This window comes from Seleniivibrio woodruffii (assembly GCF_029267515.1).
Taxonomy (GTDB): domain Bacteria; phylum Chrysiogenota; class Deferribacteres; order Deferribacterales; family Geovibrionaceae; genus Seleniivibrio; species Seleniivibrio woodruffii_A.
Map to the genome: position 1 here is coordinate 1 of NZ_JAJUIS010000003.1, position 230,686 is coordinate 230,686.

Genomic DNA, 230,686 nt, shown 5'->3' on the forward strand with positions numbered 1-230,686 from the left:
CCGCCAGGGATTTTTTATGTCCATTTTTCTGAAAAGCGTCTCATTACTTCGTCAGCTTTCTCACTCCTCGGTCATGTACACATACGTACACTCCCTTTGTCGTTCAAAACCTTCCTTGTTCTGCTCGCTTTTGAGAAAAATGATACTTCTGATCTGCTTCGTTCTTCTGCGTCAACATTCCTATGTGTACGCTCACAGTCACAAATAAAAATACGCCTCGTACAGCTCGCTTCTAACCAAAAGTATTGCATCTTCGCCTTGCTCAATCCTTTATAAACGGAGGGTTGGGGTGGATTTACATTTGATTTATTCGTCCCTGAGAGGGCAAAGCCCGAAGCAATCACGGTCATTAAAATAATTCTGAAAGCTCAAGCATATCGCCACTTTTCAAAATTGACGTCAGGATTCAATACCGGCCAGTGGTTCTGTGTGTCTGCATATATTCTACATATCTGACACATATTTATCACATCTAATTTTTGCATGGGAGGCATAGAGAATTAGCTCAAACTTCCGATATATAAGATAGTCAAGGAGGCTCGTATGGACTTAACTACACTTGCGATGGCGGGAACGGTGCTTTCAGCCGGAAAGATACTTTATGAAGTCGGCTCTGCTGTTGGTGATATGTTTTCCGATGATGAACAGGTTGAATTGGCAGATGCGCCTGCTCCAAGTGTTCTGAGCGGACTTACGCCTGAGGGGGTTAATAATGCTGTAGAGGGCAGTGAGACAGGTGCTGTAATTGATTTTAAGGCGTGACCATACCATAGCCTGATTTCACCTATAAATATAACACATTTCATAACGCGATTTTGAGCCGAACTGGCATGTCAATTGTTACATCCGTATTCAAAAGAAATACGGAGCAAACGCATGAAGAATAATGAATTTTTTGTGGTGATGATTTCAGCGCTGACATTATGCGGATGTGCTACAGGTGCCGGTTATGACAACGACGCAATATCTAAAAGTTACAAACACGAAGTTGAAGAGTATAAAAAGAAAAATATGGAGATAGCTTCGAAAGAGGCGACACCCTCACTCTGGACAACCGGAGGAAACAACAGCAGTCTTTTCCTTGATTATAAAACAAGAAGCGTCGGTGAAATAATCACAATCAACATCATGGAATCCTCCTTCTCAACCAATTCTATCAATACTGACACAACAAAAGAGCAGAGCACTAATAATATTGCCGATTCAATCTTCGGCATACCACTGGGGAAATATAATACTAAAGCCAGTTCCAACAGCAAATTTAAGGGTGGAGGTAAGAGAAGCAAAAGCGACTCTGTGACAGGAACCATGTCTGCAAGGATAGTTGACATCATGCCGTCCGGAAACGTAGTTGTTGAAGGACATAAAGAGATAGTTGTTGACAATCAGCAGCAGGTAATAACGCTCAGCGGCATAGCAAAACTGAGAGATATCACGATGGATAATTCAATTAACTCAACGGATCTGGCTGATACAAAAATATCGTATAACGGCAATGGACAGTTGACCCTTGCAAGCGTCCCCGGCTGGCTCCTTTCAATTCTGGGCTGGATATCACCTTTTTAAAATACAATATTGTCACGCCACTGCTGAACTCTGAAAGGGTCAGTCGGATTCATTCCGGCTGACCTTTTTTTATGCAAAGAATGAAATGTGAATAAATTGTGTAAACTACTGATGTGTGTGGAAATTATGCGTAAAATAAGGAGGTCATTTTTTCCTGTGGGCAGGTAAATATTTCCTTTTGGCTATGTATGAGGAATACATAAAATAAAGTAATAAATGGCACGTATGTTGCTCTTATATAGTCAGGAAAACAAAAGTAAGTGATTGTGAAGAAAGGATGTATTCTCTTTGGCAAAGAGATGTGCATAGAAAAAAGCAGGAGGAAAACATGCAAGTAACAGGTTCAACAGCATCTGCTGTAAATCAGGCAAGAGAAATTGGTGGTAATCAAAACGTGAAAACAGCTTCCGCGCAGAAGGCACCGGTTCAGGAGTATGACAAGGTTACGCTGTCGGACAGTGCGAAATCCATGGCTGCGGCGCAAAAGATGAAATAGGCTTTTCGAGCCGAAATCTGAAAAAGCCGCGGAAAAGCACAGAAGAATCAAATTCTGACCTCTTTTCTGCGGCATTCTGAAAAGAGTGAAACTGCCGGAATGCAGTTGAATCAGGAAACCCGTTTGCAGGAGACCGTGAAGGTACATTCTGCAACCAAAAACAGGAGACGAAATGCAAAGGTCATTATGGTCGGCGGCATCAGGCATGACCGCCCAGCAAATGAACATTGACGTGCTTTCAAACAACCTTTCGAATGTTAATACTGCCGGATTTAAAAAGTCGAGGGCATTTTTTCAGGATCTTATGTATCAGGAACTGAAAGCGGCAGGGACCTATTCCGCCGCGGGTCTTTCTCATCCGACAGGTATAGAGATAGGTCTTGGAACAAAGATATCCGCAGTGGAAAAGGTACATTCACAGGGCAGTCTGCAAACCACATCGGTTGAGACGGACGTTGCCATTCAGGGAAAAGGTTATTTCCAGTTTACAATGCCGAACGGTGATATTGGATACACCAGATCCGGTTCTCTGAAAATAGATGCAAACGGAAATCTTACAAATGAGAACGGATACCTTCTGGAGCCTGCGGTAACAATTCCCGACAACACGTCTTCTATATCTATCGGAGAAGACGGAACGATCAGTGTCAGCATAAGCGGTGAGAACGAGCCGCAGGAGGTCGGGCAGATTGAGCTGGCAAATTTCATAAATCCGTCTGGTCTGAAATCTATCGGAAGAAATTTTTATATGCCGACAGGCGCAAGCGGTGAAGCTGTAACAGGAGCGCCGGGAGAGACGAATTTCGGTACTGTTGAGCAGGGAACCTTAGAGATGTCGAACGTAAGCGTTGTGGAGGATATGGTGAATATGATCACAGCGCAGCGGGCATATGAAATTAATTCAAAGGCGATACAGACATCGGACGACATGCTTCAGATACTAAATAGTTTGAAAAGGTAATAGACAATGATAAGGCTTCTGTTTCTTCTTTCCGCGGCAATACTGTTCAGCGGATACACCTTTATCGGCAACGAGATACTTATAGACTCAGAGTGCATAAAGGTGTCGGACATCTTCGAAGGGTCGGAAATCGACGAGAATGCGGTCTGCGGGCTTGACTATGGACAGGTAAAAATAGTCAACAGACTTATGAGTCAGACGCTTATATCGAAATACGGTCTGAAAGGTGAAGAACCGCAGGAAGTTATCTTCAAGAGAAAAGGTGTTCTCCTGACAGAAGAGAGGTTGAGAGCGGATATGAAAAATCTGCTGGCTATAATGTACCCCGACATGGAGATAGAGATAGAAGCCGTCCGGCTTGGCAGACCCTATTATCTGCCGGAAAACATGCAATACAATATTGATATTCCGAGAAACAGATTCGGAAATATCTCGGTTACACTGGACAACGGTGCAAGGAAATACACATACAGCGTTTCTATAGCTGCTTATGCTGAAGGATATGTGGCGGTTAAGTCCATTGAGAAAGGGGAGCGTCTTACGGATAAGAACGTGAAACGTAAAAAAATGGACCTGTTCAGAGCGCGCGGAGAGCTTCTGCACGATATCGAGGGCTATTCTGCGCGAACTGCCATCACTGCGGGTAAGATAATCACTGAAAACATGGCGGACAAGGTTCCGGATGCTGCAAAAGGAGCACCGGTCTACCTGCTGCAAAGTGAAAAAGACGAGCCGAAAGCGATGGCTGGTACGCTTCTTGAGGATGCGTACCTCAACAAAAAGGTTCATGTGGTGAATATCAACAGCGGAGCGATATTTATCGGCACCTATGTTGAGCCTAAGAAAGTGCTTCTGGAAAAGCAATGAGGGTATTCAAATGAAAAGATTGCTACCTGTGCTGATATTTTTTCTGTTCGTACAGAATGCGTATTCACTGGTGAAGATCAGAGACATATCAAATGTCGAGGGGTTACGGGACAACCAGCTTCTTGGCTACGGACTTGTTGTCGGGCTTAACGGCACCGGAGACAAGAGCGGAACGGCATTCACAACCCAATCGCTTGTAAATATGATGGAGCGGATGGGAGTTTCTGTGTCAAAAGATGAGATAAAGATAAAGAACGTCGCCGCAGTGATGGTCACTGCAAAACTTCCTCCGTTCGGGAGATCAGGTTCAAAGATGGACGTGGTCGTCTCATCAGTGGGAGATTCAAAAAGTCTTGAAGGGGGAACGCTTCTTATGACGCCGCTCAGTGCTGCAAACGGAATGGTGTATGCAGTGGCTCAGGGACCAATATCTGTCGGCGGTATGAACGTTGCGGAATCCGGTGCGAAAACGGTTAAGAATCATCCCACAGTCGGCATGATACCTAACGGTGCAATAATTGAGCAGGAGGTTCAGTATCAACTGAATCAGAAAAACATCGTACTGAATTTCAAAGACAACAACCTGTCGAATCTTGTGAAAGCCGAAAGCGCCATAAACGGTATGCTTGGCGTTAAGGCGGCAAATATCACCTCTCCCTCCACAATGGTTATAAACGTACCGGAGGGCGAGCAGCAGAATTTTTATAACTTTATGGACAAAGTGCTCAACACTGAAATAGAACCTTCAAACCTCGCAAGGATAGTAATAGATGAAAGAACCGGCACCATCGTTATGGGTGCGGACGTGCGCGTTAATACGGTTGCTGTGTCCCACGGCAACCTAACGATAACCGTTAAGTCCACTGTGGAACTGGGCAAAGAAAAGGATGCGGCAGACGGAAAAGCGGTTAAGACCGAAGTGGGAGTAAACGAAGATCAGGGACAGCTTATGGTAATTCCGGAAGCGCTGAAGGTGAGCGATCTTGTTAAGGCGCTCAATTCCATCGGTGTAACCCCGCGTGACATGATATCAATATTACAGGCTATAAAATCCGCCGGTGCACTGCATGGAGAGCTTAGTCTCATGTAAAGTGCCTCTATTGCCGCAACGGTGTCCTGAATTTCGGGGCACCGTTCGGCAATGCTGCCGATTGAGTTGTAAACGGAGGTATAAAAGGTTATTATTTCAGAAAAAGAAGGAAATCTTTTATGAAATATAATCTTTCAATACCACATCTCAGCGATGACAAACGAGAACTGAAATATATTGCAGAGGCTATGGAGAACAACAACATAGGCTCTGTAGGAAAATTCATTGCAGAATTTGAGTATGCCGTGCGGAAACTGACCGGTGCTAAATATGCGCTGGCTGTGACAAGCGGTACTTCTGCCCTGCATCTTGCACTGATTGCTCTGGGTATTGGAAAAGGTGACGACGTACTTGCCTCAACATTTACCTATATCGGATCCGCAGCGCCTATTACCTATGTCGGAGCGAATCCAGTATTCATAGACAGCGAGGCGGGCACATGGAACCTAGATCCGAATCTGCTGGAAGATTTCCTGAAGGCGCGCAGAAAATGCCCGAAAGCCCTTATACTGACACATATCTACGGACAGCCTGCAAACATGGACGATATAATGATGGTGTGCGGAAGGTTCGGTGTAACGCTTATAGAAGACGCCGCGGAGGCGATAGGTGCGACATATGACGAAAGACATTGCGGCACATTCGGTACAGCAGGGATCTTCTCTTTTGCAGGCAACAAACTTCTCACATCAGGCGGCGGCGGGATTCTTGTCACAGATGACAAACGTCTCATAGAAACAGCGTCATATTACGCATCCAACGCCCGCGAACCGATGATGCACCACGAACACAACAACATAGGATACAACTACCGCATGAGCAACCTTCTCGCTGCTGTCGGGCTTGCCCAGATGGAGTTTGCGAACGAGAGAATTTATGCGCGCAGGCGTATTTTCAAAACTTATGAAAATGCGTTTGCTGGTGACGGGAGAATAAAGCTGATGCCGCAGCACATTAAAGCGAGTGGCAACCGTTGGCTGACCGCGGCGCTTTTCGATGGTGTGGATCCGAAAAAGCTGATGGTGAAACTGGCGAATCAGGGGATAGAGACCCGCCCTCTGTGGAAGCCTATGCACACCCAGCCTGTGTTTTCGTATGCGGAAAAATATGTGAGCGGAGTTTCTGAAAGGCTTTTCGGCATGGGGCTTTGTCTGCCGTCGTGCTCTCAGATGACAGACGCTCAGGTGAGAGCTGTTGCGGCGGAGATAACGGGGATGCTGGATATCACCGGCTGATCTGAAGTCCGTTCAGCATGTCGTCCATAAAACGTTTGTCGCTTTCGTCCTCGTTATAGAAAAAGAATTTACCGTATATGCGCTGAACGTCCAGAAGCGAGGTCATAAAAGTGTATTCAGATTCTATGAATCTCTGGCGTGCGGTAAAATGCTGGGTAATGAGAGTTTTTGATTCAGAATATTTTCTGAGTTTCGAAAGTTCCTGAAATTTTTCCTCTGACTTTTTAAGGGCATCCTTTTTTAAAGAGTAATCGCGTCCTGCAAGCATAGCTTTGTCGACTGCCTGCGCAACATTCTCTTTGACCAGTTCCTTAACCTGAGCTTTTCTGTTGAAATATGTGAGAAGTTCCGACTGTTTTTCAGAAAGCTCATTCTGCTTCTTCGTACCGTCGAAAAGGGGTATGGTGAGTTTCAGGCTCATGTTCCACTGGTTTTCGTCCAGTGTCTTGAAAAACTCCGGATCGGTCTGGTCGCCTTCGAAATAGCGGGTGTACTCCCCTGTGACGCTTACGTCAGGAACGGAAAACTTCCGCTGGGCGGAGAGGATATCCCGCCTGTTAATCTTTATGAACTCATCCAGTGCCAGAAGCTGAGGTGATGATGCCAGAGCCTTTTCAGAAAATTTAGAGATGAGAGTTTCGGGATTGATTCCCTCTGTGGTGAAAAGCAGTGCCAACTCCGTGTTCAGAGGCGATGCGAAAACAGAGGCATATGGAAGAAACGAGTAATTTGCGATGTCATGTATTCCGGTCACCAGTGCCAGATCGGTCAGAACAGCTTCAAGCGACTGCTTTTCAGCGGACGGGTCGAGGCTGTATCTCTGCTTTATCTTGAATTTCGCCGCCGCTGCCGCATACTGCCTGTCCGCATCGGCGTATGCTTTTAAAAGGGCGCGGTATCTCAGCACGTTACAGTATCTTTTCGCAGCGTCGGCTATCATATCCGTGCGCAGAACCTCCGCTACGAGCCTCTGGGCTTTCGCGCGGTTTTCGTTTGTGGACATCGCCGCAAGTTTTGAGTCGGAGAAGAGAACCTGACTCAGGCGTACCTTGGCGCTGGGTACTTTGTAAAGCGGGATATCTTTGAAATCGTCTCTGGATTTGTCCGCAGAGCTCATTGTGGCAGATGCCCGCAGGCTTGGTACGAAAGTATCAAGCGCTTCGTCGATTTTTTCAACAGCCGCGTCCCTGTCCTGTTTCACAAGGTTATATTCGGTATCCTGAGTGAGATAAGAATCTATTACCCTTGTCAGCGGAATAATATTTTCCTGCGCGGGAGCGGCAAAAGAGATTAAAAAAATAATCAGGACAGCAAAGCGCCTCAAAATCTCCTCCTGTCTGTATCTATGATTATATTCGTCATGAACGTTAAACTGTCAAGAACGTTCGGGGGAAAAAGCACATTGCACATAAAAAAAACTGCATGATATTATATTTATAGGAGAATTTTATGTTATCCATGAATTATACGTTTCCGCTTTTAAACGGGCACATGCAGGATCTTTCAGAATATGACGGCAAGGTCGTTCTGGTTGTGAATACAGCGAGCAGGTGCGGTTTTACCCCGCAATACGAAGGGCTTGAGGAGCTTTACAGACAATTCAGAGACGACGGATTCGTGATACTTGCTTTTCCCTGCAATCAGTTCGGCGAACAGGAACCGGGAACGGCAGACGAGATAGAGAATTTTCTGGAATGTAATTACACCGTCACATTTCCTGTGTTTCAAAAGATTGAGGTTAACGGTGAAAATGCGAACCCGTTGTTTAAAGAACTGAAAGAGCTGGCTCCCGGAACCATGGGGACGAAAGACATAAAGTGGAATTTCACTAAATTTCTGATAAGCCGCGACAGGACGCGTGTCCTGCGGTTTGCATCAACAAGAACGCCGGACAGCATCCGCGGATATATTGCGGAGGAACTGATATAAAAATATAAAGCCGGAACAGAAAAAACTGTTCCGGCTATTTTTTGCTGCTTTTGCGGATAGGTACATGGATGTACCTTACGTAACGAATTTAATGAGATTAATCGCATTAAATTTGTGTAGTGTGAGCTGAATTAAGGCTTAGCCTGATTCAGCGTTGGCTTCAAAATAACAGGAGTTATTTTGAAGTGGCAATTAGTAACGGTTTCCGCCGCCGTATCCGCCGCGTCCTTCGCGGGGGTTGGGGCGTCCGCCGCCTCTGGAGCGGTCTCTGTCTCCGCTGGAGCGTTCCTGTCTGGGGCGTGCCTCGTTAACAGTGAGGGGTCTGCCGATAAATTCGGCGCCGTTCAGTTCTTCGATGGCGGCTGCCGCCTGCGCATCATTTGCCATTTCAACGAAAGCGAAACCTTTTGAGCGTCCGTTTTCGTGGTCTGTGATGATCCTCACAGAGCTTACATCGCCGAAGGATTCGAACATGTTGCGCAGTTCGTCCTCAGTGGCTTTGTAAGGAAGGTTTCCAACATAAATGTTCATGATACTTCTGCTAGTCCTATAAACTTATTTCGCCATGCCATTCCAATCGAAAACCGGTCATGGCGAAAGTTGAGCGGTGTCCGATCTCTGCCGTCCCCTTGGGGGCGAATTCCCGTTAACGGCTTTAAACCCTCTGCCTGTGGCAGTTTGAGGAAAAATACCGTATCATAACGAAAAAGTAACAGAGAAATTAACCGTTCGCAAGTTTATTTGGGCGGACCGCAAACAGCAATCCGCCCGCAAATAACGATGTCAGGCGAGTTTCACTTTTCTGACAGTAATTTCGTCTCTCTGAACGCCGCGGTGATATTTGATGGCGGGTTCGCCGAAAAGCAGCGCATATGACACCTGCATATCGTCTCCTATGCCGATGTTCGTGAGTATTTCGGGGAACGCAGCCACCAGCCACATAACAAATCCCGCCCATACTGTGCCTATGTTGAGCGAACCGGCGGCGAGTTCCGCATAGCTGAGTGCGATGAAGCCGTCGGCAACAGGGGTTGGTGCGGATTTCGGCGTTACCGAAAACATTATGTGCGGTGCGCCGCGGAAGATTATGTCCTTGCCGTTTCTGAAATGTCTCGCCATAACGGCGAAGATGGCGCTGTGTTCGTCCAGTTTGCCCTCTTTGTCGGCTTTTTCAATGATGGATATCACCATCTCTTTGAATTTATCCATCTGTTCTCTGCTGTCTACGACGACAAGCTGCACCTGATGATCGTTCTTGCCTGTGGGGGCGTTTGCTGCGGCTTTGGCTATTTTGTCCAGAGTTTCCGCGTCCACGTCCGCGTTTTTAAACCGGCGCACGGAGCGTCTTGTGCGGATGAGTGCATCGACCTGTTCAAAGTCCGCGGCTTTGTCAGGGCTTACGCAGGTTTCGGGGTCAACACCCAGAATGGATACCGCCGCAGTGGGGCATATTGCCAGACAATGCTGGCACTTGTAGCATTTTCTCTCGTTTTCGGGCTTTATAAAGGGGATTCTGTCCTCAAGCTCGATTATCATTGCAGGGCAGTCCGCCACGCAGGCTCTGCATGACGTACATTTTGATTCGCTGACAATAAAATTTAACATATGTTACCTCGTTATATACCGAACGCCTGTTCCAGTTCGGCGGGCAGTTCGGGTCGTCCTTTGCTGTTTACGGCGGTTCCGGTTACGCGTCCTTTCAGAACGAGCTTTCCGTCCGACCTGTATATATCCTGAATGAAGGCTATCCGCAGTTTCGATTCGCGTTCAACGTCAACGCATACCTTAAAGACGTCGCCGCTTTTCAGCGACGCTTTGTACTCAAGCTCCGCTTTTGTGACAACCATGAATACCCCACGGTTCGTCATTTCGGCGAAATCTATTCCCAGCGTATGAAAAAATTCATGACGGGCGTGTTCAAGATAGTTCATGTAGGTGGCGTTGTTTACGATTCCCTCCATGTCACATTCATAATCCCTTACTTTGAAATCAAGACAGAATTTATAATCTCTCATCTCTCCTCCTTTTAGAGCATCTTAGAACGCTGCAGAAATTCCTCGCGAATATATGAAATTAACGTCTGCGCTGAATTAGAGCGCAGATTCTGCGTAGTTACGATGGATAAAGTGTTTTCGGGAAGCTGCGGCATGTCAGTAAGAATATTATATACGTCCTCTTCGCCCTGGATGCGGGAGACACCCACCGGAGAAACGGCAATTCCGGCGCGGACGGCGGAGAGAAGCGCAAACACGCTGCTTGCTACAAAAGATATGCGGTATGGGATGCCTGCCGCCTCCAGAGCGCTTATACTCCACCGCCTGATGTGACATCCTTCGGGGTATACAGCAAGGGGCAGCGGCTCCATACGGGTTGCAGCTCTGCATTTGGACGAGACCCACACTATTCTTTCGGAATATATCTTTTCATAGGGTTCCGGCATATCCGCACAGATTGCTATGTCCAGATCGCCGCTGTCTATCCTGCGCAGCATGGATTCCTTCATCTGTGTGGAAAAGTCTATCCGGCTGTTTGGGTATTTGGCGTAGAACCTGCGAAGGGCATTGGGCAGAACGGATGATGCGTAAAGCTCCGGCGAGCCGACGCGGATGTGGTCGTGTATGTCGGGATTTGCCAGAACACAGAGAGCGTCGTCGTGAGCTTTAAGAATACGCACCGCGTGTTCAAGCAGCCTTTCGCCTGTGGGGCTGATGGAAAACCGCTTACCCTGCTTGATGAACAGATTTCCAGTCTGCTCCTCAAGACGCTTCATCTGCATACTGACAGCGGACTGGGTCATGTTCAGTAGACACGAAGCCTTAGTATAGCTGTTCACCTTCGCAACCGTAACAAAAGTTCTTAACAGATCTATGGATAGTTCCATTCATCACCAAATTTGATTGAAAATATAAAATACATTCGCTGTACTGATGCAGAGTTATACAGTAGAAATATGGAAATTGCAACAGGAGGTGTGCTTATGCAGTCACAATTGGAAAGAAGAGAGGAACTTTTCGCAATGGCAAAACAGATGCGAGCCAAGTTTCCGGAGTTTGAAAAGAACATTATTGCAAACGACGCACTGGTCTACGGAGACGGAGCGCTGCCTCAGTCGGTTAAAAGAATGATGGCTATGGTGGGTGCTCTGGTCAGCAGGTGCGAGGGCTGTATCCTCTCCCAGACTATCCGCGCAATAGACAGCGGTGCAACGGCAGAAGAGATAATCGAGGCGTGCCATGTCGCCATAATGATAGGCGGAACAATGGCTCTGGCAGAGAGTACCCGCGTGCTGGCGCTTCTGAAAGAGAAGGGAATGATAGAGTGATAAAGGGGCGGGTTTTCCGCCCCTTGCGGTTTATACGTATTTGGCAGCCTGTTCAAGAGCGTTGTCGATGTGGGGACAGATGTTTTCCCGCCCTATCTTTTCGGCGAAATCAGCCTTTTCGAATGTGTGCATTAGAGCCGGGGAAACACCGGACAGGATCAGACGGATTCCTTCACTCTCCGATTTTTTCAGAACTTCTTCCAGCGCCATCATGGCGGTGGCGTCAACGAAAGGTACCGTGCGCATACGCAGTATTATGACCTGCGGTTTTTTCTTAACTATGCGCAGAGTATCCTTGAACTGGTTCACCGCGCCGAAAAAGAAAGAACCGAATATCTCGAATATTTCCACCCCTTCGGGTATTCTGTCTTTGCTGAGAACGTCGTGCGCCTCATATTCCTCGTTAACCTCCCTGCCGAGATTCTTAACCTCTGTTGCCACTGCCATGCGGTTCATAAACAGCAGTGCGGAGAGCACAACGCCGGTTTCAATGGCAACCGTAAGGTCGATGAACACTGTCAGCAGGAAGGTGACAACCATTATAAGTATGTCCGCCGGAGGGCTTTTCAGAAGTTTGAGAAAGTGCCGCCATTCGCTCATGTGATATGAAACGATTATGAGCACAGCCGCGAGGGTCGGCATGGGGATCAGTTTTGCCCATTTTCCGAAGAACAGCAGGATAAAGAGCAGAGTAAAAGCGTGCACCATGCCGGAGACGGGGGAAGTTGCGCCGTTCTGGATATTGGTTGCCGTTCTGGCTATGGCACCGGTTGCAGGGATTCCGCCGAAGAGGGGCGAAAAGATATTCGCAACACCCTGACCAACCAGTTCCATGTTGCTTCTGTGGCGGGTGGATGTCATACCGTCGGCTACCACTGCGGACAGAAGAGATTCTATCGCCGCAAGGAGCGCTATGGTTATGGCGGATGGGAACACCGCCGTGATTATGTCGAGATTGATTGTTGGAAACGCGGGCAGCGGAAGTGAAGATGGAACATCTCCGAACTGCGTATGTATGGTATCCACAGGGATATTGAACATGGCTACTGCCGCCGTGGTTATGATTATGGCAAAGATAGAGCCGGGTATCTTCTTGGTGAACTTAGGCATTATTAGTATGATGGCAAGCGCCGCCGCCGCAACCGCGAATGAATAGGGGTTAAAAGTGGATGCGGATTCAATATACGCCTGTACCCTGTGCACGAAACTGGCGGATGCGGGGTGTGCATCCAGTCCGAATATATCCTTTATCTGTGTTGTGCCTATGATGAGGGCTATACCCGATGTGAAGCCCACTGTCATAGGATATGGGATAAATTTTATCACGCCGCCCAGCTTCACCGCTCCCATCGCGACAAGCATTATGCCCGCCAGCATGGTGGCCACAGCCAGACCGTTGTAGCCGAACTTAACTACGATTTCATACACCACAACGATGAATGCACCTGTGGGACCGCCGATCTGTACGCGGCTTCCGCTCAGAAGACTTATGATAAATCCGGCAATGATGGCTGTGAAAATACCCTGTTCGGGTTTAACGCCGGAGGCAATGGCAAACGCGATGGCGAGTGGCAGAGCGACTATACCTACGGTTACGCCCGACATGGTGTCCTTCATCAGGCGTCTTGAATCGTAACCTTCTTTAAAACAATCATAAATTTGCGGGATTAAACGAGAACTCATCGGATAAAAACCTCCCTATCCGGATAATTTCATCGTTTGGGTAGAAATCGTGGGGTCGGATGGCTTTAAACCATAGGTTAAATTTACTCGGCTAAAGTCAGGTGGCCTCAGATAGGTACCAAAACGGTAATCATATCTTTGACGTTGTGAAACTTAGGTAAATTAGTAAAAAGCTATGAAATATGCAAGTAAAATTTATATATGAAAGTTGAAAAAGTCTTTTAACTGAAATAGAATGGCTGTTTTAAAAATTATGCTGTCAAAATGGTGCCGTCTTGCTATAATGCGTTCATTCAAAAGGTTTAAGAGGGCAATATGGACAGAGTTACTCTGGCTGTTGGCGGCGGGGGAGCCTCCACTCAGTCTTTTATTTCGGATGTGATATTTTCAAAGCTCGGCAACAACCTGCTTAAAAAGGCAGCCGACGCGGCTCTTGTTGAGACCGCTGACAGAACGGCGTTCACCACCGACAGCTTTGTTGTGCGTCCGGAATTTTTCCCCGGCGGGGACATAGGCAAAATAGCCGTATGCGGAACAGTGAACGACCTTCTGGTTTCAGGCGCAATACCGGAATATCTGTCGTTCGGACTCGTAATACCGGAGGGCTACCTGCTGAAAGATCTTGAAAGGGTCATAGACAGCATGGCGGTTACCTGTGAAAAGGCGGGGGTTAAGATCGTCTGCGGCGACACGAAGGTTGTGGAGAGAGGCGCTTTGGACGGGCTTATCATAAATACCAGCGGAATAGGAAGGTCGGTGAACGATTACACCGACTATGGGAATATAAAAGAGGGGGACAGAGTTATCCTTACCTCCGATGCTGCCCGCCACGGCATGAGCGTTCTGCTCGCCAGGGGCGAACTTGGTTTCGACGGCGGAATAGATTCCGACTGCGCGCCCCTTAATGATGTTTTTGATGCGGTGCGTCCGTTCGATGTGTCTTTCGCAAGGGATGCCACACGGGGGGGCATTGCCGCGGTACTCAACGAGATTGCGGCGATGTGCGGCGCGGGATTTCTTATGGACGATGACAGCATAAACGTGCGCGAGAATGTGCGCTATCTCTGCGACATGCTGGGCTTTGACCCATTGTCGGTTGCCAACGAGGGTTTAGCTGTTATAATTATCAGAGAGAAGGACGCGCAGAAGGCTCTTGAGGCGCTGAAAAAGACGGAAAACGGAGCCGGAGCCGCCATAGCGGGAACAGTCACTGCCGACGGTAAGGTAGTGCTTAAAACATCCATCGGCGGGCGCAGGTTCATAGAAATGCCTCGTGGTGAGTTACTGCCGAGGATATGCTGAGGTTTCAGGAAGAAACCCGCTTGCGTGAGCGAGTGAGGCTTAGCCGAAATGAGCGTTGGCATATTTTTTCCATGGACGGAAAAAATATGGAGCAAATTGAAATGCCTCGTGGTGAGTTACTGCCGAGGATATGCTGAGGTTTCAGGAAGAAACCCGCTTGCGTGAGCGAGTGAGGCTTAGCCGAAATGAGCGTTGGCATATTTTTTCCATGGACGGAAAAAATATGGAGTAAAAGTGATAAAGGAAATATTATGATAAAGATAGACTGGGAAAAACAGAACGGGCTTATCCCCGCCGTTGTTCAGGACGCAGAAACCAAGAGCGTGCTGATGCTCGCATATGTGAATGAAGAGGCGCTTAAACTCACCTTTGAAACAGGCTATGCTCATTATTACTCCAGAAGCAGGAACGAACTCTGGAAAAAGGGCGGCACTTCGGGGCATGTGCAGAAGATTGAACAGGTGCGGCTTGACTGTGACGGCGACACGCTGCTTTATATTGTGAAGCAGACCGGTCCCGCCTGCCACACCGGTGCGAAGAGCTGTTTTTTCACAGTGCTTGATAAAGCCGGAGATAACTGAGAATGGCGGAACTGCTTTTAGGGGTGGACGCCGGAGCGTCAAACCTCAAGATAATAGAACTTAAAGAGAAAAAAGGGCAGTACAGTCTTAAAAATATATTTCTGCGTCAGATGACCCCTGGTGTCATTGTTGACGGCACTGTGCTTGACCACGGAGCGGCGGCGCATGTTATAAAAGAGTGCCTCGCTCATGCGAAGGGCTTTACAAAGGATGCCGCGCTGGGTATGCGCGGTCGGGATGCCGTTGTGAAGCGTATGGAGATAGCGTGGAACGGTAAAGGTAATTTTCAGGAGACGTTCGTATGGAACGCCGACCAGTACATCGGTATTCCGTCGTCGAAGGCGACCTTTGATGCGCAGCTTCTGTCTTATGATTCCGGTAAGGGGTTTGCGGATGCGGTTATTGCCGCCGCCAACAGGGACAAGGTTGCCGACTGCATCGCAATGGCAGAGCTTGCCGGGCTGAAACCTGTCGTTGTGGATATAGAGGCGCTGGCACTGGTGAATCTCACCTCCGTAATGTTCGGACGGAAAAAACACCCTAACGCTCTGATAGATCTCGGACACGACTGCACCAACATTATATTTTACGAAAACGGTTTCGTGGATTATGTAAAATCCATACCCAAGGGCTGCAAATTTCTCACAGAGGAGATTGCTCAGGATATGGATGTTGAGCTTGAAAAGGCAACGGAAATACTCCGCGATAAGGAAATAATGACAAACGACGTTGACGCTCAGGCTGCGGCAATGTCATTCGGAAGCAACCTCGGTGCGGAGATTGAGACCGCCGTTGAAACGTATATGTCGGACAGACGCAAAGAACCCGTGGACATACACCTCTGCGGTGCAGGGGCTAACATAAAGATGCTCGTCGATCAGATGGAGATAGCCATGCGGATGTCTCTGCCGGCTCTTAATCCCTTTTCCGCCGTTGACGTCCCGGAACAGATGAAGCCTGTTACCGAAAAGGCGGGTGCTTGCGCATTTGCAGTTGCGGTGGGGCTTGCCATGAGAAGAGCATGAAAAAGCTCCTTCTGGCTGCTGCTGTGCTTTTTGTGCTGTGCGGCTGTGCCTTGAACGATCTTGGCGACAGAACCGCAAATGCAATGACAACTCTGAAGCTCGCCACGCATATCGATATCAGGGCGGCACGCGCCGGAGATACCCTTACGGTTGATTTCAATCATGACAGCAAAACGAAGAAATTCATTTCGGAAATAGACGAAACCGGAAAGAACATCGTTATCAGAACCGAAAATATCGGTGTTTATATAATTAAATCGGAAGTTGCACACCCTCTCGTAAACGTTCAGCCATGGCTTGCAGCAAACGGCGACTATATGGTGAAAATGCGGCTGGCGCTGAAGTGCAGCATGACACGCGTGGAGACAGGCAGCGGCTTCAGGCTTATATTCAAAATTCTGGAACCGGACTATGAGATGTCCGCCATGCAGAAGTTCGGTTCGTGGGTAAGTGCGTATACGGCGGCGACGAGACTTGCAGGGGTTAAAAACGGAAAAACCTCCACCGTGCTCACATTTGACGGTGTGCCCGTCTATTCCAAAGGAAACAACGGCAGGGCAGATTATGTTGATATATACGGCGTGCGTATACCGGCTGGAAACGTTAAATATGACGGTGTCGTTTCCACCGCCATACTGGACGGCAAAAGCAGACTGATTTTCAGAGACGGCGCGGATATCTGCATAGAGGACAGGAAAATGACCGTCGGCAGAAGCTGTGCGGGGTATACTTCTCTTTTCGGTATGACAAAAGAGAAAAAGAACGGTAATGAGAAGTTCATGTTCAGGCTCACGGGCAGACCGGATATAACCGTTAAGACCTTTAAAGGGGTAACAGGGCTTGGAATCAAGAATATGCGTCTTTTCGGAACGGGTATTGTGCGGTTTGACGGTGACGCGGTTTTTAAGACCGAAGTGCGGGAAAGCGGCGGGCTTATGTGGATTATTTTTATCCATGATCCCGCGTATAAGTTCCGCAGATTCTTTTCGTCCGGCGACATGCTGAACGTAGTATTTTATAAGGGCTGATAATGGATAAACTGAAACTGTTCATCATTTCCGGAGAAAAATCAGGAGACAATCACGCCGCCTCAATGGTAAGGGAGCTTAAAAAGCTCTGCGAAACTGAAATTGCGGGCACAGGCGGAGCCGGACTTAAAGCTCTGGGACAGAAACAGTTTTATGATATAAACGATATGACCGCCATAGGCATCGACGAAGCTCTGAGAAAAGTTCCGTTTCTGCTGAAAGTCAGGGACAGGCTTGTTGCCGAAATAAAGGCGGACAGACCAGACGCTGTGGTTCTTGTGGATTATCCGGGGTTCAATCTCCGTTTCGCACGCTATGCGAAGGAGCTTGGGATACCCGTTATATTTTATATTTCGCCCACCTTCTGGGCGTGGAATTATAAGAGAGTGCATAAGCTCAGGCAGTTTTGCGACCTCGTGCTCTGCATCTATCCTTTTGAACCGGAGATGCTGAAAAAAGAGGGCGTGAACGCTGTGTACGTCGGCAATCCCCTGAAAAAACAGATAGGTTTCAAATGTGCGGATTACGGAGAATTTCTGGCGAAGGGAAACTTTACCGGCGAGAAGCCAGTGATTGGTCTTCTGCCGGGCAGCCGCAGAAGGGAGGTGGAATCACTTCTGCCTGTTATGGTGCAGACCTCCAAACTGATGCCGCAGTACGAATATGTTGTGGGTGTGGCGGATACCATAGACGAAAGCCGCGTAAGGCAGCTCATAAAGGGTACGAATATCCGACTTGCCACAGGGCTTACCCACGATATTATGAAATATTCGCATATTCTCTGGATATGTTCCGGCACGGCGACTCTTGAGGCAGCTATAATAGGTACGCCGATGATACTGCTTTACAAAACGGGTATGCTCACCTATGCCCTCGCGCAGTTTCTCGTGCGCACCAAATATATAGGGATGCCTAACATCATAATGAAAAAAGCCGTTATTCCCGAACTGATTCAGGGAGATGTCTGCGTGCGTGCACTGGCGAAGTTCACGGATAAGATTGAGCAAAGTTACGATACCGTTAAAAGCGACCTTGCCGCTGTTGGCAGTTATTTTCCGGATACGGACTCGTCCGCGGACACAGCCGCGGAAATTTATTCCTTTCTAAAAAGCCGCCCGTAAGGAAATTAATTCCTTGATTTTTTGAAAAGTCTTTAGTTATCAATCAAAGCAGTATTGGCATGATATTTTCTATCCAATTGACGGAGGTGTCTAATGGAGAATCTATCAATGTTAAAACTTTTCAACTCGGTGCTGAAATCGGGCATGACACAGTCAGGCTCTTCCTCCTCCGCATCCGGATCCTCATCATCGGCATCCGAAAGCGGAAAATCCGGGTTTGAAGACGTTTTTAAGTCCTATCTGGACAAGACAGGCTCCCAGCAGAAGCCTACCGTAGTGAAAGCGGACACGTCAGCACAGCAGACGCAGGATACTGCCGAAGCGGCGGCGGAGACGGCAGAGACAGTTAATGACGCAGAAACGCCTGAGAAGGTGATAGAGAACCTTAATATAAGCGAAGAGGCGAAGACCGAGCTTAAAAAGCTCCTCGCCGAAGCGGACACACAGGAGGAAGCGGACGCTTTCGTTCAGCAGCTTCTCACCATGCTCCAGCAGGCGGGAATGACCGTTGAACAGGTGGAGGATGTTATGACCGACATGGCTTCGTCCATAATATCTCCTGCGGAAGGAATTCCTCAGGCGGCACCTGTGGTTCTGGAATCGGTGCTTGATTCCATCGTCAAAATTCAGGATTCCTTACAGGAACCCAAGGCTCAGTTCGTAATTCCTGAAAAGACGGAGCCGCAGAAGCTGACAGTTACTGACGAATCAGCAAAAAATCAGCAGCAAACTGAAAAACCGGCTGCGGTTCAGCAGCAGACACCCCAGACAAAACCTGTGACTGAACAGCAGTCTGCCCAGACCGAAACTGCTGAAGCGGCGGAAGCCGAACCTGAAGTGAAAACCACGGCGCAGACGACTCAGACTGAAACTGCAGAGGCAGACGAGACGGTTATAGACCTCGCCTCCAGACGCGTTGAAGCGAAGGCGGACACTAATCAGCAGAACACAGGCGATTTCTCAGCAAAAACGCATATGACCGAAAAAGTCATAACAACTGAAATCAAGATCGAAAAACCGCAGGATATAATGAAGTTCGCGGAACTTGTCGAGATAGCCAAATCCCAGAATGCCAGCAGGATAAACGTTCAGCTTAACCCTCTGGAGATGGGAAAGGTGAACATAGAGCTTACGGAGCAGTCCGGCAAGGTTACTGGGAAAGTGACCTTTGAATCGGAAACTGCCAGAAATTATTTCGCAAACAACATGGACTCTCTTAAACAGCAGCTTGCCGACAAGGGCGTGGCCATTGAAAATCTTGAATTTCTTTTCAAAGATTTTGACCACCATGAGTTTGCAGGATGGGACAACGGACAGAAGAAAGGCGGAACATCATCCGGTTCCGGTTCTTCCGACGGTGCATCGACAGAAGATGAATCGGCTCAGGAAGAGAACGATTCTGTAATATATGCCTGAAAAAGCGGGAGATAGAAAATGATAGTCTCAAGCGGAAGCGTAAATACGGATAAATACGATACTTCAAAAATGGAGATCGACAACGACCACGGGTCTCTCGATCAGTCCGATTTCCTTAATCTGTTCGTAACACAGATGCAGAATCAGGATCCCACAGAGCCTATGGACAGCTCACAGATGCTCCAGCAGACAGCTACCTTTTCACAGGTTGAGAGCATGGCGAGCATGAACGAAAACATGGAGAAGATACTTGATGTAATTTCCAGCAGTTCCGTTCAGTCGCAGATGGCATCCGCCTCCAGCTTCATCGGAAAAGTGATGGAGTATGAAGGCGACGACACCACCCTGACCTCCTCAGGAGCGGCGATATCTTTTGAGGCATCGGCTGTCCCTGCAAAAACCACGGTTACTATCCGCGATGAGGACGGAAAATACATCCGCACGCTTACTCCCAGCGTAAACGATACCGATAAGGTCTTTCTCATATGGGACGGCACTGATTCGTCAGGAAATCAAATGGAAACCGGTTCCTACAACTTTTCCGTAAAGGCTTATGACGCCGACGGAAAAGAGATTGAGGTTAAAACCTATTCAAACGGACAGGTAACCGGCGTGGCTACGGATTCCGGCAAGCTGATATACGAAGTTGACGGTTCATACGAGGTGGCAGCCGAAGATGTTATTTCCGTCAGAGAACTCACTAATTAACGAGGTGCGGATATGATGCGATCACTTTATTCAGCCATCAGCGGTCTGGGTGTAAACCAGCAGGCGATGGACGTTCTGGGTAACAACATTTCAAACGTTAACACCATAGGTTATAAAGCCGGCAGAACTATCTTTCAGGATATGCTCAGCCAGACGATTTCCGGCGGCACCGCGGCAACAAGCTCCGTGGGCAGCACAAACCCTTCGCAGATCGGTCTCGGTTCCGTTCTGGCGACAGTTTCCAACATCTTCACCGACGGCACCAACAAAACAACAGACGTTGATACCGACCTTGCAATCCAGGGTGACGGTTTCTTTATACTTGAGGGTAAATCAAACAACGAGTTTCTTTACTCCAGAGCCGGGGATTTCAACTTCGATTCTCTCGGCAATCTTGTTTCCGCATCAGGATACAGCGTTCAGGGATGGATGGCAGATCCTGAAACCGGCGAGATTGTAACCGACACCAACACGGAAGACATAGTTGTCGGTACGGACTATCAGGCTGTTGAAGCTAAATCGACATCGGCAACCACCGTTGCCGGTATTCTCAGCACAGACGCAGACCCCAATGTGCTTGAGTTTCCCACACTGCTGCACAGCGCACAGGCGAGCAACAGCATTTTCTCAGTATACTCCGCAAACGGCGTTAAGATGGACGTTGCCGATGAGGAGCCGATTAAGATAAAAGCGCACGCCACAGACCTTACGGACATGAGCAATATATATAACGATACGGACGTGAGTCTCGGCATTACGTCCTCAACCAATAACAGTCTTCTTGTTTACATCAACAACACGGCTGAAACCTTTACATACGGCACAACAGGTGATTTCACCACCATGGGTGAGCTTGCGGATGCACTTGAAACAAGGCTTAACACCATAGCGGGTGCCGCGGATTTCACAGTTTCCGTTGCCAACGGTAAGATAAGCGTGGCGAAAACAGCCAACGCAGGAACTGCCGTGACAATCAACTCTTTCAGCGGTTCCGCACGTCTTGCGGTTGCGCTTACGGGTCTTGCAGGAACATACGACGACACTTCCGATGTTAAAACGGGAGAGTCTCTGTTCTATGAAAACACCATCTATGCCGGCAGGGATTTTACAACCCTTTCCGAACTTGCGGCGGAAATTGAATCGTCCATAGACGGAAACGTCCTCGGCGGTTCTGATTTCACGGTTACATACGATGATGCCACAGGGCAGTTTGTATATGCGAACACAGGTACGGGGACTGCTCCCGACCTTACAGGTTTTTCTTTTGATAAAGCGTACAGCGGCACCGACTTTGAACTTAACATGGTAGCAAGTGACCCGCTGACAGTTGCAAAAGGCGCGGAAGGCAGAAGTATGACTTTCCTCAGAGAGGCGCACGATACTGACGCACTCATCAACCTTTACACCAGCAGCGGTTCTCCCATCGGTCTTACAGATGACGCGGTTATTCAGTTCACCTCCGGCATCGGCGGTACGGCACTGACAGGTACCGGCTCTCAGCCTGTTTACTCCACAGGTACCGACGGAGTCGTTGGCACTGCTGATGATATTTACTACACCCTTCAGGATCTCAGGGTTGCCCTTGCTGATTACCTCGGCTACAGTTCCTCTTCCGAATCGGAGCTTGCCCAGCACGTCGGCAGTTTTGACGACAATGCCGGAAAGCTGGTGCTGACATCAAACTCAGGTATACCGAATGCGCTGGATTTCATGAAGTTTGAGATTCTGGGAAGCGGTAATTACAGCACTTTCTACGACTATTACGATTATTCGACCACCCAGAACGCAACCGGCGGCGTTGTGACAACATCGCAGACTATCTATGATGCTCAGGGTAACGAACACACCCTTCAATACACTTTTGAGATGGTGGACTCCATCGACAACGTATGGAAGCTCACAGCCAGCACTCCGGAAACAAACGCAACCGTTGAATTTAACGAATCCACAGGCGGCAGCGTTTATCTTCACTTTAACTCAAACGGTTCTTTCAACTATATGGCAACGGAGGCGGGAACCAGAATACCCGCCCTTACGGCAAACTTTGATCCGAAAAACGGAGCAGGTGTTATATCAAACATCTCCATAGATCTTGGAACGGCATCCATGTTTGACGGCGTATATCTCTCCTCCGGCGACGGCGGCATTGAAAAAACAACTCAGGACGGTTATCCCACAGGTTCTCTTGAGGACGTACTTTTCAATACGGCAGGCGAGATAATCGGTTATTATTCAAACGGCGAGGTTGTAAAACTCGGTCAGATAGCTCTGGCAACCTTTACAAACCCGCAGGGACTTATGAAGGTGGGCGACACTACCTTCAAGTCGACAACAAGCTCCGGTGACGCATCCGTCGGTACTCCCGGAACAGGTTCCAGAGGAGACATAGCATCCGGCGCGCTTGAAAACTCCAACGTTGACCTTTCAAGCGAGTTTGTAAATATGATTACCACTCAGAGGGGCTTTCAGGCAAACTCAAGGGTTATCACAACATCGGATGAGATGCTTCAGGAACTTCTTTCACTCAAACGCTAATCAACTGACATAAAGGCTGCGGGGACAAGCTCCGCAGCCCTTCCTTAATCACTATTCCGCCATTATTTCTGTTGACTGCAATGGCTTAAATCCTGTATCTTTATAATAATTGTGAAACTTATGTTATTTAAACGACGGTTTGTCGCTTCTGCGGAGACGTTATGGATTTTGCAACGGTTATCGGAGCCGTATTAGGCTATGCTCTGATTTTAATCGCTCTTGTTATGGGCGGCGGAATAATTCAATACGTTGATATTCCGTCTGTGCTTATCGTTATAGGCGGTTGCTTCGGGATTTTGCTTATGTGTTTCCCTTTGGGCACGTTTATGAATTTTATGACGGTAACTCTGAAAACCGTTAAATCGCCTAAACAAAACGCATCATCTCTGATTGAGATGCTTGTTGAGTTTGCCGTTAAGGCAAGACGTGACGGTATACTCTCTCTTGAATCGGCAGGGGACTCAGTTACGGACGAGTTTCTTAAAAAAGGCATCAGGCTCGCAGTGGACGGCACCGAACCTGAAGTTATAAGAGACATCCTTGAAACTGAATTGAATTATATGGGTGAGCGACACAAAACAGGAGCAGGGATTCTCGGCGCTCTTGTTGAATATGGTCCTGCAATGGGTATGATAGGTACGCTCATAGGTCTTGTTGCGATGCTGCAGACGATGGATGACCCAAGCTCGATTGGTCCTGCAATGGCAACGGCGATACTTACCACGTTCTATGGTGCGATGATAGCTAACATGTTTGCGGGTCCTTTGAAATTTAAGCTGGAAGGACGCTCCGCACAGGAAACCCTTATCAGGGAGATAATGATTGCGGGCATTATGGCGATACAGGCGGGTGACAACCCGCGTATTGTGGAGCAGAAACTTAACGCATATCTTGCTCCTAAGGAACGTAAGTCGCAGTTTAACTGATATTTCCGGAGATTTATTAAATGGGTCAAAAGAAATGTCCCGATTGTAAACCGGGCGCTCCATTGTGGATGACAACTTTCACTGATATGAACCAGCTCCTGCTGACGTTTTTCATCCTGCTGCTCTCCATGGCGTCCCTTGACCAGAGAAAGATAAAGGTTGCTCTCGGTTCGCTGCAGGGTTCTCTCGGCGTTCTGAAAGAAGGCTCCCAGACAGAATATACAAAAGATGATATCATGTCCCGTATGTCGTTTGTTAAAAACGTCCAGTCTATGAAAACCAAATTAAGCGATAATTTAAAGTCATATGCACAGCAGGCAAACCTGCAGCAGAACATAACGGTTTCCGAGTCCAAAAAAGGCGTAGCAGTGCGCATTATGGATTCGTCACTCTTCGAGCCGGGAAGTGCGGTGCTTAAAAAGGATGCGGAACCCATTCTGGATAAATTCGCAGCCGTTATTGCGGAATCTCCGTTCAATGTCGTTGTTGAAGGACACACGGATGATCTGCCCCTTTCCACAGCTCAGTATCCCTCAAACTGGGATCTTTCCACGGCAAGAGCGGTGAACGTTGTGAAGTATTTCGTTACTAAAGGTGTCAACGCGCAGAAGCTCTCCGCGGCCGGTTACGGTGAATTTCACCCTGTTACTCCCAACATAAGCCCCGCGAGCAGAGCGAAAAACAGGCGAGTTGAAATCAACTTTGTCAGCCCGGAACTGGCGGAATCCAACAAAAATCTGTTTGATGCCGAAGAAGAGGCTCAGGCTACACAAGGAGGAAAGTAATGGCAGAAGAAGAAAAAACCGCCGAAGAGGGCGCGAAGAAGAAAGGTGGGAAACTTAAACTGATCATTATTGCCGTTGTTGCACTCATCATTCTCGGCGGCGGCGGATTTCTTGCGTATAAACTGTTCCTTGCCCCGAAAGACGAGGCGGCAGATGCCGAACACGCCAAGAAAGAAGAGGTTGCGGCACCCGAAAACGAGGTCGGAGTTTTATATCCCCTCGAAACATTCATCGTCAACATGGCGGATAACGACGGTTCCAGATATCTGAAAGTGACAATCCAGCTTGAACTGGATCACACTGAAATGCTGAAAGAAGAGCTGGACAAACGCGTTCCGCAGCTAAGGGATGCTATCCTGACGATACTTTCCGCAAAAACTTACGAAGAGATAAGCTCGGCACAGGGCAAGCTGATTTTGAAACAGGAGATACTGCGAAGACTTAATTCGCTTTTGCCGTTCGGGCAGATAACAAACGTGTATTTCACAGAATTTGTTTCGCAGTAAAATATATGAAAGATACTCACATTGCAAAACACGAGTTCGGCGAGGTACTTTTCGACATTAAGGTGGAGCTTGGGCGCAAGATGGTGAAAGTGCGCGATCTGCTCGGCTGGGAAAAGGGTACCATTCTGAAATTCAACAAAACTTCCGGAGAACCTGTGGATTTCCTTGTGAACGGAAAACCGCTCGCTTTGGGCGAGATAATGGTTCTCGATGATAAATTTGCCATGCGTATCACAGAGATACTGGACAAAGAGAAACTTACTGAGATGTACAAAAATGGCATGTACCGTTAAATATATCCTTATAACAGTCCTGTTTCTGTTCAGCTTCAGCGCTAATGCTGCACATCTGACATATGAAATAGACGATGCGGGACTGAGGATACAGATAGATTTCGAGCAGGGCTATTCAAACGTGAACACTCTGAAACTGGATAAGAGTTTCGTTGTCAGCTTTGAAACACCGGAACCAGTGGTTTTCAGCCAGGAATTCTGGGATATGCCCGTTGAAAAGCTGTTCGTCACGTCGGATGACACGAGAAAAAGGCTGATTACCGATTTTGCCGGTGAACTGGTGGTTCCTGAAATAGTTTCTCAGCCCAAAATGCTTAAAATCACATACGCTTTTCCCAAGGTGCAGCAGACTGATCCGGTCGTCGGGACTCAGGCTTATGCTCGCATGATATGGGGACTGCTCATTATTCTCGCTGTCATGCTTGGCATCTTCTGGGTTTTCAAGACTTATTTCAAAAGGCAGGTTTTTACCGATATTCCCGGTACCGGAAGGCTGTTGGGCAAGGCGGATATAGACCTGCGCAAAAGTCTTTATTTCTACGAAATTGACAATAAGATATACATTCTGGGAGTTACGGACGCCTCCATGACCCTTATCGAAAAGGTTTCGGACGAAGATGAAGTGACCCGTATCAAGTCGGGATTCAACAAGAAGACCGAATTTGTAAACTACATGAAGTTTTTCAAAAAGAACCCCGGAGTAAAAGACGAAGTGGAGATTTCCAGAAACTCCATTTCGGAGAGGTTGAAGTCATTAAGAAAACGCTGATAATAATAGCATTACTTCTGATTCCCTTTACCGGAGTTCTGGCGGCGGATCCTGTTCCTTTCCCTGCGTTCCGCTTCGGCATGGAACAGGCGGCGGGACCGCAGGACGTATCCGTCACTTTACAGCTTATTTTTTTCCTGACGATAATTTCCCTCGCACCGTCGATACTTATACTTATGACCTCATTCACGAGGATAATAATTGTGTTTTCGCTTCTGCGCACAGCAATGGGCACCACAACGGTTCCGCCCAGTCAGGTGCTTGTCGGTCTTGCACTGATACTTACTTTTTATATCATGCAGCCTGTTTTCAACGAGGCATACACAAAGGGGTATCAGCCGTATATGGCGGGTCAGCTTACGTTCGGAGAGATGCTGACTCAGGCGAAACAGCCCCTGCGGAAATTTATGCTTAACAACACCAGAAAGAAGGATGTACGCACCTTCATAGAGATAAGCAATCAGCCGAGACCGAAATCCGCTGCGGATATACCGGATACGGTTCTGGTGGCGTCGTTTGTTGTCAGCGAGCTTACGACCGCATTCCAGATGGGCTTTCTGATATTCCTGCCGTTCCTCATCATCGACTTTGTGGTGGCGAGCGTTCTGCTTGCCATGGGTATGATGATGCTGCCTCCGGCTATGGTCTCGCTGCCGTTTAAAATAATGCTGTTCATACTTGTTGACGGATGGGGACTCATCGTCACCTCTCTTGTCAAAAGTTTCTGGTAATAAACCATGACACCCGACTTAGTTATCGACATGCTTACGAAAGCGCTCCAGCTTTCACTGCTCATTGCGTCTCCCATGCTCCTTTTCGGGCTGATAATAGGTCTGATAATCAGTATTTTCCAGTCAGTTACGCAGATTCAGGAGATGACACTCACCTTTATTCCCAAGATAATAGGCGTTATCGTTGCGGTGATGCTCTTCGCCCCATGGATGCTGGATCAGATAATGACATATACTATCCAGCTTTTCAGCAATCTCCACAACTACATAGGTAAATAACATGAGAAACCTTGTGCTTGCGTGTCTGCTCCTTTTAACATACGGGGCATATGCTGCGGACAGGGCTGTTGTGCGGATGCCCGACACCCCGGACGATATGTATTCGTCCAGCCATGCGCTTGTCATAGGCGTTTATGATTACAGCGGCGGGTGGCCTAAGCTGCCGGGAGTGAGACAGGACACGGACGCTGTTTCCATGGCTTTGAGTGCACAGGGATTTAATGTCAGGCGCTCTGTAAACCCCACCGCCTCCGGGATAAAAGCCGCTGTTGATGAGTTCATAGCAAGATATGCGGGGGACAGGCGCGCGCGGATACTCATATACTTCGCAGGGCACGGACATACACTGGACGGCACCGGATACGTCGTCGGCAGGGATGCGAAAGACCCTGCTAAAGATACGGCGGGATTTAAAAAGGGTGCTTTAACCATAGATTATTTTGCCGAAAGGGCGAAAGAGATGGATTCCAGACACGGGCTTTTCGTTTTTGACAGTTGCTTTTCCGGCACAGTTTTTAAAACACTGCGCTCCATACCTGACTTTAAAACAGAGATGCTCGCAAGACCCGCGAAAGAGTTCATCGCCTCAGGAACCGAGAGCCAGCAGGTGCCCGATGACAGCGTCTTCCGCAAGCGGTTCATCGACGGGATAAACGGTTATGCCGATGTGAACGGCGACGGACTTGTCACCGGAAGCGAGCTGGGACAGTTCATTCAGACGGAGGTCTCTGGCTTTTCCGCGGGAACCCAGACGCCTGTTTACGGCAAACTTTCCGGTAACGACGGCGAGTTTCTTTTCTTCAGAGGGAAACAGCAACAGACTGCGTCAGTGGTTGCGCCTGCCGCAAGCGGAGAGCGGGAACAGCTTCTGGCAGTGATACGCAAAAGTCCGGGTTCCATAGAGGCGAACAACGCGCTGAAAAGGCTCCGCGAAATAGACGATTCACTCAAAAATCAGCCGCCTGTAACAGCTCCCGAACGCAAAGACAGAGTGACTACGGTCACTTCGACAGTAGTATATAAACGCGCTGACACTGACTATCCGTATGTTGTGATAGCTCCGGTGACTGCATATGCCGGAGGACACAGGATCACAGCCGCATTTTCAGTTGAGGCTGTAAACGGCAGTGCATACAAAAATCTTATGAACAGGAAAGAGATGCTCCGCTCTGTCATGGGGCATAAGATAGAAGATTCGGGAATTGACCGCAGCGACAGCATTGCTGATGTGCGTCGGAAAGTGAATGATGCCGCAAAGAGAGCCATGGAATTTGCATGTCCTTCCTGCGGACGCTATGCCCCTGTACTTAAAGGACTGATGATCAAATAGCTATTGCTTTTCAGACAGATATCTGGCTATAGCTTTTCTTTCTCCGCCAGTAATCTCCATGCCGAAATTTTCCATCCTTTTGATGGTGTCGAGCCACTGGTCATAGGTCTTTTTCTTTTTCAGGGCTAGTTCAGATCCGTGGCAGCTTGAGCATCTGGAGAGAAAAAGCTCGTCGGCAGGTGTTGACGGGGCAGAACTGCACGAGATACAGAGCATTATCAAAGGCGTCGCAAGCAAAAGGACTCTCATTTCTCCCCCCTTTTGATTGATTTTATATATTCCGTCGTTTCTGCGGATGCACCGTCGGATACTATCCGCGCGGTTATTTCATCGTTGTATTTCATGGCGCTTACTGTGTAGTTGTGGCTGCCTATGTAGGTTATCCTGCCGTCTATAACGGTTGTTTTTGCGTGGAGACGTGTATTTTTCGGGTCGTAGACCACGTTTATCCCAGCCTGTTTAAGTTCACTCCCGGTTTCGCGGTTTATTTTGCCTGTGATGTCCCTGCTGTTGGAATCGTCCATGACAACGTATATCTTAACGCCTTTCTTTGCCGCTTTGATAAGTGCCTGCTTGATTATCTCCGTATCGCCTGGTTTGAAATCCGATGTCTTGAACATGTAGATAGCCATATAGATGGACTGCTTTGCGTTTGAAATATCGTGCACGAATACAGGCAGAAGCTCCTCATTGGTGAGAATGGACACGGAAGATTCGTATTCCTTCATGGCTGCGTTCAGGTTCGTATATACGAACAGGGAGACAAATATGGCTAAAATTGAAAATAGTTTAAGCCACAGTTTCCTGTATTTTCTTCCAAATATCATCTTTTCCCTTTCCTGTGAGCGAGCTGAAGAGAACGAAAGATTCACGCGGCAGGTTCAGTTGTTTGCTGATGGCAGCGAGTCTGCTTGCGTTCTGATTGTTGGACTGTTTATCGCATTTAGTGAGTGCGATTATAGTTTTAAGGTTGTAGTGGCTGAACCAGAACAGCATACCCAGATCGTCCTCGTTGGGGTCTCGGCGGATGTCAAGGATAAGGACGCAGGCGGCGAGCTGGCGTCGGTCGGTGAGGTAGTTTTCAATGGTTTCTCCCCACTGTTTCTTCTCCTCTTTGGATACTTTTGCATAGCCGTAGCCGGGCAGATCCACAAGCATTATGCTGTCCTGCACAAGAAAGAAGTTCACCAGACGGGTTTTGCCGGGTGTTTTTCCAACTTTCACAAGTTTGCGCGTTCCAAGAAGTGTATTTATCATACTGGACTTGCCGACGTTGCTTCTCCCGCAGAATGCAATCTCAGGAAATTCCGTTACGGGATAGCCTTTCGGTTCTTTTGCGGATGTGATGAATTCAGCCTTCATGTATCACCCCTATCTCATGGAGAAAATCCATAGTGCCGAAATCGAACTCGAATGAAAATCCGGCGGCATTTTTGTGACCGCCGCCGCCGTTCTGTTCGGCGAGCCTGCGAACGTCCACAGCAGGACGGGAGCGCAGGGAAACTTTATGTCTCTGCATGTTTATGATTATAACGTAATCCATCTCAAGGTCTTTTATGATGTGGTTGCCAAGTTCCGAGCTGTATTCTTCTGCAAAGACAACGAAGAAATCCAGTCCATCCCTGTCTTTCAGAGAGAAGCCTGATTTTGCAGCAGAGTGAATGTATTTATCCCTGCGCTCAGTTTCAAGTTCCACAATAAGCTGTTCATCGGCGGAAAATCCATTGTAGGGTCTGCGCGAAAACCTCTCCATATAGCGCTCTACACCCAGTTTCATGAAGAGCATGTTCATCTGGAGACTGTCTTTGCGCTTCAGGTGCCACATATCGAAATCGTTGACGCACTCCGCAAGCTCGCGATAAGGCTCAACGTCTTTGCCCATATCCTTCAGCCATTCGAAGGTGAGCATGGTTGCCGACTTTTTTATGTCGTGTATGCACTCGGTCATCTCCGTAAGCCAGACAGAGGACTCGTGGTGGTCGATGATTATCATCTCTATTTCGCCAAGAAGGCGTTCGAAAGCTCTTTTGCCCGGAGACATATCAGTGATGAGTATCCTTTCATACTCAGCCGTGTTGACTTCGGCGAGTATCTGGTCTATCTCGTTGTAGTTACAGAAAATATTATCAACTTCCCGTAGAAATTTTTTTGTGAGAACGCCGCACGAAACGCCGTCCAGATCGTTGTGTGAAATGTGTAAAAGCATCTATTCTCCGATTATCTTAACAAGAACTCTTTTCTTTCGTCTGCCGTCAAATTCGCCGTAGAAAATGCACTCCCACGGACCGAAATCCAATTTGCCCCCGGTTACGGCGACAACCACCTCGCGCCCCATAATCTGGCGTTTGTGGTGCGCGTCTCCGTTGTCCTCTCCTGTGCGGTTGTGTCTGTACAGGCTCAAAGGCTCGTGGGGAGCCAGTTTTTCCAGCCAGTCCTTATAGTCCTGATGGAGTCCCTGTTCGTTGTCGTTTATAAACACCGATGCTGTGATGTGCATAGCGTTAACCAGACACAGTCCTTCTTTTATACCGCTTTCCCGCAGGCAGTCCTCAACGTCCCGCGTGATGTTGACAAATTCCATCCGTGCGGACGTGTTGAACCACAATTCTTTTCTGTATGACTTCATAGCTATAAACTAACAGGAATCGCCTATTAATGAAAGTTTATTTTCTGAAAAACAGGTTGAGGATGATGGTGATAACGACGCTTATGACTATCGATGTCACTATGGGAAAATGGAACGAGAAATTTTCACGCCTGATGTTGATATCGCCGGGGAGTCTGCCAAGATTTATGCCGCCGAATTTGGACAGCAGGAGCATAATAGCTCCCGCTGCCGCAATTATTATTCCGGTGATTATCAGAAATCTTGCGATATCGTTTGTCTGCAAGGTTTAAGCGCCTATCTGGTAATATTCGAAACCAAGCTCCGCCATCTTCTCTTTTTTGTACTGGTTGCGTCCGTCGAAGATTACGGGGTTTATGAGTGATTTCTTTATCTCTTCAAAGTCGGGGCTGCGGAACTCTTTCCACTCGGTGATGAGTATCATGGCGTCAGCTCCCTGAAGTGCGGAGTATTTGCTGTCAACGTACTCAACAGCATCGTTTCCTTTCAGATAGCACTCTTTCGCCTCGTGCACAGCTTTGGGGTCGTATGCCTTTATCTTTGCTCCGAGAGCCGTAAGCTCGTTTATGATGGTGATGGATGCAGCCTCGCGCATGTCGTCCGTTTCAGGTTTGAAAGAGAGTCCCCATACGGCGAATGTTTTACCTTTAAGGTCGCTGCCGAAACGGTTTATTACTTTCTGTACGATAACTTTTTTCTGGGCATAGTTAACAGCCTCAACAGCGTCCAGAATCTTAGGCTCATAGCCGTTGTTCTTCGCTGTGCGGATGAGCGCCTGAACGTCTTTGGGGAAACAGCTCCCGCCGTAACCGCAGCCGGGATAGATGAAACTGTAGCCTATCCTTGAGTCGCTGCCGATTCCTCTGCGCACCTTGTTGACGTCTGCGCCGACCTTTTCGCATATGTTGGATATCTCGTTGATAAAGGATATCTTTGTTGCAAGCATGGCGTTTGCTGCGTATTTGGTCATCTCCGCAGAACGGATGTCCATGGCGATGAATCTTTCGTGGTTAACTGTGAAAGGGGCGTAAAGCTCGCGCATAACCTCAAGAGCCTTGTCGTTGTCCGCTCCCACAACAACCCTGTCGGGTTTCATGAAGTCTGCAACAGCAGCACCCTCTTTGAGAAATTCGGGGTTGGATATAACGTCGAACGTAAGGTCGCTGCCGCGTTTTTTAAGTGCGGCTGTAACGGTTTGCTGCACCTTATCCGCAGTGCCGACAGGGACAGTGGATTTATCGATGATGTACATGTGCTTGTCCATGTGCTGACCGATGCTGTCCGCAACGCGCAGAACATATTGCAGGTCGGCGCTGCCGTCCTCTCCCATGGGGGTGCCAACGGCGATGAAGCATATATTGGACTTTTCCAGCGCCTCTTCAATCTTTGTGGTGAAAGACAGGTCGCCTGACTTAACGTTGTTCAGTACAATGGTGTCAAGACCCGGTTCGTATATCGGGATTATACCGTTTTTGAGGTTCTCAATCTTTTTCTTGTCAATATCCACACAGACAACCCTGTTGCCCATTTCCGCAAAACATGCGCCTGTTACCAGACCAACGTAACCTGTTCCTATAACGGCAATATTCATTTAATATCTCCTTGTCTTCTTAAAAGATCGTCAAAGTAATTTATTGTGTGTTTCAGTCCTTCTTCAAGCTGAATTTTCGGTTCCCAGCCCAGTTCCGCCTTCGCAAGGGTGATGTCTGGTTTGCGCTGCATGGGGTCGTCCTGCGGCAGCGGTCTGAAAACAAGCCGGCTCCTGCTGCCTATCATATCTATGACCTTCTGCGCAAGTTGTAAAATTGTAAACTCGCCTGGATTGCCGAGGTTTATGGGTCCCGTTAAGCCTTTTCTCGAACCCATCATGCGGATGAATCCTTCGATGAGGTCTTCGCAGTAGCAGAAACTGCGTGTCTGGCTTCCTGTTCCGTAGATGGTGATGTCCTCGTTTTTCAGCGCCTGAACTATGAAATTGCTGACAACGCGTCCGTCGTTGGGGTGCATCCTCGGACCATAGGTATTGAATATCCTGACAACCTTTATGTCCACGCCGTGCTGACGGTTATAATCGAAAAAGAGTGTTTCAGCGCAACGCTTTCCCTCGTCGTAGCAGGCTCTTATCCCTATCGGATTGACAGCGCCGCGATAGCTTTCCGGCTGGGGATGCACTTCGGGGTCGCCGTATACTTCTGATGTGGATGCCTGAAATATTCTTATTTTGAGCCTTTTTGCCAGCCCAAGCATGTTGATTGCGCCCATGACAGACGTTTTTGTGGTCTGAACAGGGTCAAACTGGTAATGGACGGGGCTTGCGGGGCAGGCGAGGTTATAAATCTCGTCCACTTCCACATAGAGGGGGAAAGTGATATCGTGGCGGAGAATTTCGAAATTTTTATTATCCAGCAGGTGTTTTACGTTGTCCCGCCTTCCGGTGAAAAAGTTGTCCACACAAAGAACTTCGTGTCCGTCTTTCAAAAGTCTGTCGCAGAGATGGCTGCCGAGGAAACCGGAACCGCCGGTGACAAGTATTCTTTTCATTTAACCTTCCGCATGAGAATTTAAAAGAATATCTTACCACAATCGGATGATTTTAAAAAGGGGTGAAAAGAAAGGAGCGGGTGAAAAAACACCCGCCCGTTATATTATGAATATCTGTATCTGCTCGTTTCCTCTTCCAGCACATGACCGTCGGTGCTCAGTTCCGTGCTCATTTCCGCCAGAACCGACGTTGCCTGAGTTATTTCGTCTATGCCGACGGAAACGTTCTGGATAGCCTGTTCCATCTGGGAGATTGCCGCCGCCTGTTCCTGCACTGCGGACACAACCTGCGAAATGTTGTCGGATGTCAGTATGGAGTTGTTCTTGGTAAGCTGCGCCATCTGTTTCAGGTCGCCCATAAACTCCGAAACGCCGCTTATGAGCTTTATGTTCTGCTCAACGTTTTTAACGGCGCTTTCCACCTGTTTGTTGTTCTGGTTTATGATGTCCGAAATCTCTTTGACCGATGACACTGTCCGCTCGGCGAGTTTTCGTACCTCATCCGCGACAACTGCGAAGCCTCTGCCCGCTTCGCCCGCCCGCGCAGCCTCGATAGCGGCGTTGAGGGACAGCAGGTTTGTCTGATCTGCGATATCGTTTATCAGCCCCAATATGTCGTACATTGATTCAGAATTGCTTTTAAGGGTGTTGATGTTGTCTATCAGCAGCTTGCTGGATGAAACCATGTTGCCGATTATCTTTTCGCCCTCCTGCGTCTTGTTCTCGGAGTTCTCCGCGTATTCGCGGCTCTGTTTGGCGAGATTTTCAGTCTCAGTCACCTTCATTGCGACATCCTCTACACCTGCGTTTATCTGATGCATTGCTGTGGAAATCTGGGAGACCTCCTGATTCTGCTGGGTGATGTTAGCGCCCAACTCCTCTGTTGAGGAGGAGAGAGTCGTTGATCCGAGGTTCAGCTTGTCCGCCGTTTCCCTTATGCTTTTAAGGGAGCGGGCGAGCTTTATTATCATTGCGGAGTTGTATTGTGTCAGTCTGGAAAATTCGTTGTCCGCTTTCAGTTCTTTCCGGTAGTATTCGCAGTCGTCGCAGGATTTGAGTTCGCCGTTTTTCAGTTTGATGCACTGAACCTCCATCCCGAAGTTAGGAGCTTCGCTGCCCACTGTGAGGTAACAGGGTTCGCCTTCAACTCCGTATGCCGTGCAGTTTCTGTCGTTGCACTGCATGTGGTCGGAGCAGCAGCCGCCAAAACCGGGCGTTCCTGTGTATTTCAGGTCGCCTTTGGCAACACTTACGAATGAACTTAGCATCTTTTCTATGCTGCTTTTGAACAGACGCACAGTGAGCACAGTTGAAAGAAGCAGCACTGCAAGCCCGCCGATGCTTATGAACAGGATGTTGCGCTCAACCATGCGGAAGGATGCGAAAAGCTCGTTTACCTCGTATCCGGCGGCGAGTATCCACTTCTTGTCAGGCAGGTACGAATAGTTTACCACTTTTGTTTTTCCGCTGAACGGGTAGGTTATGGAACCGTTTTGCTGTTCCAGCATTGTCCGGATGAAGTCATATTTGGATATATTTGTGCCTGTAAGCTGGGGGTTTATGTGGAAAAGAACGTTTCCTTTTTCGTCCAGAATGAAGAAATATCCGTTTTCGCCGAGCTTGTTTGAATCGATGAATTTTTTGATTTCCAAATATTTAGCGCTTTCCGTGACATCGCTGGCAAGAACCTCTGTCACATAGTATGTAAGAATACGATTCATCTCCGCTGAGCGCATCTGGGCGATGCCTTCGGCGTTAAGATTGTTATAGTGGCGGGTCATCATAATAATGACCGCAAAGATAAGGATAGAGATAAGCGTGATCGGCAGCAATAGCTGCAAGGACACGCTCGTCCTGCGTGTGAAACTGCTCATGGTTGCCTCCAAATCAAAATATCCGGTGCGTGCGTTTAAAATATCGCCTAAATAAAATAAAAGAGGCAGCTTGTTGTGTTTTGCGGTTCAGCTATTGTTAATAATTTAACTAGTGAACCATATAATATAATAATGTCATAATTGCAATTGTATTGTCAAACGGAAAATATAGAAATCGACGATAGCGTTTTGAGAGGTGTCAGGGCAAGGATATGATGGAGTTTATCTTTTTATTTATCTGACTGATATATCTGTCTTCTTCGCTGTATATGCACCCGCAGTACGGCTGGCGGTACATGTTTCTTTCCTTCGAGCAGTCGATGCCCTTCTGCCACCCTTCGCGGAAGTCGTGATAGAAAAAATCTATGGCATACTTGTCCGACATTTCTAAGGCTATGGATTTCATAAGGTCGTGGTTCTGGTATCTGCTGTAAAAAAGGGTGCTGGTGAACGCATCGAACCCTTCGTCCTTCGCTTTTTTCGCCGTCGCCTCAATACGCACTGTATAACAGTAAGAGCATCTGCCGCTGATATCCTGAGCGACGTTCTTTGCGAACTCCTCCAGACCGTACACGTTGTCCGTGAAAAGCGGTATGCCCTCTTCGCGGTCGAACTGCGCGAGGGTTTCGAATCTTCTGAAATATTCGGTGACAGGGTGAATGTTCGGATTGAACCAGTACCCTGCAATGCTGTGTCCCATGCCCTTTAACACCTCCACGGGGTAAACCGAGCAGGGACCGCAGCATTGATGCAGAAGTATATTCATTACATATCCACTTTGGGCAGGTTTTTAAGTGATTCCTCAATGGCTGCTTCGGGATATTCGTAGTCCTCCAGCTTGCCTTCGAGGTACTGGTCGTATGACGCCATGTCAAAAAATCCGTGACCGGACAGACAGAAGAGCAGAGATTTCTTTTCACCCGTCTCTTTGCATTTAAGCGCCTCAAGAGCTGTCGCGGCTATGGCATGTGCCGATTCAGGCGCGGGAATTATGCCTTCGGTCTTTGCGAAGAGAGTTCCGTATTTGAATATGTCGAGCTGTCCGACACTGCGCGCACCAACCAGACCTTTGTCCATTAGGTTGCTGACGATTGGGCTGTCGCCGTGGTAGCGAAGACCGCCCGCGTGTATTGCTGGTGGCATGAAGTCGTGACCGAGGGTGTACATTTTAAGGATAGGAGTGAGTTTCGCCACGTCGCCGTAGTCGAATGCGAATTTGCCTTTGGTCAGCGTTGGGCATGAAAGGGGTTCAACTGCGATACACTCAACCTTTTTACCGTCCATTTTGTCTTTTACGAAGGGAGCCGCTATGCCGCCGAAGTTTGAACCGCCGCCGCATGATGCGAATATCATATCGGGGTAGTCGCCGCCTATCTCCATCTGTTTCTGCGCTTCAAGACCTATGATAGTCTGGTGGAGCAGGACGTGGTTAAGCACGGAGCCAAGCGCATAGTTGGTATCCTTGCGGGATGCGGCTTCTTCAACTGCCTCGCTGATGGCGAGACCGAGGGATCCGTTAGAGTTCGGGTCTTTTTTCAGCGCTTCGCGTCCGGCGTTTGTCATTTCGGAGGGGGAGGGAATGACCTCTGCACCGAACAGATTCATGAAGGATTTTCTGTAAGGTTTCTGGAAATAGCTGACCTTTACCATATAAACCCGCAGCTGCATTTCGAATATCTGCGCGGCGAAAGAGAGCGCACTTCCCCACTGACCTGCGCCAGTTTCCGTGGCGAGACGGTTTATGCCGCATATTTTGTTGAAATACGCCTGCGGAACGGCTGTGTTGGTCTTGTGGCTGCCTGCGGGTGAAACACCTTCATATTTATAATATATCTTACATGGCGTACCGAGCGCCTGTTCCAGTCTTTCTGCTCTTATAAGGGGCGACGGACGCCAGATTGAGAGTATCTCAAGAACTTTTTCGGGTATGTCGAACCATGCCTGCGGACTCATCTCCTGTTCAAGGAGCGGTTCGGGGAAAATGGCTGTCATCTCTTCGGGGGTAACGGGCTTTCCTGTGGCCGGGCTGATTGGCGGCGCCATGTCCGGCAGTTCCGAAAGGATGTTGTACCATTTCTTTGGCATGTCGGCGGGGTTGAGATATATCTTTTTCACACTGACCTCCGTTTGTGATTTCCCGATGATTTTAATTTATTTATATGTTTAATTCAATAGAGTTTGCCCGCGGTTTCGTGGTATTTTATTTATGTGAGGTGAGATATGAAAAAGGTGCTTGTTATACTTGCGGACGGATTTGAAGAGATTGAGGCGGTCACTGTTGTGGACATCCTCCGCAGGGCAGAGATAGAAACAGTCACCTGTGCGCTGAAAGAGGGGCTTGTTGAAAGCGCCAGAGGTATGCGTATGGAGGCGGACACGGAGATTTCAAGGATAGACGCCAACGAATTCGATATGATAGTTCTGCCGGGCGGACTTCAGGGCGCAAAAAATATAGATGAGGACGAGAACGTCCAGAATATAATAAGAAAATACATGCGTGAAGAGCGGTTTGTTGCCGCCATATGCGCTTCACCTTATATGCTCGCAAAGAGCGGACAGATAAAGGACTGCATGATGACCTGCTACCCGACGTTTAAAGGGATAGTGGAACAGCTCTGCGAATATCAGCTTGCGGAGGTGGTTGTGGACGAGAATATTATAACAAGCCGTGGTCCCGCCACAGCTCCGGAATTCGCTTTCACACTTGTTGAGCTTCTGAAAAGCGAAACTGCCGCACAGAAACTGCGGGAAGGTATGCTTTACGTCTGAAAAGTAATTAGCACGCGTTTTGCTAAAACTCTGTATACGAGGTGCAGTTATGAACAGTATATGGAGCGTTAAGGAGACTGAAAACGATGGCGGCGTCCAGTTTAAGAAACCGTCAACTGTCTCTGAACAAGTGGATTTTACACTTATGATGATGAACATGTCCGGCACATCGGCGGTGGAACAGTTTCAGGCGATGGGGGATGGAAATTCCCTCACAGAGACACAGCCTCTTCTTCCCACGCGTCAGAATGTGGAGGAAATTTCCGCCTATATGGAGGAACAGATTAACGAGGCTTTCAGAAGAGCGGGCATAAGCACGGACGAAGCCGTAACTTTCACCGTGGGTTCGGATGGCAGTCTGAACATTGCAGGCGACAGAGAGGATATCGGCGAAATTCAGGAACTTTTCGAAAATAATCCCGAACTTTCAGAGGATATGACCAACTTCATAGGGCTTGCTTCTCAGATGCCAAAATTTGAACGTGCTATAGAGTTTCAGATAAAATATGAAAACGCCGACAGCAAAAGGGAGATAGATGCTCTGCTGAAAGAGTACGCCGACCTGTTCGACGGGGAGGAGCACTATGAATCCACCTTTGCTTTCGACAGCGGCGGAATAGATATTGACACGACTTTTACCGCATAATCTGAGACTGCCGCGTCAGCCTGCGGCTTCCCCTCAGAGACATTTTCTGTCTTCGCGGGGAGCGCCGGCGACGCGGCGATCTCTATTTATTTTTTTATGAAAGCAAGCAGTTTTTCATAGTCCGGTGCATTTGTCGCTTCGGGTACTATCTCCGCATAGGTCACAACATCGTTTTTGTCCACAACGAATACAGCGCGGGCGAGCAGGCGGAGTTCCTTTATCAGAACGCCGAAAGCTGTTCCGAAGGATGCGTCTCTGTGGTCGGAGAGCGCAACTGCCTTATCTATCTCCGCAACTGTGCAGAATCTCTTGATGGCAAAGGGAAGATCCATGCTGATGTTGAGCATTATTATATCGTCGCCCATGGATGCAACCTCTGTGTTGAGTCTGCGGAGCTGAAAATCGCATACGGGTGTATCCAGCGAGGGTGTGACGCTGATAACTTTAGTTTTACCTGCATAATCTTTAAGTGAAACTGGTGCAAGTGTCTGGGACACAACTGTGAAATCCGGGACTTTATCGCCGACTTTTACTTCGCCGCCAACAAGCGTCATGGGATTTCCTTTCATGGTTACAATGCCGGTTCTTTCCATATAAATCTCCTTGATTTTGGATATGCGTAATTATACACTAATTATATGCTTTAATGACATATAAAGGGTGTTTTTTGTTTACAAACATTTCCAGAAATCCGATTGCTTAATGCGGACATAGGTTTAAAAGACAACAGATCTTTTGCGCCTTTTTGTCCGTTTTCTTAAATTCTTTAAATATTATGAACTTACAAATACGGAGATCGGAAATGAAAAATATATTCAGAGTTATCTTTGCGTCCAGAGAAATATACGGGCTCACAGGCGGATACCGCGCTGTGCTTTCCGGCAGATTCAGAAGCACGTCGGAAAGTTTTCCGGTGGTCGGTGATATGGTCTGGTGCAGCGACGGATACGTTATTGAAAGCATTGAGCCGCGCACAAGCGAACTGAAACGCAGCAGTCCATCAGGAGGCGCGGGTATGCAGATTCTGGCGGCGAACGCCACTCATCTGCTGATAGTTATGGCTATGGGAGCGGGTTTCAGCATCCGCAGGCTGGAACGGTTCCTTGTTCTTGCCGCATCCTCAGGGGTTCAGCCTGTGGTGGCGCTCACCAAGTGCGACCTTGTAAATCCGGTGGACGGAGCCGTGTGGGAAAGCGAGGTGCGCGATGCCGCGGACGCGCCTGTATTCTGCACCAGCACAGTTACCGGAGAGGGGCTTGATGAGCTTGCAGGGTACTTTTCCGCAGGGGATATTATATGCCTGACAGGGCTTTCCGGTGCAGGAAAGTCAAGTCTGCTGAATACATTGTGCGGAACGGGGCTTGAGACCTCCTCAGTGCGTGAGAGCGACGGCAGGGGCAGACACACCACAACTGCAAGGCATTTCATAGAGTCTGAGAGAGGTTTTGCTTTCATAGACACACCGGGGCTGCGCGAAGTGGGCATAGGCGGCGATGTCGAAGCCGTTGAAGAGGTGTTTGACGACATCGTGCAGTATGCGAAGATGTGTCGTTTTTCGGACTGCTCCCACACCGACGAGCCGGGATGCGCCGTGCTGGCAGCGGTTGCGGACGGTCTTTTGAGCGCGGACAGGCTGAAAAGTCTTCATAAGCTGAAAAAAGAGGCTGCGGCAAAGAACGAAGCGGAACGGAAGGTCAGGGACAGGAATCTGTCTAAACTTGTTAAACAGGTGACAAAACTTAAACGAAGCCACCGCTGATATAGGCAGTTTCAAAATAAGCTAAATTGTGATATGTTTAGGTATGTTTTAATCTGAGGTGTTTTATGCCTAATGTGACACGAATTACGGTTTCCATAGACGAACCGCTTCTGGAGCAGTTCGAGAAATTTCTTGAAGAGAACGGATATCCCACAAGGTCGGAAGGCGTTAAGAGTATCATGCGCAAGGCGCTCATAGAGAATGAGTGGCAGACGGGGCATACGGAAGTTGCCGCAACCATAAGCATGGTATACGACCACCATAAAGCAGGTGTTATGCAGAAACTTACTGATATTCAGCATGATTTCGGCGAACTTGTGGTCTGCACTCAGCACGTTCACCTTGACCATCACAACTGTATGGAAGTTCTTATCCTTAAAGGGCTTTCCGAAAGGATAAGGGATTTTCACAACGCTCTGAAATCCGTAAAGGGACTTAAACACTGCGCTCTCTCCGCCGCAACGACGGGAGAGGATATTCACTGATTTATAAAGATTCCGGCAGCTTCTCCGGCAAGCTGTTGACGTAATTTTAAATGTTCGGGTGAATCTGTTGCAATGCGGACAGCAAAGTAATATGTTTCATCCGGACATTCATAATATCCGACATACCAGCCTGAGCGGTCTTTCGTTGCCCATCCTGTTTTTCCGTACAGAGTGCATCCTTTGAAACTGCCTGAAAGCATTGCGTCCTGAACGTATCTTACCGCCGCCTGATTCAAACGGAAATAATTAGTATTGAATTTATACAGGAAATCTATTTGCTCAACCGGACTTATCCTCAGATTGCCGATGAGCCAGAAAGGGTATTCGCCGGATATGTCCCTGTTTCCGTAGTCAAAAGCTGAAACGTATACATTCAGCACATCCTGTCCGAGTTTTCTGCCTGTTTCTTCAAAAACCCATACGGCGCTTGTCCTTATTGCGTCTCTCATCGTCATATCCCTGTTCCAGACATCTGTTCCGCGCTTTGTGCCGTCCCATTTGAAAACGGTGTCCGGGCTGATAATACCGGAATCCAGAGCAGCGAGTGCGTGGGGTATTTTGAATGTGCTGGCAGGAAGATATTCTGCTGTGGCTTTTTTTATGTCTGAAACGTAGACAGTGCCTTTTGATGCAGGATAAAAAGCTATTGCCGCATCATATGGCGCCGCAAGTTTTTTAAGAATATCCGACTGTTGAATTTCGTATGCGTTTGCCGTTGAGAAACAGAAAAGCAGAATTATTAAGTATTTCATAATAGTAAAAAGGGACTGCCGTTTTGCGGCAGCCCCGTCAGAAATTATCTTCCCAGAAGGGGAAAACCGAGTTCCTCTCTGTGTTTCAGGTAGTTTTCTGCGCATATCTTTGCCAGATAGCGCACGCGGGCGATGTAGCCGGTGCGTTCGGTTACGGAGATTGCGCTTCTTGCGTCCAGAAGATTGAAAGTGTGGCTGCATTTCAGGCAGTAGTCATATGCCGGAAGGGGCAGGTTCACTCCGTTCAGCCTTTTGCACTCGTTTTCATACATATCGAACAGTTTGAACAGCATATCCGTGTCCGCGTGTTCGAAGTTATGGGCGGAATACTGAACCTCGTTGGCGTGGTAAACGTCTCTGTAGGTTATCTTTTCGTTCCATTTAAGGTCGTACACGGATTCAACGCCCTGAAGGTACATGGTGATACGTTCCAGACCGTAGGTAATCTCGCCTGAAACTGGTTTCAGGTCAATACCGCCCGCCTGCTGGAAATATGTGAACTGGGTGATTTCCATGCCGTCCAGCCATACTTCCCAGCCAAGTCCCCAAGCGCCTAAGGTGGGTGATTCCCAGTCGTCCTCTACGAAACGGATGTCGTGTTCCGTCTTGTCTATGCCGAGCTGTTTCAGGGACTCAAGGTAAAGCTCCTGAATATTGTCGGGCGAGGGTTTCAGGATAACCTGAAACTGATAATAGTGCTGGAGTCTGTTTGGGTTTTCGCCGTATCTGCCGTCTGTGGGTCTGCGGCTGGGCTCAACGTAGCAAACGTTCCACGGTTCAGGTCCCAGACAGCGCAGGAAGGTTGCGGGGTTGAAGGTACCCGCGCCCACTTCTATGTCGTATGGCTGATACACTATACAGCCCTGATCAGCCCAGAATCTTTGAAGTTTCAGTATTACGTCCTGAAAATACATTAGCTTATCTCCGTTATTTCTTTGCTCTGGCGGCGTGAGCTTTCAGAGGGAGTGCGTGGAGTTTTATGAAGCCCACAGCGTCCGTCTGGTTGTATGCGCCTGAATCGTCTTCCATGGAAACAACAAGCTGGTTGTACAGCGAGTATTTGGACTCGCGTCCGATACATGTGACGTTGCCTTTGTAAAGTTCGAGGCGTACCTTGCCTGTAACGTATTTCTGGCTTTCGTCAAGCAGCGCGCGGAGGCAGTCCATTTCCGGGCTGTACCAGTAGCCGTTGTATACAAGTGTGGCGAATCTGGGCATAAGTGTTTCTTTAAGGTTGATGGTGCCCGCGTCAAGCGTAAGCGCCTCAAGGTCGCGGTGTGCAGCATAAAGTATTGTACCGCCGGGTGTTTCGTACACGCCGCGGGATTTCATGCCGACATATCTGCTTTCAACCATATCGATACGTCCGATGCCGTGTTTTCCGCCTATTTTGTTAAGCTCTTTCAGCATTTCTGCCGGAGAGTATTTCTTGCCGTTCAGTTTTACAGCCACGCCTTTTTCGAATTTAAGTTCGATTATTTCGGCTTCGTCGGGAGCATTTTTAGGGTCTGTGGTATATTCGAACATGTCAGCGGGCGGGCGTTTTGACGGGTCTTCAAGTATACCCGCTTCAAAGCTGATGTGGAGCAGGTTGTCGTCTGAACTCCATGGTTTGTCCGCAGTCGCTTTAACGGGGATGCCGTGTTCCTGTGCGAAGTCCATAGCCTCTTTACGTCCTTTGATAACGTTGAAGAATTCGGGCATTCTCCATGGAACTATTGTTTTCAGTTCGGGGTTGAGAGCCGCAGCCGTAAGTTCGAAACGAACCTGATCGTTTCCTTTGCCTGTTGCTCCGTGTGCGAGGAATTTAGCCCCGACTTTTTCAGCAACCTCAACCATGCCTTTTGCGATGATGGGGCGTGCGAGTGAGGTACCGAGCAGATATCTGCCTTCGTAAACGGCATTGAATTTAACCGCTTCGAAAACGAAATCTTCAACGAATTCCTCTTTAAGGTCGAGAGCATAAAAATCCACAGCGCCGGATTTCATAGCTTTTTCTTTGATCGCGTCAACGTCGGGAAGCTGACCGAGGTCGGCCACATATGCAACGACGTCGTAGCCTTTAAGCTGGAGCCATTTCAGAATGACTGATGTGTCCAGACCGCCGGAATAGGCGAGTACAACTTTATCTTTTGCCATTTTGTTCCTCCGAAAAAATTGTGTTTTCTATGAGATGAAGGCGAAACAGGTTCGCCATTTTTCGCTTTGCTCAAAGCCGCGTTGCTTACGCTCCTCGCAATGACGTCTCTGCGAGCCGAAGGCGCGGCAGTCTGTATTTACTTTCCTCCCATCACTTTAAGCATGATGGCTTTCTGGGCGTGGAGCCTGTTCTCCGCCTCATCCCATATTATCGACATGCTGCCTTCAAGCACGTCCTCCGTGACCTCAAGTCCTCTGTATGCGGGCAGACAGTGCATGAAGAGCGTCTCTTTTCCAGTTGCCGCCATGAGAGCCGCATTGACCTGATAGTCTTTGAATATTTTCTTGCGCGCCTCTTTTTCGGCTTCCTGTCCCATGCTCGCCCAAACGTCGGTGTAGATGAAGTCCGCACCCTTAACGGCATCGTAGGGATCGCGCACCAGTTCTATTTTAGCACCGGTGGTTTCCGCTGTCTTCCTCGCTTCGTCATAAACGTGCTTTTTACACTCGTAGCCTTCGGGTGAAGCAACACTGATGTCTATGCCGAACTTCGCCGCGCCGTACAGCCATGACTGAGCCATGTTGTTGCCGTCGCCTATGAACGCCACTTTGACGTTATAGTGCCCTTTGTATTCGTATATGGTCTGAAGGTCAGCCATCACCTGACAGGGGTGAAAATCGTCCGTGAGACCGTTTATGACGGGTACGGATGCGTACTGCGCCAGTTCTTCAATTATTTCGTGTCCCTTGGTGCGTATCATGATGCCGTCAACATATCTGGAAAGGGTACGCGCGGTATCTTTTATGGTTTCGCCTCTGCCGAGCTGTATGTCGTTTGAACTGAGATAGAGCGGATAGCCGCCCAGCTCGTACATGCCCGTTTCAAAGGAGACCCTTGTTCTTGTTGAGGGTTTTTCAAATATCATCGCCAGTTTCTTACCCTCAAGGTGGTGATGGCGCACGTTGTTTTTATTTTCCGCTTTCAGTCTGACAGCGGTCTGAATCATCTCTTTAAGGTCTTCTGCGCTCCAGTCTCTGAGGGTTAAAAAGTCTTTTTTCATGTCACTCACCTATGCCCATTTCGGCAGCGGATTTCTTTATGAGCGCCAGACCTTCGTCAAGCTCTTCATATGTCACCGTAAGGGGCGGATATATTCTTATCACGTCGTTTCCTGCCGGAATGACGATAAGATTGTTGTTCATACATTTTTCTATAAATTCCTTCTGTTTCCCCGGTACTTTGATACCGGACATAAGGGCTGTGCCGTGGACGGTCACTTCCGTCTGATAGAATATTTCGTTCAGTTTGCCGATGAAATAGTCGCCCTTTTCCCGCACGTCCTGCATAAATCCTCTTTCCGTCATAACGTCAAGAACAGCCATTGCCGCGGCACATGCCAGATAGCCGCCGCCGAATGTGCTGCCGTGGGTGCCTGCGGAAAGATATTCCGCGACCTCGCGGCGCGCCATCACGGCACCCATGGGTATACCGTTGGCTATGCCCTTCGCCATGGTGATTATGTCCGGCGTTATGCCGAAATGCTTATATGCGAAGATGTCTCCTGTGCGTCCGAAACCTGTCTGTATCTCGTCGAGAATGAGCAGGATATCGTATTTCGCGCAGTATTCGGAAACCTCAACGAGGAAGTCTCTGGAAATGAGTTCCAGCCCGCCTTCGCCCTGTATGAGTTCCAGCATCACGGCTGCCACGTCGCCCTTTTTAACTTCGCTGAGAAACTCGCCGAAGTCGTTCTGTTTAATATGGACGAAGCAGTCCATCGTAGGCTCGAAGCCTTTTTTTACCTTTTCCTGTCCTGTGGCGGAAAGAGTCATATATGTTCTGCCGTGGAAGGAGTTTTGCAGGGTTATTACTCTGTTCCTCTTCCCTTCGTATTTTTTGTTTCCGTATATTCTTGCTATTTTGAGCGCCGCTTCGTTCGCCTCGGCGCCGGAGTTGCAGAAGAAAAGATCGCCACCGAAACCACATCGGCTCAGCCTGTCCGCGAGCTGTTCCTGAATGGGGTTGTGATACAGGTTTGACGTGTGGATGAGTGTTTCAGCCTGTTTCTGAATGGCTTGTGTTACATGCGGGTGGCAGTGTCCGAGGTTCACCACGGATATTCCGCACCCGAAATCCAGAAATGTTCTGCCGTCTGCCTCGGTGAGCCTTGCGCCTTCGCCTTTGACAAAGGTGAGGGGGTACCGCGCATAGTTCTGAAAAATTGCGGACATTTTGTTACCTTCTTTCGTGTTACTCCGCCCCTGCTCCCGCAGGGCGGGAAAACTCTATTAAAAGCACATTTGTAATGGTAATTCAAGGATTTTTCCCTGTTGTAAACCATGTGCGCATAAAAATAACAATATTTTAAATTATGGTGGTATAATTAAACATAAAAACATGTGTTCCCGTTATTTTGTTATGAGCCGTCCGGATTTTTCCGGCGGCGAGGAGCTATGCATGATATCCACCATGTCGCCTTTAATGGTGCTTTTGCTCGCCTGCATTTCTGCAGGGGTGTGTTTGACGGTATATTTTACCTTCGGAAGGAAAAGATAACGGATGAAAAAAGCTGCGGCGAACTTCTTGCTTCTCCTCTCGGTTTCTTATTTTGCAATACTTTCGTCGTGGTACATCTGTTATTCAAATGACTTCTATTATCCTCTCGCGTATGTCACAGCGGACATAGGCGGGCAGATACAGAAGCGCGCACAATCGGACAGGAGATATACTATCTTCGCCTCGGCGGATTCGGGGCAGGGGATAAACCTTTTCCACCACCTCCTGAAACGGATCGAGAACGGCGGGGAAGGTTTAGACAAACTGACCTATGCGGACGGCGGCGGAACACGCCGTGTGTTTCTGGACTTCGCCGAGGCGGAGAGTCTTTCGGGCATGGCAGAGATGCTGAATCTGTTAAAGCGGATGTTGCGTCCGTTCTTTCTGCTGGTTCTGCTTGTGTGCGGTTATATGTATGCTGCGAAGGTGCGTCCTTATTCATGGCGGGAGACCGCCCGCTCCCTGTCATACGCTTTCACCGCCTTCACGGCGGTTCTTTATTTTTACGGGTTCGACAGATTTCTTAATTTTCTGCACAGAACAATATTCGGAGTTGACTCGGAATTCCTTTTCCGCAGTGGGAAAGGGCTTTTGTCTCTTATTATTCCTTATCCCTCGATGTATGTTTTTCTTTGGTGTGTTTTTCTGATAACCGCGCTTGGAAGTCTGGGTCTGCTGTATCTCATATGCGGAACGGTGGTCAACGCTTTTATTGGTAGAAAGTATCAGTAACCTTTCCGTCGTCGTTCATTATCTTCTTAAATCTTTTGTGGAGCAGGTACCACTGGTCGGGATATTTTCTGATGATGTCTTCGTATACTTCGTTAACCCTGCGCGCCGTGTCATAAATGCGTTCTTTCGGTTTCAGGCTCATGTCCGGCGATATGCGGGGGTAGATTATCATTTTATATGATTTTTCAGTGCGTATCAGGAAAACAGGCTGTATATCCACGTTTCTGCGGACTGCCAGCATGGGGATGCCCTTGATGAACGTTGTGTTCAGTCCAAAGAAGGGAACGAAGATGCTGTCCTTCTGCACTGCCGAGTGGTCCAGCAGCGAGCCGACGTTTATGCCATTTTCCAGAAGTTCGGGAACCATTTCGGCAACGTGTCTGTGACCTATGTGGATGAGGTTTTCGTTCTCTCGCTGTTTCACAAGGAAATCGTTTATTCTGCTGTTCTTCATCTTGCGTCCGATAACGCCGCATTTTGTGTTGAACAGGATTGTGAAATATATTGCCGCCAGTTCCCAGCAGCCTATATGTGCTGTGATGAGGAAATAGCCTTTCGATGTGTTTATGGATGCGCCGGAGACGTATTCGACCTCGATATCTTTTGCCTGTTCTGCGGTTATTCTGTGGCTGAACATTGATTCGGCAAAGGTTGCGAAACTGTGCCGGAAAGAGCTTTTCGCAACGGCTTTAGGGTCGTTAACGCCTAAGACTTCCGCATTTTTCTCTGCAACCCTGCGTCGGGACGGACTGACATGATAATAGAAAGTACCCAGCGCCATTCCGATACTGCGGAGGGCTTTGAGCGAAAACAGGGAGGAGACGGCAAAAAGCGCTCTAATCAGAGGATACATCTGAAATAACCCCTTTAATCCTTGCCATGATACCCTCCTGCCGTGCGTCCATTTCAGCGAAAAATCCGCTGAAATCCGCAGCGGGCAGAGGACTGCTTATGTACCGCGCCATTTCATCCGCGCTGTTGACGGTGACTGCCGTGCCGTATCTGTCCGCCATTGAAAAGATCTCTCTGAAATTTGCCATATTTCCACCGACACAAACCTGCTTTTCAAACATTATTGCCTCATAGATGTTGTGTCCGCCTGTTGCATCGAGCGAACCGCCGACGAATATTCTGTCCGCCATGGCGTAAAGCTCGTCCAGAGTTCCGAACCTGTCTGAAACTATGACCTGCGTATCCGGGTTTTGTTCCGTGAGTCTGCTGACGGTGAGTCCGGCTTTTTCCGCAAGGATAACCACGTCGCCAACGCGGTTCATGTGGCGGGGAGCAATCACCAGTCTGCCCGCATAGCCGCCTGTTTTAAAGGCTTCTATAACGGTTTCCTCTTCGCCTCTGTGTGTGCTTGCGGCGGCGAATATATTTTGCCCTGAAAGGTATGCGTACTCTTTCGGTTCAGGTTTTTGTTTGCGCGTCTGAAATTTTATGTTGCCGAGGGTCTTTATGTTGTCGGAGGAGCCTGTGACCGCGGCAAAACGTTCCGTATCCTCCGGGCTTTTGGTGAATATGGTTTCGAATTTTTTCAGGAGCGGAGCGAAAACGAAGCTGAAACGGACGTAGCTTTTTGCGCTTCTGTCGGACATCCTGCCGTTGAGCATGAATAGTCTGGTGTGTTTAGCTGCGGAGTTTATAAGGTTGTGCCACAGTTCCGTGTCGATGATTATGAGTGCCCGCACATCCATATAGTGGATTATATGCGCCACTGCCAGAGAGTTTTCCAGCGGAAGCAGAAACGCATGAAATGGCTGGATGAGGCGGTTTGCCTCCTGTTTTCCGGTGGCTGTGGTGGTGCTCACTATTATTTTAAGGTCGGGGAAATCCGACTTTATCATATCGGTTATAAGTTTGAGACTTCGTACCTCGCCAACGCTTGCGCAATGGAACCAGATACTTTTTTCAGGCGGCTCAGGAAAGGTTACGAATCCGAGGCGCTCGAAAAAATCCGCATCCTCCTTTTTTTTGAGGGCGATGAGATAGCCTATCGGCATCAGAAAAGGAATAAGTGTGAAAAGCAGAATGTTATAAAATATTTTTACAATTAGCACTCGTTGCGTCCATCATTTTTTTCTGCACGTCGGCAAGCTCCGCGGCAGTTGTTTCTTTGTCTGTTGATTCTGTAACATATATCGGCTCGGCAAACGTAAGGGTTATGCGCGAGAAGGGTTTCGGTATGATAAAGTTGTCCCAGCTTCTTGTGCGCCAGAACCTTTTGCAGTCCATCACGATGGGGACAATAATTCTGTCTGATTTTTTAGCCAGATACAGCCCGCCTGCTTTGACCTGGTATTTCGGACCTTTCGGACCGTCCGCAGCCATAGCCCCGTGCCACCCTTTTTCCATCCATCGTAGCATTTCAAGAGTGCCTGCTGCCGCACCCTTTGAGGAGGATGCGCGCACAACTTTGTTATTGCCCATTGCTTCCGCCACAGGTGTGAAGAGATCTCCGTCTTTGCTTCTGGATATCATTGTAACAAATTTATATTTTTTGTTTTTAAACCCGACTATCCCTATAAGCTGATTGTGCCACACCAGAAAAACAGCTCTTTTATTCTCTGTCAGTTTGTCGAACTCTTCGAGTCCTTTGCAACTGTAACGGAAAGTGGACAGATACAGCTTTACCAGAATTTTAACCAGCATCACTTTTATCATATCCGCACAATATATTAATGCCGACGGCGATGCAAACATAATTTTTCTGTTGCGCCCGTTCGTCGGTAAATGGTAAAAACCCTGTTATGGAAATCAGAGGAACAACCGTTGTAGCGGTAAAAAAAGACGGAAAGACCGCCATTGGGGCGGACGGACAGGTGACTTTCGGCAATACTGTGCTCAAACACAACGCAAAGAAGGTCAGAAAAGTTTATAACAATAAGGTTCTCTGCGGGTTCGCAGGTTCGACGGCGGACGCTTTCACCCTTATGGAGCGTTTCGAGGCGAAGCTGGAACAGCACGGCGGACAGCTTTTGCGCGCGGCTGTTGAGCTGGCGAAGGACTGGCGCACCGACAGGTATCTGCGCAGGCTTGAGGCGATGATGATTGTCGCCGACGGCAAAGAACTATACATAATCACAGGCAACGGAGACGTTGTTGAACCCCAGAAAGGCGTTGCAGCCATCGGCTCAGGCGGTCCATTCGCACAGTCGGCAGCAACAGCACTCACCGAAAATACCGAACTTTCCGCACCGGAGATTGTCGAAAAGGCACTGCGTATAGCTGCGGATATCTGCATATATACCAACGACAACCTTACTATTGAGGAGATATAGTGGAAGACTACACCCCCAGAAAGATCGTTGACGAACTTGATAAATATGTGGTGGGACAGCATAATGCCAAAAAAGCAGTCGCCATCGCCCTCAGAAACAGATACAGAAGAATGCAGCTTCCCAAGTCTATTCAGGAAGAGATAGTTCCGAAAAACATCATTCTCATAGGCCCCACTGGCGTGGGCAAGACCGAAGTTGCCAGAAGATTGGCGAAACTGGCGAAATCCCCTTTCATAAAGGTTGAAGCGAGTAAATATACTGAAGTGGGATACGTCGGGCGCGACGTTGAAAGCATGGTGCGCGACCTGATGGAAATAGCCATCGGCATGGTGCGCGAAGAGAAAAAATCCTCCGTTATGGACAAGGCGAAACAGAACGCAGAGGAGAGACTTCTCGACCTGCTCATTCCGCCCACAACAGGCTTCGCCGAGCAGGAGACCGGAACACGCGAAAAATTCCGCTCCAAACTGCGTGCGGGAGAACTTGAAGACCGCGTTGTTGAGGTTGACGTTGAGGACGCAGCACCCAACGTTGAGGTGTTTACCAACATCGGCATGGAGGATATGACCTCCGGTCTGTCCGACATGATGAAGAACATTTTTCCGGCAAAAAAACGTAAACGCAAGATGAAGATAAGCGAGGCGCGCAGCATCCTTGAGATGCAGGAATCAGCCCGCTTAATAGATATGGACGACGTTAAGGACGTTGCCAGACAGAGGGTGCAGCAGAGCGGCATCATCTGTCTGGACGAGATAGACAAGATATGCGCATCCGCATCATCCGGCGCGAAAGGCGGCGACGTCTCCCGTGAGGGTGTACAGCGTGACCTTCTGCCTATCGTGGAAGGTTCCAACGTGAACACGAAATACGGTATGGTGCGTACCGACCACATCCTGTTCATCGCGGCGGGCGCGTTCCATACGGCGAAACCCACCGACCTGATACCTGAACTTCAGGGACGCTTTCCTATCCGTGTTGAGCTTGAACCGCTCACAGCGGAGGATTTCATACGCATCCTCAAGGAACCCCAGAATAGTCTTGCAAAACAGTACAGTTCGCTTCTGGGAGCGGACGGTGTTGAGGTTGAATTTGCAGACAGCGGCATCGTGCGCATTGCCGAGATGGCGGACGAGCTTAACCGCTCGCTTGAGAATATCGGCGCAAGAAGACTGCATACCATAGTTGAAAAACTCCTTGAGGATATATCATATGAAGCGCCGGAGATAGACGTTAAGCACGTTGTGATAGACGCGCAGTACGTAGATGCGCACCTTGCGGAGATTGTTAAGGACAGAGACCTCAGCAGATACGTTCTGTAAAGACGAAAAGATATCCGGTCTTTGCGAGCGAAGCAAAGCAATCTCATAAGACAATGAGATCGCTTCAGGCATTAAGCCCCCAGCGAAGACGGAACGTTACAGTTGCTAAAACGAATTAATACCGAGGTATAAAGTAATGAAGAAACTGATATTTATTCTGGTTCTGATGATCCCTCTGGCCGCGTTTGCCAGATTTGAAAAACTCGTCAGCGACATAGACACGATGTTTGCCAAAATGTCCGGATATGTTGTCAGCGCCGAAGGGGACGCAGTTTACACCGACCTCGGCAGGGAAAAGGGCGTTTACAGCGGTATGGTGCTTAAAGTGTACCGTGAGAACGAACCCATAATACATCCCATCACAGGCGAAGTTCTCGGCAACAAAAAAATATATGTCGGCGACCTGAAGATCACCGACGTTCAGGATAAGTTTTCTTCCGGAGTGCTGACAGTTCAGCAGAGAGCGCCCCAGAAGGGCGACCTTGTTATTGTGACGCCGCCGGTTGACGTTACGGTGAGCATATCCGAAATGCCTAAGCGTCTGGAAGTGCTCCTGCGTGAAGACCTCGGAAAGGCGAACAATATCGTTGTAAAAGATAAGGCGAGGCTCGGCATCTCATTCATACAGAAAGAAGAGGGCGGTATCGACTATAAGATAAGCGATTCCGTTACAAAATCAGTCATCTATTCAAAATACTTCTCCGACGTGGACACGCAGGAAGGACAGGCTATGAACGCCGCCAAAGATATCCTTACCGGTAAGCCCATTGATAAGGCATATAAAAGCATGGCTGTGGGACATATTAAGAAGGATGACAGGATATATATTGTTACAGCCGCGGACAAGGCGGTGGATTTTTATATCTTCGACGGCAAAGGTTTTACCCCCGCGGGTTCAATTGACGCGAAGCTGAGGGACGTTCAGCACGTTGAGGTTGCAGACCTTAACGGAAACGGAGTTGAGGAGATATTCGTCGTTACCGTTGTGGACGATGTTTATATCAAAACGAAGGTGTTCGAGTTTGACGGGAACAAATTCAAACAGATAGAGGATAACATTCCCTTCATACTGCGTACGGCATATGTTAAAGGCGCTAAAAAGATAGTCGCCCAGCGCATCGGACAGGACGGAACCTATCTCGGCAACGTGCAGGAACTGGTATGGCGCAACGGAAAATATGAAAGAGGACAGATTGTTTCTCCCGCTAAAGGCGTTAACGTATACGGCTTTGGCTATGCAGATATGGATGGGGACGGAACCGACGAAGTTTTCAACATCAACGACGACTACCAGATAGACGTGTATAACGGTAATGTTAAAAAATACACGTCGGTTGAGGAGTTCGGTCAGACTCCTTACTACTTCACCATGGAGCTTGAAAAGGACGACCAGTTTAAAACAACAGAGAACGAAGACCCGTTTGTTACAGAGCGTAACAAAAAATATATTAAAGGACGTGTATTCGTTAATTCCGACGGTAACATCTATGTTGTCAAGAACTCCGAAAAATACAAAATGCTGAATAAGATGAAGGTGTACGGTTCATCATATTTCACCGTTTTCGGATGGGACGGCAGAAGACTGCGTCAGGTATGGTCTTCGGACGTTTTCCAGCCTGTTATTGTGGATTACTTTATGTATGAGGAGTTTGGCAGGACATATCTGTTTATGCTGCGAAATTTCACAGACGGTGTGTTCAGCAGCGATAAATCGGAACTAATATATATAGAAACAAAGTAAAGAACGCAGGTTTTCTAAAGTTTATATAGATATAGGCGATTGTGTAGAAACAGTACGGATGTTTGACAATTTAACGGCTGATTGTAGTATTAACCCAATAGTTAATACGCCTGTACGGAAATGTGTGGAAGTTATTGACAAAAAAAGCACATTTTTTTGACTTGCGTTTAAGTCGTTTTGGGTTTAAAAATATTTCCGCGGTCGTTTCGATACTTGACACAGCACGTATTTCCGGTTAAGTATGTGCTGGTTAAAGTAAAAAAAATGTCGTTTTGATGTTGACATGCTTAGTTTTGCGTGGTAGCATCTAAACGATTATATAGTAGCGGTAATCCCGCAGGCTAAAAAGAAAGAAAAGGTTACCAAAGACCTTAAAGTAAAACCTACAGGAGGAAATGATATGAGGAAACTTTTAGTGGCACTCATGATGGTAGCTTTCGCAGCTACGGCTTTCGCAGCTGATGTTAAATTCAGCGGTTCTTACGAAGTTGACGGTAAATACGAGAAAAACTACAACCAAGTAAGAGGCACTACAACTGAAGAAGTTACAAACCAGTACTATGAACACGATTTCGATCTTTGGATGAACGTTCAGACTGACAAAGACACTTTCTTCAAAACTAAACTTGAGCTTCTTGACGGCTCATGGATAGCTCCTGCTAAAAACGGAAGCGACGACGGTTATGCTGACAACACTCAGTTCTCTGTACAGAGAGCATGGCTGGGTCACAACTTCGGCGGCGTTCTTGTTGAAGCAGGTCTTATGAACTCCGGCGCATGGGGTTATGCTTTCGCTGACGACGTAGAAGGTAACTACAGAGTTAAAGCAACTTTCGATGTAGCAGGCGGTAAACTTACTGTTCTGACTCAGAAATCAGCTGAACTTGCTGACTCTGACAACATCAGAGACGATGCTAACAAAGATGATGCTGACAAATACTCTATCGGTTACAAAGGTACTTTCGGCGGAATCATGATCGCTCCCAAACTTGACTACGATATCAAATCTAACACAGACAAAAACGGCGACTACGGCACAGGCGACTCTAAAGTTATCGACCTTGACGTAGCAGCTGGCGGTAAATTCGGCGCTCTTAACGTTGAAACTGAAGTTAAATACAACAGCAACTCTGTTAAAGACGGCGATGACTACGATCTGTACGGTATCTACGCTAACTTCGGTTACAACATGGGCGCAGCTACTGTAGGCTTCCTTACAGCTTACGGTTCTGCTGACAAAGACACTCAGAAAGGTTTCGACTTTGACGACGACTTCGACTCAACTTTCATCCTTGGTGATGACCTTGGCGTTGGCGGCGGCGATGACCTTACCGGTTTCTGGGCAAACGCTCTGTACGCAACATACGATGTTAACGACAAACTCAGCCTGATGGGTAAATTCGCATATGCAACTTCTAACTGGGAAGACAACGACCTTGAAGATGCTACTGCATGGGAACTTGACGGTTCTGCAACTTATGCCATCACTAAAGAACTTAGCTACTACTTCAACGTAGGTTACGCTAAAGTTGACCTTGACCAAGCAGAAGACCCCGATTCTCTTATGCTTGTTAAACACGGTCTGATCCTCAGCTTCTAATCACTAACGTGATTTAGATAGAAAGGCTCGTCAATGCGACGAGCCTTTTTTTGTGTTTATATACAGCGCATTACTTCGTCAGCTGCTCCTCGGAACTGCTCACATACTTGCGTGTATGCTCGCAGCCCTCTCGTTGCTTCTTCCTTGTACTGCTTGTATCTAAACACAAAAAATGTTTTTTGCTGTTTTTAACCTTCACACTTCTGCGTTGTCTCAACCGCGAAGACAAAAGTAGACGTCTCTGGGAGGAGCAGCGCGACGCGGCAGTCTGTGTCTATCTTCCCTTCGCTAAACAGCAAACCAAGAAACAAAGTGACGTTAACGCATCCTTATGCTAAACTACGTCATGCTTGAAATAATCAATCTCAACAAATCATTCGGAAAAGGTGAATCCGCTATCCATGTGCTGAATAATTTCAGTATGGCGGCAGAGGCTGGCGAGCGCTTAGCCATAGTGGGGCAGTCGGGTGCAGGGAAATCAACTCTTTTGCAGATAATCGGCGGACTTGATGCTGCTGACAGCGGAATAGTAAGATTTAAAAATGAGAATATTTTCGACAAAAAAGGCAGAGAACTGGATACATACCGCAACCGTGACGTGGGTTTCGTTTTTCAGTTCCATTACCTGCTTGACGATTTCACCGCCTTTGAAAACGTTATGATGCCCGCAATGATAGCGGGTGAGGACACAAAAGCGAACAGGGAATATGCAAGGGCGCTTCTTGCCCGCTTCGGACTTTCTGACAGGGAAACACACTTTCCTTCCCAGCTTTCAGGCGGAGAACAGCAGCGCACAGCTCTTGCAAGGGCGCTTATGAACCGCCCCTCGATGATACTTGCCGACGAACCTACGGGCAGTCTCGACAAAAAAAACAGCGAAGAAGTGCTATCCATGTTTGATTCTCTGAAAAATGATGGTATTACTGTATTAATAGTCACACACGACGAAGAGATAGCGAAATCATGCGACCGGATAGTAAAAATGGAGAAGGCATGACAAAGATCGGCATAATCGGCGGAAGCGGACTTTATGAGATCGAAGGATTCGAATTTATTGAAGAACTATCAGTTTCAACAGAATACGGACAGCCGTCCGACAGCTACAGATATTTTAAATACGGAAATCTTGAACTGTACTTTCTGAACAGGCACGGCAGAAACCATTCTTATCCGCCGCACCTTGTCAACTACAGAGCGAATATTGACGGCTTTTTTCAGATAGGTGTTAAAGGAATATTCAGCTTCACAGCCACAGGCGGAATAAACAACAGCTACAGACCGGGCGATATTATCATTCCTGACAACGGCATAGATTTTACAAACGGCAGAATGCACACATACTTTGAAGAGAACAACGTACACCATATAGATTTCACTGAGCCTTTCTGCCCCGACCTGCGAAGGATTATGTTTGAGTCGGCGGAACGTGCTAACGTTCCGGTGTGCAGAACCGGAACGTATCTTTGCACCAATGGTCCCAGACTTGAAACTGCAGCGGAAATACGCGCTTTCGACAGAATGGGAGCCGACCTTGTGGGGATGACGCTCTTTCCCGAATGTTCCCTTGCCCGTGAAAAAGAGATATGCTACACAAACATAAGCGTTATAACTAATTTTGCAGCGGGCACGTCGCCTCAGAAACTCACATCCGACGAAGTGGTAGCGGAGATGCAAAAGGCGGGAGATAAGCTGAAAAGACTGATGCGCAACCTTCCGGCAAGTTATACGGACGAGCGGACGTGCGGCTGTGTGACGGCACTTCAAGGGACGAAGATAAGCAAATGACGATAGAGACCGGAATTGAATTAAGAAACCATTGCAGCTACAGAACCGGCGGAAAAGCGGAGTTCTATGCTGCTGTAAAGACTGACATAGACCTTGCGGAGGCTCTGAGATTTGCCGCTGACAGAAAACTTGAGATAACGGTTCTGGGGGGCGGATATAACGTTCTTATCAGCGACAGAGGCGTAAAAGGGCTGGTTATTGACACCACTGGACTGAACAGCCACACTGTAATAAGCGGTACGGAAGTTTATGCCGGAGCGGGAGTCATCATAGACGAGCTGGCTGGGAAAACAGCAGAGATAGGGCTTTGCGGCATGGAAGAGATGTCAGGCATACCCGGCTGTGTTGGCGGTGCTGTAAAAATGAATGCAGGTGCGTTCAGTACTGAAATAAAGGATATTGCAGTCCATGTTGATATGATGGACTTTGACGGCAGAAGATACAGGGTTTCAAACGCAGATGCCGGATTCGGCTACAGAAAGGCGGAAGGGCTTAAAGGCATAGTCCTCGGTGCCATGTTCGGGCTGAAACAGGGCAGTGCGGAAGATATAAAGAACAAACGTGCGGATATACTGGCTAAGAGGGCTGAAAAGCAGCCTCTCCACCTTCCCTCCTGCGGTTCTGTTTTCAAGAGACCGGAGGGCAACTATGCCGGAACGCTCATCGAAAAGTGCGGTCTGAAAGGGTTTTCCATTGGAGGAGCACAGGTTGCGGAGAAACACGCAAACTTCATTCTGAACACGGGAAACGCCACAGCCGACGACATATACAGGCTTATAAAGCATGTGCAGGACACTGTTGAAAAAGAAACGGGAGTCAGGCTTGAGAGAGAGGTCAGATTCATTGGCTTTGAAGAATAAGTCAGGGGAACTTACGCAGCAGGAGAAACTTGAACTTGCGAACAAGGTATATCCTGCGCTCAAAAATCCGAAAAAACATCCCATTTTCCGGCTGCTCAGGTTTTCAGCGTCGGCTGTGATGCTTGTTCTGTGCTCGGCATGTGCGACAGTGGACACACCCGTTCAGCAGACTGCGGCGGCACCCGCCGGAGAAACACAGCAGCAGAATCTGGTCTCAATGTCAATCCGCAACGGCATAACGAAGCCGGACGAACCTGCCGCCTTCGAGCTTGCCATGCCGGAATCGGACATTGCGCTGGCGTCAGTGTATAAATATTCAAAAGAACCCACAGTGCTCACCATAGCTCAGGATGCAGTGGATTTCGATTACGAAAACGGTATTCTGGTCATACTGAAAAAAGACAGGCTTGAAACCAATTTTGCAAAATGCGTACAGATCAATTTCAGCGGAAAGTTCAATTCAGTGCAGCTCAGTGGGGAGCTTGCTCTTTTATCAGGGGAAAAAGAGGCTGCAATAGCCGACATCCGGCAGTGCGGCATTGTGCGTGAGTTCACCGGAGAGAACAAGGGCTACTTTCTAAATCAGTCAGGACTGCTTGAGTTTACTCCAAAGCATTATATCTTTTCCGACAGGCTGCAGACGAAAACTTACAACGAGGGCGATTTTGTTGGCACTGTGATATATGGTGCGCTTGGCACCACGCATATGCTTTTTGCAACTGACACAGGCAAGCTGGCACTGATGAATATGCACGACGGAAGGTTCAACGCGCTTTCACCCGGAAACTATAATATCAAGGATATCAAATATGTCGGTAACGATATTTACATCTATACAAAAGAGAACAAACTGCTCATGCTGCAGGCGGATTTAGCAAACGGGACAATAAAGCAGGCCGGAGAGGCACAGGGTAAAGACGGGTGCTTTTTCCTGAAACGCAGCGGGAAAATATATTGCGACGGATACATAACGGATATAAACACTGCTGAGAAAGCGGCTTCGTCAGGCGATTCCGGACTTTATTCAGAGGGAATGCTGTTTCTGAAAAAAGAGGGTGTCCTGTCATTTGTTGATTCTGAAAAGGTTTACAGACAGTCGGTTCTGATTGGCTCGCCAGCGCAGAACCAGGTATGTGTCAAAGATGGCAGAGGCTATTTTCTCGACCTTGATCTGAAAATAAAATATTTTACGGCTGACGGTGTGGAATCGGTTCCTTCTGCAAATCCGGAATCATGCGATTATGTGTTCACGCTGAAAGAGGGCGCTGTAAAGGCAGCAGGCGGAAAGGTCATCTATGAGTTCGCGAAACCAGTCAACCGCTCTGTTAAGGCTGTTATGCTGAAAAGGATAATCGGTCAGGACATCTATTACTATTTCGAGAAACAGTAACCTACCTGTTGTGTCTGGGACGTTTCTTAACAACGAGCGACGCTTCCTTCATCTTTCTGTAAATCTCTTCGTCTGAAACCTTGTTGCGCGCGGCATTCACATTGTGCTCGTTTGTCTGATAGCAGGGGGGCAGAGTGTTCAGAGTTATAGCCATTGTGTCAAGAATACAGCTTGAGCAGGTGCAGAGGTCGGGGTTATGCTCAAGAAAGATTGGGAAAATCTCCCATGCTCTCTGTTCGTTTACGTTTTTGAGCAATTCTATGTCATATTGATTGATTTTAAGCATAAAAGCACCTACAATTTTTACTGGAATACAATGGAATATATCACCGCGGGGGGTTCTATGCAAGGAAAAACGGCTGTAATCGGCGGAGGTAACTGGGGCTCGGCTCTGGCTGCGCTTGCCGCACATTCTTCAAAAGAGGTAGTAGTTTACGCACTTGAAGATGAGGTCGTGAAAAGCATAAACAATAGCCATGAGAACGCTGTTTTCATGAAAGGGATACAGCTTCCTGAGAACATAGTTGCAAAACCCTTCTCTGAAATCGAAAATATTGAGGCTGAAAGGGTAATATGGACGGTTCCAACACAGTTTTCAGGCAGAACAGCGAAGCAGTATGCGAAAGCTCTTAAAGGCAAAAAGATACTTATTGCCACCAAGGGAATAGAGATAGATACGGGCGACCTTATGATACATGTTCTGGAGCGCGAGTTCGAAGGCGGATTCGCCGTGATTTCCGGACCTTCTTTTGCTAAAGAGGTGGCGCAGAAGATGCCCACCGCAGTGAGCATCGCCGCGAAGGACGAAGAGGATGCGAAATGGTGGCAGAGCCTGCTGTCCACAAGCTATTTCCGCTGTTACTACTCAAGCGACATGATAGGTGTTGAGGTTGGCGGAGCTATAAAGAACGTAATGGCTATCGCAACCGGCATATCCGACGGGCTGGGGTTCGGGCACAATGCCAGAGCCGGACTTATCACCCGGGGACTGACGGAGATGGCTCGGCTGGGCATGTCACTAGGCGGCAAATCTGAAACTTTCATGGGGCTTTCCGGAATGGGCGACCTTGTGCTCACCTGTACGGGAGATCTTTCCAGGAACAGGCAGGCAGGGCTTAAAATAGCCTCAGGAATGACACTGGACGAAGTTACTGCGTCTACAAATAACGTTGCCGAAGGGGTGTATACCACAAAAGCGGCGTATCTTCTCGCGAAACGTCTTGGCGTGGAGACACCCATAATAAACGAAGTGTACGAGATACTTTATAATAATAAAAAACCGCTGGATTCGGTGACTGATCTGATGAGGAGACCCCTCAAGAGTGAAAGCATATGAAAATAATCATAGACGGCAGCTATATAGCGTTTCGCACTTTTCACAAATCCCCGCCGCTTACAAACTCCAAAGGGATTCCCACGGGTGTGGTTCACGGTGTTATGAACGTACTTCTGACCCTTTCGAACAGGTTCGGCAAAGATAACGTTTCCATAGTTTTTGACCATAAGAGCAAGAACCGCAGACACGAACAGCACCCTGAATATAAGGCGACACGGGATGCCACGCCGGAAGACCTGAACGTTCAGTTTCAGATACTGGATGAGCTTATCCCGCTGACAGGGATAGCCTATTACCGCATTGAGGGTTACGAGGGCGACGACATCATGGCGACCCTCGCGGCGCACGCAGAGGGCGAGGTGGGGATGCTCACCCGAGATAAGGATATCTTTCAGATAGTTGACGACAGGGTTAAAATATACGATTCACAGACAAACGAGTTTGCAGGCAGAGAGCTTGTGCTTGAAAAATTTAAAGTGCTGCCGGAGAAGATGGGCGACCTTCTGGCGCTTACCGGAGACACTTCTGATAATATCCCAGGTGTGCCCAAGGTGGGCGTTGTCACTGCGGCAAAGCTGCTGGATGAGTTCGGCAGTCTGGACGGAATATATGCCAATCTGGACAAGATAAAGGGCAAGGTGAAGGAAAACCTTGAGAACAATAAGGAGCAGGCATATCTGAGCCGAAAACTTGTTGAACTTGATATCCTCGAAAAAGACCCAGAACCGGAAAACCGCGAAGACAGGGCGCTTCTGATGGAAAAACTTCAGGAGTACGAGCTTAAAAGCGTCATCGACAAACTGAATGCGCAGAAGCCGGAAACGGACGAAGAGCCTCAGGTTCAGGTGATAGAGCTTAAAGAGTGTTCCCCTGCGAACATTGAACTGGTGCTTTTCGAAGGCGGAAAGATGTATGCGGCTGGCGGCGGCTGTTTTTACGAATACGCCGGACAACCTCTTGAAAACGTAAAATATTTCTATGATATAAAGCATATATATAAGCTGACAGGCTTCAGGTCTGAAAATATTTACGACCTGATGCTTGTGAGCTGGCTGAACGATGCAGACACAGGCGGTCTGGAACGGGCGAAGACCGAGGAGCTTCCGGCTTTCATAGCGCGGCTGCTTGCATCTGCGGAGGCGGAGGTTCAGGCGCTTGGGGACAACAAACTCGAAAAGATATATTTCGACATGGAGCTTCCCTGCGCATACGTCCTTGCGGACATGGAAACGGCGGGTATCGCTCTGGACAAGAGCGTTATGGAAAAGGTAGCAGACAGACTGCGCGACGAAGTGGGCGCTGTCAGCGACGCTATAAAGAATTTTGTGGGGCACGATATAAATCTGAATTCTCCCAAACAGTTGCAATCGTTCCTTTTCGAAGAGCTTTCCCTTATGCCGCCGAAAAAGACGAAAACAGGGAACTCCACAGATGAAGAGGCGATAAAGGCGCTTATATCCCTCAACCCCATATACGCGTCAGAACTGGAAAACATACTTAAATATCGTGAGCTTACGAAACTGCTGTCAACCTATGCACTGCCCCTTTGCGACTATGCGGGTGCCGACGGCAGGATACATACTTCATTTAAACAGACGGGAACCGCCACAGGCAGACTTTCGTCCGTAAATCCGAACATGCAGAACATTCCCATGAAAGGGGATTACGGAGTCCTTCTGCGCAGTGCGTTTGTGCCTGCGGAGGGTTATAAATTCGTATCTTTCGACTATTCTCAGATAGAATTGCGCATCCTTGCGCATCTGACTGGCGACGTTAACCTTCGTGAGGCATACAGAAATAACGAGGACATCCACACCAAAACCGCAGCCGGCATATTCCACGTTGCGCCGGATCAGGTCACAAGCCATATGCGCAGGCTGGCGAAAGCCGTTAACTTCGGAATACTTTACGGACTGTCCGCTTTCGGGCTGTCCAGAGACACCGGAATTGCTCAGAAAGAGGCGAAAACTTTCATCGAAAGGTACTTTGCCGCCTATCCTTCGGTTCGTACCTTCATAGACAAAACCGTGCAGGAGACGCGCACAAAGGGCTATGCCGAGACTATTCTGGGGCGCAGGCGATACATTAAAGAGATAAACAGCCGGAACAAGACCATAGCCATGCGGGGTGAGCGGATAGCCGTAAACGTGCCAATGCAGGGTTCTGCCGCCGATATTATCAAGCTGGCGATGGTTGAGTGCGGGCGGGTTATGGACGATAATAAGTACGATGCCCGCATGGTGCTTCAGGTGCACGACGAACTTGTATTCGAGGTGAAGGCTGATATTGCAGAGGAGTTTGCGCCAGTTATGCAGAAAATTATGGAGAGTGTCGTAACGCTGGACGTGCCTCTGGTTGTCAACGGCGCTGTGGGAAATAACCTTGGAGAGTTAAAATAATGAATAAGCTGAATAATATTATCCGTGAGAATGCTGAGCTGAAAGAGGAGATGAACAGACTGGTTGAGCTGGTGAAGCGAAATCAGGTGAAACACGAAGGATTTCGTACTGTTGAGTTCTCTTTTTTGCTGGCGGAGAGCCTCAGAGAGATGATTGACAAGCCGCTTCATTATATCGAGGATATATTTGACGTTGACCGCGCCGTGATGTTCATTAATGCAGATGTTATGGATTTCGACCGCGAGAGCAACAACCTTGACCACAGGATATATTTCATGCCCTCAGGTGTGTTCAAGGCGTTCTTTCTGGAGCGCCGTCCGTATACGGGTGATTCGAAACTTAATCTTATCAGTGAGTTCGATGTTTATGAGGATATGGATTCATATCTTATTGCGCCTTTGTTCCACGGGGACAATATTATCGGGAGCATCAACCTTTACAGTAGGGAAAAGGACAAATACGGCGGCGAAATATCCACGGATTTCATGAAAGACCTTTCCGCTGTTGCGTCCGTATCTCTGCAGAAGATGTATAACACTGAACTGATATTCCGTCAGACACGCACAGACTTTATGACGGGCACCTATAACAAGCTAGCCATGGCTGAGTTTCTGGAAAAGCTCATGGCGGAATACAGACGGTACGGCACGGGCTTTTACTTCGTGCTGCTGGATATCGACAACTTTAAGCAGATAAACGACACTTGCGGGCACCTTACGGGTGACAACGTCATAAGGGAGATTGCGGACGAGATAAAAGCGGGGCTGCGCACCAGCGACGTGCTCGGCAGGTTCGGGGGCGACGAGTTTTTCCTCATTTTGCCAAACCATGCCAGCTCCGATATGTTCACTCTCGTTGAGCGGCTTCAGGATATAGGTAAAAAAGTTTTTAACGCATACGGGTTTGACTTTGCAAGCCTTTCAGGCGGAGTGGTTGCAGTGCCCGGAGATATAAACACGGACGACACGCCGGAGGATGTTGTGCGCATTGCCGACGGCAGGCTGTATTACAGCAAAAAGAACGGAAAAGGATTTTTCACAGGTGTATAGATGATTATCAGAAAAGACAGTAAAAAATTACAGGAGATTCTTGACAGGGGCGGCATAATGGAGGGTGAATACCTCCGCACCGTTCTTGATATAATCGATAATGTCCGCAAAAACGGCGATGAGGCGCTTGCGGAATATTCGCTGAAATTCGACAGATACGACATTAAAAAACATGGAATAGAGATTTCAAGGGACGAGATGAAGGCAGCGTGGGATGCGCTCCCCGAAAGGCTGAAAACCGCCCTTGAAAACGCGAAAAAGAACGTTGTGGAGTTCCACGAAAAACAGCTCGAATCCACATGGATGTACGAGAAATCCAAAGGAACCTTCCTCGGACAGAAGGTGACGGCACTTGAAAGCGTCGGCGTTTATGTGCCGGGCGGAAAGGCGGTTTACCCTTCCAGCGTGCTTATGAACGTACTGCCTGCGAAGGTGGCGGGTGTTGACGAGATAATCATGGTAACACCGGCAACAGGCGGACAGGTGAACCCGGTTGTTCTGGCTGCGGCATACCTTGCCGGAGTGGACAGAGGATTCAAAGTGGGCGGTGCGCAGGCTGTTGCGGCGCTCGCATACGGAACAGAGAGCATACCGAGGGTCTGCAAGATAACAGGTCCCGGAAACATATACGTTGCCCTCGCCAAAAAGATGGTATTCGGCAGGGTGGATATTGACATGATAGCAGGTCCAAGCGAAGTGCTTATCGTTGCGGACAGCTCAGCCGATCCGGATTATGTGGCGGCGGATATGCTTTCACAGGCGGAGCACGACGAGCTTGCCAGCGCAATAGTTGTAACTGACAGCATGGAGCTTGCCAAGGAGATAGAGAACAGCGTGTATGCCCAGCTTGCGGAACTGCCGAAAAAGGAGATAGCCGCTAAATCCCTTGAGCGCTTCGGCGCAATTATAGTTACTGATGATCTTGACGAGGCGGCGGATATCGTAAACGAGATAGCTGTTGAGCACCTTGAACTTTGCGTGGCGCACCCTATGGAGTTCATGCTGAAAATACGCAACGCGGGTGCAATTTTCCTCGGACAGAACACTCCCGAACCTGTCGGAGACTATTTCGCAGGTCCCAACCACGTTCTGCCCACAGGGGGCACTGCAAAATTTTTCAGCCCTCTGGGAACGTATGATTTTCAGAAGAAAACCAGCATAATATATTATTCCAAAGAACAGCTTATGGCGGATATGGACGACATAAGGGTGCTTGCGGAATCCGAAGAGCTTATCGCCCACAGAAATTCGGTGATAATCAGACAGGAAGACTGAAAAACGAAGCCGCCTGAGAGGGCGGCTTTTTTTTACGGCTGCAAAAGTTCGTTTCTGTTTATCTGCCAGTCGCCGACATAAATATCCGCATCTATTCTGAAATACTTATCCCGCGAGATATCTTTCAGCGTGACAGTTCTGTTTGCGCCTATGAGCGCCTCCAATTTGCTTTTTGAGATAAGCCCCAACGCCCGCTGTTTACCACGTATTTCCGGAGTGTTTATCCCGCGGAAACGCACGGATATTCCGCGCCCTATTATATCAGGATACCCGGCGATATCACATTTAATCGTATCTCCGTCAATAATTTCCAGTAGTGTGCACTGTGCGTCCCCGTAGGTTGTGCAGAACACCGGAAGCGGCAGTAAGATTATCAGAACGGCAACTATATACCTCATGCTGAATTAAATCACGTTTAGAAAATATAGCAATATGTATATCAGTGAAAAATAACCTTTAAAAATATATATCAGATTGTTTTGAACCTCTCCATAAGTGAGTTTAGCCCCACCGCACGCTGTTCAAGATCCGCAACAGTCGCGCTTATCTGTGCCACTGCCGCTGCGCTCTCCTGTATGCCTTTTGAAAAATGGGCGGTATTGTCTGTTGAATTTTCTATGGCATCTGACTGTTCACCGACGGATACACCGACAAAATCGTTGGATTCCTTAACGGTTGCCACCGCTCCTTGTATCTGTCCGAAAATTTCATCGGTATCTTTAATCGCCTTAACGCCGTTCTCAACGTTCTTCTGAGCATTTTCCATATCCGCATCAGCGGATTTTGCATCATCTGCTAGCTGTTTTATGATGGAAACGATCTCCTGTGTTGCCGTCTGGGTCTTTTCTGCGAGCTTCCTCACTTCGTCCGCAACCACAGCGAAACCTCTTCCGGCATCTCCTGCCCGTGCCGCTTCAATGGCTGCGTTGAGCGCCAGTAGGTTTGTCTGATCGGCGATATCCGATATTGCTGTTACGATGTCGCCTATCCTGCCGGATGATTCGTTAAGTCTGCTTATAGTGCCGGACAGCTTGTCAGCGCTGCGCCGTATTCCGTCCACCATTTCAACTGCTGTCCTGAGCTGAACACTGCCCCTGTTCGTGGAAACATATGCCTCAGCGGTGAGTTTCTGTGCGTCTTCTATGTGGTTGTTGATGGAGCGCGAGGTCACGTTCATCTCCTCCATGGCGGAAGCGATATCGTTGACCTGACCCGACTGCTCGGAAAGGGTGCCGGAGAGCTGGTCGGCGGTTGCCGCAAGTTCGCAGCTGCTGGAAGCCAGCGCCTCCGCGGTCTGTTTCACCTCGGAGACAATGACGCCGATACCGGCAATGAACGTGTTTACGTTTTCAGAAAGCTCCTGAAGCTCGTCTCCGGTCTTTATGTTAAGCCTTCGGGTAAGATCCGCGTCAGAGCTGTTCAGCTCCGCTGTTATAGCTGTCAGTCGCGTTATGTTCCCAACAATTCTGGTGTGAATTATGTAAAGCAGAATCAGTAGCGCTGCCAGTGAACCGACCGCCGCCGCGCCGTTGAACAGAAGCGCGTAAAACGACGAATCCAGCAGTGAGGCAGCCTGAGCATCGATTGTTTCAGACATCATGTCTTCCGCCGTTTTAAGGGCGTTTATACGGTCTGTAGCCGTTTTAAACCAGACCTCCGCACTAATGCCGAAATCACCCGCCGCAGAAAGATCCTCCGCCTTTTTCTCTATTGCAGCGGTTGCGGCAAATGAGGGGGTTGATGAAATATCGTCAAAGATGCCGATGAGCTCCGGCGGCGCAGTGCGAAGAAACATTGAAATATATGTGTTCTGTTCCGCTTTAATGGCACTGTAACGCCCGAAGTCTCCGTTTCTGAACTTTCCGTTGGCGAAAACGTTTGTCAGCAGCGCCCGCTCTATACCCGCTTTCTCCTTCGCACTCAGAAAGTTGGCATATGCCGCCAGCGAGCGGGAAACGGAAGCGTCGTTGGTAAGTCCTGATGCACTGAACACCTCGGACAGAAGTTTTGAGTTCATACCGGAATAAAAAGCGGTGGTTTCCGCAGCGGAAACAGACCCGGAATCTATTTTGGATCTGATACCTGCGCGCTCTTCAAGTGTGTTGAGCGCCGCGTTGAGCCTGTTTTTGATTTCTGCGTCTATTTCGTTGTCAGACACGAATCTTTTGAGAGACGCGACCTCACTGTCCACGTTCTGTCTCTGGGAGGGGAGTTCGTTTGCGAATTTCGTTCCGCCGCTCCCGATAAATCCGGAGGTCATGCCTCGCTCTTTCTGAATCTCATGGACAAGTCGGCTTATAGCCGCGCTGGCATGAACCATGGTTTTGACCTGCTTCATGCCTGAATGGACGGTATAATACCGATAAGACGATGAAAATGAATAAAATAATAACGCAATCGCCGGAAAAATAAGCGCCAGCGTTACTTTCTTTCTGATGCTCATGTTTAATCCCCCACAGGTTAATAATGAGATAATAACTGTCCTGTTGGGATAAGTATATTGAAAACGGATGTTAAGATTGTAAGTTTTATGAATTTTATAAAGTCTTTAGATGTGTTTTGCTGGTTGAACCCGTACAAGCGGCAAGCGGGAGCACTATGCGCACCGTTACTCCGCCTTCACAGTTGAAGATGTCAATAGTGCCGCGCATGTATTTTTCTATGACGGTTTTGCTGATGAAAAGCCCCAAGCCTATTCCTTCGCCCTCGTCCTTGGTTGTGAAATAAGGTTCAAAAATTCGTGAGAGAGCCTTTTCCGGTATGTTTTCGCCATTGTTTGTCACGGTTATTACTACACATTCTGCGGAAAACCTGACATGAAATTCAATTTTCCCACGGGAGCGGTGTCCGCTCATAATAGCTTTTACTATGGCATATCTCGCATTTGAAATGATGTTCAGGAAAATATGCTTCATCTCTATTCCGCTGCATTTTATAAGGTTTTCCTGAGACTGGCAGGGGGGCAGTTTAACTTCGTTAGTGCAGATGAAATAGTCGTTGCTTGATTCGCAGATAAAAGTGAAATCTATCCCGCACTGCTGGAGTTGGCTGAAAACAAGTGAAATACACTCTGTCAGCACGGAGGTTACCGATATCAGATCCTCTTCATGCCTGTCGCTGAAAAAACTGCGGAAGCTGTCTATAGTGGAGGACATCTTCATTATCAGTTCCATTGCCATGGCTGTGTTGGACTTTATCTCATCCGACTGCAGACCGGAAATTTCCGCAGCTTCCTGAGTGTCCTGCACGATGAGCGCAAGCGCGTTGAGCGGCTGTCTCCACTGGTGGGCAATGGCTCCCAGCATCTCGCCCATAAGTTCCAGACGGGTTTTGTTGAAGATACGTTCCTCAATGCCGAGATATACTCTGTTTTCATCCTTTATAATATCTGCTTCGCTGCGCCGGAAAGCGGAATGGCTGCGGAGGAATGTGCCGTCAGGTCTGCGCTCTATGGTGCCGTTGAAAACAAGCTCCATTGCGTGCCCTGCCTTATGCTTCATGATGAAGGTGAAATCTTCAATGATTCCCTTTTCGCGAAGGTGCGCAAAGCCCTTTTTAAATTTTTCAAGATATGTCTCGTGTATGAAATCGCCGAACCATCTCCCTATGACCTCTTCGCGGGCATAGCCGAGAGTGTCCAGCCAGACCTGATTTATATCCAGCATAATACCGTTTGCATCAATGGATTGATAACCGAGTGAAGACCGCCTGATAAGCTCGCGAAGAGCCGCGTTCTCGTTTTTCAGGTTTCTCAGACTGTCTTTATCAATTCTCCTGTCTGAATCACACATGAACAACCTTATAGTATTTTATATTTAATGTTAAAGTATGCAGATGTGGAATGCAACAGAGAATGAGAATTATGGACTAAAAAAGTCCGTCGAGTCCAAGAGTTTTCGTAAAGTCCCATATGTTCATAAAGAAGGCGTCAAAGCGGGATTTTGTAACCTGCTCCTCCTCGCGCTGCCAGAAATATAACCCGCTGACTGGGTAAAGATACCCGAAGTTGTAAGACGTGTGGGTTTCCGTACGTCTGGCTATCAGCGAGAGAGGGTAGCGGTATATCAGTTCCTGTCTGCGGACTATCTCCTCTGCCTTTTCGCGGACGTGTTTCGCCTGTTCAAGGAGAGATTCGATGTAGAACTCTGATGAGTCGCTCAGGTACACGTTTCTGTGTGCGGCGGCAGTCAGGGTCAGTTGTCTGTGTTTAGCCCGGAGCGCGGTTATGTACATGGCGTTTATTATCTCCGACCTCAGGGTGTCTTTCATGAAAACCGTGTCGCCGTGATGCTTTTCAAGCTGCTGTGTGACTGCGTAAAACCGTCTGTAGAACTCGTCCAGCATATCTGCCTGTGACTGCATCTTTTCGCGGTGGCGGCTGCCCAGAAAAGGTATTGCAGCTTTAAATACGGAAACGCTGTCCTCCGGCTGAAAACTGCGGTTGAACGGATAGGGCAGCTCTTCGAAAGGCGTTTTCGCAGCCATCAGGCTTATGAGGTTGTTATCTTTCAGGTATTTTTCCTGCAAAAGGAACGCCTTGTGCCAGAGTTTTGCCGAATCTTTGCCGAACAGTTCCGTAAGCAGTGAATCCTCAGATATCCTGCGCTCGACGGTACCGTCGTAAAGCCGCCACGAGAAACGTGTTATGCTGTAGTCTATCAACCAGTAGCCCCATTCCCAACCGCTGGTGAATGTGACGTGTCCGGCAATTCCGTCATCCTTTAACAGTTGAATGTCGTCGTATCTGCTTTGCAGATAGGGCAAAAGAAAGAGAGGCACCGATGTGTCGAACGTCACCCAGTATGACGATTCCGGCCAGTACCATGTTTCGCGGCTGCTTTTGTTCTCTTTCAGCATTTTGTACATGAAATGCAGGTTGTCGTTTCCGTAAACCGGAGCGTTCTTGTCGGCGAGGCTGTAGAACATAACTGAATGTATGAGTATGCCGGCATATGAGGGCGCGCCGGAATATTCACGCTTAATTACATGGGTGTTCTCATATACTCTGCGCTTATATTTGCGGGATATCAGGTCGAGAATGTAACGCTTTTTATCCGGAAGAAGACGAGCCAGGTCGGGCAGAAATTCGCCCATGGTGAAGTCTATACAGACATAGTCGAACGGAACCTGCAAAAGCCATCCGACATTCCTGTCTATCTGCTGTTCATAGCTTTCAGGACGTAACAGTTCCATAGCCTGAAACGCTTTCTGCTGAAGGGTGGAGAGGCTTATCACCGCACCGGTCTGAAGCCCCCGGCGTTTAGCGTAGTTTATGTAGTCCGTAGCGTATGGAACCCATATTCGCCTGTCCGCAGTTCGCAATATCCAGAATTGAAATGTGTTCTGACCGTTGCGTACCAGCCAGTCGATATACTGTTTAACATCCTCTTTGCCGAAAGGGATGTCTGGGTTGAACAGAGGCTCGGTAAGCTCAACCGGGTGCATGGTGTGCATGTGAAAACCCTGATAAGCGAAGAGGGGCTCGCCTTTGAAATCGAAACGGGATGGGAGAATCCAGTCTTCGTATATGGGGATATAGGTTTCTTTGGGGTGGTAAAATCTGAAACCCAGTTTGTGCTGCAAAAGTCCGTATATTCCGTTTACAATGCCCTGGGGTGTTTCTGCTTCTATGGTTACCGTAACACCCGCCCCTTCGGCTATGGGGGCGGATGTTATACGATATCCATGTAGCTTGGTAAGAACTTTAAAAGGAGGTTTATGAAGCAATTTATTTCTATCAGCCCGCTCTCTGAGCTGAATATTCACTCTGCCGGATGCTCCGTTAACTGAAACCGTTGTATGAGGAAAGCACTGTTTCAAAAGCGTTCCGGCGTCTGCCAGTGTTATATAGACAGAGCTGTTCCGCAATAGTTCAGGCGAGACTGAGAAATTTATATTTTCAATAGCGGCATTGGCGGAGAAAATCGGGAAGGATAAGAGAAAAGCCAGCAGCAAGCGTAATTTAAGCATTAATCACAGCCTTGAAATTATTATTATTAAGGCGATGATACATTAAAAAAAGGAATGGCGTATTCAGATAGTTGTAAGAAATGGGCTCTCAGTCGTCGTTGTTGTCGTTTTCATCCTCTTCAACGTCGAAACTTGGGCGCTGTAAAACGTCGATATCCTGTAATTTGCCGTCAAACTCATTCAGCAGGAGCTTAACGATGCTGTCCTGTTCGGCTTCTTTCTTGATTTTTATGTCATGGATGGTTTCGATATGCTCTTTTTTCTCAATTATGCTTTTTTTTTTGGAATCCTGTTCCAGAACAACGGAAACTTCAGCTATTGCTGCGTATGCCTGCGGCACAATCTGGTTCAGAATGTCTATGTTCTGCTTACGTACAATATAGTCATAGTGAAACTTCTTATCGGCACTGAAACCTATGGTGAGAACGCCGCCAGTCTGCTGGACAATGTATCCGTGGCTGAGGTTTGAAGCTATCAGAGGCTGTTTGTTATCATCCAGCGTCTTCATGATATTCTGGAGCTGAACGTCTGTGGAAGAGAGCACTGGCTGCGCGGAGGTTTCCGCCTGCGGTTTCTGTATCATCGGCTGGGGTGCGGCGGGGCGTGGTGCTCCTGCAGATGCCGGTGCCGTGCCGAGGGGCACCGCCGGAGCCATGCCGGAGGTGGGGATAAGGGCGGATATGCTTGCCGCTTTGTACATCCCGAACTCGAAAACGTACTGGCTGAAACTGAAAAACTTTATATCATTCAATAGCTTCTGGAAAACCTGAAACAGTGCGAAAAGGCGCTGTTCGCTGGTTGTCTGAGCCAGAATACCGTAAAATTCGTTCTCTTTTGATGTCAGCTCGCTGTTCTCTTTCTTTGTGATTATACGCATCATAAGGTTGCGGGTGTGCTCAATGAGCGTTTCTGCGGCGAAAGTATAGTTGATGCCTTTTGCAGTGAGTTCCGTGCATATCTGCGGGATATCCTGCGTATTCTCTTTTATGACAGCCTCAAAAAGCCTGTTGAGGATACTTTTGTCGGAATAACCGAGAAGAAACGACGTGTTCTGTTCGTCCAGAGAGCCTCCTGTAAAGGCTATTATCTGGTCGAGAAGAGAAAGCGAGTCGCGCATACAGCCGTCGGAGTTGCGCACGACGAGGCTGAGAGCGTCCGGTTCATATGTTACGCCCTCTGTGTCCAGAGCGTTTGCAAGGCTCTTATACATGATGTCATAGGGAATCTTGTTGAAGTCGTATTTCTGGCAGCGCGAGATTATCGTTGCAGGAATACGGTGGGGGTCTGTGGTCGCCAGAATGAAGATGACGTATTCAGGCGGTTCCTCAAGGGTTTTCAGAAGCGCATTGAACGCGTGCTCGGTGAGCATGTGCACTTCATCTATTATATATACTTTGTATCTGCACTTCATGGGGAGAAAGCGTACCGCTTCGCGCAGATCGCGTATCTCATCTATGCCGCGGTTTGACGCGCCGTCTATCTCTGCAACGTCCATTGATGTGCCGTTTGTTATCTCAAGACAGTTTTCGCACTTGTTGCATGGGTTACAGCCATCCGGATCAAGACAGTTGACAGCTTTTGCAAGAATCCTCGCCGCACTGGTTTTGCCCACGCCGCGGGGACCTGTGAAAAGATACGCGTGCACTATCCGCCCCATCTCGATGGAGTTTTTCAGGGTGGTTACGACAAACCCCTGTCCCGAAAGCTGGTCAAAATTTTGTGGTCTTAGTTTGCGTGCAAGCGCGACGTATGACATATGTAGAAGTTAAAGGATGTTGGGTTATACGTCAAGGAAGTTTTGACGCTTAGTTTTTTCTGCCGCCTTTTGGCGTAAATAACCGCTGCTCTATTTTTCTCCGACGAACATATATCCTTCTCCCCATACTGTTTTTATAAAACGGGGATATTTCGGGTCGTCGCCCAGTTTTGTCCTCAGTCTGCTTACAGTAACGTCCACCGTACGGTTAAACGCATCGCAGTCAAGCCCTTTAAGCTCGTTGAAGATTTTATCTCTGTCAAGTACCCTGTAGGGATTGCGCATCAGCATAAACAGTATCAGAAATTCCGCTCTCGTAAGTTCCAGTTCAATCCCGTCCAGAAAAGCTCTTTGGGTGCGGGTGTCTGCTGCCAGTCTGCCGTGATTAATCTCTGATGGTGCTGTTTGTTCAGTTGGTTTTATTTCGACCCTTTTCAATATGGAAGATATTCTCGCCACAAGTTCACGCGGTTCGAAAGGTTTCGGGAGGTAGTCGTCCGCCCCGACCTCCAGTCCGGCAATTCTGTCCTCAACATCGCCTCTGGCGGAAAGAATTATCACCGGAGTGTCCCATGTCCTGCGTATCCGTTTGCACAGCTCAAAACCGTTCATTTTGGGCATCATTACGTCCAGGATGATTATAGAGGTCGAAGACGTTCTGAGATGGTCTTCAACCTTTGTCGGGTCGTTGATGCTGTCGGCAGTATATGAAAACTCTGCCAAATACCTTGAAAGCATACGGCAGAGTTTGATGTCGTCGTCGACTATCAGTATCCTGTTCTGCATATTTCACCAATAAGCGTAAAAACAACCATGGCAATAAATATAGCCGCTGTAAAGCAGAATACAACGATTTTCGTCCTTTTCACGCGTCTATCCGAGCTGTCTGCATTTTTCTACATCGGCATATTCTGTTATGTCGTTTCCGAAATGCACCATATATTCACCTTCGATAGGAATCCAGTAGCCGTCGCTGACAATCTCTGTATCGGAGAGATAGCATACCTTTCTGACGGCTTTCCCTGTTTTTCTGGCTTCTGCGGCGCGGCAAAGTTTGTGGTTTCCTCCGTTCAATGATGAGCATTTAATTCCGGTGCTAACGCCGAGAGACGCGCACATCTTGTTCACTGCAACTATTTCGTGTTTGTAAGTGATCAGCATGACAGGTGAGGGAAAGGTTCCCCACATAAGATTGAACGCATCCACAACATCTTCTTTTGTTCTTTGCTTTGAAATTTCCATTTATTTCTCCTTAATTTTTTATAAGCAGGGGCGGCAGAGTGAAAACAACTTCAGTTCCGACACTCTCTTCACTTTTCACGGTTATCGTTCCTCCGTGCATTTCCACGATTTTTTTGCATAAACTTAAACCAAGCCCGTAGCCTGTGTTGCGTGTTCTCGCCGAGTCTGATCTATAGAACGGTTCAAAGATGAAAGGCAGATCTTTTGCCGGGATACCCTGCCCCTTGTCCCTGACGGATACTGTGAGTCCGTCTGCATCTGCGGACAATTGCAGAAGTACCGGTTCGTGCGAATTGACAGAGTATTTGACTGCGTTCTCAAGCAGGTTATTCAGCAGGCTTTCCATCATAAGACTGTTTGCGCAGAGTTTTATGCCGTCACCAATATTCGCTTGTATCTTACCGCCCATAGATGCGAATCTGCGGACACATCTTTCTGCCAGAGCTGAAAAATCAACGGAATCCATTTCTAAGGCTTTGTCGCCGATACCAAGTCTTGCGGACTCCAGAACCTTGCCTGTCAGCGTTTCCATGCTCATGATGTCTTCAATCAGCGACTGTTTCAGTTCATTGTCTTCAACCATATCCGCAGCAACACGCATACTGGTGAGCGGTGTCCGCAGCTCGTGGCTGACATCTGCCAGAAGTTGTTCGCGTGAACGTATTGCCCGCTCGATATCTGCCGTAAGTTCGTTGAACATGCAGCAGAGCTGCGCCAGTTCATCTTTTCCCTTATGAAGTATCTTGTGACCGTAGTTACCTTTTTTTACCTCTTCAATGGCGGCAAACATTTTTCTGACGGGCGAAAGCATCTTTCCTATGAAAAACAGCAGACCGAACAGCATAACCACCACCATGCCGCAGAGTATGAACAGGAGTATCCTCAATCCGCTTATTTCACCCTTTTCGGGTGACATGAGAAGTGTAAGCGATCCATTGTCTGTTGCGCTGATTATTCTGGTATATCCGTGAGCTGACGCGATGGATAAACCGTCTTTATCATAAAATTTAAAAAGTTTTCTGTCGTTGAAATCATCCTTAAAAATTCCTGCCGTCCACGACCCTGCCGGAGATTCGTACTTCGCAAAGAGTTTCGCGCGCGTTGCAATCGCCTCAGCATTTGCCTTCTGCGGCGGATTGCCGACGTCTTTTACCAAATATTTTACGTAATCGGTGAAGTTTGAGCGTGTTCTGGTGTCCGTTGTTATGGAGTAATAATGAAACGCTCCGAAAAACGCAAAATTAAGTATCAGTGCTGCAAAAGAGGTGAGCACAGCCATTTTTGTAAAAAGCGAGTTTATCCTGGGCATCAGAGTTATCTCCTGCCGGTATTTCATGATGTCAGTATACGAAAAAAAGCACGGCAGGTGTGTTCAAAATTGTGTTGAATTGTAACAGGTTGTAGCAGCAGATGTTGGGATGGATAATAGAAAAGCCCTGCATGAGCAGGGCTTTGTAGTCATTGTCTCTTACAGTTCAGCTATAATCTTATAACTCGTGGTAGCCGAGGCGTTTAGAGATCTCCCGTGCATATTTTCTTGCGATGGGGAGAATCTCTTTTTCCATGCGCTGATCGGTCATTCTGCAAGCGGGACCTGTAACGGACAGAGCCGCCACGGGTACGCCCAGATAGTCTTTAACCGGAACCGCTATGCAGCGGACACGGGGTTCGAACTCCTCGTTGTCGAAGGCATAGTTGTCCACAGCCACCTTTTTCAGTTCTTTTTTAAGAACGGGAAGAGATGTGATTGTGTTATCTGTGTATCGTTTGAGCCTTGCGCCCATGTAAATCTTGTTTATCTCCTCTTCGGAAGAGAACGCGAGCTGAACTTTGCCGATAGCTGTGCAGTATGCCGGAACATCCTTTCCAACACGGGATACTACGCGCACGGGCAGATTTGTTTCCGCAATGTCAAGGTAAATGACGTTTCCTTCGCGCAGGATGCCGATATATACGGATTCATTAACATCTGAAACTATTTTTTCCATAAACGGACGCGCAAGTTTTAAAATTCCGAGTTTGTTAACAAACTTTTGTCCGAGATTGAATATGCCTATACCGAGACGGTAGTTTTCGGTATTGAGATTTTGTTCGATATATCCCCGCGAAGCGAGAGTCGCCAGCAGTCTGAACACATTGTTTTTGTGCAGCCCGAGCGATTTACTGAGCTCAGTGACACCGAATTCGTCTTTATTTTCAGCATTGCGGAAAACCTCGAACAGTTGTAATGCGTGGTAAACTGACTGGACAGGTTTTACATCCGGCTTATATCCCATAGAAGCGCTCCTTTTTGCCTTGTTCGCGAATAAAGTAGAAAAACGTTATAATATTTGGCTGTATCTTTAGCAAGAGTAAACCACAGTTTTGTAAATTAAGAAAGTGAAATTTAAATTTTTTTGGTGAAATTTACTTTAATAAACAAATTCTTGTATATTCGGCACCTCTGTTGATATAATCCCCCGATGTGAGGATATATGAACGATGAAAAACTGCCCGTTTCGGCGGCGCTCATCTCCTTTAACGAGGAGGCGAACATAGAAAGAACTTTGAAAGCGGTGCTTCCGTTTGTTTCAGAGGTGATTATCGTTGACTCGCACTCTTCGGACCGAACGGCGGAGATTGCCCGCGGGCTTGGCGCAAAAGTTTATGATGAGGACTGGAAGGGGCACATTGCCCAGAAGAACTCGGCTCTGGAAAAATGCACTATGCCATGGGTGCTCTGTCTGGACTGCGATGAGGTTGTTGACGGAAACCTCCGCAGCGATATCGAAAACGCGGTGCGGACAGGTGAACTGGAAGGTTACTCCGTTAACCGCATGACATTTTACATGGGGAGATTTCTGAAATATTCGTGGCAGCCTGACTGGAAACTGCGTCTGGTGAAGCGTTCTGCGGAACCCGTATGGGCAGGGTACGACCCCCATGACGTTCTGACTATTAAAGGCAGCACAGGAAAACTGGGCGGCGGATATCTCCTGCACTATTCATATAAGGATACGTTCGACCACTATCAGCGGCTTGTTAAATATTCGAAGATAGCCGCGCAGTCCTATTATAATAACGGTAAGCGGTTCAGCTATTTTGATTTATTGACGAAGCCGGTTTTTGCATTCGTCAAAAAATATCTGCTGAAAGGCGGTTTCAGGGACGGTTTCGCCGGATTTGCAGTGGCGGTCAGTTCGTTTATATACGTTTATCTCAAATATTTGTTTTTAAAAGAAATTCAGGACGGCAAAAAGAAAAATGGCTAAAATAATATCTGTGGGCAATATCTCTCTGGGCGGAACAGGCAAAACGCCCTTTACAATAATGATAGCGAATCATTTTCTGGCACAGGGGAAAAAGGTCTGCATACTTTCCAGAGGTTACAGAGGCAAAATAGGCTACGACACCCATGTGATAAGCAACGGCGAAGAGGTGCTTGTCGGTGCGGAACTGGCGGCTGACGAACCGTATATGATAGCTGTGAACTGCCCCGGAGCAATCGTTATAACTGGGAAAGAACGCGTTAAATCCTTTGAATATGCCGAGCGCGAATTTGCGCCTGACATATATATATTGGACGATGGGTTTCAGCATAAAAGGATGAAGAGGGATATCGATATATGCCTGCTCGACCATAAACGCCCTGTTTCAACGGGGTGGATGTTCCCTTTCGGATATCTGCGGGAACCCGCATCGGCTATATCAAGGGCGGACATAGTGGTGTTCACCCGCGCGGAGAATGATTCCATACCGGAAAAAACAGCAAAATACGTTGACGGAAAACCTGTTTTTTTCAGTGACATAGAGTTCACAGGGTTCTATAACGAAAACGGGAAAATTGAGGACGACCTCAGAGGTAAGGACGTTCTGGCTTTTGCAGGTATCGCATCTCCCTATAAGTTTTTCGCGTTTCTCAAAAAGCTGGGCTTAAACATCGCAAGCAAAAAGATATTCGGCGATCATCACAGATACCTTGACCGTGAAGGATACAGTATGATGAAAAAGGCGAAAGATCTTGAGCTTGACTATCTGGTGACGACTGAGAAGGATTATATAAAACTCACGGACGATATGAAAAAGGATACCGTTTACACAAAGATAGATATCAACCTCCGCAACAGGGAGCGGTTCTTTCAGATACTTGATATGAGATAGAGGGACAGACTGTTTCACCCCTGCTGGGTAGAATCGCCTTTGAGGGCGGAGCAATCTGCATCACATAAAATTTTCTGTGTCATCTATAATGCTAAAGACATCAGATCGCGTCGTCGCGTGGCTTCTCGCGAAGACGGCTGTCGTCTCTGCGAATCCCATAGGGGTGAAGCAGTCTCAGCCTTTCGTATGTGTAATTATTTATGGTGTATGTTTTCTATGGATGGAAGAAATTTCGGAATAAATGGACATGAAAAAGCCCCCGCACCGCTATTTAACAGGTTTCAGGAAGAAACCCGCGAGGGAGTGAAATCAGGTTTACCTGATTGAACGTACGGAGCGTGAGCGAAGGGAGGCATTGCCGACCAGAGCGTTGCGAAATTTCTCCATGGATGGAAGAAATTTCGGAATAAATGGACATGAAAAAGCCCCCGCACCGCCTTGAGAACCAAGACCGTTTTTAACGGGGGCTTTGTTGAACTGAGGTATTAATCTTCTTACCTCCTGATTTATTTTAACAACCGTGCTGAGCTTCCTTTTCACACGAGACTTTATAAGCGTCTCCCACTTTTTTGCCCGCGTTGGTTGATAACTCTAACATAATACCGGATTCATTTTATGCAAGAGGAAAAGTTACATTTTTCTGACAGTCGCTCAGAAAGCATTCATTCTTCGTAGCCACGAGGCAATCCCTGCCGGAAGGTGATACATCGGTTTGTCCGTGACCTCCGCTATCAGCAGGCAAGTTTCCGGTTTCAGGTGGTCGGCAACCGATTCGAAAATCTCTTCGGAAGAGCTTTCGGTGCGCAAAATCCATGCGTCTTTTTTAAAGCGCACGCCGTCGTGTCTGTTCAGCGCCCCTGTGACAGCGGATTCGGTGGAAAGGTCGTTGTTGAAGTCACAGCTCACTATGAAAATTTTCATAAAGACCCCCTGATAGTAAATACACTAATTGAAAATTATATTGCCAAAATAGACAATTTAGAGTATGAAATACAATTATACGCTATGGTTATAAATTTCACAGATATACAAATAGTATTTATGTCTAATTAAGGTGTTATATGGCGGACTTTAGGAAATACGCGTGTGAGATAAGCGGTAAGTTATTTAAAGATATCAATAAAAAAGGTATCCGAAGGGAGAAGCTGGCAAAGGAGCTTAACATCTCCGAAAACCAGATAAAGAACTATGCTTATGACAGCACAAAGTCTGCGACTCTGGAAAACTTTCTTCACGTTCTCATAACATACAAGTGTGAACCCGTGCTTGATCACATGGCAAAGGACATGGGATACAGCATTTTCAAACTGCCGGAAGTCCAGCAGAACGGAACCGGAACCGCCGAACCCGCCGCAGATGCCCTTGCTGCCGTGGCGTCAGCCGTAAGTGCCGGACTTAAAGACATCAGCAGTGAAGAAAAAGTACGCCTCATAAGAAGGGCGATAGAGAAACTTCTCATATTGGAAAAGTCAATACAGGGTTCATAAAATTTTACATTCCCCTGCTGTCTGTTGATGATAATCTTTCATTTTTGAGATATACTATAAACATCCGACACAATCAGACTGCGTCTTATGACTGCTTTAAATGGAGGGAAATAGTGAAACGACTCTTTCCGCTGTACTACAACAAAGTCAGTCCGTGCTATGCCAGAGACCATCTCGGCAATCACGGCTGCTATGCAAGAAACGATATCCCAAGATTTCTTTTTCTCGCCTCTGAGGGGCGTTTTGAGGAAGCCTTTTATGTTTTAAAAGAGACAAATCCGTTCAGCTCCGGATGCGGGCGATTTTGCGACCACCCCTGCGAAACAGCCTGCAACCGTACAAAGTTCGATCAGCCCGTGGATATCAAGGCTCTGGAGCGCTTCGTATCCGACTATGGATATTCAAAAGGGCTTGTACCGAAAATGCTTTCCGGCGAAAAGGGTAAAAAAATAGCTGTGATAGGTTCCGGTCCCGCCGGACTTGCCGCCGCTTATTTTCTTTCCCGCCACGGCTACCGCACTGACGTATATGAAAAGCAGCCTGTGGCGGGCGGGCTTCTGACACAGGGCATCCCCGCTTTCCGATATCCCCGCGATGTTTTCGAAAAAGAATTGGCGTTCATCAAGGCTTCCGGCGTAACTGTGAAGTGCGGCGAAGCTATCGACAAGAACAGATTTCTTAACATTGCACGCGATTATGACGCTGTGATAGTTGCCACAGGTGCGCATAAGCCTGTGGAGATAGGTATAGAAGGAGAGAAGACCACAGGTGTGGAATCGGCTATCCCTTTCCTGCGGAAGATAAACTTTGGAAGGACGGAAGAGCTTAAAATCAGAAAGGGTGAAAAAATAGGCGTTATAGGCGGCGGATATTCCGCCATTGACGTCGCCAGATGCAGCGTGCGTCTCGGCGCGGAGCCTACGGTTGTATACCGCCGCACCAGAGGCGAGATGACGGCGCACTCCGGCGAGGTTGACGATACTATGAAAGAGGGCGTGGCGTATAAATTTCTCCGCCAGCCTCTGCGGATAGAGAAACACGGAGACAAGCTGAAACTTGTTGTTCAGGTGATGAAGCTGGGTCCCGTGGACGAGAGTGGAAGGGCGAAGCCGTTTGCGGTTTCCGGCGCTTTCGAGGAGCTGATGTTCGACCGCATAGTGCTTGCCGTAGGCGACAGACCCGATCTTTATTTTGTCGGCGAGCGTTTCACGGTGGATTTCCCAAGAATGGTCTGCCCCGACCTTCAGTACGACGAAAGCAGCAAGATTTTTATAACGGGCGATGCCGCCATGGGTTCCGTGGAGAACACAGGAATGGTTGTCCGCGTTGTGGGGCTTGCTCAGGATACTGTGCGTGGGGTACGCGAGTTTCTCGGAGAGAATGTTGCGCAGGATTCCAAACGCGAGACAGCTTTCTATAATACACTGAACACGAAATATTTCGATACTGCCGGAAGGCTTGTTGAGGAGGAACTTTCACACGCCGAGCGGGTCGGCAACTTCAAAGAGGTTGTTAAGACTGTGGACGAGGACATGGCGATGCTGATGGCTTCCCGCTGTTTCAACTGCGGTATCTGTATCAAATGCGACTGGTGTTATTTCTATTCGGACGGCTCACTTGTCAAGCTGGACAAAGAATGGGTGCCGACGAAAGACGAACACTATTATGAGTTTATAGAGGAGAATATCAGCAGCGCAACCTATAAAAGCGTTGAGGCGTGCCCCCGTTCGGCACTGACTGTTACGCCTGAGGGTTCGCGTCTGGACGACTTCCGCAAATGTCAGTATATCTCTGCCTGCGAGATAACAAGAGGGGAGTGCAAAAATGATTGAAGACAAAGAATATTCAGCCTCCCGCAATCTCAGCGTCAACGATTTTTCAGGCGGGGCGCTCGGACTGCCTAAGGGTGCCTGCGGTCTGCTTGCCGTTGCCGGGGATTTCAAACTGAGTGCACTGCTGAAAGCGGCAAGATGCCTCCAGTACAGAGGGCGCACAGGTGCGGGCGTTACGCTTAAAAGCCTTTACAGGGACACCAATTTTTTCAACTTCCATATAATGTTCCGCAGCGCGGACAAGATAGCTGAACTGGAGCAGGTACTCATCACCATGGGGCTTCGCATCCTTGAGAAAAAGGATATGGTTCAGCGCAAGTATTATTATGAATACGATCTGCCCGTGATAATGCACTACAGCATCATTCCGCCCTCGCCGGAGGAGATGATGTTCCGTGAAAAGATAAGGGACGAGAGCATGTATATCAAACGGGTGGTCGCGCGTTTCAACCGCATGTATATCGACGATGCACGCATCTTTTCCAGTTCGAAATATAACGGCACCTTCCTGACGGCGTTTGAGCTTCAGGACACAATAGACATATACGACCTGCACCAGTATGAGGACAGGTTCTACGACGCCTGTCTCATCCACCTGCGCTGGCCCACAAGTCAGGGGCGCGGACTCTGGTGGGGACCCCAGCCAATATCTCTTGGTGAGGTCGCGGGAGTGCACAACGGGCACCTTTCAAGCGATATGGCAAACGCACGCGCGCTGGAACAGCTTGAGATAATGCTTACCGTGGGCACGGACTCCGAAGCGATTTTCCTTTCGGTGGAGTATCTTCTTCGCAGCGGGTACAGTCTTGAGGAGATAGAGTGGATAATCTGCCGCAAGTTCCCTCAGGAAGTGAAGCTGATGGCACAGGAGAAACAGGAGCAGTATGCTAAGCTCATGGACGATCCGCTTCTTTTCCGTATGAAGATGAGCGGTCCCGCAACGGCGATAACCCTTGTGGACGACGTGCTTGTGGGCTTTACGGACAGAGACCACCTCCGTTCATTCTCTGTGGGTGTGAACGACAAGATAGCCCTGCTCGGCTCGGAACAGAGGGCTGTAATCTCCGCGGCTTATTTCATGCACGAGGAACTGAAAATGTTCGACCCCGAAGCGGGACGCATCGTCGGTTTCACGGTTAAGAACAAGGCTGTTTCCAAACTGGACTACGGGTGGAAGAAAAATGACTGATATGAAAAGAGACGTTGTCTTTAAAAGACAGATAAAATATACGGAACCTGCCTCCCGCGGCGTTTATGCGCAGGGGGCAAAATACTGGGTGAAGGTCACGGACGAGATTGAAGAGCCGGGCAGGGGATGCGTGCACTGCGGAACCTGCGTTGAAGCCTGCACCCATAACCTGACAAACCCCGCTTCGCCCGACGGCGTTTTCAGCATGGAGGAGGTCTGCTACGATGCGGACGGAAACCGTGTGCGCGCGGAAGATGCAGACAAGGTGCGCCTCATAGAGAAGATCCTCTGGATAAATCCTGATGAGTGCTGCAACTGCAAAAGATGCGTTAAAATGTGTCCCCAGCGGGCGATCAAAGTTTACGAAAACCCAGATTACCACGACATCGGTGTGACTCTCACGGGACATGAGGAGATAAACAATATCCTCAACCGTGCGGCGGGGAAATCCAGCATATCCTCCGCACACCTCGGTCGGGGCAAATCAAAACTCTACACCGACTGGCTCATAGACGCGGCTGAGATACTGTCGCCCACCCGTGACCACATGAACGAATATGCGGGACAGATGCGCAGCATGACACTGGGAAAACGTATCGCAAGATTCAAGTGCGACGTGCCTATAATGGACGTTCACCAGTCATACGGCTCAAACAGCCATGAGGCTGTTCTGGCAAGAATGATGGCGTGCGTTAAGCTCGGCAGACCCTTTTTCACGGGCGAAGGCTACATCCATCCCGATATGATGCCCGCCGCAAGCCACTGCATACTCCAGTTCGGTTCCGGCGGATTCGGTCCCTGGGTGGAACTGGACAAGTTCGCTGGCATATCCATGAAATACGGTCAGGATGCGAAAAAGGGCAAGGGCGGTCGTTTACAGGATAAGAAGAACGACTATGAAATAGCGCTTCTGCGCTGTGTGGAGGCTCTGCGACACCTTAGCTCGCCAAATCCGCAGCACCTTCAATACTCCATAGAGGAACTGCCCATGCGCGTGGAATCGCTCCGCGCATTGCTGGGCGACAAAAAACTCATTGGTGCCGACGTTTACGGCACAGCATGGAACTTTCCCGAAATCTGCGTGGCAATAGCCAAGGCAGGTTTTGACTACATAACCATTAAGGCGGGGGACGGCTCAACAGGTGCCGCTCACCTTGTAGACCTGCAAAACCGCGGTCTGAACATAATCTATCTCACCCACAAGGCCGACCTCGCGCTCCGCTCAGAAGGTCTGCGCGAACAGATATCCATCATAGCCGAGGGCGGCGTTATGGATTCATTCGGTGCTATGCTGACCATGCTCGCAGGTGCGGATTTCGTGGGACTTGGTATGCGGACGCTCCACGTTCTCGGCTGTACCCTCTGCCAGCGCTGCCACACAGGTCAGTGCGCATGGGGTATCACATCCAGAAAATACGGACACCGCATCGACCCCGCAACAGCCAGCGACGGCATAGTGCGTATGATAAAGAGCTTCCACGAGGATATGGAGGGCATGGCGGCAGGACTGGGTATGTCAAACCATGCGGACGTTATCGGCGCGCGCCGTTTCAGATACCACGGAAACGATCCGCTGCTGTTCGAAACATTCGGCAGGGGTGAAACTCCGAAACAGGTTGCCCATGTGGATGTTCGCGAACGCACCAAAAAGATATTCAAATCCCGCGAGGTGTCATACGCGGAAAATACTGAAAAATTTGAGAAAATTCTTCAGAATATAGACGGCGAAAACCTGAAAATCGACGTAGGATTCGACCAGATAGAATCAATGCAGCTCAACCACCTTATGAAAGAGGCGGCGGATAGAGGCGTGAAAAAGTTCTATCTTGACAACGTGATGGGACAGAGAACCATCGGAACGGGCATCAAATGCGACGAGATAACCGTGCGCGGACTGGTGGGCAACCACTCTTTCGCTTTCGCGCGGGACGTTAAGATAAACGTTATTCCAAACCACAGCACAATAACCACCGTTCCCGCAAACGCGCAGGTGGGCGTTGCTAACACTTCAAACCCGTCGGAGATAAATATTGCGGGAGACGTGAGCGACCTTTTCGCCGCATACGCAATCAGCGGAACCTTCCGTGTGGCAAAGAGCGGCGGCGTGCGCAACCTGCTCCTTATGAAAGCGGGATTGCCCGACGAATGGAAAAAGACAGATGCCGACAAATACGTCGGTGCTGATAAAAACGTGATACTGAACGAACTCGTCCGCAGATATCAGAAGCGTAAGGCGAGACGCGTCAAAACGACCTGGGGCGATTTCCTTAAAGCGTTCGAACAGAAACTGCACAACAGAAAACCCCCCGTTGCCGTTTACGGTCTCGGACACGAAAAGGGTATGGGTGACTATTTCATGGAATATGCACAGGGCGGCATCGGCGTGGTGCTCAACGTAGTAAACCGCGAAAACCCCATAGGTTATTATGTGTGCAGCGGTATGACCGCGGGCGCGGCGTACATCCGCGGGAACATTGCCGAGGAACAGCTCGGCGTTGGCGTGCGCAAGATAGACTATCTGACCATGGCGGACACCGAGTTTCTGAAAGAACAGATAGACGCATTTCTCGATACTTTCAGCGGTGTGGACATTGATCCGGAATATAACGACAGCCTTAAAGCGTTTAAAGCAAGATATGAGGCGGAACCGAACAGTGTGTTCGGCGGGTTTTGCAAGGTTATACCGATATCGAGCCTAACAACTGAGTCCAACGAGTAGATTCTTTTTATGACGCTTCGCATGTCTGCGTGTCGTGAAAAAATATTGCTCATGTACTTATATGTACACTGCGCATATTTTTTTCCCTTCCGCCTTGACCTGCTTGGTTCTAAAAAGAAGCGGGGTTGCCTTGATATGCTTGCATTTGCCCAGCGGAAGGTAAATACAGTCTCTGCGAGCGGAAGCAGTTTCGACTACATAAAAAAAAGCCCTCTGATTAAGGTCAGAGGGCTTTTCTGTATCATTATCAAACAGAGATTACTGTTCTTCGCCCATGGAGTCGTTGATGCCAACCTTTTTATATCCGGCAGGAATGGAAAACTTGCCGTTGTCTATCGGCTTGGTTGAAACCGACTGTAATACTGTTGTGTACGAGTCCATGGCGCCAGCGCTCATGGGTACTCCGGGGATGCTGTGGACGGTTCTTTCATAGATGATGTAGCCGACCTTTTCGGATATCTCGTCCAGTTTCGTGCGGACAGGGTCGATATTCCCTTCAAAATCCATTACTTTCAGCCAGTTTTTGAGTGCCGCGCCGTTTATCTCGTTCAGAATTAAATGACGCACCTGCGGCGAAACGCATATCTGCGATGTGGCGGGCTGGTTTTGCAGTCCGACCTCATATCTGTCACAGGCGTAGCCGCCGTATTCACCTTTGCCTGTTTTCTTGATAACAACAGGCGCTTTCAGTCCGGCTTCCGCATTGAACTGATCCGCCATATCAGTGTCAATTCCCTCCATGGACGCTTTGTTCATATCGGCAAGCTCTTTAAAGGTTGCCTTGAAATACGTTTTGCTTTCAGGATTAAAACCGTAAACTGTCTGGGTTTTCAGGTCGGTGATGTTAAGAATCTGTCCGTTTTCCTGAACGGCAACCCTGTTCTTTGAAAAATAGCTGACGGAAACCACCCCGTCTGTTTTTTCAGTCAGGGTTACATCGGCAAAAGCATACATTGCAAAAAATGTTAATACAGTTACCAAAAACCTCTTCATATGTGATGCTCCGTTACACACAAGCGTTATAAACCGATTATATGATACCTTATATGAATTGATAAATAAATAGTCAAACTTTACCTGAGAGGTAAAAATCACGTTTTATGTCCTTTTTTTATGCTATAATTTCAATTATCGGTTTTTTATTAATCTTTAATTAATTGGAGCTTATCTTGCATGACAGTAAGCGGGCGGTTTTGCTCTTCATACTTCTTTCCTTTCTGACCATCGCAGCCGGAGCCGTTGTTACAGGATATTGGTATGTGAATACTAAATCCATCTATGAGCAAAGACTTATTGAGATTGTGCGCGCCCGCAAAGATATATTTATCTCCGTTTATGCAAAACTTTATGAAAATAATCCGGAAACCGCGGCGGCTGGCGCTGTTGATGTTCTCAGAAAAAGTTTCAGTCCGACCGTATATAAAAATTATTCCAGCGAGTTTTATATAGCGTCACTAACAGGCGGCAACTTTGCGATATTAAGCCATAGCAGGCGTGAAAACTTCGACGATGCCGCAGGCAGTTTTTCAAACGTGCCTTCCGATTCCATCCTTGCCCTTGCCCTGTCAGACCGGAGCGGACTTACATCCGCAACGGATTACACAGGGGAAAAAGTACTGGCGGCGTATGACCATGTGGACATAGGAAGCGTGCGCTACGGCATGGTAGCCAAGATAAGATACAGCGAGGTAATTTCTCCGAAAACAAAAGCGGTTGTGTCGTCCGTTCTGATGGCGCTGGTGATAATTGTCGGCGGCGGACTGGGGTTTTATATATTTTCCGCGAGGCGCGTGGACAGGCTTATAAAGGCGAAGAAGGAACTGGAGCTTTACGGAGATATCTTCGACAGTCTGGATGAGTATGTGGCGTTTCTGGATGCCGACCTGAAATATCTTTCCGCAAATAAAGCGTACCTCTCCATTCTTAACGCCGAACTGAAGGACATTATAGGAAAACCGTTCGGTGAAAAGATGAAAAAAAACCAGATGGACGAGATACTCTCTCCATATTTTAAACAGGCGCAGCAGGGACATTTCGTCTCCTTTTCCGGCTGGTTTACTTTGCCGGGCAGAGGCGAGACATACGTTGATGCAGCTTTCCTGCCTCACAAAGTTGACAATATTGTGCAGGGCGTTGTTATCCGCGCCAGCGACAGAACGCAGGAGGCGGTGGCGAAAGAGGCGCTTATTTCCCGCTCTAAAGAGCTGCAGAGGCTCACAGCGGAGCTGGAACAGAGGGTTCGCGAAGAAACCGCAAAACGGATGATGCAGGAGCAGCTTTTTTTCGAGCAGAAGAAATTTGCCGACATGGGGCAAATGATAAATGCCATAGCCCACCAGTGGAGGCAGCCCATAAACTCGGTCGGATTGTATATTCAGCTTGTTTACGAGAGCTTTAAAGACAATTCTCTGGACGAGGCTATGCTTGAAAACTTTAAAATGGACTCCATGAAGCTGATCCAGCACATGTCGAAGACCATTGACGATTTCCGTAGTTTCTTCAATCCGCGCAGCGAGGAGACCTCTTTTGAGGTGATAAAGGCGGTTATAGACACTGTTTCTCTGGTTGAGGCACAGCTTAAAAACGTTTCAATAGAGTTCACAATAACATGCAGATGCAGGGAGAGGGATTTTGAAGCGTGTAACAATCTCCTTCGTCCCCCTTGCGAGCTGCCTGAAACCCTTGTCAGCGGCTTTTCGTCAGAGTTTCGTCAGGTTCTGATGAATATTGTTCAGAACGCCAAGGATGTTTTAGCGGACAAACAAGGCAGTAAGAAGGTAACGGTAGCCGTGTCAGCTCTGGACGAAAATGTCACCGTGTCGATATCGGACAACGGCGGAGGTGTACCGGATGGTATAAAACATAAAATTTTCGACCCGTATTTCACCACCAAACCTGAAGGAAAGGGCACGGGAATAGGGCTCTACATGTCACGCATGATAATTGAAGAGCATATGGGCGGAAAAATATCCGTGAACAACGATGAAAGCGGAGCGGTTTTCATAATAGTCCTGCCGCGTATCAGCCCCAGAATGAAAAAATTTAATCCGGCAGCGTGACTGTGCCTTTAAGGTAGTCCGCGCACCTTCCAGCTATCAGAACCCTGTCGTAATCCAGTGTGCAGAAGAGCAGTCCGCCGCGTTTTGAAACCTGTCTTGCCGTGAGCAGTTTTTTGTTCAGTTTCTCTGTCCAGTAAGGCGTGAGAAGGCAATGGGCGGAACCTGTAACGGGGTCTTCATCTATTCCGATATTCGGCGCAAAGAATCTGCTTACGAAATCGCATGACGAACCTTTCGCTGTCACTATAACGCCTCTGAGTGAAAGTTTTTTCAGGGCTGCGAAATCCGGTTTCATCTCAACAATATCCTGTTCGTTTTCAAACACAGCCATGTAGTCTGCTGACGCATATACCTCTGCCGGTTTAAAGCCGAGCGCTTCCGCAAGTTCTTCCGGCTCCCCGCATGGTTCGTAGAGGGAAACGGGGAAGTCCAGTTCCAGTATGTCCCCTTTGTTCTTAACCCGCAATGCGCCGCTTTTGGACTGAAATTCCAGAATCTGCCCCGTAAAGCCTTCGTGGTGAAACATGACGTGTGCGGAGGCGAGTGTCGCATGTCCGCAGAGATCGACCTCCGTTTCCGGTGTGAACCAGCGGATGTGCAGTCTGCCTTCGCGGGTGAAGATGAATGCAGTTTCGGAGAGGTTGTTTTCTGCGGCTATCTTCTGCATCGTTTCGTCCGGCAGTTCTGCCGCAAGGGGACAGACCCCAGCCGGGTTTCCGCCGAATACGTTTCCAGTGAATGAATCTACCTGATAAAACCTGATTTCCGCCATTTTTTTAACCTCTGGTATGCCAAAATCCTCCAAACCTCCCTTTAAGAAAGGGAGGCTTAAAGAGGATCAACATTAATTATATATTTTGTATTTTAAGAACTATTTTGCCGAAATGTGCGTCGGCTTCCATCATTTTGTGCGCCTCTACGACCTGTTCGATGGGGAACACGGCTGATACGATGGGCACGATGGTTCTGTCTGCAAATTTGGGCAGGGCTGTTTTTGTGAACTCTGCCACTATCTCACCTTTCATAGGCACGGGACGGCTTCTGAGAACAGAGCCGATTATCTGCTGACGTTTAACCATCATCAGCGCAAGGTTAAGCTCCGCCTTGATGCCGCTGATAACGCCTATGATGACCAGTCTGCCCGCATAGCCCAGCGAGTCCATGTTGGGTTTAAGATACTTCGCGCCCACATGGTCAAGTATCACGTCAACGCCTTTTTTCTTTGTAAATTCTTTGACGGCTTCGGAAAAATCAGGTGTGGCAGTATAGTCTATCACAAGAGCCGCGCCGAGTTTCTTCACATCTTCCATCTTGGAGGGAGCCGCTGTGATTATGTATTTTGAATCGGGTGCCAGAGCGTTCGTAAGCTGTATTGCGGCAGTGTTGACGCCGCCTCCGCCTCCGTGGAAAATAGCTGTTTCGCCGTTTTTCAGCCCGCCAATCATGAAGACGTTTGAAAACGCAGTGATGTATGATTCACAGACACATGCAGCCTCTTCGTATGACATGGAATCGTGGATAGGCATGAGGTGACACGCGTATGCAACCGCATATTCGGCATATCCGCCGCCTCCCACAAGAGTCATGACCCTGTCGCCCTTTTTCCAGCCTTTAACATCCGCGCCGAGTTCTTCTATTATCCCGGCAACTTCAAGTCCGAGAATCTCGGAATCGCCTGCCGGGGGCGGATATTTGCCTTCGCGCTGAACAAGGTCGGGTCTGTTGATGGATGATGCCGCAACCTTTATCAGAACCTGATCCGCGGCTGGTGCGGGTTTTTCCGCTTCGCCTACGTACATGTTCTCCGCCGGTCCGAACTCTTTAAGAAGGACTGCCTTCATGTTTACCTCCAATATATTATTGAACTAATAGTAAAATAAGCTGTTTAATGCAGCTTTAGTTTGGCACAAAAAACCTGTTTTGAAAATATGAAAAAAACCGCCCCGCTACTTAACACTTGAAATTTGCGTTCAAGAGTTTAAAATCGCCTTTTCCGTATAATTAAAAGGTGAGTTTATGAAAAAAATAATAGCGTTTCTGCTTTCGCTGGCGTGCTTTTCGGCATATGCGGCGGGCACCCCGAAACAGATAGGAATTTCCCAGATAGTTGCACATCCCGCTCTTGACCTTGTACAGAAAGGTATCATCGACGGCGTGGAGAAGTGCGGGCTTAAAAACGGCAAAGACGTCGTTTTCGACGTTCAGCTTGCGAACGGAAACATGGTGACTGCGGGTCAGATAGCCGACAAATTCATCGGTGCGAAAAAAGATCTTGTAATAGGCATAGCCACGCCCACAGCACTCGCCCTTGCAGGTGCGTATATGAAGGGTTCGCCCAAAACGCCTGTGATATTCTCTGCCGTGACAGATCCTGTTGGCGCAAAGCTGGTCAGGAATATCAAAAAACCGGGCGGGAGCATCACAGGAGTGAGTGACCTTCTCCCCATTGATACTCAGTTTCAGCTTATCTTCGATATGGGGGTTAAACCCAAGGCTGTCGGTATAATCTATAACGCCGGCGAGCAGAACAGCCGTTCACAGCTTGAACTGGCAAAAAAAGCAGCTGCAGTGCGCAAAGTTAAGCTGGTTGAACGCGCCATTGCAAGCTCTGCGGACGTTGCCGCCGCAGCGAACGGACTCATTGGGCAGGTGGGCGCTATATTCATCACAACAGACAACACTGTCGTATCCGCTCTTGAATCTGTATTGAAGGTTGCCGACGCGAACAGGGTTCCGGTATTCATGTCCGATACTGATTCCGTTAAAAGGGGCGCTCTTGCCGCCAGAGGATTCGATTACTATAAACACGGTGTCCAGACAGGCGCTATGGTATGCAGGGTTCTGAAAGGAGCGAAGCCTGCGGATACGCCTGTTGAGTTTCAAAAGGAACTGCAGCTTGTGATCAACGCTAAAACCGCGGCGAAAATAGGATTCAAGGTTCCCGCCGCGATGCTTAAAAACGCTGACGAAGTTATAAAATAATGACAGCATACGCATTACTGGGGGCCGTTGAGCACGGACTTATGTTCAGCCTCATGGCTCTCGGTGTTTTTCTTACATTCCGCGCTCTTGATTTCCCCGATCTTTCCGTGGACGGTTCGTTCCCTCTGGGTGCGGCTGTCTGCGCGGTCTGCATAACAAAAGGCGTAAACCCTTACGCCGCAGTTGCTGCCGCGGGTATCGCGGGAGCCTGCGCCGGATCCGTTACGGCATTTCTCAACACAAAACTTAAAATATTGAACCTGCTGGCAGGTATCCTGACCATGATAGCTTCCTATTCGGTTATTCTGCGCATCATGGGGATGCCGAACCTGCCCCTTCTGGGTTATGACACTATATTCACCCCCATTGAAAGTCTCGGATTTGCGCCCCAGACGGCGGCGATAATCTTTTCCGGCTGTGCGGCGGCGCTCACGGCGCTGTTTCTTATCTGGTTTTTTCATACTGACATGGGGCTTGCACTACGCGCGACGGGGGACAATATGAAGATGGTGCGGGCACAGGGCATAAGCACTGACAGGATGATATTCATAGGCGTTTCTGCCAGCAACGGTCTTGTTGCAGTCTGCGGAGGCATTGCCGCGCAGTCTCTCGGTTTTGCTGACGTCAACATGGGTATCGGTACCGTCGTTGCGGGGCTTGCATCGGTGATCGTGGGCGAGGCTCTCCTTTCAAGCCGAAGTGTTCTGCGGGCTGTTGCAGGTGTCATCCTCGGCTCCATGATATACAGGCTGGCGATAGCCTATGCGCTGTCGTTCCAGATAGGTGAATTCCGTTTTTCACCCGGCGACCTGAACATGATAACCGCGGTGATAGTCATAGCGGCGCTCTCCTTTCCGGGGCTGCGCAGAAAGGTTGGTGTGGGAAGATGATTGAGCTTGTGAACGTACGCAAGGTGTTCAACCCGAAAACGGTGAACGAGAACGTCGCCATAAAGGGGCTGAACCTGAAAATAGATAAGGGCGAGTTTGTCGCTGTTATAGGCAGCAACGGAGCGGGCAAGTCCACCATGCTTAACCTTATAGCGGGGATTCTTCAGCCGGACGGCGGACATATCCTAGCCGGCGGGAGGGACATAACCGCGCTTGCAGACCATTCGCGGGCATCTTTCATCGGTTCCGTTTTTCAGGATCCGCTTAGCGGAACGGCAAAGTCTCTCACCATTGAGGAGAATATGGCAATAGCCCTTAAAAGGGGGCGCGGCAGGTGGTTCAGAAAGGGGGTCAACAGGAAGAACAGGCAGTTTTTCGCGGAAAAGCTGGCTGCGCTTGGGCTTGGGCTTGAAAACAGGCTGAAGACCAATGCGGGGCTTCTGTCCGGCGGTCAGCGTCAGTGTCTCACTCTTCTGATGGCTGTAATGGCAAACCCAGAGATACTCCTTTTGGATGAGCATACGGCTGCGCTCGACCCGAAAACAGCTGAGCTTGTGATGCGGCTCACTGCGAAACTTGTTGAGGAGATGAATCTCACCTGTCTGATGGTGACCCACAACATGAAACAGGCCATTGAGTACGGTTCCCGCATAATAATGATGCACGGCGGGGAAGTTGTTGTGGACGTGCGCGGGGCGGACAGACAGGGGCTGAAAGTTGCGGATCTGATGCACATGTTTGAAAAGGTGCGCGGAGAGGGTCTGGAAGACGACAAGCTGCTGCTCTCTTAATCTGCGAACGGCAGTCCGATCCATTTTCAATCTTAATATTACATTTCTTTGATAATAAAAGGCTCAGTCTGGACTATATTTATTATGGCGGCAAAACTCCGTTGTGAGGCATGTCATGTCAGTTCAGAAACGCACCTTTATTTTTATCACGGCTATAATTATTCTCATCTGCGCGCTTTACACAGGGCTTCTGGAGTATGAGGGAGCGAAGCAGGCGGCAAAAGCGGCAAGAGAGAAAAAAGATGTTATTACAGGACTTTATATTGATTTCCCTATCCGGATAGACAAGCTGCTCAGCCAGAAAACGCGGGAGATTGCATCGGACGGAGAGGTTGTTGAGGCTTTGAAAGCGGCGGATCGAAAGGCGCTTGTGTCGGCGGCTTATAATCTTTATGAGCGGCTTGCCGACGAGTTCACCCGCGAAAAGGTCATAATGAATTTCATCCTGCCCGACGGCACCGTCCTTTTGCGGATGTCTGCGCCAAAGGTTTACGGCGACGTTGTTAAAGGGAGGCGTGTTCTTTTTGATAAAGCCGTGGAAACGGGATTTTCCCAGTCGGGAACTGAGGAGGGCGCAAGCGGTATATTCATCCGCAACATCCTGCCTATCTATTCCGGCGGTGTCTGCATAGGCTATGCGGAGACTGGAGTTACCCTTGATTTTCTTGTGAAGCGGATAAGCTCCACCATGCGTATGGACGGCGCTGTGCTTATATTCAGCCGCTTTGCCGATATGGTTTCCGATATAACCGATTACACACGATTTTCAGACAGATACATGCTGTTCAGCACTGACGACGCACTTTTCCGTGTTATACTGCAAAATTTCTACGAAGACGGAGGCGGTGAGAAACATGAATCGTATATGAATAAACGGTATCATGTAATAAACGGCATAGACATCTCCGACGCCACTGGCACTGTAATAGGCGAGCTGGTCTTTCTTGCGGACGAAACGGGGCAGTATCACAAAATGATGCGGCACATCGTCATTTCCGCCCTCATCGGTGTTTTCATAATCCTCATTTCAGTTCTTGTCATGAAGCGTAACTTTATAGACCTGATAGGCGACCTTGAATACAGGCACAACAAGATAGAGCAGCAACTCAAAGATTACAGCAAAAATCTTGAATCACAGATGGATACGGCACTGGAAAAGCTGGCGGAAACAGAGCAGACCATACAGAACCGGAAAAAGATGTCCGATATTGAGCGTATCACCGACGCAATGTCTCACAAACTGGCGAAGCCGCTTGCGGAGATAAAGAACAGCGTACAGAAAACTGAAAACACAGCCGCAACGGAACAGCAGCTTGGGCTTATAGCCGAGATGGAGCAGTATCTTGACGAGGTTAACAGCTATTTCCGCAGATATGACGGTAAAGAGGTTTTCGACGTTTCCGAAGAGATACAGGCGCTTCTCTACATAATGCGCAGCCACCTGAAACAGAACGGCATCACGGTGGTTTTTACGGAAGAGGAGGGGATGGGAACGGAAGTGTTCGGTTACAGGGGCGAGTTTAAGCAGGCGCTGATGAATATCATATCAAATTCGGCGGATGCTCTGAAATCTAAGCATCACAATACACATGGCTTTGAACCGTCAGTTCGCATAAATGCAGAGACGGACGGAGGCAGCGTGCGGGTGGTTGTAACGGATAACGGCGGCGGTATAGAGAATATCGGGCGCATATTCGATTCGGGATACACCACAAAGGGCAACGGGCACGCCGGACTCGGACTGTTCATCGCGAAAAATATAATTGAAAAACATATGAACGGGCGGATATACGCCCACAACACGGAAGACGGCGCGTCTTTCGTCATCCTTGTTCCCGTTTTCCAGTCCTGACCCTTGACATTGCGGCAGGATGTGCAATCATATGAAAAATTATATATTGCACGGAGGCTGGAATGACCGAAAGGTTTGACAGGGGAGCGAAAAACTGGGATGAGAAACCGCGCAGGATAAAGCTGGCAAAAAGCGTCTGCGAGAGCATACGGACGCGGATAAACATAAAAGAGGGCAGCAGGATAACCGATTTCGGCACAGGAACGGGGCTTATTCTGCTGGGTCTTTCCGACGTTGCCGGAAAACTCACTGGACTTGATTTTTCCCGTGGGATGCTGGACGTTCTGGAGGAGAAGGCAAAGACAGCGGGAATAGAGATACACACCCGCGTGTTTGATATTGAGACAGACGAGTTTGAGCCTGATGGCGCGGACATTATCACTTCAAGCATGGTCACACATCACCTGAAACATCCTGAGAAACTTTTTGAAAAGGCTTACAGAGGTCTTGCTGCGGGAGGATATCTCTGCGTAAGCGACCTTTACGAAGAGGACGGAGGATTTCACGACGACCCAGGCGGAGACGTGCACCACCACGGATTCAGCACTGAACTTGTACGCAGTCTTTTTGAAAAAGCTGGTTTTAAAGATATAACCGTTGAGAAGGCGGCGGAGGTTGAAAAGGTGAGAGGCGGCGTTGTCACCGCCTATCCGGTATTTTTAGCAACAGGGATTAAATAACTTCCTCTGCGGTCTGTGTATGTTTTTTGTCTCTGAGCAGATGTACCAGAAGATAAACAACAGGCGTATCCAGAAGTGCTATCACAAGTTTTATTGCCCATTGACCGAGAATCAGGGGTATCACAGGCATCTGTCCGTAAAACGCGATGGTTATGAATATCACCGAATCAAGAAGCTGTGACATTGCCGTGGAGACGTTGTTTCTTATCCAGAGATGCTTGTCTCCGGTTTTGGTTTTTATGAAATGGAACAGCCATACGTCGTGATACTGGCTGATTAGATATGCTGTCAGGGACGCAACGATGATTCTGGACGAAGACGAAAGCACGGATGAATAAGCCTCCTGATTCTGCCAGAAGGGCGCGGAGGGAAGCGCAACCGATATCTGGATGAGCACGGCAACCACAGCAAGGCTGACGAATCCGCCGGCAACTATGTTGTTAGCCGTTTTTCTTCCCCATATCTCCGTTATGGTGTCGGAAATTATAAATGTTATTGAATATGCGAGTATACCCGCCGGTACCACAACTCCCGCTATTGTGATTATCTTGCTGGCGAGAACCGAGGCTATCGTCAGCGATGAAATAAATACTGCCGCGAGAACGGCAAGACTTCTGTCGTTCATTTTTTCCTCTTTTTGGTGTATAAATGCGGAATATAACCCTATGCGGGTTAAAAATCCAGATAAAAGTGAGGTCGATATGCGTTACTGGCTTATGAAATCTGAACCCGGATGCTTTTCCATAGACGACCTGAAGGCGCTGCCAGAAAGCACAAGCCCATGGGACGGCGTGAGAAACTATCAGGCGCGCAATTTCATGCGGGACGATATGAAGGTTGGCGACAGGGTGCTTTTTTATCACTCAAACTGCGACGAGCCCGGTGTTGCCGGTGTTGCTGAGATTGCGAGCGAACCCTATGCTGATTTTACTGCGTTCGACCCCGCGAACAGACACTACGACCCGAAATCCGTGCCGGAAAAGCCTGTCTGGATGATGGTTGACGTGAAATTCATCGATAAATTCGACAGGGTGGTCTCTCTGAAAGAGATAAAGGCGGACGACAGACTTTCCGGTATGGAGCTTGTGAAAAAAGGTTCAAGACTGTCTGTGCAGCCCGTGTCTGAAAAGGAATACGGTACAATTCTGAGAATGGCAGGATATAATGAGAAAAATTAACAAAAAGGTCCCCGAGGGGGAAGCGATCGGGTTTCTTAAAAGAGGACAGGTGGTTTATCTTGCGCTGGCGGACGGGAACACTCCTTATTGCGTACCCATGAGCTACGGATATAAGGACGGTGCGCTCTATATGCACTGCGCACACGAAGGGCGCAAGATTGACATGATAAATAAAAATCCGCTTACGGCGTTCACTGTGGTTGCCGACAGCGAACTGATAAAAAAAGAGACATCGTGCGGCTGGACGATTCATTTTGAAAGCGTTATGGGCGAGGGCAGGATAGAGATACTCAATGGCGATGCGGAGAAACGCGCCGGACTGGATGCCATAATGGAACATTACGGCAGATTTGAAAACAGCTATCCCGACGAGATTCTGGGGAGAACCTGCGTACTGAAACTCACAATAAACAGTTATACAGGCAAGAAATCTCCTGCGCCGTCAAAGGGTGTCTGAGATGTCGAAAGAAAAATTTCCGGTGACTCAGGCGGTGCGTGTTCTGCGGGACAATAAGGCGGAGTTTGAACCCCATCTTTACGAATACGTTGAAAAAGGCGGCACGAAACATTCCAGCGCGGCGCTGGGTGCGGACATACATACCGTTATCAAGACCATAATACTTGAGGACGAAACGAAAACACCCATAGTGGTGCTCATGCACGGGGACAGGGAGATATCCCTGAAAAAACTGGCGAGGGACATTAACGTTAAGGTCCTGAAACCATGCGAACCGGACACCGCCAACAAACATACGGGCTATCTGGTGGGAGGAACCTCCCCCTTCGGAACGAAACGAGCCATGAAGGTTTATATGGAAAAGACCATAGCAGACCTGCCGCGGATATACATTAACGGCGGCAAGAGGGGCTTTCTGGTGAATATCGCTACGTCGGATATGATGCGTATCCTGAAGCCTGAAGAGGTTGAGGTTGCCATCGATAAATAGCGGCTTTTGTTTTGACTATGGTTCGTAATCCGGCTAAACTTGAAGCATGATATACAGTAAAGAGTTGAGCAGACGTGTAGTTTCCGTGGGCGGTTTTTCGTTTCTTTTCGCATATATTCTGTCTTTTCTGTTTGAGGGAAGAGTTCTTTACAGCGTTCTGGAATACCACGGCGTGCCAGAGAACAACATGATACTCTCCGCCATAGTTGCCCATTTTGCCGGGCTTTTCACATGCGGATTTTTTGTACGCTCTCTGGAAGCGGCGAAGAAGAACGTTCTTGCCGGAATGGCGGTAAGTGTTGTCTGCACGCTGCCTTTCTTTTTCAGACCGTCTTTTCTGTGGCTGCCTTCGCTTGTTGTCGCAGGCTATTCGTCCGCTCTTGCCGTCGCCTCATGGGGCTATTTCCTGAAAACCTTCACTCCGAGAAATCAGCGCATAAAAACCTGTGCAGACGTGCTCATATATTCCAACATAATCATGATATTCGTCAATATGTCCGCAGTACATATTTCCGGCACAGCGGGACTTGTTTCGGCTCTGCTTTGCGTTCTGACCGGTGGCTATTTCATACTGAGGCTCCCGCTTAATGTCCAAGAGAAAAAATGCTGCGCGGAAAGCGGGGGCACGAAAAAGCCCATGCTTATACTGTTCCTGTTCGTTTTCATAATCACCATAAATTCAGGGCTTATGTATCAGGTGATGAATCCCGCCTTCGAGCATCTTACAACGTTAACAAGCTGGTACTGGGCAGTACCCTACATAGGTGCGCTCATTGTAATGCGTAACCTGCCGGGCAGGATAAGCCGGTATGCCATACTCTATTTCGGAATGGCTACAATAATTGCTTCATTCATCTGTTTCATGCTGCTTGGGCGGGGCGCTTCAGACTATCTCATTGTGAACACGCTTATGCTCGGCGCCTGCGGGATATTCGACCTTTTCTGGTGGAGCATCATCGGCGATATGCTGGACTATACCGACAATCCCGCCAGGATGTTTGGGATGAACCTTTCCGCAAATGTTCTCGGCGTGCTGTGCGGCGGCGCCATAGGTATGTTCATCACATCGGCGAACCTTGCCGATTCCGAAGTCGCCGTCATTGCCCTTACGGTGGTGTGCATCACCCTTGCCATGCTGCCGCTGCTCAACCGGATGCTGGTTATGAAGCTGAAAAGCCACGCTTATCTCATGGATGAGGAGTTTTTCGTCCCGCAGGAGGCTTTCCGCAGAGACAAAGTTGAAACTTTTGAACCGCTCACCGCAAGGGAACAGGAGGTTTTACACCTTATTCTTTCGGGTAAATCCAACAAGTCCATTGCCGATACGCTGAATATAAGCGAAAGCACCGTAAAAACCCATGCCCGCAATATCTTTTCAAAATACAGCGTCAGCAGCCGCGCAGAGCTTATAAGTCTTCTTCTTCAAAACAGATAGTCGTTTACACCCTTTTCATACTTTAGTATTAGTCATTTTTTAATCAATTTCAGCCTTACGGTCGATGTGTTTCCGGTTTTTATTTTCTATACTTGTATATCAACAGCACAGGAGGAAATGGGATGGCAAGGTCGGTGTCGTTTACATTCGTGCGGATTGTTTTGTGTTCGCTTGCGCTGCTGGTGGCGGGCTGCGGCGGGGGAGGCGGGAGCGCGGAACCTGTAGGCACCGAAGAGGTCTCTCTGTCAGATACGGGCGAAGACAGAAAAGCGGCGGAAAAAGCAGGTGCAATCGCTGTCAGAAAATATATTGAGGCGCGTCTTCTTACTGAAAAATTCATAACATATGATTTTTCAAATCCAGATAGACCTGAGCTTGAAGCTATCATTGACGAGGCGCTTTCCGCATGGGCGGAGGCGGAAGAGATAGCGGAGAAGGCTGAAACTGTTGCAGCGGCTGTGGAGGCGAAAGAGGCGGCGAAGGGAAGAATATTCAGCCTGTCGGGCAGAAATGCTGCTCAGGACTGGGCAAATGAGCTTATAAACAGCTTTGACGCATACCCCGCCGGAAAAAAGATAAGAGGTCTCGCGGCTCAGCTTGGTGTTGACGCGAAAAAAGCGAACGAGCAGCTTCATCTGGCAAAGCAGATAATAAGCGCGGATGCGGAAGACGAAGCGGAGATGTGGGACGACCTGATGAAAACGGCTATGGCTACGAAGACAGTTTGTAAAACAGGACTCTTTGTGACGGGAATGATAGCCACAGGAGGAAGCATAGGAGCCATTGCCGGCGGTTCGACGTCGCTTATGACGGCGGGCGGCATAATAGTGGGCGGTGCGGATACAATAGTTGATATAGGCACGACAACCAGCACTATCATCCTTGGTGAAAAAAACAGGGTGACTGTCGGGTTTAACGATATAAAAGAGAAGCTGGGTCCTTTGTCTTCGGTCGTGGGACTTATAACTTTCAATCCCGCTGAAACGGGGGAGCAGCTTTCTTATCTGGGCGAGAGTATTCTGGATTTTGTCTATGAAGGCAAAGTGCTGGGCGGGTTGATAAAATGGGAGAACGGCACTCCGGCGGGAGTTGACATATCCGAAATGCCGCTGGACGGCAGATCGCTCCAGACTGTTGTACGGGAACTTGAGTCTATGGGGTACACGGTTGACGAGGAAACGGTGGAACAAACTGCGGACAGCATCGCCGAACTGGTGCAGGAAGGGTCTGACATCAGTTTCGAAGAGGTGAGCGCTATAATGGATGACCTTCTGGCGGAGGTTACGCCAGTTGATGATAATGATGACGACAGCACGGGCGGAGAAGACGGAGGCGACACCGGAGACGATACGGGTGACGATACGGGTGACGATGACACCGGTGATGACGGCGGCGGCAACGACAACGACAGCGATGTACCGCTTACGATAGGAGATGTTGCGGGATATTATAACGTAACCATGACCGTGGCAAACCCTGATGATAATCCTGATGCACCGGACAGGAGCGCCACTATAAGGGTGTGGCAGACCGATTCTTCGACTAACATATTGAATGTGAACGTGTCTTCGGGCTATTTCGTGTTCGACAGTATTACACTTACGGCAGCAGGAACCAGTGCCGGTGAGAATCTGTCGTTTTCCGGCAGCATTACCGGAACGATATCAATCAGCGGATATCTCGTATACGGAATACCATATTATGTAAGCGGGGTGAAGATTCCCTGATATAAAATGGCAACATGTTTCACGGCAGCATAACGGGGACCAAAGCGCTTAAAGGTTGTTCTCTTATCCTCCTATAAGATTGAAAGGCTCAAAGGGGGCAACCTGAAAGCAGAACCCAATATAAGGCATGCAACTATATACATTTGTGCTGTCGTGTTATTGCTGAACCTTGGTTAGGGTTCATATTAAAAAAAGCGGGTGTGAAAGCCCGCTTTTTTTCTTGAGGTATGATATGAGCAAGCGCACGCGGAGTTCGCAGCATCCGCGGCGCAAATAGAAATTATGATTTTTAAAGAAATTTGGACAGTTCGGCAAGCTCCTTCGCCGCCTTTTTGTCGAGGCGTGCATCAATACTGTTTCTGATATAGAGGTTTTTAGCGTTTATCACGGCTTTGGATACCGCCTGCATCTGCTGTGCGACATTCAGCTCTTCGTCGCCTCCGATTATCATTTCGATAACCTTAGACAAATGCCCGTTCGCCCTCTGTAATCGTTTAACAATCTCTTCGTTTGCCGTCTGTTCCATATAAGTATCCTATCCTATAGGATAGGATATGTCAATGAAAAAAACTTTAAGCGGGCAAAAAACCTTGACGCAATATAGCGGAAAGTGCATATTTGACTGGTGAACATCTCGGAGGATGAAAATGAAAAAGACGATTTTCCTGCTTATTGCTCTTATGTCCCTTTTTGTTCTGTCCGGCTGTTTCGGCAGCAAGGAAAAGGCAGAGGAAAAACAAGGTATCCAGACCGTTTCAAAAGGTTATCTTGAGGAACTGAAAAAGCAGTATGCCGGAAAGACCCTCGTTGTTAACTTTTTTGCTTCATGGTGCCCCCCCTGCCGGGGTGAAACTCCCGACTTTGTTAAAGCGTATGAAAAATATAAGGATCAGGACTTCGTTATTGTCGGTATCTCCGTTGACAAAACCGCCGAAGACGCGCAGAAGTTTGTTGATGAGTTTAAGATAACTTACCCCGTTGTACACGGCGACGACAGTCTCGGCATGGAGATGAGTGTTAACACCATCCCTGTTTCCTTCATTTTCAAACCGGACGGCAAACTGTTCGACAGGGCTGAAGGTCCCCTTTCCGAGACCCAGCTTGAATATATCGCTACAAAATTGAAATAATATCCGGATTTGCCATTGATTTTATGTTTGGCAAAACTATTTTTATCATAGGTATTACGGTTGATCCGGAGGAATCTTAATGATAGAGACAACGGTTAAATGTGTCATCAGAGAGCCGCTTACGTCCAGATATGTTCTTTTACTGGAAACACTTTGCGGGCACTATCTTATCCCTGTCAATGTCGGAGACCTTGAGGCTGAATCGATCTACTGTGTTTTAAACAGGATCAACACTCCCAGACCCATGACATACGAGTTCATTGCACGCATCATAGACAGCATAGACGATGCAAACCTTGACCGCGTTGTTGTGGACAGGTACGAGCAGGGAAACTATAAAGCGAGCATCTATGTTATCTGCAACAAGTCGGAGAAAAAGATAGACTGCCGCCCCTCAGACGGGATAGCCCTTGCCATGCGGATGGGTATACCGGTTTACGTTGAAGACAATATCTTATGCCCCTCCTGTTGTGTGGACCGCACAAATATCAACGAAAAAGACAATAAGGTGCTTGCCAATCTGATAGACGATCAGGACGGTCCTCTCTGGCACATCTGATAAAATCAAATATGTTTTTCCGCAATGTTATACAATGAAATTGCCGTTTAACGATTTATATGTGTATAATAACTGGAATGACCATTTGATTGTTATTTCGGAGTTTTCCGATGGAGAAAGAGTTTTTCAGGTCCATAATAAATAAAGCCGATTTCGGCTATGTGCTGCTCAGTTCCGAAGTTTTCAATAATTACCGCAACTCTGTGATTGAAGATGCAAACGAGGCTTTCGCTTCGATGGTCGGGTGTGTTTCAGCAAAAATTATCGGTACGAAAACCGTATCTTCAAACTGCCCTTTTTTCGGCGGTGATTTCGAAAATATCGTAAAGAATTCCATAATTATCCCCGTTTTTCATTTTGTTCCGGAACTCGGCAAGGGTTTTCACATCGAATCGGTGAAATCCGCTGAGGGACAGGTTGCACTTATCGTGCGTGACGACAGTGAAATGTCCTCTGCCTATACCGCTCTGAAAGAGAAGCAGGAGCAGCTTAAAACACTCATCGACGCCACGCCGGACATTATCTGTTTTAAAGACAGCAAAGGGCGCTGGCTGGAAGCCAACGCGAGCTGCCTTGCCGCTTTCGCTCTCAGAAAAGAGGATTACACCGGAAAGAGTGACAAAGAGCTTGCAGACTTTACCCTTCCGATATTCAGAGAGGCGCTGGAAGCCTGTGCCCGCTCCGATGAAAGCACATGGCAGAAGAAGGTGATAAGCCGCGAAGAAGAAATAATTTCTATGCCAGACGGCAGCGTTCGGGTTTTCGATGCCATCAAGATACCCTTGTTTTATGATGCGGAGAAGACAGTCCGCAAGGGACTTGTCGCCCTCGGCAGGGACATTACAGACCTGAAAAATGCCTATAACGAAATACGGAGACAGGCAGGGCTGATAAGATCCCTTTTCAATACCATTCCCGACCTGATTTTCTACAAAGATCTGAACGGCGTATACCTCGGATGTAACAAGGCTTTTGCGGAATTTGTAGGGGAAAATACTGAAAGCATCGTCGGAAAGAGCGACTATGACCTTTTCGCGCGTGAAATTGCAGAAGAGTTTGTGGCAAATGACAAAATAATGCTGGCAATGCGTCAGCCGAGAATAAACGACGAATGGATAGAGTATAAGAACGGCTCAAGGCATCTTGTTGCCACGGTTAAAACGCCCTATTACAGCGCCGACGGAGAGCTTTCCGGTCTGCTGGGCATCAGCCGTGACATAACCGAGCTTAACAGACAATCCCGCGAACTTCAGGAGATAAACGCAAACCTACACGACACCATCGTAAGAGAGACGGAGAAGAACAGAAAATACGAACAGATTCTTTTTAATCAGAAGAAGCTGGCGGATATCGGCAACATAATCAGCGCTATGGCTCACCACTGGCGACAGCCTCTTAATGCACTGGGGCTTTATATTCAGGATATCTGTCAGACTTACAGGGAAGACGGGCTTAATAAAAGCTATATAAAAGATTTCGAAACGACCTGTATGCAGCTCATCGGCAGTCTTTCGGATACTATAGATAATTTCAGCGATTTTTTCAGACCGCAGGGCAATAACTCCGCATTCAAAATAATGACTGAAATAAGGGATATTCTTAAAATATACGAGGCGAAACTGGCGTATCACGGCATAAACTTCAGTTCCTCCTGTATCTGCGGCTCCAACTTTATGGATTGTCAGGAATTTTATGAGGAAAGCAGCGCGTGCGGATATCAGAATATAGTTGTTGACGGCTATAAGGATGAATTCAAACAAGCATTCATCAACGTGCTCCAGAACGCTGTTGATGCGCTTGACGAAGAGTCTTATCCGGATTTGAAAGAGAAGATAATAAGTGTTGACGTTACCAGTGAAAACGACAGACTGCTTATAAGAATATTCAATAACGGCAGACAGATACCGGAATATGTAGCCGAAAGGATTTATAACCCTTATTTCACAACGAAAGGCGAGGGTAAGGGCACTGGCATCGGGCTTTACCTGACTAAAAATATCATTGAGAATTATATGCGCGGCAGGTTGTATTTTGAGAATGTGGAAAACGGTGTAGCATTTTATATCTCACTGCCTGTCAGAGATCTGAAACCTGTCCGCGAAACAACTTAAAGTCCATTACTATGGTCAGTCCGCCGAGATGGTTGTTAAATGCTGCAACCTTTCCGCCCAGGCTCTGTTCCGTGAGCACCCTGACCATATAAAGACCTATGCCTGAGAATTTTGCATCATTTTTAGTTGTAAAATAGGGTTCAAATATACGCCCCAGAAGTTCGGGCGGAACACCTGTTCCGTTGTCTTCTATACTGACAGTGACTCTTTCATCGGAGCAGACAATGTTGATAGAGATGTTCCCTTCCATATCCGGCTGTTTCTCCATCCTTTCAAGTATCGCCTCATAACTGTTGTTCAGTATGTTGATTAGCATCTGGCGGAACTCCCCCGGCTGCCCGTAAAGAGTTATTTCGCTGCATCTTTCGCATCCCTGACATGGTGAGAAATGTATGTCCGGTTCCCGTCTGCACATAAATCTTGTTTTGATACTTTTTGATGCAATGTGTACCGAGAGGATTGCGTTTGTGTTTTTAAGTTCCTCAACTACATTGAATTTTTCTTTATTGCCTCCGGTTTCAAAGAACAGCCTGAAATTGTCTATGGTGTCGGACATCTTTTTCACAAGCGTCATGGCAGTCTGTTCAAACTCAGTGTATATAGGAGCGGTTTCGTCGATGTTCAGGCTGTCGGGTATTGACTGAATCATCAGACCCAATGCGTTCAGCGGCTGGCGCCACTGGTGGGCTATGGCGCTTACCATAAGCCCCATATCGGCCAGTTTCTTCTGCTCGGCTAGGACGTGGGACTGCCTGCGGTTCTTTTCAACCTCTTCTTCAACGCGTTTTTCAAGGTTCTTGTTAACAGATTCAAGCTCAAGGTTCAGTTCCCGCAGCTTTTGTTCCATTTCAACGGAACGACTTATGTCCAGACAGTTGAAAAGCAGAGACTTTTCACCCAGTTTAACTGCTTTGGTCATCATAGAAGTCTCTTTTCCTTCACGGTCGACGATATGCAGAATACCCTCGTTGTGCCCTTCATGAAAAGCTCTGGAATAGAATTTATTCAGCTCGTTGCGCCTGTCTGCGGTTATGAAATCATAAAGAGATCTTATCGCCATATCTTTTTTTGCCAGCCCGACTGTCTCAAGAAACCTCAGGTTGGCTTCCGTGAATATTTTTGAATCGTTGGTGGTAAATATTGACATGGGTGAATTGTCTATGTATTCCCGATACTGGGATTCGCTTAAAACCAGCTTGTTAATGGTCTCCTCATGAAGTTTTTCCAGTGCTCCGACAGTTTTGTTGAAACCTGTTCGGATGAGTAAAAGGGACAGAAAGCAGAAGACCAGTGTTACGAATATAACCCTCAGTGTGTAGGAAAGCATTGCTGTGACGTTCGGGGTTACATCTTTCGCGTATATGAATTTTCCAAGCTCCCTGCCGCCGGAGGAGTAAAATCGGATGTCGTCGGAAACCCTGTAGTGCATGTTGCCGACACTGACCATGTCACTCAGGGAATTATAATCTTTTACGGATTCGAGAAGTCTGCGGAACATTGTATTGTTGGTATTCTGCATTAGGGCGTATCTGCCGTAGACAGGCATCCCTTCGATTTTCTGTGCGGAGGTGTCCGCAAGAACAGCCATGCTGTAACCGGTAGACTGTTCCATAGCCTTGCCGTAAAATTCAAGAGAGGTGCCGAGTTCGACGGAACCTATCAGCATACCGTTGTAGTACATCGGCAACGCAGAGAACTGGAAAACGCGGTCTGCGCATACTTCGTATGCAGTTCCCGCCGCTTTGCCGGAAAGGGCGTTCAACACAGCTTCTGATACCGGATCGGGGCAGTGGTCGGCTTTTCTGTCGCTTGAGAAAAGCAGAGTTCCGTCTGCCGCAATTATCCTGAACACAAATGTGTCATCGGGATACTCGAAATCCAGCGCGTTGGTGTGGATAGACATTCTGCCCATAAGCAGCGGAATGTTCCTGCTGTTCACAGATTCCAGAAGGGACGGGTCGGAAATCAGTCTGTTCAGATTCGATTTGAGCACTCTGGAAAGCTGGGATGTCACAAATCTCTGGTTGTTTTCCACCAGATAGCTTTCCTGTGTCAGTTCAGCTTTATATTCCATATAGCGCAGAGATATATTGGACAGTGCGAATAATGTACACGTTGTAATAAGAATCATGCTGGCATAAATAAAGATTTTGTGTTTGATACCTTGGTTATAGTTCATAACGAAGTATAACCTGTGAACCGTGATATTTAAATAGAAGTTGAAAGGAAAGGGGTGTGCTTATCACACACCCCGAAAACGTTTAAATGTGGTTTCTTTTCTTGATAACGTATATTATGGCACTGGCGCACGCAATTGAGGAATAGGAACCGACTATGATACCTATCATCATTGCGAACGAGAAGCCGTTGATAACCTCTCCGCCGAAGAAATAAAGTGCAACAACAGAAAGCAGAGTCAGGAAAGATGTTATTATCGTACGGCTCAGCGTTTCGTTAATGCTGAGGTTCATCAGGTCTTTAAGAGGTACTTTGCCCTCTTTGTCCTCGCGCATTGTCTCCCTGATACGGTCGAAAATGACGATTGTGTCGTTAAGGGAATAACCGACCAGAGTAAGAACAGCAGCAATGACCGTTATGGTTATCTCTTTGCCCAGAAGGCTGAAAAAACCGAGAGTGATGATAACGTCGTGCACAAGCGCAATTATTGCCGCCGCCGCAAATATAAACTGGAACCTGATGGCAACGTATATGAGAACCGCTATGACCGAGTATATAACGGCGTTGAACGCCATCTTTTTAAGATCTTTTCCGACCTGCGGACCAACCTGTTCAACGCGGACTATGGAGAATTTATTATCTTTCATCTCCGTTGTCAGACCGTCTTCTATGGATTCGTTTATCTTTTTAAGGTCTTTGTTGGTCATTTCAACACGGATGAGAACGTCTGTGTCGGAACCGAAGTTCTGAATTATCGCTTCACCCACGTCTATTTTGTTCATTACCTTGCGTATGGTATCCAGATCAGGTGTTTTTTCGAACTTAACCTGAAAAACCGTTCCTCCCGCAAAGTCGATTCCGTAGTTAAAGCCTTTTGTGAACATCAGTCCGAGGCTTATGACTATGAAGAATGCCGAGATGGAAAAGAAGATGTACGCCTTTCCCATGAAGTCGAATTTTGTTCCCTGTTTTATCAGTTCAAGCATTTCTTCCTCCCTCCGGCTATATGCTCAAAGATTTGACTTCCCGTTTGCCCATGTATGTCCAGAAGATCACACGGGTTACGAAGATAGCCGTAAAAAGAGATGCCACGATACCGATTGCAAGGGTTACCGCAAAGCCTTTGATGGGACCCGTACCGAACTGGTAAAGGACGATTGCGGATACGATGTTTGTAACGTGCGCGTCTATGATTGACGAAAAGGCTTTATGATAGCCGTATTCCATCGCATTCATAGGCGTTCTGCCGAGCCTCAGTTCCTCACGCACACGTTCAAAGATAAGAACGTTGGCGTCGATTGCCATACCCACCGTAAGGATGATACCGGCTATACCCGGCATTGTCAGTGTTGCGCCGAACTGCGCCATAACGCCGAGGATTATTATGAAGTTGGTGAAAAGAGCAAGGTTTGCAACCCATCCTGACCATTTGTAGTAAACAGCCATGAATGCGACGATGAGGATGAAACCGATGATACAGGCGTTGATGCCCGCCTTGATAGAGTCAGCACCGAGAGAAGGTCCCACAGTTCTGTTCTCTTCTATTTTAACGGGAGCGGGGAGAGAGCCTGCGCGAAGAACTATCGCAAGATCCTTCGCCTCCTGCATGTTCGACATACCGTCGATATATGCGGAACCGCCGGGTATCTTGGACTTGATAACAGGTGCGCTGTACACGTTGTCGTCAAGAACAATAGCCATGCGTTTTCCGATGTTTTCTCCTGTCAGTTCCTCAAACAGCTTGCTGCCAGCCGCGTCAAGTTTAAACTCGACAATGGGTTGCCCGTAATTGCTGTTGAGGCTGACCTGTGCGTCTGTCAGATAGTCTCCTGTAAGAACCACGTCGCGTTTCAGAACAAAAGGAATTTTGCTTACAGCGCCTGTTTCTTTGTCTGTGTGTTTCTGATAAAGGATGATATCGTCAAAGGGAATATTGCCGCTTGCCGCTTCGCTTTCGGAAACTGTGTCGTCAACAAGGTGAAAGGTGAGCTGTGCGGTTTTACCGATAAGGTTTATTGCACGTTCGGGGTCTGTTACACCCGGAAGCTGAACAACAACCTGATTTGTTCCCTGTCTCTGGATGATGGGTTCTGAAACGCCGAACTGGTCAACCCTGTTGCGTACAACTTCGAGCGACTGGTCAACAGCCGATTCCTTGATATCCTTGACCGCCTTGGGGTCGAGGATATATGAGAGTGTGTTCTCTTCGGATATGCTTACGTCCTGCAATGTTGTATAATTTTTGCTGACGATGTTCTTTGCCTTGTTGAAGTCTTCGGGGGTTTTAAGAGAGATGTTTATCTTTCCCCCGCTGGCTTTTTGAACGAAATTAAAGTTTATTTTTTCGGCAGCCAGCTCTTTTCTGAGCTGCACAACGGTGTTGTCGATTTTTCCGTCGACAGCTTTGTCTGTGTCCACACCGAGTACAACGTGCATACCGCCCTGAAGGTCAAGACCGAGGTTGATCTTGTCTTTGAGCGGAAGCATTGAAAAGAGAGACCAGCCGAGAACAATTAAAATTACTGCCCAGCGGACTTTCAGGTTCATGTTTATTTTTTCTCCTGTTCGGTGACTTTCTGCGCAATTCCGTTTTTGGTGAGCTTAACGGTCACTCCGTCTGCTATCTCAACCAGAAAAGTGTTGTTGTCGAGAACTTTGGTAACTTTGCAATAGATACCGCCTCCGGTGATGAGTTCGTCGCCGGCTTTGATGGCGTTCAGCATGTTCACATGCTCTTTCTGTTTTTTCTGCTGCGGTCTGATAAGCAGGAAGTAGAAGATACCGAATATCACAACCATCATCAGAAGAGGTGCGAAAGGGCTGCCCTGTGCTGCGGGTGCGTCCGCTGCGTATGCGATACTATTGAACATTTATAGTCCTCCTTGGCTCATTTTATCGAGCGTTTCTTTCATAAAATTATCATAAACCCCTAACTTTATAGCATTTCTGGCACGTTTTACAAGTGAAAGATAGAAATGCAGGTTATGAATACTGTTAAGTCTCAGCCCAAGATACTCTCCCGCTTTGTGAAGATGGCGCAGGTATCCGCGGCTGAAATTGCGGCATGTGTAGCATGAACATTCAGCATCCACAGGTTCGTCTGAGAGTTCCCATTGCTTGTTCTTTATGTGCAGCTTGCCTGTTGATGTGAAGAGCATAGCGTTGCGCGCGTTTCTTGTGGGCATAACGCAGTCGAACATGTCCACTCCGTATTTTATACCGTGCAGAAGATCCTGCGGAGTTCCGACGCCCATGAGATATCTGGGTTTGTCTTTCGGCATGTATTCGGTGGTGTATGAGGTTGTCTCATACATGAGCGGTATCTCCTCGCCAACTGAAAGCCCGCCGATGGCGAACCCGTCAAAGTCGATGGATGTAATCTGCTCCGCGCTTATTTTGCGGAGATCGTGGTCTGTTCCGCCCTGAATGATGCCGAAGAGCGCCTGATGCGGGTTGGTTTTTGCCGCGCGGCTGCGGACAGCCCAGCGATATGTGCGCTCAACGGATTTTCTTACATATTCCTTTTCCGCGGGCAGAGAGACACATTCGTCAAACGCCATCATGATGTCGGCGCCGATGTTCTGTTGTATTTCGATGGAGCGTTCGGGGTTCAGAAAGAGTCTGCTGCCGTCAAGGTGGCTGCGGAAGTGAACTCCGTCGTCGGTTATCTTGTTCATCTCGGCAAGGCTGAACACCTGAAACCCGCCGCTGTCTGTTAGGGTGGGCTTATGCCATGAGTTGAATTTTGCCAGTCCGCCGAATTTTGCGACAATTTCGTCGCCGGGGCGCAGGTGCAGGTGGTATGTGTTGCCCAGAATTATCTGAGCCCCCATATCGTCAAGCTCCTGAGGGCTGATGGTCTTGACCGAGCCAACCGTACCGACGGGCATAAATATGGGTGTTTCGATTATCCCGTGCGGGGTTGTGATAGTGCCTGTTCTGGCTCTGTTGTCCGTTTCTTCAAGTCTGAATGAAAACATCTGTGTCCTTATTACAAAAAATGAGACTGCTTCGTCCGTTGTCCTCGCAGAGCCTTGTTTTGCTCACGCAAGCAGGTTTCATCCTGAAACCCTGATACCTTACTCTATATACATGGCATCGCCGTAGCTGAAAAATTTATATTTTTCTTTGACGGCGTGTCCGTATGCCTTCATTGTCAGGTCGTATCCCGCAAACATGCTCACCAGCACCAGAAGCGTGGACTTAGGGAGGTGAAAGTTGGTTATCATACTGTCTATGACCTTGAACTTATATCCGGGCTTAATGAAAAGATTGGTCTCTCCGTAGCCGGATTTTATGTTTCCGTCTTCGTAAGCTGATTCCAGTGCTCTGACAGCGGTGGTTCCGACAGCTACAAGCTGTCTTCCGTCCGCCCGCAGATGGTTTATCTCTTTTGCCGTTTCCGGCGAAATATAGTATTTTTCCCAGTGCATATCGTGGTCTTCCAGCCAGTCCGTCTTAACGGGTCTGAAAGTGCCTATGCCTATATTCAGAGTCAGCTCAAGTATCTGAACCCCTTTGGCTTTCAGCTTTTCCAGTATCTCTGCTGTGAAATGCAGTCCCGCCGTGGGTGCCGCGACGGATGCCTCGTCCCCTGAATACACCGTCTGATATCTGTCCGCGTCGGATTCGGTATCCTCTCTTCGGATATAGGGCGGAAGAGGGATATGACCGAATTTGTGCATCACTTCCGCAGGGTCGGTGCTGAAACGCACCAGACGCGTTCCGTCTTCCCGCATCTCTTCTATGACAGCGGAGCCTTCAGGAAAATTCAGTTGAGTGCCTTCTTTAATGTTCCCTTTTGTAAGGCATAGGCACGCGTTGTCCCCCATACTTTCCAGAACGAGCAGCTCAATGATTCCGCCTGTGGGCTTTTTTGCATAGAGACGCGCCTTCATGACGCGGGTGGAGTTGACCACCAGAAAGCAGTTTTCATCTATCATGTCAATGATATCTGTGAAGACACCGTCGGATATTACGCCGCCTTTCCGGTGGATGTGCATGAGACGCGATGTTCCGCGCGTTTTTGCCGGATTTTGGGCTATCAGCTCTTCCGGCAGGTTAAAGTCGTAATCGGCGACTGGAGTCTTAGATATTATCCGCAAGATATTTCTTAACCTTTTCTATGTTGTTGTCCATAAGGACGCACTTTTTAGGCAGATCCTCAAGCGCCGATATGGCGGACGGAACGGAGGGTTTTACCTTCGCCGCCTTTTCCGCAACTTCCGGGAATTTAGCGGGATGCGCCGTTGAAAGGCAGATGTAGTCCGCATCGTGGAATTCCAGCGCCGCGCCTACGCCGCAAGCGGTGTGGGGGTCGAGGATATATCTGAAAGTGTTGTAGAAATACTGAATGACAGTTTCCGTCAGTATATTGGATGCGCTGAAAGTGCCGAACAGTTTCTGCGTATCTTTTATCTCTTTGTCGGTGAAAGTGATTTTGCCTGTGGCTTTCAATTCCGCCATTTTTTCGATAACTTTAGCGCTGTTCTCATTATAAAGGTAATACAAAAAACGCTCGAAGTTTGAAGCTATCTGTATGTCCATGCTTGGGCTGTGGGTTATCACAACCTCTTTTATGCTGTAGTCGCCGTCGTTTATAAAGCGGGACAGGATGTTGTTCGCGTTGGTGGCGAGGATCAGTTTGTCAATGTTCAGACCCATGCGCATTGCAAAGTATCCGGCGAAGATATTACCGAAATTGCCTGTGGGCACGACGAAGCGTATCTTTTTCGCGCCCTGTTCCTGTGCCCGGAAGTATCCGTAGAAATAGTAGACCACCTGAGCCAGAACCCTTGCCCAGTTGATCGAGTTCACCGCACCGAGTTTATTCTGTTTTTTGAAGTCAACGTCGGCAAAGATAGCCTTTACTATGTCCTGGCAGTCGTCAAAGGTTCCGTTGACAGCGACGTTGAAAACGTTTTCATCGGTTACCGATGTCATCTGCATCTTCTGCACGCGGCTGACCCTGCCTTCGGGGTGGAGTATGAATATTTTTATGTTGTCTTTCCCGCGAACTCCGTATATGGCAGCCGAACCTGTGTCGCCGCTTGTTGCACCGATGATATTCAGCTTTTCTCCGCGCTCTTTAAGGATGTATTCGAAAAGGTTGCCGAGAAGTTGCAGGGCAACGTCTTTGAACGCGAAGGTGGGACCGTGGAAAAGCTCCTGAACGAACAGTTCGCCCTTCTTTATAACGGGTGCAACCTCAGGAGTGTCAAATGAGGCATAGCTTCTGTTTATCAGCTCTTTCAGGTCGTTTGCAGGGATGTCGTCCGCGAATTTGCTTATGACAGCATAAGCAAGTTCGGGATATGTCATTTTTGACATGGCAGCAAGTTCGTCTTTTGTCAGCGCAGGTATCTTTTCGGGGAGCAGAAGCCCTCCGTCCTCCGCCAGACCCATCATGACGGCATCTTTGAAACCGACCGGTGTAGTTTTTCCTCTTGTGCTGATATATTTCATCTTTGCCTCTTCCGGTGAAAAAACAGGGGGCATAAAGCCCCCTTGTCAGATTATTTTGATTTTGGAAAATTAAACAAGTTCAAGCTGAGAGAAGAAGTATGCAATCTCAACTGCTGCCGTTTCGGGAGCGTCGGAACCGTGTGTAGCGTTGTTGTCGATGCTTTCGCCGAACTCTTTTCTCAGTGTGCCTTCTGCTGCGTCTTTGGGGTTTGTTGCGCCCATAAGGTCGCGCCAGCCTTTGATGGCGTTTTCTTTCTCAAGGACCATAACTATGCAGGGGGCGCTGCACATAAAGTTTGTAAGGTCGTTGAAGAAGGGACGTGCCGCATGAACTGCATAGAAGCCTTCCGCTTCAGCTTTTGTCATGTGCATTTTTTTAAGACCGACTATTTTAAAGCCCTCTTTTTCGATTCTGCTGATGATAGCGCCTGCATTGCCTTTCGCTGTTGCGTCGGGTTTGATGATTGCGAATGTTCTTTCCATCGTTAATCCTCTTGTTTGTTTGTTTTATTTGTGCATGTATGCTCTATCATAAGTTAAAAAGATATGCAATTTTTTTCAGACGGCTTACATAAATGCAACATCACCTGAGATAGCTGCGCACTGTCTCTTCCAGCCTGTGCCTCTCGATGCCCAGAACACTGAACGCACTGTCGTCACTGCAGACGTTTCCCTCGGTGAGCATTATGAACTGATCTTTGGTGATGGGAAACCAGTCGGTCTTCCCGAACATCCCTATTGCTGCCCTTATGAATATCTCCGGTACAGGCAAAAGAAGGTGATTCCTGCCCAACACGGCGCTTATCATTTTAAGAAGCCCTTTATATGAAACAACGTCCGGTCCGCAAAGGCTGTAGGTTTTGCCAATGGTTTCAGGTGTATCTATAGCTTTTACAAAGCAGTCCGCAACGTCCTGGACGTATACCGGCTGCATGGGGTATGAACCGTCGCCGAAGTAGCTGAAAACCGGAGTCTTTTTCATATAGTCAGCGAGCATGTTTATGAAAGTGTCCTGCGGTCCGTATATGAGCGACGGGCGGAAGATTGTGTAGTCAAGTCCCTTGGACGTGACTGCGTTCTCCCCGCGGCATTTGGTTATATGGTACATGCTGACCGCATCCTCACGGGTTCCGTTGGCGGACATGTGGATGAACCGCTTGACTCCGTTTTCCGCGGCTGCGGACGCAACGTTTTCGGACGCTCTTGAGTGCATGTTCTCAAAGGTTATCCATTTTTCCGGAAATTCGCGGATTATACCCACAAGGTGGATGACAGCGTCCATTCCGTGCATCGCTTTGGCAAGACTCATATTGTCAAGCACATCACCGTAAAGCTCCACAGCAGGGTGCCCCAGTTTTTTTTCGCTGCCCTTGCGCACAAGGGCATAGGGTGTGTATCCGTGTCTGTTCAGCGATTCAATTACCGCGTTCCCAACAAAGCCTGTAGCTCCTGTAACCAATACTTTTTTCATATGACATGCTCCTTCCTGAAACTGAAAAAACCTGTCCTGCTGACTATTATATGGTCAGCCATGACTATATCCAGTGCGCCGAGCGCTTTTATCAGCTTATCTGTCAGGGCTATGTCGTCCTCCGAAGGGCTCAGATTGCCTGACGGGTGGTTGTGTGCCACTATGACGAAGCTAGCTTTCTTTCTGAGTGCTTCCTCGGCTATCTCCCTTGGATAGACGGAAAGTCTGTCCACAGTCCCTTTAAAGAAAGTGCGGTAGCCCAGAAGTTTCTTATTAACGTCCATGAACAGGGCGAAAAACTGTTCTTTCTGCTCATAGCCTATGCGGAAACGGAGGAACGATGCCGCTTTTTCAGGTTTGTCAATGGTGACCGCCTCAAGTTCTATTTCCTCGTAGCTTATTCTGGAATAGAGCTCTTTCAGCACAGAGAAGAAAAATTTAGCCTCTTCTCCGAGCCCTTCCACATCCGCCATGGAATATCCGGCGACGCCGCTTATGCCGCCCGCTTTTTCTATGAGCGCCTTCGCCTGCGGCTTAACATCCCTGCCTCTGATTACATATCCGAGGAGCAGTTCAATGACTTCATAGTCGTAAAGTGATTCCGGCTCTTTGGAAAACCTCTGCTTGAGCCTCTGTCTGTGTCCGGTGTAGTGTTCTTTCATTACTTAAATATATCATAAGCGGGACAAAAGTGTAAATGATTAGACAAAGTGATGTGCCCGCGGTCAATAAAATATGAGTTGCTTTGCTTGGCTAGCAAAACATCCCTGCTGTTTTATGCGAATTAAATACGAAAAACCTCTGCCATTACTGAAAGGGCGGAGCATTAAATTAAGTTTTTCAACAGTCTTAATTTTTATCATTTTATGACAAAAATTATAGAAGTGTGAGCAAAGGACGGGTTTATCCTGTGTTTTGATTTGCGAAAAAATGACAGGAAGTCATTTTTGAGTGTCTAATCGAAAACGTTTCTTGCTTTTTGCGGTCAATTTAATATTATCTCAATGGGAGGTGAGGATATGTTCGGACTCGGATTCGGAGAAATAATATTGATTCTTGCCATCGCACTGGTGGTTGTCGGTCCAAAGAAGCTGCCCGAAATAGCAAAAGGACTCGGAAAGGCATACGGAGAATTCAGAAAGTATATGGATGAGTTCAAAGATGCCGTTAACGTCGGTGTTGAGGAAGCGGGCAAACCCAAACCAAGCCCCGCACAGAAGGTTTACGAAGAACATTACAAAGACACTGTTAAAGACGAACCGGAGATCGTTGACGCTGAACCGGTGAAGGCGGAACCTGCGAAAGAGGAGCCTGTTAAGGCGGAGGAGAAGAAACAGGATGCCTAAAGAAAAAGATTCGGGTGTTGAAGCAAAACAACCCCTTATGGAACATCTGGAAGAGCTGAGAAAAAGGCTTATCCGCATATTTATAATAGTTATTATTGTTTTTAGTGTTGTTTATAACCAGAGCAAGTTTTTTATGGATTTCATAACCGCTCCCCTTGTTGCGGTCTTGCCTGAACACTCAACCCTGTCCATGATAAAAATCACGGAAGGTTTTTTTGTGGAGCTGAAGCTCTGCGCTGTTGTTGCCGTTTTTTTCAGTATGCCTGCAATATTCTATGAACTGTGGAGGTTCATCGCCCCCGGTCTTTATGCGCAGGAGAAAAAGTATATCGTATCATTCGTGATATCAGCGACACTGCTGTTCCTCGGCGGAGCCGCATTTGCCTATTACGGGGCATTTCCGTTCGGTTTCAAGTTTTTCCTGACATATGCGCAGGGTTCCATAACGGCTAATCTGTCCCTTGAGGAATATCTCGGGTTCTTTACGAAGATGATAATGGCATTCGGATTCGTGTTCGAAATGCCTGTTTTCACCTTTTTCCTTGCGAAGATGGGCTTCATAACATCAGGAATGATGCACAAATACAGGAAATATTCATATCTCGGTATCTTCATCATCGCGGCGATACTCACCCCCCCCGACGTATTTTCACAGATGATGATGGCATGTCCCATGATTATACTTTACGAAGTGAGCGTCTTTGTTGCAAAAATTTTCGGACGCAAACGCGAGATTAAAGAGGAAGATGTCTACGCCTAAAATTACTGACAAATTCGGCAGGGAGATAAGATATCTCAGGATATCCATCACCGACAGATGCAATTTCAGATGCAGATACTGTATGCCGATACACGATTTTAACTTCATACCACACCCGAACATCCTCTCATACGAGGAGATGATGCTCGCAGTGGAGGTGTTCGTCGAACTTGGCGTCCGCAAAGTGCGGGTGACAGGCGGCGAACCCCTCGTGCGTCGCGGGGTCGATGTTTTTCTGGAAAAGATAGGGAAGCTCGAAGGTATTGAGGAAGTAACCATCACAACAAACGGTTCGCTGCTGAAACGCCATGCCGACAGTATCAAAGCGGCGGGTATCAGAAGGATAAACGTCAGTCTCGACTCACTTAAAGAGGAGCGCTACGCCGCCATAACAGGCGGTTTCGGGATGGCTCAGATACTTGAAGGCATACAGTATGCCAAGAGCATCGGGCTTGGCGTTAAGACCAACACCGTTGCAATAAAGAACTTCAACCACGACGAGATTCTGGATTTCTGCGAGTTTGCAAAGGAGAACGATATCAATGTCCGCTTTATCGAGTTCATGCCCGTCGGCAACTTCGATGAATGGAAGGATACGGGAACCATCACAGGCAAGGAAATTCTTGAAATTATCGGCACAAAATACAAATACGAAGAGATTCAGAAAGATAAGCTCGCAGGTCCCGCAGTCAACTACAGACTGTCCAACGGCGCGAAAATAGGCATAATCACGCCTATCTCAAACCACTTCTGCGCCGATTGCGACAAACTGCGCATCACAGCGGACGGAAAACTCCGCCCGTGTCTTCTCTCAGATGCGGAGATAGACCTTATGCCCGCCATCAGAAGCGGAGACAGAGAGGCTGTGCGCAGAGAGATTATCAACGGACTGCACCTGAAAGAGAAAGAGCATCATCTGATGTCGGAGCATAGGGATGAGGGATTCAAAAGAACAATGTCAAAGATCGGCGGATAGATTCAGTCTTGCCTGCGGGAACGATAACGTCGAAATAGCTCTGCCGAAAGCGGCGGAGGTAATAAAAACTCAGAAAAATATGACAGCCATGACACAGGAAGAGATAGATAATGTTCTGTCTGCGGAAGGTGTTATGAGTCCGTCGCTCTATGAAACCATTGACGACGCAGAGAAAATCCTCGTCATTCTGCCCGATGCCACAAGAAAATCCGGCGCGGAAAAGATATTGCCTCAACTCACGGCTTATGCTGAAAACAAAGGTAAACAGCTCGATTTCATAATAGCCGTCGGTACACACAGACAGCCCACAATTGCTGAACTTAACAAGATAATGACCCCTGATATCTATGAAAAATATGCTGACAATATCATTCGCCACGACAGTGAAAACTATGCCGATATGGATTTTTACGGCATAACCAAGCGTAAAACCACCGTCCTTCTGAACAAGGCATACAGACTCCACGACACTGTAATCACCATCGGGTCAGTCAGCTATCACTATTTCGCAGGCTACGGCGGCGGAAGAAAACTTATTTTCCCCGGAATAGCCGGACACAAAGCTATCACTGCGAACCATAAGCTCGCAATCGACCCCATGCTTAGAAAACGCCACGACAAAGCGGTCACAGGAAATCTGAAACACAACCCTGTTCACGATGATATCGTGGATGCGCTGATGATTGCCCGTTCCGGTCACACCTTTTACGCTGTGAACACCATCCTCACCGAAGACGGCAACATAGCGGATATGGTGTGCGGCGACCTCTTTATGTCTCATATCGAGGCCTGCAGCAGACTGGATTCCTATTGCCTTTACGAGGCGGAGAACGAATTTGACCTCCTTTTTGTAAGTGCAGGCGGATATCCTAAAGATATCAATATGATACAGTCCCAGAAATATCTTGACAGAGTTCTGCCCCTTGCCAAAGAGGGGGGGCGTATAGTCTTTTTCGCGCAGTGCCCCGACGGCTACGGCAACAAATTCTTCGAAGATTTTTTCGATGTGCGGTACAGTGCGGAGATGCTTAAAGGGCTGATGGACGACTATAAGATAAACCGCCAGACCGCCTTTAACCTTAAAAGCAATCTGGAGCGGTTCGAAGTGTACCTCTATTCCGATTTCTCAGACCATGACTGTGAGCGAATGGGGTTTCTGAAACTTGCCGATATTTCAGCAGTTTCCGTACTTGCGGAAGGTGCCGACCGGATCGGTTTCGTGCCTTATCCAGCCGATTTGTTTGTAAAATAATTGGTGTTTTCTCAATAAATACAATGACGACGCGATCTGATACGCAGGCTGTGTGGAACAGACTGCCGCGGGCTTTCAGCCCTCGCAGAGACGGCTATTTGTTATTGCAGGCATGTTACAACTCATATGCTGAACATCCTTCCTATACAGTCTCCAATGGCGAAAGGGAATTCCTCCGGTTTGAAGCCTTCCACATCCGTTAAAAGTATTGTTCCGCTGCCGCAGGCTATCTCTATGCCGTCGTCGGATATATTCAAAACACAGCCGGCTTTTCCGTAATCTCCCTGCCATTTTTCCGGTTTTGCCCGCCAGATAACGAATTTTTGTCCATTGCTCAGAAAATATGAGCCGAAATAGGGTTTGCTGTATGCGCGGATGTGGTTGTAAAGGCTGAAAGAATCGCGGTTGAAATCTATAAGTGCATCCCGCGTGCGTTTTCTCTGGAGATAAACGGCGTATGCGTCGTCCTGCCGGACAGGTATGAAGCCTTCAATACCCTTTACATTCAGTGCCTTAATGAACTCCGCACAGGTTACAGCGTATTTTGCCAGGTAATCTTCGGGATAGTCCTCGAATCCGATGCGCAACGGCGTTTGAAAAACTATGTCGCCGCCGTCTATTTTTTCACTGCGAAGGTAAAAAGAAGCCCCGCCAACCGCGACACCCCGCTCGAACTGCTCTGTGACGGCACTGTAGCCTCTGTATAGCGGGAGCAGGGACGGATGGGCGTATATAACCGGAAACTCCGCGCCCTCGAAAAAATCCTTAGTGAAGTCGATGCAGACAGGCAGTCCTATATCACCAAGAATATCCGAACATTCGGAAAAGTTGTTTGAGCTGAGGTAGGTGACTATAAAATCCTTTTCAAACCGCTCAAAATCACAGGCGAGACCTGTCCGCTGGAATCCTCTGGCATAGGTGACAACGCGTGGAAACAGCCCTTCCGCTTTCAGGTCTTCCAGAAGCATCATTCCCGTAACATTGGCTGTGAACAGGGTTATGTTCATTATTTTTTACGCCTCACAATGAGCGCCACTCCGATTATTATCACAATGACGGTTATTATATAGATGTACATATACGACGGTTCCGCATCGCTGTAAAGTCTTATGCCTTCACCTGTATTCAGTACACCCATGCCCTGAAGCGTGTTGTCGTGGAAGATTGATTGAATTGCGCGCACCTGTTTTCCGCCGGAAGTCACCTCCGCGTGGAGGTTTTCCTGTGCCGGAATATCCGGACCCAGAAACTGAATATAATACGCCGCTCTGGCGGGCATGGGCACGTCGCCTGTTCTGGGGACTATGCTGAAACCTTTCAGGGGTGCCTTCATTCCGTACGCGGTGAAAAAACATCCGTTTCCGTCCGGCATGAACCCTTTTTCGGGGTCTGGTTCCCATCCGCATACAGTCTCTTTTATCTCGAATGACGAACGTTCGTGAATAACGTTTATGTCCACCGTTGCCGATGCGAATGCCTGAACGGTGAAAAGAAAGATAAAAAATACAATTGTGTTTTTCATGATATTAAACCCCGGAAATTATAGAACATTGCAACCGTTTTAATGATATCAAAAAAATCAGACAGTTTCCACCAGAGCATAAGTTCATCTTTACTGAATATCATATAGAGCTTAAATCAGCGTAGTTTAGGCGTGTTAAAGGAATTTGCCTACGCTGTTTTTACACTCGGCAAAATCTAACAAAATTATAGACATGGATTTATAATTGTGTTATACGAAATTGTATACAGTATACCATTGCCGTATTAGTGCATATCGGTGCATAAAGATAAATTTCCGTGGAGTGTGTAATGGCACAAGTTTGCTACGGGTACTATAAGGATACCAAAATAGACAACAGAGGAAAAGACAGGTCGGAGTGGACGGAATCGCCGTTCAAAACGCCTGACGAGTACAGAGGCAAACCGCTCAAAGTCTTTATTGATTGGGACGGCTTCCTTGTTTTTGATGAAAACGCAGACATTCTGGCTGCTCTTGCCAATTATATGCTTGAGATAAGCGGGCACGGATGCTGCGGACGATGCTTCCCCGGCAGGGTCGGTACGCGTCTTCTGGCTGAACAGCTCATGAAGATGAGAGCAGGCGCCTGCGAAAGCTCCGACATCGAAAAAACGGTGGAGATGGCGGAGTCAATCTTCAATTCGGCGAAATGTACCGTAGCCCCCACATCCACCATCCCCGTAAGACTTTTCCTGACACACTTTAAAGATCAGATAGCAAAACAGGCGAACAAGGACGGAATGGAGTTCTTCCGCAAGGTCACTGCGCCCTGCACAGCGGGCTGCCCTGCGAACGTTCAGATTCCTGAGTTCATCGAACAGATAAAAGACCACAGATACCTTGACGCACTGGCTACAATCCGCGAGACAATGCCTCTTCCCGGCGTCTGCGGACGCGTCTGCCCCCACCCCTGCGAAGCGAACTGCCGCAGAGGTCTGGTTGACGACACACCCGTAAGCATCATGGTTCTGAAACGCGCACCGTGGGATTACGAATATTACAACAACAAAACTCCGAAACTGCCTGAAAAAGCGCCGGAAAAAGGTAAAAAGGTCGGTATCGTCGGTGCGGGTCCCGCAGGTCTCACAGCGGCTTACTACCTCGCTCTGATGGGCTATTCAGTGAAAATATATGAATGGATGCAGGAGCCCGGAGGTATGGTTGCTCTCGGTATTCCTGACTACAGACAGCCCCGTCACCTTCTGCGCCGCGAAGCGGACATAATCAAGTCCCTCGGCGTTGAGATTGAATACGGCAAAAAACTCGGCGGTGAGAAAGACGACATCACCATCGATTATCTTAAAAAGAATTATGACGCTGTTCTTATCACCATCGGCGCATGGAAATCAAGAGACATGGGCATCGAGGGTGAAAAAGACGGATACGAAGGCGTTTTCCCCAGCGGTATCGGTTTCCTCCGCGAACAGGCGGAAGGTAAGGATACGGGAGTTAAAGGTAAAAAGGTTGTCGTTGTGGGTGGCGGTAACACCGCTATCGACTGCGTGCGGGTTGCCCTGCGCGAAGGTTCCACAGACGTAAACCTCGTATACAGACGTTCACGCGCGGAAATGCCCGCAGAGGACTACGAGATTGAAGACGCCATCGAAGAGGGCATCAATTTCCACTTCCTCTGGAACCCTACAAAGGTTATAGCAGAGAACGGAAAGGTTGTGGGCGTTGAGGTTGTTGAGATGGTTCTGGGCGAACCGGACGAATCCGGCAGACGCAAGCCCGAACCCAAGGCCGGCTCTGAAAAGATAATTCCCTGCGATGTGATCATCCCTGCCATCGGTCAGTTCACAGATCTGACCTTCCTCACGGAAAAAGACGGCATTGCCGTTACGAAATGGAACACGTTTAAGGTCAGAGACGACCTTTATGACACCACCGACCCGAAAATATTCTCAGCAGGCGACTGCGAATGGGGACCCATGACGGTTGTTAAGGCTATAGGCGCTGCGCGCTGGTCTGCCATCATGATAGACCGCTTCCTCGAATCCGGCGAACCCTACCTTACGGAGATGGAAACTCTTGAGGTTTCACTTTATAAGAACAAGGTGTTCGATAAGGCTGAAAAGGTCTGCAATATGGAGACACCCACGATCCACAGAGTGCACCAGCACAAGATGTCGGGCGAGGCAAGACGCAACAACTATGAAGAGGTGGAGAAATCCTTCACACTTCAACAGGCTTATGACGAGGCTACCAGATGTCTTCGCTGCGTGCGCATGGCAATGGTCGGTCTTGGAACGAAATAAGGCGGAGCGGACAAGATGGCTGAAATTATCATAAATAATAAACCCTATTCTTTCAGCGAGGGCGAGTCCATTCTCGATGTCGCAAACAGAAACGGGATAAAGATTCCAACACTGTGCTACCTGAAAGACATCACACCCACGGGTGCGTGCAGACTCTGTCTTGTTGAGGTGGACGGCGCGGACAGGCTTCAGGCTGCCTGCGTAACCTACGCAATGGACGGCATGAAGATTGACACCGAAAACGAAAGGGTGTGGGCGAACAGAAAGCAGATGCTCGACTTCATCCTCATAAAACACCCGCTGGACTGTCCCGTGTGCGACAAAGCCGGCGAGTGCGAGCTCCAGAACACCGCATACGAGTTCGGCATGATGGATGAGATAGTCACATCTGATAAACCGAAAGATCCTGTGGTGAAATGGAACAAGATAGTCTATAACCAGAACCTCTGCGTTCTGTGCGAAAAATGTATAAAATCCTGCCATGAAATGACAGGCTGCTCTGCCCTCAAAATGGAGGACAGGGGCTTCTTTAACCATGTTACACCTGCTAAGGGCGACACTCTGAAATGTGACTTCTGCGGCACATGTATAGACAGATGCCCTGTGGGCGCGCTTCTTGATGCCCAGTTCCACCACTCTGCAAGGGTGTGGGATCTGGAAAACGTCGTTACCTCCTCCGTTTTCTCTCCCTGCGGCGAACAGGTGGAATACGGTATGAAGGACGGACAGATAATGCGCGCAACAGCGGTGGGCAGCGGTCAGATATCATCATCCGACAGATTCGCCTACAAATATCTGGACAGTGAATCAAGAGCCCTTCATCCCGCCATCAACGGCAAGGACACTAACTGGGACGAGGCTACGGCGCTTCTGAAAGGCAAAATTGCCGGACTGAAAGGCTCCGAAGTCGCTCTCATCGCATCAGCATCCCTTACAAACGAAGCATACGCGGCTTATAAGAAACTTATGACCTCTATCGGTTCTTCAAACTATACATGCGAAACCGACCTGTATTACGGCGATTTCTACGCAAAGTATGCAGAAAAGTTCGGCACTATGGAGAATATCGGCACTCTGGACGACGTTGCAGACAGCGACATGGTATTCGTTATAGGTGCTGATTTCCGCAGAGAGTGCGTCGGCGTTAAACATAAGGTCATGAGCGCGGTAATCAAAAACGGCGCTCTGCTCTATACCGCCGGAACAAGAAAATATGAATACGAAACATTTGTCGCCAAGTCATTCATGGCTGAATACGGTGATTTCGCAGGCGCTCTTGAAGAGATGAAACAGGACGCATCTGCTCCTAAGCCCTCGTCAAACAAGAACGTTATCGAAGTCGAAAACGATCCGAACAGATATATTCCCGCACACCTTGCGAAAGCGAAAAAGGTTTCAGTGATTATAGGCAACGAATACATGCTCTCAGGTACACCCGCCGAGGCTGTGCTTGCCTTCTGCGACTTCATCGGTCAGGAAAAACTGAAATCAGTTATTGTTCTGAACGATCAGGTGAACCATATGGGCGCCATCGTCGCCGGGTTCATGGGCGGATACTCAGCAAAACAGCTTGAAAGCGACCTGAACGCCGGAAAGATAAAACTGCTTATCAGCGCAGGGTTTAACGGCGTTAAGAGCTGCCCCCATGCCAAAAACCTTGAGGCTGCTTTCAGCAAAGCCGGAACTTTCGTTGCGGTTGATCTGTTCAAAGACGGTTCTGCGAAAAACGCACACGTTCTGCTGGGCGTCAAGGACAGCCTTGAAACAGTTGGAACCTTCACCACTCTGGACGGCAGGCTTGTTCCCGTTAACCGCGTTGTAATGGCGAAGGGCACACAGAAGACACACGTTCAGACTGCGGCATATCTTGGCGAGATAATCGGCTCGGAAGTATGCGCATGTGCATATGACACATTCAAATGTGAAGTTGCACCCATCTTCGGTGCTCAGGACATGGATATGGGCGAGGTTGACGGACACATCGCAAAAGTTAAAACAAACAAATGGGAAAAGACGGCGTACACATATGCGAAACCCTCTCAGAAAGAGTGCATTATGCCAATCAACCCCAGATATCATACCAATATAATGACGGCGAAATCCTATGTTCCCGCAACCGGCGAGCACAGAGAATATCATTTCCCCGTTGTCGTTGAAAAGGTTACCTCCGCAGAATGTGCCGATATCGCTAAGGGCGTTGTCTGCGTGACAAAAGAATTCTGATAATCAAGAATAATTGATAAAAAAAGCCGACCTTGTGTCGGCTTTTTTTGTTGAGTCGCAGCTTCAAATTTAATGAGATTGCTTCGTCAGCTTACAGTTTTTCGCATTGACACTGATTTACATCTTCGCGAAGAGCACAGACCGAAGGCTGAATAAGTCTGCTCTTTACTAATTGTCGAATACAGCGCCGCGGCGATCTGGTATTTTCATAAGTCTGTTATCACGCGGGATTTTCCGCCGTCTTTTTTCGCTTCATACATGAGACGGTCTGCTCTTTCAATAACTGCTTCGGCAGGAACGTCCGCATTGCTGAAAAGAGTTACTCCTATGCTGGCACCCACACTGCACTCGATACCAGTGCTTGAGATTATCGGTTTCTCCATGTTTCTCAGCAGTTTTTCTGCCAGCGCTGCCGCATCCTGAGGCTCTTTTATATCCTGAAGAAGTATAACAAATTCGTCTCCGCCTATTCGTGCCACTGTGTCTGCGCTTCTCAGCCCGTTTTTAAGTCTGTGTGCGACCTCGCACAGCACTTCGTCGCCGACTTTGTGACCGAATGTATCGTTTATAGGCTTGAATTTGTTAAGGTCTATAAAGAGCAGCGCGCAGATTGTCAGCTCTCTGGTGCAGCGGTGCATTGCAACTTCAATTCGGTCTGCAAGCATCGTACGGTTCGGAAGTCCTGTGAGTGCATCGTGCATGGACTGGTGCAGATATTCCTGCGTTCTGGTTTGCTGTTCGCTGGTCTGTCTGTAGAGTTCAAGAGCATCTTCAAGAACACATGCCAGATTATTTATGTCGAACGGCTTTGTGAGGAAGCGGTGAACACTCGCTTTGTTGATGGCGTCCATAGTGTTGTTCAGATTAGCGTAACCTGTAAGCATTATTCTTATAGTCTGCGGTGAAACGGTTTTTACGTGTTCAAGGAAATCCACGCCGTTAAGTCCGGGCATCTGCATATCGGAAAGAGCTACGGCAAAAGTACCGCTGTCCAGCGCCGCTATTGCCTCGTGCGGGTTGCTGAAGAGTGATATATCGAAACGTCTGAGGTTCCTTTTCATGGAGGCGAGGATATTAACGTCGTCGTCGAGAATGAGTATTTTCATATCTGCACCTATACGAGCACTTTAATAGGCTCTTTAACACCGCATGATTTTCCGTAGTTCACGAGCCGCATTATAAGGACGTCGTTAAGTTCCTGCCCCTTTTTACAGAGCAGAAGGTTGTCTACGGTAAGCACATCCTCATCAAGCACCATCTGTTCACGCAGTTCGGAGATATTCAGCGAGCGCAGAACGTGTCCGGATCTGGTGCCGACTATATCCTGCAAGGCGTTTATGAGGTCTATGCCGTAAACGTTCGCCTTATTCTTTATGGTTGTGAGTGCGCTGTGTATGCCCGCCTGTTTCTCAAGGTCAAGAAACTCCATGACCATATTGAGAATACGCACAGCCACAGGCTGTCTGGATGCTGAATCGGCAAGAATACGCTGCTTTCTGATGAGTTCCGCGACACCTCCCAGTCTTGGGATGTTGGCCACAAGTCCGGCACCGTTTTCAGGATATGCTTCATATATCTGCTGTTCGGTCGGGGTAAGTTCCTTTGCGTCAGTCACCTTTTTAAGGATATCAGATGGGAGGGCGATATATCCGAGATATACCAGCATAGACGCGACCTCAAGCTGCCACTGTTTTTCCACCTTTATTTTTTTGAGAAGACTGTTAACCAGCTTTTTCACATCCTCGCTTCTGCCGAAAATTTCGGGGCTGTGCATGGAAAGGACGTTGACCAGCATTTTGACACTGCCCTGAAGAGTGTCCCTTAATAGCTCTTTCTCCGCCATTACCAGTGAGTATTGCTCAATGCAGGTTTTCAGCGTCTGTTTGAGTGATTCTATGGAGCAGGGTTTTGTGAGAAAGCGGAAGATATTTCCTTCGTTGACGGCGTTCATTGCCGTGTCTATGTCCGCATAGCCTGTGAGCATTATGCGCACTGTGTTTGGGTTTATGCGTTTTGCACTGCGCAGAACATCGATACCGCTTATTTTCGGCATTTTCAGATCGCTTACAACAACTGAGAAGGGATTCTGCGCTGAAGATTTCAGCATTGTCAGACCCTCTTCCGGTGATGCCGCGGTCTCTATCTCGAAATCCCTGCGAAGATTACGCCTGAAAGATGCCAGTATGTTCTCGTCGTCGTCGATGAATAGTATTCTGTTGTTCATGATATTGTCTCGTCACATATATTTTTGCCGAGAGCTTCAAGCTCCGCTATGGACTCTGTCAGACCGATTCTGTTGATATATTCCATGTCGAGGGTGTGCTCTTCATAGTTTTCGTGAAGAACAACGTGTCTGTGCTCGAAAACGTTTGCAAGGTGAACGGCGGTAAGGGGAGATATGTCACCGTTTATACTGAGATTCGGCGTGTGGTGCAGGGCGACTGCCTCCACTATGCTGTTCGGCATACCCCAGAGACCGAGAAGATATGCGCCAATCTCCGAATGGGTTACACCGAGTATATCCTTTTCTGAGACCCACAGGGATTTGTTCTCCTGTTTGGAGTTGTCTATTATGACGTTGTATGTGACCTTGAAGTTGGCTAGCATTATGAGTTTGCCTATGTCGTGGAGTATTCCTGCGATGAAACAGTCATCCACTGTTTTTCTGTCCATTTTGCAGTGCAGGGCGATAGCCTTTGCTATTCGCGCCACGAGTATGCTGTGGGACATCATCTTTTCCAGTGAGAAGTTGCGTGTGTTTTCGTCTTTGAACGAGTGGAAAAGGTGAGATGTGAGCAGAACGCCCTTGACCACGTCCAGCCCTAGAAGACTGACAGCCTGCATCGGGCTTGAAATGTGATTTGAGAATCCGAAGAAGGATGAATTCACCAGTTTGAGCACGTTGGCACTCATGCCTACGTCGCTGGAAATAAGTGCGCCTACTTTTGCAACTGAGCAGTCTTCGCTGTTCATTTCGTCAACGACCTTGAGATAGGTGTCAGGAAGAGAGGGCAGGGAGTCTATTCTGGACACCATGCTTTTAACGTCTTCGTTTTTCAGTATTTTGAGCATACTGTATGCTGAGTTGATGGTATCTTTTATCTTTTCAGCCGGACAGGGTTTTGTGAGGAACTGGTGGGCGAGCTTCACGGACTTCATTATCATCGTTTTGTCGGAGTGACCGGAGAGTATTATCCGTATCACTCCGGGGAATTTTGACTGAACCTGCGTAAGCAGCTCAACTCCGTCCATCTCAGGCATCCGCATGTCGGTTACGATGATATCCACATGCTTTTTCGAAAGAAACTCCAGAGCCGCAGAGCCGCTGTTCACAAAAGTCATGTCCCATTCGCTTTTCATAGTGATGAGCATCCTGCGAAGCCCGTCGAGTATATTTGTTTCGTCGTCTACGAAAAGAACGCTTTTTTTCATCCGATACGCTCCGCTGAATCAGAATGTGCTTTTGAAGGTTCGTTTTCCGTTTCTATGGGTATTTCGATGATGAAAGAGGTGCCGATTCCGTTTTCAACCTCGAAATATATTCGTCCGGAGTGTTTTTTAACGATTATCTGATGGGAGATGGCAAGTCCCTGTCCGGTGCCTTTTCCAATCTCCTTTGTTGTGAAAAAAGGATCGAAAACTTTGTGCCGTATTGGTTCGGGTATGCCTCCGCCCGTATCTTTTATAACCACACGCACAGTGTTTCCCATGTTATGTGTGGAGATGCGTATCTGTCCTTTGCCGCCTGAATCCTTCATTTTTGATTCCACAGCCTGCGCCGCGTTGACCAGAATATTCAGTATGACCTGATTGAAATCACCGGGGTAGCATGGGACATATGGGAGTGTTTCGTCAAAATCCGTTGCTATTTCGGAATAATATTTCCATTCGTTGCGGGTGATGGTGATTGTGTTCTCTATTGCGCTGTTGATGTCCACAGGCTGTTTGTCCTCTCTGTCGGGATGGGAGAATTTTTTCATTGCCCGCACGATGGACGCGACTCTGTCCACCCCTTCGATTGACTGGTTTATTGCGGCGGGAACCTCTTCTCTGATAAAACTGAGGTCTGAGTCCTTCACTATTTCGGTGAACAGGTTGAAAACGTCATCGAAACCCGCCTCCCCCGGTTTTTTTTCGGAGAGCGACCTTGCAGCGTCTATCATTTCCATAAACGATTCGAAAGTGTGCATGAGAAAGCGGGCATTGTCGCCGATATACTGTATGGGCGTGTTTATTTCGTGTGCTATCCCTGCGGCGAGTGAGCCTATGGATTCAAGTTTCTGGGCTATGCTGAGCTGGCGCTCAAGTGTCTTTTGCTCGGTAATATCGAAAAGAATGAGTGCCTGATGGGGTTTTCCCTGCCATGTGACATCCAGAACTGTCTTTCCGGCTGGTATCTTCGTACCGTCTCCGTGCTGGATAAGCACTTCGGAGGAGCTGTTCTGCTCGGCTGCCGCGAAAACCTCCTCAAGGTTCAGAAATTCATCAAACGGCTGGTCGGCATAGTCTGTGTTTTGAAATCCGAGCAGTCTCACCGCCTCATCGTTCATTGCTTTTATATGTCTGCTCGCCGGGTCTGTGATGATTATTGCCGCTTTTATACCTTTAAGTACGGTGTCCATGAACGCTTCGTTCTCTTTAAGCACCATTGTTGCCGTAACCTGATTTGTAACGTCAACCATTACTCCCTGATAGTTGTCTCCTGAATTTTCCCCCTCCTCTTTCCAGAGGTAGTCATCAACCCATCTGTATTCTTCTTTGCTGTTGCGGATGCGATATGTCAGCACTTTAATATCCTTATCTGAAATATTCATGGTATCGTTGCATTTTATGAGATTGTCCGCATCTTCCGGATGGACGAGGCTGCAAAGCTGTATTTTGCCGCTGTAAAAGTCTTCCGGCGTATATCCAAGCCCTTCGATACTCTTTGAAACGAAAAGAGGTCGCCGCAGATTGCTGTTTATCTCCCAGTTGAACGTGACAACAGGACTTTTGTTAACTATCTGATCAAGTTTGCTCAGTTGGGTATACGCCTGTTTCAGTTTATACTGTGTGCTGTTTCTGGAAAGCGTTACGCTGATGCTTGCACTGATACGCTCATAGAATACTATGTCTTCGTATGTAAATTCGCTGTTTTTGCTGCTGAACAGTTTCAGTATCCCTATCATATTGCTGTCAGCGTGCAGGGGGATAAGCGCCACCGCATCGTAACCTCTGTCCAGCATTTCGTAATCAATTTTTGCGGAAGGATTTATGCTGAAAAGCAAAGGGGCGTCTTCAGGCAGATTGTTTGTCCAGAAAGCACCGCGCGGGGTGAAAAACGGCATCGACGGGTCGGTGTTGCCGTCTGTTATGAATCCTGAGATAATCTCTATGATGTCGTACCATCCGGCTGGTTTTGTTTCCTTTGGTGCAGAGATGTCCGAAGTGCTGTAAGAGACGTTTTCGGTGAACTGCACCTCTTTTATGAAAGAGATGGATATTTCGTCTATGCCTGTCATGGACTTTATGATGAAAAGAATATCGCTGACCGCCTGTTCGCCGTTTTCGGCTATGTTGAGAAGCTCCAGAACCTGTGTGGAAAGACGCAGTTTGCCCTGACTTTTCAGAAGCATCCGTTCGGTTTCTTTCCTTTGCAGAGCGATTTCTATTATGGCGTTGAGCATGGACATCCTATAGGGTTTCTGTATGAAACCGTAAGGTGTTTTTGAGAGCATCTCCCTCACGATGCCGTCGTCGTCGGCACCTGTAAGGAAGATAACGGGTATGTCCTGGTGCGCTGTTATTATCTCTGCCGCCTCAATGCCGTTCATACCGTTTTTCAGAACGATATCCATAAGGATCAGATCGGGCGGGTTTTCCGCAGCAGAGCGGATTGCCTCATCACCTGAATGGCATATTTCCGTTATTTCATATCCCGCTTCAAGTAAAGCAAGTTTAAGAATAAGCGCAGTGCTGGATGAATCATCCACAATCAATATTGTTCTGGACATAAATGCTCCAAATATAAAAGATTTCGAATTGTGTCTTTTTAGATATACCTAAAGTAGTAGTTTATAAAAGTCCGTCAATATTGATTTCAAAGATATTTATGAAATTACAGGTTAAAAAAATATTAGCGCAGAAAGCAAAAAATTACGTAACGTCAAAAAAACATTTGATTACTGAAAATTACATCAACGGAAAGATTAAACATACCTTTTCACTGTTTTTTATTGCTTAGCTGACAATGAAATATTATACTTTCGACAGCGGGGTACGGATGAACAAAAAGATTTTAAGCATATCTGCCGTTTTGCTTGCCTTTGTGATTGTTCTTCTCATTATTGATTCAACACTTGAAAGACCGCTTGTGACCAATAAAATCATCAAAGCCATATATCCGGACTGGGATCCTGAAAAAAAGAAGGGTGAAAAAGATGCGGAACCTGAGGCGGAAACCACAGCGGATGATTTGAGTGCAGAACCTGCCGGTGAACCCGCACCTGCGGAGGCAAACGTTCCCTCCTATGCTGAAAGCCGGACGCCGATGATGCAGGCGGTTCTGAAAGCAGATGAAAAGAGGCTCAGGGAGCTGATAACAGCGGACGGTTCGGATATCAATAAACAGGACACGCTGGGTTTTACAGCACTTAATCTTGCTGTTTACATGGGAAAGGGACAGGCTGTTTCCGCACTGCTTATGGGCGGGGCGAATCCCAATATTTCCGACGTTGACGGCATGACCCCCACTGCCCACGCATCCAGACAGAAACAGCTCAGCATCGCAAAGATACTCCTTGAAAGAGGGGCAAACCCCAATAAACCGAACAACGAAGGGCAGACGCCCCTTATGATAGCTGCACACTATGGACACGACGACATTGCGGAACTGCTGCTGCACAATAAAGCCAATGTAAACGCCAAAGACAAACTGGGGCGCACTGCGCTTATGGAAGCGTCTGCAAACGGTTATTCAGGTATTGTGCTCTCCCTGCTCAGTCTCGGCGCGGACAAAACAGCAAGGGACAAAGCAGGGCAGACTGCACAGGACTACGCCTTTCGCTTCGGGCACGAAGACATAGCGGAGATTCTCTCCGGCGAACAGGCACAGGAGGGCACCGTAATCGGCGAGCCCCTGCCTGAGACACCGGCACCGCCTGCCGGAACTCAGCCGGCGGGGACACCGTTGAATCAGCCTGTTCCGGTTCTTCCGGCACAGCCCGGACAGCCACAGACTCAGCCCATGCAGACACAGCCTGTCCCGCAGCAGGCACAGCCCGGACAGTTCAGAAGCAACCTGAAATGATTCTCTCTTCCGTCTTTTTCAACAGAAACGCAATGCTGGTTGCCATAGAGCTTCTTGGCAAGGTTATAACCCGCGGCGCCATGCGCCTTCGCATAATAGAGACTGAATGTTATTTTCTCACCGACAAAGGGAGCCACGCTTCTCTGGGTTACACTGAAAAACGAAAAGCCCTGTTTATGGATGGCGGTACAATATACATGTATTACGCACGCGGCAAACCCTCGCTCAATTTTTCAGCGCACGGTGAAGGAAACGCGGTGCTCATAAAATCGGCGATTGCCGACTGCAAGGGCGAACCGCTTATAATGATGCAGAGGAACAACCTTATGCCCGACGGAAGGATGCGTGATGTGGAAAGACTTGCATCCGGTCAGACACTGGTTTGCAGGTCGCTGGGCATAGACGTGAAGGATTACGACGGAAAACAGATAGATGAAACTGACATCCGCGTTACAGACGACGGATACAGACCGGAGCTGTTTGTTCAGACCGTGCGGCTGGGGATTCCGGTTGGAAGAGACGCACATCTTCCCTTCCGCTTTATAGATGAAAAATATCTTGAAAGATGCACCGTAAAGCCGAAAAAGGGCAGCTATGAGGTGTGCGGATACAATGAAACTGTTTCGAAAAATCAGAAATTTCTTTAGTCCGACGCTGGAATACGCCGGAATCCTGTATGAGGCTGGTCAATTCCGCAAGGCGGCTAAGATACTCCGCAGACACGCGACAAATCCGGCGGCCTGCCTTACACTTGCCACCATGTACGAGAACGGACAGGGTGTTAAGAAGAACGTGCGTGCGGCGGTCAACCTCTATTTTCTCAGTGCTAAACTCGGTTCTCCCCACGCGATGCTCATCCTTGGAAACTACATGCGCCACGGAATATATATGGAACAGAGAGCGGACGGCGCACTCGCCATGTTTGAGGCGGCGGCGCGGAAAGGGCTTGCGGAGGCACAGTATAAAGCCGGACTTTACTATCTTCGCGGGCACACAGGGAAAAAAGACCCGGAAAAGGCGTTCGAATATTTTGAGATGGCTGCGGAACAGGGCTTTGCCGCCGCACAGAACAAGCTGGGGCTGCTCTTTGCCGGAGGCAGAGGAACCATACAGAGCGATGAGGACGCGGTATACTGGTATAAACTGGCTGCGGAACAGGGGCACGGCGAGGCGATGTATAACCTCGGCTGTATGCTGAGCGCCGGACGAGGCACGAAGAGAAACAACAAAGAGGCGCTGCGCTGGTTCAGGGAGGCTGCGAAACAGTACCGATGAAACGGTTTTTTTGTGATTTTATTAAAATCGGTTGAAAATCTTTAAGCACTTCTGTAACAATATCCCAATGAACAGCAGATTCAAACGCATATACAAATATTTTCAACCCAACAAAAAGAAGATCATATTCGCTCTGGTAGCGTCCGCTTTTGTCTCGGCGACGGACGGCGCTACTGCATACATAGTGAAACACGTTCTGGACGATATCTTTATCGCTAAGAAAGAGGATATGCTCCGGCTTATCCCGATAGTTATCGTCGTTATGTACTCTTTCCGCTGCGCCGCGCGCTTTATACAGGTTCATCAGATGCAGTATGCCGCCCAGATGGCAGTGAAAAAGCTGCGGGAAGAGCTTTATGCAAAGATGATATACCTGCCCATGCGCTATTACGACAGCAACGAGACCGGAACAATGATGGCGCGCATCATCAGTGATGCAAACAACATGCAGAACGCAATCCCTGCCGCCGTTAAGATATTCCGCGATTCCCTTTCGGTGTTCTTCCTTATCGGCGTCGTGCTCTATCAGGACTTTAAACTTGGTTCAACTATTTTCATAGCGCTCCCTTTCATGCTGATACTCATAAAGAAATCCGGCAAAATGATAAAACGCTACAGCCGCAAGGAACAGGAGCAGGTGGGCATAGTGTCCTCCGCGCTGCAGGAGAGCTTCACAGGGGTTAAGGTGGTCAAGGCGTTTGCATCCGAAGACCGTGAGATAGATAAATTTGTCCGCCTGAACAATCAGGAAGTGCACTATAAACTGAAAAAACTTGCCGTTTCCGCTCTCAGTTCCCCCATGATGGAGACCATCGCAGGGTTTGCCGTGGCGGGTATCATCTTCTACGGCGGTTTCGAGGTTATAAATGGCAACACCACGCCAGGAACCTTCTTTTCGTTCGTGACGGCGTTCGGACTCATGTTCGAACCCTTTAAAAAGATAATCAGCGACAACACTACTGTGCAGACCGCGCTTGCGTCTGCCGACAGGATTTTCGAGCTGCTGGACGAGCAGAACGAGATGCTGGACAACGATGGCACGCTCATTTGTCAGGCGGAAGGTAAAGAGATACGTTTCGAGGACGTATTCTTCAAATATCAGACGGGTGAGGACATAGTGCTCAACGGGGTCAGCCTGGACGTTAAACCAGGTATGACAGTGGCTCTGGTTGGTGCCAGCGGTGCCGGAAAAAGCACCATAGCGGCGCTGATACCCAGATTTTACGACGTTACCGGAGGGCGTATCACCATAGGCGGAACCGACATAAGGGAGTTCAGCGTAAATTCTCTCCGCCGCAACATCGGTATAGTTTCTCAGGAACCCTTTCTTTTTAACGACACTGTGAAAAATAATATAGCCTACGGCGTTGAAGACGCCGACATGGACAGGATAATATCCGCTGCCGACAGCGCTTATGCCACAGGATTTATAAACGATCTTACCGACGGTTTCGACACCGTAATCGGAGAGCGTGGAGACAGGCTTTCCGGCGGTCAGAAACAGAGGCTTACGATAGCGCGCGCACTTCTGATGAACCCTCCCATACTTATACTGGACGAGGCGACAAGCGCTCTGGACACGGAGTCGGAGCGTATCGTTCAGCAGGCGCTGACCAATCTTATGAAGGGCAGAACCAGCTTTGTAATAGCTCACAGGCTTTCAACAATTGTCAATGCGGACATGATAGTCGTGCTTGAAAAAGGACGTGTTGCCGCCACAGGAAAACACAGCGAGCTCATTAAAAACAGCGATATTTATTCAAATCTCTGCCGTCTCCAGTTCGGAAGCGGAGGGGATTAATCACTTTGACAAAAGCATGTTGCGGTGGTAGCGTTAGTCAGACTTTTGCAGGATTCTGATTGAGTGGGTTTTTCGGGAGCCTCAATGGATTATTTTTCATATGAAAACGGAACAATGTACTGCGAAGGGGTGTCTCTGGAACAGATAGCCTCTGAAATCGGTACGCCTTTTTATGTCTATAGCGCTAAATCATTCTCAGACAGTTTTAATACGTTCAGCAATGCCTTTAAAGGGCGCGAAAAGATAATCTGTTTCGCGGTAAAGTCCTGCCCCAATATCGGCATACTGAGCCTTCTCGGTTCTCTCGGTGCAGGGGCTGACATAGTGTCCGGCGGCGAGCTTCACAGGGCGCTCAGGGCGGGCATAAACCCTGAAAAGATTGTTTATGCCGGAGTGGGCAAAACGAGACAGGAGATACGCGAAGCTCTTGATGCGGGGATACTGATGTTCAACGCGGAATCTGCACAGGAGCTTGATGTTCTGAACGAAGAGGCTAAAAAAGCGGGCAAACGTGCACGCATCGCCATCCGTGTGAATCCGAACGTCGATCCTAAGACACATCCCTATATCTCCACAGGGCTGAAAAAGAATAAATTCGGAATTTCCGTTGAAACAGTGCGTGAGCAGTTCCGGTATGCGGCGGGGCTTGACAGTCTTGATGTTGAGGGTGTTCACTGCCATATCGGCTCGCAGCTTACGGACGTTTCTCCCTTTGCGGATGCCGCAAAGATTATGGTAAGTCTTATTAAAGACTTGCGGGCTGACGGAATTGATATAAAATATCTGGACATGGGCGGAGGTCTCGGCATAACATATAACGACGAGACTGCACCTGAACATGAAGATTACGCCAAAGCGATTCTGGAAGCTGCGGGAAATCTTGATATAACCCTGATTTTCGAGCCGGGCAGGAATCTTTCCGGCAATGCAGGAGTTCTTGTTACCCGCGTTCTTTATACGAAGGACAGCGGAACGAAGCATTTCAAGATTGTCGATGCGGCGATGAACGATCTGGCAAGACCCTCTCTTTATGATGCGTACCACGGTATTCTGCCTGTGTGTGAAACAGCGGAAACCATCACATGCGACGTTGTGGGACCCGTATGCGAAACGGGAGACTTTCTGGCAAAGGACAGAATAGCGGCAGACGTACCCGTCGGAGGGCTTTTCGCCGTTATGAGCGCGGGCGCATACGGTATGAGCATGGCGAGCAACTATAATTCCCGTCCGAGAGCTGCGGAAGTTCTTGTGAGCGGCGGAAATTACTATATAATAAGACGAAGAGAAACCTATGCGGATCTGACCGGACCGGAATCGGTTCCGTCATTTCTCAGGAACAGGTAAAAATATATGAGAAAAATTCCTTTCTACAAAATGAGCGGCTCCGGAAACGACTTTATCATCATCGACAACAGAGACGGAAAGATGAACGGCATCAACGTAGTTGACTTCGTTGTGAAGACTTGCGCAAGATGCGTTTCCGTCGGTGCGGACGGTCTTTTTCTGATAGAGGCGCCGAAGCAGGGAGCGGATTTTTCATGGCAGTTCTATAATTCCGACGGCTCCGTTGCGGAGATGTGCGGAAACGGTTCCCGCTGTGCTGCGCGCTTTGCCTATCTTAACGGCATTGCAGGCGAAAAAATGTCATTCGAAACACTGGCGGGGATCATCGAAGCGGAGATCAAAGCTGAGCCGGACGTGAAAGTGCGTATGACTCAGCCTTTTGACTATAAAGAGTCTTACACCCTTGACGTTAAGGGTGAAAAACTTGAAGTGAACAGCGTCAACACGGGGGTTCCCCACTGCGTTGTCTTCACGGACGATGTTGAAGGCGCGGACATAATGAAATACGGTCCCGCTCTGCGCTACCACGAATATTACGCGCCCAAAGGCACAAACGTGAACTTCTGCGGCGTGGACAACAACGGACATCTCAGGGTGAGAACCTATGAGAGAGGGGTTGAAGGCGAAACTATGGCTTGCGGAACGGGTTCCGTTGCATGTGCCATGTTCGCCGTTTCTAAAGGTCTGTTAAAAAGCCCGGTCGCCATAAAGACAACCAGCGGCAAACTGCTGAAGGTTTATCTTGAAGGTGACAAGGTGTATCTGGAGGGCGAAGCCCGCGTCATTTACACCGGAGAACTGACAGACGAAGCTGTAAATTACTGAAAATTAAAAAATATATCGGAGGATATCCAATGTTTGAAGGCAGTATCGTTGCCATTGCCACACCCTTTAAAAATAACGCTGTCGATGAGGAAGCTCTCAGAAATCTGGTTGAATATCAGATAGCCAGAGGCACGGACGGCATAGTACCCTGTGGAACCACAGGCGAATCCGCAACCCTGACACACGAAGAGCATTGCAGAGTTATCGACATTGTTATAGACCAGACTAAAAAACGCGTTCCCGTTATCGCGGGTTCCGGTTCAAATTCCACACACGAGACAGTATATCTTACTGAACACGCTAAAAAAGCAGGTGCTGACGGCGCGCTTATCATCACTCCGTACTACAACAAACCCACTCAGGAGGGTCTGTATCAGCACTTTAAACACGTTGCAGAGCGCGTGGATATTCCGATAGTTATGTACAACGTTCCCGGCAGAACATCCGTAAATATGCTGCCGGACACCGTTGTGCGCCTTTCAAAGATACCTAATATCGTCGCCATTAAAGAGGCGAGCGGTTCAATGGATCAGGCAGGTGCAATCCTCGGCAACGCCGAGAAAGGTTTCGGACTGCTGGCCGGCGAAGATTCACTCTATTATCCGCTGATGTGCATCGGCGCAAGCGGCGTTATCTCCGCTTCTGTTAACGTTTGCCCTGCGGATGCCGCCGCCCTTTACGACGCTTTTGTCGCAGGCGATATGAAAACCGCAAGAGAACTGCACTTCAAACTGCTGCCCCTGTTCAACGCCCTGTTTCTTGAAACGAATCCCATACCGGTTAAAAAAGCGCTGGAACTTATGGGACTCATCGGACCTGAGATACGTCTTCCCCTCATCCCCATGACAGAGGCTGGCACGGCGAAACTCACCGCCGTTATGAAACAGGTCGGCGTTATATGACGAAAATAGCGATGGTAGGTGCGGCGGGAAAAATGGGTCGCCGCATCATAGCTCTTATAAACGATGACGACAGATGCACCGTTTCCGGTGCGCTGGAACACTCCGCGTGTCCCTTTCTGGGGCATGACGCTGGTGAGGTGGCAGGCATCGGGAAAATCGGCGTTAAGATAACTTCCGATATGCAGGAGGCTCTGGGGGGCTGTGACGCTTTCATAGACTTCACAGGCGCTGAACCCACAATGAAGAACCTCGAAGCATATGCGAAAATAGGCAGACCTGTCGTTATCGGCAGCACGGGACTCAGCGCGGCACAGACTGAAGAGATAAAAAAACTGGCTGAAAAGATACCCGTACTGTTCTCGCCCAACATGAGCCTCGGCGTAAATCTCACCTTTAAGGTGCTTGAGATGGTCACCAAAGCCATAGGCGAAAGGTATGACATTGAGATAGTCGAATCCCACCACAGGCTGAAAAAGGACGCACCCAGCGGCACAGCCATGAAGATGGGCGAAGTTATCGCAAACGTTCTCGGCAGGGATATCGAAAAGGACGGCGCTTTCTGCCGCCACGGCATCATCGGACCCAGAACAGACAGAGAGATAGGTATGCAGACCCTGCGCGCGGGTGACATCGTGGGCGAACACACAGTGATGTTCTGCGGACAGGGCGAACGCATAGAGATAACCCACAGGGCGCACACCAGAGACACTTTCGCAAACGGAGCCATATCCGCTGCAGTGTGGCTGGCTGGAAAACCTGTCGGTTTCTACAACATGTTCGACGTTTTAGGACTGTAAAATAAAATGAGACCGCTTCGCACTCTGCAAACAGGAGTAGGAGCGGTCTTTTATGTTCCCGCTGTCTCATTCATGCTCTTTTTCATCTCACTCTCAGCCTTGGCTTTCAATGCCGGAATCAGATATTATCCCCTTTCTTACCACGGGCATGACTTTGAATACGCTCTCTGGTACCCCACAGACAAGACCGAACGCAAACAGGAGAAGGGGCTTTATGAGATATCCGCGGCGGAAAATGCGCCTGTTGCCGCGACGGTGAAGGGTGTGGTCATCCTCGCCCACGGTTTCGGCGGAAATATGTACGGGCAGCACGACACGGCGGAGTATCTGGCGCGGGGCGGATATGCCGTGATAACGGTTACATATCCGGACATGTGGAGTCTGAAACAGAACGATGCGGTGTTCCATCCTGTGCATCTTCGTCCGAAACTTTCTGCGCTTGCTCTTGAAAACCTGCGCTCTGTGCGCGGTATTAAAGCCGATGCGTTTAAAAACGTTTATGCAGCGGGCTTCTCAATGGGCGGCTATACGGCGGCCGTTCTTGCGGGAGGAAAGGCTGATCTTGGCATATTGAAAGACTACTGCGGAAAGGACGATGCGCAGATACTCCTCTGTCTGCCTGCAAACCGCAGAAAGCTGGAAAAGCTCACAAACTCAGATATAAATATCACTTTGCCGGATCTTCGAGCTGCTGTGCTCATGGCTCCCGCATACGGTATTCTTTTCGGAAAAGATGCGTTTGATAACGTAAAAATCCCCGTCTCGGTCTATGCCGCGGAGTTCGATTCGATGGTGACAGGCGACCGCGATTCTCTTTATGTTGCGTCTCTCATTTCCGGCATGAAGCTGACCGTAATAAAAAATGCAGACCATTCTGTCTTCATCTCCCCCTGCGCCGGAAACAAGCGGGAAAAATTCTATAACCTGTGTGAAGATGATGAGGGAGTGGACAGAATTTCCGTTCACAGAAAGATGAATATTGAGTTACTACATCTCTTTGACAATTCACGTCAATAACGCAGTTATACGTGTTAAATTAATCTATCAATTTAAAAACCCTTTTAAATCAATTCGTTATGTAGCTGAAAAATAATGATGTAAACAATATTTACATATTGAATTAACAACGTTCTGTAATATGTTAGTTGTCAGAGGATGAAATTAGTCCGATTATAAAGCCAAAAAAAGGAAGTAATTCCGGGACGAAATCATCTGAAATATACACCCTGAAGGTTGTGATTTGCTGTCTTAATTTCAAAGACATGGGAGGAAGCAAAAGTGATTTGCAGTGCAGCTGAGGGTGCCTGTGATCGCAGGAGATTCTGCCCGATTATGGGCAAAACAAAAGGCGGAGGACCTGAAACCTCCGCCAAATTTTTGTAAATCTACAGAATAACTTTTTTAACCAGCTCTTCCCATCTGATATCATCATCCTTCACATAGCCTGTAACGCTGTCGTACCAGACGGTTTTCTGTCCTGTTGCTATGCTGAACCAGCGCCAGTCGTGGAGCCTGTTCAGAAGCAGCGCAGTCTTTTTTCCCATTGCTCCGGCAAGGTGCGCAACGGCTGTGTCCGCGCTTATCACCATGTCCAGATTGGCGATTATGTCCGCCGTGTCAGCAAAGTCGTTTATATGAGGGCGCAGGTCTGTGATTGTCCGTTCAAGCGGTGCGTCGGGTTCCTGTTTTGATATATAGAACAGTTTAACTCCTTCCGATGCGGCAAGCTGTGTGAAAGCCTCCTGCGGGACGGTGCGTGTTTCGTGCTTAACGTGTGATTTATCCGTGGCGAATGCGATACCTATATTTTTAACTGTTTTATCAAAAAGGTCAGCTCTTCTCTCGCCGCCCGCCTTCAGATATCCGTTTGCGCCTGACATTGTTTTTGCTCTGACGTTCAGGACAAGAGGAAGGCTTAAAAGCGGTGAATGTACATCGAAAGGTTCATGGTTTTCGGAAACTACGTCCACCTTTTCAGACATATTTGCAGCAATGAGGGAAACCAGTTCCGGCTGAACCCGCAGAACTATCCTTTCAGGACTGTATTTTTCAAGTTCTGTGACGAACCGGACGAACATAATTGTGTCGCCGAAACCGCCCAGACCGTCTTTTTCGTCGTAAACGTATATAGTCTTTCCTTTAAGGTCTGTTCCGCGCCAGAGTGTTTTCTCGTCGCCCTGCATTATGTGGGGCAGGTGTTTCAGCCTTGATTCAAGGAGTTGGAAACCTTTGCGGAAATCCTTATTTCTAAGGGTTATGAGGGCGAGATCAACCTTTTCCCTGTGCATATCAGGCTTGCCCGCTGTCAGTTTGCTGAGCATTGCTGCCGCCGTGTTGTATTCACCTTTTTCATAAAAGCTCTGCGCACAGCCACGCAGGGCGGCAGGGTTGTCCGGTGAAATTCCAAGCGCCGCCACGAAACATTCGCCTGCGTCGTCATACTCTCCAAGGGTTAGGAACAGGTTGCCAACGTTTATTATAGTGTTGATGTTTTTAGGGTTGAGATCCAGAGAGCGGGAGAAATACAGTTTCGCATGGTCATAATCGCCATGCGCTTTGCATATAAGCGCCAGATTGCAGAAGGCATCCGCCTGATTCGGGTTCATGATTATGGCGTTGCGTATGTAATATTCCGCCTGATCCAGCATCCCGTCCTGTCTGTACATTTCGCCAAGATTGTTGCTGTAATCCGCATTTTTAGGATCCAGCTCCAATGCCCTTTTAAGGCATGTTTCAGCATCAAAATGGTTTTTTTTCGCATAATATATCATCCCCAGATAAAACCACGCCTCCGCCGAATGAGGCCTAACCTCTATAACTGTTTTGTAAAGTTTTTCGGCGGCGTCCAGATTGCCCTCTTTGTGGTATTGGGTGGCAACGCGCAGTATCTGTTCGGGAGTTGCGTTCTGCATTTTCACGTCCGTTATGTTTTTTTCAAAGATAACACATCGCGGCGGCGAAGACAAACGGTAGAAACGGCAATGCTTATTTATAATGATTAGCGTATAACAAAATTTTGACAATTGCATGAATTTGAAATCTTTATTTACGGACATATGTTCAGATGGTATAATTTAATACATAAACAAAAGGAGGCAGGCTATGTTTAAGAAATTTTTTCTTTTTGCACTGGTCGCGCTGTTTGTTTCGGCTCTTTTCGGATGCGGAGGCGGAGGAAGCAGTTCTTCCGAGCCGGCATCTGAAATTACTGTCAAAACAACTGTTGAAATGGACGGTGCCAAAGCGGCGGCAAAAGATGCGGTTGACATGGTTGTCACACTCACCCTTCCCGATGGAACAGAGGTGCGTATGACCAGCACGGGTAACGGAAATGAGTATGCCTGTTCGGTTGCATACACAGAGGGCGACCCTGTGTTCATCAGAGCGGTATACGGAGATCTGGTTCTTAAAAACTTTTTTGAATCCATTGACGTTTCAGGCACAAGCGCAGATCTGGGCGCGACAACACCTATAACAACCCTTTTCGTGGACGTTCTTGAATCCATGGTTGCGGCTGTGGACAGCAGTGTCGGCACACAGGACATGGTTTCCTATCTGCTTGAGGGTGTAAAGGAAGCGACTCTTGCCATAGACGTAACAACTGTTAAAGAGGCTGTTACGGACACAGGCAACAGTACATACACGACACTTCAGCAGGCGTATTCCGCAGCCATAACATGGGACAATGCGGGCAATGCGCAGGCGTATGAAACTGCCATGACTCAGGTTCAGACAACTGTCGAGGCCGGCGGCATTGAGATCCCTGTAAGCGAAAACGAACAGGCAACAATAGAGCAGACAGCACAGAATATGGTAAATTCCTATTTCGGCGGTGATGTTGCGGCTCTCACAGCTATGATATATTCAGACGGATTTCTTGACAGAGGCTACGGTGCGGCAACTTTCATAGCTGATATGACCGCCGATCGCGAAGAGATACCCGTCGGCGTGACAATGAACGTTGTTTCAAACGCTGCCACAGCGGTTAAAATGACTGCCGACGATCCGGCATATGCGTCGCTTTCAGGACACGGTACTCTTATGTACCGGATATATATGGACAACCACATTCAGGGTGTCATGAACAGCCAGGTGGTTTATGAAGAGGCATACAGCGACACGAAAGCGGGCGACGCAGGTATGGTTCTCCAGAAGATAAACGGGGCATGGTATCTGCTCGGAAATCAGGAGAAGGTCGAGTTCTGGACAACGCTCAGCACCGATGCCAACTGGCAGTACAGATATGCCTATGCAGAGGTTTGTCAGGGCGCATCTGCTGTCACATCTGCAACAGTGACATCGAACGCCTTTTCCGGCACCGTAAGTCTGTCTGTTAACCCTTACGACACTGAGTGCAAAAGTGTTCAGATATTTGAAAACGGTCAGGTATGGAGTTGGAGCTCGTCTCAGTTCATACAGACAGGAACAGTGACATTTTCCGCACAGAACCTTTGCGGAAGTACCCTTACTTACAACGTAACTCTGGCAGACAGCACAACAGCCACAAAAACAGTTACGCTTCCGTCATGTGTTTCCAAATCTGTGACAGCATCTGCCGTCAAGAACGGCGACGGAACTGTCACAGTCACCTATACGCTCCCCACAGACGAGGATGTCAGCGATATCGATATCCATGTTGACAAAAAACAGGGCGTAAACTATATGGGCACTGTTATCGATAAAGAGAATCTGCCTTTTGCTGCAAGAAGTTATACTTTTGAGGCAGGGCTGTTCGAAACAGGTTACACCTATGAGTTCAGGCTCAACTACACAGACAAATATGCAAGGCAGTATGTCACTCAGGCAGCGGAGGTTGCATACTAGGTTTATCATTAAAGGGCGGGCAACCGCCCTTTTTTTGTTCACATGCACAAAAAATGTGCAGTAAATATGTGTTGCTATTCATAATTTATTTTAATACAATTGTTTTATTCATCTGATTAATGAGGCTGCACATGCAGACTATAGCCCATTCAAACGTTTTTGAAATGCTTGCTGCCGATCTTGATATGTCTGAAGGCGCGCTCCGCGGCAGACTGGCGCTTCAGGGTGCGTCCGAATTCGTTAAATATCTGAGATATCATAATATCAGCATTTTCAGCCACAATATGCCCATGGCTTCGGAGCTCCGTGATATGGGCGGGAACATACTTATAAACAAAGACGTTCCTGTTGAAAAATATATAGAATCCCTCCTTGAGCGTTATGTTGTCAATCCAGCGTTTATGACCACCTCCTTCTCTGTTCAGGTTTCCGACGAAGTTCTGGAACTGTACAGGCTCCGTGTTGACGGGCGCATAGGCAGAGCGCTTGAAAAGGTTAAAAACTCAGGCGGAAAGTTTAAAGCGTTCCATGAATATGTGGACGGCAAAACAAAGGTAGGCAAAAGTCTGGAAGGCTTCCTTGCAAAGGTTATGGACAATGCAAAGGGCACCGCTGTCATGCTTAAAATGGTGCGCAACATCGACAGCCACATGGACATGTTTTCAAACTCGGTGTATACGACTTTTCTGGGACTGATAATCTCATCCATGCACCTCAACCGGCTTTCTAACCTCACGGATAAAGAATATTTCATCCATAACATGACCTTCACCACCTTCATGCAGTATTCCGGCATCTTCTCCGGTTATGCCATGGAGGATTCAGACGCGGCGCTTAAAAGCCACCAGTCCGCACAGATAGCGGCAGACCTCTGCCGGGACCCGCAGGTTTACAGAGCTATACTGAACAGATACTGCTATAAGGATGAGAACGGTATACCCGTTTTCAATATTCAGGAGAACGCGGAGAATCCTTTCATGCGCATCCTTATGACCGTGAACCTGTTTGTGGATATAGTTAAAAAGAATAAATACACTACCGGAAGCATTGAGATACATAAGATAATGTACGAGCTCGCCTATGCCGGATACGCTGATATTGATTCAGTTAAGCTGCTGGGCAGGCTTTTTCTTCCGGCGATGAAGCAGCAGCTTCTGGAATACGCGTTCAAGCTGCGTCAGGCATGTCCGCAGAAACCTCTTGTGTGGGGAATCACCGGCGATATGATGCCCGTAAGACTGATATGCGACAAAGAGTGCGCCTACTCAGGTCTGCACAAGACATTTATCCCTGAAAGACAGAGCATCGTAACCGATGAGGGTGATTTCGGGGTGGGAAACGCCGCCGGAATATATTATCCGTGCGAATTTCTGACAGATAAGATGCGCATATACTATAACAACCTCCAGAAAAAGGACTGATTATTTCTTTTCAGCCTTTGGCAGCTCTTCCTGTTTCTCTGTTGTCTGCTGTCCGGTCTGTTCCCCAGTTTCCTCCTCTGTAACGGGGGCTTTGGTCTCCGCGGTCACAGACATGTCGTATTTAAATTTTGAGGCTATGAATTTGGTCAGCATTGCGAGTTCCTCCGGAGAAACGGGTGTATCTCTTATTACGTTCAGATTGAGGACAGACGACCCGTCGGATTTCAATATGACCGCGTAATCAGCAATCTCTGCCGGGGCGAGCAGTTTTTCTATCTCCCGCAAAATATCCCCTGTCTTTTTTCGGAAGCCTTCGGAAGAGGTTCTTACAGTTTCTTCAGGAATAATCTGTTTCTCAGCTTTAACGACTGTTCTGGTGTTGCTGACGATATCCTCTTTCAGAGCCACCTGCGTGATGTTTATCTCGCTCTTCTTGCCCAGTCTGTTTTCAATTTCAGATTTCAGCAGAAGGGTTTCGTCGTGAGTCAGAGGTTTACTTGAGGCGAGGGCAAGGTTAATCTTCAGCTTATCTTTGTCCATGCTGTAGCTGACGTTGAACACGGTGGCGTTCTTTATGCTTCCCACCGCAGTGTTAACGATTCTTCGTATTTTAAGGTTCTCCACTGACTGTTTCAGTGTGAAAGAGAGAGGCAGACAGGTGAGAAGTATCAGCAGAACTATCATAACCAGGCGTTTCTTAACGTAGTTGAAATCTTTAAGATGCTGGAAATACTGGTTGCCGAAAAGGATGCCGCTGAGTGCAGTCGTTGCCACTATTGCCGTGAAGTTGGTGAAAAAAAGCAGGAACGAACCGACGGAGACCGCCCAGTTTCCGGTTCCTATGCCGAATCCGACAACGCTCAGAGGCGGAATTATGGATGTTGCTATTGCCACACCGGTTATGATGGAAAAGGAGCTTGCGCGTTTTGAAAGGTAGCTTACGGCGACTGCCAGACCGGAGAAAACCGCGATGAAAAGGTCGTAAAGGTTCGGTTTTGTCCTCGCCATAATCTGTTCGTTCAGCTCGTTAAGCGGTGAGATGAACGACAGTATAGCTGCGGACAGGATAACGTATACAAGGCTGAGACCGATTGTGCGCAAAGACTGCGTCATCAGCATACTTTCCGATGTTATGTATGCGAAACCGAAGCTGATTATTGGACCCATCAGTGGCGATATAAGCATTGCGCCGATTATCACCGCAACACTGTTGGTGATAAGTCCGAAAAGAGCTATAAAGTTTGCCAGAAGCAGAAGAACCGTGTATGTTTTAGTCATTTCAGACTGGAGATACAGGTCTTCGAAGAACTGAGGTTCGGTTTCTATATTGAAAAACTGGAGAAATTTCTCAAATTTTGTCATATTATACTCCTATGCTATAAATTGTATCAGTTAAATATATATGCTGACAATAAATATGAAGAACGGTTATGAAATTTAAAATATTCTCACTCATAGCTATTGCGCTCCTGCTTTATGCCGCGTTTTTTCCGGACACGTATGTTTCGTTTCTGAACAACAGCACGGCGCTGAAAAAAGTCGTTAACGCAGGACACGAGCCTGTGCAGACAGTTGTGGAATCGGTTGAGGAACCGGAAGCGGAGACCCTGCCCATTAAAACCTTTCTGGAACCGCCAAGCCGCACTTCGCCCTTTTATGCCTACAGTTCAAAGGTGTATAAGGACGACCCCGCTCTGGAGGCGCTTGTTGCAAACATAACCGCACCCTGCGGCGATGACGCATACTGCAAGATTCAGAGCGTTTTTGAATACGTCCGCAGAAACGTACCCTATGTCGGGGAACCCAACGGCATAAACAACATTCTTCCGCCTTACGAAACACTGGGGAAAGGCGGGGACTGTGAAGACCTTTCAATTCTGCTCGCGTCCATGCTTAACTGCATAACAGGGATTAAGCCCTATCTCGTGGCAGTTCCCCGTCACATGTATGTCATGGCGTGCGGACTTGAGGGCGGGCATGTGTTCAAGCCCGCCTATAACGTTGTATACGATAAAAGCACATTTGTTGATGAAAGGCGCTATATGCTCATGGATCTGGGGAAAAATAAACATGTGCGGATAATGGCACAGTCGGACGAGCGGTTCGGCATAATGGTGTTCCCTAATAAATTTGATCAGCAGAAACATATGGAGAAGAGACCTTCCAGCTATTTTCCTGACTGTTCCGCGGATGGAGTTACGGTTTTCAGCAAAGAGTGCGTGTTCCCTGCCGGGGGAGCTGTGCTGATGATTTCGGCGGAACGACCAGCAGGCGTCAGTATGCAGATAGAATCGGTGCACGTTCCGAACACCCGCCAATATTCTTTCGACAATATGCCCTGCGTAATGCTGGATCCTTCATACAGAGGTTCGGGTGCGGATATAGGAGAGGAGATGCCGAAATTTGTTCACGGGAAGAAAGAGGTTGTCAGGGCGTGGTGATTTTTCTATAGGTCTGGGATGTTCTGCCACGTCTGAAAAGTTTCAGCAGCAGAAAATATACCGCGGGAGCGGTCAGTGCCGATGCGGCTGTCACAAGCTGGCTCTGTTGCACAGCATCAGCAGCAATAGCAGAAATAAGCATGAAAAGGAGCGGAACGACATAGACTGTTAACAGCGAGCGGAAAAAGTTTCTGCTGTCGATAGATATCTCAACACGGTCGCCCTTTGAAAGGTCACGGGCGTTTCTGAATGTTATGCGTACGTTGTTCCCGTCGGACATGGTGCATGATGATTTTTCACCGCAGCCTGTGCAGGCGTGCTCACGCATAACCTCAACAGTTGCCGTGTGATCCCCGTCAACGTTTACAACGACACCTGTGTGTCTTAAAATTTCTGCCATCTCTTAAAATCTGCTCCGTATTACTCTGAATATGACAAACGCCATCAGCGCATAGTTTAAAGCAAGCACAAAGCTGTAGATAAGAATTACGCCGTCGGCATGAAGCCCGAACAGCCCGCATACTGAAAACAGCGCGACTATGCTTACTGTGCGTACTATGTTGAACATCAGAAACATCCTCTGTTTTCCGAGTACGCTCAGTACGTTTACGATAGGCACAACGACAAACTGTGCAAGGAGGGATACGGAAAGCATTGACGCGAAAGTGCCGGACTGGTGCCACGCCTTGCCGAAGACAAGAACGAACAGCGGCTCTCCCGCAAACTGTAAGACTGCAAACGGCAGCAGGCTTACGATGAAAAGTTTTTTAGCTATCTTTTTGGAAAGATCGTATATTTCGCGGGGATTGTTCGCTCCGATGCGCGCCGCTTCGGCATAATATGCCTGTCCGGCGGAAACGCCGAACAGAATTACGGGTAGCGAGAGAACGGAGGTTGCAAGTCCGAGCTGACCGACGGTCGCCATGCCGAAAAGTTTTCCTGTCATGAGCAGCGGCGCCTGTATGGAGAAGGTCAGCAGAAACTGCGAAGGCAGTCTGTACATGGGGAAATCCCTGTATATCTTCGCGGTTCTTATCACCCTTTTCAGACTGACCCTGTGCATGGATTCTTTCAGTTTTTCCTTAAACGCCCTGTAGTATACAAAACTTCCGCCCGCCTGCGAATACGCCTGACCTATGACAAGCCCTGTTACGCCGAAATGGGCGAAACCTGAAACTATCTTTACAATGGCTCCGAAAAACGCCTGAATCATCTTCGTGCGGGCAATAGGTCTGAAAGCGCGCTCGCGGGTGGCAAAGCCGCTAAGTGTCTCGTATATCCCGCCGAAAAACTGGGTTATGATAATGAGCCAGATGTAAGGCTGCAGCCCGTCAGCATTTGCCGCGCGGAAGATATAGTCTCCGGCGAAGATGAAGGCGAGTGCCGTAAGCATCGTCATGACGGCGGTTATGCCGAAGTTCATCAGGATTATGTTAACCGCCAGATGTCTGTTTCTGGGCAGCGGAATGGCGTATGAGTAGCAGAGTGTAGAAAGGGGCGCTATCAGCGATGTGAATGCTATGAAAAGGGACATTATGCCGAAACTTTCCGGTGTGAACAGCCTTGTGACCACCAGCGAAGCCAGAAAGCCTATCGCTTTCGCTGCGCCTGTCCCTGTGGCAAGGATCAGCATGTTGCGGAAAACCCCCGCAGCTCCGTCGCCCTGCAACCTTTGTTTCAGTTTATCAATATATCTTTTCACTCAGTCCAGCTTAACTTCGGTCACAACCGCTTCAAGCACAGCGTCGGTTTTGAGTTTTTCTATTTTTCCGGTGGCTTTGTTGTAAACGAACTTTCCGGCTCCTTCGGTTTCAGCAAAGTTCTTTTCGGTTCCGTAAAAAACCATGATGACACCGTCGTGCACCGACTGGTCAACGCGTATGAACGGCATGGGGTGCATGGATGATTTTATCATCTGCTCAACCCGTTCGTCCATAGTCTGAAATTTTTTCATCAGAAGGGTTCTGGAGGTTATGATGGATTTCAGCTTTGGGTTTTTCTTTATGTCAGGATTCATTTTAGCCAGTTTGCGTATCTTTTCGTCGGCATCCCTGATTATCTGCTCCAGCTTGTCTTTGTCCGCCATTGCCGCTTCCAGTTTGTCCTGAAGGCTGTGTTTCACACCGACGAAAACCCTGAACTGAGGTCCCTGATCAAGTCCCAGCCTGCGGGCATGTATGGATGAAAATGCTCTTATCTCCCCGCCGCTTATAATGCCGTCGCCCGCTGTGGCGTTTATCTCGCCTTCGCTGCGTAGTTTTGAGTTCAGACAGTAGTTTTTTATCATGATGGACGAACCCGCTTCAACTTCCGAATTTTCTATGAATCCGGCGGTGATGTTTCTTCCTGCCTTCAGGATACATTTACCGGTGGATTTCACACCCGTCTTAACTGTGATGTCGTCAACGGCGGTGAGCAGAGCGTCACGCACAACGCCCCAGACAACGATGCTCTTCGCTTTTATCTCAAATCCGCTGAGGACGTCGCCGGAAACGGAGACTGTGCCGTCGAATTTTATATTGCCCACGGAATAGTCAACGTCGCCGTATACGGAGTATATGGGGTTGACGCTGAGCCTGTTGTTTTCAAATATGACGTAACCGCCGTCCTTTGCGGCGTATCCCTGCCGCTCGTCGTCGAAATAGACGCCTCTGCCCTTGTGTATCACAAGTTTTTTGCCGCGGCGTGCCTGTATTCTCTCACCTGTGACCTTAATGCCTTCCCTTCCGGCGGTTTCCGGATGAAAGGATATGAGAAGCTGATTCTCCTCTACGGTCACAATGTGGTTGATATCCCTGAAATCGACACTGCCGTCGTCAAGCTCACGGGGGCGTCTGTCGTCCAGCTCGAAATGGAGGGTCATCCAGGCATCCTGTCCGTCCTCTGCGGGCATACCCTCAGCAACGACGACTCTTTCAACTATATAGCCGGCAAGGTAATACTGTATTGAATGTTTTATACTGTCCCAGTGGAAAAGCTCCGTATAAAGACGTTTTTCTTTTATCAGATAATTTTCGATGGCATCGTTGTCCAGAACCTTGCCTTTGTTTATGGCCGGAAAGAGTGAGAACTCAGCCTTCATTCCGCCGTCGTTTATGCCGACGGATACGCGGGAATCTATGTCCATCTCAGTTTCAATTTCGATGGTTGCCAGCCGCTCTTCGTCAAAGGTTATCTTTATCCATTCGGGCTGGATGCCGTAAACATGTTCGAGCAGCTTTCTAAGCTCGTGGTCGTTGTGGGGTGAAAGTGTTTTAAGGGTTGTGACTGGCATGGCGCGGTCTCTAATTGAGTTTGTTGAGCGCTTCCATGAGTTTCTGCGCTCTCTGATGTCCTGGGGCAAGTTTCATACAGGTTTCAAGCTGCTTTTTAGCGCTTGAAACGTATCCTGTGAGTGCCAGTGTCTCCGCCAGAACGTACCTGTATTCGGCATCTTCCGGATGTATCACCGATGCGCACGCAAAAAGTCTTTTCGCTTCTTCAATGCGCTCCTCTTTCTGAAGTTTCAGCCCGTCTTCGAAAAGTTTCTGTGCGTCGCTTTCCGGTTCGCGGTTTTTCAGTGTTGAGAATATCTCGTTGTAAAGTCCTGTGTCGTTCATGGATATTGAGAGGATGTTCACCTCTCCCAGAAGATCCCGCCCGCGGAATATGTGGGCTATGGAGTTGTCGCCGTCGGATTTTTCCAGCAGAAGCGACATGCCGCCGACATCCACTCTGTCATATTCCTTAACGTTCATGCTGGTCATTGCCTTGCGCAGATAGAGCGGTATGAGACCTGTCGTCTCTCTGAAAAACCTCTGTGTGAAGTCCAGTTCGTCCTGAAAACCAAGTATGCGCATCCGTTTGAAAACGGGTGTGATGGCGGAAAAGTTGCTGAGTATTATGTATCCGTAATCCGGGTTATGGAATGTAACGGAGAGACTGCCCGTTTCGTTTTCTATTGATGAGAGATGAAAATTCGGAGGAACGCGCAGACCGAAGCTGAAAGGCAGAGGCGTAAGCTCCACGTTGTAGGGTGCTTCGTCGAATGTTATTTTGTTTATGGCGGGTATGGCATATCCGTCTTTAAGCCTCATGTACGCATAGCCTGCAGACATCATTACCATTACCCATGTGAAAAATACCGTAACACCCAGTATGCTGCGTTTATATTCGAACCGCACGCGGAACTGTTTCTGACCGAGATAAAGGAGCGCACCGGCAAGGAACGCCGCCTCTGTGTATATTTTCCACGGCGCAGGCTCTATGCCCAGAAGAAAAACGCGCACAAGAACCGCCGTCAGGCAGGCGTAAATAACAATACTTGCGTAGTATCTGCTGTAAACCATCCCGCTGTAAAGCAGATATCCGGCGTGCATGAGCAGGAAGCTGAAAAAAGCGGTGGCTGTGAAATAGGCGACAGCGAAGTTCCGGCTCATTTCGTCCAGCACCATGTCCGGATTCAGGGCATAGGTAAGTCCCGTGTCCGAAGCGGAGAGCATCCCGGCAAATATAAGAATGGGTCCCAGAAATGTGAATCCGGGGACTTTTTTTATATAACTTCTGTACGCCATACTTTATTTTATCAAGAAAAGACAAATTTTAAAAGCACTTAATCTTTATTGAGATCGTCGAGGTACCTCTGCCACTGTTCCATCTTTGGTCTGTGCATGAAAAGATGCACAAGGGAGAGCACAAAGAAGAGATAGAAAAAGCGCGTATCAGCGGATACGATATAAATGACAAGTCCGAACAGAGCGATCGTTTCCGCCATTGCCGCGGTTATGACTGCGGCTATCATCAGCTTTTTGCCCAGATCGCAGGATCTGCCGCATTTCCTGCTGAGCATTGGCAGAAGCATGTTTGAAAGCGGAAAAAATATCACAGAGATAACAATGAAAGCGATGCCCATATGCTCCACAGTGGGTCTGGGCAGATAATAGTGCAGGTTCATGTCTAAAGTTTCGCAGAGCGCAACGAACAGCGGATAGAGAAAAAGCCCTATCGCCATTGATTTGAATGTCTTTACCGCCATATCGAAATAATTTTCAAACGTCATATTTCCCCCGTAAATATACATCTTTATATCATGCGGGAGATGGTAAGACAATTGATATTAGATTTTTCCGCTGAGACCTTATAAACAGCCTCCGATACCGAATATGTAAAAAAACATATTTGCGGCACTGTTTTTTAACATTTTGGTAAGATGGAGAAAAAAAGTGACCGACTATACTTTTTGTTAAAATTCACATACGTGCGATATTGACAACCAAATATAACAATGTTTTCCTTGTTGAGATGATTCTTATTATTTGATATGCGGAGGCAGATCATGCGCTTGGTTTACTATCTTGTTTTCTCGTGCTTTCTTGTGCTGTCAGGCTGTTTCGGTTCAGACAGCTCTTCATCGGATGAAAATCTGAGTTCCGAGGTTACATACAGCGGAGACAACGTGTCCGCCGTTACGGACAGCTCCGGAAAATCCTACATAACAAGCAGTTCTTTGGGTATTGTTTATGAAGTTGCCGCTCTGAACGAGGACGGGCAGCCGGTCAGCGGCATTAAGCTGACTTACACTGAAAGCGGCGGCAAATCCATTGTTTATCTGTCGGACGACAGCGGGAATTACGATGATATAGTGCTGATAGGCACCCCTTCCGAACTGGCGGCGCAATATCCCAGAAGTAAAAAGACCACTTATCGCTCCGAAAGTGCAACATCTTATAATCTCGGTGTCATTTTGAAGTCCGGCAGCGGTTATCCCACAGGCTTCAATTCCGATGCGCGGAATCTTAACAGTGCATATATGGGTTCATCAGAGCGCACCGGCGCGGGCTGGACGACAGACTGTTACACCGCAGCGGAAATATCCGGCACAATATCAGCCGTCGGACGGTCAAAAATATTTATCTTCGGCGGTCTGACAGTTGACAGCAATATTTATATGAAGATAGGCAGTTCATGGAGCGGTGATGCTCTTGAGACCGCCATGACAACAAAGCTGGCGGAAGTCTACGGAATGACCTATGCCAACGCTGCTCTTGCGAGCTATCAGATGACCTGTTATATCCCGTCCGGCGGGTTGGGCAGTCTTGGTGCGGTATGCGAGATAGTAAAAAGCAATGAAGTCTGTCAGACGACGCCCGGTGACGACGAGCCTGTCAACACTGCGCCGACCATCGGCGGAACGCCCGCGTATACCATAGGCGACGGTGAAAGCTACAGCTTCACCCCAACTGCGAGTGATGACGACGGCGATACTCTGATATTCAGCATAGAGAACAAACCTGACTGGGCGAGTTTTGATACGACAACCGGAGCATTAACCGGAACGGCTGTTACAGGCACTTATACAGGAATAGCCATAAGCGTATCGGACGGCACGGCGACGACAAGCCTTGCACCGTTCACCATCACCGTGGCGGATGTCGTTCCCCCGAACACTGCACCGACCATAGGCGGCACGCCGACGACAGCGGTTTACCGTAACGCTTCGTACAGTTTTATCCCCACGGCAGGCGATGCTGACGACGATACACTCACATTTGATATACAGAACAAGCCTGACTGGGCAACGTTCAACCAGTCAACAGGCGCTCTCTCAGGCACGGCGGAAGTTGGAACTTTTAGTAATATAGTTATCACAGTTTCAGACGGAACGGACACCGCGAGCCTTACGGCATTTACAATCACAGTGACAAACCGTGCGCCTTCAATAAGCGGCACTCCGTCGACATCGGCGGATACAGGGACATCGTACAGCTTCACCCCTGCGGGAAGCGATGCAGACGACGACACCCTGACCTACAGCATACAGAACAAACCGAGCTGGGCGACTTTCAGCACAACAACAGGTGCGCTGACAGGAACGACCACGGCGGGAACGTTCACCAATATAATAATAACCGTAAGCGACGGCATAGCCACGATAGACCTTGCGGCGTTCAGCATAACGGTTGAAGATCCGAATAACGCTCCGACCATAGGCGGGACACCGACGACATCCCTGTATGTCAATACGGCATACAGCTTTACGCCGACGTCCGGTGATGCGGACGGAGACACTCTTACTTTCAGCATTGAGAACAAGCCCGACTGGGCTGCGTTCAGCGAAACCACGGGAGCGTTGACAGGCACCCCCACGGTGAGCGGTACATACAGCGATATAGTTATCAGCGTTTCAGACGGCACGGCGAGCGTATCCCTTGCATCGTTTGATATAGAGGTTCAGAACCATGCGCCGAGTATCAGCGGAACGCCCGTAACTGTAAAGAACGGCGAGGCTTTCAGCTTTACGCCTACAGCAAGTGATGATGACGGCGATACTTTGACGTTCAGCATATCCGGCAACCCGTCATGGATGAGTATAGATACTTCCACCGGAGAGGTTTCCGGAACAGCGGAAGCAGGTGTATATGAAGATATCGTCATAACAGTATCCGATGGCAGAACAGGCGGTGTAAATACGCTTACATTTGACCTGACAATAGTTTCATGGGTAATGACAAAGACAGGGCAGGCGAGCTGCTGGGACAGCGCAGGAACTCTTCTTGATGCTGCGGCATGTCTGTTAAGCGGGCAGGACGGAGCATATCAGGCGGGTGCTGATCCCGATTTCACCGTAGACAGTGTCGCCGGCATAATAACGGACAATGTTAACGGTCTTATGTGGCAGGATAACGGGGATGATTATTCGGATACGTGGGATAATGCGGTAACTATCTGTTCAGACCTTACCATCGGCAGCTACAGCGACTGGAGGCTTCCGTCAATCGAAGAACTGGAGACCATTGTGAATTACGACGGGTTCAGTCCGGCGTTAAATTCTGCCTTTGTAAATATCGAACAGTCATATTACTGGTCGTCAACAGCAGAAGGCGATGGTACGTACGGAAATTACTGGGGAATGTATTTCCGTGACGGTCTTTCGCAGACTTATATCGGAACTGATTTGCATCATGTCTTATGTGTCCGCGGTAATTCATATCCCGCTGCAGATTTCGTGAGGAATGATACGAAAGAGATAGTGACTGACAATAACACAGGACTTATGTGGCAGGACGATGCAGAAGCCGCATCAGTTTCGGATGTGTGGGCAGACGCAATAAGCTATTGCGAAAATAAAGAACTTGGCGGCTATACTGACTGGAGAATGCCCAACATCAGAGAGCTTTTGTCTGTCAGGGACGAAAGCGTTCACGAACCTGCAATAAGCTCAGTGTTCCAGAACACCGCTTTTAGCGGCTACTGGTCTTCATCCACATATAAGGTTTACGGCGCAGTTGAGGCTGCATGGACAATCTGGTTTGATTATCCCGGTATGTATTTCGGTGTCAAAGCTAGCGAAAGTTATAATGTCCGGTGTGTCCGGGGCGGACTGTAAAAATCAATTCAGGGGTGCAGAAATGCGCCCCTTTTTTTCGCTAAAAAGATGATTTTAGTGTTTGATATACTCCCCATGCTGTGATAAATTATATGACTTAAATTTTTTAAGTCGCCCTGAACTTTTCGGGGCGTATTCAGCACCGAGGTGAAAGTCTCGGAGGCGCAGGACGCGCCGACACGGAGTGCTGGTTGAGCCGCCTTGCGGTGAAACCAAGCGGAGTGTGAGCGTACACAGGCTTCTGCCTGTGTTAAGCGTTTGATAAAAAACTGCACGACGCAGTTTTTTATAAGAGGTAAATAGGAGGCGCAGGACGCGCCGACACGGAGTGCTGGTTGAGCCGCTTTGCGGTGAAACCAAGCGGAGTGTGAGCGTACACAGGCTTTGCCTGTGTTAAGCGTTAAATAAAAAACTGCACGATGCAGTTTTTTATAAGAGGTGAATATGAGAAGTGACAGAACAAAAGTCGGCATAGACAGAGCACCCGCCAGAGCACTGATGTACGGCACGGGTATGCCGGAAAGCAGCATGGGCAGAGCACACATAGGCATCTGTTCCAGTTTCACCGATCTCATCCCCGGACACGTGGGCATGAGAGACCTTGAAAGATACATTGAAAAAGGCGTTCACACAGGCGGCGGTCACTCGTCCATCTTCTGTGTGCCCGGCATCTGCGACGGAATCGCGATGGGGCATATCGGTATGCACTATTCGCTCCCCTCAAGAGACGCCATCGCCGATATGATAGAATGTGTTGTGGAGGCGCACGCACTTGACGGCGTGGTGTTCCTCACCAACTGCGACAAGATTACCCCCGGTATGCTCATGGCGGCTGCACGTCTGAACGTTCCTTCGATAGTCGTTACGGCAGGTCCTATGGCGACAGGAAGCTACCGCATGCAGAAACGCTCGTTCATCAAGGATACCTTTGAGAACATGGCGAAATGCCGCACAGGCGAGATAAGCGAAGGCGAAATGAAAAATATAGAACAGTGCGCCTGCCCCGGACAGGGAGCCTGCCAAGGATTGTTCACTGCGAACACCATGGCGTGCCTCACCGAAGCGATGGGCATGTCACTGCCGGGCTGCGGAATGGCGCTTGCAGGTTCGGGCAAAAAACGCCGCATAGCTTTCGATTCAGGCGTTGCCATCTGCGAACTGGTGGAAAAGGACATCAAAGCCCGCGACATCATGAACGAAAACGCATTCAGAAACGCAGTGATGCTGGATATGGCGCTTGGCGGCTCAACAAACACCGCACTGCACCTTCCGGCGATAGCTTATGAGGCGAAAGTTCCTTTCAGCCTTGCGCTTTTTGACGAATACAGCAAGACCACTCCCCACATCACAAGCATCAACCCCGGCGGCGAGTTCTTTATGGAGGACGTTGACGCGGCAGGGGGTATTCCCGCTTTTCAGTACAGGCTGCGCGACAGGCTGTATGACAACCCCACGGTGTGCGGCAGAACGGTTAAAGAGATTGCAAACTCTGCAATAGTTTACGATGATGATATAATCAGACCGCTGGAAAATCCCTACCACAAAGAGGGCGGAATAGCGGTTCTCCACGGAAACATAGCGCAGGACGGCGCGGTTGTTAAACAGTCTGCCGTCAATGCGGACATGCTCCAGTTCACAGGCACAGCCGTATGTTTCGACAGTGAAGAGGCGGCTATGGAAGCAATCAAAACCCGCCAGATTGTGAACGGACAGGTTGTTGTTATCCGCTATGAAGGACCCAAAGGCGGTCCCGGTATGCGCGAGATGCTCGCTCCCACTGCGGAGATTATGGGGCAGGGACTTAACAAGGTAGCTCTCATCACCGACGGAAGATTTTCCGGCGGCACAAGGGGACCCTGCATAGGTCATATCTCCCCCGAAGCGGCTGAGGGCGGCGACATAGGGCTTATCAAGGATGGCGACAAAATAGTTATTGACATTCCCGGCAGGACGATTAATCTTGATGTTCCCGCTGAGGAGCTGAAAAAACGCAGAGCCGAGTGGGTTAAGCCGGAGCCGAAGATTAAAAAAGGTTATCTGGCAAAATACGCTTCCCGCGTTTCAAACGCGGCACAGGGCGCAATCTGCAGGATTGAAGACCTTTAGTCCACAAACGCAGGATGCGTTTGCACGGAGCGAGGCTGAGGTGTTTTCCACCGAAGCCGAACAGAGTGTGAGCGTGTACAGGCTTTGCCTGTGCTAAGCGTTGCGAAAGAATGACACGACGTCATTCTTGAGGTGGTAGTTGTTACACAATTTATAGCCCCGTCTCGGCGGGGCTTTATGAGACATTTAAAAGAAATATGCCGGAGCACAATTCCGGTGCCGACAGCGCTGTCCGTGACAGAGCGATAGGGGTTTCTTTTGGATATAAAAAGGCTGTCGTACCGGAGTAGGTGGGCAGGGGTATTTGACCCTCTGTTTGCACAAGTCGGCGGTCAAATATCTTTTATGGAGTTACATTATGATGACAGGTGCTCAGATTCTCATCGAATCACTGAAGAGAGAAGGTGTCGATCTCATCTTCGGTTATCCGGGCGGCGTTCTGCTCGGTGTCTACGACACTCTTTATGATTCAGACATCACACACATTCTCCCCAGACACGAACAGGGCGGTATCCACGCAGCGGAAGGCTATGCCAGAGCAACAGGCAAGGTCGGCGTTTGCTTCGGTACGTCAGGTCCCGGCGCAACGAACCTTGTTACAGGTATCGCAAACGCGCATATGGACTCTATCCCTATGGTCGTGTTCACCGGTCAGGTCGCAACAAGCCTTATCGGCGGCGACGCATTTCAGGAAGCTGATATCATAGGCATCACAAGACCGATAGTTAAACACAGCTATATGCTGACAAACGTTGAAGAGACGGCTTCGGTTATTAAAGAAGCCTTTCACATAGCAAGAACGGGCAGACCCGGTCCCGTTGTAATTGACCTGCCGAAAGACATTATGGCGGCGAAAGCAAAATTTGAATGGCCTGAAAAGGTCAATCTGACAGGGTATAACCCCACTGTCAAAGGTCACCTCGGACAGATTAAAAAGATGCTGCGTCTGCTTGAATCGGCTAAAAAGCCCGTTATCTATATGGGCGGAGGCGTGGTTCTTTCAGAAGCGAACGAGGAACTTGTTAAGTTCAGCGAAATTACGGGCGTTCCCGTTGTTTCATCGTTCCTCGGTCTCGGCGGTTTCCCCGGAACTCATGAAAATTTCGTCGGCTGGCTGGGAATGCACGGAAACTACGCATCAAACATGGCTGTTTCAGATCCCGACTTCATCCTTGCGATAGGAACACGCTTCTCAGACCGTTCCACCGGACGTCTGGACGGTTTCGCTCCCAACGCGAAGATTGCCCATATCGACGTAGACCCCGCGAGCATAAGCAAGAACGTACAGATTGAAGTGCCTATAGTAGGTGACTGCAAAGCCGTTCTTAAACAGGCTCTTGGCGAAATAGACAAATTCAACTGGGATAAGAACGCTTCCGCCAGAAAAGAATGGCGCGAGCAGATAAAGGCATGGGACAGGGAACATCCCTTCGACTATGACCGCACGGCAGATATCATCAAGCCTCAGTATGTTGTTGAAACAATATACAAAGTTACGGAGGGTGACGCCATCATTACCACCGAGGTGGGACAGAACCAGATGTGGGCAGGACAGTTCTATAAGTTCAAACGTCCCCATCAGTTCATCTCCTCCGGAGGCTTAGGCACCATGGGCTACGGTTTTCCCGCGGCAATCGGCGCAAAGCTCGGCTGCCCTGATAAGGAAGTTTTCGACATCGCAGGCGACGGCTCATTCATGATGAACATGCAGGAAATATGCACCGCCGTACAGAACAAGGTAGCAGTTAAGGTTGCCATACTGAACAACAGATACCTCGGCATGATACGCCAGTGGCAGAACATGTTTTTCAACGACAGATTCAGCCATTGCGATCTGAACTGTCAGCCTGATTTCGTTAAACTGGCAGAGGCATTCGGTGCGGTCGGAATGCGCATCGACAGGAAAGAGGATGTTGAGGCGGCTATCAGAGAATCCCTCAAAGTTAAGGATAAACCCGTTATTATGGACTTCACTGTTGACAGAAACGAGAACGTTTTCCCCATGATACCAGCGGGTGCGTCCGTCAGCGAAATGCTGCTGATGCAGAAATAAGGGAGGGATACCGCAATGATGAGACACACTATATCAGTTCTGGTTGAGAACAAATTCGGCGTACTTTCCCGCATTTCGGGACTTTTCAGCGGCAGAGGCTACAACATAGAATCCCTCTCCGTTAACAGAACAACGGACGAATCCGTTTCGATTATGACCATAGTCACCATGGGCGACGACAGGGTTGTCGAGCAGATAATCAAACAGTTGCGCAAGCTGGTGAACGTGATCCGTGTCCGCAACGTTTCCGAAATGGACCACATAGAACGAGAGATGATACTTGTTAAGGTACATGCAACACAGAGAACACGCCCGGACGTATTCAACATCGTCAGCACCTTCCGCGGGAAAACCGTGGACATAACCAATGAATCGGTTGTTATAGAGCTGACAGGGGCTAACGATAAAATACTCGCTTTCCTTAACGTAATGGAACCTTACGGTATCATCGAAGTTGTCCGCACGGGCGCAATAGCCATCGGACGCGGCAGCAAAATGACGTCTGAAATGAAATAGTTTTGTGGCTGCGACGTTTATGATACTGCCAGGCGGTGACGCTATTGCTGTAAACGGCGAAGCAATCTGAGTTTTTGAAATAATTTCCGGAGGAAACTATATAATGAAGGCTTACTACGAAAAAGACACGAACCTTGAGCTTATCAAATCTAAAAAAGTAGCTGTAATAGGCTACGGAAGCCAGGGCTACGGTCACACAAACAACATGAAGGACAGCGGCGTGGACGTGTGCGTTGCACTTCGTAAAGGCAGCTCCTCATGGGCGAAAGCCGAAGGCGCCGGTCTGAAAGTTATGGAAGTGAAAGAGGCTTGTAAATGGGCTGATTTCATCATGGTTCTCGCTCCCGATGAAATTCAGGGCGATATTTACAAAAACGATATCCTTCCCGGTCTGGAAGAGGGCAACTACCTTGCCTTCGCACACGGATTCAACATTCACTTCAACCAGATCGTACCCCCGAAAAACGTTAACGTTGTTATGATCGCGCCCAAAGGCCCCGGTCACCTCGTTCGCGCCGAATATCAGAAAGGCGCAGGCGTTCCCTGTCTCATCGCCATCCATCAGGACTTCACCGGCGACAGCCGCGAAGTTGCTTTGTCTTACGCTAACGCTATCGGCGGCGCAAGAGCCGGCGTGCTTGAAACTTCTTTCAAAGAAGAGACAGAAACAGACCTTTTCGGCGAACAGGCGGTTCTCTGCGGTTCTCTTGCACAGCTTATCCAGTACGGATTCGAAACGCTGGTTGAAGCCGGCTACGCTCCCGAAATGGCATATTTCGAGTGTCTGCACGAAGTTAAACTGATAGTTGACCTTATCTATGAAGGCGGTATCAGCAACATGCGCTATTCTATCAGCAATACTGCACAATACGGCGACCTTACAAGAGGTCCGAGAATCATCACTCCCGATGTGAAAGACCGTATGAAAGAAGTGCTGTACGAAATTCAGTCAGGTCAGTTTGCGAAAGAGTGGATGCTTGAGAACAAGGCTAACTGCCCCACATTCAACGCTCTTACAAGAATGGGCGCTGAGCACCAGATCGAAGAGGTCGGCGGGAAACTGCGCGGCATGATGAGCTGGCTGGGCAAAAGCAAAATCGTAGACAAATCTAAGAACTAATCACATGGGGGCGGCTTCAACCGCCCCTTACTTTTTGCCTTTTATATGCGGCGCATTACTGTGTCAGCTGCTCTTCGGAACTGCTCACATACTCAGTTTGTATGCTCGCAGCCCTCTCATCGCCCCTTCCTTGTACTGCTTGCATCTAAAAGGCAAAAAAGAGAACCCACACATTCTTTTCTGTCACAATTACCATCCGAAACTAAATCAAATTTACACCGTCACCGTAATATGCTACTTTTGTTTACCGTTTTAATAAGGGGTCTATATGAAATTAGGTATAATAATATTGACATGCTGCCTCGCGGCGGGCGCTGCATTCGCTTCGGATACGGTGGTCAGCAGAATCGAAGTTCCGGTTCCGAAATGCTATGCACCGGATGCGGAGCATCCTATGCTGAATGTCGTCATAAACGATATCGACTGCAAAGCGGCATCGTGCCAGAACGGAACAAACGCCGGTGCACAGATGAAAGGCGGTATCAGCGAGCTTGCCAAAGTGTTTTCAGGCTCCGGCGGTGTCCAGAACGTTGGAAGCGGTGTTCGGTCAATGCTTTCAAACGCGCTGAAAGAGACTAAATGTTTTAATATAGTTGATACTGAACAGGTGGAAAAACTGAGAAAGATAGCCGCAATAACCGGTCAGGAGATAAAAATTCCAAAGATAGACCTTTTTGTCGACGGCTCAATAACATCCATAGACGTAACCCGCTCCGGCGGTGCTCTGGCTGGCGGATATATCCCCGTCATAGGACTTGTGAGCAAGACGAAAGAGGCGGCGCAGATGGCTTTCGACCTCAGTGTGCTTAATCCGTCAACGGCGGAAGTCGTGGATTCCAAATCGTTTCAGGCGGACAGTTCAAAATCCTCATGGGGATTCGGTGCTGCTGCGGTTAACGGAGCTGTCGGCGGCGGCGGCTGGAGTATATCCAAATCGCTGGTGCTGGATTCGGTTGTGCGCGACGTGGTTTTCGGGATTGCAAACTATATGACGGAATCATTCGCGTCGGCAAGGATAGAGACACGCCCCACACCGCAGGAACCGCAAAATGTTGATAATATGCCAAGTAATGAATAGCAAAAGGCGGTCTTTCTGACCGCCTTTTTATTTTTCTTAAATTTCCCGCTTGACTTCTGATAAAACATCACTATTATCATGATAAAGGTGATGAATGAAGATTACAGCAAAATGCTACTATGCACTTATCGCGGCGGTTGAGCTTACCGGAAGCTACGGCAAAGGACCTGTCAGGGCAGCAAAAATTGCCGAAATTCACGGTATCCCCGTACGCTTTCTGGAACTCATTCTGAACGACCTGAAAAGTGCGGAGATAGTGGAATCCAAACGCGGCGCTGACGGCGGATTTTCACTTAAAACTGCACCTTCCGAAATACGCGTTTACGACATCTTCAAAGCTATAGACGGTGAGCTTGTCATGGTGGACTGCGACAAAGTTACCACCGGCGAATGTATGCTCAAGGAATATATGCACGGTCTCCGTGCAGTTATATTTAATTACCTCAACAACACAACTTTACTTGAGCTTGCAGAATCCTGCAGAAATGATGCGAAAGTTTTAAACTACATCATTTAAAAATTTTTTATTATATATATCATAAAATCGGTGATAAAAATAGGAGTATTGATATGAGCCACACAGACACACAGCTTCTTCATTCAGGTTATACCCCAGGCGAAGATGGTTCCCGTGCGGTACCCCTTTACCAGACCACAAGCTATGTCTTCAAATCTAACGAGCACGCTGCTAACCTTTTCGGGCTGAAAGAGTTCGGAAACATTTACACCCGCATCACAAACCCCACCACGGCGGTTCTTGAGGCGCGTCTCGCGGCTCTCACAGGCGGAACGGCGGCTCTTGCTCTCTCTTCCGGTCAGGCGGCGATAACCTATTCCATATTAAACATCGCGGAAGCCGGACAGAACATCGTAAGTACGACAAATCTTTACGGCGGAACATACAATCTTTTCAAATACACTCTGAAACGTCTCGGAATCGAAGTTCGTTTCGTCGATTCAGCCGACCCTGAAAACTTCATCAAGGCGGCGGATGAAAACACCAGAGCGTTTTACATCGAATCAATAGGCAACCCGAAAAACAACGTTGACGATCTCGACAGGATTTCGGAGCTTGCCCACAGCATAAATATACCCCTCATCGTTGACAATACAGTGGCGCCCCATATTTACGACGTTTTTGCCCGCGGTGCGGATATAGCCGTCTTTTCGCTGACAAAATTCATCAGCGGAAACGGCACCTCCATAGGCGGCGCGATAGTTGAGAAGGGCGATTTTAACTGGGCGAACGGAAAATTCCCTGAACTGACAGAGCCTGACCCCAGCTACCACGGACTGAGCTACTGGGCGGCGTTCGGAAACCATGACGGCGCGGTGGTGAAGGGTATAGCTTATGCCATCAAAGCCCGTGTACAGCTCCTTCGGGACATGGGTTCCTGTATAAGCCCTTTCAACTCCCATCAGATAATTCTGGGACTTGAAACTCTGACCCTGCGCATAGCGAAACATTGCGAAAACGCGCTGAAAGTGGCGCAGTATCTTGAAAACCACCCGAAAGTGGCATGGGTGAACTACCCCGGACTGGAAAGCCACAGAGACCATGAGAGGGCAAAAAAATATCTGCCCAAAGGTTTCGGCGCAATAATCGGTTTCGGTGTTAAGGGTGGACTTGAAGGCGGCGAGAAGGTGATAAATAACGTTAAACTGTTCTCAAACCTTGCGAACATTGGCGATTCCCGTTCGCTGATAATCCATCCGGCAAGCACAACCCACCAGCAGCTTACTCCCGAACAGAGGGTTTCCGCAGGTGTGACAGATGATTTTATCCGTCTTTCCATAGGTATAGAGGATGTCGCGGACATCATAGCCGACCTTGAACAGGCTTTAAACGCGTAACACCTCCTGCGTTATGCAGGGATTTTTAATATACTGCGAGTTTGGGCGGAAGAGGGGGACTCTGACATGGGATACGCCCGAACTCCGGTATTGTTTCCACCTCCTTATAGTAACAGAAGAGAGGCTCGACGGACTCATCCCCGTCGGGCTTTTTTTCTGTCTAAACCACAGGTTTGCCTCTGTATATCAGCAGCCCCGGTATGGCGAGTCCGAAGGCGATTGCGCCGAGGATAAAGAACGTCTTCAACCCGTTTTCAACGGCGGACTGCATCATTGCCATATCGTAACCGCGGTTGGCAAGCTCCACGATGGCTATCATTGTTTTATACGCGTAAACACCGGGTATCATGGGAATTATGGACGCAACGCTTATCACCCGCGGGTGCGCCATGCTTTTTTGTGCCCATAAAACGGCATAAAAGCTCACCAGTATGGAAGCGGTGAACGTTGCCAGCGATATCTGCACCCCGTATTCCATCATGACAGACCGCACCAGAAACCCCAGTGCGCCGCCGATTGCACAGAATTTCAGGTATTTCGGCGGGACGTTGAACGCGACTGCAAATCCGACGGCGGGAACGGCAGCGAAAAGACATTCAGTTATTATCTTAAAAGTGTTCATATGCCCAGTAACCCCATGGCGGAGAGTATCCCCAGCGCCGTTGCCAGCGTAAGCAGCGTCGCTGAGACCAGCCGTGCCACCCCCATATTTTTAAATCCTTTAAGCATATCCGAAAACGAGTTAACCAGCGGAAACCCCGGAACGAGCATGAGTACGGCGGAATAGACTGCGGTTTCCGGTTCAGCGCCGAAATGTTTCAGCATGGCAAATCCCGCCAGAAGCGTGCAGATGAACGCTGCTGCGAAAGAGCCGATAACCGGATTGAACCTGTCGCGGTTCAGAACAGTGAATACTATCCTCCCGACGGAAGCCGCTATGAAAGTTGTTATGAAAACCGGAATATCGCCTCCGGCAAGGAGGCTGAAAAAAGCGCATGAAAGCCCGATGGCGGGTGCAGTTATCCATAGAGGATAGCGCATTGCGCTGACATTTTTAATCCTCTGTTCCATCTCGTCGCGTGTGATGTTCCCCCGCTCGCAGTGAACCACCGCCTGCTGAAGCTGAGTGACGACGTTCATGTTCACCCCGCGTTCGGGACAGCGTGAGGTAAGGGTTGTCCATCTGGAATCTTTGTATACGGTCAGTACCATAGAGCTTGACGAAAGTGATATCTCAGTGTCGTCGGCACCCATGATGCGTGACGTGCGCAGCATAAGTTCGCGGATGAGGTTGCTCTCCGCTCCGCTTTCAAGGAGCCTGCTGCCAAGAAAGATTACAAGCTGTATGCACCTTTCAAGCTCAGGGCTGACAGTTGTTTCCGCTGTGTTCATTACTTCTCCCGCGGGCGTTCATTTCTGTGGTTTCATTTGAAACCGCTCTGGTGTATAATAATCTAATAATGGCGAGGCTCATTGATGAAAGACGTACTGCTTAAAAAAGAGCTTTTCGACGGTTTTGTCGAGGCTCTTATGAATTCATATAAGGTTGCGGCACCCACAAGACGGGGGGATAAAAGTTTCGCGTTCGATTTTATCACCAATCCGTCCGAGGTCTGCCTTGACCACATCCCCACCATCCTGCCGCCGAAAAAATATTTTCTGCCGCAACACGAAACCCTTCTGGAATATGATACCACCGAAGGGCAGAACATGCAGGCTTTTGTTGAGATTGAACCGATGGTCATCCTCGGTGTACATTCATGCGACATAGCGGGCATACAGTGTCTGAACCACGTCTTTATGGACAGACCGAAAGACTACCATTATCAGGCGCGCCACGACAAGATTCTGCTTATCGGCTACGAATGTCTGAGAAAATGCGACCAGTACGCTTCATGCGGGCTGATGCAGACCCACACGCCCACAGGCGGCTATGACATCTTCATGACGGATATGGGCGACCACTACTATTTCAGTATAAACACCTTCGCGGGAAAGGGCATGGTTCAGCTTTTTGAAGGCTTTGAGCCGGCTGACACCGTGGCGGAAAAGACGCTGAAAAAACTTCGTTCGGACAAGAAAAAGCTGTTCAAAAACGAAACCGACGTGAGTCTTGCGGAGATACCGTCTATTTTTGAATGGGGATTCGACAGCCACGTTTGGGACAGGACGGCGGAAAAATGCCTTTCGTGCGGCAACTGCACGAACGTATGCCCCACCTGCTACTGTTTCGACGTCAACGACGAGCCGGAGCTCAACCTTGCCAAAGGCAGGCGCGTGCGGGTATGGGATTCCTGCCAGAACGAGACCTTTGCAATAATCGCGGGTGGCGAAAACTTCCGTCCTAAGCGCGCACAGCGCACGCGGCACAGATTTTTCCGCAAATTCAAATATCCTGTCATGCGCTACGGGAAATTTTTCTGCACGGGCTGCGGAAGATGCAGCAGGCAGTGCATGGCTTCCATAAACCTTAAAGAGACCATATCGAACCTGAAAAGATCGTGGGGTGAGATATGAGAATACCGCTGAAAAAATCCGGCTACGAGATAATAAAGGCTGAAGTGGTTAAGATAACCCCCATGACCGCCACGGAAAAGCTGTATGAGATACGGCTGAAGAACGGCGAAAACCTGGACCACGACCCCGGTCAGTTTGTGGAAGTATCCATATTCGGCGCGGGTGAGGCTCCTATATCGGTGTGCTCGTCACCAACCAATCAGGATACCTTTGAGCTTTGCATACGAAAGGTGGGGCGAATGACCTCGGTTCTGCACAACCTAAAGGTCGGCGACGAGATAGGCATCCGAGGTCCATTCGGGGTGGGATTCCCTGTCAACCTGCTCAAGGGCAGGGATATGATATTCATTGCTGGCGGGCTTGGCATTGCGCCTCTGCGTTCGCTGATAAACTACGTTCTGGACGAGCGGCGCGACTTCGGAAAGGTGGATATACTGCTGGGCTGTAAGACTCCGGACAAGATGCTTTTCGGCAGCGAGGTTGCCGTCTGGGCGGAGCGTATGGACGTGAATTTCTGCTGCACTGTGGATAAATCCGATCCGGAATGGAAGGGTAACGTGGGACTTATCACAACCCTTATTCCGGGGGTGAACTTCAACCCCGACAACACGTTTGCCGTGGTCTGCGGACCGCCTGAGATGTATATATACGTCATTCAGGAGCTTCTGAAAAAGGGGATGCCTGAAAGCAGGATTTACGTTTCGCTGGAAAGACATATGAAATGCGGTATGGGACGCTGCGGACACTGCCAGATACACCAGTATTACTGCTGTATGGACGGTCCCGTGTTCCCCTATGACAAGGTGAAAGACCTTGAGGGGGCGATATGAGTGCGCCCAAGGTTGCATTTTTCGACCTTGCCTGCTGCGAGGGCTGTCAGCTTCAGGTGGCAAACCTTGGCGAAGAGCTTCTCGACCTTCTGGGACATATCGAGGTTGTGGAGTTCCGCGAGTTGATGAGTGAGAAATGGGATGGCGAATATGACCTTGCCATAATAGAAGGCAGCGTCACCAATGAAGAAGCGGAAGAGAAGGTTAAAGAGATACGCCGCCGCTCGAAAATGGTTATGGCATACGGTGCCTGCGCCGTTAACGGCGGCATAAACGGTATAAAGAACAAAACTCCAATGGAGGAGAACGGCAGGATTGTTTACGGCGACAGGTTCAAAGATTATCCTTCCATGCCAACAAAGGCTGTGGGGGATATTATCGAGGTGGACTACATTGTGCCGGGCTGTCCCATATATCCGCCGGAGTTTCTGAAAGTGCTCAAAAGCGCGCTGGCAGGGCTGGAATACGTCATTCCCGACCATGCTGTGTGCGTTGAGTGCCGTTTCAACGAGAACGAGTGCATGTACGAAAAGGGGATAAACTGCATGGGACCCATAACCAGAGCCGGCTGCAACAGTTGGTGTCTGAACAACGGAAACCGCTGCTACGGCTGCCGCGGACTGCTCAGCAACCCCAACATCCACGGAGCGAGGGACGTTATGAAAAAATACGACCTCGACCCCGACGTGATACTTAAATCCATCGATATGTACAACGCAGCGGCAGGGGGCAAAGATGAGTAAAAATCTCTCTGTCAACGTGGAGTTTCTCACACGAGTTGAGGGGCACGGACATATCGTCGTCGATATGAAGAACGGAAAACTGAACAAATGCGAGCTGAAAATCGTCGAGGCTCCACGTTTTTTCGAGGCTATGGTGCGCGGCAGAAGTATTTTTGAATTGCAGCACATCACCTGCCGCATATGCGGAATCTGCTCATGCGGGCACAGCCTCGCAAGTATTCAGGCGGCGGAGGATGCCATCGGCTTCACGCCATCCGAGCAGACGACACTTCTGCGGAGGATAATGCTCCATCTTGAAAACCTCGACAGCCATATTCTGCACATATATATGCTTGCGGCACCGGACATGCTGGGCAAAAAGAGCGCCCTTGCTATGACAGCCACCCACGGGGAAGCTGTGCGCCGCGCACTGCGCATGAAAAAATGCTGCAACGACGCCTGTTCAGTTCTGGTGGGGCGGCACGTTCACCCCATCTCGTCCACTGTGGGCGGGTTCACGAAGATACCTTCCGAGGCAGACCTGCTTGAGATGAAAAAACATTTCTCGTCCATAAAACAGGATCTTCTGCCCACGCTGGAGCTTGCAAAGACCTTCGTTTTTCCGGAATTTGAGCGGGAGACCGAATACGTTTCGCTCACAAGCGACGCAGGATATGCCCTTCTGAACGGAAAAGTTAAATCCAGCAAAGGGATAATAAAAGATAAATCCGAATATAAAAGCCTTACCAACGAGTATCTTGTGCCCCATTCAACGGCGAAGCACTGCAAACTTTCGGGCGATTCGTACATGGTGGGTGCGCTGGCGAGATTCAACAATAATTACGATATGCTCCATCCTCTGGCGAAATATGCGGCGGATGAGCTGAAACTGAAACCCGTCTGCGCGAACGCATACCTTAACACTGCGGCACAGATTGTGGAGTGTTTCCACTTCACGGACGATGCCATACAGATAATAGACAGGCTGCTGGAAAAAGGCACGGACAAGTCCGAGGCGGTCATAGTGGGGCTGAACGAGAATGAAGTGATAAAGGTGAAGGCGGGCAGGGGTGTCGGCGCGGTCGAGGTTCCCCGCGGACTGCTCTACCACAGCTATGAGGTGGACGACAAAGGAACCATCCTTTCTGCCGACTGCGTTATTCCCACGGGGCAGAACCTTGCCAATATAGAGCTTGATATGCGTCAGTTGGCAGGTATGGTCTGCGGCAGACCGCAGGAAGAGGCAACCCTTCTGTTCGAGATGATGGTGCGGGCATATGACCCGTGCATCTCCTGTTCAACCCACGTTCTGGAGGTGGATTTTGTCTGATACCATAAGAGAGATTCTCCCCTCCGCAAAAGGTCTTACACTGTATATCGGGCTTGGAAACTCCATGCGCGGCGATGATTTCGCAGGTTCGCTGATCGTTTCGCTAATTTACGAACGGGACGGAATCGCCGTTTTCGATGCGGGAGAAAAACCTGAAACTGCCTACGACAAAGCCCTTGAGGTTAAACCCGCAAAGGCAGTGTTCTTTGATGCTGCGGACATGGGTTTTCCGGCGGGCACGATACAGATATTGTATGAAGATACCCTCTCGGTGCGCTCAGTGAGCACTCATAAAGTTCCTCTGCCCCTCATAACAAAGCTGGTACGCGAGGAGACGGGAGCGGAGATAGTTATCTGCGGCGTGCAGCCCGCGAGCGTTGAATTTATGCGGAAGATGGACGAATCCGTTAAGGAATCCTGTGAAACTCTGGCGAAGATCATCAACAACAGCCGCTTCTGACAGAGAGCTGACGGCGGGCGGCATCACATTCACCCATGAGATAAGACCCGAACTTAAACGGGTATACATCCGCATCGGCGCGGACAATCGCGTTGTTCTGCGTTCCGCACACCTGTCCGAAAAGGACGCTATCTCAATAATTTTATCAAAATCAGCGTGGATTAAGTCGAAATTAGAGGAAAAAAACCGTAAGGTCACATTAGACCCCCTTCAAAACATGTATTATCTCGGTGTTGAATACGAAAATCAGTGGATATTCAACGAAAAGATGGGTATTGGTGCCGTAAAAATCGGTTTTAATGCCGGAAAATGCGTTTTTGAATATAATCCGAACATGATGCGCGACGAAATACTGCTTGATAAGCTGGACGCTTTTTACCGGAAAGAGGTGAAACATATAGTGCCGCCGCTGGTAGAAAAATGGTCTGAAATTATGGGGCTGAAACCAGCAACTGTGACCTTTCGTAAGGCAAAAAGCCGCTGGGGCAGCTGCTCTTCAAAGGGCGGTCTTTCGTTTAATATCTATCTGGCAAAGCTCCCAGTTGAGTGCATCGAATATGTTGTAGTGCATGAGCTGGCACATCTTGCCCATCACAACCACGGAAAGCTCTTCTGGGCGATGGTCGGGCGATATATCCCGAATTACGCCGCCCTGCGCAGGTTACTCAGGCATTATCCGGTATGATTTTTCATTGTGTTTCAGGTCTGAATTTAGTATTATATTAAGACTGGAGGCGATATGGACATCAAAAACAACATCAAACCGATTTCTTATATTAAGGCGAACGCGGCGGAGGTTCTCAGGCAGGTTAACGAAACCAGAAGCCCCATTGTGATAACTCAGAACGGTGAATCCAAGGCGGTTCTGATGGATGCAGGGTCATATCAGGAGATGATGGACGCCATGGCAATGCTGAAAATAATCGCCATGGGGGAAAAATCTGTTGAGGAAGGCAGAATATACTCACATGAAGAGGTCGGAAAAATGTTAAAGGAACAGCTTGATGCCCTTTAATATCATATGGACCGAGCCTGCGAAAAATGACCTTAAATCATTGGTCAATTATATTTCTTTTGACGATAAGGAAACTTCACGCAGGATAGGTGGTGAGATATTTTCGGCGGTCGGGAAACTTTCAGAATTCCCGAAGCGTTCAAGACTTGTGCCTGAGCTGAGAATATATAACAACATTAATTTCAGAGAGATTATAGTCTCTGTATGGCGTTTAATATTTACGATTATCAACGATACCATTCTGGTGTATGCTGTTTTGGACAGCAGACAAAATGTCAGTGATATTTTATCCAGAAGACTTGTTTTATAGAACTACAGGTGTTTTATGCCAAATAAAGAACAGCCGGTACTGGCGGCGGTTTGCGGGTTATACTGCGGCGGATGCGCGGTGTATATCGCAACTGAAAATAACGATATCGAAAAATTACAGCATTTCGCGGAGATGTTCGGTACTGACATCGAGGACGTAAAGTGCGAAGGTTGCCGTTCAGGCAGAGTTACGGGTTTCTGCCGCAACTGCGAGATGGTGAAATGCGCAAAGTCAAAAGGGATAAGCTCATGCGGTGAATGTCCTGATGTGCCCTGCGAACTGTTCGCCACCTTTCAGGTGTCAAAACCCCACAGAAAAGATATCTACAAAGACTTTGCCCGTATCGCAGAAGTCGGTTCGCACCAGTGGGTGCTTGAGATGCGCCAGCGCTACGCTTGCCCTGCCTGCGGATATCCAAACTCTGCGTATGACCTGAAATGCCGCAGATGCGGACATGAACCGTCGAACGCATACGTTGCGGAGCATATGGACGAGATTAAAAAGTATCTTGCTCTGAAAAACGGCTGAAAGGGAACGCGTCCGGCAGGGGCGCGGTCACTGTTATAAATTCTTTCGATACCGGATGGACGAACGCCATTCTGTAGTGGTGCAGTGCTATTGCACCGTTATCCATGCGGTTTCTGCTGCCGTATTTTTCATCACCGAATATGGGATGTCCGATATGCGCGAGCTGGGCGCGTATCTGGTGATATCTGCCCGTGTCAAGTGTCACCTCTACAAGCGACCTTCCGCCATCAACCGCCTTCACCTCATAGCTTAAAACCGCCTCTTTTGATCCTTCATGGGGCTTGTCGGTTATCCTTGCCATAAACCGCATGTGTGAGTGGTGATGGCTCAGAGTACCTTTCGTATTTTTAAAAACACCTTCGACAACAGCCAGATATATTTTTTTATGTTTTTTGTCCCGCATGGACGCGTTAAGGCGAGAGAGTGCCTTGTCGGTCTTTGCAAAGAGCACGGCGCCGCTGACGGGGGTATCGAGCCTGTGCAGGGCGTGGAGGAAGACGTTGCCCGTTTTTCCGTCCTTTTCACGCAGCCATTGTTTCACTCTGCCCTCAAAGCTGTCCTTGTGCCCGTCGGATGGCTGTGTGGGTATGCCTGCGGGTTTGGACGCAGCTATGACGTGGTTGTCGGCAAAGAGTATTTCCATCAAAGCCCCTGCTGTTTCCATGCGGCGAAGAACCCCGCCGGAACGGGTATCTCCGTTTCGCCACGATCCAGAGTCAGTTCCGAGGTCTCTATGTCGCCGTTCACTCCCGCCATCATTTGCGTGAGGAGGTTTTTAAGCGTCATTGGAGTGTATCCGGGTGTATGGCATGTGAGCACCACGAACGAAGGGTTCGGGTTGAGCACTTTTTTTATCAGTTTCAGTATTTCGGGGAGATGTGTATCTATCTTGAACACCTCACCCTTGCTGCCCCTGCCGAAGCTGGGCGGGTCGAGTATCACGCCGTCGTATTTAGAGCCGCGTTTCTCTTCCCGTTTAAGGTATTTTATAACGTCGTCGGTGATGAACCGCACCTTCTGCGGATTGATTTCGTTGAGTTTCATGTTGCGCTTTGCGAGGTCGTTAATCTTCTGAGACGCGTCAACGTGGGTCACGTCCGCGCCCTCTTTTGCGGCGGCAAGCGTTGCCGCGCCGGAGTATGAGAAGAGGTTCAGTACGCGCAGGGGTTTCTTTGCGTTCTGTATGCGTTCGCGCACCCATCCCCACGAATATCTGTGTTCAGGGAATACGCCGAGGTGTCCGAAATCGGTGGGTGAAATATAAAATTTCAGTCCGTCGAGGTCGATTATCCATTCCGCAGGCATATTTTTTCTGTACGACCAGCTGCTTCCGCCCTCGCGGGAGAATATGGCGTGCACTTCCTGCCATCTGCCGTCTTTAAGGGTTTTCTCCCAGACAGCCTGCCCGCAGGGTCTGTCTATGATAAATCCGCCCACGTCCTCAAGTTTTCTGCCCAGTCCGCTGTCCAGCAGACGGTATGATCCTGACTTCGACATTTCATCCTCCGAAAAAAATAAAGTAGCACATTACGTATTTAACTCAACAAGTTTAATTCGGCGGGTGTAGAATGGTTCAGACACGGTCAGTTGACAATAATTTTTCTTAGGATTAAAATTGTCGCGTAAATGTTTGGAGGCAAATATGTCTATCAACTGGAACGAATATGAACCCGGAAGATTTTACGACGAGCTTTTCCAGTCCAAAGGGGTGCCGAGAGAGGCGAGCCGCGATGTTTTCCGCCACCTGCAAAACCTTTCCACGCAGGACATCTATAAGAGAAAAAAGACGGCGGATGCCGCCATTGTGGAGCTTGGCATAACCTTCACGGTGTACAGCGACGGCACGAACATAGACCGCGCGTGGCCGTTTGATATTATCCCCAGAGTGATATGCGGTATGGAGTGGAAACGTGCCGAAGAGGGGCTTAAACAGAGGCTGAAAGCCCTGAATATGTTCATCAATGACCTTTACAACTCTCAGGAGATAATCAAAAGCGGCATAGTGCCTGCGGATGTGATAATGACGTCCAGAAATTTCCGTAAGGAATGTATCGGAATGACCCCCGCCCACGGAGCATGGGCGAATATCTGCGGAAGCGACATAGTGCGCGACGGCGACGGAACACTTTATGTTCTGGAGGACAACCTCCGCGTCCCCTCCGGTGTTTCCTATATGCTGGAGAACCGCAAGATAACCAAGAGGGTGTTCCCCGAACTCTTCAAGGACATCAACATCATACCCGTTGACGATTACCCCGCGAAACTTTTTGATATGCTGACCTCAATTGCACCCGCCTGTGACAAAGAGCCGGAAATAGTGGTGCTCACCCCCGGAATATTCAACTCTGCGTATTTCGAGCACGCTTTCCTCGCTCAACAGATGGGAGCGGAACTTGTGGAGGGCGCAGACCTTTTTGTTGATACCGACGACAAGGTGTACATGAAGACCATCTCCGGTCTGACACAGGTGGACGTTATCTATCGCAGGATAGACGACGATTTTATCGATCCGGAAGTTTTCAGGGCTGATTCCGCTCTCGGGGTGCCGGGGCTTATGCGGGCATGGAAAAAAGGGAACGTCGCCATTGCAAATGCACCCGGAACAGGCGTTGCCGACGACAAGGTGGTATACGCATACGTTCCGCAGATGATAGAATTTTATCTGGGCGAAAAACCGCTCATTCCCAACGTTGAGACCTATCTCTGCCGCGAAGAAGACCAGAGACTGTTTGTCCTTGATAACCTTGAGAAACTGGTGGTAAAACCCGCTAACGAATCCGGCGGTTACGGTATGCTTGTGGGACCCCACTCGACGGAGGAACAGATTGAGCAGTTCCGGTATCTCATCAATGAAAATCCCAGAAACTATATAGCACAGCCCACCCTCGCCCTGTCGGTCACGCCGACGCTCACGGACAAGGGCACCCTTGCCGGACGGCACGTTGATCTGCGTCCGTTCATCCTTCAGGGCGAAAGCTCATACTGCACGGCGGGCGGTCTCACCCGTGTTGCCCTGCGCGAAGGTTCCCTGGTGGTGAACTCATCACAGGGCGGCGGAAGCAAGGACACTTGGATAATCGATCCGGAGGAGGCGTAAGATGCTGTCAAGAGTTGCAAACAGAGTATACTGGCTGGCGCGCTATATGGAGCGTGCGGAAGATATGGCAAAGCTGGCAAATGTTTATGCCAACCTTATGCTGGATATGCCCAAGGGCACGGACATAGTTTGGTATAACCTTATAACCATCATGGATGCGGAGGAATCCTTCGCGGAGCTTTATGATGACAGGTCGGAAACCAGCGTAATGAGCTATCTCATAAGTGACGAGCGCAACCCGTGTTCGCTGTTCTGTTCCCTCGCCTTTGCACGGGAAAACGCCAGAACCACCAGAGACATGCTGCCCAGCGAGGCGTGGGAGGTGGTGAACGAGCTTTATCTTCTGGCGAAGAAGGAAAAGGAACACATCGGCACCAGAACCAAAAGATATCAGTTTCTCACGCAGATAATAAGGGGCGGGCAGAGACTTGAGGGGATGCTTGTGAGCGGACTTTCGAGGAACTCAACATATAACTTTTTACAGATCGGCAGACTCCTTGAGCGGGCGGATACCACCACCCGTATTCTGGATGCGGGTTCTCTTCTTTTGCGGAGCAGTAAGCTGAAAGGCACAGAGGGGATAGTATGGATGAACCTGCTGAAAGCTATGAACGCTTACCAGATGTACCGTCAGGCTGTGCGCCGGAAGGTCGCCAGCGCTGATGTCATTGACTTTCTTCTGAAAGATGCTATGTTTCCCAGAGCGGTTGCCTACTGTGCGGAGAGCATTGCCATTCTCGCCGGAAGGCTGCCGAACTGCGCACCTGTCGCCGAAAAAGCGAAGGCAGTAAACTGCCTTTTGGAGGGGTTCACGGCGAAACAGGCGGACGTTAAGGATATACATGATTTTATGGATAAGACTCAGATAGCATTATACGAAATAGACGCTGCCGTTGCTGACGCATGGTTTAATGCGGCGATAGGCTGATGAAAAGATTTTTCTGCTCCTGCGGTGCGGAGATTTTTTTTGATAATACAATATGCGTTGCCTGCGGGAAGCTGGTCGGAATTGACGTTGTCGGTGCGGAGATGTTTACCCTGAGACACAAGGGAAAGGGTCTCCTCGCCGCCACCGTGGGTTCAAACACCCGTTATTACCGCTTCTGCGAGCACCGTTCACCCGATATTCTCGGCTGTAATCTGCTCATTCGTGAGGACGACCCTCACGATCAGTGCGTTTCGTGCAGGCTCACAAGAACAATTCCCGTTCAGGACATACCGAGAAACGTTAAACGCTGGCGTACCCTTGAGGAAGCGAAAAGACGCATGGTCTTCAATATGTTCCGTCATCACCTGCCGTTTAAGGGCAGGGAGGATGACCCTGTGCGGGGGCTGTGTTTCGACTTTCTTGAGGACAGACGCTCAAACCCCAACGTCGCGCATGAAGTTGTTTATACCGGTCACAGCAGCGGCGTAATAACGATCAACGCGGCGGAAGCCGACCCGGAATACCGCGTTTCCATGCGGGAGGAGATGAACGAACGGTACAGAACCACACTCGGACATTTCCGCCACGAGATAGGGCATTATTTCTTTATGACACTGGTGGAGGGCACGAAGTGGGAACGACAGTTCGACGTGCTTTTCGGCAATCATAAAATTGACTACGATGCCGCTCTGAAAGAGTATTACGCAAACGGTCCATCACCTGACTGGCAGGAACACCACATAAGTGCGTATGCCTCCATGCACCCGCTGGAGGACTGGGCGGAAACGTGGGCGCACTATCTGCACATGATGGACACGCTTGAAACCGCCATTTCGTTCGATGTCTTCAATATTGATATTGAGCACAGCGATTTCAGATCCGTAATAGGAAAATGGGTGGAACTGACCATAATAATGAACTCGCTCAACCGCAGCGTCGGCAAGCCGGATGCCTATCCCTTTGTTCTCAGCAGTGAAGTTTACGATAAGCTGATATTTGTCAGGAACGTTATTCTCTCCGTAAGATGATGATTAATAATTAGTCAAACGATTAATTATTGACCGATTATTTCATTATTAGCTGAAAAGTTTTATATGTGGCTATAGAAAATATCAATAGCATAATATTTGCATGTTTTTGAAAAAACTGATGAACTCCCGACGGATAAATATTAGCCCGAAATTGTAACTCTTTTTTATTTTTAGCCTAAAAATAATTTAATTGCTAAATTATACTTATCCCCTGATCAATGTGATTAGCTGCCGAATCTGTTTAAAGTTAAATATTTGAGTTAAATTTAACATTTCCGGCTTAATTGAATGATGCTATTGGTATTAACGATGTGGCACGTTTCTAGCTAGTTCACCTTCTCGAAACGGGGGTAATTTATGTCTGCTGAAGAAATAGTCACATATAAGGATATCGAAATACCTAAATCGCTGCTTGGTGTAATCAACCACATGGACAGTGTTGACGAATACCGCGAAGAGCTGCTGCGGCTTGGCGCGCAGTGGGATCTGCTGACGATTCTGGGACAGATGGTGGGTACCGGAACCGATATGACAGGCACCCGCAGGGGTTTTCTTGATTTAACGAACAGGCTGCTCTGTCAGCTTGCCATGGAAAATATCAGGAAGACCGTTCAGGAGATAGCTTCAAAGGCACAGGTTGCCGTTGATATTATGATCCGCAACCTTTTCGAGCGTACAGCAGACATTGGTTTTCTTGCCACCGACGATGATATCCGCGATTTTATAATTAAAAACGAAGAGCTTGACGCACTTTGCAGAAACGGCAGCAACGAACCCGTATGTGACACGCTGAACCGCACACAGCTTCGCGATGAGATGAAACAGGCTCTCATTGAGCGTTTCCGTGAATACGTTGCGAAATATTCAGTGTATTTCAACATCATTCTTCTGGACACGGAAGGGAACGTTCTGGTGCAGATGGATCAGGAGAACAGGGTTACAAAAACTTCCGACCCTCTGGTTCAGGAGGCTGTGAACATTAATGGCGAATATCTTGAGGTGTACAGATATACAGATCTGATTCCTGATAACGATAAATCACTTATATACGCATACAGAGTGACGCGGAGCAACGAGGAGAAGGAGGACGTTCTCGGAGTTCTCTGTCTCTGTTTCCGGTTCCGCAACGAGCTTGAGGGTATTTTCCGCAATCTTACTTCCAAAGGCGACTGGTCCGTTAAGCTCATTCTGGATTCGGACGGGCATGTCATAGCCAGTTCAGACAAATATCACGTTCCCGTGGGTGCTGAGATGGAAATGGCGCTCAATAAGGAATACGGGATAACGGTTTTCGCGGGTAAAAAATACATTGCAAAAACCTGTCCGACGAAGGGCTATCAGGGTTTTTTCGGTCTTGGCTGGTACGGGCACGTTATGATCCCTATAGAGAGCGCTTTTGAGATATCCGAGGACAGCGCGGCGAAAAAGAGCATTGACGATAAGATACTGGAAGCCGTTATGAGCGACCCGCGGCTGTTTTCCGGCGAACTGCGGAGCATTCCGGTTCAGGCGGAAAAGATTCAGAGCGACCTTGAGCGCACAGTATGGAACGGCAACGTGAAAGAGAGCGACCCAGCTTCCAAGGTTCTTTTGTGGAGCATTTCCGGCACAGGCGCCAAGACCAAAAAGATATTCGAACAGTCCATAGGCAATCTGCACAAGACAGTTATAGATTCGATACTGTCGAACGTCTGGTTCTGGGCGGCGCTTGCCGTGGACATTATGGACAGAAACCTTTACGAGCGGGCGAACGACTGCCGGTGGTGGGCGCTCACATCCGCCTTTAAGCGCATACTGGACAAGCCTAAGATAGACGCTGAAGACAAGGAGAAGATAACCGGCATCCTGCAATATATAAACGGGCTTTACACCGTATACACCAACCTGTTCGTATACGATTCATACGGAAGGGTTGTGGCGGTTTCGAACCCCACGGAGGAACATATTGTCGGCAGTGTTCTGAGCAAGGACTTTGTTCGCACCACTCTCGCTCTGAAAGAGAGCTGTCAGTACAGTGTTTCAAAGTTTGAAACAAGCGAACTTTACGGCGGCAGGCATACCTATATTTACGGGGCGGGTATCACCTCTTTCAGACAGGGAAAGAACGTTCTTGGAGGAATAGGCATAGTTTTCGACAGCGAGCCGCAGTTTGAAGCCATGCTCCATGATGCACTCCCGCGGAATGAGCGCGGTGAGGTTGAAGAGGGAGTTTTCGGCGTCTTTGCCGACAGAAAAGGAAACGTGATAAGCGCAACCTGCCCTGAGCTTAAAGCCGGAGCCTGTATCGCTGTTGACAGGGAATTTCTGAACCTTAAAAACGGGAAAGGCATATCTAAAATAATCGAATACAACGGATATTACTACGCTGTGGGCGGGCACGCCAGCAGCGGGTACAGGGAATATAAGCAGGGTGACGGGTATGAGAACGATGTGATAGCGCTTATTTTTACCCCTCTGGCAAAGGTTTCCGCTGAAAAAGCGTATAACGTGCGCAGGCGGGGAGACAACGTACGGGTTAAAGCAAATGCTGACGGCAGAAAGACCATAGAGGCGGCAACATTTTACATCGGCACAAAGTGGCTTGGTATAAAAACGGAAAACGTAGTTGAGGCTATCAATCCCGAAGGTCTAACAACCGTCCCCGGAAGTCATAAATTTGTGAAGGGAAGGCGTATATACAAGGATATGCCGCTGCTGGTGGTGGACATCCGATCCGTGCTGGACCTGCCTGAAAAAGAGGTGGACAACGACAGTCAGATAATTGTTCTGCGGTATAAAGACGACCAGCTCTTCGGACTTATCGCGGACGCTCTGGGTGAAATTCCCCAGATACCTCTGGACAGGGTGGAGTGTTCCGACCATATTCTTGACAACAGCAAATATACCGAGTGTATAGTTAAACCGGATCCAAGTCAGCCGAACGGTGAGATGCTGATGGTTCTCCGTCCGGAAGGAATAATCGGAAAACTCAGGGAAATGATTTAGTATTATATTCCTAGAAATGTAATTGACATCTCCTGCGGATAGTATTATATTTTTCTGCAGGAGTTGTTTTATGAAAGAGATAAACAGGTTTTTTTTACTGGTGGCTGTTTTTGCCGCTTTGTATTTCACGCCTTTTGAATCTGTGCGTGTTTCCTCCGCCATTCTGGAGGGGTTTTATCTGCTGTCGGAATACGTCCGCCAGCACACGCTGACCTGTCTTATCCCTGCACTTTTCATTGCAGGGGCGGTGAGCGTTCTGGTTTCTCAGGCTTCGGTAATAAAATATTTCGGTGCGGACGCGAAGCGCGTTGCGGCATACGGGGTAGCTTCGGTTTCCGGCGCCGTGCTGGCGGTCTGCTCATGTACTATACTGCCCCTTTTCGCAGGTATCTATAAGCGTGGAGCGGGGCTTGGTCCCGCCATTGCGTTCGTCTATTCGGGGCCTGCGATAAATATTCTGGCAATTGTGCTCACCGCGCGCATACTCGGTTTTGAAATGGGTGTCGCACGCGGGGTTCTGGCTGTTCTTTTTTCAATAGTCATAGGACTTGTGATGGCTTTCCTCTTCCGTAAGGAGGAGGCGGAGAGACAGGCGCTTGCCATGCGTGATGTCAAAGCTGAAAATCTTCTGCCAAAAATCCTATTTTTCGTTGGGATGACCGCTGTTCTCATCTTTGCAACATGGGCGAAACCTCAGACGGATGGAACACTGTTCTCCGTTATATACGGCACAAAGTGGTACCTTACGTTTTTAAGCCTGTGTGCGGTTGTTCTGATGGCTTTCACCGTTCTGGATGCCGACCAGCGCAAAATGTGGATGGAGGAGACGTGGGGCTATGCGAAACAGATAATCCCTCTTCTTTTCATCGGCGTTCTGGCTTCCGGTTTTCTTCTCGGACGTCCCGGACACGAGGGGATAATCCCTTCGCGATATATAGAGATGTTAGTGGGGGGGAACGGCTTCGAAGCTAATCTTTTCGCTTCTGTAGCCGGCGCTCTGATGTATTTCGCCACCCTGACCGAGATACCGATATTGCAGGGGCTTATGGGCTCCGGAATGGGCAAGGGACCCGCGCTTGCTCTTCTGCTTTCAGGTCCGGCGCTCAGTCTGCCCAGTATGCTGGTTCTGCGGAGCATCATGGGAACCAAAAAAACTGTGGCATATGTTCTTCTTGTGATTATTATGTCTTGTACGGCAGGAATGATATTCGGAAATATGTGAGGTTAATCATGAAGATAAAAGTTTTGGGACCAGGATGTGTCAACTGTAAGAAAATGCACGAGATGACCCTTCAGGCGGTGAACGAACTGGGTATTGATACCGATATAGAATATGTGAACGATATGACTGAGATATCCAACTATATCATGGTGACCCCCGGTCTGGTGGTTGACGAGGTTGTTGTGCACGAGGGCAAACCCCTGCCCACTGTCAACGAGATAAAGATACTCATCAAACAGAAGATGGCAGCCAAAGGCGGAAGCAGTTGCGGCTGTTCCGGCTGCTGCGGATAATATGAAAAGGGTTCTTTTCGTCTGTGTGCACAACAGTGCAAGAAGCCAGATTGCGGAAAGTTTTCTGAACAGGTTGTCCGGTTTTTCCGCGGAAAGCGCGGGTCTTGAGCCGGGCAGTCTGAATCCTTTCGTCGTGCGCGCCATGTCGGAGCTGGGTTTTGATATCTCAGCGAACAGAACAAAGAGTGTCAAGGAGTTCGCCGGACAGGATTTCGACTACGTTGTGGCGGTCTGTGACAAAGAGGCGGCAGACAGATGCCCCGTCGTTCCCCTCAATGGTGAAAAGCTCCACTGGGAGTTCCCGGATCCGTCGTCGTTTCAGGGGACGGACGAGGAGAAGCTAGCCTTTGCCAGAAGGGTGCGCGACTCCATACTTCAGAAGATTCAGGAGTGGGTCGTTTTACAAAATTTAACATGACAATCTGAAAAATCGGTATATATTGGTTTTTGAATAAATATTACCGAGGTTCAGATGGAAGAAACAGAAGAGAGTCGATTAAGGAACTTTCCCATAACGCTTTTTTCAACGGTTATGGGGCTTTCGGGACTTGCCGTGGCATACATGCGCTACGGAGCCGTGATGAAGGTTGACACGGGTTTTTCAAAATATTTTCTATACGCGGTAACGGTCTGGTTTCTTGTTCTGGTCTTTGTCTACGCGTTAAAGCTCATTAAGTATCCCCATGAAGTGAAACACGAATTTCTGCATCCGGTCAGGATGAATTTTTTTCCGACGATATCGATATCCCTGCTGCTGCTCAGCATCGGATATGAAAGTGTGTGCCACCCTTTTTCCGCCGGACTCTGGTGGGCGGGAACACTGATACATATCACCTTTACGTTCGTTATCATCAATATGTGGTTTTTCAGGGAATATAAGATTCATGCCATGAATCCGGCTTGGTTTATCCCTGTTGTGGGCAATATCCTTGTTCCTGTGGTGGGGGCGAATTTCGGCGGCACTGAAATTTCGTGGTTCTTCTTCTCCATAGGGCTTGTGCTGTGGATAATGCTTTGTACGATAGTTATTTACAGGGTTATTTTTCACGACGTTCTGGTGCAGAAGTTCATGCCCACGCTGTTCATCATGATAGCTCCTCCGGCTGTGGGTTTTATATCATATTCAAAGCTGACCGGCGGGCTTGACTCGTTCGGCAGGATACTTTTCTATTTCGCGGTATTTACCACCCTCATGCTGGTTTCAATGTTTCCGCGTCTTAGAAAGACCCCTTTTTATATGTCTTGGTGGGCGTATACCTTTCCCATGGATGCTATAACCATTGCGACGATACTTATGTATAAAATGACGGGCGCGATGTTCTTTAAGTCAATGGCGGTGATTCTGCTGGTGATTACTACCTGTGTGGTGGTGCTGGTGCTGGTGAGAACTGTTTATGCAATGACGAAAAAGGATGTCTGTATTCCGGAATAAATAAATGAGATTGCCGCGTCGCTCTGCTTCTCGTGATGACAAACAATCGTCTCTGCGAGGAAGCCTTCGGCTGACGCGGCAGTCTCATATTAATTCTTACAGAAGGACGGCTTCCGCCAGAACCTCTGCAACGTCTTTAACAAATATACTTTTGGTATTAAGGTCTTTCATACCGTCGGACATCATCGTCATGCAATAGGGACAGGCTGTGCAGAGCGTTCCCGCGTTGGTATCCAGCGCCTGCTGTGCGCGGTTGACGTTGATGCGCTCGCCCATATTCTCTTCCATCCACATGCGTCCGCCGCCCGCTCCGCAGCAGAAGGCTGTGTCCTTCGTGCGTTCCATCTCAACGGGTGCCTTGCCTGTGATGGCTTTGATGATGTTTCTGGGCTGTTCGTAGACACCGTTGTGTCTGCCCAGATAACATGAATCGTGGTATGTCATTACGGATTTCTTATGGTTGTTGTTCACTTTCAGTCTGCCGTCGCGCACCAGCTCGTCCAGAAGCTGTGCGTGGTGGATGACCTCAACCTCAAGTCCGTACTGTTTATAGTCGTTTTTCAGTGTGGTAAAGCAGTGGGGGCACTGTGTCACTATCTTTTTTACCCCGCGGGCTTTGAACATCTCCACGTTTTTAAGAGCCATCTGCTCGAAGACGTATTCGTTGCCCAGTCTGCGCAGACTGTCGCCGCAGCAGAGTTCGTCTTTTCCGAGTGTTCCCCACGTTACTTTCGCCTCGTCCATAAGCATTGCCACGGCAAGGGTTATCTGTTTGCTGCGTGAGTCGAAAGCTCCGGCACAGCCGACAAAGAACAGATATTCGGTCTCTTCGGGGTTAAAGTCTTTCGCTTTGACGCTTGAGAACACTTTAGTACGTTCGGAGGGTGCTATGCCCCACGGGTTGCTGCGCTGTTCCATGTTTTCGAACAGGTTGAGCAGCTCTTCCGGGAAATCCGAGTTCATCTGCACCATGTTTCTGCGCATTTTGATTATCTTTGGAGCATGTTCGATGAATACGGGGCAGACCTCCATGCAGGCTCCACAGGTTACGCATGACCATACGGCGTCTTTTGATATCTGATGTTCGCCTTCACCCACAAGTGCGGTTTCTCCGGCGTTCATGTTCTCCTTTATCTTGTGGATAAGTGTTCTGGGGTTCAGCGGTTTACCTGTGAGCGTGGCGGGGCAGTTCACCTGACATCTTCCGCACTCCGTGCAGGTAAGGCTGTCCAGAAGGTCTTTCCATGTGAGATCCTGATATTTTTCAGCGCCGAGAACCTTAACGGATTCAAAGTTTTCACGCTGGGGAATAGCCGGTTTGTCCAGCAGTTTGAAGAACACGTTAGGGATAGCGGTGAGAATGTGCATGTGCTTGCTGTAGGGCAGGAAGTTGATGAAGCCCAGAAGCAGCACAGCATGTGACCACCAGAAGAACACCGCTAGTTTGTGCACTCCGTCAGGGGTAAGCCCTATGTATACATACGAGAAGAGGGCGGAGAAGGGGGCATACTGCCACGGAACCCAGCCCATCATTATTTCAAATGCGGTAAGACCGAAATACGCAAGCATGAGAGCGCCGATAACACCGAGTATTATGAACGCCTCCGCGGTGCGCGATTCTTTGTAAAGCGGATGGAACAGTTTTCTGAGTGCCGCCGCAATGACCGCGATAAGCACCAGCACGGAAACTATATCGAAAATGAGTTTCAGCCAGTGGTGAACCGGAGCGGGGAGCATGATGAACGCCGCACGGGGGATAAGTCCGTGGAGCAGAAATTCACCGTTCGCCAGAAGCAGAACGAGGAACGACCAGAACAGAAGCGCGTGGTTGAAACCGAAACTGCCCCTGATAACGCTTTTCTGGAAAATCGCGTTTATGAGTGTTGCCGCGGTTCTGATACCGCCTCTGTCGGTTCTGTTCAGCGGTCTTCCCTGCCTGACCAGTCCTATCTTTTTCGTTAAGCTGTAGGCAAAGAAGCCCATTGAAACAGCAAATAATATGATAAAAGGTATATTAACCATTTCTGCCACCTTTTTCAGCCCTTCTTCTTCTTATCTCTTCAGTGAGAGCGGGAACAATTTCGAACAGGTCGCCGACTATGCCGTAGGTTGCCACCTCAAAAATTGGCGCGTCCTTGTCCTTGTTTATAGCGATGATAACGTCGGAATCCTGCATACCCACAAGGTGCTGGATAGCGCCGGAGATTCCGCAGGCTATATATATTTTCGGCCGGACTGTCTTTCCTGTCTGTCCCACCTGTCTGGAGTGCGCCATCCATCCTGCATCCACAGCGGAGCGGGATGCGGACACTGTTCCGCCGAGCTCTTCGGCGAGTTCCTGAAGTATCTTGAAGTTCTGGGGAGCCATCATACCCCTTCCGCCGGAAACGAGTATTTCGGCGCCGGAGATGTCAACGTCGTCCGCTTTTTTGTCGGAAACGATGCTGAGAACCTTGCTGAGGATATCATCTTCCGCAACAGGGGGCTGCTCGGTGATGACGACGGCTTTGGATGCGTCGGCTTTTTGGGGCATACCCATGACGCGGGGACGTACTGTCGCCATCTGTGGACGGTATTTGTCGCACATGATGGTAGCCATGATGTTTCCGCCGAAAGCGGGGCGGGTTTGCATAAGGTTGCGCTTGTCGTCGATGTCAAGTCCCGTACAGTCAGCCGTGAGTCCCGTTGCAACCTCTGTTGCCACAGCACCCGCGAGGTCGCGTCCCATACCGGTTGCTCCCATGAGTATGACTTCGGGTCTGTATTTTTCCACGAGCCAGCACATAGCCCTGTGATAGCTCTGTGTCCTGTAGTTTTTTAATACCGGCATATCGGCGAGATATACTTTTTCAGCTCCGTATCTGCCTGCCTCATCGGCGAGGTGCGACACGTTTTCGCCCATGACCACCGCGCAGAGCTCAACTCCCAGCTTGTCGGCAAGTTTTCTTCCCTCGCCCAGAAGCTCCCATGAAACGTCTGCGGCAAGCCCTTCGGTCTGCTCCACAAACACCCAAACGCCTCTGTACTGTGCGAGATATTCTTTAAGTTTTTTGTCCTCGTCGGAAAGTTCCTCTTCCGCGCCGCCTGCAGCTTTCTGTTTCTCCCATGCCTCAAGCTGTGCTTTCTGCTCGTCTGTAAGGAACATGTAGAGCGCTTCGGCGGGACATACTTTAACGCATTTGTCGCAGCCGATACATTTCGCTTCGTCTATGATAGGCGAGCCCTCGCCGTCCATCTTAACAGCGTCAACGGGGCAGGCGCTTTCGCACCTTGCTCCGCAGGCTATGCAGGTGTCGGGTTTAAGCCTCGCTTTGCCTCTCGGTTTTTTGATTTTTTCTGCCATCTTCTTTAATTCCTTATACCGTGATAATGTCTTTGGCGACCATCTTGTCCAGAAGGAGCGATGCCACCTGCTTTGGATCGTTTATGCCTGTGCCTATCATTTCCCCTTTGTCGCGCTGGGGCGAGAATATCTTGCTTACCCATGTGGGGGAACCTTTCAGACCTATTTTGTTAACATCAAGCTGAAGAACCTCGTTATTCCACATTTCAACCTGTGCCTCTTTTGAGCGCAGTCTCATGGGAACTGTGGGGTATCTTGGGCGGTTTATCTCCCGCACGACGGTTATCATCGCCGGAAGTACAGTCTGAACCGTCTCGTATCTGCCTTCGAGCTTTCTGCGTACAATGAGTTTTTTCGCTTCAACGTCCAGTTCCACGATCCTGTCAACCAGAGTTAGCTGTTCCAGTTCCATGCGGGTTGCGATTCCGGGACCAACCTGGGCTGTGTCGCCGTCGATGGTCTGTTTTCCGCAGAAAACTATGCCGACTTCGTCCTCTTCGGCAAGTTTGCGGATAGCGGCGGTAAGAACGTTGCTGGTGGCAAGTGTATCCGCGCCTCCGAAAACCCTGTCGGACACAAGAACTGCCCTGTCCGCACCCAAAGACAGAGCCTTCCGCAATGCTGCCTCGGCGTTGGGGGGTCCCATAGAGACAGCAGTGACCTTAAATCCGTATCTGTCCTTGAGTCTCAGACATTCTTCCAGTGCGTGTGTGTCATAGGGGTTGACGATGAAGGGGATACCGTCTCTGACCAGAGTGTTTGTTTTTGGGTCGATCTGCACCTGAGTTGTGTCAGGTACCTGTTTGATACATGCTATGACCTGCATAACTACCTCATTTATATCATTTCACGCCGGTTTAACGTCCGGCAGTGTAAATTTCTCGCTGAGTGAGTTCTGTGGCATAATAATAAAGGTGGGTAATACATCCGCACACATGCCTCCTGTGCGGCGTTTACGTTATTATGAACACAGGAAACAAACGGCGTTTACAATCATGTAAAGTACCATAAAAAAAAGTTAATACAAACTGTTTTTTCGTTTTATTCCGTAAAAAATCTGAAGGTTTAAACGTTACAATCTTCAAGAACTCTGAATCCATAGGAAAAACACATTCCTTAGGGAACAAAATGTAATATATACTGTCATATAGGTTACAAAAGAATACAAAACGGGAAAATAAAGAGAGAAAACACTGATGACATTATTAAGAATTTTTATGTATCTGTCTGTTGTCCTTTCTGTTTCCGGCTGTGCGTCTGTTGGACGGGACTATGTTCGCCCCGATTCGAACCTGCCCGCCGGCTGGCATACGGCACTGAACAACCCTGTTAAAGCGGAAGCGGACAACCCGCAGATGGTAGGACGGTGGTGGACTGTTTTCAGCGACGATACCCTGAACAGACTGGTGGGTATGACCGTTGACGGCAATCTCGACCTGAAAAAGGCATACGCAGTGCTTGCAGCTTCAAGAGCGAAGCTGGGCATGACCGAAGCGGACGGAAAACCGAACCTTTCGGCATCTGCGTCGGCAAAAGGAACCTATTACGGCGATGACAGTCTGTCCGACAGAACGCTGGACAGCTATTCAGCCGGATTTGACGCTTCGTGGGAGATAGACCTTTTCGGCGGAGTAAGACGCAGCATAGAGGCGGCTTCTGCGGATGCAGGGGCATCGCGGGAGGCTCTGCACGACGTACTTGTATCCCTTACGGCGGAAACGGCGAAAAACTATATATCACTGCGTGTTGCACAGAACAGCTTGGTGTATACCGAGCAGGATATAGCTGTCAAATCTGAGCTTTACAACATAGCTAACAGCAAATATCAGGCGGGAACTGGCAGCGAGGCGGATGTTAAAACCGCTTTGTATACACTGGAATACGCCAAAACCGGACTTAACGACCTGCGTGTTGAAATAGCCGGCTATCTGAACCGCCTTGCCGTTCTGACAGGTCAGACGCCGGGCAGTCTGGACGGGATGCTTAAAAACGTTCAGCCTGTGCCTCTTGTGCCTGTAACCGCAGCGGTTGGTGTTCCGGCGGACATGCTTCGCAGAAGACCGGACGTGCGTCAGGCGGAGCGGGAGCTTGCGGCGCAGACGGCGCGCGTTGGCGTTGCAGAGGCGGACAGATACCCTAAGCTGACCCTCACAGGTTCCATAGGGCTTTCGTCAACCCAGTTCGGAAGTCTTTTCGAGACGGACAGCGCAAGCGCCTCTATAGGTCCCAGCCTCACATGGAAGCTGTTTGACTTCGGAGCGATAAAGAACAACATAATAGTGCAGGACGAGACGAGAAAGCAGTATCTTGCGGCATATGAATCCGCTGTGCTGACTGCCATGGAGGAATCAGAGAACGCCATGAAGTCTTATTCAGAGGAGTATGCGAAGACGCTTCAGCTTGCAAAAGCAGCGGATGCGGCGAAGGATGCCTATTATCTTACGAAAAACAGCTACGGTGCCGGACTTTCGGATTATTCAGACGTCATGTCCGCGCAGCAGGCATACATAAGCTATACAAAACAGCTTTCCGCAAGCAAAGGTGCTGCGGGAACAGACCTGACGGCGCTTTACAAGGCGCTGGGCGGCGGCTGGGAATCAACTGTTACAGGGGAGAAGGATAAATGAGCAATATCAACACTTCAGATATAGCCGCAACGGTCGGCTCCAAAAAGAAGAAAGTACGCGCAAAACTTATCTGGGCAGTTGTCATTGCCTGCGCGGTAATACTTGTGCTTCTTAAATTTTTCGCGGGCGGTAGGGGCGAAGTGCCCAGCTTTAAGACCGTTAAGGCGGACAAGGGCGACTTCACCGTGAAAATATCGGCGACAGGCACCCTTGAGCCTACCAATCAGGTGGATGTCGGTTCCGAACTTTCAGGTACCATAAAGAACGTTTACGTCGATTATAACAGCAGAGTGACAAAGGGGCAGGTTCTGGCGGAGCTTGACACGGAGAAGCTGGAGAGCCAGCTTACGCAGTATCAGGCGGCGCTGAAAGCTGCTGACGCGGCTATTCTTCAGGCGCAGGCGACTGAGCGTGAGACCCTTGCGAAACTGAACAGGCTTAAAAATCTTTACGATATAACCGAAGGCAAGTCGCCTTCGAAAACAGATCTTGAGGCGGCGCAGGCGGCGTATGACAGAGCGGTTGCGAATACTGCGTCTGCATTTGCCCAGTCCGCACAGGCGAATGCAAACGTCAAGACAGTGCAGACAGACCTCTCCAAGTCAAAGATACTCTCGCCCGTCAACGGCATAGTTCTGGTGCGCAGCATCGAACCGGGGCAGACTGTGGCGGCGTCCTATCAGGCACCCGTGCTCTTTACTCTTGCGGAAGACCTGAGGGAGATGGAACTTAACGTCGACGTTGACGAGGCGGACATAGGTCAGGTGAGTGAGGGTATGCGTGCGGAATTCACCGTTGACGCGTACCCCGAAAAGGTGTTCAAAGGCGATATAATACAGGCAAGATACGGTTCCGAGACCACGGATAACGTCGTAACGTATACGACAGTAATAAAAGTAGACAATAAAGATCTGCTGCTGCGCCCCGGCATGACCGCCACGGCTGACATAATAGTTAAGGAGCAGAAGGACGCTGTTATGATACCCAATGAGGTTTTCCGCTTTGCGCCTCCCGCTGTGAGTGAGAGCAGTGCCTCCTTCGTCAGCAAACTGATGCCCAGACCGCCGGTCAGAGAGAAAAAAGCACCTGCGCCCAAAGCTGAAGGGATGCAGACCGTTTATAAACTTGTGAACGGAATGCCCGAACCTGTGCAGGTGAAGACAGGCGAGTCAAACGGCAGCAGCAGGGAGCTTATCGAAGGCGATATCAAGGCGGGTGACGATCTTATTGTCGGCACTCTTTCTGCAAAGGAGAAGTGATGGGAAGTGCAGGCGCACCGCTCATTGAGCTTAAAGGTGTGACGAAGGTATACGGCATGGGGCTTTCAGAGATGCACGCGCTGCGTGGCATCGATCTGACCATCGAAAGCGGCGATTTCGTCGCGGTGATGGGTCCCAGCGGTTCCGGAAAATCCACCTGTATGAACATTCTCGGCTGTCTGGACACACCGACGGCAGGTTCCTATAAATTCGCCGGGCTGGAGGTGCGCGGACTGGAGAGAGACCAGCTCGCGAGACTTCGCAGAAACTACATCGGCTTTGTATTTCAGGGGTTTAACCTGTTGAGCCGTACCAGTGCGCTGGAAAACGTGGAACTGCCGCTGCTTTACAGAGGTGTTTCGTCTGCGGAGAGAAAAGAGGCGGCTATGAAGGCGCTGAATCTTGTTGGACTCACAGGCTGGGAGAAGCACAACCCGAATGAACTTTCCGGCGGTCAGCAGCAGCGGGTTGCCATCGCCAGAGCCATAGTTACACATCCTTCGGTGCTTTTTGCGGACGAACCCACGGGAAACCTTGATTCGGCGCGGAGCATTGAGATAATGGAGCTTCTGACTCAGCTTAATAAAGAGAACGGCATCACCGTTGTAATGGTCACACACGAACCGGACATGGCGGAGTATGCGAAACGCTCCGTACATTTCAGAGACGGGCTGGTGGTTTCATGAGAATAATGCTTTTTAATACGATACTTCTGGCTCTGAGGGAGATACGCAGGAATGTTCTGCGTTCGTTTCTCACTGTGCTGGGAATAGTTATAGGCGTTGCGGCGGTGATAACCCTCGTTACAGTGGGCAACGGCACAACGGAACAGGTGACTCAGCAGATAGCAAGCATGGGTAACAACATGCTGATACTTACCACAGGAAAAAGGATGGGCGGTCCCGACAGATCCACGGCTCCCGCCTTTTCCGTTGAGGACAGTGCCGCCATAAAGCGCGAGGTACATTCCATTGCCGCGGTGACACCCACGGCATCATCTTCCGTGACCGTAGTTAACGGCAACGAGAACTGGCAGACCACCGTCACGGGAACTGACAACGAATTTTTCCCCATAAGGAACAGGTCTATAACCAGCGGGCGGATGTTCGAGGAATCAGAGATATCCGGAGGACGCTCCGTCTGCATAATCGGAGAGACGGTACGCAAAGAGCTTTTCGGCGCGCAGGATCCTCTGGGACTTTCAATCAGGATGAACAACTTTTCTTGTAAGGTGATAGGACTTCTCGACGTTAAGGGACAGTCCAGCATGGGAAGCGATCAGGACGACACCGTTGTCATGCCTCTTAAAACCGTTCAGCGAAGACTGACCGGAAGCAAAGATGTTAATATGATACAGATTTCCGTTAAAGACGGGGAATCCACAAGCGACGCTATCAGCGATATCGAAAGCGTGATGCGCGAACGCCGGCACCTTTCTTTTAACGAGGACAACAATTTCAATGTCATGGACATGAAAGAGATAACCCAGATGCTTACCAGCACCACGAAAGTTCTGACAGCCCTTCTCGGAGCTGTTGCCGCTGTTAGCCTTCTCGTCGGAGGCATAGGCATTATGAACATCATGCTTGTGTCCGTTACGGAGCGCACGCGGGAGATAGGCATCAGGCTTGCCATAGGTGCCATGGAGCGGGAGGTTCTGCTCCAGTTCCTTGTGGAGGCGGTGGTTCTTTCGTCGCTGGGCGGTATAATCGGTATAATCATAGCTGTTATCGCTTCACTGGGAATTTCAACTGCGATAAACGTTCCTTATGTTTTCGACGGAGGAGTTGTCCTGCTGTCGTTCATGTTCTCAGTGGCGGTGGGTATCATTTTCGGATATTTCCCCGCTCTGAAAGCGGCGCGGCTCGACCCCATAGATGCTCTGAGACACGAATAGATTATGTTTGCCTCCGCGGGCTAATGGCTGTATATTAAATATTGTATATAAAACATAGGTTCACGGAGGCTCATATGAAAAAACTTTTCATCGGCGGGCAATGGGTTGACACCGGAACATATATGGACGTTCTCAACCCCTATGACGGTTCCCTTGTGGACACAGTCTGCACCGCATCGGCGGAACTTACAAAACAGGCTATAGACGCGGCTTTTGAGGCACGCGAGACCATGAAGCACCTCTCAGCCGCCAGACGCGGAAAGATACTGGACAATATGGCGGCACTCATTGAGAGAGACAAAGAGGAGATTGCCGCGCTGCTCTGTGCCGAGGCGGGCAAAGGAATAATGTTTGCCAGAGGCGAGGCGGGCAGAACGGGCGAAAACTTCAAATTCGCAGCAGACGAGGCGCGCAGGCTCGGCGGCGAGCTTGTTCCTTACGACGCTTCAGAATCCGGAACCAATCGTTTCGGCTATTTCAAAAGATATCCCATCGGCGTTATCGGCGCCATTACACCGTTTAACTTTCCACTTAACCTTGTTGCACACAAAGTGGGACCCGCAATAGCCGCGGGATGCCCTATTGTGCTGAAACCTGCATCCACAACACCCCTTACGGCTCATAAGGTCACAGAACTGCTCCTTGAGGCGGGGCTTCCCGCCTGCGGCATAAACCTTGTGGTGGGTTCCGGTTCCGTTGTGGGCAATACAATGGTGGAATCTGATAAGATAGCCATGATAACCTTTACAGGTTCGCCCTCTGTGGGACTGGACATTAAGGCGAAGGCGGGCATAAAAAAGGTGACTCTTGAGCTTGGCTCAAACTCCGCAGCGATAGTGCACGAGGATGCGGACATCCGCTATGCCGTGCCGAAATGCGTTATCGGAGCGTTTGCAAACAGCGGACAGGTCTGCATCTCCATCCAGAGGATATACATACACGAGAGCAGATATGACGAGTTCCGCACTATGTTTGTTGACGCAGTCAAAGCCAGCCGCAACGGCGACCCCAAAGATGAAAAGACGCTTGTGGGTCCCATGATAGAGGAGAGAGAGGCTGTGCGTGCAGAGGGCTGGATAAAAGAGGCGGTTTCACAGGGTGCTGTCGTTGCAGTGGGCGGACACCGCAAGGGAACGCTCCTTGAGGCGACTGTGCTTGAAAACACAAACGAGAATATGACGATAGTGCGCGAAGAGGTCTTCGGACCCGTCGTTTGCATCATGAAATACAAAACTCTGGACGAGGTTATCGAGCGGGTGAACGATTCCCAGTTCGGACTTCAGGCGGGTATCTTCACAGACAACATCCAGAACGCCTTCAAAGCCATAGACAGGCTTGAAGTGGGCGGGGTAATGATAAACGATATGCCCACCTTCAGGGTTGACCAGATGCCCTACGGCGGCGTGAAGCTGTCCGGCACGGGCAGAGAGGGTCCCAGATTTGCCGTTGAGGAAATGACTGAACTTAAAACAGTTATGTTCAATCTGAACTGATGATATCACGGGTTCCCCGCTTTGTTCGGGGAACCCTCTGCTTTTTTTAATTACGGGGGATGGTGTGAAAAGACTTTTGCTGCTGTTTGCAGTTCTTCTTGTTTCTGCGGCCGGATTTGCCGCCGGGATAACCGACAACGACATCAGAGGGTTTTTCCCTAAGGCGGACGATCTGCCTGGCGGTTCAGAACTCTGGCTTGGAACCGGCGTGCGTGCCACTCCGTCCAAAAATAATACAGCATACAGTGCAACGTATTCATACTACTCCGGTAAATCCGACAAGCTGATGAACATAGTCCGTAAAAAACAGTACCAGACCAACGTTGCAGTATATTCGTTCAATAACTTTGTGGATGCCGAAAAACTCTTCAAACAGCTTACCGACGACGCTCCGAAAAACCGTTCCCAGATGGTGCGTTTCGGTGAGCGCGGACTGTTCTTTATTTTTCCGAAATCCGGCTATATCAACGATGCGGACTTCTATCTTGTGTTCATAAACAGAACCTTCGTGGTATGGATACAGGCTGACGACGGTTTTGCCATAATGGACGTTGCCAACCCTGTCAACGACGCTATCAAAAAATTCATATCGGATAACCCGAAACTCTACATGACCAAGGCGATACACCTTCAGGCATCCGGAAACGGGTATGAGACCCAGACAAAACGTATTGAATTTACTACGGATTTTCCGTCCAGCATAAAGTTGTCCGGCAAGGTGTTCGATAAAAAAATGACCCCTATGCAGGGTGTCAGAGTTACTGTTCTTGAAACGGGCGATTCCGTTCTTACAGGCGGAAACGGCAGCTTTGCAAAAACCCTGCTGCTGGACGGCATAAAGGATATTGAGCTTTCGGCGAACTTTTATATGGAACCGGATGCAGTTTCAAAATCCGGCAGATTCGAAAGCGGACTGGCTGAAACTGTGCTGACCGGTACCGACGGGGACAGCCGCACACAGCTATGGAAACTGGACAGTGTTGCCGAGAATTATTTCGGTACGGCTTATATAAAGACATCCAAGGGAACGAACGGATATCCCGTCTCCGGCAAGATAATGAAGAACGGTCAGGTTAACCTTACGCTGGACTGTTCCAACACCGGCATAGACTTCAAATGTCAGCAGGTTTTCACCGGACAGATGAAGTCCGGCAGGATTCAGGGCAAATGGAACGGAACAGGCGGCGGCGGAACCTTTGTCTCTGATCTTACCAAATATTCGCCTGTTACACGCAAGGTAATGATAACGAAGGATATTGCTGACCTGAGAACGATGATATCAAACAATACGGGAGTTTATACTCAGGCGGATACTCCTTCGCTGGTTGTGTCCTCCAACGCCAATAACAACGCAGTGGTTTACCTCAGACCGGATATGAACAAACTCGGACTGGACGAGGTTTCGACGGCGGGAGTTAAGCTGGTGCTCACCCACGTTCCGAAAAATCAGACTGGAAGTCTTTCTGTGTTTCTGTTTGATGCTGATATGGGTGCGGACAAAAAACTTAAACTGGGCAGGGGAACCTATTCCGGACAGGCTGTTTCCTCCGAGGAACCTTATAAGGCTGAATTTGAAGTGTACGACATGATGAAGGACGGAAACGCTTTCGCTCTGGGTACCGTTCAGGAGGCGAAAGCCAACGGGTTTCACGTTTTCTCCGGTCCTTCGGAGCAGTATGATACGCTGAAACCGTATTTCCTGATAACCGAATATTCCGATAAGGGTAAACTCCGCACTGAGAAACCGTTCACGTTGTCCGGCAATATATCCAGGGGCGGAGATTATGTGGGCGACAGAAACAAGCCACAGCAGGACGGTACTGAGGACTTGTGTTTTGAGGGTGTTTTCGCATATCCGGGCGGACGTCTTACTTCTTTCGAACTTGAGATAAACGGTACGATCAAGCGGGTGTTCAACACCAATCCCGTTGACATTTATCCGCTCATAGGTATTGTTAGAGACGGAAACCTTGTAAACCGGAAGGACGGCAGTCTTAACATCATGCTTACGAAGGCTAAGGAACAGTTCGGTCTCTGTGTGAACGGCAGCTATAAACCGGATAAAAACGAAAGGATAATATACAGATACACCATCGACGGCACGCCATATGAAGGGTTTGCCGAGTAGGAGATGCAATGGAAGATTTTATAGGACTTATAGTGTTTATAGTTCTGGTGATTTTTGTTGCCAGACTTAAACCGGGCGCGGGCTGAGGCTCCATCAGCGGGAGCTGCAGTATCGAGGATCGATACAAAAAAATTAAGAAAGAAAAAGAAAAGGACAAAGATGAAAAACCTTTACAGTGAAATTAAAGACGGGCTGTTTCTGATATCAGGTCCCTGTGTGATAGAGAATCAGGACATGCTGCTGCGCATCGCGGGCAGGGTTCAGCAGATAACGGACAGGCTGGGCATAAAATATATCTTTAAAGCGTCGTTTGACAAAGCGAACAGAACTTCAGTAACAAGTTTCCGCGGTCCGGGTATGGAAGAGGGGCTGAAAATGCTGGCAAAGGTGAAGGCAGAGACGGGGCTTCCCATCCTTACCGATATCCACGAGGCATATCAGGCGGCTCCAGTTGCGGAAGTTGCCGATATCCTCCAGATTCCTGCATTTCTCTGCCGCCAGACAGACCTGCTTGTGGCTGCGGCGAAGACGGATAAAATAGTGAACATCAAAAAGGCGCAGTTCCTTGCCGGAAACGACATGGGGCATCCCTGCAAAAAAGTTACAGACAGCGGAAACGATAAGGTAATACTTACAGAGCGCGGAACCATGCTCGGTTACGGCAACCTTGTAGTTGACTACAGAAATCTTGTGGATATGGCACAGTTCGGTTTCCCCGTGGTGATGGACGTCACCCATGCGGTTCAGAAACCGGGAGGACTGGGAGGAAAAAGCGGCGGAGACAGAGGATACGTTCCCTATCTGGCGAAGGCTGCGGCTGCTGTGGGTGTTGACGGTTTCTTCTTTGAAACACATGAAGATCCGGAAAACGCGCTGTCCGACGGTCCCAACATGGTGACGCCGGACAAGCTGGAAGAGATTCTTAAATCCATCATAGATATAAGGACGGCGATCGGCAAGTGAGCGGATTATACGTCCACGTTCCGTTCTGTAAAAACAAGTGCGGCTACTGCGGGTTTTATTCCGCAACAGACGCATACGACCTGACCGAGAGGTATTTTGACGCTGTTCTTAAAGACCTTTCGGCGCGCAAAAGAAAAAAATACGAAACTTTATATATCGGCGGCGGGACACCATCTTCGGTGTCCCCTGTTCTGCTCTCAGTTTTTCTGGACAGGCTGTTTTCTGCCGTCGGTTCAGATTTCACGGAATCCACAATTGAAGCTAATCCAGAAAGTTTAACGGCTGATTTTCTGTCTGTTGTGAAAGACTTCGGATTTTCACGCCTGAGTGTCGGATGCCAGAGCACCGACGAAAGCGTTTTGAAACTGCTTGGCAGGATACACGGAAGGAACGATATCTTCCGCACCGCGGAATCAGCCCGCAGGTTATGCCCGGATACTGCGCTTAATCTCGATATGATATTCGACATACCGTCAGTTGAAAATTCAGTTCAGATGAAGACCCTTGAGGACATTGTATCAATTTCACCGGAGCATGTATCCGCCTATTCCTACAGCTTTGACACGGAATATCTGAAAAATGCCGAACCTTGCTGTGAGTCGGCTTTCATAGAGGTTAAGAGGTCGCTTGAGGCAGCCGGATACCTTAAATATGAGATATCCAATTTCGCACGTAAAGGGTATGAGAGCAGGCACAATATCGGTTACTGGATGCTGAACGATTACGACGGGCTCGGTTCCGCGGCGTGGTCACTGGAAAATTATGACGGAGGGCGTGTGCTTCGCGGAAAGGTGTCGGACGTTGCAGCCTATATCACCGATCCGACAGCATATGCCGAAACCGATAGAACTGAAGGTGTTCATGCGCTGGCACAGGAACTCGTTTTCGGATTAAGGATGCTTGACGGAGTGGATTTTTCTTCGTTAAAATACAGATACGGGGATATGCTCAATATTTTTAATGAGCGGATAGAAAAACTTGTTTCGGAAGGGATGCTGACATGGCAAATGGAAAAACTGAAAATTACGGAAAAGGGAGAACTGCTTTTGGATTCTGTGCAGGAATTTTTGTGGGACTGTTTGCCCTGACGGTATACGCAGGATGTGCGGGAGACTGCATGACCTGCCACCCCAAGCTGAAAGGGAGCAAAGACCATATAGCCCTCACAACCTGTATAAAATGTCATACTCCTGCCAGTAAAAAACTTTTCGAGTTCGGTTCGTCAAACAAGGAGGGCTGCGGTGACAACTGTTTCGACTGCCACAAAGAGTGGCCGAAAGACGGAAACCATGCTCCGATGCTTAAATGTGAAAACTGCCATAAGAAATACAAAAAATAATTTAGTTTTTTAATAAATTTACGTTATAATCAATTCTTATTATTTAATATTGGAGGAGACATGAAGGCAGAATGGAGTGACAGCCTTATCAGCGGAAACGAAACTATCGACTCCCAGCATAAGGATCTGTTTAAACACATCAATTCCTACTTCGACAGTCTTGAGAAACTGTACGGTCACGAAATTACAATTAAAACACTGAATTACCTTCTGAAATATGTCAGATTCCACTTCGGAACCGAAGAGGATCTGATGAAAAGATACGGTTATCCCGATTTCAACGAACATCTCAACGACCACAGAAAACTGGTGGACGAACTTATGACCTGTTATAAATCACTTATTGCCGACGGTCACAGCGAGGAGATAGTGGAAAGACTCCGTGTGCTGTTGCAGGAATGGCTTGTGGAACACATAATGGGTTATGACAAAAAGCTGGCTTCGTTTATGAAAGAGAACGGCTTCTGCGCCTGACTATTTCGTTTTTCTGTCGGCGGCATCAAGGTATGACTGAATAGCAGAGGCTCGCTGCATGGCGTTTGTTCTGAGCCCGTTTTCGGCGGATGGCATTTCCGCAAGTCTCGTATAATTTTTCAGCGCTTCATCATATTTCTGCTGAACGTCCAGAGAACGGGCAAAAGCATAAAGGAAATAGCCGTCGCCGGGGTTTAGCTGTACAGCTCTGCGGTAAGCGGTTTCAGCCCTTACATAGTCTCCTGTGTTCTCCTGAATAATACCTGCGGTGTAGTAAATCTGACCTCCGCCTGTGCCTGAGGAGTTTCCGGAAAGAAGGTCTAGCGCCCTATCGGAGTACCCCATTTCCGACATTTCAAGTGCCGCCGCGCTTATTACGGAAGCGTCGGCAGTGTATGGATTGTTATTTATTATCCCCTGAATTTCGTTCAGCTTTCCAAGGCGTATCTTCGCGGTGAGAAGCCCTGTGAGGGTGGGTTTTGTAACCTTTTCTGCCATTGCTTTGGCATAAAATTCCTCAGCTTTCCTGTTGTTTCCTGAACGAAGGGCAGAGGATGCCTGTGCGGTCAGGGTGTTGTATTCTATCTTGCGGTCATATTCTTTTTTTGCACGCCCGGAAAGAACGAATGGCTGGCTGGTTCGCTGCGCCGGAACTGCGGCAGGAGTCTGCTGTTGCGGCTGTGATGTTTCCGGTGCGGGTGTTTGCGCAGGCTGCTGCGTTTCAGGAACGGGGACAGCCGCCTGAGGAACCGGCAAAGGTGCGGGTCTGCTGATTTCCGGCAGACTGTTCATCGCTGCAAGCCGCTGTTTGTTTGCAGCCGTAGGGTCAAATTCCGGTGACTGTGCCATTGGTGCCGTCTGAGGTTTGGCTGGTTTCGGATTTGGTTCCTCAGAAGGTTTTGATACCGGCACCGGCTGTGCAGGCTGCGGTATTTTCTGTGCGACGTCTGCCGCAGCGTTGACTTTATATTTACTGTCGCCTGTGGGCATGAAAAGCACTATCAGAAAACCTATGACGGCGACCGCAAGCAGTACCAGAAGGGATTTTCTGGGTCCTTTCCCTCTGCCGCCGGACGGTTTAAGGTTCAGCAGGCTCGGAGGCACCGCGCTGCCGGATTTTTTTGTACTGTTCACTTTTTTAAGGCTGTCAAGTATCAGGCTCATATCTATCCGTCTATCAGGGTTGTTGTTATCAGAATAACAAGTTCCCGTTTCTCTTTTTCTGTGGAGCGAGCTTTAAAAAGCATACCGAGACCTGGTATATCGCCCAGAATGGGTATCCTGCGCTCGTTTACAACATCTTTGTTGGTTATTAGTCCGCCCATGACTATGGTTGTTCCATTCTGTACAGTGAGAACCGTTCCCGCCTCTCTCATATTCACCTTGGGATAGCTTGCAACTGAATATGAATTGCCCTGATCGTCCAGTTCATACTGGTAAGCTATCTCTTCGATGCTGGAAAGGATGGGCACGATGTGGAGCGTTATCCTGTTGTCCTCCATAACGTTTGCCGTGACACCGAGAGTTATGCCGTCGAGCACTGTTGACCGTTCGTATGTCACCGTCTGGGTGTTTTCCTCTGTGTCCGTGTCAACCTTCTTTTCCCAGAACGGGTTAAGCTGACCTGATGTTATCATTGCACTCTGACCGTTCAGAACCCTTATGCGCGGGTTGCCGAGAGATTCTATGCGCCCCTGTGTGGCGATGAACTGGAACAGGTTGTCGTAAGACTGCACTATGCCTACGGGTGTCTGGGAGCCTATCAGGTCGCCGATGAGCGTTACTCCGTATCTGCCGTTTTCACTTGTCCAGTTTATTCCGTATGCGCTGGAGTCTGTGAGCACGACCTCCATTATCTTCGCTTCAATGAGAACCTGTTTGGACGCATCCTTTATGGTCTGGCTGATGTATTCGTCTATTATGCTTACGACGTGAGGAGGTGCGTATACCCTGAGAAGTCCTGTGAGGCTGTTGAAAGAGTATCCGCGCAGACCTCTGTAGTATGAACTTTTTATCTGGGTACCTGAGGATGATGCGGAACCGGAAGAGGATGCGCCGGATGCGCCTTTAGCACCGGAAGTGCTTTTCGCGTCTGATGAACCGGATGCCGCGCCCTGCTGACCTGCCGCTGCGCCGGAATCGCCTGAGTCAGATTTCGGCTGCCCGTTTTCGTCCGCAACTTCGGGAAAAATCATTCCGTAAACTGCATTGAGGATATTAAGCTGCATGTTTGCCATGGTGCCGGATTTTGAATAGACTATCTTGTAATCGCCGCTGAGTTCGGTTGACGTGGAGTCGGAACCGAATATGTTGCCGCCGATTGTGGATGTCTGGTCGGCGTTCACGGTTGTATAAGGTATTTTGTATGTTTTTGCCACATATGCGGAAATTTTCAGTGTGCTGCCTGTCACGGAATATGCTATTCCTGCATTTTCGCATACTGAATCCAACGCTTCCCTTGCGGGCATGTTTTTAACTGTCAGAGTGAAGGGTTTGCTGACGTTTACTTCCGGTCCGATGATGAGGTTCAGCCCTGATTCTGCTGCTATCATGTACAGAACTGAAGAAAGATTCTGCTCAACAGCGTCCACTGATACGTACACATTTTCAAGAGGGTCGTTGTCTACTACCGGTTTAGATATTACAGGCGGAGGAGGAGGCGCGAGCGGTTTAACCGCCTGTGCCCTGGAAAAATCGGGCATGATCACTGCTGCCTGTTTCTTTTCCGCAACAGTCGCGCAGGATGCCAGTGAAATTGCCAGAAGAAAAGTTAATATTGAACGTAATACCATTTTTTTCCCCAGTAACCCTCCAGCAGAACTCTTGAATCGTCAACTGCTGTGAGGCGGCTGTAGTTGTCAACATTTTCGCCCTGATTTATAAGCCTGCCGTTAACCACGGCGCATTTTTTGTTTCTGCCGTTCATTACGGCCGAAACAACGTATTCGGGGGCAGAGGGCTTTTCCGCCTGAATTTCGGCTGAAACTTCCGATCCGGTCTGCGCAGTTGTCTGCTGCGTCACCATCCGGTTGAAAAAACCTGCAATAAAAGGATTCCCAAGGTAGTGCGACATATCGAAAGGCTCAATAGGCTCCGGATTTTTCCCTGTTGTAAGCGCTTTTGTGAATTCAGCGTCTTCTTCGGGGATTGAAATATCGAATACATGCCGCATCTTTCCGAATCTTTCGGATACTATGCTTTCCATGGAAGACTCTATCACAGACCTCAGAAAAAATACACAGAAAAGGACTGCCAGAGGGAGCGACAGCTTTATCAGACTTGCGGCGGGGAGCTGTTTCAGTTTCTTAATATTCATATACGCCGCCGTAATATGGCTGATTTGCACTTATTAAAAAGCGCACTGTATTTTTATCCGTTGATTTTAGAAACGTAAGTTTTTTTACAGTTATGACAGGAGCTACGCTGTTTTCCAGATAATTAACTATAGCGCTTATCTGTGAGGGGTTTGTCGGTTCTATCTCAAATTCCAGTTCGGCAGTGTAGGAACCGCCGCTGTCTGTTATGTCATTCAGCATCTTTCCGCCGTATAGAGTTCGGAAGTTTTCCAGCGTTTCCAGAAGGAGGCGTTTGGCTTCAACAGGCGTCAGATAAGGAAGATTTACGGAGCTTAGAGCCGTTTCAAGTCCGTTTAGCCTTATCTTTGTATCGCCAGCTCTGTAAAGGTTCGCTGTTCTCTGCATGTCTCTTATGCTGTTTTCCATTGCGCCGTTGATAACGCCGAGCATTATCAGAAGCAGCGAAAGGGTGAATATCATACTGCTTAAAGCGACGAGCAGTTTGTAGCTTCTGAAAATCCTCAGAAAGATATACATCATCCGCCCGCCTGCTGCTGAACAGCTTCGCCCTTTTTGAATAGAAGTTTTACAGTGACGGTCATATCGTCGGTTTTAAAAGCTGTATTATCTTCAAGGGTATAGCCGCCCTGTGATTTGATTTTTTCAAGCTCGTAATGAAGGCTGTCCTTGAAACTTTCCATCTGTGCCAGCTTGTTGAAATGCAGCACACCGCCTATTTCCACAATTTTTTCGCCGTCTTTGGACGCGTCGAAATTCACCAGCTCATAATCTCCCATGGCAAGCAGTTCCGCAAAGAGACCGAAATCTCTGGATACGCTCTGCTGTCTTTTTTCCAGCGTGCGGTAATAGTGGAGGTCAAACTGCTTTTCGTGTCCGGCTGAAACCTCCGTCAGATAATTCTTTATCTTTCTGCTGAGGCTCTGAGCCTGCATTGTTATTGTCGATTTATTGTCGTAAAGTGTTAAAACCGCAGAAGCCGACATCAGAAGCAGAACCAGAACACAGGCGAGCGCAGCGCTGTTTACGATTGACGTTGCAAAGTTTTTTGCCTGAGTCTGTATTATCTGTCGCGGAGTCATGTCGTATGCGCTGTCCAGATAACAAAGGGAGATAGGGATCAGATATTCCTGAAAAATATCGTTAGGGCAGTTTTCCACTATGCCCATGGGGATAAGGGTGGACTGAGCCACACCTGAAAATTCGTAGAACATGGTGGAAAGTTCACGCATGTCGGCGAGTTTGCCGGAGAATACGATATTGTCTATCTTCATGCGGAGGTTCTTCGTTGCGTACATGTATGTCAGGTTAAGGTATTCGTAATATGCGCTTAAAAGGTTGGAACCTTTTTCAGTGGGGTTGTTTCTGGTGTAAACTATATAGTCGTTGATGCAGATGGTGACGCATATCTTCGTTTCGTCGGCGTATGCGTGGAAAACGGTCTTATCCGGAAAGTATTTATTCACCAGCGCGCAGAGAGCGAAGTCGGATATTGTAAACATATTGAGCTGCTGCATGGTTTTGTCGTTCAGACCGGAATCGTTATAAAGCACGGAAGAGGGCACCATCAGAACCTTATATGTGAGGTTGCCGGAAGAGTCAGGAATCTGAGCCGTATTAGCCTTGTACGCCATCAGGTATTCCTGTGCCGGGTCTATGTTCTCTTTCAGTTTGTTCATGGAGATTATTCTGAACGTTTCCGAATCTTTAACAGGGGGGAGAGTGATTGTCTCTTCAACTGTGTCGAAATAGCTCATGCCGATATTTAAGGGCATCCCCTTTGAAAGATAGTGGATATTATCAACATCCGTGGTATAATATTTAAGCATAGAGAAAGTTTTCCCTTTCTTTTGCATTACCACAGCCTTAGCAGTTACTGTTTCGGCGGATTTGGATAATTCGGCACTGAATAATTTCATGAATAACAATACTATGGCAGTCAAACTATTTCAAGAGAATTGATGTTTAAATGTTGCGTATTTTAGTTGTAGAAGACGACGAGGCAATCCGTAGCCAGCTTTGCTTCGCGCTTGAAAAAAAGTATGATGTGACGGAAGTTGCTAACGCTCCTGAGGCGATTTCGGAGACCGACAGAGGTGCGTTCGATGTTGCCGTGGTGGATCTCGGTCTGCCGCCGAATGAGCAAAGCCCTGTTGAGGGACTGAAAGTTATAGACCATCTTCTGTCCGTCTCCCAGTGCAAAATAATAGTTCTGACAGGGCAGAGCACCAAAGAGTGCGCAATGAGCGCCCTTGAGCGCGGGGTATTCGATTTTCTCGTGAAACCCGTCAAGATGGAACAGCTCTTCTATTCCATTGAACGGGCGGAACTTTTCATCAGCACCGAAAGGGAACTTCAGAAACAGGGCGTTGAACGCATCGAGTTTCAGGTGAAGATAGGCGACGGGCTGCAGAAGCTCAGGGAACTTGCGGAGAAAAATATCATTCTGCGCGTGCTTAACGATACCGGATTCAACGTTTACCAGTCTGCAAAAATTCTTGGCGTCAAACGGGAAAGCCTCTATTATTTTATAAAAAAATTCAACCTCGTCAGAAAAACAGATGCTTAACCATGTGTTCGTAGCAATTATTACCGCCGGAATCATAATAATCACATCCCACTATGCAATAAACTATGTCACAAACAGATATCTGGGAATAATTTCAGAACTTATCAAAATGAACGAGGTGGACGGCTTTGACCCCGTTATGCTTCTGCGCCATCTTGAACCCTTTCTGAAAAGGCTGGGGATAACGGATTTCGGGTACTATCTCTTTTATCACAATGTCGAATACGTCCGCAGAAACGGTTCCCACAAAAAATCCATAACCAAGTTTGTTCATACGTCGGAATATACGGTTTACATCGATATCGTGCCGGGGTTCAGATTCATCGAGTCGGATTTCATCACCAGAGTCCTGGTGGAGGTCATTTTCCTGCTTTTGAAGGCTGATGTTAACATACAGACCACAGCGGCACAGAAAGCATTCAGAAAATCCGCTGAGCTGCAGGCGTTTATCAATCATGACGTTAAAAACCTGATACAGTTTGTCAACGTGCTTGAGTTCAATCTTTCACAGGTGGACGACGATGCCGGATACCGCAGGTTCGTCAGGTATATGCAGAAGAGTCTGCCGGGACTTAAAGTACGGGCGGACAAGATACTGTCAGCGCTGAACAGTACCCAGCCGGAGATAGACAGTGTTCCTGAAAAACTTATGCCTATGATGATGGCGGTCGATGCCGCCGGAATTTATGGCGTGACCATTCATACGGATACCCCTGCCGACAAAGAGATAACCGCGCGTAAAAGGGGACTAACCGTTATTATTGAAAATATCATAAAGAACTTTTATGATAAGAGCATATCGGAGCACGGCATTGAGCTTTTCGTTGACGTATCCGAAGATGCGAACGCATATGTGATGAGGTTCAGGGACAACGGATCACCCATTGCCGACTGCGAAAAGATATTTGAACCCTTCTTTTCGGGGAAGGTGAACGGGCTTGGCATAGGGCTTTTCCACTGCCGCAATATCGCCGCCGGAATGGGTGGGAAACTGACGGCGGAGAATACCTTACAGGGTCCCGTCTTTGTTCTGTCCATAAATAAATGAGGTGCGCAATGTCTGAAAAAGGCTTCACTCTGGTCGAGCTTGCTATTGTGCTGGTTATCATCGGCGTGCTTATCGGCGGCGTGATAAGAGGTCAGGGGATGATAGAAGACGCCAGAGGGAAAAAGGTCGTCACCGACGCCACAGTTCTTGTGAACGCTCAGTACAGATATTACGAGAGAATGGGAAGATATGCCGGAGACAGCGACAACAACGGAATAATCAATTTTGGAACCCTGAACTCAGCGGCGCCGAACGATGCCAATGTGACGGATAACACAGACGTTGACTTTGCTTTCAACGAACTCAAGACAGTAGGCATATTTCCTGCTTCTTCAACAAATGCGCTGCTCGCCACTACCCAGCGCGGCGGATTTATGTATTTCGCCGGGGGCACAATCACCGATACGGCTGGCAATTCTTTGCCTGTTAACATGGTGGTGCTGCGCAACGTCGAGTGTGTTGCGGCATTCGCCCTTGAGCTGAACGTTGATTCCGATGCGCCTGATTCAGCAACGGGCGCTTCAACAGGCAAGATAAGACGGCTATCCGGAAATGCGTTCGCAGGCGACAGTTGGACGGCAACAGACGGCGATTGTGTTTCAGGCGGCAGAGTTATCGGCACAAACACAACCAACGTGGCATATATTTTCAGCGGACTGTGAATATTGTCTGGTAACATTCACATATTTGTATTCATGTTTGCTTGACTTAGGTGCATAACCTCTTTAGAATAAATTATTGTTTTTTGGAGGTTATTAAATGAGAAAAATTGTATGGTTATTGCTTATCGCATCCCTGACAGTGGTTCTGTCAGGTTGCTGGGATGGCGACAGTTCATCCGACAGCGAAGATTCATCTGACAAGGTCAGTGAAGTTCTTTCGTCTGATGAAAAAACTCTCTTCACTGAAGAAGAGCTTGCCGTTATCGACAGCATGAGCGACGAAGAGATAGTTGTCGCTGCAAACGCTGAACTTGACACTGCAAATTCCGACGGCTCCATAAGTTCAGACGAGCTTGCTAAGGTAAACGCTTTTTACAAAATGGCAGCTGAGAAGAGCGACGAAGGCAAGGTTCTTTATGCTGTCTCAAGCGTTGCAACAGCGACTGACCTTGTTGCATCCATCACAACTCGCGATGCAGACGGAAAGGATCGTATGCCCATCGTGTCAAACGCGACCAATTATATCAAAGGCAGCCTTGTAGATTCATACTACAGCAGCGTTTCTGCCAGTATAGATTCATCACTGGCTCTGCTTGACAATATTGACAGCAGCTTTGCGGTCAACATGACTTTCGGAGGCACCGCATACGATGTTGACTACGGCGACGTGCTCACGCTGAAGGCGGCGCTTGAAGCTGCTAAAATGAACATCGCTTATGCTTACGCATACAACATCAAAAGCGAAACAAACTATCTTTATTTGTATGACTTCACAGCGGAGAATGAGGATTTTCTGACTCCTTCTGCCGAAGCGGAGGCTGTACTTTCTGCCCAGAAAGCGGTTGCTCTTGCAATGCTTGAAAATCTCAAGGCTGCTAACGACTATATTTCCGCTGAAACTGACAGCCAGTCCGACGACCTTGTGCTTATCGATGGTAAATATGCGGAAGACGTTGATTCATATTACAATCAGATCGTTGACTCTATGAACGGTACCGCTGATTTTGTGTATGCTAATATGTCTGCGGATCTTTCAAAACTTTTTACAGTGCTTGCTCTCAGAGGCTATGTTACCTCTACTGATGATGATACACTTGGAGGTCTGTTTGGCGGAGATACGACCAACCTTCAAAATCTTCATATAAATATTTTGGAAGCAGCCGGAATGGCAGGATAATAACAACTGCGGGCGCTTTGCGCCCGCTCTTTTCTTTTCAGGTACAATGAAACATTCTGTCATAAAACGTTATTCCTTTCTTTTAATACTGATTCTTGCGATCATTCTCCTGCTGTACGCCTTTGTTTTCCATCCGTCTATAAAAAGTGAAGGTTCCGATGAGAACGTATTTCAGATGAAAGACGTTCATTCCGGCGCGCTGACGGGTTACGGGTCTTACGAGGTCTCCTTTAAAAGTCTTGATTTCGAAGCGGAAAAATTTCTGAACATGAAGTTCAACGCCATGCAGACAATGTATGTAGATGGCTTTGCACTTAAACTGAATATAGACGATATTGAAAAATTTAAAAAAGGCATGACTTCAGCGGATAGCATTGATACGTTCAGAGGGTTTATGCTGAACGCTGACAGCGGACTTATGCGCGGACGGATGATAAATGCAGTTGAGATGAAAGGTTTTCGCCTGGATATAAATATCGGAGGGGAGAAACGTTATATCGTGGCTTCCGACAGGCTGCTGATGAAACGCGGAAAGCCTGTTATGATGGCGGCAACTGTGATTGCAGACCTGAAAACCGGTAAAACATACGGCACGCTCGGCTGTACTTTCGACCGAGGTTTTTCAAAGATTAAATTCATAAGAGAAGTCTATCTGATGGAAGGGAAGAAACAGACCCCTGCTGAGCTTAAAGATATTGTGCTTTTCTGAAAAAAAAGCCCGCGTGAAGCGGGCTTGTGATGATTCTCTTATCTTGCGCCGACAATGAAGCGCGTGGGGTTAACCGGAACGCCGTTAACAAGCACTTCGTAGTGGACGTGGGGTCCGGTGCTTCTGCCTGTGTTGCCGACCAGTGCTATTCTGTCGCCTTTTGAAACTTTCTGCCCTGCCTGAACAAGGTTATTGCTGTTGTGCGCGTATTTCGTCATATAGCCGAAACCGTGGTCAATTATAACGACCTTTCCATATCCGTTCTTGCGCCCGGAGAAGATAACGGTTCCTTTTGCAGCCGCGCGTATGGGTGCGCCGTATTTAGAGGCGATATCAAGTCCCTCGTGGAAAACGCGTCTTCCTGTGAAGGGTGAAATTCTGTAACCGAAACGGCTGGATATCCATCCGCTTGCGGGCCATATGGATGGAGTGGAGCTTAAAACCAGCTTTTGTTTTTCAAGTATATCGGCGAGTTCCGAAAGGCTCATGGCTCTTTTTTCAAGGTCTGTGCCGAGGCTTGAAAGTGTGTTGGAAAGGTCTTTGAAATAGTCCTTGTCCTTCTGTTCGTTGGCTTTGGTGATATCTGTTACGGGGTCAAGTTCCTTGCCGCCCATAGCAAGCTGTTTCTTTTCGCTTGAGATTTTACCGCCGAGCGATGCAAGTCCTCTGACCTTCTCCTCAAGCTCGACGACGGAAGCCAGTTTGTCGTTGATGACGACCATCTGGTTTTCGTAGCCTGCTATCTGGTTTTTAAGTTTTTCGTTTTCCGATTTATAGGTGAGGAGAACTTCTTTTTCTTTTGAGATCTCGCTGAGTTTGTAAAACCCGACGCATGAGACAGCGGCAAAAACGGCGCTGAAGGCAAGAACACCGGCAACAACGCTGCCGCTGAACTTACGGGTTTTAACTTCGCCGAGCCGTGACTCATCGAAAATCATGACCGTATATTTCTTCTTCATTCCGCCTCCGTTAAAATTTTAATTATCAAGTTTACACGAAACTGCCGATTATATCAAGAAATTATCCTTATCAGGCAATTCGTGCGTAAGTTGCTGTTATATTTTTGTTTACAGGTTTATGACAGTTCTTTGATCAGTTCAGCCACTCTTTCTGTACATTTTTCAACGGGCACCTCTTCCGTTGTTCCCGTTTTTCTGACGGTTACTTCAACGCAGCCTTTTTCCAGCGTTTTTTTGCCGATGGTGACGCGGACGGGTATGCCGATCAGTTCCGCATCGGTGAATTTAACGCCTGCGCGTTCGTCCCTGTCATCTAAGAGGGGTTCAAGCCCCATATCGTTCAGTATTTTGTATATCGTTTCCGCATTTTTCATAACGTCCTCGTCCTTAACGGCGAGGGGCACCACGCACACTTTGAACGGGGCGAGCTGCACAGGCCACACTATGCCTTTTTCGTCGTGATTCTGTTCTATGGCTGACGCTGCGACACGGGTTACTCCGATTCCGTAGCATCCCATGATGAACGGCTGTCTCTTTCCCTCGCTGTCGAGGAAGTTTGCGTTCATTGCTGCGGAGTATTTTGTGCCGAGTTTGAAGATGTGTCCCACCTCTATACCCTTGGTTATGACGTATTTTCCTCCGCATTTGCAGCATTTGTCGCCTGGGTTTGCGTTGCGGAAGTCGTCAACGTCGGCAAATTCGAAATCTCTGCCGTGGTTGACGTTCAGAGTGTGGGTCTCTTTAAGGTTAGCGCCGACGCAGTAGTTCACCATAGCGGCAACTGCGAAGTCGCCGTAAACGGGAACCTTCATGCCGACAGGACCTGAAAATCCCATAGGGCCGCCTGTTGCTTCCTCAATCTCTTCGGGGCTTGCCAGCTCAACGGTTGTTGCGCTGAAATAGTTTTTAACCTTCGCCATGTTCATTTCGTGGTCGCCGCGCACCATGATTCCTACGAGTTTGTCATCGACACGCACTATCATGGTTTTTGCTATGGAAGCGGCAGGGATGTTCAGGAAGTTTGCCACCTCCTCAACAGTCTTGGCTTTAGGTGTCGCCACGTCTTCCGAGGGTTTAAGCTCGTCAGCGGATTTAGTGTATTCGTCAACGCATACCGCTTTTTCAAGGTTTGCGGAGTAATCGCATGAATCACAGCTTATAACGAAGTCTTCGCCTGTGTCTGCAAGCACCATGAACTCGTGGGAGAACGAACCGCCTATGGAGCCAGTATCTGCGTCCACCACTTTGTATTTCAGTCCGCACGCCTCGAATATGCGGCAGTATGCCTGACGCATGTTCTCATAGCTGATGTTTGCGCCTGCGTCGTCCATGTCGAACGAGTAGGCGTCTTTCATCATGAACTCCCGTCCGCGCATGAGACCGAAACGCGGACGAACCTCGTCACGGAATTTTGTCTGTATCTGATAAAGGTTTATAGGCAGGTTTTTATATGAGCTGATGAAGCTGCGCACAACGTCGGTGATGACCTCTTCGTGGGTGGGACCGTAGCAGAACTCCCTGTCGTGACGGTCTTTGATGCGCAGAAGTTCTTTTCCGTAATAGTTCCAGCGTCCGGATTCCTTCCAGAGTTCGGCGGGCTGGACGGAGGGCATGAGAAGCTCTATTGCGCCCGCTTCGTTCATACATCTGCGGACGATATCCTCAACCTTGCGGATAACGATAAGCCCCAGCGGAAGATAGTTGTACACGCCGGATGCGAGTTTTTTTATCATACCCGCGCGGAGCATGAGTTTATGGCTTACCACCTCTGCCTCGGCGGGAACCTCGCGCAGGGTGGGGATGAAAAATCTGCTGTATCTCATTTTTATCTCTCCTTGATAAAAAGAAAAATCTATAACATAATCCGGCTGTACGCGCCAGAGTTAATAATATTCTATAATCCTGCGCGTGTGAAGAAATAATTTTTCTGCTATAATCGCAGAAATATTGATTTACAAAGTCGGTCTGCCGCTTTCAGAGGTTTGAACTATGTCTAAGAAAACAGTCGGACAGCTTCTTAAAGAGCTTGGCTATGTCACAGAGGAACAGATTCAGGTTGCTCTCGAAGTTAAAAAGATAAGGGACAGGCTGCTGGGCGAGATACTCATTGAGCTGTCATTCGTCTCCCCGCGGGAGATCGCCCTTGTTGTTGCAAAACAGTCCGGCAGACCCTACATAGACATAAACGAACATCCGCCGTCAAAGGATTCACTGCGTCTTTTCGACAAAAGCGTCGCGAAGCAGCTTGAGATAATTCCACTTGAGAACAAGCCGGAGAAACTTGTTGTCGCCGTTGCCGACCCGTTCAACATCAACACTCTTGACATCCTCCGCAGAAAGGCGGGGAAAGAGGTGGAGATATACGTCTGCGACAGGGACTCAATTCTCAAAAATATAGAGATAAACTATTTCCTGCTGGAAAAACCAATTGAGGAGGAGGTCAGCAGGATAGTTAAGCGCTATACAGCCTCAGGTTCGTCCGCGGAGATTCCCCAGCTTCTTGAGCACATAATCAACAGCGCCATTATAACCCGCGCAACGGATATACACATATCGCCGGAGAGCATTGCCACCCACGTGTTTTTCAGGGTTGACGGCATCCTGCGTCACTTTTACGTTTTTCAGAGTGAACTGCACAACGCAATTTCGTCCCGCATAAAGATTCTTTCAAATCTGGATATCGCCGAACAGCGTCTTCCGCAGGACGGCTCAATGACACATACCTTTTTCGACGAGAACTTCGACATAAGGGTTTCCACCATCCCCACCATCCACGGGGAGGGAATCGTTATGAGGGTGCTCAGCAAGAACGTATCGCTGTTCAATCTTGACAGCCTTGGTTTTGAGAAACCCACTCAGGTGCGGCTTGAGAAACAGCTCGCACGCCCCCACGGCATACTTCTTGTCACAGGTCCCACAGGTTCCGGTAAAACGACGACTTTGTACGCTTCACTGCGCAAGATAAACTCGCTCCAGCGCAAGGTGCTCACAGCGGAAGACCCAATAGAATACAAATTCCCGTTCATAAAACAGACGCAGGTCAACGAAAAGGCTGGGTACACCTTCGCCCGCGCAATGCGCGCGTTTCTTCGTCAGGATCCTGATGTTATCCTGCTTGGTGAGATGCGGGACGAGGAGACAGCGGAAATGGCTATGCGCGCCGCGATAACAGGTCACCTTGTGCTCTCCACGCTCCACACAAACGACGCTGTTACGGCTATACCCAGACTTCTGGAAATGAACATAAATGATTATATGATTGCCTCCGGTGTGGGCGGAATCCTCGCCCAGCGGCTTGTGCGCAAGGTCTGCATATTCTGCCGCAAAGAGGCCTCCATAAAAGGTTCGGAACTGCTTAAAATGGGCATCCCGGAAGATATGCTAGCGCGCAACGGCATAACGCCGGAATACGATGTTAAGTATATGCGCGGCGAAGGCTGCGAAATGTGCAAGGATACAGGATATTCCGGCAGGGGCGTCATAAGCGAGCTTCTGGAGATAACGGACGAAGTTGGCGATCTTATCGTCGCCGGAGCGTCGCCTCTCAAAATATATACAAAGGCAGTCGAGTCGGGTATGATTCCGATACTCGAATCGGGGCTGCTTAAAATGATGAAGGGTATCACCACCCCTGAAGAAATATTGAGGGTTGCGCTCTAATGCAGGTATACAGAATCAGACTGCTGGATGCTTACGGCAGGGTTAAATCCAAGATAATCGAAGTTGAGAATGAAGAGGATATAAACGGTTACGTTGCCAGCCTCGGCTCAAATGTGATAGGTGTTGCCAAACTTCCATCATACACAAGATTTCTGAATCGTAAAAAGAAAATACAAACCAGCGAAATAGTGGAGGTTATTGACAACCTCCATATGATAGTTAAGTCGGGTCTTCCGGTTAACTCCGGTCTGATGGATCTTGCGTCTGACAGCGAAAACCCCGCCATGGCGGATATGCTGAACGATCTGAGTTACAGGGTGCAGACTGGTATGACCTTTTCACGCGCAATGGCAAAATATGAAAACGTGTTCACCGGAATGGTTGTTAACCTCGTGCGCATAGGCGAAGAGACAGGACAGCTCGACAATACCCTTAAAAATGCTGCAGAACACCTTAAAAAGATGTCGGACCTGCGCACAAAAACAAAATCCGCTCTTATCTATCCGTCGTTTGCGTTCGTCGCCATGATAGGCGTTATGGTGTTCTGGCTCGTTGTCGTCATGCCAAAGATGATAGAGGCTTTCAAATCTTTCAACATAGAGCTGCCGCCCACAACTCGTTTCATCATGTGGCTTTCAGACTTTATGCAGAGCTATATTCTGCTTCTGATTCTGGCTGTGACAGGAGTCGTTATCCTCAACGGCATGATGCGGAAAAAATCAGAGGAATACAGGTTTGCCACGGACAGGATAATCACGAAGCTGCCCGTTTTCGGGATAATCGTTAAGAACTATAACTATGCTTTCATAGCGGAATATATCAGGCTTATGATATCCGCGGGTCTGCCGCTTTATTCGGCGCTGAACATAATGGAGGAGAGCCTGCCCAACCTCGTGTATAAACGCTCCATAGCTTCCGCAAGGGATATGATAGCCAGCGGACGTTCGTTCTCCGCGGCACTTTCCGAGCAGAAGATGTACCCCAGAATAATCACCCGTATGGTCGGCATCGGCGAGCAGACAGGAAACCTTGACAACCAGCTCGGCAACGTCGCCGAATATTACTATTACAAAGTAGATACCATAGCCAACAACATATCCAAAATGATAGAACCTATAGTCATAGGCGTTGTCGGGGTGTTTATGCTCGTCATCATGATAGGGCTTATGGGACCCATATTTACCCTAATCTCCAGTATGCCCACCTAGTTCGGCGGCTATATGCGGCGCATTACTGCGTCAGTGTCTCCTCGAAACTGCTCACATACTCCGTATGTATGCTCGCAGCCCGCTCGTCGTCACTTCCTTGTACTGCTTGCATCTAACCGCCGAACATCGGGCTTTATAACCGTCGTATTTCGTCGTCAGCTTTCGTTCGTTTCACAAAACCTTCCTTGAACTACTCGCTTCTAAAACCAGATGAAGATATCCGTCTTTGCGAGGAATGAAATGACGAAGCAATCTGTAAAATTCAGGTTGCTTCGGGCGAACAGCCCCTGCGAAGACAAAATGTTTAAGTTCTTTCGAAGCAGCCTCATTAATAAAAACTACCCCTTTATTTCTTAAACAGACGGAGGTAAAATCAGTTAAGTAAACAAACATAGGTGAGAAATGTTCCGTCTTATTACACTTATAACCGCATCAATTGTTATCTGCTCGTGCACCTTTACTTATGAAGTGCCATATCAGGATGTATCCGCATCAAAACTTCCTGCTGCGCACGTGATGCAGAAAATGAACATAAAGGCGGCTTATCTGCCTATGGATGAAAATAACCCTTCTCAAAAGCTCGAAGACAACGGTTCCGGTGTTAAGCAGCTCATGATAATGCCTATTGCCAAACAGATAAACAAATCAGCAAAGGATATTCTGCCGCAGTATTTCACAGAAACGGCTGTTCTGGAGTCTGCAAAGTCCGACAAAGGACTGATAATCTCCGTTGAACTTCAGGATTTCGATTTTAATACCACAGTCAGGGGATTTAATACATGCGGCGTGACGCCTAAACTGAACCTCCGTATACACTTCATGGACAGCGGCGGACGGGAACTTTACCGCTCCGACACTGTTTCGTCCATAGACCATGTGGAATACAGCTGCACAAGCACAAAAGAGGCGCAGGAGGTCTGGAACGCCCGATTATACGCAGCAGCGGGTGACGCTTTCATAAAGTCGCTGGACAGTATGCTTAACTCGTATGCCGTTAATAACTATCTCCGCGGTCAGTCTCAGGAGAAAGCCCCTGAACCATCTCCATACGTTCCCGACGGAGCAACGGAAAAGGAGAGGCTGCGCGCCGCATTTGAGCATGGATACATAGATTCCGCCCAGCTTACAAAAGCAATCGGCGAGCTTGGCGGTGACAGGTCAAAACTTCTGGAATCATTCCTGAACGGTAAGATAGACGCGAAAAAATTCGGAGAGCTGTACTGATGAAATCGATTAAATATTTCTTAATATTGTCAATGCTTATAATGGTCGGCTGTGCGAGCCGGATCGACATCCCCATGGTGGAAAACACGACGGTGATACCTGACAGGGTGAACATGGTAAACATGCGGGTGGGTATCGTGCTGCCCGATGAAAATCTGGTTAAGTCCTATGTCATAGGCAGCGCCACAGAGAATATACCCGCCGGAAAACATCTTAGGATTATGGAGAAAAAGTATTTTCCGGTTGCGTTCACATCGGCTGTGGCGGCTGTGCCGGGCAGTTTTCCTGATAACGTGGATGCGCTGATATCTGCCGACATTCAGGACTTTTCATTCGAAGGAGTACAGGTTGCCGCAGGATTCGGAATGAAATACCGAATTAACCTCGGCGTGAAGGTCACTGTTACCGATAAAAACCGTATGACCATCTGGGAGACCACAGCCAGAAGCGTGAAAGAGAGCAGGTCGGTGGTATCTCCGGTCATTCCGTATAAAACACTTATGGCGGAGGCACTCTCCGCCGCCATGGACGACTGCTTTAAAAAACTGAACGAAGAGATAGCCCTTTCCGGCGAGCTTCAGGCATACGCGGCAAATCTCAGGAAACAGCCCGCTGTTGCCGCTGCTCCGGTTCGTCAGACATATGCCGCGCCTGTGCAGACGGCACAGCCTGTACAGACTGCACAGGCTGCACAGCAGAGCGGAGCATATCTGGGAGTTAACATACAGGCTTTAAGCACTGAAAAACAGCTTATGATAACAAGGATAGTAGCGTCCAATGCGCGGTTCAGAGCCGGTCTGTCAGGTGTTGAGGTTGTCGGTGTTTTGCCGAACAGCCCCGCGGAGACCGTGGGTATCCATACTGGCGACATAATAGCGGAAGTGAACGGAACGGCTGTCACGTCAGCAGAATCGTTCGTATCGTTCATCGGGTCGCAGTCCCCTGCTGCCAAAATAACTCTATACGTTATCCGCGGTACACGCCCTTCCTATTTTGACGTGGTGCTCGGCTCAACTGCTGACGCGGGTAAACCTGCACAGCAGACCTATTCATCGGTTCCTGCTCCTGCCGCCGAACCCCAGCCTGCCGAAAACGAACTGCCGCCTTACAGAGAGGACGCATACGCTGTGGTTATCGGTATCGACTATAAAGGGCGAAGCGACATACCCGCGCTGAAATACGCCTCTTCGGATGCGCAGGAAGTATATAACATACTGACAGACAGAAGATACGGGGGCATCCCGAAAGAGAATGCCGTGCTTCTGCTGAACGAGAACGCCACGCGCAACAACATCGTAGCCGCACTCAGAAAGATAAAAACGTGGGACGGATACATGTATGTCTATTTCTCCGGTCACGGCGCTCCTGTAACATCCGGCGAAAAGGTTACGGATGCCCTTATAGTTCCCTACGACAGCGTTCTTTCCGATCCCGATTCGCTGTCTGATACTGCGGTCAGGGTCAGCTACATAGAGGATATGGTGGACTCGTCAAACGCGAAGGGTGTTCTGGTGGCTCTGGACGCATGTTTCACGGGCAGCGGAAAATCCATCGTAGCCAAGGGCGGCAAGCCCATAGTGGGCATGATGGCTGCTCCGGACATCATAAAGACAGTCGGTTCCGGCAGGGTGATAATAACCTCATCGGCTGCAAATCAGCAGTCGTGGGAGGATGACAGCGAATACAAATCCGGTCTGTTCAGCCACTTCTTTAAGGAAGGACTCACAGGCAAGGGCGGAAACGGCGTATGGGTGACCATTAACGACATATCTGAATACATAAAAAACAACGTTGCCAAGGCGGCTTTCAGACTTAAAGGTCAGCAGCAGGATCCGCAGGTGATAGGAACAGGCGATTTCACAGTCAGCCGCAACTGGGAAAAATCCAGACTGATGGATGAGGAGACAGGGAAAAATAAACTGAAAGCGCTCTTTGAAAAGGGGCTTATTAACTCCGCACAGCTTTCCAAAGGCTTGGATGAGCTGAAAAAACCTGTGAAATCCAAACTTATGGACGCCTTTCTGAAAGGAAAGGTCGACGACAAGAGTTTCGGGGAACTTTACTGATGAAAAGATTTCTCTTTCTCATACTGCTTTTTGCGGCGCTTTCCGCCAACTGTGCTGAAAATCCAGTAACAGTGGAGGCGGAGGGTGTTTCTGTTATGGGTGATTCCGACACCATGAAAGAGACAGTCATGCGCGCCCTGAACGATGCCCGCAGGAACGCCATTGAGACAGCGTGCGGGATATTCATAAAATCCAGAACTCTGGTGTATAACAGCCAGCTTGCCGAAGACCTCGTATATGCGTCCGTGAAGGGGCGTATACTGAAATATAACATTATTTCACAGGGATTTGCGCAGGGAAGCAACAGCGAATACTCGGTAAGTATAAGAGCTGTGGTGGAACCTTATCAGCCGGAAAAGACAAGCGGTCTGTCCGTTGATCTTGCCATGTCGAGGGCGCAGGTTAAGCAGGGGGATACTGTCAGCATAAGCTACAGGGTAACGGAGGACGCCTACGTCTATCTGTTCTCCATAGCCTCAGACGGTTCTGTAACGCTGCTTCTGCCGAACAGTGTTCAGAGGAGCAACTTTGCACAGAAGGACAAAACCTACGTCTATCCCGACAGCGAATGTAAAATTGTTCTTACGGCACAGTTCCTTCCGGGATTCAAAGGTAAATCCGCCGAGGAGAAGATAAAAATAATCGCCACAAGGCAGAAGGACGACCTTCTTACCCTTGGATTTCAGGAGGGGATGTTTATAACCTACAGCGCCTCTTCAACAGGTATGATAAGCGATCTCGTCCGCAGACTGAACAGGCTGGACCCGTCCGACTGGGCGGACGACACCGTGACCTATACCATTGTCAGGTGATCAGTAGTTTATATTGCCCAGCGCAGGGAATATCCTGAAAAGGAAGATACTCACCGCCTGCATACTGTCCGTCGCCATAAGAACACCGATTATTATAAGCAGTGCGCCTGATATCTTTTCCACCGCCATAACTATCTTTCCTGCCTTTCGCACTGTGGAGAATACAAGTCCCACAGCCATTGCAGAGAGCAGAAACGGTATCCAAAGCCCGAAACCGAAAACGGCAAGAAGCATGATGCCGCTGGTGACGGTCTCTTTTGCCGCGGCAAGTGACAGAATGCCCGCAAGGATGGGACCTATGCAGGGTGTCCAGCCGAAAACGAACGCCACACCAAGAAGAAACGCATTTACAAAAAACGGAGCGCCCTGTTTCGAGCTGTAGTGCCATTTTTTGTGCATCATGAGTTTATTGATGCGGAAGATGCCCGTCATGTGCAGACCGAGTATGATGATTACCACACCCGCAACCCTTCCGATTATGAGCTTATATTCTTTAAGAAACATTCCTATTTTTGTAGCTCCGGCACCGAGCAGGATGAACACCAGCATGAAGCCTAAGCCAAAAAATACTGCACCTAGAAAGACTTTAAGTCTTGCCGTCTTTTTATCGCCTGTTGTAAGGGTTTCGATGGATTCGCCGGACATAAAAGAAAGGTATCCGGGGAGCAGCGGTAAAACGCATGGTGATAAAAAGGAAAGTACGCCCGCAAGGAACGCTGTGAAAAAAGATACATTGTCCATGTGCAATATTTACAAATTTCTACTTGATTATGCAACTTTTTTTTAACATCATAGTCTATGCTTTAAAGAAGCTGAAAGAGGTCATAATGAAGAAATCGTATAAGTTTATTCTTGCAGGCGTTGTTTTCGCCGGAATTATCGGCTGGCTGTTTATGTCCAGCTTTAAGCAGGAGAGCGTCTATTATCTTGAGGTTCACGAAGTTACCCATAACCCCGAAAAATACAACACAAAGGGGATGAGGGTCACAGGCAACGTCTTGCCCGGAACCGTCACACAGGATTATAAAAATCAGTATCTTCTTTTCACTATTCAGGATATACAAGGTAATCCCGATACGATGAAAGTGGAATATCACGGTATCATCCCCGATACTTTTAAAGAGGATATACACGTTATCGTCGAAGGAAAATACGATCCGGAGAAACAGGTTTTTAACGCGGCAACAGTTCTGACAAAATGTCCGTCAAAATATGAAGCCGAAGTTGAACAAAAATCATAATCGCCTGTCTCTGCTTAGACTGAACTGTGAATAATAATTTTTATTATTTACATACGCTTGTTTAAGACGTGTTAGGTCGTGCTTTATTCAAAACCAATAAGGGAGAATTATGGGACAGTTAGGTAATTTATTTCAGATTCTGGGTCTTTTGTCCGGCTTCGCCGCATTCGGTATGTATGCCTATGCCATGCAGACCCAAAACAAGTCCACAGCAAAGCTGGCGGACTCTATCATGATCGGTCAGCTGGTTGCCTTTTCTCTGGCATCCTGCGTTCTGGTCTATGCCCTTGCGACAGGCTATTTCAAAATGGAGTATGTTGCGCAGTACACCGACTCGAAACTTCCGTTTGTTTATAAGATAAGCGGCTGGTGGGCAGGTCAGGCTGGTTCGCTCCTTTTCTGGGGCTGGCTTGTCACGCTTTTTGCGGTGATAGAAATTTTCCGCACAAAGAATTACGACACAAAATACAGGTCTGCGGTGCTTGCCGTTTCGGCGCTGACATCCACCTTTTTCCTGATACTCACAATTTTCGTTACAAACCCCTTTGCAGAGCTGGACTTCTTCCCCGCCGACGGTATGGGTATGAACCCGCTGCTGCAAAACCCCGGTATGCTGTATCACCCGCCCACCCTTTTCCTTGGATATGTGGGATACACCATAACTGTCGGACACGCCTTTGCTGCGCTTGTCACTAAAGACGTATCCGCAAACTGGGCTGTAGACACACGCAAATGGACCGTTATCACATGGATTTTCCTTACGATAGGTATCGTTCTCGGCGGCGAATGGGCTTATGTTGAGCTTGGCTGGGGCGGTTACTGGGCATGGGACCCTGTTGAAAACGCTTCACTGCTTCCCTGGCTTACATCAACGGCTCTGCTGCACTCCGCTATGATTTACGAAAGACGCGGCAAACTGAAAATATGGACGCATATGCTTGCGCTCATCTCTTTCCAGCTCTGCCTGTTCGGTACGTTCATCACAAGAAGCGGCGTTCTGGATTCCGTGCACACGTTCGCAAAATCATCTCTGGGATATTTCTTCCTGGCGTTTATAACGCTGACGACGGCTATATTCCTTAAATATCTGTTCCCTATGCTTAAAGAACTGTCAGACAAAGAGGAGCACCATTTCACTTTCTTCTCACGCGACGGGATGTTTTTCCTCGCAAACTGGCTGTTCCTCGGACTTACCATAGTTATAGGCGTCGGAACCATGATGCCCATCATTTCCGGTCTGGTAATGCCCGACAAGATTACTGTGGGTATTCCCTACTTTAACAGAGTTTCCGCTCCCTTCTTTGTCCTTATCCTGCTTGCCGGCGGTATAGCTCCGCTTCTGCACTATGGAAAGATGGACAGAAAGGAGCTTATCATGAAGCTCGCGCCTTCGACAATCGCAATGGTTGCCGCTATGGGTGCTCTTGTTGCTGCCGGACATAAAGAGATTCTGCCTATAATGCTTCTCGGATTTACCACTTTTTCTCTGGTATCAATCCTTGTATCCATTATAACGACCGTTAAGAAAGGCGGCGCCAATGTTCTGCTTAAAAACAGAAGATACTACGGCGGTCTGATAATCCACATAGGTGTGGTTATGATGGCTTACGGAATTGTGGCATCTTCTTTCTATAACGATAAAAAAGACGTTACCGTTGCTCCCGGCGAAAAGTTCGAGTTCAGCGGATACACTCTTGAGGTTGGCGAACTTAACGCGCGCGAGATGCAGAACTACGTTTCCGTATATGCGCCCGTGACAGTTTATAAGAACGGTAAAGAGCTTATGACCCTTGCGCCGGAAAGACGCTTTTATGAGAAGAACGAGCAGGCTTTCGCAGAGGTTGCCATCAGCTCGAAACTCTACGGCGATCTTTACCTTATACTTGCCAGCTATTCGAAAGCTGAGAACTACGTCGGTATTCAGGCTGTATTCCAGCCGTTCATCACATGGATATGGATAGGTTGTGTAACCATGGTATTGGGCGGACTTTACGGTATTTCCGGCAGGAAAAAGAAGAATGCCTGAAACTCTGGTTGAGTTTAAGAAAGTAAATAAAAAATACGGACACATCCACGCATTGCGGGATGTGTCCGTTTCCCTTAATAAAGGAGAATTTGTCAGCGTTTTCGGACCCAACGGCGCGGGCAAATCCACCTTTCTGAAACTTCTCTGCACCATGACTCCGCCCACAAGCGGACAGATTCTTTACGAAAATACCCCGCTCAACAAATTACAGGACAGTTTCCGCAGCAGGTTCGGTGTGATATCTCATCAGCCCTTCCTTTACAGCGAGCTGACGGCGCTTGAAAACCTGCGCTTCTATGCGAAACTGTACGACGTACAGAACATTGACGAGCGCATCAAAGTGCTTCTGGACAAGGTTGAGCTTTATAAACGCAGAAACGACAAGGTGCGCGGCTATTCGCGCGGGATGCTGCAAAGGCTCTCTATTACAAGAGCGCTTCTGCACGACCCTGAGATTGTCGTTCTGGACGAACCCTATACGGGGCTTGATACCCACGCTTCGGACATCCTTACACGCATACTTATGGAGCTTTTCGACGACCACAAGACCATCGTAATGGTGACCCACAACATGAAACAGGGTTATGATGCGGCGTCCAGACTCGCCATAATAAAGGGCGGTCAGCTTGTGTTCAACGAACAGAAGGCGAACATAAGCGTGCAGGAGTTTGACGAACGCTATATTGAGGCGGTGAGCAGATGAAATATCTCGGTTCAATCTCCGCCATCGTCAGCAAAGACGTTCTCCATGAGCTGAAATCAAGGGAGATAGTGGTCTCCATGCTCCTTTTCTCCGTGCTTACGGTGGTTGTTTTCAGCTTTATCTTTGAACCCGGTTCTCAGTTCAAAAACGAGGTGGTCGGCGGTATCCTCTGGATGTCGTTCGTCTTCGCGGGGATTCTGGGGCTTAACAAATCCATGATGAGTGAAGTTACAGGCGGGAACTTTTCAGCTCTGCTGCTTGCTCCTGTTGACCGCAGCGCCATATTTTTCGGCAAGGCAATAAGCAATTTCATTTTCATAGCCATGGTGGAGATATTCACCATTCCGCTTTTCATGGTTCTTTATAACGTAAACATCTTCGCATACGGCGCTATGCCCGTAGTGATTTTCCTTTTAGGCACATATGGCTTTGCCATACTTGGCACACTGTTTTCAATAATCTCCGTGAATACCAGAACCAGAGAGGTGATGCTGCCCCTTCTGCTTCTGCCCATAATCGTTCCGGTAATTCTGTCGTCTGTTCAGGCGCTGAATATATACATTCTCGGACACGATCCGGCGGATGCCGTTAAATGGATGCAGCTTCTTGCCGGTTTTGATGCTATATTTACGGTAGTTGTTTTCGCTGTGTTTGATTTTATAGTAGAGGATTGATATGAAGTTACAGAAACCTTTGGATATCGCCGCCATAGTGCTTATCATTGCGGCGCTTTATATGGCCTTCATGTTCGCTCCCGTGGAGCGGATGATGGGCGCCGTGCAGAAGATTTTCTATTTCCACGTCGCATCCGCATGGATAGCGTTCTTTGCTTTCTTCGTAACGTTCGTTTTCAGCATCCTGTTTCTGGTGAAACAGAATTTCCTGTTTGACGATATAGCGGAAAGCTCCGCGGAGATAGGCATAATGTTCTGTACGATAGTGCTCATCACAGGACCTATCTGGGCAAGACCCATATGGGGCGTATGGTGGACGTGGGATCCACGTCTTACGACTACCACAATCCTGTGGTTCATCTATGCGGGATACATCATGCTCCGCAAGTTTATCGAGGAAGCGGACAAAAGGGCTAAGTTCGCGGCGGCAATAGGAATTATCGGTTTCATCGACGTACCGATAGTCTTCTTTTCGATCCGCTGGTGGAGAACTATCCACCCCAACGTGGTTCAGAAAGGCGGCGGCGGTCTGCACCCCGACATGCTGAAAGCGATGCTTTTCGCTATCTTTGCGTTTTCGGTGCTTTATGCCGCTATGATGCTGAAAAGGGTGCGCATTGCGTCACTCTCAAGAAGAATTGATGCTATAGGAGAGAACAATGGGTAATTTCGGATATCTTTTCGCAGGTTATACAGTTATTTTCGTGCTTCTCGGTGCATATTTTTTCAGCCTCGGATCACGCCTTAAAAACCTTGAAACCAGAGTGGACTCACTGGAAAACAAATAATTTCCAAAGGCTGCCTCATTCGGGGCGGCCTTTTTTCAATACAGCTTCAATTCAATATGCTGTCTGTAACTTTCGAAATCCTTATCCAGTGTGAAAACGGGAATGTTGTAGTGTGCTGAAACCGCACATATAAGAAAATCTGTATGAGAGCCTTGGACACCGTTTATACGGCAGGCATTAGAAAACTCAGCCGCAAGTTCATATATTTCTGTGTTAAGAGGTAAATCCTCAAAAGAACGCATCCTGCCTTTCAGTTGTTCAAATTTTTCAGAGGATGATATTCCGGAGAGCAGTTCATGTCTGATAGCTCCGATTATTGCAACACGGGAGTCTTTTATAACATCAGTAAGGCGTGAAACAACATCAATGTCCTTCTCTGCTCTAGGTGTTTTACGCAGAGCAAGATACCGTACGGAAGTATCCACAAGCACTTTCATTTACGATTTCTCAGTTTTTTGTAATCGTAATCACTGTCATAGTCCACGCTGCCGAAAAGTTCAAGTATCTCTTCCTGTTTCTTTCTAAGTATGAACTCTTTAAGTGCTGTATTCACTGTATCTTTTTTGGTCTTTATACCGCTTATCTTCTGTGCTTCTTTAAGGAGTGCATCGTCTATTGCAAGATTTGTTGCCATATTGTCCTCCATAGAGATAACTTACACACTATAATGTGTAAATTAAAGCGGAATCATGTGTTTCTCCTCATATGTCCGCGCAATACGATGCGTCCTGTCAAAATTGCGGAGGTCATGAGCACACCGAGAAACAGTATGAAGCTGTGCCACCCGAAATCCTCGTAAATAAGCCCCGGAAGAATTGAGCCGAGTGCGCCGCCGGAGTAGTAAAATGCCACATACAGCCCGTTTGTTACCCCTTTATGCCTGTCGGCTATCTTGTTGACATAACCGGCAGCCGCGGTGTGCGACAGGAACATGCTGGCGCAGAAAACGAACATGCCGAGGAACATCAGCCGCGTATCACCGGATATGAACAGCACCAGCGACAGAACGAATGAGGTAAGTCCGGCGAACACAGTACGCAGTTCTGAACCAAGCAGTTTTATTATCTTCATGACGTTTACGGACATTGCAATGCCCATAATGTAGCCTGTGTACATTATTCCTATCAGAAGTTCCCCCGCGTCCGGATTTATCTGGCGCAGGCGGAATGGAATGAAGTTGAGCACTGCAGCGAACATGAAGAACATGAAAAAAATCATGATGTAAATCATGGTGAAAAGCCGCTGTGATAGTATTTCCATTGCAGCGTGAGGGTTCATCTTAGCAAGAGTTGTTTTGTTTTCGGGAAGTGTGCGGATGAGATATACCGCAAAGGCGAGGCTGACTCCCAGAATCATGAACATCACCCGCCATCCGGCATAGTGGGCTATCAGACCGGAGAAAAAGCGTCCTGCGAACCCTCCGAAGATGGTCGCGGAGATATAGAGCGCCATGTTCTTCTGAACATTACTCTTTTCCGAAGTGTCGGCAATATAGGTCATGATGCCGGTCAGGACGGCAGGGATAGCGCATCCCTGCAGGAAACGCACGCCCACAAGCAGATAGAAAGTGTTAGAGAAGAAGAACATGAACTGGCATACCGACAGAAATGCCAGCGAGAAAAGCAGAACGCGTCCGGCGGAAACCGATTCAAGTATATATCCGTAGAAGACGGGCGCAACGGCAAGGGGAACCATGGTAGCTGTGGTCAGAAGCGATGCCTGCGACATGGACAGCCCGAACTCCTCCGCAATCATAGGCTGAACAGGCTGAGGCGCATACAGCGACGATATGGTCATCACCGTTGCGAACAGCAGAATTAAAAACTCCCTGCTTTGTTTCATCTGTAGCTGCGCAGATATTGCGGCGGGATGGGCGCTTCCGCTCCAAGCTCCCTTGCGGCATGTATTGTCCACTGATGATTTTTTAGGTGTCCTCTGCCTATCATAACAATGTCCGCTTTGCCTTCGGCAACGATACTCTCAGCGTGCTGTGCCTCAGTGATAAGCCCCACGGCGGAGGTCGTCATGCCTGTCTCTTTTTTAATCTTTTCCGCGAATGGTACCTGAAATCCGGAACCCGCGGGTATTTTTGCAAGTGCAACGCCTGCTGTGGAAACGTCTATAAGCGCCACTCCAAGCGGTTTGAGCATGTTCACCAGCTTAACGGAATCCTCCGGCTGCTGTCCGTCCGGCAGCCAGTCCGTAGCACTGATGCGGACGGATATCGGTACTGCTGTGCCTATGGCAGACTGGACAGCTTTAACCGTTTCTATGAGGAAGCGCGCCCTGTTTTCAAGGCTGCCGCCGTATTCATCTTCGCGCTTGTTGGAGATTGGCGAGATGAACTCACTGAGCAGATAACCGTGTGCTGCGTGCAGTTCTATAATCTGTGCTCCGGCACGTACAGCACGCATAGCTGATTCTGCGAATCTATCGGTCATTTCATGTATCTGGGCAACTGTCATTGCCGCAGGTGTCTGACATTCGGTGTCAAAGGGGATTGCGCTGGGAGCCAGCAGGTCTGTCCAGTCTGTGAGTGGTTTGCCGCCCAGCCACGGTTTGTCGGTACAGGCTTTTCTGCCTGCATGGGCTATCTGTACGGCTGGAACTGCGCCCTGCGACTCTATGAACGAGAAGATTCGGGCGAATCTGTCCGCCTGCTCATCGTTCCAGAGACCGAGGTCGTAAGGGCTGATGCGCCCTTCAGGCGAAACTGCGGTGGCTTCTATAATAACTGCGCCTGCGCCGCCCGCGGCTATGGAACCGTAATGGACCAGGTGCCAGTCGTTCGGAAGACCGTCACTTGCGCTGTATTGGCACATGGGTGGTACGACGACGCGGTTGCGGAGGGTTACTCCGTTCAGGGTGATCGGTTTAAATAATTCTGACATAAGCATCCTCCTATTAATAAAATCATATAGTAACAATAATGCTCATGCGCTATACTTCACAAGTGTTTTTTGGATTGCAGGGCATACGCCCGAAATGTTATAAACAGATGTGCGGTAGAGGTGCTGACATGATATATGAAAAACTGCTGAAGGTGGCGCTTAAAGCGTCAAACGAACAGGATCTTCCGGATACGCTGTTCGCGAGCATAAGATTTATCTGTGAGAATAAAAATTCTGATATTGAGCTGATACACGAGCTTATCGACCATCTGGAAAATTATGAGCCTTTCGGCGACGTCGGATGCGGGAATCTTTTTTCCAGCACAAAGGACGTTGAGCAGTGCGTCGCGAAGCTGCTCAAGATTGCCTGACAGCTCCGTAACGGCATATGGGGATGCACTTTCCGCATCCGGTGCATTTTGCCGTATCGATGCGTATCAACTTGCGGTTGTCCGCATCCGTGAAAAGTGTTATAGCGCATTCGCGGCACTGTGTCACGCACGCCCCGCAGCCTCTGCATCTGCCTGTTACAATCTGAACCCTTTCGTTTGCCATCCGTCTATTATACATCATTACATTTGTCTTGCAATAACGGGACAGCCGGACAAGATTATATAAACATTTGATTAAGAGGGATGTATGGGTATAAGATTTGCAGTTGTTCTGGGCATTTTCGCCCTTATAAATATTTACGCATTTTCAAGGATAATCACCCGCTGGCAGTGGGCGAAAGAGCACTTGGTGCTGGCGTGGGTGATAGTGGCTTTTATATTTCTGCTGGAGTTGCTTGCACCCATAGGCGACAGGATGTTCCTGCCGAGGCTCAAAAACGAAATGGGGCTGGCTTGGCTGTTCATAGCTGTCAACTGGGTTTCATACACAGCTTTCGGAATGGTGACGCTCCTTGCGGCATACGGTGTTATAACTGATGTCGGTGCAATAATCTGGCGGTTTATCGCGCCGCCCACGGACACTGTGGACATGGAGCGCCGCGTTCTGCTTACACTTGGAGTGCTGACAGTTGGTTCAACGGTGCTTGGAATCGGACAGGCGCACGCGGAACCGTCTGTCAAAGAGGTTAAGGTGCCCGTGAAAGACCTCCCGGAGCAGTTCGAGGGATTCCGCATCGCACAGGTGTCCGACCTGCATATTGGACCTACAATAGGGCGAAGGTTCGCTCAGACTGTGGTAAACCGTGTGAACACTCTTGACGCGGATATCGTGGCGCTGACAGGTGACTTTGCCGACGGACACGTCAAAGATCTGCAAAACGATACCGCACCTCTGGCAGAGCTTAAAGCCAGGCACGGGGTTTATTATGTCACAGGCAACCACGAGTATTACTGGGACGCTCCAGGCTGGATAGAAGAGTTTGAGAGGATGGGTGCAAAGCCGCTTATAAACGCCCATGAGATTATAAAAGTGAGAGGTGCGGAGATAGCCGTCGGAGGTGTGAGCGACTATTCAACGAGACACTACGGCGCACTCCACGCATCCAGTGCGAAGAGGGCGTTTGACGGCGTACCGACCGGAATGAAAAAGATAATGCTGGCGCACCAGCCCAACAGCTATGCCGACGCTTATGCCGCCGGAGTGGATCTACAGCTTTCCGGACATACCCACGCGGGTCAGTATTTTCCGTTCAGTCTGCTTATACCGTTCTTTCAGAAGTATTATAAAGGGCTTAACCGCCATAAGGATATGTGGGTGTACGTCAATACCGGAACGGGATACTGGGGACCGCCAATGCGCGTGGGCGTGCCTTCGGAGATAACCCTTCTGACACTGCACAGAGCATAAAAATAATGAAACTGCTTCGTCCTTTCAGTCCTCGCAGAGATGTCTTTGCGAGCCGCAGGCGAAGCAGTCTCGTTATATCGTTATTCAGCTAACAGCTTATTTATCGATTCAGCAGCTTTACGCCCTTCTCCCATGGCAAGAATCACAGTTGCCGCGCCGAGAACTATGTCCCCGCCTGCGTAAACTCTGTCCATTGATGTTTTCTGGTCGCCGTCCGCAAGGATGTTGCCCCACCTGTTGACGTTTATCTCAGGTGTCGTATGGCTTATCAGCGGGTTTGAAGAGTTACCCAGCGCCATGATAACGCTGTCCATCTCAAGGACGAATTCACTGCCCTTTATCTCAACAGGTTTTCGTCTGCCGGAATCGTCCGGTTCACCCAACTCGTATTTCAGACATTCTATGCCGGTAACCTTGCCGTCCTTGTCGCCGATTATACGTTTCGGATTGGTGAGGAACAGGAAGGTGATTCCCTCCTCTTTGGCGTGGGCTATCTCCTCGCGTCGTGCGGGCATCTCTTTTTCAGTTCTGCGGTAGATGACGTAAACCTCTTCGGCACCGACCCGCAGAGCCATACGCGCCGCATCCATGGCGACGTTCCCGCCGCCCACAACGGCTGTCTTTTTGCCTGTGAAAATAGGCGTGTCGGCTTTATCGGGAGTGTACGCCTTCATAAGATTTGCGCGGGTGAGGAACTCGTTTGCAGACGAAACGCCCACCAATCCTTCGCCCTCTATGTTCATGAAATTGGGCAGACCTGCGCCCGTGCCGACGAACACTGCGTCGAAACCGTCTTTCTCTAGCAGGTCGGACAGTTTTCTGGTGCGTCCCACGAGGAAGTTTTTCTTTATTGTGACCCCCATTGAAAGGAGGTTCTCTATCTCTTTGTCGAGGATAACTTTGGGCAGACGAAATTCGGGGATGCCGTATATCATGACTCCGCCCAGCTTATGAAAAGCCTCGAAAAGCACGACCTCGTGTCCCGCCTTTCGAACGTCCGCAGCCGCTGTCAGTCCGGCAGGACCGGAACCGATTATCGCAACCTTTTTGCCTGTGGCGGGCGCTATCTCCGGCAGTGACATTCTGCCCTGTTCCCGCTCCCAGTCAGCGACAAAACGCTCAATACGTCCGATTGCCACGGATTTATCCATGTCTTTCAGCGATTTGCCCACTGTACATTCCGCCATGCACTGTGTCTCCTGCGGGCAGACGCGTCCGCAGATTGCGGGGAGCATACTGTTATTTTTGATGATGTTCACGGATTTCTGATAATCGCCCTCTGCTGCGGCTTTGATGAATCCGGGGATGTCGATTGCAACAGGACACCCCTTTATGCAGGGTGCGTTTTTGCACTGGAGGCATCTTTCCGCCTCAAGTCTGACCTGCTCCTCAAAGT

At 48.6% G+C, this 230,686-nt stretch carries 219 protein-coding genes (1 of these 219 cut by a window edge); 133 read left to right on the top strand and 86 right to left on the bottom strand.

Annotation, left to right across the window (positions count from 1 at the left end; all coding sequences use genetic code 11):
• The first annotated feature begins 543 nt into the window (after positions 1 to 543).
• From Q7P67_RS04000 to Q7P67_RS04030, 7 genes are all read left to right on the top strand, one after another.
• On the top strand, positions 544 to 762 hold the full coding sequence (locus Q7P67_RS04000) for a hypothetical protein (RefSeq protein ID WP_303850612.1): 219 nt from the start codon (positions 544 to 546) through the stop codon (positions 760 to 762).
• A gap of 114 nt (positions 763 to 876) precedes the next feature.
• Positions 877 to 1,566 (top strand): flagellar basal body L-ring protein FlgH, encoded by a 690-nt coding sequence (locus tag Q7P67_RS04005; RefSeq protein ID WP_303850613.1) that lies wholly within the window; start codon positions 877 to 879, stop codon positions 1,564 to 1,566.
• A 328-nt stretch (positions 1,567 to 1,894) separates the two neighbouring features.
• Positions 1,895 to 2,062 (top strand): hypothetical protein, encoded by a 168-nt coding sequence (locus Q7P67_RS04010; protein ID WP_303850614.1) that lies wholly within the window; start codon positions 1,895 to 1,897, stop codon positions 2,060 to 2,062.
• A 172-nt stretch (positions 2,063 to 2,234) separates the two neighbouring features.
• Entirely contained in the window at positions 2,235 to 3,023 is a 789-nt protein-coding gene (gene flgG, locus Q7P67_RS04015) for a flagellar basal-body rod protein FlgG (protein WP_303850615.1), read from the top strand.
• Between the two features lie 6 nt (positions 3,024 to 3,029).
• Positions 3,030 to 3,890, top strand: coding sequence for a flagellar basal body P-ring formation chaperone FlgA (flgA, locus tag Q7P67_RS04020; protein WP_303850616.1), 861 nt, complete (start codon positions 3,030 to 3,032; stop codon positions 3,888 to 3,890).
• Positions 3,891 to 3,900: 10 nt separating this feature from the next.
• Complete coding sequence (locus Q7P67_RS04025) at positions 3,901 to 4,980, top strand: flagellar basal body P-ring protein FlgI (RefSeq protein WP_303850617.1); 1,080 nt, start codon at positions 3,901 to 3,903, stop codon at positions 4,978 to 4,980.
• 119 nt (positions 4,981 to 5,099) lie between these two features.
• Positions 5,100 to 6,215 (top strand): DegT/DnrJ/EryC1/StrS aminotransferase family protein, encoded by a 1,116-nt coding sequence (locus Q7P67_RS04030; RefSeq protein WP_303850618.1) that lies wholly within the window; start codon positions 5,100 to 5,102, stop codon positions 6,213 to 6,215.
• Here Q7P67_RS04030 and Q7P67_RS04035 read toward each other — a convergent pair.
• On the bottom strand, positions 6,205 to 7,539 hold the full coding sequence (locus tag Q7P67_RS04035) for a TolC family protein (RefSeq protein ID WP_303850619.1): 1,335 nt from the start codon (positions 7,537 to 7,539) through the stop codon (positions 6,205 to 6,207). The two genes, Q7P67_RS04030 and Q7P67_RS04035, sit on opposite strands and share 11 nt — an antisense overlap.
• 125 nt (positions 7,540 to 7,664) lie before the next feature.
• Here Q7P67_RS04035 and Q7P67_RS04040 point away from each other — a divergent pair, with 125 nt between their 5' ends.
• Complete coding sequence (locus Q7P67_RS04040) at positions 7,665 to 8,144, top strand: glutathione peroxidase (RefSeq protein ID WP_303850620.1); 480 nt, start codon at positions 7,665 to 7,667, stop codon at positions 8,142 to 8,144.
• Positions 8,145 to 8,336: 192 nt separating this feature from the next.
• Here Q7P67_RS04040 and Q7P67_RS04045 read toward each other — a convergent pair whose 3' ends face one another.
• The 4 genes from Q7P67_RS04045 to Q7P67_RS04060 form a co-directional block, all read right to left on the bottom strand.
• Positions 8,337 to 8,675: an RNA-binding protein gene (locus Q7P67_RS04045; RefSeq protein ID WP_303850621.1), complete on the bottom strand. Its 339-nt coding sequence runs from the start codon at positions 8,673 to 8,675 to the stop codon at positions 8,337 to 8,339.
• A gap of 252 nt (positions 8,676 to 8,927) precedes the next feature.
• A complete protein-coding gene (locus Q7P67_RS04050; RefSeq protein ID WP_303850622.1) occupies positions 8,928 to 9,749 on the bottom strand; it encodes a nitroreductase family protein in 822 nt (273 codons plus the stop codon).
• A gap of 11 nt (positions 9,750 to 9,760) precedes the next feature.
• Entirely contained in the window at positions 9,761 to 10,159 is a 399-nt protein-coding gene (locus Q7P67_RS04055) for a thioesterase family protein (RefSeq protein WP_303850623.1), read from the bottom strand.
• Between the two features lie 11 nt (positions 10,160 to 10,170).
• Positions 10,171 to 11,025, bottom strand: a complete 855-nt coding sequence (locus Q7P67_RS04060; RefSeq protein WP_303850624.1) for a LysR substrate-binding domain-containing protein — start codon at positions 11,023 to 11,025, stop codon at positions 10,171 to 10,173.
• A gap of 96 nt (positions 11,026 to 11,121) precedes the next feature.
• On the opposite strand from Q7P67_RS04060, the gene Q7P67_RS04065 reads away from it, so the two are divergent.
• Positions 11,122 to 11,466, top strand: coding sequence for a carboxymuconolactone decarboxylase family protein (locus Q7P67_RS04065; RefSeq protein WP_303850625.1), 345 nt, complete (start codon positions 11,122 to 11,124; stop codon positions 11,464 to 11,466).
• 30 nt (positions 11,467 to 11,496) lie between these two features.
• Here Q7P67_RS04065 and Q7P67_RS04070 read toward each other — a convergent pair whose 3' ends face one another.
• Positions 11,497 to 13,149, bottom strand: coding sequence for a SulP family inorganic anion transporter (locus tag Q7P67_RS04070; protein WP_303850626.1), 1,653 nt, complete (start codon positions 13,147 to 13,149; stop codon positions 11,497 to 11,499).
• 315 nt (positions 13,150 to 13,464) lie between these two features.
• Here Q7P67_RS04070 and hypE point away from each other — a divergent pair, with 315 nt between their 5' ends.
• The 16 genes from hypE (at position 13,465) to Q7P67_RS04150 (ending at position 28,484) form a co-directional block, all read left to right on the top strand.
• Positions 13,465 to 14,451: a hydrogenase expression/formation protein HypE gene (hypE, locus tag Q7P67_RS04075; RefSeq protein WP_303850627.1), complete on the top strand. Its 987-nt coding sequence runs from the start codon at positions 13,465 to 13,467 to the stop codon at positions 14,449 to 14,451.
• Between the two features lie 185 nt (positions 14,452 to 14,636).
• Complete coding sequence (hisI, locus tag Q7P67_RS04080) at positions 14,637 to 15,032, top strand: phosphoribosyl-AMP cyclohydrolase (protein WP_303850628.1); 396 nt, start codon at positions 14,637 to 14,639, stop codon at positions 15,030 to 15,032.
• A gap of 2 nt (positions 15,033 to 15,034) precedes the next feature.
• Complete coding sequence (gene pilM / locus Q7P67_RS04085; RefSeq protein WP_303850629.1) at positions 15,035 to 16,057, top strand: type IV pilus assembly protein PilM; 1,023 nt, start codon at positions 15,035 to 15,037, stop codon at positions 16,055 to 16,057.
• Complete coding sequence (locus Q7P67_RS04090; protein ID WP_303850630.1) at positions 16,054 to 17,085, top strand: hypothetical protein; 1,032 nt, start codon at positions 16,054 to 16,056, stop codon at positions 17,083 to 17,085. The genes pilM and Q7P67_RS04090 overlap by 4 nt, the downstream gene beginning before the upstream one ends.
• A gap of 2 nt (positions 17,086 to 17,087) precedes the next feature.
• Positions 17,088 to 18,206, top strand: coding sequence for a lipid-A-disaccharide synthase (lpxB, locus tag Q7P67_RS04095; protein WP_303850631.1), 1,119 nt, complete (start codon positions 17,088 to 17,090; stop codon positions 18,204 to 18,206).
• 93 nt (positions 18,207 to 18,299) lie between these two features.
• A complete protein-coding gene (locus Q7P67_RS04100; RefSeq protein ID WP_303850632.1) occupies positions 18,300 to 19,622 on the top strand; it encodes a flagellar hook-length control protein FliK in 1,323 nt (440 codons plus the stop codon).
• 18 nt (positions 19,623 to 19,640) lie between these two features.
• A complete protein-coding gene (locus tag Q7P67_RS04105) occupies positions 19,641 to 20,330 on the top strand; it encodes a flagellar hook assembly protein FlgD (RefSeq protein WP_303850633.1) in 690 nt (229 codons plus the stop codon).
• A 12-nt stretch (positions 20,331 to 20,342) separates the two neighbouring features.
• Positions 20,343 to 22,865, top strand: a complete 2,523-nt coding sequence (locus Q7P67_RS04110; protein ID WP_303850634.1) for a flagellar hook-basal body complex protein — start codon at positions 20,343 to 20,345, stop codon at positions 22,863 to 22,865.
• 161 nt (positions 22,866 to 23,026) lie between these two features.
• Positions 23,027 to 23,791: a motility protein A gene (locus Q7P67_RS04115; protein ID WP_303850635.1), complete on the top strand. Its 765-nt coding sequence runs from the start codon at positions 23,027 to 23,029 to the stop codon at positions 23,789 to 23,791.
• A gap of 20 nt (positions 23,792 to 23,811) precedes the next feature.
• A complete protein-coding gene (locus tag Q7P67_RS04120) occupies positions 23,812 to 24,576 on the top strand; it encodes an OmpA family protein (protein WP_303850636.1) in 765 nt (254 codons plus the stop codon).
• Positions 24,576 to 25,082, top strand: coding sequence for a flagellar basal body-associated FliL family protein (locus Q7P67_RS04125; RefSeq protein WP_303850637.1), 507 nt, complete (start codon positions 24,576 to 24,578; stop codon positions 25,080 to 25,082). The genes Q7P67_RS04120 and Q7P67_RS04125 overlap by 1 nt, the downstream gene beginning before the upstream one ends.
• A 5-nt stretch (positions 25,083 to 25,087) precedes the next feature.
• Positions 25,088 to 25,375, top strand: a complete 288-nt coding sequence (locus Q7P67_RS04130) for a FliM/FliN family flagellar motor C-terminal domain-containing protein (protein ID WP_303850638.1) — start codon at positions 25,088 to 25,090, stop codon at positions 25,373 to 25,375.
• Entirely contained in the window at positions 25,359 to 26,144 is a 786-nt protein-coding gene (locus Q7P67_RS04135) for a hypothetical protein (protein ID WP_303850639.1), read from the top strand. The genes Q7P67_RS04130 and Q7P67_RS04135 overlap by 17 nt, the downstream gene beginning before the upstream one ends.
• Before the next feature lie 80 nt (positions 26,145 to 26,224).
• Positions 26,225 to 26,875 (top strand): flagellar type III secretion system pore protein FliP, encoded by a 651-nt coding sequence (gene fliP / locus Q7P67_RS04140; RefSeq protein WP_303850640.1) that lies wholly within the window; start codon positions 26,225 to 26,227, stop codon positions 26,873 to 26,875.
• Positions 26,876 to 26,881: 6 nt separating this feature from the next.
• On the top strand, positions 26,882 to 27,154 hold the full coding sequence (gene fliQ, locus Q7P67_RS04145) for a flagellar biosynthesis protein FliQ (RefSeq protein WP_303850641.1): 273 nt from the start codon (positions 26,882 to 26,884) through the stop codon (positions 27,152 to 27,154).
• Between the two features lies 1 nt (position 27,155).
• On the top strand, positions 27,156 to 28,484 hold the full coding sequence (locus Q7P67_RS04150) for a caspase family protein (protein ID WP_303850642.1): 1,329 nt from the start codon (positions 27,156 to 27,158) through the stop codon (positions 28,482 to 28,484).
• On the opposite strand, the gene Q7P67_RS04155 is transcribed toward Q7P67_RS04150, so the two are convergent.
• From Q7P67_RS04155 to Q7P67_RS04205, 11 genes are all read right to left on the bottom strand, one after another.
• Positions 28,485 to 28,733 (bottom strand): hypothetical protein, encoded by a 249-nt coding sequence (locus Q7P67_RS04155; protein WP_303850643.1) that lies wholly within the window; start codon positions 28,731 to 28,733, stop codon positions 28,485 to 28,487. It lies immediately after the preceding gene.
• Entirely contained in the window at positions 28,730 to 29,311 is a 582-nt protein-coding gene (locus Q7P67_RS04160) for a phospholipase D-like domain-containing protein (RefSeq protein WP_303850644.1), read from the bottom strand. Before Q7P67_RS04160 ends, Q7P67_RS04155 begins: the two co-directional genes overlap by 4 nt.
• Positions 29,274 to 29,846: a ribosome biogenesis GTP-binding protein YihA/YsxC gene (gene yihA / locus Q7P67_RS04165; RefSeq protein WP_303850645.1), complete on the bottom strand. Its 573-nt coding sequence runs from the start codon at positions 29,844 to 29,846 to the stop codon at positions 29,274 to 29,276. The genes Q7P67_RS04160 and yihA overlap by 38 nt, the downstream gene beginning before the upstream one ends.
• The gene (locus tag Q7P67_RS04170; RefSeq protein WP_303850646.1) at positions 29,836 to 30,690 is read right to left on the bottom strand and encodes a DHH family phosphoesterase; all 855 of its coding nucleotides are present in this window, start codon (positions 30,688 to 30,690) and stop codon (positions 29,836 to 29,838) included. The genes yihA and Q7P67_RS04170 overlap by 11 nt, the downstream gene beginning before the upstream one ends.
• Positions 30,691 to 31,110 (bottom strand): secondary thiamine-phosphate synthase enzyme YjbQ, encoded by a 420-nt coding sequence (locus tag Q7P67_RS04175; protein WP_303850647.1) that lies wholly within the window; start codon positions 31,108 to 31,110, stop codon positions 30,691 to 30,693.
• 37 nt (positions 31,111 to 31,147) lie between these two features.
• Positions 31,148 to 31,375, bottom strand: a complete 228-nt coding sequence (locus tag Q7P67_RS04180; protein ID WP_303850649.1) for a DUF2905 domain-containing protein — start codon at positions 31,373 to 31,375, stop codon at positions 31,148 to 31,150.
• Between the two features lie 3 nt (positions 31,376 to 31,378).
• Positions 31,379 to 32,701, bottom strand: coding sequence for a UDP-glucose/GDP-mannose dehydrogenase family protein (locus Q7P67_RS04185; protein WP_303850650.1), 1,323 nt, complete (start codon positions 32,699 to 32,701; stop codon positions 31,379 to 31,381).
• On the bottom strand, positions 32,698 to 33,651 hold the full coding sequence (locus Q7P67_RS04190) for a UDP-glucuronic acid decarboxylase family protein (RefSeq protein ID WP_303850651.1): 954 nt from the start codon (positions 33,649 to 33,651) through the stop codon (positions 32,698 to 32,700). The genes Q7P67_RS04185 and Q7P67_RS04190 overlap by 4 nt, the downstream gene beginning before the upstream one ends.
• 104 nt (positions 33,652 to 33,755) lie before the next feature.
• Complete coding sequence (locus tag Q7P67_RS04195) at positions 33,756 to 35,525, bottom strand: methyl-accepting chemotaxis protein (RefSeq protein ID WP_303850652.1); 1,770 nt, start codon at positions 35,523 to 35,525, stop codon at positions 33,756 to 33,758.
• A 199-nt stretch (positions 35,526 to 35,724) separates the two neighbouring features.
• Positions 35,725 to 36,291, bottom strand: coding sequence for an epoxyqueuosine reductase QueH (locus Q7P67_RS04200; RefSeq protein ID WP_303850653.1), 567 nt, complete (start codon positions 36,289 to 36,291; stop codon positions 35,725 to 35,727).
• Complete coding sequence (locus Q7P67_RS04205) at positions 36,291 to 37,640, bottom strand: TrpB-like pyridoxal phosphate-dependent enzyme (protein ID WP_303850654.1); 1,350 nt, start codon at positions 37,638 to 37,640, stop codon at positions 36,291 to 36,293. The genes Q7P67_RS04200 and Q7P67_RS04205 overlap by 1 nt, the downstream gene beginning before the upstream one ends.
• 105 nt (positions 37,641 to 37,745) lie before the next feature.
• Between Q7P67_RS04205 and Q7P67_RS04210 the strand changes: the two genes are divergently transcribed.
• A complete protein-coding gene (locus tag Q7P67_RS04210) occupies positions 37,746 to 38,294 on the top strand; it encodes a DJ-1 family glyoxalase III (protein WP_303850655.1) in 549 nt (182 codons plus the stop codon).
• Between the two features lie 49 nt (positions 38,295 to 38,343).
• Positions 38,344 to 38,940, top strand: coding sequence for a hypothetical protein (locus Q7P67_RS04215; protein WP_303850656.1), 597 nt, complete (start codon positions 38,344 to 38,346; stop codon positions 38,938 to 38,940).
• Positions 38,941 to 39,026: 86 nt separating this feature from the next.
• Here the strand turns inward: Q7P67_RS04215 and tpx are convergent, their stop codons facing one another.
• On the bottom strand, positions 39,027 to 39,533 hold the full coding sequence (tpx, locus tag Q7P67_RS04220; RefSeq protein WP_303850657.1) for a thiol peroxidase: 507 nt from the start codon (positions 39,531 to 39,533) through the stop codon (positions 39,027 to 39,029).
• Between the two features lie 209 nt (positions 39,534 to 39,742).
• On the opposite strand from tpx, the gene rsgA reads away from it, so the two are divergent.
• Positions 39,743 to 40,699 (top strand): ribosome small subunit-dependent GTPase A, encoded by a 957-nt coding sequence (rsgA, locus tag Q7P67_RS04225; protein ID WP_303850658.1) that lies wholly within the window; start codon positions 39,743 to 39,745, stop codon positions 40,697 to 40,699.
• A 65-nt stretch (positions 40,700 to 40,764) separates the two neighbouring features.
• Entirely contained in the window at positions 40,765 to 41,184 is a 420-nt protein-coding gene (gene nikR / locus Q7P67_RS04230; protein ID WP_303850659.1) for a nickel-responsive transcriptional regulator NikR, read from the top strand.
• Here nikR and Q7P67_RS04235 read toward each other — a convergent pair.
• The 5 genes from Q7P67_RS04235 to Q7P67_RS04255 all read right to left on the bottom strand — a co-directional run bounded on the left by Q7P67_RS04235 (position 41,178) and on the right by Q7P67_RS04255 (position 46,307).
• Positions 41,178 to 41,936: a penicillin-binding transpeptidase domain-containing protein gene (locus Q7P67_RS04235; RefSeq protein WP_303850660.1), complete on the bottom strand. Its 759-nt coding sequence runs from the start codon at positions 41,934 to 41,936 to the stop codon at positions 41,178 to 41,180. The two genes, nikR and Q7P67_RS04235, sit on opposite strands and share 7 nt — an antisense overlap.
• A gap of 44 nt (positions 41,937 to 41,980) precedes the next feature.
• Positions 41,981 to 42,850, bottom strand: a complete 870-nt coding sequence (gene glyQ, locus Q7P67_RS04240) for a glycine--tRNA ligase subunit alpha (RefSeq protein ID WP_295223690.1) — start codon at positions 42,848 to 42,850, stop codon at positions 41,981 to 41,983.
• Between the two features lie 13 nt (positions 42,851 to 42,863).
• Entirely contained in the window at positions 42,864 to 44,075 is a 1,212-nt protein-coding gene (locus tag Q7P67_RS04245) for an argininosuccinate synthase (protein WP_303850661.1), read from the bottom strand.
• Between the two features lie 137 nt (positions 44,076 to 44,212).
• Positions 44,213 to 45,136: an ornithine carbamoyltransferase gene (argF, locus tag Q7P67_RS04250; protein ID WP_303850663.1), complete on the bottom strand. Its 924-nt coding sequence runs from the start codon at positions 45,134 to 45,136 to the stop codon at positions 44,213 to 44,215.
• A gap of 1 nt (position 45,137) precedes the next feature.
• On the bottom strand, positions 45,138 to 46,307 hold the full coding sequence (locus Q7P67_RS04255; protein WP_303850664.1) for an aspartate aminotransferase family protein: 1,170 nt from the start codon (positions 46,305 to 46,307) through the stop codon (positions 45,138 to 45,140).
• A 328-nt stretch (positions 46,308 to 46,635) separates the two neighbouring features.
• On the opposite strand from Q7P67_RS04255, the gene Q7P67_RS04260 reads away from it, so the two are divergent.
• Positions 46,636 to 47,364, top strand: coding sequence for a hypothetical protein (locus Q7P67_RS04260; RefSeq protein WP_303850665.1), 729 nt, complete (start codon positions 46,636 to 46,638; stop codon positions 47,362 to 47,364).
• Here Q7P67_RS04260 and Q7P67_RS04265 read toward each other — a convergent pair.
• From Q7P67_RS04265 to Q7P67_RS04275, 3 genes are read right to left on the bottom strand one after another with little or no spacing between them, the layout of a single operon-like run.
• The gene (locus tag Q7P67_RS04265; protein ID WP_303850666.1) at positions 47,342 to 48,217 is read right to left on the bottom strand and encodes a lysophospholipid acyltransferase family protein; all 876 of its coding nucleotides are present in this window, start codon (positions 48,215 to 48,217) and stop codon (positions 47,342 to 47,344) included. The genes Q7P67_RS04260 and Q7P67_RS04265 overlap by 23 nt on opposite strands.
• Positions 48,201 to 49,367, bottom strand: coding sequence for a 3-deoxy-D-manno-octulosonic acid transferase (locus Q7P67_RS04270; RefSeq protein ID WP_303850667.1), 1,167 nt, complete (start codon positions 49,365 to 49,367; stop codon positions 48,201 to 48,203). The genes Q7P67_RS04265 and Q7P67_RS04270 overlap by 17 nt, the downstream gene beginning before the upstream one ends.
• A gap of 31 nt (positions 49,368 to 49,398) precedes the next feature.
• Positions 49,399 to 50,028, bottom strand: coding sequence for a lysophospholipid acyltransferase family protein (locus Q7P67_RS04275; RefSeq protein WP_303850668.1), 630 nt, complete (start codon positions 50,026 to 50,028; stop codon positions 49,399 to 49,401).
• Positions 50,029 to 50,114: 86 nt separating this feature from the next.
• Between Q7P67_RS04275 and hslV the strand changes: the two genes are divergently transcribed.
• The 8 genes from hslV (at position 50,115) to Q7P67_RS04315 (ending at position 59,340) form a co-directional block, all read left to right on the top strand.
• On the top strand, positions 50,115 to 50,645 hold the full coding sequence (hslV, locus tag Q7P67_RS04280; protein WP_303850669.1) for an ATP-dependent protease subunit HslV: 531 nt from the start codon (positions 50,115 to 50,117) through the stop codon (positions 50,643 to 50,645).
• Positions 50,645 to 51,964 (top strand): ATP-dependent protease ATPase subunit HslU, encoded by a 1,320-nt coding sequence (gene hslU, locus Q7P67_RS04285; protein WP_303850670.1) that lies wholly within the window; start codon positions 50,645 to 50,647, stop codon positions 51,962 to 51,964. The genes hslV and hslU overlap by 1 nt, the downstream gene beginning before the upstream one ends.
• Before the next feature lie 136 nt (positions 51,965 to 52,100).
• Positions 52,101 to 53,705, top strand: a complete 1,605-nt coding sequence (locus tag Q7P67_RS04290) for a VCBS repeat-containing protein (RefSeq protein WP_303850672.1) — start codon at positions 52,101 to 52,103, stop codon at positions 53,703 to 53,705.
• A 400-nt stretch (positions 53,706 to 54,105) separates the two neighbouring features.
• A complete protein-coding gene (locus tag Q7P67_RS04295; protein ID WP_303850673.1) occupies positions 54,106 to 55,305 on the top strand; it encodes a porin in 1,200 nt (399 codons plus the stop codon).
• Between the two features lie 346 nt (positions 55,306 to 55,651).
• The gene (locus Q7P67_RS04300) at positions 55,652 to 56,302 is read left to right on the top strand and encodes an ABC transporter ATP-binding protein (protein ID WP_303850674.1); all 651 of its coding nucleotides are present in this window, start codon (positions 55,652 to 55,654) and stop codon (positions 56,300 to 56,302) included.
• Positions 56,299 to 57,090: an S-methyl-5'-thioinosine phosphorylase gene (locus Q7P67_RS04305; RefSeq protein ID WP_303850675.1), complete on the top strand. Its 792-nt coding sequence runs from the start codon at positions 56,299 to 56,301 to the stop codon at positions 57,088 to 57,090. Before Q7P67_RS04300 ends, Q7P67_RS04305 begins: the two co-directional genes overlap by 4 nt.
• Positions 57,087 to 57,950, top strand: coding sequence for a UDP-N-acetylmuramate dehydrogenase (murB, locus tag Q7P67_RS04310; protein WP_303850676.1), 864 nt, complete (start codon positions 57,087 to 57,089; stop codon positions 57,948 to 57,950). Before Q7P67_RS04305 ends, murB begins: the two co-directional genes overlap by 4 nt.
• Positions 57,940 to 59,340: a hypothetical protein gene (locus tag Q7P67_RS04315; RefSeq protein WP_303850677.1), complete on the top strand. Its 1,401-nt coding sequence runs from the start codon at positions 57,940 to 57,942 to the stop codon at positions 59,338 to 59,340. Before murB ends, Q7P67_RS04315 begins: the two co-directional genes overlap by 11 nt.
• 1 nt (position 59,341) lies before the next feature.
• Here the strand turns inward: Q7P67_RS04315 and Q7P67_RS04320 are convergent, their stop codons facing one another.
• Positions 59,342 to 59,626 carry a late competence development ComFB family protein gene (locus tag Q7P67_RS04320; protein ID WP_295223673.1) on the bottom strand — a complete coding sequence of 95 codons (285 nt, stop codon included), beginning with the start codon at positions 59,624 to 59,626 and terminating at the stop codon, positions 59,342 to 59,344.
• Between the two features lie 57 nt (positions 59,627 to 59,683).
• On the opposite strand from Q7P67_RS04320, the gene Q7P67_RS04325 reads away from it, so the two are divergent.
• Genes Q7P67_RS04325 through hisD form a run of 4 tightly spaced genes read left to right on the top strand, consistent with a single transcriptional unit; the run spans position 59,684 to position 65,399 of the window.
• Complete coding sequence (locus Q7P67_RS04325) at positions 59,684 to 60,676, top strand: NAD(P)H-dependent glycerol-3-phosphate dehydrogenase (protein WP_295223672.1); 993 nt, start codon at positions 59,684 to 59,686, stop codon at positions 60,674 to 60,676.
• The gene (locus Q7P67_RS04330; RefSeq protein ID WP_303850678.1) at positions 60,673 to 63,075 is read left to right on the top strand and encodes a DNA polymerase I; all 2,403 of its coding nucleotides are present in this window, start codon (positions 60,673 to 60,675) and stop codon (positions 63,073 to 63,075) included. Before Q7P67_RS04325 ends, Q7P67_RS04330 begins: the two co-directional genes overlap by 4 nt.
• Positions 63,075 to 64,124, top strand: a complete 1,050-nt coding sequence (locus Q7P67_RS04335; RefSeq protein ID WP_303850679.1) for a diguanylate cyclase — start codon at positions 63,075 to 63,077, stop codon at positions 64,122 to 64,124. The genes Q7P67_RS04330 and Q7P67_RS04335 overlap by 1 nt, the downstream gene beginning before the upstream one ends.
• Positions 64,125 to 65,399 carry a histidinol dehydrogenase gene (hisD, locus tag Q7P67_RS04340; protein ID WP_295223669.1) on the top strand — a complete coding sequence of 425 codons (1,275 nt, stop codon included), beginning with the start codon at positions 64,125 to 64,127 and terminating at the stop codon, positions 65,397 to 65,399.
• 32 nt (positions 65,400 to 65,431) lie between these two features.
• Here hisD and Q7P67_RS04345 read toward each other — a convergent pair whose 3' ends face one another.
• The 9 genes from Q7P67_RS04345 to Q7P67_RS04385 form a co-directional block, all read right to left on the bottom strand.
• Positions 65,432 to 65,797, bottom strand: coding sequence for a thermonuclease family protein (locus tag Q7P67_RS04345; RefSeq protein ID WP_295223668.1), 366 nt, complete (start codon positions 65,795 to 65,797; stop codon positions 65,432 to 65,434).
• 71 nt (positions 65,798 to 65,868) lie between these two features.
• Positions 65,869 to 67,842, bottom strand: coding sequence for a methyl-accepting chemotaxis protein (locus Q7P67_RS04350; RefSeq protein ID WP_303850680.1), 1,974 nt, complete (start codon positions 67,840 to 67,842; stop codon positions 65,869 to 65,871).
• Positions 67,843 to 67,936: 94 nt separating this feature from the next.
• A complete protein-coding gene (locus Q7P67_RS04355; protein WP_303850681.1) occupies positions 67,937 to 69,190 on the bottom strand; it encodes a sensor histidine kinase in 1,254 nt (417 codons plus the stop codon).
• 76 nt (positions 69,191 to 69,266) lie between these two features.
• On the bottom strand, positions 69,267 to 71,126 hold the full coding sequence (locus tag Q7P67_RS04360; protein ID WP_303850682.1) for a hypothetical protein: 1,860 nt from the start codon (positions 71,124 to 71,126) through the stop codon (positions 69,267 to 69,269).
• 331 nt (positions 71,127 to 71,457) lie between these two features.
• Positions 71,458 to 73,125: a DNA polymerase III subunit gamma/tau gene (dnaX, locus tag Q7P67_RS04365; RefSeq protein WP_303850683.1), complete on the bottom strand. Its 1,668-nt coding sequence runs from the start codon at positions 73,123 to 73,125 to the stop codon at positions 71,458 to 71,460.
• Positions 73,126 to 73,215: 90 nt separating this feature from the next.
• On the bottom strand, positions 73,216 to 73,911 hold the full coding sequence (locus Q7P67_RS04370; RefSeq protein ID WP_303850684.1) for a response regulator transcription factor: 696 nt from the start codon (positions 73,909 to 73,911) through the stop codon (positions 73,216 to 73,218).
• 87 nt (positions 73,912 to 73,998) lie between these two features.
• Positions 73,999 to 74,367, bottom strand: a complete 369-nt coding sequence (locus Q7P67_RS04375) for a hypothetical protein (protein ID WP_303850685.1) — start codon at positions 74,365 to 74,367, stop codon at positions 73,999 to 74,001.
• 10 nt (positions 74,368 to 74,377) lie between these two features.
• On the bottom strand, positions 74,378 to 75,703 hold the full coding sequence (locus tag Q7P67_RS04380; RefSeq protein WP_303850686.1) for a HAMP domain-containing sensor histidine kinase: 1,326 nt from the start codon (positions 75,701 to 75,703) through the stop codon (positions 74,378 to 74,380).
• 151 nt (positions 75,704 to 75,854) lie between these two features.
• Positions 75,855 to 76,643: an IclR family transcriptional regulator gene (locus Q7P67_RS04385; RefSeq protein WP_303850687.1), complete on the bottom strand. Its 789-nt coding sequence runs from the start codon at positions 76,641 to 76,643 to the stop codon at positions 75,855 to 75,857.
• Between the two features lie 198 nt (positions 76,644 to 76,841).
• On the opposite strand from Q7P67_RS04385, the gene Q7P67_RS04390 reads away from it, so the two are divergent.
• Positions 76,842 to 77,618 carry a glycosyltransferase family 2 protein gene (locus tag Q7P67_RS04390; protein WP_303850688.1) on the top strand — a complete coding sequence of 259 codons (777 nt, stop codon included), beginning with the start codon at positions 76,842 to 76,844 and terminating at the stop codon, positions 77,616 to 77,618.
• Positions 77,611 to 78,507 (top strand): tetraacyldisaccharide 4'-kinase, encoded by an 897-nt coding sequence (lpxK, locus tag Q7P67_RS04395; protein WP_303850689.1) that lies wholly within the window; start codon positions 77,611 to 77,613, stop codon positions 78,505 to 78,507. The genes Q7P67_RS04390 and lpxK overlap by 8 nt, the downstream gene beginning before the upstream one ends.
• A 651-nt stretch (positions 78,508 to 79,158) precedes the next feature.
• On the opposite strand, the gene Q7P67_RS04400 is transcribed toward lpxK, so the two are convergent.
• Positions 79,159 to 79,428 carry a hypothetical protein gene (locus Q7P67_RS04400; protein WP_303850690.1) on the bottom strand — a complete coding sequence of 90 codons (270 nt, stop codon included), beginning with the start codon at positions 79,426 to 79,428 and terminating at the stop codon, positions 79,159 to 79,161.
• A 140-nt stretch (positions 79,429 to 79,568) separates the two neighbouring features.
• Here Q7P67_RS04400 and Q7P67_RS04405 point away from each other — a divergent pair, with 140 nt between their 5' ends.
• The 4 genes from Q7P67_RS04405 (at position 79,569) to Q7P67_RS04420 (ending at position 85,734) form a co-directional block, all read left to right on the top strand.
• Complete coding sequence (locus tag Q7P67_RS04405) at positions 79,569 to 79,994, top strand: hypothetical protein (RefSeq protein ID WP_303850691.1); 426 nt, start codon at positions 79,569 to 79,571, stop codon at positions 79,992 to 79,994.
• A 113-nt stretch (positions 79,995 to 80,107) separates the two neighbouring features.
• Positions 80,108 to 81,826, top strand: coding sequence for an FAD-dependent oxidoreductase (locus Q7P67_RS04410; protein ID WP_303850692.1), 1,719 nt, complete (start codon positions 80,108 to 80,110; stop codon positions 81,824 to 81,826).
• Positions 81,819 to 83,015, top strand: coding sequence for a hypothetical protein (locus Q7P67_RS04415; protein ID WP_303850693.1), 1,197 nt, complete (start codon positions 81,819 to 81,821; stop codon positions 83,013 to 83,015). The genes Q7P67_RS04410 and Q7P67_RS04415 overlap by 8 nt, the downstream gene beginning before the upstream one ends.
• Positions 83,008 to 85,734 carry a glutamate synthase-related protein gene (locus Q7P67_RS04420; protein ID WP_303850694.1) on the top strand — a complete coding sequence of 909 codons (2,727 nt, stop codon included), beginning with the start codon at positions 83,008 to 83,010 and terminating at the stop codon, positions 85,732 to 85,734. The genes Q7P67_RS04415 and Q7P67_RS04420 overlap by 8 nt, the downstream gene beginning before the upstream one ends.
• 258 nt (positions 85,735 to 85,992) lie before the next feature.
• Here the strand turns inward: Q7P67_RS04420 and Q7P67_RS04425 are convergent, their stop codons facing one another.
• Complete coding sequence (locus Q7P67_RS04425) at positions 85,993 to 86,727, bottom strand: hypothetical protein (RefSeq protein ID WP_303850695.1); 735 nt, start codon at positions 86,725 to 86,727, stop codon at positions 85,993 to 85,995.
• Positions 86,728 to 86,927: 200 nt separating this feature from the next.
• Between Q7P67_RS04425 and Q7P67_RS04430 the strand changes: the two genes are divergently transcribed.
• Entirely contained in the window at positions 86,928 to 88,793 is a 1,866-nt protein-coding gene (locus Q7P67_RS04430; RefSeq protein ID WP_303850696.1) for a PAS domain-containing sensor histidine kinase, read from the top strand.
• Here Q7P67_RS04430 and Q7P67_RS04435 read toward each other — a convergent pair.
• Positions 88,777 to 89,565 (bottom strand): PhzF family phenazine biosynthesis protein, encoded by a 789-nt coding sequence (locus Q7P67_RS04435; RefSeq protein ID WP_303850697.1) that lies wholly within the window; start codon positions 89,563 to 89,565, stop codon positions 88,777 to 88,779. The genes Q7P67_RS04430 and Q7P67_RS04435 overlap by 17 nt on opposite strands.
• Positions 89,566 to 89,641: 76 nt before the next feature.
• A complete protein-coding gene (locus Q7P67_RS04440; RefSeq protein ID WP_303850698.1) occupies positions 89,642 to 90,634 on the bottom strand; it encodes an NAD(P)H-quinone oxidoreductase in 993 nt (330 codons plus the stop codon).
• A gap of 175 nt (positions 90,635 to 90,809) precedes the next feature.
• Between Q7P67_RS04440 and Q7P67_RS04445 the strand changes: the two genes are divergently transcribed.
• From Q7P67_RS04445 to Q7P67_RS04465, 5 genes are all read left to right on the top strand, one after another.
• Positions 90,810 to 91,775: an ABC transporter substrate-binding protein gene (locus Q7P67_RS04445; protein WP_303850699.1), complete on the top strand. Its 966-nt coding sequence runs from the start codon at positions 90,810 to 90,812 to the stop codon at positions 91,773 to 91,775.
• A complete protein-coding gene (locus tag Q7P67_RS04450) occupies positions 91,775 to 92,665 on the top strand; it encodes an ABC transporter permease (protein WP_303850700.1) in 891 nt (296 codons plus the stop codon). Before Q7P67_RS04445 ends, Q7P67_RS04450 begins: the two co-directional genes overlap by 1 nt.
• Positions 92,662 to 93,456 (top strand): ABC transporter ATP-binding protein, encoded by a 795-nt coding sequence (locus tag Q7P67_RS04455; protein ID WP_303850701.1) that lies wholly within the window; start codon positions 92,662 to 92,664, stop codon positions 93,454 to 93,456. Before Q7P67_RS04450 ends, Q7P67_RS04455 begins: the two co-directional genes overlap by 4 nt.
• A gap of 115 nt (positions 93,457 to 93,571) precedes the next feature.
• Complete coding sequence (locus tag Q7P67_RS04460) at positions 93,572 to 95,308, top strand: ATP-binding protein (protein ID WP_303850702.1); 1,737 nt, start codon at positions 93,572 to 93,574, stop codon at positions 95,306 to 95,308.
• A 62-nt stretch (positions 95,309 to 95,370) separates the two neighbouring features.
• A complete protein-coding gene (locus Q7P67_RS04465) occupies positions 95,371 to 95,988 on the top strand; it encodes a class I SAM-dependent methyltransferase (RefSeq protein WP_303850704.1) in 618 nt (205 codons plus the stop codon).
• Here Q7P67_RS04465 and Q7P67_RS04470 read toward each other — a convergent pair.
• Positions 95,981 to 96,613, bottom strand: coding sequence for a queuosine precursor transporter (locus Q7P67_RS04470; RefSeq protein WP_303850705.1), 633 nt, complete (start codon positions 96,611 to 96,613; stop codon positions 95,981 to 95,983). The genes Q7P67_RS04465 and Q7P67_RS04470 overlap by 8 nt on opposite strands.
• Positions 96,614 to 96,689: 76 nt before the next feature.
• Between Q7P67_RS04470 and Q7P67_RS04475 the strand changes: the two genes are divergently transcribed.
• The 5 genes from Q7P67_RS04475 (at position 96,690) to Q7P67_RS04495 (ending at position 101,275) form a co-directional block, all read left to right on the top strand.
• Positions 96,690 to 97,166 (top strand): EVE domain-containing protein, encoded by a 477-nt coding sequence (locus Q7P67_RS04475; RefSeq protein ID WP_303850707.1) that lies wholly within the window; start codon positions 96,690 to 96,692, stop codon positions 97,164 to 97,166.
• The gene (locus Q7P67_RS04480) at positions 97,153 to 97,623 is read left to right on the top strand and encodes a pyridoxamine 5'-phosphate oxidase family protein (protein ID WP_303850708.1); all 471 of its coding nucleotides are present in this window, start codon (positions 97,153 to 97,155) and stop codon (positions 97,621 to 97,623) included. Before Q7P67_RS04475 ends, Q7P67_RS04480 begins: the two co-directional genes overlap by 14 nt.
• A gap of 1 nt (position 97,624) precedes the next feature.
• The gene (gene ybaK / locus Q7P67_RS04485) at positions 97,625 to 98,113 is read left to right on the top strand and encodes a Cys-tRNA(Pro) deacylase (protein ID WP_303850709.1); all 489 of its coding nucleotides are present in this window, start codon (positions 97,625 to 97,627) and stop codon (positions 98,111 to 98,113) included.
• A 46-nt stretch (positions 98,114 to 98,159) separates the two neighbouring features.
• The gene (locus Q7P67_RS04490) at positions 98,160 to 99,548 is read left to right on the top strand and encodes a LuxR C-terminal-related transcriptional regulator (RefSeq protein ID WP_303850710.1); all 1,389 of its coding nucleotides are present in this window, start codon (positions 98,160 to 98,162) and stop codon (positions 99,546 to 99,548) included.
• A gap of 122 nt (positions 99,549 to 99,670) precedes the next feature.
• Complete coding sequence (locus Q7P67_RS04495; protein WP_303850711.1) at positions 99,671 to 101,275, top strand: hypothetical protein; 1,605 nt, start codon at positions 99,671 to 99,673, stop codon at positions 101,273 to 101,275.
• Between the two features lie 289 nt (positions 101,276 to 101,564).
• Here Q7P67_RS04495 and Q7P67_RS04500 read toward each other — a convergent pair whose 3' ends face one another.
• Complete coding sequence (locus tag Q7P67_RS04500; RefSeq protein WP_303850712.1) at positions 101,565 to 101,801, bottom strand: metal-sensing transcriptional repressor; 237 nt, start codon at positions 101,799 to 101,801, stop codon at positions 101,565 to 101,567.
• Positions 101,802 to 101,922: 121 nt separating this feature from the next.
• On the opposite strand from Q7P67_RS04500, the gene Q7P67_RS04505 reads away from it, so the two are divergent.
• The 3 genes from Q7P67_RS04505 (at position 101,923) to Q7P67_RS04515 (ending at position 105,075) form a co-directional block, all read left to right on the top strand.
• A complete protein-coding gene (locus Q7P67_RS04505; protein ID WP_303850713.1) occupies positions 101,923 to 102,405 on the top strand; it encodes a TlpA disulfide reductase family protein in 483 nt (160 codons plus the stop codon).
• Between the two features lie 79 nt (positions 102,406 to 102,484).
• Positions 102,485 to 102,964 (top strand): bifunctional nuclease family protein, encoded by a 480-nt coding sequence (locus Q7P67_RS04510; RefSeq protein WP_303850714.1) that lies wholly within the window; start codon positions 102,485 to 102,487, stop codon positions 102,962 to 102,964.
• A 110-nt stretch (positions 102,965 to 103,074) separates the two neighbouring features.
• Positions 103,075 to 105,075 carry a PAS domain-containing sensor histidine kinase gene (locus Q7P67_RS04515; RefSeq protein ID WP_303850715.1) on the top strand — a complete coding sequence of 667 codons (2,001 nt, stop codon included), beginning with the start codon at positions 103,075 to 103,077 and terminating at the stop codon, positions 105,073 to 105,075.
• Here the strand turns inward: Q7P67_RS04515 and Q7P67_RS04520 are convergent.
• The 10 genes from Q7P67_RS04520 to Q7P67_RS04565 all read right to left on the bottom strand — a co-directional run bounded on the left by Q7P67_RS04520 (position 105,041) and on the right by Q7P67_RS04565 (position 115,851).
• Positions 105,041 to 107,149: an ATP-binding protein gene (locus Q7P67_RS04520; RefSeq protein ID WP_303850716.1), complete on the bottom strand. Its 2,109-nt coding sequence runs from the start codon at positions 107,147 to 107,149 to the stop codon at positions 105,041 to 105,043. The two genes, Q7P67_RS04515 and Q7P67_RS04520, sit on opposite strands and share 35 nt — an antisense overlap.
• A 187-nt stretch (positions 107,150 to 107,336) precedes the next feature.
• Entirely contained in the window at positions 107,337 to 108,239 is a 903-nt protein-coding gene (gene secF / locus Q7P67_RS04525; RefSeq protein WP_303850717.1) for a protein translocase subunit SecF, read from the bottom strand.
• A gap of 16 nt (positions 108,240 to 108,255) precedes the next feature.
• Positions 108,256 to 109,800 (bottom strand): protein translocase subunit SecD, encoded by a 1,545-nt coding sequence (gene secD / locus Q7P67_RS04530; protein WP_303850718.1) that lies wholly within the window; start codon positions 109,798 to 109,800, stop codon positions 108,256 to 108,258.
• A 2-nt stretch (positions 109,801 to 109,802) separates the two neighbouring features.
• Positions 109,803 to 110,123 (bottom strand): preprotein translocase subunit YajC, encoded by a 321-nt coding sequence (gene yajC, locus Q7P67_RS04535; protein ID WP_303850719.1) that lies wholly within the window; start codon positions 110,121 to 110,123, stop codon positions 109,803 to 109,805.
• A complete protein-coding gene (gene tgt, locus Q7P67_RS04540; RefSeq protein WP_303850720.1) occupies positions 110,124 to 111,233 on the bottom strand; it encodes a tRNA guanosine(34) transglycosylase Tgt in 1,110 nt (369 codons plus the stop codon).
• Between the two features lie 99 nt (positions 111,234 to 111,332).
• On the bottom strand, positions 111,333 to 112,349 hold the full coding sequence (gene queA, locus Q7P67_RS04545; RefSeq protein ID WP_369695995.1) for a tRNA preQ1(34) S-adenosylmethionine ribosyltransferase-isomerase QueA: 1,017 nt from the start codon (positions 112,347 to 112,349) through the stop codon (positions 111,333 to 111,335).
• A complete protein-coding gene (gene thrC, locus Q7P67_RS04550; protein ID WP_369695996.1) occupies positions 112,342 to 113,718 on the bottom strand; it encodes a threonine synthase in 1,377 nt (458 codons plus the stop codon). Before thrC ends, queA begins: the two co-directional genes overlap by 8 nt.
• A 69-nt stretch (positions 113,719 to 113,787) precedes the next feature.
• On the bottom strand, positions 113,788 to 114,201 hold the full coding sequence (gene ndk / locus Q7P67_RS04555) for a nucleoside-diphosphate kinase (protein ID WP_303850724.1): 414 nt from the start codon (positions 114,199 to 114,201) through the stop codon (positions 113,788 to 113,790).
• Between the two features lie 100 nt (positions 114,202 to 114,301).
• Positions 114,302 to 115,189, bottom strand: a complete 888-nt coding sequence (locus Q7P67_RS04560; protein WP_303850725.1) for a complex I NDUFA9 subunit family protein — start codon at positions 115,187 to 115,189, stop codon at positions 114,302 to 114,304.
• Positions 115,186 to 115,851 (bottom strand): RadC family protein, encoded by a 666-nt coding sequence (locus Q7P67_RS04565; protein ID WP_303850726.1) that lies wholly within the window; start codon positions 115,849 to 115,851, stop codon positions 115,186 to 115,188. The genes Q7P67_RS04560 and Q7P67_RS04565 overlap by 4 nt, the downstream gene beginning before the upstream one ends.
• Positions 115,852 to 116,208: 357 nt before the next feature.
• On the opposite strand from Q7P67_RS04565, the gene Q7P67_RS04570 reads away from it, so the two are divergent.
• The 4 genes from Q7P67_RS04570 to larA are packed head-to-tail and all read left to right on the top strand — an operon-like array spanning position 116,209 to position 119,523.
• Positions 116,209 to 116,535 carry a twin-arginine translocase TatA/TatE family subunit gene (locus Q7P67_RS04570; protein ID WP_303850727.1) on the top strand — a complete coding sequence of 109 codons (327 nt, stop codon included), beginning with the start codon at positions 116,209 to 116,211 and terminating at the stop codon, positions 116,533 to 116,535.
• Positions 116,528 to 117,295 carry a twin-arginine translocase subunit TatC gene (gene tatC / locus Q7P67_RS04575; protein WP_303850728.1) on the top strand — a complete coding sequence of 256 codons (768 nt, stop codon included), beginning with the start codon at positions 116,528 to 116,530 and terminating at the stop codon, positions 117,293 to 117,295. Before Q7P67_RS04570 ends, tatC begins: the two co-directional genes overlap by 8 nt.
• Entirely contained in the window at positions 117,282 to 118,271 is a 990-nt protein-coding gene (moaA, locus tag Q7P67_RS04580; RefSeq protein ID WP_303850729.1) for a GTP 3',8-cyclase MoaA, read from the top strand. Before tatC ends, moaA begins: the two co-directional genes overlap by 14 nt.
• Positions 118,231 to 119,523, top strand: a complete 1,293-nt coding sequence (larA, locus tag Q7P67_RS04585) for a nickel-dependent lactate racemase (protein ID WP_303850730.1) — start codon at positions 118,231 to 118,233, stop codon at positions 119,521 to 119,523. The genes moaA and larA overlap by 41 nt, the downstream gene beginning before the upstream one ends.
• A gap of 122 nt (positions 119,524 to 119,645) precedes the next feature.
• Here larA and Q7P67_RS04590 read toward each other — a convergent pair whose 3' ends face one another.
• Positions 119,646 to 120,530 carry a formyltransferase family protein gene (locus Q7P67_RS04590; protein WP_303850731.1) on the bottom strand — a complete coding sequence of 295 codons (885 nt, stop codon included), beginning with the start codon at positions 120,528 to 120,530 and terminating at the stop codon, positions 119,646 to 119,648.
• Complete coding sequence (locus Q7P67_RS04595) at positions 120,530 to 121,045, bottom strand: hypothetical protein (RefSeq protein ID WP_303850732.1); 516 nt, start codon at positions 121,043 to 121,045, stop codon at positions 120,530 to 120,532. The genes Q7P67_RS04590 and Q7P67_RS04595 overlap by 1 nt, the downstream gene beginning before the upstream one ends.
• Positions 121,046 to 121,335: 290 nt before the next feature.
• Here Q7P67_RS04595 and Q7P67_RS04600 point away from each other — a divergent pair, with 290 nt between their 5' ends.
• Positions 121,336 to 123,303, top strand: coding sequence for an FAD-dependent oxidoreductase (locus tag Q7P67_RS04600; RefSeq protein WP_303850733.1), 1,968 nt, complete (start codon positions 121,336 to 121,338; stop codon positions 123,301 to 123,303).
• A gap of 15 nt (positions 123,304 to 123,318) precedes the next feature.
• A complete protein-coding gene (locus tag Q7P67_RS04605; RefSeq protein WP_303850734.1) occupies positions 123,319 to 125,526 on the top strand; it encodes a molybdopterin-dependent oxidoreductase in 2,208 nt (735 codons plus the stop codon).
• 206 nt (positions 125,527 to 125,732) lie between these two features.
• On the opposite strand, the gene Q7P67_RS04610 is transcribed toward Q7P67_RS04605, so the two are convergent.
• From Q7P67_RS04610 to Q7P67_RS04625, 4 genes are read right to left on the bottom strand one after another with little or no spacing between them, the layout of a single operon-like run.
• Entirely contained in the window at positions 125,733 to 126,632 is a 900-nt protein-coding gene (locus tag Q7P67_RS04610) for a diguanylate cyclase domain-containing protein (RefSeq protein ID WP_303850735.1), read from the bottom strand.
• Positions 126,633 to 126,640: 8 nt separating this feature from the next.
• A complete protein-coding gene (locus tag Q7P67_RS04615; protein WP_303850736.1) occupies positions 126,641 to 127,750 on the bottom strand; it encodes a response regulator in 1,110 nt (369 codons plus the stop codon).
• Positions 127,747 to 128,958: a response regulator gene (locus tag Q7P67_RS04620; RefSeq protein WP_303850737.1), complete on the bottom strand. Its 1,212-nt coding sequence runs from the start codon at positions 128,956 to 128,958 to the stop codon at positions 127,747 to 127,749. Before Q7P67_RS04620 ends, Q7P67_RS04615 begins: the two co-directional genes overlap by 4 nt.
• Positions 128,955 to 131,519 carry an ATP-binding protein gene (locus Q7P67_RS04625; RefSeq protein ID WP_303850738.1) on the bottom strand — a complete coding sequence of 855 codons (2,565 nt, stop codon included), beginning with the start codon at positions 131,517 to 131,519 and terminating at the stop codon, positions 128,955 to 128,957. The genes Q7P67_RS04620 and Q7P67_RS04625 overlap by 4 nt, the downstream gene beginning before the upstream one ends.
• A gap of 236 nt (positions 131,520 to 131,755) precedes the next feature.
• Here Q7P67_RS04625 and Q7P67_RS04630 point away from each other — a divergent pair, with 236 nt between their 5' ends.
• The 9 genes from Q7P67_RS04630 to Q7P67_RS04670 all read left to right on the top strand — a co-directional run bounded on the left by Q7P67_RS04630 (position 131,756) and on the right by Q7P67_RS04670 (position 140,775).
• Positions 131,756 to 132,814: an ankyrin repeat domain-containing protein gene (locus Q7P67_RS04630; protein ID WP_303850739.1), complete on the top strand. Its 1,059-nt coding sequence runs from the start codon at positions 131,756 to 131,758 to the stop codon at positions 132,812 to 132,814.
• Complete coding sequence (locus Q7P67_RS04635; protein ID WP_303850740.1) at positions 132,811 to 133,461, top strand: DNA-3-methyladenine glycosylase; 651 nt, start codon at positions 132,811 to 132,813, stop codon at positions 133,459 to 133,461. The genes Q7P67_RS04630 and Q7P67_RS04635 overlap by 4 nt, the downstream gene beginning before the upstream one ends.
• Positions 133,427 to 134,089, top strand: a complete 663-nt coding sequence (locus Q7P67_RS04640) for a tetratricopeptide repeat protein (RefSeq protein ID WP_303850741.1) — start codon at positions 133,427 to 133,429, stop codon at positions 134,087 to 134,089. Before Q7P67_RS04635 ends, Q7P67_RS04640 begins: the two co-directional genes overlap by 35 nt.
• A gap of 67 nt (positions 134,090 to 134,156) precedes the next feature.
• The gene (locus tag Q7P67_RS04645; protein ID WP_303850742.1) at positions 134,157 to 135,890 is read left to right on the top strand and encodes an ABC transporter ATP-binding protein; all 1,734 of its coding nucleotides are present in this window, start codon (positions 134,157 to 134,159) and stop codon (positions 135,888 to 135,890) included.
• A gap of 84 nt (positions 135,891 to 135,974) precedes the next feature.
• Positions 135,975 to 137,234, top strand: a complete 1,260-nt coding sequence (gene lysA / locus Q7P67_RS04650) for a diaminopimelate decarboxylase (RefSeq protein WP_303850743.1) — start codon at positions 135,975 to 135,977, stop codon at positions 137,232 to 137,234.
• Between the two features lie 30 nt (positions 137,235 to 137,264).
• Positions 137,265 to 138,059, top strand: a complete 795-nt coding sequence (gene dapF / locus Q7P67_RS04655) for a diaminopimelate epimerase (RefSeq protein ID WP_303850744.1) — start codon at positions 137,265 to 137,267, stop codon at positions 138,057 to 138,059.
• A 29-nt stretch (positions 138,060 to 138,088) separates the two neighbouring features.
• The gene (gene dapA, locus Q7P67_RS04660) at positions 138,089 to 138,961 is read left to right on the top strand and encodes a 4-hydroxy-tetrahydrodipicolinate synthase (protein WP_303850746.1); all 873 of its coding nucleotides are present in this window, start codon (positions 138,089 to 138,091) and stop codon (positions 138,959 to 138,961) included.
• Positions 138,958 to 139,758, top strand: a complete 801-nt coding sequence (gene dapB, locus Q7P67_RS04665) for a 4-hydroxy-tetrahydrodipicolinate reductase (RefSeq protein WP_303850747.1) — start codon at positions 138,958 to 138,960, stop codon at positions 139,756 to 139,758. Before dapA ends, dapB begins: the two co-directional genes overlap by 4 nt.
• Positions 139,759 to 139,764: 6 nt before the next feature.
• Positions 139,765 to 140,775, top strand: coding sequence for a hypothetical protein (locus Q7P67_RS04670; protein WP_303850748.1), 1,011 nt, complete (start codon positions 139,765 to 139,767; stop codon positions 140,773 to 140,775).
• 368 nt (positions 140,776 to 141,143) lie between these two features.
• On the opposite strand, the gene Q7P67_RS04675 is transcribed toward Q7P67_RS04670, so the two are convergent.
• Positions 141,144 to 142,670, bottom strand: a complete 1,527-nt coding sequence (locus Q7P67_RS04675; protein WP_303850749.1) for a tetratricopeptide repeat protein — start codon at positions 142,668 to 142,670, stop codon at positions 141,144 to 141,146.
• Positions 142,671 to 142,860: 190 nt separating this feature from the next.
• On the opposite strand from Q7P67_RS04675, the gene Q7P67_RS04680 reads away from it, so the two are divergent.
• Positions 142,861 to 144,582, top strand: coding sequence for a hypothetical protein (locus Q7P67_RS04680; protein WP_303850750.1), 1,722 nt, complete (start codon positions 142,861 to 142,863; stop codon positions 144,580 to 144,582).
• A 131-nt stretch (positions 144,583 to 144,713) separates the two neighbouring features.
• Positions 144,714 to 146,003, top strand: a complete 1,290-nt coding sequence (locus tag Q7P67_RS04685) for a hypothetical protein (RefSeq protein ID WP_303850751.1) — start codon at positions 144,714 to 144,716, stop codon at positions 146,001 to 146,003.
• On the opposite strand, the gene Q7P67_RS04690 is transcribed toward Q7P67_RS04685, so the two are convergent.
• Positions 146,004 to 147,365 (bottom strand): TIGR00341 family protein, encoded by a 1,362-nt coding sequence (locus Q7P67_RS04690; RefSeq protein ID WP_303850752.1) that lies wholly within the window; start codon positions 147,363 to 147,365, stop codon positions 146,004 to 146,006. It abuts the gene before it with no gap.
• A 68-nt stretch (positions 147,366 to 147,433) separates the two neighbouring features.
• On the opposite strand from Q7P67_RS04690, the gene Q7P67_RS04695 reads away from it, so the two are divergent.
• On the top strand, positions 147,434 to 148,444 hold the full coding sequence (locus Q7P67_RS04695) for a transglutaminase-like domain-containing protein (protein WP_303850753.1): 1,011 nt from the start codon (positions 147,434 to 147,436) through the stop codon (positions 148,442 to 148,444).
• Here the strand turns inward: Q7P67_RS04695 and Q7P67_RS04700 are convergent.
• The 5 genes from Q7P67_RS04700 to Q7P67_RS04720 are packed head-to-tail and all read right to left on the bottom strand — an operon-like array spanning position 148,431 to position 153,482.
• A complete protein-coding gene (locus Q7P67_RS04700) occupies positions 148,431 to 148,844 on the bottom strand; it encodes a SoxR reducing system RseC family protein (protein ID WP_303850754.1) in 414 nt (137 codons plus the stop codon). The genes Q7P67_RS04695 and Q7P67_RS04700 overlap by 14 nt on opposite strands.
• Positions 148,845 to 148,847: 3 nt before the next feature.
• Positions 148,848 to 150,146 (bottom strand): oligosaccharide flippase family protein, encoded by a 1,299-nt coding sequence (locus Q7P67_RS04705; protein WP_303850755.1) that lies wholly within the window; start codon positions 150,144 to 150,146, stop codon positions 148,848 to 148,850.
• Positions 150,147 to 151,718, bottom strand: coding sequence for a DUF342 domain-containing protein (locus Q7P67_RS04710; RefSeq protein ID WP_303850756.1), 1,572 nt, complete (start codon positions 151,716 to 151,718; stop codon positions 150,147 to 150,149).
• Between the two features lie 10 nt (positions 151,719 to 151,728).
• Entirely contained in the window at positions 151,729 to 152,997 is a 1,269-nt protein-coding gene (locus Q7P67_RS04715) for a tetratricopeptide repeat protein (RefSeq protein ID WP_303850757.1), read from the bottom strand.
• A gap of 38 nt (positions 152,998 to 153,035) precedes the next feature.
• A complete protein-coding gene (locus tag Q7P67_RS04720; RefSeq protein ID WP_303850758.1) occupies positions 153,036 to 153,482 on the bottom strand; it encodes a hypothetical protein in 447 nt (148 codons plus the stop codon).
• A 276-nt stretch (positions 153,483 to 153,758) separates the two neighbouring features.
• Here Q7P67_RS04720 and Q7P67_RS04725 point away from each other — a divergent pair, with 276 nt between their 5' ends.
• The 8 genes from Q7P67_RS04725 to Q7P67_RS04760 all read left to right on the top strand — a co-directional run bounded on the left by Q7P67_RS04725 (position 153,759) and on the right by Q7P67_RS04760 (position 165,536).
• Entirely contained in the window at positions 153,759 to 156,809 is a 3,051-nt protein-coding gene (locus Q7P67_RS04725; protein ID WP_303850759.1) for a DUF1566 domain-containing protein, read from the top strand.
• 444 nt (positions 156,810 to 157,253) lie between these two features.
• The gene (ilvD, locus tag Q7P67_RS04730) at positions 157,254 to 158,915 is read left to right on the top strand and encodes a dihydroxy-acid dehydratase (RefSeq protein ID WP_303850760.1); all 1,662 of its coding nucleotides are present in this window, start codon (positions 157,254 to 157,256) and stop codon (positions 158,913 to 158,915) included.
• A 355-nt stretch (positions 158,916 to 159,270) separates the two neighbouring features.
• Positions 159,271 to 160,968, top strand: coding sequence for a biosynthetic-type acetolactate synthase large subunit (gene ilvB, locus Q7P67_RS04735; protein ID WP_369695997.1), 1,698 nt, complete (start codon positions 159,271 to 159,273; stop codon positions 160,966 to 160,968).
• 18 nt (positions 160,969 to 160,986) lie between these two features.
• Complete coding sequence (gene ilvN, locus Q7P67_RS04740; RefSeq protein ID WP_369695998.1) at positions 160,987 to 161,484, top strand: acetolactate synthase small subunit; 498 nt, start codon at positions 160,987 to 160,989, stop codon at positions 161,482 to 161,484.
• A gap of 103 nt (positions 161,485 to 161,587) precedes the next feature.
• Positions 161,588 to 162,604, top strand: a complete 1,017-nt coding sequence (ilvC, locus tag Q7P67_RS04745; protein ID WP_303850763.1) for a ketol-acid reductoisomerase — start codon at positions 161,588 to 161,590, stop codon at positions 162,602 to 162,604.
• A gap of 268 nt (positions 162,605 to 162,872) precedes the next feature.
• Complete coding sequence (locus Q7P67_RS04750; RefSeq protein WP_303850764.1) at positions 162,873 to 163,682, top strand: CsgG/HfaB family protein; 810 nt, start codon at positions 162,873 to 162,875, stop codon at positions 163,680 to 163,682.
• A 94-nt stretch (positions 163,683 to 163,776) separates the two neighbouring features.
• Positions 163,777 to 164,199, top strand: a complete 423-nt coding sequence (locus Q7P67_RS04755) for an Rrf2 family transcriptional regulator (protein ID WP_303850765.1) — start codon at positions 163,777 to 163,779, stop codon at positions 164,197 to 164,199.
• Between the two features lie 53 nt (positions 164,200 to 164,252).
• Entirely contained in the window at positions 164,253 to 165,536 is a 1,284-nt protein-coding gene (locus tag Q7P67_RS04760) for an O-acetylhomoserine aminocarboxypropyltransferase/cysteine synthase family protein (protein WP_303850766.1), read from the top strand.
• A gap of 160 nt (positions 165,537 to 165,696) precedes the next feature.
• Here Q7P67_RS04760 and Q7P67_RS04765 read toward each other — a convergent pair whose 3' ends face one another.
• Both Q7P67_RS04765 and Q7P67_RS04770 read right to left on the bottom strand, forming a co-directional pair.
• Entirely contained in the window at positions 165,697 to 166,158 is a 462-nt protein-coding gene (locus Q7P67_RS04765; protein ID WP_303850767.1) for a threonine/serine exporter family protein, read from the bottom strand.
• On the bottom strand, positions 166,155 to 166,928 hold the full coding sequence (locus tag Q7P67_RS04770; protein WP_303850768.1) for a threonine/serine exporter ThrE family protein: 774 nt from the start codon (positions 166,926 to 166,928) through the stop codon (positions 166,155 to 166,157). The genes Q7P67_RS04765 and Q7P67_RS04770 overlap by 4 nt, the downstream gene beginning before the upstream one ends.
• 84 nt (positions 166,929 to 167,012) lie before the next feature.
• Here Q7P67_RS04770 and Q7P67_RS04775 point away from each other — a divergent pair, with 84 nt between their 5' ends.
• The 9 genes from Q7P67_RS04775 to Q7P67_RS04810 are packed head-to-tail and all read left to right on the top strand — an operon-like array spanning position 167,013 to position 173,248.
• Positions 167,013 to 168,053, top strand: a complete 1,041-nt coding sequence (locus tag Q7P67_RS04775) for a 4Fe-4S dicluster domain-containing protein (protein WP_303850769.1) — start codon at positions 167,013 to 167,015, stop codon at positions 168,051 to 168,053.
• Positions 168,050 to 168,883: an FAD/NAD(P)-binding protein gene (locus Q7P67_RS04780; RefSeq protein WP_303850770.1), complete on the top strand. Its 834-nt coding sequence runs from the start codon at positions 168,050 to 168,052 to the stop codon at positions 168,881 to 168,883. The genes Q7P67_RS04775 and Q7P67_RS04780 overlap by 4 nt, the downstream gene beginning before the upstream one ends.
• Complete coding sequence (locus Q7P67_RS04785; RefSeq protein ID WP_303850771.1) at positions 168,880 to 169,626, top strand: hypothetical protein; 747 nt, start codon at positions 168,880 to 168,882, stop codon at positions 169,624 to 169,626. The genes Q7P67_RS04780 and Q7P67_RS04785 overlap by 4 nt, the downstream gene beginning before the upstream one ends.
• Positions 169,619 to 170,935, top strand: coding sequence for a Ni/Fe hydrogenase subunit alpha (locus tag Q7P67_RS04790; protein ID WP_303850772.1), 1,317 nt, complete (start codon positions 169,619 to 169,621; stop codon positions 170,933 to 170,935). Before Q7P67_RS04785 ends, Q7P67_RS04790 begins: the two co-directional genes overlap by 8 nt.
• A complete protein-coding gene (locus Q7P67_RS04795) occupies positions 170,928 to 171,395 on the top strand; it encodes a hydrogenase maturation protease (RefSeq protein ID WP_303850773.1) in 468 nt (155 codons plus the stop codon). The genes Q7P67_RS04790 and Q7P67_RS04795 overlap by 8 nt, the downstream gene beginning before the upstream one ends.
• The gene (locus Q7P67_RS04800) at positions 171,355 to 172,080 is read left to right on the top strand and encodes a M48 family metallopeptidase (RefSeq protein WP_303850774.1); all 726 of its coding nucleotides are present in this window, start codon (positions 171,355 to 171,357) and stop codon (positions 172,078 to 172,080) included. The genes Q7P67_RS04795 and Q7P67_RS04800 overlap by 41 nt, the downstream gene beginning before the upstream one ends.
• A 54-nt stretch (positions 172,081 to 172,134) precedes the next feature.
• Positions 172,135 to 172,410 carry a type II toxin-antitoxin system Phd/YefM family antitoxin gene (locus Q7P67_RS04805; RefSeq protein ID WP_303850775.1) on the top strand — a complete coding sequence of 92 codons (276 nt, stop codon included), beginning with the start codon at positions 172,135 to 172,137 and terminating at the stop codon, positions 172,408 to 172,410.
• Positions 172,400 to 172,720 carry a type II toxin-antitoxin system RelE/ParE family toxin gene (locus Q7P67_RS13435; protein WP_369695994.1) on the top strand — a complete coding sequence of 107 codons (321 nt, stop codon included), beginning with the start codon at positions 172,400 to 172,402 and terminating at the stop codon, positions 172,718 to 172,720. The genes Q7P67_RS04805 and Q7P67_RS13435 overlap by 11 nt, the downstream gene beginning before the upstream one ends.
• Positions 172,721 to 172,735: 15 nt before the next feature.
• A complete protein-coding gene (locus tag Q7P67_RS04810) occupies positions 172,736 to 173,248 on the top strand; it encodes a DUF3795 domain-containing protein (RefSeq protein WP_303850776.1) in 513 nt (170 codons plus the stop codon).
• Here the strand turns inward: Q7P67_RS04810 and Q7P67_RS04815 are convergent.
• Both Q7P67_RS04815 and Q7P67_RS04820 read right to left on the bottom strand, forming a co-directional pair.
• Entirely contained in the window at positions 173,217 to 173,891 is a 675-nt protein-coding gene (locus tag Q7P67_RS04815) for an RluA family pseudouridine synthase (protein WP_303850777.1), read from the bottom strand. The genes Q7P67_RS04810 and Q7P67_RS04815 overlap by 32 nt on opposite strands.
• The gene (locus Q7P67_RS04820; RefSeq protein WP_303850778.1) at positions 173,891 to 174,745 is read right to left on the bottom strand and encodes a class I SAM-dependent methyltransferase; all 855 of its coding nucleotides are present in this window, start codon (positions 174,743 to 174,745) and stop codon (positions 173,891 to 173,893) included. The genes Q7P67_RS04815 and Q7P67_RS04820 overlap by 1 nt, the downstream gene beginning before the upstream one ends.
• A 145-nt stretch (positions 174,746 to 174,890) precedes the next feature.
• Between Q7P67_RS04820 and Q7P67_RS04825 the strand changes: the two genes are divergently transcribed.
• From Q7P67_RS04825 to Q7P67_RS04860, 8 genes are all read left to right on the top strand, one after another.
• Positions 174,891 to 176,345: a circularly permuted type 2 ATP-grasp protein gene (locus Q7P67_RS04825; protein ID WP_303850779.1), complete on the top strand. Its 1,455-nt coding sequence runs from the start codon at positions 174,891 to 174,893 to the stop codon at positions 176,343 to 176,345.
• Position 176,346: 1 nt separating this feature from the next.
• The gene (locus tag Q7P67_RS04830) at positions 176,347 to 177,273 is read left to right on the top strand and encodes an alpha-E domain-containing protein (protein WP_303850780.1); all 927 of its coding nucleotides are present in this window, start codon (positions 176,347 to 176,349) and stop codon (positions 177,271 to 177,273) included.
• The gene (locus Q7P67_RS04835) at positions 177,273 to 178,301 is read left to right on the top strand and encodes a putative zinc-binding metallopeptidase (RefSeq protein ID WP_303850781.1); all 1,029 of its coding nucleotides are present in this window, start codon (positions 177,273 to 177,275) and stop codon (positions 178,299 to 178,301) included. The genes Q7P67_RS04830 and Q7P67_RS04835 overlap by 1 nt, the downstream gene beginning before the upstream one ends.
• Before the next feature lie 360 nt (positions 178,302 to 178,661).
• Positions 178,662 to 181,289 (top strand): chemotaxis protein CheW, encoded by a 2,628-nt coding sequence (locus Q7P67_RS04840; RefSeq protein WP_303850782.1) that lies wholly within the window; start codon positions 178,662 to 178,664, stop codon positions 181,287 to 181,289.
• Positions 181,290 to 181,359: 70 nt separating this feature from the next.
• Positions 181,360 to 182,511, top strand: coding sequence for a permease (locus tag Q7P67_RS04845; RefSeq protein WP_303850783.1), 1,152 nt, complete (start codon positions 181,360 to 181,362; stop codon positions 182,509 to 182,511).
• Positions 182,512 to 182,519: 8 nt separating this feature from the next.
• Positions 182,520 to 182,804 carry a thioredoxin family protein gene (locus Q7P67_RS04850; protein WP_303850784.1) on the top strand — a complete coding sequence of 95 codons (285 nt, stop codon included), beginning with the start codon at positions 182,520 to 182,522 and terminating at the stop codon, positions 182,802 to 182,804.
• 1 nt (position 182,805) lies between these two features.
• Positions 182,806 to 183,222, top strand: a complete 417-nt coding sequence (locus Q7P67_RS04855; RefSeq protein WP_303850785.1) for an arsenate reductase ArsC — start codon at positions 182,806 to 182,808, stop codon at positions 183,220 to 183,222.
• Positions 183,223 to 183,276: 54 nt separating this feature from the next.
• Positions 183,277 to 184,236 (top strand): SLAC1 anion channel family protein, encoded by a 960-nt coding sequence (locus Q7P67_RS04860; protein WP_303850786.1) that lies wholly within the window; start codon positions 183,277 to 183,279, stop codon positions 184,234 to 184,236.
• A gap of 96 nt (positions 184,237 to 184,332) precedes the next feature.
• Here the strand turns inward: Q7P67_RS04860 and Q7P67_RS04865 are convergent, their stop codons facing one another.
• Genes Q7P67_RS04865 through Q7P67_RS04875 form a run of 3 tightly spaced genes read right to left on the bottom strand, consistent with a single transcriptional unit; the run spans position 184,333 to position 188,405 of the window.
• Positions 184,333 to 186,258 (bottom strand): (Fe-S)-binding protein, encoded by a 1,926-nt coding sequence (locus Q7P67_RS04865; protein ID WP_303850787.1) that lies wholly within the window; start codon positions 186,256 to 186,258, stop codon positions 184,333 to 184,335.
• On the bottom strand, positions 186,251 to 187,579 hold the full coding sequence (locus Q7P67_RS04870) for an electron transfer flavoprotein subunit alpha (RefSeq protein ID WP_303850788.1): 1,329 nt from the start codon (positions 187,577 to 187,579) through the stop codon (positions 186,251 to 186,253). Before Q7P67_RS04870 ends, Q7P67_RS04865 begins: the two co-directional genes overlap by 8 nt.
• 13 nt (positions 187,580 to 187,592) lie before the next feature.
• The gene (locus tag Q7P67_RS04875) at positions 187,593 to 188,405 is read right to left on the bottom strand and encodes an electron transfer flavoprotein subunit beta/FixA family protein (protein ID WP_303850789.1); all 813 of its coding nucleotides are present in this window, start codon (positions 188,403 to 188,405) and stop codon (positions 187,593 to 187,595) included.
• Positions 188,406 to 188,775: 370 nt separating this feature from the next.
• Here Q7P67_RS04875 and Q7P67_RS04880 point away from each other — a divergent pair, with 370 nt between their 5' ends.
• The 10 genes from Q7P67_RS04880 to Q7P67_RS04925 all read left to right on the top strand — a co-directional run bounded on the left by Q7P67_RS04880 (position 188,776) and on the right by Q7P67_RS04925 (position 199,759).
• Positions 188,776 to 190,206, top strand: coding sequence for an efflux transporter outer membrane subunit (locus Q7P67_RS04880; protein WP_303850790.1), 1,431 nt, complete (start codon positions 188,776 to 188,778; stop codon positions 190,204 to 190,206).
• Positions 190,203 to 191,465, top strand: a complete 1,263-nt coding sequence (locus tag Q7P67_RS04885; protein ID WP_303850791.1) for an efflux RND transporter periplasmic adaptor subunit — start codon at positions 190,203 to 190,205, stop codon at positions 191,463 to 191,465. Before Q7P67_RS04880 ends, Q7P67_RS04885 begins: the two co-directional genes overlap by 4 nt.
• On the top strand, positions 191,465 to 192,151 hold the full coding sequence (locus Q7P67_RS04890) for an ABC transporter ATP-binding protein (RefSeq protein ID WP_303850792.1): 687 nt from the start codon (positions 191,465 to 191,467) through the stop codon (positions 192,149 to 192,151). Before Q7P67_RS04885 ends, Q7P67_RS04890 begins: the two co-directional genes overlap by 1 nt.
• 5 nt (positions 192,152 to 192,156) lie before the next feature.
• A complete protein-coding gene (locus Q7P67_RS04895; RefSeq protein ID WP_369695999.1) occupies positions 192,157 to 193,362 on the top strand; it encodes an ABC transporter permease in 1,206 nt (401 codons plus the stop codon).
• Between the two features lie 74 nt (positions 193,363 to 193,436).
• A complete protein-coding gene (locus tag Q7P67_RS04900) occupies positions 193,437 to 194,855 on the top strand; it encodes an aldehyde dehydrogenase family protein (RefSeq protein ID WP_303850795.1) in 1,419 nt (472 codons plus the stop codon).
• 64 nt (positions 194,856 to 194,919) lie between these two features.
• Positions 194,920 to 196,983, top strand: coding sequence for a hypothetical protein (locus Q7P67_RS04905; protein WP_303850796.1), 2,064 nt, complete (start codon positions 194,920 to 194,922; stop codon positions 196,981 to 196,983).
• A gap of 159 nt (positions 196,984 to 197,142) precedes the next feature.
• Positions 197,143 to 197,946, top strand: coding sequence for a 3-deoxy-8-phosphooctulonate synthase (kdsA, locus tag Q7P67_RS04910; protein ID WP_303850797.1), 804 nt, complete (start codon positions 197,143 to 197,145; stop codon positions 197,944 to 197,946).
• Positions 197,943 to 199,034: a coproporphyrinogen-III oxidase family protein gene (locus Q7P67_RS04915; RefSeq protein ID WP_303850798.1), complete on the top strand. Its 1,092-nt coding sequence runs from the start codon at positions 197,943 to 197,945 to the stop codon at positions 199,032 to 199,034. Before kdsA ends, Q7P67_RS04915 begins: the two co-directional genes overlap by 4 nt.
• Complete coding sequence (locus Q7P67_RS04920) at positions 199,016 to 199,285, top strand: hypothetical protein (protein ID WP_303850799.1); 270 nt, start codon at positions 199,016 to 199,018, stop codon at positions 199,283 to 199,285. The genes Q7P67_RS04915 and Q7P67_RS04920 overlap by 19 nt, the downstream gene beginning before the upstream one ends.
• A gap of 60 nt (positions 199,286 to 199,345) precedes the next feature.
• The gene (locus tag Q7P67_RS04925; protein WP_303850800.1) at positions 199,346 to 199,759 is read left to right on the top strand and encodes a bacteriohemerythrin; all 414 of its coding nucleotides are present in this window, start codon (positions 199,346 to 199,348) and stop codon (positions 199,757 to 199,759) included.
• Here Q7P67_RS04925 and Q7P67_RS04930 read toward each other — a convergent pair whose 3' ends face one another.
• From Q7P67_RS04930 to Q7P67_RS04950, 5 genes are read right to left on the bottom strand one after another with little or no spacing between them, the layout of a single operon-like run.
• Positions 199,760 to 200,923: a tetratricopeptide repeat protein gene (locus tag Q7P67_RS04930; protein WP_303850801.1), complete on the bottom strand. Its 1,164-nt coding sequence runs from the start codon at positions 200,921 to 200,923 to the stop codon at positions 199,760 to 199,762.
• Positions 200,924 to 200,925: 2 nt separating this feature from the next.
• On the bottom strand, positions 200,926 to 202,551 hold the full coding sequence (locus Q7P67_RS04935) for a hypothetical protein (RefSeq protein ID WP_303850802.1): 1,626 nt from the start codon (positions 202,549 to 202,551) through the stop codon (positions 200,926 to 200,928).
• Positions 202,530 to 203,075, bottom strand: a complete 546-nt coding sequence (locus Q7P67_RS04940; RefSeq protein ID WP_303850804.1) for a hypothetical protein — start codon at positions 203,073 to 203,075, stop codon at positions 202,530 to 202,532. Before Q7P67_RS04940 ends, Q7P67_RS04935 begins: the two co-directional genes overlap by 22 nt.
• Positions 203,065 to 203,595, bottom strand: a complete 531-nt coding sequence (locus tag Q7P67_RS04945) for a hypothetical protein (protein WP_303850805.1) — start codon at positions 203,593 to 203,595, stop codon at positions 203,065 to 203,067. The genes Q7P67_RS04940 and Q7P67_RS04945 overlap by 11 nt, the downstream gene beginning before the upstream one ends.
• Positions 203,592 to 204,992, bottom strand: a complete 1,401-nt coding sequence (locus tag Q7P67_RS04950; RefSeq protein WP_303850806.1) for a hypothetical protein — start codon at positions 204,990 to 204,992, stop codon at positions 203,592 to 203,594. The genes Q7P67_RS04945 and Q7P67_RS04950 overlap by 4 nt, the downstream gene beginning before the upstream one ends.
• Before the next feature lie 50 nt (positions 204,993 to 205,042).
• On the opposite strand from Q7P67_RS04950, the gene Q7P67_RS04955 reads away from it, so the two are divergent.
• The 5 genes from Q7P67_RS04955 to Q7P67_RS04975 all read left to right on the top strand — a co-directional run bounded on the left by Q7P67_RS04955 (position 205,043) and on the right by Q7P67_RS04975 (position 209,238).
• The gene (locus tag Q7P67_RS04955) at positions 205,043 to 205,642 is read left to right on the top strand and encodes a response regulator (RefSeq protein WP_303850807.1); all 600 of its coding nucleotides are present in this window, start codon (positions 205,043 to 205,045) and stop codon (positions 205,640 to 205,642) included.
• On the top strand, positions 205,635 to 206,690 hold the full coding sequence (locus Q7P67_RS04960; RefSeq protein ID WP_303850809.1) for a HAMP domain-containing sensor histidine kinase: 1,056 nt from the start codon (positions 205,635 to 205,637) through the stop codon (positions 206,688 to 206,690). The genes Q7P67_RS04955 and Q7P67_RS04960 overlap by 8 nt, the downstream gene beginning before the upstream one ends.
• An 8-nt stretch (positions 206,691 to 206,698) precedes the next feature.
• Positions 206,699 to 207,352, top strand: a complete 654-nt coding sequence (locus tag Q7P67_RS04965; protein WP_303850810.1) for a prepilin-type N-terminal cleavage/methylation domain-containing protein — start codon at positions 206,699 to 206,701, stop codon at positions 207,350 to 207,352.
• A 97-nt stretch (positions 207,353 to 207,449) separates the two neighbouring features.
• Complete coding sequence (locus Q7P67_RS04970) at positions 207,450 to 208,529, top strand: hypothetical protein (RefSeq protein ID WP_303850812.1); 1,080 nt, start codon at positions 207,450 to 207,452, stop codon at positions 208,527 to 208,529.
• A gap of 46 nt (positions 208,530 to 208,575) precedes the next feature.
• Positions 208,576 to 209,238, top strand: coding sequence for a hypothetical protein (locus Q7P67_RS04975; RefSeq protein ID WP_303850813.1), 663 nt, complete (start codon positions 208,576 to 208,578; stop codon positions 209,236 to 209,238).
• Positions 209,239 to 209,276: 38 nt separating this feature from the next.
• Here the strand turns inward: Q7P67_RS04975 and Q7P67_RS04980 are convergent, their stop codons facing one another.
• Positions 209,277 to 210,197 carry a M23 family metallopeptidase gene (locus Q7P67_RS04980; protein ID WP_303850814.1) on the bottom strand — a complete coding sequence of 307 codons (921 nt, stop codon included), beginning with the start codon at positions 210,195 to 210,197 and terminating at the stop codon, positions 209,277 to 209,279.
• 116 nt (positions 210,198 to 210,313) lie between these two features.
• A complete protein-coding gene (locus Q7P67_RS04985) occupies positions 210,314 to 212,020 on the bottom strand; it encodes a proline--tRNA ligase (RefSeq protein WP_303850815.1) in 1,707 nt (568 codons plus the stop codon).
• Positions 212,021 to 212,186: 166 nt separating this feature from the next.
• Here Q7P67_RS04985 and Q7P67_RS04990 point away from each other — a divergent pair, with 166 nt between their 5' ends.
• From Q7P67_RS04990 to Q7P67_RS05010, 5 genes are all read left to right on the top strand, one after another.
• A complete protein-coding gene (locus Q7P67_RS04990) occupies positions 212,187 to 213,857 on the top strand; it encodes a GspE/PulE family protein (RefSeq protein WP_303850816.1) in 1,671 nt (556 codons plus the stop codon).
• Entirely contained in the window at positions 213,857 to 215,065 is a 1,209-nt protein-coding gene (locus Q7P67_RS04995; protein WP_303850817.1) for a type II secretion system F family protein, read from the top strand. The genes Q7P67_RS04990 and Q7P67_RS04995 overlap by 1 nt, the downstream gene beginning before the upstream one ends.
• Positions 215,066 to 215,467: 402 nt before the next feature.
• Positions 215,468 to 216,289, top strand: coding sequence for a hypothetical protein (locus Q7P67_RS05000; protein WP_303850818.1), 822 nt, complete (start codon positions 215,468 to 215,470; stop codon positions 216,287 to 216,289).
• Positions 216,289 to 218,355 (top strand): caspase family protein, encoded by a 2,067-nt coding sequence (locus tag Q7P67_RS05005; RefSeq protein ID WP_303850819.1) that lies wholly within the window; start codon positions 216,289 to 216,291, stop codon positions 218,353 to 218,355. The genes Q7P67_RS05000 and Q7P67_RS05005 overlap by 1 nt, the downstream gene beginning before the upstream one ends.
• Complete coding sequence (locus Q7P67_RS05010; RefSeq protein WP_303850820.1) at positions 218,355 to 219,167, top strand: DUF4384 domain-containing protein; 813 nt, start codon at positions 218,355 to 218,357, stop codon at positions 219,165 to 219,167. The genes Q7P67_RS05005 and Q7P67_RS05010 overlap by 1 nt, the downstream gene beginning before the upstream one ends.
• On the opposite strand, the gene Q7P67_RS05015 is transcribed toward Q7P67_RS05010, so the two are convergent.
• A complete protein-coding gene (locus Q7P67_RS05015; protein WP_303850821.1) occupies positions 219,168 to 219,908 on the bottom strand; it encodes a cytochrome c biogenesis CcdA family protein in 741 nt (246 codons plus the stop codon). It abuts the gene before it with no gap.
• A 29-nt stretch (positions 219,909 to 219,937) separates the two neighbouring features.
• Here Q7P67_RS05015 and Q7P67_RS05020 point away from each other — a divergent pair, with 29 nt between their 5' ends.
• From Q7P67_RS05020 to Q7P67_RS05045, 6 genes are all read left to right on the top strand, one after another.
• Positions 219,938 to 220,408, top strand: coding sequence for a cytochrome c maturation protein CcmE (locus tag Q7P67_RS05020; protein WP_303850822.1), 471 nt, complete (start codon positions 219,938 to 219,940; stop codon positions 220,406 to 220,408).
• A 109-nt stretch (positions 220,409 to 220,517) separates the two neighbouring features.
• Positions 220,518 to 222,434 carry a heme lyase CcmF/NrfE family subunit gene (locus tag Q7P67_RS05025; protein ID WP_303850823.1) on the top strand — a complete coding sequence of 639 codons (1,917 nt, stop codon included), beginning with the start codon at positions 220,518 to 220,520 and terminating at the stop codon, positions 222,432 to 222,434.
• Positions 222,427 to 223,137, top strand: a complete 711-nt coding sequence (locus Q7P67_RS05030) for an ABC transporter ATP-binding protein (protein ID WP_303850824.1) — start codon at positions 222,427 to 222,429, stop codon at positions 223,135 to 223,137. The genes Q7P67_RS05025 and Q7P67_RS05030 overlap by 8 nt, the downstream gene beginning before the upstream one ends.
• The gene (locus Q7P67_RS05035; RefSeq protein ID WP_303850825.1) at positions 223,134 to 223,811 is read left to right on the top strand and encodes a heme exporter protein CcmB; all 678 of its coding nucleotides are present in this window, start codon (positions 223,134 to 223,136) and stop codon (positions 223,809 to 223,811) included. Before Q7P67_RS05030 ends, Q7P67_RS05035 begins: the two co-directional genes overlap by 4 nt.
• 1 nt (position 223,812) lies before the next feature.
• Positions 223,813 to 224,478: a cytochrome c biogenesis protein CcsA gene (gene ccsA / locus Q7P67_RS05040; protein ID WP_303850826.1), complete on the top strand. Its 666-nt coding sequence runs from the start codon at positions 223,813 to 223,815 to the stop codon at positions 224,476 to 224,478.
• The gene (locus Q7P67_RS05045; RefSeq protein WP_303850827.1) at positions 224,471 to 224,599 is read left to right on the top strand and encodes a CcmD family protein; all 129 of its coding nucleotides are present in this window, start codon (positions 224,471 to 224,473) and stop codon (positions 224,597 to 224,599) included. Before ccsA ends, Q7P67_RS05045 begins: the two co-directional genes overlap by 8 nt.
• Before the next feature lie 35 nt (positions 224,600 to 224,634).
• On the opposite strand, the gene Q7P67_RS05050 is transcribed toward Q7P67_RS05045, so the two are convergent.
• The 4 genes from Q7P67_RS05050 to Q7P67_RS05065 are packed head-to-tail and all read right to left on the bottom strand — an operon-like array spanning position 224,635 to position 227,490.
• Entirely contained in the window at positions 224,635 to 225,036 is a 402-nt protein-coding gene (locus Q7P67_RS05050) for a PIN domain-containing protein (RefSeq protein WP_303850829.1), read from the bottom strand.
• The gene (locus Q7P67_RS05055; RefSeq protein ID WP_303850830.1) at positions 225,033 to 225,233 is read right to left on the bottom strand and encodes a type II toxin-antitoxin system VapB family antitoxin; all 201 of its coding nucleotides are present in this window, start codon (positions 225,231 to 225,233) and stop codon (positions 225,033 to 225,035) included. The genes Q7P67_RS05050 and Q7P67_RS05055 overlap by 4 nt, the downstream gene beginning before the upstream one ends.
• Before the next feature lie 53 nt (positions 225,234 to 225,286).
• On the bottom strand, positions 225,287 to 226,441 hold the full coding sequence (locus Q7P67_RS05060) for an MFS transporter (RefSeq protein WP_303850831.1): 1,155 nt from the start codon (positions 226,439 to 226,441) through the stop codon (positions 225,287 to 225,289).
• Positions 226,438 to 227,490 (bottom strand): NADH:flavin oxidoreductase/NADH oxidase, encoded by a 1,053-nt coding sequence (locus Q7P67_RS05065; protein WP_303850832.1) that lies wholly within the window; start codon positions 227,488 to 227,490, stop codon positions 226,438 to 226,440. The genes Q7P67_RS05060 and Q7P67_RS05065 overlap by 4 nt, the downstream gene beginning before the upstream one ends.
• A 128-nt stretch (positions 227,491 to 227,618) precedes the next feature.
• Here Q7P67_RS05065 and Q7P67_RS05070 point away from each other — a divergent pair, with 128 nt between their 5' ends.
• Positions 227,619 to 227,861 carry a GSU3529 family protein gene (locus tag Q7P67_RS05070; protein ID WP_303850833.1) on the top strand — a complete coding sequence of 81 codons (243 nt, stop codon included), beginning with the start codon at positions 227,619 to 227,621 and terminating at the stop codon, positions 227,859 to 227,861.
• Here the strand turns inward: Q7P67_RS05070 and Q7P67_RS05075 are convergent.
• Entirely contained in the window at positions 227,848 to 228,045 is a 198-nt protein-coding gene (locus Q7P67_RS05075; RefSeq protein ID WP_303850834.1) for a 4Fe-4S binding protein, read from the bottom strand. The genes Q7P67_RS05070 and Q7P67_RS05075 overlap by 14 nt on opposite strands.
• 84 nt (positions 228,046 to 228,129) lie before the next feature.
• Here Q7P67_RS05075 and Q7P67_RS05080 point away from each other — a divergent pair, with 84 nt between their 5' ends.
• Positions 228,130 to 229,290, top strand: coding sequence for a metallophosphoesterase (locus tag Q7P67_RS05080; protein ID WP_303850835.1), 1,161 nt, complete (start codon positions 228,130 to 228,132; stop codon positions 229,288 to 229,290).
• 80 nt (positions 229,291 to 229,370) lie between these two features.
• Here the strand turns inward: Q7P67_RS05080 and gltA are convergent, their stop codons facing one another.
• Positions 229,371 to 230,686, bottom strand: the 3' portion of a protein-coding gene (gene gltA, locus Q7P67_RS05085; RefSeq protein WP_303850836.1) for an NADPH-dependent glutamate synthase. The gene runs 169 nt beyond the window's last position; 1,316 of the gene's 1,485 nt are visible here — the last part of the coding sequence; its start codon lies off the right edge, out of view — the gene reads right to left on this strand; its stop codon occupies positions 229,371 to 229,373.

Excerpts from the sequence above, each read along its gene's own strand:
- Q7P67_RS04000 (WP_303850612.1), top strand. The coding sequence starts at position 544 with ATGGACTTAACTACACTTGCGATGGCGGGAACGGTGCTTTCAGCCGGA.
- Q7P67_RS04005 (WP_303850613.1), top strand. The coding sequence starts at position 877 with ATGAAGAATAATGAATTTTTTGTGGTGATGATTTCAGCGCTGACATTA.
- Q7P67_RS04010 (WP_303850614.1), top strand. The coding sequence starts at position 1,895 with ATGCAAGTAACAGGTTCAACAGCATCTGCTGTAAATCAGGCAAGAGAA.
- flgG (WP_303850615.1), top strand. The coding sequence starts at position 2,235 with ATGCAAAGGTCATTATGGTCGGCGGCATCAGGCATGACCGCCCAGCAA.
- flgA (WP_303850616.1), top strand. The coding sequence starts at position 3,030 with ATGATAAGGCTTCTGTTTCTTCTTTCCGCGGCAATACTGTTCAGCGGA.
- Q7P67_RS04025 (WP_303850617.1), top strand. The coding sequence starts at position 3,901 with ATGAAAAGATTGCTACCTGTGCTGATATTTTTTCTGTTCGTACAGAAT.
- Q7P67_RS04030 (WP_303850618.1), top strand. The coding sequence starts at position 5,100 with ATGAAATATAATCTTTCAATACCACATCTCAGCGATGACAAACGAGAA.
- Q7P67_RS04040 (WP_303850620.1), top strand. The coding sequence starts at position 7,665 with ATGTTATCCATGAATTATACGTTTCCGCTTTTAAACGGGCACATGCAG.
- Q7P67_RS04045 (WP_303850621.1), bottom strand. The coding sequence starts at position 8,675 with ATGAACATTTATGTTGGAAACCTTCCTTACAAAGCCACTGAGGACGAA.
- Q7P67_RS04050 (WP_303850622.1), bottom strand. The coding sequence starts at position 9,749 with ATGTTAAATTTTATTGTCAGCGAATCAAAATGTACGTCATGCAGAGCC.
- Q7P67_RS04055 (WP_303850623.1), bottom strand. The coding sequence starts at position 10,159 with ATGAGAGATTATAAATTCTGTCTTGATTTCAAAGTAAGGGATTATGAA.
- Q7P67_RS04060 (WP_303850624.1), bottom strand. The coding sequence starts at position 11,025 with ATGGAACTATCCATAGATCTGTTAAGAACTTTTGTTACGGTTGCGAAG.
- Q7P67_RS04065 (WP_303850625.1), top strand. The coding sequence starts at position 11,122 with ATGCAGTCACAATTGGAAAGAAGAGAGGAACTTTTCGCAATGGCAAAA.
- Q7P67_RS04070 (WP_303850626.1), bottom strand. The coding sequence starts at position 13,149 with ATGAGTTCTCGTTTAATCCCGCAAATTTATGATTGTTTTAAAGAAGGT.
- hypE (WP_303850627.1), top strand. The coding sequence starts at position 13,465 with ATGGACAGAGTTACTCTGGCTGTTGGCGGCGGGGGAGCCTCCACTCAG.
- hisI (WP_303850628.1), top strand. The coding sequence starts at position 14,637 with ATGAGCGTTGGCATATTTTTTCCATGGACGGAAAAAATATGGAGTAAA.
- pilM (WP_303850629.1), top strand. The coding sequence starts at position 15,035 with ATGGCGGAACTGCTTTTAGGGGTGGACGCCGGAGCGTCAAACCTCAAG.
- Q7P67_RS04090 (WP_303850630.1), top strand. The coding sequence starts at position 16,054 with ATGAAAAAGCTCCTTCTGGCTGCTGCTGTGCTTTTTGTGCTGTGCGGC.
- lpxB (WP_303850631.1), top strand. The coding sequence starts at position 17,088 with ATGGATAAACTGAAACTGTTCATCATTTCCGGAGAAAAATCAGGAGAC.
- Q7P67_RS04100 (WP_303850632.1), top strand. The coding sequence starts at position 18,300 with ATGGAGAATCTATCAATGTTAAAACTTTTCAACTCGGTGCTGAAATCG.
- Q7P67_RS04105 (WP_303850633.1), top strand. The coding sequence starts at position 19,641 with ATGATAGTCTCAAGCGGAAGCGTAAATACGGATAAATACGATACTTCA.
- Q7P67_RS04110 (WP_303850634.1), top strand. The coding sequence starts at position 20,343 with ATGATGCGATCACTTTATTCAGCCATCAGCGGTCTGGGTGTAAACCAG.
- Q7P67_RS04115 (WP_303850635.1), top strand. The coding sequence starts at position 23,027 with ATGGATTTTGCAACGGTTATCGGAGCCGTATTAGGCTATGCTCTGATT.
- Q7P67_RS04120 (WP_303850636.1), top strand. The coding sequence starts at position 23,812 with ATGGGTCAAAAGAAATGTCCCGATTGTAAACCGGGCGCTCCATTGTGG.
- Q7P67_RS04125 (WP_303850637.1), top strand. The coding sequence starts at position 24,576 with ATGGCAGAAGAAGAAAAAACCGCCGAAGAGGGCGCGAAGAAGAAAGGT.
- Q7P67_RS04130 (WP_303850638.1), top strand. The coding sequence starts at position 25,088 with ATGAAAGATACTCACATTGCAAAACACGAGTTCGGCGAGGTACTTTTC.
- Q7P67_RS04135 (WP_303850639.1), top strand. The coding sequence starts at position 25,359 with ATGGCATGTACCGTTAAATATATCCTTATAACAGTCCTGTTTCTGTTC.
- fliP (WP_303850640.1), top strand. The coding sequence starts at position 26,225 with ATGGAACAGGCGGCGGGACCGCAGGACGTATCCGTCACTTTACAGCTT.
- fliQ (WP_303850641.1), top strand. The coding sequence starts at position 26,882 with ATGACACCCGACTTAGTTATCGACATGCTTACGAAAGCGCTCCAGCTT.
- Q7P67_RS04150 (WP_303850642.1), top strand. The coding sequence starts at position 27,156 with ATGAGAAACCTTGTGCTTGCGTGTCTGCTCCTTTTAACATACGGGGCA.
- Q7P67_RS04155 (WP_303850643.1), bottom strand. The coding sequence starts at position 28,733 with ATGAGAGTCCTTTTGCTTGCGACGCCTTTGATAATGCTCTGTATCTCG.
- Q7P67_RS04160 (WP_303850644.1), bottom strand. The coding sequence starts at position 29,311 with ATGATATTTGGAAGAAAATACAGGAAACTGTGGCTTAAACTATTTTCA.
- yihA (WP_303850645.1), bottom strand. The coding sequence starts at position 29,846 with ATGAAGGCTGAATTCATCACATCCGCAAAAGAACCGAAAGGCTATCCC.
- Q7P67_RS04170 (WP_303850646.1), bottom strand. The coding sequence starts at position 30,690 with ATGCTTTTACACATTTCACACAACGATCTGGACGGCGTTTCGTGCGGC.
- Q7P67_RS04175 (WP_303850647.1), bottom strand. The coding sequence starts at position 31,110 with ATGAAGTCATACAGAAAAGAATTGTGGTTCAACACGTCCGCACGGATG.
- Q7P67_RS04185 (WP_303850650.1), bottom strand. The coding sequence starts at position 32,701 with ATGAATATTGCCGTTATAGGAACAGGTTACGTTGGTCTGGTAACAGGC.
- Q7P67_RS04190 (WP_303850651.1), bottom strand. The coding sequence starts at position 33,651 with ATGAAAAGAATACTTGTCACCGGCGGTTCCGGTTTCCTCGGCAGCCAT.
- Q7P67_RS04195 (WP_303850652.1), bottom strand. The coding sequence starts at position 35,525 with ATGAGCAGTTTCACACGCAGGACGAGCGTGTCCTTGCAGCTATTGCTG.
- Q7P67_RS04200 (WP_303850653.1), bottom strand. The coding sequence starts at position 36,291 with ATGAATATACTTCTGCATCAATGCTGCGGTCCCTGCTCGGTTTACCCC.
- Q7P67_RS04210 (WP_303850655.1), top strand. The coding sequence starts at position 37,746 with ATGAAAAAGGTGCTTGTTATACTTGCGGACGGATTTGAAGAGATTGAG.
- Q7P67_RS04215 (WP_303850656.1), top strand. The coding sequence starts at position 38,344 with ATGAACAGTATATGGAGCGTTAAGGAGACTGAAAACGATGGCGGCGTC.
- tpx (WP_303850657.1), bottom strand. The coding sequence starts at position 39,533 with ATGGAAAGAACCGGCATTGTAACCATGAAAGGAAATCCCATGACGCTT.
- rsgA (WP_303850658.1), top strand. The coding sequence starts at position 39,743 with ATGAAAAATATATTCAGAGTTATCTTTGCGTCCAGAGAAATATACGGG.
- nikR (WP_303850659.1), top strand. The coding sequence starts at position 40,765 with ATGCCTAATGTGACACGAATTACGGTTTCCATAGACGAACCGCTTCTG.
- Q7P67_RS04235 (WP_303850660.1), bottom strand. The coding sequence starts at position 41,936 with ATGAAATACTTAATAATTCTGCTTTTCTGTTTCTCAACGGCAAACGCA.
- glyQ (WP_295223690.1), bottom strand. The coding sequence starts at position 42,850 with ATGTATTTTCAGGACGTAATACTGAAACTTCAAAGATTCTGGGCTGAT.
- Q7P67_RS04245 (WP_303850661.1), bottom strand. The coding sequence starts at position 44,075 with ATGGCAAAAGATAAAGTTGTACTCGCCTATTCCGGCGGTCTGGACACA.
- argF (WP_303850663.1), bottom strand. The coding sequence starts at position 45,136 with ATGAAAAAAGACTTTTTAACCCTCAGAGACTGGAGCGCAGAAGACCTT.
- Q7P67_RS04255 (WP_303850664.1), bottom strand. The coding sequence starts at position 46,307 with ATGTCCGCAATTTTTCAGAACTATGCGCGGTACCCCCTCACCTTTGTC.
- Q7P67_RS04260 (WP_303850665.1), top strand. The coding sequence starts at position 46,636 with ATGAAAAAAGCTGCGGCGAACTTCTTGCTTCTCCTCTCGGTTTCTTAT.
- Q7P67_RS04265 (WP_303850666.1), bottom strand. The coding sequence starts at position 48,217 with ATGTATCCTCTGATTAGAGCGCTTTTTGCCGTCTCCTCCCTGTTTTCG.
- Q7P67_RS04270 (WP_303850667.1), bottom strand. The coding sequence starts at position 49,367 with ATGCCGATAGGCTATCTCATCGCCCTCAAAAAAAAGGAGGATGCGGAT.
- Q7P67_RS04275 (WP_303850668.1), bottom strand. The coding sequence starts at position 50,028 with ATGATAAAAGTGATGCTGGTTAAAATTCTGGTAAAGCTGTATCTGTCC.
- hslV (WP_303850669.1), top strand. The coding sequence starts at position 50,115 with ATGGAAATCAGAGGAACAACCGTTGTAGCGGTAAAAAAAGACGGAAAG.
- Q7P67_RS04290 (WP_303850672.1), top strand. The coding sequence starts at position 52,101 with ATGAAGAAACTGATATTTATTCTGGTTCTGATGATCCCTCTGGCCGCG.
- Q7P67_RS04295 (WP_303850673.1), top strand. The coding sequence starts at position 54,106 with ATGAGGAAACTTTTAGTGGCACTCATGATGGTAGCTTTCGCAGCTACG.
- Q7P67_RS04300 (WP_303850674.1), top strand. The coding sequence starts at position 55,652 with ATGCTTGAAATAATCAATCTCAACAAATCATTCGGAAAAGGTGAATCC.
- Q7P67_RS04305 (WP_303850675.1), top strand. The coding sequence starts at position 56,299 with ATGACAAAGATCGGCATAATCGGCGGAAGCGGACTTTATGAGATCGAA.
- murB (WP_303850676.1), top strand. The coding sequence starts at position 57,087 with ATGACGATAGAGACCGGAATTGAATTAAGAAACCATTGCAGCTACAGA.
- Q7P67_RS04320 (WP_295223673.1), bottom strand. The coding sequence starts at position 59,626 with ATGCTTAAAATCAATCAATATGACATAGAATTGCTCAAAAACGTAAAC.
- Q7P67_RS04325 (WP_295223672.1), top strand. The coding sequence starts at position 59,684 with ATGCAAGGAAAAACGGCTGTAATCGGCGGAGGTAACTGGGGCTCGGCT.
- Q7P67_RS04330 (WP_303850678.1), top strand. The coding sequence starts at position 60,673 with ATGAAAATAATCATAGACGGCAGCTATATAGCGTTTCGCACTTTTCAC.
- Q7P67_RS04335 (WP_303850679.1), top strand. The coding sequence starts at position 63,075 with ATGAATAAGCTGAATAATATTATCCGTGAGAATGCTGAGCTGAAAGAG.
- hisD (WP_295223669.1), top strand. The coding sequence starts at position 64,125 with ATGATTATCAGAAAAGACAGTAAAAAATTACAGGAGATTCTTGACAGG.
- Q7P67_RS04345 (WP_295223668.1), bottom strand. The coding sequence starts at position 65,797 with ATGAGGTATATAGTTGCCGTTCTGATAATCTTACTGCCGCTTCCGGTG.
- Q7P67_RS04350 (WP_303850680.1), bottom strand. The coding sequence starts at position 67,842 with ATGAGCATCAGAAAGAAAGTAACGCTGGCGCTTATTTTTCCGGCGATT.
- Q7P67_RS04355 (WP_303850681.1), bottom strand. The coding sequence starts at position 69,190 with ATGTGTGATTCAGACAGGAGAATTGATAAAGACAGTCTGAGAAACCTG.
- dnaX (WP_303850683.1), bottom strand. The coding sequence starts at position 73,125 with ATGTCATACGTCGCGCTTGCACGCAAACTAAGACCACAAAATTTTGAC.
- Q7P67_RS04370 (WP_303850684.1), bottom strand. The coding sequence starts at position 73,911 with ATGCAGAACAGGATACTGATAGTCGACGACGACATCAAACTCTGCCGT.
- Q7P67_RS04375 (WP_303850685.1), bottom strand. The coding sequence starts at position 74,367 with ATGGAAATTTCAAAGCAAAGAACAAAAGAAGATGTTGTGGATGCGTTC.
- Q7P67_RS04380 (WP_303850686.1), bottom strand. The coding sequence starts at position 75,703 with ATGAAATACCGGCAGGAGATAACTCTGATGCCCAGGATAAACTCGCTT.
- Q7P67_RS04385 (WP_303850687.1), bottom strand. The coding sequence starts at position 76,643 with ATGGGATATAAGCCGGATGTAAAACCTGTCCAGTCAGTTTACCACGCA.
- Q7P67_RS04390 (WP_303850688.1), top strand. The coding sequence starts at position 76,842 with ATGAACGATGAAAAACTGCCCGTTTCGGCGGCGCTCATCTCCTTTAAC.
- lpxK (WP_303850689.1), top strand. The coding sequence starts at position 77,611 with ATGGCTAAAATAATATCTGTGGGCAATATCTCTCTGGGCGGAACAGGC.
- Q7P67_RS04400 (WP_303850690.1), bottom strand. The coding sequence starts at position 79,428 with ATGAAAATTTTCATAGTGAGCTGTGACTTCAACAACGACCTTTCCACC.
- Q7P67_RS04405 (WP_303850691.1), top strand. The coding sequence starts at position 79,569 with ATGGCGGACTTTAGGAAATACGCGTGTGAGATAAGCGGTAAGTTATTT.
- Q7P67_RS04415 (WP_303850693.1), top strand. The coding sequence starts at position 81,819 with ATGATTGAAGACAAAGAATATTCAGCCTCCCGCAATCTCAGCGTCAAC.
- Q7P67_RS04420 (WP_303850694.1), top strand. The coding sequence starts at position 83,008 with ATGACTGATATGAAAAGAGACGTTGTCTTTAAAAGACAGATAAAATAT.
- Q7P67_RS04425 (WP_303850695.1), bottom strand. The coding sequence starts at position 86,727 with ATGAAGAGGTTTTTGGTAACTGTATTAACATTTTTTGCAATGTATGCT.
- Q7P67_RS04435 (WP_303850697.1), bottom strand. The coding sequence starts at position 89,565 with ATGGCGGAAATCAGGTTTTATCAGGTAGATTCATTCACTGGAAACGTA.
- Q7P67_RS04440 (WP_303850698.1), bottom strand. The coding sequence starts at position 90,634 with ATGAAGGCAGTCCTTCTTAAAGAGTTCGGACCGGCGGAGAACATGTAC.
- Q7P67_RS04445 (WP_303850699.1), top strand. The coding sequence starts at position 90,810 with ATGAAAAAAATAATAGCGTTTCTGCTTTCGCTGGCGTGCTTTTCGGCA.
- Q7P67_RS04450 (WP_303850700.1), top strand. The coding sequence starts at position 91,775 with ATGACAGCATACGCATTACTGGGGGCCGTTGAGCACGGACTTATGTTC.
- Q7P67_RS04455 (WP_303850701.1), top strand. The coding sequence starts at position 92,662 with ATGATTGAGCTTGTGAACGTACGCAAGGTGTTCAACCCGAAAACGGTG.
- Q7P67_RS04460 (WP_303850702.1), top strand. The coding sequence starts at position 93,572 with ATGTCAGTTCAGAAACGCACCTTTATTTTTATCACGGCTATAATTATT.
- Q7P67_RS04465 (WP_303850704.1), top strand. The coding sequence starts at position 95,371 with ATGACCGAAAGGTTTGACAGGGGAGCGAAAAACTGGGATGAGAAACCG.
- Q7P67_RS04470 (WP_303850705.1), bottom strand. The coding sequence starts at position 96,613 with ATGAACGACAGAAGTCTTGCCGTTCTCGCGGCAGTATTTATTTCATCG.
- Q7P67_RS04475 (WP_303850707.1), top strand. The coding sequence starts at position 96,690 with ATGCGTTACTGGCTTATGAAATCTGAACCCGGATGCTTTTCCATAGAC.
- Q7P67_RS04480 (WP_303850708.1), top strand. The coding sequence starts at position 97,153 with ATGAGAAAAATTAACAAAAAGGTCCCCGAGGGGGAAGCGATCGGGTTT.
- ybaK (WP_303850709.1), top strand. The coding sequence starts at position 97,625 with ATGTCGAAAGAAAAATTTCCGGTGACTCAGGCGGTGCGTGTTCTGCGG.
- Q7P67_RS04490 (WP_303850710.1), top strand. The coding sequence starts at position 98,160 with ATGATATACAGTAAAGAGTTGAGCAGACGTGTAGTTTCCGTGGGCGGT.
- Q7P67_RS04495 (WP_303850711.1), top strand. The coding sequence starts at position 99,671 with ATGGCAAGGTCGGTGTCGTTTACATTCGTGCGGATTGTTTTGTGTTCG.
- Q7P67_RS04500 (WP_303850712.1), bottom strand. The coding sequence starts at position 101,801 with ATGGAACAGACGGCAAACGAAGAGATTGTTAAACGATTACAGAGGGCG.
- Q7P67_RS04505 (WP_303850713.1), top strand. The coding sequence starts at position 101,923 with ATGAAAAAGACGATTTTCCTGCTTATTGCTCTTATGTCCCTTTTTGTT.
- Q7P67_RS04510 (WP_303850714.1), top strand. The coding sequence starts at position 102,485 with ATGATAGAGACAACGGTTAAATGTGTCATCAGAGAGCCGCTTACGTCC.
- Q7P67_RS04515 (WP_303850715.1), top strand. The coding sequence starts at position 103,075 with ATGGAGAAAGAGTTTTTCAGGTCCATAATAAATAAAGCCGATTTCGGC.
- Q7P67_RS04520 (WP_303850716.1), bottom strand. The coding sequence starts at position 107,149 with ATGGAATATAAAGCTGAACTGACACAGGAAAGCTATCTGGTGGAAAAC.
- secF (WP_303850717.1), bottom strand. The coding sequence starts at position 108,239 with ATGCTTGAACTGATAAAACAGGGAACAAAATTCGACTTCATGGGAAAG.
- secD (WP_303850718.1), bottom strand. The coding sequence starts at position 109,800 with ATGAACCTGAAAGTCCGCTGGGCAGTAATTTTAATTGTTCTCGGCTGG.
- yajC (WP_303850719.1), bottom strand. The coding sequence starts at position 110,123 with ATGTTCAATAGTATCGCATACGCAGCGGACGCACCCGCAGCACAGGGC.
- tgt (WP_303850720.1), bottom strand. The coding sequence starts at position 111,233 with ATGTTTTCATTCAGACTTGAAGAAACGGACAACAGAGCCAGAACAGGC.
- thrC (WP_369695996.1), bottom strand. The coding sequence starts at position 113,718 with ATGAAATATATCAGCACAAGAGGAAAAACTACACCGGTCGGTTTCAAA.
- ndk (WP_303850724.1), bottom strand. The coding sequence starts at position 114,201 with ATGGAAAGAACATTCGCAATCATCAAACCCGACGCAACAGCGAAAGGC.
- Q7P67_RS04560 (WP_303850725.1), bottom strand. The coding sequence starts at position 115,189 with ATGAAAAAAGTATTGGTTACAGGAGCTACAGGCTTTGTTGGGAACGCG.
- Q7P67_RS04565 (WP_303850726.1), bottom strand. The coding sequence starts at position 115,851 with ATGAAAGAACACTACACCGGACACAGACAGAGGCTCAAGCAGAGGTTT.
- Q7P67_RS04570 (WP_303850727.1), top strand. The coding sequence starts at position 116,209 with ATGTTCGGACTCGGATTCGGAGAAATAATATTGATTCTTGCCATCGCA.
- tatC (WP_303850728.1), top strand. The coding sequence starts at position 116,528 with ATGCCTAAAGAAAAAGATTCGGGTGTTGAAGCAAAACAACCCCTTATG.
- moaA (WP_303850729.1), top strand. The coding sequence starts at position 117,282 with ATGTCTACGCCTAAAATTACTGACAAATTCGGCAGGGAGATAAGATAT.
- larA (WP_303850730.1), top strand. The coding sequence starts at position 118,231 with ATGAGGGATTCAAAAGAACAATGTCAAAGATCGGCGGATAGATTCAGT.
- Q7P67_RS04590 (WP_303850731.1), bottom strand. The coding sequence starts at position 120,530 with ATGAACATAACCCTGTTCACAGCCAATGTTACGGGAATGATGCTTCTG.
- Q7P67_RS04595 (WP_303850732.1), bottom strand. The coding sequence starts at position 121,045 with ATGAAAAACACAATTGTATTTTTTATCTTTCTTTTCACCGTTCAGGCA.
- Q7P67_RS04600 (WP_303850733.1), top strand. The coding sequence starts at position 121,336 with ATGGCACAAGTTTGCTACGGGTACTATAAGGATACCAAAATAGACAAC.
- Q7P67_RS04605 (WP_303850734.1), top strand. The coding sequence starts at position 123,319 with ATGGCTGAAATTATCATAAATAATAAACCCTATTCTTTCAGCGAGGGC.
- Q7P67_RS04610 (WP_303850735.1), bottom strand. The coding sequence starts at position 126,632 with ATGAAAATACTCATTCTCGACGACGACGTTAATATCCTCGCCTCCATG.
- Q7P67_RS04615 (WP_303850736.1), bottom strand. The coding sequence starts at position 127,750 with ATGAACAACAGAATACTATTCATCGACGACGACGAGAACATACTGGCA.
- Q7P67_RS04620 (WP_303850737.1), bottom strand. The coding sequence starts at position 128,958 with ATGAAAAAAAGCGTTCTTTTCGTAGACGACGAAACAAATATACTCGAC.
- Q7P67_RS04625 (WP_303850738.1), bottom strand. The coding sequence starts at position 131,519 with ATGTCCAGAACAATATTGATTGTGGATGATTCATCCAGCACTGCGCTT.
- Q7P67_RS04630 (WP_303850739.1), top strand. The coding sequence starts at position 131,756 with ATGAAATATTATACTTTCGACAGCGGGGTACGGATGAACAAAAAGATT.
- Q7P67_RS04635 (WP_303850740.1), top strand. The coding sequence starts at position 132,811 with ATGATTCTCTCTTCCGTCTTTTTCAACAGAAACGCAATGCTGGTTGCC.
- Q7P67_RS04640 (WP_303850741.1), top strand. The coding sequence starts at position 133,427 with ATGAAACTGTTTCGAAAAATCAGAAATTTCTTTAGTCCGACGCTGGAA.
- Q7P67_RS04645 (WP_303850742.1), top strand. The coding sequence starts at position 134,157 with ATGAACAGCAGATTCAAACGCATATACAAATATTTTCAACCCAACAAA.
- lysA (WP_303850743.1), top strand. The coding sequence starts at position 135,975 with ATGGATTATTTTTCATATGAAAACGGAACAATGTACTGCGAAGGGGTG.
- dapF (WP_303850744.1), top strand. The coding sequence starts at position 137,265 with ATGAGCGGCTCCGGAAACGACTTTATCATCATCGACAACAGAGACGGA.
- dapA (WP_303850746.1), top strand. The coding sequence starts at position 138,089 with ATGTTTGAAGGCAGTATCGTTGCCATTGCCACACCCTTTAAAAATAAC.
- dapB (WP_303850747.1), top strand. The coding sequence starts at position 138,958 with ATGACGAAAATAGCGATGGTAGGTGCGGCGGGAAAAATGGGTCGCCGC.
- Q7P67_RS04670 (WP_303850748.1), top strand. The coding sequence starts at position 139,765 with ATGAGACCGCTTCGCACTCTGCAAACAGGAGTAGGAGCGGTCTTTTAT.
- Q7P67_RS04675 (WP_303850749.1), bottom strand. The coding sequence starts at position 142,670 with ATGCAGAACGCAACTCCCGAACAGATACTGCGCGTTGCCACCCAATAC.
- Q7P67_RS04680 (WP_303850750.1), top strand. The coding sequence starts at position 142,861 with ATGTTTAAGAAATTTTTTCTTTTTGCACTGGTCGCGCTGTTTGTTTCG.
- Q7P67_RS04685 (WP_303850751.1), top strand. The coding sequence starts at position 144,714 with ATGCAGACTATAGCCCATTCAAACGTTTTTGAAATGCTTGCTGCCGAT.
- Q7P67_RS04690 (WP_303850752.1), bottom strand. The coding sequence starts at position 147,365 with ATGACAAAATTTGAGAAATTTCTCCAGTTTTTCAATATAGAAACCGAA.
- Q7P67_RS04695 (WP_303850753.1), top strand. The coding sequence starts at position 147,434 with ATGAAATTTAAAATATTCTCACTCATAGCTATTGCGCTCCTGCTTTAT.
- Q7P67_RS04700 (WP_303850754.1), bottom strand. The coding sequence starts at position 148,844 with ATGGCAGAAATTTTAAGACACACAGGTGTCGTTGTAAACGTTGACGGG.
- Q7P67_RS04710 (WP_303850756.1), bottom strand. The coding sequence starts at position 151,718 with ATGCCAGTCACAACCCTTAAAACACTTTCACCCCACAACGACCACGAG.
- Q7P67_RS04715 (WP_303850757.1), bottom strand. The coding sequence starts at position 152,997 with ATGGCGTACAGAAGTTATATAAAAAAAGTCCCCGGATTCACATTTCTG.
- Q7P67_RS04720 (WP_303850758.1), bottom strand. The coding sequence starts at position 153,482 with ATGACGTTTGAAAATTATTTCGATATGGCGGTAAAGACATTCAAATCA.
- Q7P67_RS04725 (WP_303850759.1), top strand. The coding sequence starts at position 153,759 with ATGCGCTTGGTTTACTATCTTGTTTTCTCGTGCTTTCTTGTGCTGTCA.
- ilvD (WP_303850760.1), top strand. The coding sequence starts at position 157,254 with ATGAGAAGTGACAGAACAAAAGTCGGCATAGACAGAGCACCCGCCAGA.
- ilvN (WP_369695998.1), top strand. The coding sequence starts at position 160,987 with ATGAGACACACTATATCAGTTCTGGTTGAGAACAAATTCGGCGTACTT.
- ilvC (WP_303850763.1), top strand. The coding sequence starts at position 161,588 with ATGAAGGCTTACTACGAAAAAGACACGAACCTTGAGCTTATCAAATCT.
- Q7P67_RS04750 (WP_303850764.1), top strand. The coding sequence starts at position 162,873 with ATGAAATTAGGTATAATAATATTGACATGCTGCCTCGCGGCGGGCGCT.
- Q7P67_RS04755 (WP_303850765.1), top strand. The coding sequence starts at position 163,777 with ATGAAGATTACAGCAAAATGCTACTATGCACTTATCGCGGCGGTTGAG.
- Q7P67_RS04760 (WP_303850766.1), top strand. The coding sequence starts at position 164,253 with ATGAGCCACACAGACACACAGCTTCTTCATTCAGGTTATACCCCAGGC.
- Q7P67_RS04765 (WP_303850767.1), bottom strand. The coding sequence starts at position 166,158 with ATGAACACTTTTAAGATAATAACTGAATGTCTTTTCGCTGCCGTTCCC.
- Q7P67_RS04770 (WP_303850768.1), bottom strand. The coding sequence starts at position 166,928 with ATGAACACAGCGGAAACAACTGTCAGCCCTGAGCTTGAAAGGTGCATA.
- Q7P67_RS04775 (WP_303850769.1), top strand. The coding sequence starts at position 167,013 with ATGAAAGACGTACTGCTTAAAAAAGAGCTTTTCGACGGTTTTGTCGAG.
- Q7P67_RS04780 (WP_303850770.1), top strand. The coding sequence starts at position 168,050 with ATGAGAATACCGCTGAAAAAATCCGGCTACGAGATAATAAAGGCTGAA.
- Q7P67_RS04785 (WP_303850771.1), top strand. The coding sequence starts at position 168,880 with ATGAGTGCGCCCAAGGTTGCATTTTTCGACCTTGCCTGCTGCGAGGGC.
- Q7P67_RS04790 (WP_303850772.1), top strand. The coding sequence starts at position 169,619 with ATGAGTAAAAATCTCTCTGTCAACGTGGAGTTTCTCACACGAGTTGAG.
- Q7P67_RS04805 (WP_303850775.1), top strand. The coding sequence starts at position 172,135 with ATGGACATCAAAAACAACATCAAACCGATTTCTTATATTAAGGCGAAC.
- Q7P67_RS13435 (WP_369695994.1), top strand. The coding sequence starts at position 172,400 with ATGCCCTTTAATATCATATGGACCGAGCCTGCGAAAAATGACCTTAAA.
- Q7P67_RS04810 (WP_303850776.1), top strand. The coding sequence starts at position 172,736 with ATGCCAAATAAAGAACAGCCGGTACTGGCGGCGGTTTGCGGGTTATAC.
- Q7P67_RS04815 (WP_303850777.1), bottom strand. The coding sequence starts at position 173,891 with ATGGAAATACTCTTTGCCGACAACCACGTCATAGCTGCGTCCAAACCC.
- Q7P67_RS04820 (WP_303850778.1), bottom strand. The coding sequence starts at position 174,745 with ATGTCGAAGTCAGGATCATACCGTCTGCTGGACAGCGGACTGGGCAGA.
- Q7P67_RS04825 (WP_303850779.1), top strand. The coding sequence starts at position 174,891 with ATGTCTATCAACTGGAACGAATATGAACCCGGAAGATTTTACGACGAG.
- Q7P67_RS04830 (WP_303850780.1), top strand. The coding sequence starts at position 176,347 with ATGCTGTCAAGAGTTGCAAACAGAGTATACTGGCTGGCGCGCTATATG.
- Q7P67_RS04835 (WP_303850781.1), top strand. The coding sequence starts at position 177,273 with ATGAAAAGATTTTTCTGCTCCTGCGGTGCGGAGATTTTTTTTGATAAT.
- Q7P67_RS04840 (WP_303850782.1), top strand. The coding sequence starts at position 178,662 with ATGTCTGCTGAAGAAATAGTCACATATAAGGATATCGAAATACCTAAA.
- Q7P67_RS04845 (WP_303850783.1), top strand. The coding sequence starts at position 181,360 with ATGAAAGAGATAAACAGGTTTTTTTTACTGGTGGCTGTTTTTGCCGCT.
- Q7P67_RS04850 (WP_303850784.1), top strand. The coding sequence starts at position 182,520 with ATGAAGATAAAAGTTTTGGGACCAGGATGTGTCAACTGTAAGAAAATG.
- Q7P67_RS04855 (WP_303850785.1), top strand. The coding sequence starts at position 182,806 with ATGAAAAGGGTTCTTTTCGTCTGTGTGCACAACAGTGCAAGAAGCCAG.
- Q7P67_RS04860 (WP_303850786.1), top strand. The coding sequence starts at position 183,277 with ATGGAAGAAACAGAAGAGAGTCGATTAAGGAACTTTCCCATAACGCTT.
- Q7P67_RS04865 (WP_303850787.1), bottom strand. The coding sequence starts at position 186,258 with ATGGTTAATATACCTTTTATCATATTATTTGCTGTTTCAATGGGCTTC.
- Q7P67_RS04870 (WP_303850788.1), bottom strand. The coding sequence starts at position 187,579 with ATGGCAGAAAAAATCAAAAAACCGAGAGGCAAAGCGAGGCTTAAACCC.
- Q7P67_RS04875 (WP_303850789.1), bottom strand. The coding sequence starts at position 188,405 with ATGCAGGTCATAGCATGTATCAAACAGGTACCTGACACAACTCAGGTG.
- Q7P67_RS04880 (WP_303850790.1), top strand. The coding sequence starts at position 188,776 with ATGACATTATTAAGAATTTTTATGTATCTGTCTGTTGTCCTTTCTGTT.
- Q7P67_RS04885 (WP_303850791.1), top strand. The coding sequence starts at position 190,203 with ATGAGCAATATCAACACTTCAGATATAGCCGCAACGGTCGGCTCCAAA.
- Q7P67_RS04890 (WP_303850792.1), top strand. The coding sequence starts at position 191,465 with ATGGGAAGTGCAGGCGCACCGCTCATTGAGCTTAAAGGTGTGACGAAG.
- Q7P67_RS04895 (WP_369695999.1), top strand. The coding sequence starts at position 192,157 with ATGCTTTTTAATACGATACTTCTGGCTCTGAGGGAGATACGCAGGAAT.
- Q7P67_RS04900 (WP_303850795.1), top strand. The coding sequence starts at position 193,437 with ATGAAAAAACTTTTCATCGGCGGGCAATGGGTTGACACCGGAACATAT.
- kdsA (WP_303850797.1), top strand. The coding sequence starts at position 197,143 with ATGAAAAACCTTTACAGTGAAATTAAAGACGGGCTGTTTCTGATATCA.
- Q7P67_RS04925 (WP_303850800.1), top strand. The coding sequence starts at position 199,346 with ATGAAGGCAGAATGGAGTGACAGCCTTATCAGCGGAAACGAAACTATC.
- Q7P67_RS04930 (WP_303850801.1), bottom strand. The coding sequence starts at position 200,923 with ATGAGCCTGATACTTGACAGCCTTAAAAAAGTGAACAGTACAAAAAAA.
- Q7P67_RS04935 (WP_303850802.1), bottom strand. The coding sequence starts at position 202,551 with ATGGTATTACGTTCAATATTAACTTTTCTTCTGGCAATTTCACTGGCA.
- Q7P67_RS04940 (WP_303850804.1), bottom strand. The coding sequence starts at position 203,075 with ATGAATATTAAGAAACTGAAACAGCTCCCCGCCGCAAGTCTGATAAAG.
- Q7P67_RS04945 (WP_303850805.1), bottom strand. The coding sequence starts at position 203,595 with ATGATGTATATCTTTCTGAGGATTTTCAGAAGCTACAAACTGCTCGTC.
- Q7P67_RS04950 (WP_303850806.1), bottom strand. The coding sequence starts at position 204,992 with ATGAAATTATTCAGTGCCGAATTATCCAAATCCGCCGAAACAGTAACT.
- Q7P67_RS04955 (WP_303850807.1), top strand. The coding sequence starts at position 205,043 with ATGTTGCGTATTTTAGTTGTAGAAGACGACGAGGCAATCCGTAGCCAG.
- Q7P67_RS04960 (WP_303850809.1), top strand. The coding sequence starts at position 205,635 with ATGCTTAACCATGTGTTCGTAGCAATTATTACCGCCGGAATCATAATA.
- Q7P67_RS04965 (WP_303850810.1), top strand. The coding sequence starts at position 206,699 with ATGTCTGAAAAAGGCTTCACTCTGGTCGAGCTTGCTATTGTGCTGGTT.
- Q7P67_RS04970 (WP_303850812.1), top strand. The coding sequence starts at position 207,450 with ATGAGAAAAATTGTATGGTTATTGCTTATCGCATCCCTGACAGTGGTT.
- Q7P67_RS04975 (WP_303850813.1), top strand. The coding sequence starts at position 208,576 with ATGAAACATTCTGTCATAAAACGTTATTCCTTTCTTTTAATACTGATT.
- Q7P67_RS04980 (WP_303850814.1), bottom strand. The coding sequence starts at position 210,197 with ATGAAGAAGAAATATACGGTCATGATTTTCGATGAGTCACGGCTCGGC.
- Q7P67_RS04985 (WP_303850815.1), bottom strand. The coding sequence starts at position 212,020 with ATGAGATACAGCAGATTTTTCATCCCCACCCTGCGCGAGGTTCCCGCC.
- Q7P67_RS04990 (WP_303850816.1), top strand. The coding sequence starts at position 212,187 with ATGTCTAAGAAAACAGTCGGACAGCTTCTTAAAGAGCTTGGCTATGTC.
- Q7P67_RS04995 (WP_303850817.1), top strand. The coding sequence starts at position 213,857 with ATGCAGGTATACAGAATCAGACTGCTGGATGCTTACGGCAGGGTTAAA.
- Q7P67_RS05000 (WP_303850818.1), top strand. The coding sequence starts at position 215,468 with ATGTTCCGTCTTATTACACTTATAACCGCATCAATTGTTATCTGCTCG.
- Q7P67_RS05005 (WP_303850819.1), top strand. The coding sequence starts at position 216,289 with ATGAAATCGATTAAATATTTCTTAATATTGTCAATGCTTATAATGGTC.
- Q7P67_RS05010 (WP_303850820.1), top strand. The coding sequence starts at position 218,355 with ATGAAAAGATTTCTCTTTCTCATACTGCTTTTTGCGGCGCTTTCCGCC.
- Q7P67_RS05015 (WP_303850821.1), bottom strand. The coding sequence starts at position 219,908 with ATGGACAATGTATCTTTTTTCACAGCGTTCCTTGCGGGCGTACTTTCC.
- Q7P67_RS05020 (WP_303850822.1), top strand. The coding sequence starts at position 219,938 with ATGCAACTTTTTTTTAACATCATAGTCTATGCTTTAAAGAAGCTGAAA.
- Q7P67_RS05025 (WP_303850823.1), top strand. The coding sequence starts at position 220,518 with ATGGGACAGTTAGGTAATTTATTTCAGATTCTGGGTCTTTTGTCCGGC.
- Q7P67_RS05030 (WP_303850824.1), top strand. The coding sequence starts at position 222,427 with ATGCCTGAAACTCTGGTTGAGTTTAAGAAAGTAAATAAAAAATACGGA.
- Q7P67_RS05035 (WP_303850825.1), top strand. The coding sequence starts at position 223,134 with ATGAAATATCTCGGTTCAATCTCCGCCATCGTCAGCAAAGACGTTCTC.
- ccsA (WP_303850826.1), top strand. The coding sequence starts at position 223,813 with ATGAAGTTACAGAAACCTTTGGATATCGCCGCCATAGTGCTTATCATT.
- Q7P67_RS05045 (WP_303850827.1), top strand. The coding sequence starts at position 224,471 with ATGGGTAATTTCGGATATCTTTTCGCAGGTTATACAGTTATTTTCGTG.
- Q7P67_RS05050 (WP_303850829.1), bottom strand. The coding sequence starts at position 225,036 with ATGAAAGTGCTTGTGGATACTTCCGTACGGTATCTTGCTCTGCGTAAA.
- Q7P67_RS05055 (WP_303850830.1), bottom strand. The coding sequence starts at position 225,233 with ATGGCAACAAATCTTGCAATAGACGATGCACTCCTTAAAGAAGCACAG.
- Q7P67_RS05060 (WP_303850831.1), bottom strand. The coding sequence starts at position 226,441 with ATGAAACAAAGCAGGGAGTTTTTAATTCTGCTGTTCGCAACGGTGATG.
- Q7P67_RS05065 (WP_303850832.1), bottom strand. The coding sequence starts at position 227,490 with ATGTCAGAATTATTTAAACCGATCACCCTGAACGGAGTAACCCTCCGC.
- Q7P67_RS05070 (WP_303850833.1), top strand. The coding sequence starts at position 227,619 with ATGATATATGAAAAACTGCTGAAGGTGGCGCTTAAAGCGTCAAACGAA.
- Q7P67_RS05075 (WP_303850834.1), bottom strand. The coding sequence starts at position 228,045 with ATGGCAAACGAAAGGGTTCAGATTGTAACAGGCAGATGCAGAGGCTGC.
- Q7P67_RS05080 (WP_303850835.1), top strand. The coding sequence starts at position 228,130 with ATGGGTATAAGATTTGCAGTTGTTCTGGGCATTTTCGCCCTTATAAAT.